The 224,557-nt window shown below is 70.2% G+C and carries 209 protein-coding genes, 2 tRNA genes and 1 pseudogene (1 of these 212 running past the window's edge); 103 read left to right on the forward strand and 109 right to left on the reverse strand.

Annotated features, from left to right (window positions below; genetic code table 11):
- The 3 genes from ACZ61C_RS13845 to ACZ61C_RS13855 all read left to right on the forward strand — a co-directional run.
- Window positions 1–228, forward strand: partial view of an ABC transporter ATP-binding protein gene (locus ACZ61C_RS13845; protein ID WP_465306415.1) — the 3' portion only. It extends 486 nt beyond the left edge of the window; 228 of the gene's 714 nt are visible here — the last part of the coding sequence; the start codon falls outside the window, past its left edge; its stop codon occupies window positions 226–228.
- Window positions 225–959 (forward strand): ABC transporter permease, encoded by a 735-nt coding sequence (locus ACZ61C_RS13850; RefSeq protein ID WP_465306417.1) that lies wholly within the window; start codon window positions 225–227, stop codon window positions 957–959. The genes ACZ61C_RS13845 and ACZ61C_RS13850 overlap by 4 nt, the downstream gene beginning before the upstream one ends.
- A gap of 100 nt (window positions 960–1,059) precedes the next feature.
- Window positions 1,060–1,461, forward strand: coding sequence for an SCO5389 family protein (locus ACZ61C_RS13855; RefSeq protein ID WP_465306419.1), 402 nt, complete (start codon window positions 1,060–1,062; stop codon window positions 1,459–1,461).
- On the opposite strand, the gene ACZ61C_RS13860 is transcribed toward ACZ61C_RS13855, so the two are convergent.
- The 3 genes from ACZ61C_RS13860 to ACZ61C_RS13870 are packed head-to-tail and all read right to left on the reverse strand — an operon-like array spanning window position 1,430 to window position 3,632.
- On the reverse strand, window positions 1,430–2,443 hold the full coding sequence (locus ACZ61C_RS13860; protein WP_465306421.1) for an LLM class flavin-dependent oxidoreductase: 1,014 nt from the start codon (window positions 2,441–2,443) through the stop codon (window positions 1,430–1,432). The two genes, ACZ61C_RS13855 and ACZ61C_RS13860, sit on opposite strands and share 32 nt — an antisense overlap.
- Window positions 2,416–2,571 carry a hypothetical protein gene (locus tag ACZ61C_RS13865; RefSeq protein WP_465306423.1) on the reverse strand — a complete coding sequence of 52 codons (156 nt, stop codon included), beginning with the start codon at window positions 2,569–2,571 and terminating at the stop codon, window positions 2,416–2,418. The genes ACZ61C_RS13860 and ACZ61C_RS13865 overlap by 28 nt, the downstream gene beginning before the upstream one ends.
- The gene (locus tag ACZ61C_RS13870) at window positions 2,571–3,632 is read right to left on the reverse strand and encodes a class E sortase (RefSeq protein WP_465307024.1); all 1,062 of its coding nucleotides are present in this window, start codon (window positions 3,630–3,632) and stop codon (window positions 2,571–2,573) included. Before ACZ61C_RS13870 ends, ACZ61C_RS13865 begins: the two co-directional genes overlap by 1 nt.
- A gap of 193 nt (window positions 3,633–3,825) precedes the next feature.
- On the opposite strand from ACZ61C_RS13870, the gene crgA reads away from it, so the two are divergent.
- Complete coding sequence (crgA, locus tag ACZ61C_RS13875; RefSeq protein WP_043787021.1) at window positions 3,826–4,092, forward strand: cell division protein CrgA; 267 nt, start codon at window positions 3,826–3,828, stop codon at window positions 4,090–4,092.
- A gap of 70 nt (window positions 4,093–4,162) precedes the next feature.
- Window positions 4,163–4,582 carry a PH domain-containing protein gene (locus ACZ61C_RS13880; RefSeq protein ID WP_465306426.1) on the forward strand — a complete coding sequence of 140 codons (420 nt, stop codon included), beginning with the start codon at window positions 4,163–4,165 and terminating at the stop codon, window positions 4,580–4,582.
- Here the strand turns inward: ACZ61C_RS13880 and ACZ61C_RS13885 are convergent.
- Window positions 4,579–5,535 (reverse strand): rhomboid family intramembrane serine protease, encoded by a 957-nt coding sequence (locus tag ACZ61C_RS13885; RefSeq protein ID WP_465306428.1) that lies wholly within the window; start codon window positions 5,533–5,535, stop codon window positions 4,579–4,581. The genes ACZ61C_RS13880 and ACZ61C_RS13885 overlap by 4 nt on opposite strands.
- 40 nt (window positions 5,536–5,575) lie before the next feature.
- The gene (locus ACZ61C_RS13890; protein WP_465306430.1) at window positions 5,576–6,094 is read right to left on the reverse strand and encodes a peptidylprolyl isomerase; all 519 of its coding nucleotides are present in this window, start codon (window positions 6,092–6,094) and stop codon (window positions 5,576–5,578) included.
- Between the two features lie 89 nt (window positions 6,095–6,183).
- Between ACZ61C_RS13890 and ACZ61C_RS13895 the strand changes: the two genes are divergently transcribed.
- The gene (locus ACZ61C_RS13895; protein ID WP_465306432.1) at window positions 6,184–6,723 is read left to right on the forward strand and encodes a hypothetical protein; all 540 of its coding nucleotides are present in this window, start codon (window positions 6,184–6,186) and stop codon (window positions 6,721–6,723) included.
- Window positions 6,724–6,787: 64 nt separating this feature from the next.
- Here the strand turns inward: ACZ61C_RS13895 and ACZ61C_RS13900 are convergent, their stop codons facing one another.
- Together ACZ61C_RS13900 and ACZ61C_RS13905 are read right to left on the reverse strand one after the other, a co-directional pair.
- Window positions 6,788–7,240: a DUF6918 family protein gene (locus ACZ61C_RS13900; RefSeq protein WP_465306434.1), complete on the reverse strand. Its 453-nt coding sequence runs from the start codon at window positions 7,238–7,240 to the stop codon at window positions 6,788–6,790.
- Window positions 7,241–7,386: 146 nt separating this feature from the next.
- Window positions 7,387–7,920 (reverse strand): DUF2020 domain-containing protein, encoded by a 534-nt coding sequence (locus tag ACZ61C_RS13905; protein ID WP_465306436.1) that lies wholly within the window; start codon window positions 7,918–7,920, stop codon window positions 7,387–7,389.
- Window positions 7,921–8,030: 110 nt separating this feature from the next.
- Between ACZ61C_RS13905 and ACZ61C_RS13910 the strand changes: the two genes are divergently transcribed.
- The 4 genes from ACZ61C_RS13910 (at window position 8,031) to ACZ61C_RS13925 (ending at window position 11,646) form a co-directional block, all read left to right on the forward strand.
- The gene (locus ACZ61C_RS13910; RefSeq protein WP_465307026.1) at window positions 8,031–8,720 is read left to right on the forward strand and encodes a hypothetical protein; all 690 of its coding nucleotides are present in this window, start codon (window positions 8,031–8,033) and stop codon (window positions 8,718–8,720) included.
- Window position 8,721: 1 nt separating this feature from the next.
- Entirely contained in the window at window positions 8,722–9,360 is a 639-nt protein-coding gene (locus ACZ61C_RS13915) for a pyridoxine/pyridoxamine 5'-phosphate oxidase (protein ID WP_465306438.1), read from the forward strand.
- Window positions 9,361–9,563: 203 nt separating this feature from the next.
- Window positions 9,564–10,223, forward strand: a complete 660-nt coding sequence (locus ACZ61C_RS13920; RefSeq protein WP_465306440.1) for an SMP-30/gluconolactonase/LRE family protein — start codon at window positions 9,564–9,566, stop codon at window positions 10,221–10,223.
- 34 nt (window positions 10,224–10,257) lie between these two features.
- Window positions 10,258–11,646: an alpha/beta fold hydrolase gene (locus ACZ61C_RS13925; protein ID WP_465306442.1), complete on the forward strand. Its 1,389-nt coding sequence runs from the start codon at window positions 10,258–10,260 to the stop codon at window positions 11,644–11,646.
- A gap of 6 nt (window positions 11,647–11,652) precedes the next feature.
- On the opposite strand, the gene ACZ61C_RS13930 is transcribed toward ACZ61C_RS13925, so the two are convergent.
- Window positions 11,653–11,725, reverse strand: a tRNA-Ala gene (locus ACZ61C_RS13930).
- Window positions 11,726–11,757: 32 nt separating this feature from the next.
- Window positions 11,758–11,925 (reverse strand): DLW-39 family protein, encoded by a 168-nt coding sequence (locus ACZ61C_RS13935; protein ID WP_020642567.1) that lies wholly within the window; start codon window positions 11,923–11,925, stop codon window positions 11,758–11,760.
- Between the two features lie 414 nt (window positions 11,926–12,339).
- On the opposite strand from ACZ61C_RS13935, the gene ACZ61C_RS13940 reads away from it, so the two are divergent.
- Entirely contained in the window at window positions 12,340–12,627 is a 288-nt protein-coding gene (locus ACZ61C_RS13940; RefSeq protein WP_465306444.1) for a PepSY domain-containing protein, read from the forward strand.
- Between the two features lie 2 nt (window positions 12,628–12,629).
- On the opposite strand, the gene ACZ61C_RS13945 is transcribed toward ACZ61C_RS13940, so the two are convergent.
- On the reverse strand, window positions 12,630–12,812 hold the full coding sequence (locus ACZ61C_RS13945) for a hypothetical protein (protein ID WP_465306446.1): 183 nt from the start codon (window positions 12,810–12,812) through the stop codon (window positions 12,630–12,632).
- A 139-nt stretch (window positions 12,813–12,951) separates the two neighbouring features.
- On the reverse strand, window positions 12,952–14,580 hold the full coding sequence (locus ACZ61C_RS13950; protein ID WP_465306448.1) for a tannase/feruloyl esterase family alpha/beta hydrolase: 1,629 nt from the start codon (window positions 14,578–14,580) through the stop codon (window positions 12,952–12,954).
- 1,683 nt (window positions 14,581–16,263) lie between these two features.
- Here ACZ61C_RS13950 and ACZ61C_RS13955 point away from each other — a divergent pair.
- From ACZ61C_RS13955 to ACZ61C_RS13965, 3 genes are all read left to right on the forward strand, one after another.
- Complete coding sequence (locus ACZ61C_RS13955) at window positions 16,264–16,800, forward strand: hypothetical protein (protein ID WP_465306450.1); 537 nt, start codon at window positions 16,264–16,266, stop codon at window positions 16,798–16,800.
- 136 nt (window positions 16,801–16,936) lie between these two features.
- Window positions 16,937–17,473 (forward strand): hypothetical protein, encoded by a 537-nt coding sequence (locus tag ACZ61C_RS13960; RefSeq protein ID WP_465306452.1) that lies wholly within the window; start codon window positions 16,937–16,939, stop codon window positions 17,471–17,473.
- A 155-nt stretch (window positions 17,474–17,628) separates the two neighbouring features.
- A complete protein-coding gene (locus tag ACZ61C_RS13965; protein ID WP_465306454.1) occupies window positions 17,629–18,177 on the forward strand; it encodes a hypothetical protein in 549 nt (182 codons plus the stop codon).
- A 69-nt stretch (window positions 18,178–18,246) separates the two neighbouring features.
- On the opposite strand, the gene ACZ61C_RS13970 is transcribed toward ACZ61C_RS13965, so the two are convergent.
- Window positions 18,247–19,398, reverse strand: coding sequence for a helix-turn-helix domain-containing protein (locus ACZ61C_RS13970; protein ID WP_465306456.1), 1,152 nt, complete (start codon window positions 19,396–19,398; stop codon window positions 18,247–18,249).
- 308 nt (window positions 19,399–19,706) lie between these two features.
- Between ACZ61C_RS13970 and ACZ61C_RS13975 the strand changes: the two genes are divergently transcribed.
- The 5 genes from ACZ61C_RS13975 to ACZ61C_RS13995 all read left to right on the forward strand — a co-directional run bounded on the left by ACZ61C_RS13975 (window position 19,707) and on the right by ACZ61C_RS13995 (window position 22,268).
- Window positions 19,707–19,904, forward strand: a complete 198-nt coding sequence (locus tag ACZ61C_RS13975; protein ID WP_465306458.1) for a hypothetical protein — start codon at window positions 19,707–19,709, stop codon at window positions 19,902–19,904.
- The gene (locus ACZ61C_RS13980) at window positions 19,901–20,200 is read left to right on the forward strand and encodes a hypothetical protein (RefSeq protein ID WP_465306460.1); all 300 of its coding nucleotides are present in this window, start codon (window positions 19,901–19,903) and stop codon (window positions 20,198–20,200) included. Before ACZ61C_RS13975 ends, ACZ61C_RS13980 begins: the two co-directional genes overlap by 4 nt.
- Window positions 20,187–20,453, forward strand: coding sequence for a hypothetical protein (locus ACZ61C_RS13985; protein WP_465306462.1), 267 nt, complete (start codon window positions 20,187–20,189; stop codon window positions 20,451–20,453). The genes ACZ61C_RS13980 and ACZ61C_RS13985 overlap by 14 nt, the downstream gene beginning before the upstream one ends.
- Window positions 20,450–21,241, forward strand: a complete 792-nt coding sequence (locus ACZ61C_RS13990) for a Scr1 family TA system antitoxin-like transcriptional regulator (RefSeq protein WP_465306464.1) — start codon at window positions 20,450–20,452, stop codon at window positions 21,239–21,241. Before ACZ61C_RS13985 ends, ACZ61C_RS13990 begins: the two co-directional genes overlap by 4 nt.
- Before the next feature lie 130 nt (window positions 21,242–21,371).
- The gene (locus ACZ61C_RS13995) at window positions 21,372–22,268 is read left to right on the forward strand and encodes a phosphotransferase family protein (RefSeq protein WP_465306466.1); all 897 of its coding nucleotides are present in this window, start codon (window positions 21,372–21,374) and stop codon (window positions 22,266–22,268) included.
- Here the strand turns inward: ACZ61C_RS13995 and ACZ61C_RS14000 are convergent.
- A complete protein-coding gene (locus ACZ61C_RS14000; RefSeq protein WP_465306468.1) occupies window positions 22,227–23,594 on the reverse strand; it encodes a hypothetical protein in 1,368 nt (455 codons plus the stop codon). The two genes, ACZ61C_RS13995 and ACZ61C_RS14000, sit on opposite strands and share 42 nt — an antisense overlap.
- A gap of 229 nt (window positions 23,595–23,823) precedes the next feature.
- Here ACZ61C_RS14000 and ACZ61C_RS14005 point away from each other — a divergent pair, with 229 nt between their 5' ends.
- The gene (locus tag ACZ61C_RS14005) at window positions 23,824–24,024 is read left to right on the forward strand and encodes a hypothetical protein (protein ID WP_465306470.1); all 201 of its coding nucleotides are present in this window, start codon (window positions 23,824–23,826) and stop codon (window positions 24,022–24,024) included.
- On the opposite strand, the gene ACZ61C_RS14010 is transcribed toward ACZ61C_RS14005, so the two are convergent.
- The gene (locus ACZ61C_RS14010; RefSeq protein ID WP_465306472.1) at window positions 24,021–24,374 is read right to left on the reverse strand and encodes a GntR family transcriptional regulator; all 354 of its coding nucleotides are present in this window, start codon (window positions 24,372–24,374) and stop codon (window positions 24,021–24,023) included. The two genes, ACZ61C_RS14005 and ACZ61C_RS14010, sit on opposite strands and share 4 nt — an antisense overlap.
- Before the next feature lie 143 nt (window positions 24,375–24,517).
- Between ACZ61C_RS14010 and ACZ61C_RS14015 the strand changes: the two genes are divergently transcribed.
- From ACZ61C_RS14015 to ACZ61C_RS14050, 8 genes are all read left to right on the forward strand, one after another.
- A complete protein-coding gene (locus ACZ61C_RS14015) occupies window positions 24,518–24,751 on the forward strand; it encodes a hypothetical protein (protein ID WP_465306474.1) in 234 nt (77 codons plus the stop codon).
- 91 nt (window positions 24,752–24,842) lie between these two features.
- On the forward strand, window positions 24,843–25,631 hold the full coding sequence (locus ACZ61C_RS14020) for an ABC transporter permease (RefSeq protein ID WP_465306476.1): 789 nt from the start codon (window positions 24,843–24,845) through the stop codon (window positions 25,629–25,631).
- Entirely contained in the window at window positions 25,631–27,802 is a 2,172-nt protein-coding gene (locus ACZ61C_RS14025; RefSeq protein ID WP_465306478.1) for a P-loop NTPase family protein, read from the forward strand. The genes ACZ61C_RS14020 and ACZ61C_RS14025 overlap by 1 nt, the downstream gene beginning before the upstream one ends.
- Window positions 27,803–28,078: 276 nt before the next feature.
- Complete coding sequence (locus ACZ61C_RS14030; RefSeq protein WP_465306480.1) at window positions 28,079–28,225, forward strand: hypothetical protein; 147 nt, start codon at window positions 28,079–28,081, stop codon at window positions 28,223–28,225.
- A gap of 28 nt (window positions 28,226–28,253) precedes the next feature.
- Window positions 28,254–28,784 (forward strand): hypothetical protein, encoded by a 531-nt coding sequence (locus tag ACZ61C_RS14035; protein WP_465306482.1) that lies wholly within the window; start codon window positions 28,254–28,256, stop codon window positions 28,782–28,784.
- A complete protein-coding gene (locus tag ACZ61C_RS14040; protein WP_465306484.1) occupies window positions 28,784–30,343 on the forward strand; it encodes a DUF3631 domain-containing protein in 1,560 nt (519 codons plus the stop codon). Before ACZ61C_RS14035 ends, ACZ61C_RS14040 begins: the two co-directional genes overlap by 1 nt.
- Window positions 30,340–30,570, forward strand: a complete 231-nt coding sequence (locus ACZ61C_RS14045) for a helix-turn-helix domain-containing protein (RefSeq protein ID WP_465306486.1) — start codon at window positions 30,340–30,342, stop codon at window positions 30,568–30,570. Before ACZ61C_RS14040 ends, ACZ61C_RS14045 begins: the two co-directional genes overlap by 4 nt.
- Window positions 30,554–31,750 carry a tyrosine-type recombinase/integrase gene (locus tag ACZ61C_RS14050; RefSeq protein WP_465306488.1) on the forward strand — a complete coding sequence of 399 codons (1,197 nt, stop codon included), beginning with the start codon at window positions 30,554–30,556 and terminating at the stop codon, window positions 31,748–31,750. Before ACZ61C_RS14045 ends, ACZ61C_RS14050 begins: the two co-directional genes overlap by 17 nt.
- A 146-nt stretch (window positions 31,751–31,896) precedes the next feature.
- Here the strand turns inward: ACZ61C_RS14050 and ACZ61C_RS14055 are convergent, their stop codons facing one another.
- From ACZ61C_RS14055 to dnaA, 11 genes are all read right to left on the reverse strand, one after another.
- Window positions 31,897–34,623 (reverse strand): tetratricopeptide repeat protein, encoded by a 2,727-nt coding sequence (locus tag ACZ61C_RS14055; protein ID WP_465306490.1) that lies wholly within the window; start codon window positions 34,621–34,623, stop codon window positions 31,897–31,899.
- Between the two features lie 2 nt (window positions 34,624–34,625).
- Window positions 34,626–35,024: a hypothetical protein gene (locus ACZ61C_RS14060; RefSeq protein ID WP_465306492.1), complete on the reverse strand. Its 399-nt coding sequence runs from the start codon at window positions 35,022–35,024 to the stop codon at window positions 34,626–34,628.
- A gap of 469 nt (window positions 35,025–35,493) precedes the next feature.
- Window positions 35,494–35,567: transfer RNA gene (locus tag ACZ61C_RS14065), tRNA-Ile, on the reverse strand.
- Between the two features lie 49 nt (window positions 35,568–35,616).
- Complete coding sequence (locus ACZ61C_RS14070; protein WP_465306494.1) at window positions 35,617–36,303, reverse strand: DUF3566 domain-containing protein; 687 nt, start codon at window positions 36,301–36,303, stop codon at window positions 35,617–35,619.
- Window positions 36,304–36,350: 47 nt separating this feature from the next.
- Window positions 36,351–38,900 carry a DNA gyrase subunit A gene (gene gyrA / locus ACZ61C_RS14075; protein ID WP_465306496.1) on the reverse strand — a complete coding sequence of 850 codons (2,550 nt, stop codon included), beginning with the start codon at window positions 38,898–38,900 and terminating at the stop codon, window positions 36,351–36,353.
- A gap of 51 nt (window positions 38,901–38,951) precedes the next feature.
- Entirely contained in the window at window positions 38,952–40,919 is a 1,968-nt protein-coding gene (gyrB, locus tag ACZ61C_RS14080) for a DNA topoisomerase (ATP-hydrolyzing) subunit B (protein ID WP_465306498.1), read from the reverse strand.
- 197 nt (window positions 40,920–41,116) lie between these two features.
- A complete protein-coding gene (locus tag ACZ61C_RS14085; RefSeq protein WP_465307028.1) occupies window positions 41,117–41,722 on the reverse strand; it encodes a DciA family protein in 606 nt (201 codons plus the stop codon).
- Window positions 41,723–41,828: 106 nt separating this feature from the next.
- Window positions 41,829–42,983 carry a DNA replication/repair protein RecF gene (gene recF, locus ACZ61C_RS14090; RefSeq protein WP_465306500.1) on the reverse strand — a complete coding sequence of 385 codons (1,155 nt, stop codon included), beginning with the start codon at window positions 42,981–42,983 and terminating at the stop codon, window positions 41,829–41,831.
- A 10-nt stretch (window positions 42,984–42,993) separates the two neighbouring features.
- Window positions 42,994–43,884 (reverse strand): phosphogluconate dehydrogenase (NAD(+)-dependent, decarboxylating), encoded by an 891-nt coding sequence (gene gnd / locus ACZ61C_RS14095; protein WP_465306502.1) that lies wholly within the window; start codon window positions 43,882–43,884, stop codon window positions 42,994–42,996.
- A gap of 34 nt (window positions 43,885–43,918) precedes the next feature.
- Window positions 43,919–45,052 carry a DNA polymerase III subunit beta gene (gene dnaN, locus ACZ61C_RS14100; RefSeq protein ID WP_451970796.1) on the reverse strand — a complete coding sequence of 378 codons (1,134 nt, stop codon included), beginning with the start codon at window positions 45,050–45,052 and terminating at the stop codon, window positions 43,919–43,921.
- 844 nt (window positions 45,053–45,896) lie between these two features.
- On the reverse strand, window positions 45,897–47,501 hold the full coding sequence (gene dnaA, locus ACZ61C_RS14105) for a chromosomal replication initiator protein DnaA (protein WP_465306505.1): 1,605 nt from the start codon (window positions 47,499–47,501) through the stop codon (window positions 45,897–45,899).
- A 577-nt stretch (window positions 47,502–48,078) separates the two neighbouring features.
- Between dnaA and rpmH the strand changes: the two genes are divergently transcribed.
- From rpmH to ACZ61C_RS14145, 8 genes are all read left to right on the forward strand, one after another.
- Window positions 48,079–48,222, forward strand: a complete 144-nt coding sequence (rpmH, locus tag ACZ61C_RS14110; protein ID WP_091288857.1) for a 50S ribosomal protein L34 — start codon at window positions 48,079–48,081, stop codon at window positions 48,220–48,222.
- A gap of 21 nt (window positions 48,223–48,243) precedes the next feature.
- Window positions 48,244–48,678, forward strand: coding sequence for a ribonuclease P protein component (gene rnpA, locus ACZ61C_RS14115; protein WP_465306507.1), 435 nt, complete (start codon window positions 48,244–48,246; stop codon window positions 48,676–48,678).
- A gap of 5 nt (window positions 48,679–48,683) precedes the next feature.
- Window positions 48,684–49,010, forward strand: a complete 327-nt coding sequence (yidD, locus tag ACZ61C_RS14120; protein WP_465307030.1) for a membrane protein insertion efficiency factor YidD — start codon at window positions 48,684–48,686, stop codon at window positions 49,008–49,010.
- Window positions 49,011–49,015: 5 nt separating this feature from the next.
- Complete coding sequence (gene yidC, locus ACZ61C_RS14125; RefSeq protein WP_465306509.1) at window positions 49,016–50,167, forward strand: membrane protein insertase YidC; 1,152 nt, start codon at window positions 49,016–49,018, stop codon at window positions 50,165–50,167.
- A 30-nt stretch (window positions 50,168–50,197) separates the two neighbouring features.
- Complete coding sequence (locus ACZ61C_RS14130; protein WP_465306511.1) at window positions 50,198–50,758, forward strand: Jag family protein; 561 nt, start codon at window positions 50,198–50,200, stop codon at window positions 50,756–50,758.
- A 332-nt stretch (window positions 50,759–51,090) separates the two neighbouring features.
- Complete coding sequence (gene rsmG / locus ACZ61C_RS14135) at window positions 51,091–51,762, forward strand: 16S rRNA (guanine(527)-N(7))-methyltransferase RsmG (RefSeq protein ID WP_465306513.1); 672 nt, start codon at window positions 51,091–51,093, stop codon at window positions 51,760–51,762.
- Window positions 51,763–51,841: 79 nt separating this feature from the next.
- Entirely contained in the window at window positions 51,842–52,768 is a 927-nt protein-coding gene (locus tag ACZ61C_RS14140) for a ParA family protein (protein WP_465306515.1), read from the forward strand.
- The gene (locus ACZ61C_RS14145) at window positions 52,765–53,766 is read left to right on the forward strand and encodes a ParB/RepB/Spo0J family partition protein (protein ID WP_465306516.1); all 1,002 of its coding nucleotides are present in this window, start codon (window positions 52,765–52,767) and stop codon (window positions 53,764–53,766) included. Before ACZ61C_RS14140 ends, ACZ61C_RS14145 begins: the two co-directional genes overlap by 4 nt.
- Before the next feature lie 388 nt (window positions 53,767–54,154).
- Here ACZ61C_RS14145 and ACZ61C_RS14150 read toward each other — a convergent pair whose 3' ends face one another.
- Together ACZ61C_RS14150 and ACZ61C_RS14155 are read right to left on the reverse strand one after the other, a co-directional pair.
- Entirely contained in the window at window positions 54,155–55,099 is a 945-nt protein-coding gene (locus ACZ61C_RS14150; protein WP_465306518.1) for a D-alanine--D-alanine ligase family protein, read from the reverse strand.
- Window positions 55,100–55,123: 24 nt separating this feature from the next.
- Window positions 55,124–56,443: an aminotransferase-like domain-containing protein gene (locus tag ACZ61C_RS14155; RefSeq protein WP_465306520.1), complete on the reverse strand. Its 1,320-nt coding sequence runs from the start codon at window positions 56,441–56,443 to the stop codon at window positions 55,124–55,126.
- 212 nt (window positions 56,444–56,655) lie between these two features.
- Between ACZ61C_RS14155 and ACZ61C_RS14160 the strand changes: the two genes are divergently transcribed.
- On the forward strand, window positions 56,656–57,300 hold the full coding sequence (locus ACZ61C_RS14160) for a GNAT family N-acetyltransferase (RefSeq protein ID WP_257922727.1): 645 nt from the start codon (window positions 56,656–56,658) through the stop codon (window positions 57,298–57,300).
- Window positions 57,301–57,673: 373 nt separating this feature from the next.
- Here ACZ61C_RS14160 and ACZ61C_RS14165 read toward each other — a convergent pair whose 3' ends face one another.
- The 7 genes from ACZ61C_RS14165 to murJ form a co-directional block, all read right to left on the reverse strand.
- Window positions 57,674–58,822: an N-acetylmuramoyl-L-alanine amidase gene (locus ACZ61C_RS14165; protein WP_465306523.1), complete on the reverse strand. Its 1,149-nt coding sequence runs from the start codon at window positions 58,820–58,822 to the stop codon at window positions 57,674–57,676.
- Between the two features lie 286 nt (window positions 58,823–59,108).
- The gene (trxA, locus tag ACZ61C_RS14170; protein WP_247016298.1) at window positions 59,109–59,432 is read right to left on the reverse strand and encodes a thioredoxin; all 324 of its coding nucleotides are present in this window, start codon (window positions 59,430–59,432) and stop codon (window positions 59,109–59,111) included.
- Window positions 59,433–59,466: 34 nt separating this feature from the next.
- Entirely contained in the window at window positions 59,467–60,459 is a 993-nt protein-coding gene (trxB, locus tag ACZ61C_RS14175; RefSeq protein WP_465306525.1) for a thioredoxin-disulfide reductase, read from the reverse strand.
- 103 nt (window positions 60,460–60,562) lie between these two features.
- On the reverse strand, window positions 60,563–61,348 hold the full coding sequence (locus ACZ61C_RS14180; protein ID WP_465306527.1) for a hypothetical protein: 786 nt from the start codon (window positions 61,346–61,348) through the stop codon (window positions 60,563–60,565).
- On the reverse strand, window positions 61,345–61,968 hold the full coding sequence (gene sigM, locus ACZ61C_RS14185) for an RNA polymerase sigma factor SigM (RefSeq protein ID WP_086679039.1): 624 nt from the start codon (window positions 61,966–61,968) through the stop codon (window positions 61,345–61,347). Before sigM ends, ACZ61C_RS14180 begins: the two co-directional genes overlap by 4 nt.
- Window positions 61,969–61,999: 31 nt before the next feature.
- On the reverse strand, window positions 62,000–63,589 hold the full coding sequence (locus ACZ61C_RS14190) for a protein kinase family protein (protein WP_465306529.1): 1,590 nt from the start codon (window positions 63,587–63,589) through the stop codon (window positions 62,000–62,002).
- An 80-nt stretch (window positions 63,590–63,669) separates the two neighbouring features.
- Window positions 63,670–65,391 (reverse strand): murein biosynthesis integral membrane protein MurJ, encoded by a 1,722-nt coding sequence (murJ, locus tag ACZ61C_RS14195; protein WP_465307032.1) that lies wholly within the window; start codon window positions 65,389–65,391, stop codon window positions 63,670–63,672.
- Between the two features lie 963 nt (window positions 65,392–66,354).
- Here murJ and ACZ61C_RS14200 point away from each other — a divergent pair.
- Window positions 66,355–66,513, forward strand: a complete 159-nt coding sequence (locus tag ACZ61C_RS14200; protein WP_465306531.1) for a hypothetical protein — start codon at window positions 66,355–66,357, stop codon at window positions 66,511–66,513.
- A 125-nt stretch (window positions 66,514–66,638) separates the two neighbouring features.
- On the opposite strand, the gene ACZ61C_RS14205 is transcribed toward ACZ61C_RS14200, so the two are convergent.
- Together ACZ61C_RS14205 and ACZ61C_RS14210 are read right to left on the reverse strand one after the other, a co-directional pair.
- Complete coding sequence (locus ACZ61C_RS14205; protein ID WP_465306533.1) at window positions 66,639–68,792, reverse strand: DUF6049 family protein; 2,154 nt, start codon at window positions 68,790–68,792, stop codon at window positions 66,639–66,641.
- Window positions 68,789–69,331, reverse strand: coding sequence for an NUDIX hydrolase (locus ACZ61C_RS14210; protein WP_465306535.1), 543 nt, complete (start codon window positions 69,329–69,331; stop codon window positions 68,789–68,791). Before ACZ61C_RS14210 ends, ACZ61C_RS14205 begins: the two co-directional genes overlap by 4 nt.
- Before the next feature lie 100 nt (window positions 69,332–69,431).
- Between ACZ61C_RS14210 and ACZ61C_RS14215 the strand changes: the two genes are divergently transcribed.
- The 3 genes from ACZ61C_RS14215 (at window position 69,432) to ACZ61C_RS14225 (ending at window position 73,177) form a co-directional block, all read left to right on the forward strand.
- The gene (locus ACZ61C_RS14215) at window positions 69,432–70,874 is read left to right on the forward strand and encodes a CCA tRNA nucleotidyltransferase (RefSeq protein ID WP_465306537.1); all 1,443 of its coding nucleotides are present in this window, start codon (window positions 69,432–69,434) and stop codon (window positions 70,872–70,874) included.
- A gap of 101 nt (window positions 70,875–70,975) precedes the next feature.
- The gene (locus ACZ61C_RS14220; protein WP_465306539.1) at window positions 70,976–72,313 is read left to right on the forward strand and encodes a sensor histidine kinase; all 1,338 of its coding nucleotides are present in this window, start codon (window positions 70,976–70,978) and stop codon (window positions 72,311–72,313) included.
- A gap of 12 nt (window positions 72,314–72,325) precedes the next feature.
- Entirely contained in the window at window positions 72,326–73,177 is an 852-nt protein-coding gene (locus tag ACZ61C_RS14225) for a class I SAM-dependent methyltransferase (protein WP_465306541.1), read from the forward strand.
- Here the strand turns inward: ACZ61C_RS14225 and ACZ61C_RS14230 are convergent.
- The 10 genes and pseudogenes from ACZ61C_RS14230 to ACZ61C_RS14275 all read right to left on the reverse strand — a co-directional run bounded on the left by ACZ61C_RS14230 (window position 73,164) and on the right by ACZ61C_RS14275 (window position 91,759).
- A complete protein-coding gene (locus ACZ61C_RS14230; RefSeq protein ID WP_465306543.1) occupies window positions 73,164–75,074 on the reverse strand; it encodes a TNT domain-containing protein in 1,911 nt (636 codons plus the stop codon). The genes ACZ61C_RS14225 and ACZ61C_RS14230 overlap by 14 nt on opposite strands.
- Before the next feature lie 36 nt (window positions 75,075–75,110).
- Window positions 75,111–78,107, reverse strand: a complete 2,997-nt coding sequence (locus ACZ61C_RS14235; RefSeq protein WP_465306545.1) for an ADP-ribosylglycohydrolase family protein — start codon at window positions 78,105–78,107, stop codon at window positions 75,111–75,113.
- Window positions 78,108–78,123: 16 nt separating this feature from the next.
- Window positions 78,124–80,367, reverse strand: coding sequence for an ADP-ribosylglycohydrolase family protein (locus ACZ61C_RS14240; protein ID WP_465306547.1), 2,244 nt, complete (start codon window positions 80,365–80,367; stop codon window positions 78,124–78,126).
- Window positions 80,368–81,783 (reverse strand): glycohydrolase toxin TNT-related protein, encoded by a 1,416-nt coding sequence (locus ACZ61C_RS14245; protein WP_465306549.1) that lies wholly within the window; start codon window positions 81,781–81,783, stop codon window positions 80,368–80,370.
- Entirely contained in the window at window positions 81,780–82,217 is a 438-nt protein-coding gene (locus tag ACZ61C_RS14250; RefSeq protein WP_465306551.1) for a hypothetical protein, read from the reverse strand. Before ACZ61C_RS14250 ends, ACZ61C_RS14245 begins: the two co-directional genes overlap by 4 nt.
- On the reverse strand, window positions 82,214–86,476 hold the full coding sequence (locus tag ACZ61C_RS14255) for a toxin glutamine deamidase domain-containing protein (protein WP_465307034.1): 4,263 nt from the start codon (window positions 86,474–86,476) through the stop codon (window positions 82,214–82,216). Before ACZ61C_RS14255 ends, ACZ61C_RS14250 begins: the two co-directional genes overlap by 4 nt.
- 2,547 nt (window positions 86,477–89,023) lie before the next feature.
- Window positions 89,024–89,455 (reverse strand): annotated as a pseudogene (locus tag ACZ61C_RS14260) (WXG100 family type VII secretion target); the annotation flags it as partial.
- A 9-nt stretch (window positions 89,456–89,464) separates the two neighbouring features.
- Window positions 89,465–89,788 (reverse strand): WXG100 family type VII secretion target, encoded by a 324-nt coding sequence (locus tag ACZ61C_RS14265; protein WP_465306553.1) that lies wholly within the window; start codon window positions 89,786–89,788, stop codon window positions 89,465–89,467.
- On the reverse strand, window positions 89,788–90,327 hold the full coding sequence (locus tag ACZ61C_RS14270; protein WP_465306555.1) for a YbaB/EbfC family nucleoid-associated protein: 540 nt from the start codon (window positions 90,325–90,327) through the stop codon (window positions 89,788–89,790). The genes ACZ61C_RS14265 and ACZ61C_RS14270 overlap by 1 nt, the downstream gene beginning before the upstream one ends.
- A gap of 142 nt (window positions 90,328–90,469) precedes the next feature.
- On the reverse strand, window positions 90,470–91,759 hold the full coding sequence (locus ACZ61C_RS14275) for an MFS transporter (protein WP_465306557.1): 1,290 nt from the start codon (window positions 91,757–91,759) through the stop codon (window positions 90,470–90,472).
- 199 nt (window positions 91,760–91,958) lie between these two features.
- Here ACZ61C_RS14275 and ACZ61C_RS14280 point away from each other — a divergent pair, with 199 nt between their 5' ends.
- Window positions 91,959–92,540, forward strand: a complete 582-nt coding sequence (locus ACZ61C_RS14280) for a YqgE/AlgH family protein (protein WP_465306559.1) — start codon at window positions 91,959–91,961, stop codon at window positions 92,538–92,540.
- Here the strand turns inward: ACZ61C_RS14280 and ACZ61C_RS14285 are convergent.
- Window positions 92,537–92,956 carry an SdpI family protein gene (locus ACZ61C_RS14285; RefSeq protein WP_465306561.1) on the reverse strand — a complete coding sequence of 140 codons (420 nt, stop codon included), beginning with the start codon at window positions 92,954–92,956 and terminating at the stop codon, window positions 92,537–92,539. The two genes, ACZ61C_RS14280 and ACZ61C_RS14285, sit on opposite strands and share 4 nt — an antisense overlap.
- Window positions 92,957–93,021: 65 nt before the next feature.
- On the opposite strand from ACZ61C_RS14285, the gene ACZ61C_RS14290 reads away from it, so the two are divergent.
- The 3 genes from ACZ61C_RS14290 to ACZ61C_RS14300 all read left to right on the forward strand — a co-directional run bounded on the left by ACZ61C_RS14290 (window position 93,022) and on the right by ACZ61C_RS14300 (window position 98,067).
- Window positions 93,022–94,182, forward strand: a complete 1,161-nt coding sequence (locus ACZ61C_RS14290; protein WP_465306563.1) for an esterase-like activity of phytase family protein — start codon at window positions 93,022–93,024, stop codon at window positions 94,180–94,182.
- Between the two features lie 154 nt (window positions 94,183–94,336).
- The gene (gene leuS / locus ACZ61C_RS14295; protein WP_465306565.1) at window positions 94,337–97,177 is read left to right on the forward strand and encodes a leucine--tRNA ligase; all 2,841 of its coding nucleotides are present in this window, start codon (window positions 94,337–94,339) and stop codon (window positions 97,175–97,177) included.
- Between the two features lie 152 nt (window positions 97,178–97,329).
- Window positions 97,330–98,067, forward strand: a complete 738-nt coding sequence (locus ACZ61C_RS14300) for an SDR family oxidoreductase (RefSeq protein WP_465306567.1) — start codon at window positions 97,330–97,332, stop codon at window positions 98,065–98,067.
- On the opposite strand, the gene ACZ61C_RS14305 is transcribed toward ACZ61C_RS14300, so the two are convergent.
- The 6 genes from ACZ61C_RS14305 to ACZ61C_RS14330 all read right to left on the reverse strand — a co-directional run bounded on the left by ACZ61C_RS14305 (window position 98,064) and on the right by ACZ61C_RS14330 (window position 102,417).
- Window positions 98,064–98,801 carry a TetR/AcrR family transcriptional regulator gene (locus tag ACZ61C_RS14305; RefSeq protein ID WP_465306569.1) on the reverse strand — a complete coding sequence of 246 codons (738 nt, stop codon included), beginning with the start codon at window positions 98,799–98,801 and terminating at the stop codon, window positions 98,064–98,066. The genes ACZ61C_RS14300 and ACZ61C_RS14305 overlap by 4 nt on opposite strands.
- A gap of 73 nt (window positions 98,802–98,874) precedes the next feature.
- The gene (locus ACZ61C_RS14310; protein ID WP_465306571.1) at window positions 98,875–99,483 is read right to left on the reverse strand and encodes a DUF3558 domain-containing protein; all 609 of its coding nucleotides are present in this window, start codon (window positions 99,481–99,483) and stop codon (window positions 98,875–98,877) included.
- Window positions 99,480–99,872, reverse strand: a complete 393-nt coding sequence (locus ACZ61C_RS14315) for a hypothetical protein (RefSeq protein ID WP_465306573.1) — start codon at window positions 99,870–99,872, stop codon at window positions 99,480–99,482. Before ACZ61C_RS14315 ends, ACZ61C_RS14310 begins: the two co-directional genes overlap by 4 nt.
- A complete protein-coding gene (locus ACZ61C_RS14320) occupies window positions 99,869–100,606 on the reverse strand; it encodes an ESX secretion-associated protein EspG (RefSeq protein WP_465306575.1) in 738 nt (245 codons plus the stop codon). The genes ACZ61C_RS14315 and ACZ61C_RS14320 overlap by 4 nt, the downstream gene beginning before the upstream one ends.
- Window positions 100,603–101,955, reverse strand: a complete 1,353-nt coding sequence (locus tag ACZ61C_RS14325) for a hypothetical protein (protein ID WP_465306577.1) — start codon at window positions 101,953–101,955, stop codon at window positions 100,603–100,605. Before ACZ61C_RS14325 ends, ACZ61C_RS14320 begins: the two co-directional genes overlap by 4 nt.
- A gap of 78 nt (window positions 101,956–102,033) precedes the next feature.
- Complete coding sequence (locus ACZ61C_RS14330) at window positions 102,034–102,417, reverse strand: hypothetical protein (RefSeq protein ID WP_465306579.1); 384 nt, start codon at window positions 102,415–102,417, stop codon at window positions 102,034–102,036.
- Window positions 102,418–102,586: 169 nt separating this feature from the next.
- On the opposite strand from ACZ61C_RS14330, the gene ACZ61C_RS14335 reads away from it, so the two are divergent.
- The 9 genes from ACZ61C_RS14335 to ACZ61C_RS14375 all read left to right on the forward strand — a co-directional run bounded on the left by ACZ61C_RS14335 (window position 102,587) and on the right by ACZ61C_RS14375 (window position 112,112).
- Window positions 102,587–103,090 carry a YbaB/EbfC family nucleoid-associated protein gene (locus ACZ61C_RS14335; protein ID WP_465306581.1) on the forward strand — a complete coding sequence of 168 codons (504 nt, stop codon included), beginning with the start codon at window positions 102,587–102,589 and terminating at the stop codon, window positions 103,088–103,090.
- 22 nt (window positions 103,091–103,112) lie between these two features.
- The gene (locus ACZ61C_RS14340; RefSeq protein ID WP_465306583.1) at window positions 103,113–103,451 is read left to right on the forward strand and encodes a hypothetical protein; all 339 of its coding nucleotides are present in this window, start codon (window positions 103,113–103,115) and stop codon (window positions 103,449–103,451) included.
- Window positions 103,444–104,481: a hypothetical protein gene (locus ACZ61C_RS14345; protein ID WP_465306585.1), complete on the forward strand. Its 1,038-nt coding sequence runs from the start codon at window positions 103,444–103,446 to the stop codon at window positions 104,479–104,481. Before ACZ61C_RS14340 ends, ACZ61C_RS14345 begins: the two co-directional genes overlap by 8 nt.
- 38 nt (window positions 104,482–104,519) lie before the next feature.
- Complete coding sequence (locus ACZ61C_RS14350; protein ID WP_465306587.1) at window positions 104,520–105,659, forward strand: DUF6346 domain-containing protein; 1,140 nt, start codon at window positions 104,520–104,522, stop codon at window positions 105,657–105,659.
- Between the two features lie 256 nt (window positions 105,660–105,915).
- Complete coding sequence (locus ACZ61C_RS14355; protein ID WP_465306589.1) at window positions 105,916–106,773, forward strand: hypothetical protein; 858 nt, start codon at window positions 105,916–105,918, stop codon at window positions 106,771–106,773.
- 259 nt (window positions 106,774–107,032) lie between these two features.
- Window positions 107,033–107,902 carry a ribokinase gene (locus ACZ61C_RS14360; RefSeq protein WP_465306591.1) on the forward strand — a complete coding sequence of 290 codons (870 nt, stop codon included), beginning with the start codon at window positions 107,033–107,035 and terminating at the stop codon, window positions 107,900–107,902.
- A 28-nt stretch (window positions 107,903–107,930) separates the two neighbouring features.
- A complete protein-coding gene (locus tag ACZ61C_RS14365) occupies window positions 107,931–108,671 on the forward strand; it encodes a hypothetical protein (protein WP_465306593.1) in 741 nt (246 codons plus the stop codon).
- On the forward strand, window positions 108,661–110,331 hold the full coding sequence (gene ptsP / locus ACZ61C_RS14370; protein WP_465306596.1) for a phosphoenolpyruvate--protein phosphotransferase: 1,671 nt from the start codon (window positions 108,661–108,663) through the stop codon (window positions 110,329–110,331). The genes ACZ61C_RS14365 and ptsP overlap by 11 nt, the downstream gene beginning before the upstream one ends.
- A 380-nt stretch (window positions 110,332–110,711) precedes the next feature.
- On the forward strand, window positions 110,712–112,112 hold the full coding sequence (locus ACZ61C_RS14375) for an MFS transporter (RefSeq protein WP_465306598.1): 1,401 nt from the start codon (window positions 110,712–110,714) through the stop codon (window positions 112,110–112,112).
- Between the two features lie 70 nt (window positions 112,113–112,182).
- Here the strand turns inward: ACZ61C_RS14375 and ACZ61C_RS14380 are convergent, their stop codons facing one another.
- On the reverse strand, window positions 112,183–112,848 hold the full coding sequence (locus ACZ61C_RS14380) for a DUF1707 SHOCT-like domain-containing protein (RefSeq protein ID WP_465306600.1): 666 nt from the start codon (window positions 112,846–112,848) through the stop codon (window positions 112,183–112,185).
- Window positions 112,849–113,199: 351 nt separating this feature from the next.
- Here ACZ61C_RS14380 and ACZ61C_RS14385 point away from each other — a divergent pair, with 351 nt between their 5' ends.
- Entirely contained in the window at window positions 113,200–113,979 is a 780-nt protein-coding gene (locus ACZ61C_RS14385) for a hypothetical protein (protein ID WP_465306602.1), read from the forward strand.
- Between the two features lie 3 nt (window positions 113,980–113,982).
- Here the strand turns inward: ACZ61C_RS14385 and ACZ61C_RS14390 are convergent, their stop codons facing one another.
- The 3 genes from ACZ61C_RS14390 to ACZ61C_RS14400 are packed head-to-tail and all read right to left on the reverse strand — an operon-like array spanning window position 113,983 to window position 117,007.
- Window positions 113,983–114,636, reverse strand: a complete 654-nt coding sequence (locus ACZ61C_RS14390; protein WP_465306604.1) for a response regulator — start codon at window positions 114,634–114,636, stop codon at window positions 113,983–113,985.
- Window positions 114,633–115,769, reverse strand: a complete 1,137-nt coding sequence (gene macS / locus ACZ61C_RS14395) for a MacS family sensor histidine kinase (protein WP_465306606.1) — start codon at window positions 115,767–115,769, stop codon at window positions 114,633–114,635. Before macS ends, ACZ61C_RS14390 begins: the two co-directional genes overlap by 4 nt.
- Window positions 115,766–117,007 (reverse strand): AI-2E family transporter, encoded by a 1,242-nt coding sequence (locus ACZ61C_RS14400; protein ID WP_465306608.1) that lies wholly within the window; start codon window positions 117,005–117,007, stop codon window positions 115,766–115,768. Before ACZ61C_RS14400 ends, macS begins: the two co-directional genes overlap by 4 nt.
- A gap of 206 nt (window positions 117,008–117,213) precedes the next feature.
- Between ACZ61C_RS14400 and ACZ61C_RS14405 the strand changes: the two genes are divergently transcribed.
- A complete protein-coding gene (locus tag ACZ61C_RS14405) occupies window positions 117,214–118,104 on the forward strand; it encodes a hypothetical protein (protein ID WP_465306610.1) in 891 nt (296 codons plus the stop codon).
- Between the two features lie 186 nt (window positions 118,105–118,290).
- Window positions 118,291–121,461 (forward strand): beta strand repeat-containing protein, encoded by a 3,171-nt coding sequence (locus ACZ61C_RS14410; protein WP_465306612.1) that lies wholly within the window; start codon window positions 118,291–118,293, stop codon window positions 121,459–121,461.
- Between the two features lie 184 nt (window positions 121,462–121,645).
- Here the strand turns inward: ACZ61C_RS14410 and ACZ61C_RS14415 are convergent, their stop codons facing one another.
- Entirely contained in the window at window positions 121,646–122,410 is a 765-nt protein-coding gene (locus ACZ61C_RS14415) for a dioxygenase family protein (protein WP_465306614.1), read from the reverse strand.
- Window positions 122,411–122,477: 67 nt separating this feature from the next.
- Window positions 122,478–122,870, reverse strand: a complete 393-nt coding sequence (locus tag ACZ61C_RS14420; protein WP_465306616.1) for a MarR family winged helix-turn-helix transcriptional regulator — start codon at window positions 122,868–122,870, stop codon at window positions 122,478–122,480.
- Window positions 122,871–122,936: 66 nt separating this feature from the next.
- Between ACZ61C_RS14420 and ACZ61C_RS14425 the strand changes: the two genes are divergently transcribed.
- Window positions 122,937–123,389, forward strand: a complete 453-nt coding sequence (locus ACZ61C_RS14425; protein WP_465306618.1) for a MarR family winged helix-turn-helix transcriptional regulator — start codon at window positions 122,937–122,939, stop codon at window positions 123,387–123,389.
- Here ACZ61C_RS14425 and dnaB read toward each other — a convergent pair.
- The 12 genes from dnaB to ACZ61C_RS14485 form a co-directional block, all read right to left on the reverse strand.
- On the reverse strand, window positions 123,386–126,028 hold the full coding sequence (dnaB, locus tag ACZ61C_RS14430) for a replicative DNA helicase (protein WP_465307036.1): 2,643 nt from the start codon (window positions 126,026–126,028) through the stop codon (window positions 123,386–123,388). The genes ACZ61C_RS14425 and dnaB overlap by 4 nt on opposite strands.
- Window positions 126,029–126,532: 504 nt before the next feature.
- Window positions 126,533–127,324, reverse strand: a complete 792-nt coding sequence (locus ACZ61C_RS14435; RefSeq protein ID WP_465306620.1) for an ESX secretion-associated protein EspG — start codon at window positions 127,322–127,324, stop codon at window positions 126,533–126,535.
- Window positions 127,325–127,411: 87 nt separating this feature from the next.
- The gene (locus ACZ61C_RS14440) at window positions 127,412–128,779 is read right to left on the reverse strand and encodes a hypothetical protein (protein ID WP_465306622.1); all 1,368 of its coding nucleotides are present in this window, start codon (window positions 128,777–128,779) and stop codon (window positions 127,412–127,414) included.
- Window position 128,780: 1 nt separating this feature from the next.
- A complete protein-coding gene (locus ACZ61C_RS14445; protein WP_465306624.1) occupies window positions 128,781–129,398 on the reverse strand; it encodes a DUF3558 domain-containing protein in 618 nt (205 codons plus the stop codon).
- The gene (locus ACZ61C_RS14450; RefSeq protein WP_465306626.1) at window positions 129,395–129,745 is read right to left on the reverse strand and encodes a hypothetical protein; all 351 of its coding nucleotides are present in this window, start codon (window positions 129,743–129,745) and stop codon (window positions 129,395–129,397) included. The genes ACZ61C_RS14445 and ACZ61C_RS14450 overlap by 4 nt, the downstream gene beginning before the upstream one ends.
- A 127-nt stretch (window positions 129,746–129,872) precedes the next feature.
- Window positions 129,873–130,331 carry a 50S ribosomal protein L9 gene (gene rplI, locus ACZ61C_RS14455; RefSeq protein ID WP_465306628.1) on the reverse strand — a complete coding sequence of 153 codons (459 nt, stop codon included), beginning with the start codon at window positions 130,329–130,331 and terminating at the stop codon, window positions 129,873–129,875.
- 14 nt (window positions 130,332–130,345) lie between these two features.
- Window positions 130,346–130,594, reverse strand: a complete 249-nt coding sequence (gene rpsR / locus ACZ61C_RS14460; protein ID WP_003098744.1) for a 30S ribosomal protein S18 — start codon at window positions 130,592–130,594, stop codon at window positions 130,346–130,348.
- 44 nt (window positions 130,595–130,638) lie between these two features.
- Window positions 130,639–131,160, reverse strand: a complete 522-nt coding sequence (locus tag ACZ61C_RS14465; RefSeq protein ID WP_465306630.1) for a single-stranded DNA-binding protein — start codon at window positions 131,158–131,160, stop codon at window positions 130,639–130,641.
- A gap of 17 nt (window positions 131,161–131,177) precedes the next feature.
- Complete coding sequence (rpsF, locus tag ACZ61C_RS14470; RefSeq protein WP_176742059.1) at window positions 131,178–131,504, reverse strand: 30S ribosomal protein S6; 327 nt, start codon at window positions 131,502–131,504, stop codon at window positions 131,178–131,180.
- A gap of 102 nt (window positions 131,505–131,606) precedes the next feature.
- On the reverse strand, window positions 131,607–132,491 hold the full coding sequence (locus ACZ61C_RS14475; protein ID WP_465306632.1) for a hypothetical protein: 885 nt from the start codon (window positions 132,489–132,491) through the stop codon (window positions 131,607–131,609).
- A gap of 82 nt (window positions 132,492–132,573) precedes the next feature.
- A complete protein-coding gene (locus ACZ61C_RS14480) occupies window positions 132,574–133,416 on the reverse strand; it encodes a hypothetical protein (protein WP_465306634.1) in 843 nt (280 codons plus the stop codon).
- Window positions 133,417–133,603: 187 nt separating this feature from the next.
- On the reverse strand, window positions 133,604–134,416 hold the full coding sequence (locus tag ACZ61C_RS14485; protein WP_465306636.1) for a hypothetical protein: 813 nt from the start codon (window positions 134,414–134,416) through the stop codon (window positions 133,604–133,606).
- A gap of 114 nt (window positions 134,417–134,530) precedes the next feature.
- On the opposite strand from ACZ61C_RS14485, the gene ACZ61C_RS14490 reads away from it, so the two are divergent.
- Window positions 134,531–135,304, forward strand: a complete 774-nt coding sequence (locus ACZ61C_RS14490) for a deoxyribonuclease IV (RefSeq protein ID WP_465306638.1) — start codon at window positions 134,531–134,533, stop codon at window positions 135,302–135,304.
- On the opposite strand, the gene ACZ61C_RS14495 is transcribed toward ACZ61C_RS14490, so the two are convergent.
- Window positions 135,301–136,851 carry a glycosyltransferase family 87 protein gene (locus tag ACZ61C_RS14495; protein ID WP_465306640.1) on the reverse strand — a complete coding sequence of 517 codons (1,551 nt, stop codon included), beginning with the start codon at window positions 136,849–136,851 and terminating at the stop codon, window positions 135,301–135,303. The two genes, ACZ61C_RS14490 and ACZ61C_RS14495, sit on opposite strands and share 4 nt — an antisense overlap.
- Window positions 136,852–136,899: 48 nt before the next feature.
- The gene (locus ACZ61C_RS14500; protein ID WP_465306642.1) at window positions 136,900–137,958 is read right to left on the reverse strand and encodes an ROK family transcriptional regulator; all 1,059 of its coding nucleotides are present in this window, start codon (window positions 137,956–137,958) and stop codon (window positions 136,900–136,902) included.
- A 55-nt stretch (window positions 137,959–138,013) separates the two neighbouring features.
- Here ACZ61C_RS14500 and ACZ61C_RS14505 point away from each other — a divergent pair, with 55 nt between their 5' ends.
- Window positions 138,014–139,060, forward strand: coding sequence for a Gfo/Idh/MocA family oxidoreductase (locus ACZ61C_RS14505; protein ID WP_465306644.1), 1,047 nt, complete (start codon window positions 138,014–138,016; stop codon window positions 139,058–139,060).
- A gap of 63 nt (window positions 139,061–139,123) precedes the next feature.
- Here ACZ61C_RS14505 and ACZ61C_RS14510 read toward each other — a convergent pair whose 3' ends face one another.
- The 4 genes from ACZ61C_RS14510 to ACZ61C_RS14525 form a co-directional block, all read right to left on the reverse strand.
- Window positions 139,124–141,511 (reverse strand): transglycosylase domain-containing protein, encoded by a 2,388-nt coding sequence (locus ACZ61C_RS14510; RefSeq protein WP_465306646.1) that lies wholly within the window; start codon window positions 141,509–141,511, stop codon window positions 139,124–139,126.
- A 77-nt stretch (window positions 141,512–141,588) separates the two neighbouring features.
- On the reverse strand, window positions 141,589–143,847 hold the full coding sequence (locus tag ACZ61C_RS14515) for a transglycosylase domain-containing protein (protein ID WP_465307038.1): 2,259 nt from the start codon (window positions 143,845–143,847) through the stop codon (window positions 141,589–141,591).
- Between the two features lie 384 nt (window positions 143,848–144,231).
- Window positions 144,232–146,700, reverse strand: a complete 2,469-nt coding sequence (locus tag ACZ61C_RS14520) for a transglycosylase domain-containing protein (protein ID WP_465306648.1) — start codon at window positions 146,698–146,700, stop codon at window positions 144,232–144,234.
- 334 nt (window positions 146,701–147,034) lie between these two features.
- Complete coding sequence (locus tag ACZ61C_RS14525; RefSeq protein ID WP_329053600.1) at window positions 147,035–147,433, reverse strand: DUF5318 domain-containing protein; 399 nt, start codon at window positions 147,431–147,433, stop codon at window positions 147,035–147,037.
- Between the two features lie 245 nt (window positions 147,434–147,678).
- On the opposite strand from ACZ61C_RS14525, the gene ACZ61C_RS14530 reads away from it, so the two are divergent.
- The 4 genes from ACZ61C_RS14530 to ACZ61C_RS14545 all read left to right on the forward strand — a co-directional run bounded on the left by ACZ61C_RS14530 (window position 147,679) and on the right by ACZ61C_RS14545 (window position 150,708).
- Complete coding sequence (locus ACZ61C_RS14530) at window positions 147,679–148,224, forward strand: PadR family transcriptional regulator (protein ID WP_465306650.1); 546 nt, start codon at window positions 147,679–147,681, stop codon at window positions 148,222–148,224.
- A gap of 72 nt (window positions 148,225–148,296) precedes the next feature.
- Window positions 148,297–149,379: an inositol-3-phosphate synthase gene (locus ACZ61C_RS14535; protein WP_465306652.1), complete on the forward strand. Its 1,083-nt coding sequence runs from the start codon at window positions 148,297–148,299 to the stop codon at window positions 149,377–149,379.
- A gap of 103 nt (window positions 149,380–149,482) precedes the next feature.
- Entirely contained in the window at window positions 149,483–150,001 is a 519-nt protein-coding gene (locus ACZ61C_RS14540; protein ID WP_465306654.1) for an RNA polymerase sigma factor, read from the forward strand.
- On the forward strand, window positions 149,998–150,708 hold the full coding sequence (locus ACZ61C_RS14545) for a hypothetical protein (RefSeq protein ID WP_465306656.1): 711 nt from the start codon (window positions 149,998–150,000) through the stop codon (window positions 150,706–150,708). The genes ACZ61C_RS14540 and ACZ61C_RS14545 overlap by 4 nt, the downstream gene beginning before the upstream one ends.
- Here ACZ61C_RS14545 and ACZ61C_RS14550 read toward each other — a convergent pair.
- Entirely contained in the window at window positions 150,701–151,339 is a 639-nt protein-coding gene (locus ACZ61C_RS14550; protein ID WP_465306658.1) for an HAD family hydrolase, read from the reverse strand. The two genes, ACZ61C_RS14545 and ACZ61C_RS14550, sit on opposite strands and share 8 nt — an antisense overlap.
- Before the next feature lie 67 nt (window positions 151,340–151,406).
- Between ACZ61C_RS14550 and ACZ61C_RS14555 the strand changes: the two genes are divergently transcribed.
- The 5 genes from ACZ61C_RS14555 (at window position 151,407) to ACZ61C_RS14575 (ending at window position 157,654) form a co-directional block, all read left to right on the forward strand.
- Window positions 151,407–151,865 (forward strand): MarR family winged helix-turn-helix transcriptional regulator, encoded by a 459-nt coding sequence (locus ACZ61C_RS14555; protein ID WP_465306660.1) that lies wholly within the window; start codon window positions 151,407–151,409, stop codon window positions 151,863–151,865.
- Window positions 151,855–153,072, forward strand: a complete 1,218-nt coding sequence (locus tag ACZ61C_RS14560; protein WP_465306662.1) for an MFS transporter — start codon at window positions 151,855–151,857, stop codon at window positions 153,070–153,072. The genes ACZ61C_RS14555 and ACZ61C_RS14560 overlap by 11 nt, the downstream gene beginning before the upstream one ends.
- A gap of 111 nt (window positions 153,073–153,183) precedes the next feature.
- Window positions 153,184–155,262 (forward strand): PhoX family protein, encoded by a 2,079-nt coding sequence (locus tag ACZ61C_RS14565; RefSeq protein ID WP_465306664.1) that lies wholly within the window; start codon window positions 153,184–153,186, stop codon window positions 155,260–155,262.
- Window positions 155,263–155,348: 86 nt separating this feature from the next.
- Window positions 155,349–156,947, forward strand: a complete 1,599-nt coding sequence (locus tag ACZ61C_RS14570; protein ID WP_465306666.1) for a DUF7850 domain-containing protein — start codon at window positions 155,349–155,351, stop codon at window positions 156,945–156,947.
- 29 nt (window positions 156,948–156,976) lie between these two features.
- Window positions 156,977–157,654, forward strand: a complete 678-nt coding sequence (locus tag ACZ61C_RS14575) for an SDR family oxidoreductase (RefSeq protein WP_465306668.1) — start codon at window positions 156,977–156,979, stop codon at window positions 157,652–157,654.
- Here ACZ61C_RS14575 and ACZ61C_RS14580 read toward each other — a convergent pair.
- From ACZ61C_RS14580 to ACZ61C_RS14590, 3 genes are read right to left on the reverse strand one after another with little or no spacing between them, the layout of a single operon-like run.
- A complete protein-coding gene (locus tag ACZ61C_RS14580) occupies window positions 157,651–158,955 on the reverse strand; it encodes an amidohydrolase family protein (protein WP_465306670.1) in 1,305 nt (434 codons plus the stop codon). The genes ACZ61C_RS14575 and ACZ61C_RS14580 overlap by 4 nt on opposite strands.
- A 23-nt stretch (window positions 158,956–158,978) precedes the next feature.
- Window positions 158,979–159,629 (reverse strand): response regulator, encoded by a 651-nt coding sequence (locus ACZ61C_RS14585; RefSeq protein WP_465306672.1) that lies wholly within the window; start codon window positions 159,627–159,629, stop codon window positions 158,979–158,981.
- A complete protein-coding gene (locus tag ACZ61C_RS14590) occupies window positions 159,626–161,425 on the reverse strand; it encodes a sensor histidine kinase (RefSeq protein ID WP_465306674.1) in 1,800 nt (599 codons plus the stop codon). Before ACZ61C_RS14590 ends, ACZ61C_RS14585 begins: the two co-directional genes overlap by 4 nt.
- Before the next feature lie 173 nt (window positions 161,426–161,598).
- Between ACZ61C_RS14590 and ACZ61C_RS14595 the strand changes: the two genes are divergently transcribed.
- Complete coding sequence (locus tag ACZ61C_RS14595; protein ID WP_465306676.1) at window positions 161,599–162,300, forward strand: ABC transporter ATP-binding protein; 702 nt, start codon at window positions 161,599–161,601, stop codon at window positions 162,298–162,300.
- Window positions 162,297–164,546: an FtsX-like permease family protein gene (locus ACZ61C_RS14600; protein WP_465306678.1), complete on the forward strand. Its 2,250-nt coding sequence runs from the start codon at window positions 162,297–162,299 to the stop codon at window positions 164,544–164,546. Before ACZ61C_RS14595 ends, ACZ61C_RS14600 begins: the two co-directional genes overlap by 4 nt.
- Before the next feature lie 39 nt (window positions 164,547–164,585).
- Here the strand turns inward: ACZ61C_RS14600 and trmB are convergent, their stop codons facing one another.
- The 6 genes from trmB to ACZ61C_RS14630 all read right to left on the reverse strand — a co-directional run bounded on the left by trmB (window position 164,586) and on the right by ACZ61C_RS14630 (window position 169,503).
- Window positions 164,586–165,281 carry a tRNA (guanosine(46)-N7)-methyltransferase TrmB gene (trmB, locus tag ACZ61C_RS14605; protein ID WP_465306680.1) on the reverse strand — a complete coding sequence of 232 codons (696 nt, stop codon included), beginning with the start codon at window positions 165,279–165,281 and terminating at the stop codon, window positions 164,586–164,588.
- Between the two features lie 9 nt (window positions 165,282–165,290).
- Window positions 165,291–165,842, reverse strand: a complete 552-nt coding sequence (locus tag ACZ61C_RS14610) for a hypothetical protein (protein WP_465307040.1) — start codon at window positions 165,840–165,842, stop codon at window positions 165,291–165,293.
- 175 nt (window positions 165,843–166,017) lie between these two features.
- Window positions 166,018–166,773, reverse strand: coding sequence for a hypothetical protein (locus ACZ61C_RS14615; protein WP_465307042.1), 756 nt, complete (start codon window positions 166,771–166,773; stop codon window positions 166,018–166,020).
- Between the two features lie 2 nt (window positions 166,774–166,775).
- The gene (locus ACZ61C_RS14620; protein WP_465306682.1) at window positions 166,776–167,693 is read right to left on the reverse strand and encodes an ATP-binding cassette domain-containing protein; all 918 of its coding nucleotides are present in this window, start codon (window positions 167,691–167,693) and stop codon (window positions 166,776–166,778) included.
- A gap of 110 nt (window positions 167,694–167,803) precedes the next feature.
- The gene (locus ACZ61C_RS14625; RefSeq protein ID WP_465306684.1) at window positions 167,804–168,547 is read right to left on the reverse strand and encodes a hypothetical protein; all 744 of its coding nucleotides are present in this window, start codon (window positions 168,545–168,547) and stop codon (window positions 167,804–167,806) included.
- Window positions 168,548–168,564: 17 nt separating this feature from the next.
- A complete protein-coding gene (locus ACZ61C_RS14630; protein WP_465306686.1) occupies window positions 168,565–169,503 on the reverse strand; it encodes an ABC transporter ATP-binding protein in 939 nt (312 codons plus the stop codon).
- A 196-nt stretch (window positions 169,504–169,699) separates the two neighbouring features.
- On the opposite strand from ACZ61C_RS14630, the gene ACZ61C_RS14635 reads away from it, so the two are divergent.
- The 3 genes from ACZ61C_RS14635 (at window position 169,700) to ACZ61C_RS14645 (ending at window position 172,240) form a co-directional block, all read left to right on the forward strand.
- Complete coding sequence (locus ACZ61C_RS14635) at window positions 169,700–170,287, forward strand: TetR/AcrR family transcriptional regulator (RefSeq protein WP_465306688.1); 588 nt, start codon at window positions 169,700–169,702, stop codon at window positions 170,285–170,287.
- The gene (locus ACZ61C_RS14640) at window positions 170,284–171,195 is read left to right on the forward strand and encodes an SDR family NAD(P)-dependent oxidoreductase (RefSeq protein WP_465306690.1); all 912 of its coding nucleotides are present in this window, start codon (window positions 170,284–170,286) and stop codon (window positions 171,193–171,195) included. Before ACZ61C_RS14635 ends, ACZ61C_RS14640 begins: the two co-directional genes overlap by 4 nt.
- A gap of 154 nt (window positions 171,196–171,349) precedes the next feature.
- Entirely contained in the window at window positions 171,350–172,240 is an 891-nt protein-coding gene (locus ACZ61C_RS14645) for an endonuclease domain-containing protein (protein ID WP_465306692.1), read from the forward strand.
- A 4-nt stretch (window positions 172,241–172,244) separates the two neighbouring features.
- On the opposite strand, the gene ACZ61C_RS14650 is transcribed toward ACZ61C_RS14645, so the two are convergent.
- Both ACZ61C_RS14650 and ACZ61C_RS14655 read right to left on the reverse strand, forming a co-directional pair.
- On the reverse strand, window positions 172,245–172,901 hold the full coding sequence (locus ACZ61C_RS14650; RefSeq protein WP_465306694.1) for a response regulator: 657 nt from the start codon (window positions 172,899–172,901) through the stop codon (window positions 172,245–172,247).
- The gene (locus tag ACZ61C_RS14655) at window positions 172,898–174,067 is read right to left on the reverse strand and encodes a sensor histidine kinase (RefSeq protein WP_465306695.1); all 1,170 of its coding nucleotides are present in this window, start codon (window positions 174,065–174,067) and stop codon (window positions 172,898–172,900) included. The genes ACZ61C_RS14650 and ACZ61C_RS14655 overlap by 4 nt, the downstream gene beginning before the upstream one ends.
- A gap of 192 nt (window positions 174,068–174,259) precedes the next feature.
- Here ACZ61C_RS14655 and ACZ61C_RS14660 point away from each other — a divergent pair, with 192 nt between their 5' ends.
- From ACZ61C_RS14660 to ACZ61C_RS14720, 13 genes are all read left to right on the forward strand, one after another.
- Window positions 174,260–175,768, forward strand: a complete 1,509-nt coding sequence (locus ACZ61C_RS14660) for a dynamin family protein (protein ID WP_465307044.1) — start codon at window positions 174,260–174,262, stop codon at window positions 175,766–175,768.
- A gap of 59 nt (window positions 175,769–175,827) precedes the next feature.
- Window positions 175,828–176,475 carry a hypothetical protein gene (locus tag ACZ61C_RS14665; protein WP_465306697.1) on the forward strand — a complete coding sequence of 216 codons (648 nt, stop codon included), beginning with the start codon at window positions 175,828–175,830 and terminating at the stop codon, window positions 176,473–176,475.
- 46 nt (window positions 176,476–176,521) lie between these two features.
- On the forward strand, window positions 176,522–177,001 hold the full coding sequence (locus tag ACZ61C_RS14670; RefSeq protein WP_465306699.1) for a YqeB family protein: 480 nt from the start codon (window positions 176,522–176,524) through the stop codon (window positions 176,999–177,001).
- Complete coding sequence (locus tag ACZ61C_RS14675; protein ID WP_465306701.1) at window positions 176,998–177,612, forward strand: TetR/AcrR family transcriptional regulator; 615 nt, start codon at window positions 176,998–177,000, stop codon at window positions 177,610–177,612. The genes ACZ61C_RS14670 and ACZ61C_RS14675 overlap by 4 nt, the downstream gene beginning before the upstream one ends.
- Window positions 177,613–177,661: 49 nt before the next feature.
- Complete coding sequence (locus tag ACZ61C_RS14680; protein WP_465306703.1) at window positions 177,662–178,138, forward strand: nucleotide exchange factor GrpE; 477 nt, start codon at window positions 177,662–177,664, stop codon at window positions 178,136–178,138.
- Window positions 178,135–179,973 carry a dynamin family protein gene (locus ACZ61C_RS14685; protein WP_465306704.1) on the forward strand — a complete coding sequence of 613 codons (1,839 nt, stop codon included), beginning with the start codon at window positions 178,135–178,137 and terminating at the stop codon, window positions 179,971–179,973. Before ACZ61C_RS14680 ends, ACZ61C_RS14685 begins: the two co-directional genes overlap by 4 nt.
- 103 nt (window positions 179,974–180,076) lie before the next feature.
- Window positions 180,077–180,790: a hypothetical protein gene (locus tag ACZ61C_RS14690; RefSeq protein ID WP_465306706.1), complete on the forward strand. Its 714-nt coding sequence runs from the start codon at window positions 180,077–180,079 to the stop codon at window positions 180,788–180,790.
- Window positions 180,791–181,084: 294 nt separating this feature from the next.
- Window positions 181,085–182,905 carry a phosphoenolpyruvate carboxykinase (GTP) gene (locus tag ACZ61C_RS14695; RefSeq protein WP_465306708.1) on the forward strand — a complete coding sequence of 607 codons (1,821 nt, stop codon included), beginning with the start codon at window positions 181,085–181,087 and terminating at the stop codon, window positions 182,903–182,905.
- Window positions 182,906–182,983: 78 nt separating this feature from the next.
- The gene (locus tag ACZ61C_RS14700) at window positions 182,984–183,820 is read left to right on the forward strand and encodes a TIGR03621 family F420-dependent LLM class oxidoreductase (RefSeq protein ID WP_465306710.1); all 837 of its coding nucleotides are present in this window, start codon (window positions 182,984–182,986) and stop codon (window positions 183,818–183,820) included.
- A 13-nt stretch (window positions 183,821–183,833) separates the two neighbouring features.
- The gene (locus tag ACZ61C_RS14705; RefSeq protein ID WP_465306712.1) at window positions 183,834–184,709 is read left to right on the forward strand and encodes an LLM class F420-dependent oxidoreductase; all 876 of its coding nucleotides are present in this window, start codon (window positions 183,834–183,836) and stop codon (window positions 184,707–184,709) included.
- The gene (locus ACZ61C_RS14710; RefSeq protein WP_465306714.1) at window positions 184,706–185,311 is read left to right on the forward strand and encodes an ABC transporter ATP-binding protein; all 606 of its coding nucleotides are present in this window, start codon (window positions 184,706–184,708) and stop codon (window positions 185,309–185,311) included. Before ACZ61C_RS14705 ends, ACZ61C_RS14710 begins: the two co-directional genes overlap by 4 nt.
- Window positions 185,305–186,585 (forward strand): hypothetical protein, encoded by a 1,281-nt coding sequence (locus tag ACZ61C_RS14715; RefSeq protein ID WP_465306716.1) that lies wholly within the window; start codon window positions 185,305–185,307, stop codon window positions 186,583–186,585. Before ACZ61C_RS14710 ends, ACZ61C_RS14715 begins: the two co-directional genes overlap by 7 nt.
- Window positions 186,586–186,616: 31 nt before the next feature.
- Window positions 186,617–187,195 carry an EndoU domain-containing protein gene (locus ACZ61C_RS14720; protein WP_465306718.1) on the forward strand — a complete coding sequence of 193 codons (579 nt, stop codon included), beginning with the start codon at window positions 186,617–186,619 and terminating at the stop codon, window positions 187,193–187,195.
- A gap of 13 nt (window positions 187,196–187,208) precedes the next feature.
- On the opposite strand, the gene ACZ61C_RS14725 is transcribed toward ACZ61C_RS14720, so the two are convergent.
- Both ACZ61C_RS14725 and ACZ61C_RS14730 read right to left on the reverse strand, forming a co-directional pair.
- Complete coding sequence (locus ACZ61C_RS14725; protein WP_465306720.1) at window positions 187,209–187,481, reverse strand: helix-turn-helix domain-containing protein; 273 nt, start codon at window positions 187,479–187,481, stop codon at window positions 187,209–187,211.
- Between the two features lie 116 nt (window positions 187,482–187,597).
- Window positions 187,598–189,214 (reverse strand): alpha/beta hydrolase, encoded by a 1,617-nt coding sequence (locus ACZ61C_RS14730; protein ID WP_465306722.1) that lies wholly within the window; start codon window positions 189,212–189,214, stop codon window positions 187,598–187,600.
- A gap of 188 nt (window positions 189,215–189,402) precedes the next feature.
- Between ACZ61C_RS14730 and ACZ61C_RS14735 the strand changes: the two genes are divergently transcribed.
- Together ACZ61C_RS14735 and mctP are read left to right on the forward strand one after the other, a co-directional pair.
- Complete coding sequence (locus ACZ61C_RS14735; protein ID WP_465306724.1) at window positions 189,403–189,681, forward strand: DUF3311 domain-containing protein; 279 nt, start codon at window positions 189,403–189,405, stop codon at window positions 189,679–189,681.
- A complete protein-coding gene (mctP, locus tag ACZ61C_RS14740; protein WP_465306726.1) occupies window positions 189,678–191,336 on the forward strand; it encodes a monocarboxylate uptake permease MctP in 1,659 nt (552 codons plus the stop codon). The genes ACZ61C_RS14735 and mctP overlap by 4 nt, the downstream gene beginning before the upstream one ends.
- Here the strand turns inward: mctP and ACZ61C_RS14745 are convergent.
- Both ACZ61C_RS14745 and ACZ61C_RS14750 read right to left on the reverse strand, forming a co-directional pair.
- Entirely contained in the window at window positions 191,333–191,932 is a 600-nt protein-coding gene (locus ACZ61C_RS14745; protein WP_465306728.1) for a hypothetical protein, read from the reverse strand. The genes mctP and ACZ61C_RS14745 overlap by 4 nt on opposite strands.
- 19 nt (window positions 191,933–191,951) lie before the next feature.
- Window positions 191,952–192,233 (reverse strand): hypothetical protein, encoded by a 282-nt coding sequence (locus ACZ61C_RS14750; protein WP_465306730.1) that lies wholly within the window; start codon window positions 192,231–192,233, stop codon window positions 191,952–191,954.
- A gap of 61 nt (window positions 192,234–192,294) precedes the next feature.
- Here ACZ61C_RS14750 and ACZ61C_RS14755 point away from each other — a divergent pair, with 61 nt between their 5' ends.
- Window positions 192,295–192,870, forward strand: coding sequence for a peroxidase-related enzyme (locus ACZ61C_RS14755; protein WP_465306732.1), 576 nt, complete (start codon window positions 192,295–192,297; stop codon window positions 192,868–192,870).
- On the opposite strand, the gene ACZ61C_RS14760 is transcribed toward ACZ61C_RS14755, so the two are convergent.
- The 4 genes from ACZ61C_RS14760 to ACZ61C_RS14775 all read right to left on the reverse strand — a co-directional run bounded on the left by ACZ61C_RS14760 (window position 192,867) and on the right by ACZ61C_RS14775 (window position 196,492).
- A complete protein-coding gene (locus ACZ61C_RS14760; RefSeq protein WP_465306734.1) occupies window positions 192,867–193,781 on the reverse strand; it encodes a bifunctional helix-turn-helix transcriptional regulator/GNAT family N-acetyltransferase in 915 nt (304 codons plus the stop codon). The two genes, ACZ61C_RS14755 and ACZ61C_RS14760, sit on opposite strands and share 4 nt — an antisense overlap.
- 220 nt (window positions 193,782–194,001) lie before the next feature.
- The gene (locus ACZ61C_RS14765; protein ID WP_364275848.1) at window positions 194,002–194,151 is read right to left on the reverse strand and encodes a hypothetical protein; all 150 of its coding nucleotides are present in this window, start codon (window positions 194,149–194,151) and stop codon (window positions 194,002–194,004) included.
- 261 nt (window positions 194,152–194,412) lie between these two features.
- Window positions 194,413–195,603, reverse strand: a complete 1,191-nt coding sequence (locus tag ACZ61C_RS14770; RefSeq protein WP_465306737.1) for an AAA family ATPase — start codon at window positions 195,601–195,603, stop codon at window positions 194,413–194,415.
- Window positions 195,604–195,757: 154 nt separating this feature from the next.
- On the reverse strand, window positions 195,758–196,492 hold the full coding sequence (locus ACZ61C_RS14775) for a MerR family transcriptional regulator (RefSeq protein WP_465306739.1): 735 nt from the start codon (window positions 196,490–196,492) through the stop codon (window positions 195,758–195,760).
- A 177-nt stretch (window positions 196,493–196,669) separates the two neighbouring features.
- Here ACZ61C_RS14775 and ACZ61C_RS14780 point away from each other — a divergent pair, with 177 nt between their 5' ends.
- Window positions 196,670–197,221 carry a DoxX family protein gene (locus ACZ61C_RS14780; protein WP_465306741.1) on the forward strand — a complete coding sequence of 184 codons (552 nt, stop codon included), beginning with the start codon at window positions 196,670–196,672 and terminating at the stop codon, window positions 197,219–197,221.
- A gap of 52 nt (window positions 197,222–197,273) precedes the next feature.
- Here ACZ61C_RS14780 and ACZ61C_RS14785 read toward each other — a convergent pair whose 3' ends face one another.
- Window positions 197,274–198,563 (reverse strand): acetyl-CoA C-acetyltransferase, encoded by a 1,290-nt coding sequence (locus tag ACZ61C_RS14785; protein ID WP_465306743.1) that lies wholly within the window; start codon window positions 198,561–198,563, stop codon window positions 197,274–197,276.
- 92 nt (window positions 198,564–198,655) lie between these two features.
- Between ACZ61C_RS14785 and ACZ61C_RS14790 the strand changes: the two genes are divergently transcribed.
- Both ACZ61C_RS14790 and ACZ61C_RS14795 read left to right on the forward strand, forming a co-directional pair.
- Entirely contained in the window at window positions 198,656–199,990 is a 1,335-nt protein-coding gene (locus ACZ61C_RS14790; protein ID WP_465306745.1) for a 3-oxoacyl-ACP reductase, read from the forward strand.
- A 3-nt stretch (window positions 199,991–199,993) separates the two neighbouring features.
- A complete protein-coding gene (locus tag ACZ61C_RS14795) occupies window positions 199,994–200,824 on the forward strand; it encodes a MaoC/PaaZ C-terminal domain-containing protein (RefSeq protein ID WP_465306747.1) in 831 nt (276 codons plus the stop codon).
- Here the strand turns inward: ACZ61C_RS14795 and ACZ61C_RS14800 are convergent.
- Window positions 200,816–201,472 (reverse strand): TetR/AcrR family transcriptional regulator, encoded by a 657-nt coding sequence (locus ACZ61C_RS14800; RefSeq protein WP_247016531.1) that lies wholly within the window; start codon window positions 201,470–201,472, stop codon window positions 200,816–200,818. The two genes, ACZ61C_RS14795 and ACZ61C_RS14800, sit on opposite strands and share 9 nt — an antisense overlap.
- A 126-nt stretch (window positions 201,473–201,598) precedes the next feature.
- On the opposite strand from ACZ61C_RS14800, the gene ACZ61C_RS14805 reads away from it, so the two are divergent.
- The 5 genes from ACZ61C_RS14805 (at window position 201,599) to ACZ61C_RS14825 (ending at window position 208,477) form a co-directional block, all read left to right on the forward strand.
- On the forward strand, window positions 201,599–202,261 hold the full coding sequence (locus ACZ61C_RS14805) for an SCP2 sterol-binding domain-containing protein (RefSeq protein WP_465306749.1): 663 nt from the start codon (window positions 201,599–201,601) through the stop codon (window positions 202,259–202,261).
- 10 nt (window positions 202,262–202,271) lie between these two features.
- On the forward strand, window positions 202,272–202,877 hold the full coding sequence (locus tag ACZ61C_RS14810; RefSeq protein ID WP_465306751.1) for an SCP2 sterol-binding domain-containing protein: 606 nt from the start codon (window positions 202,272–202,274) through the stop codon (window positions 202,875–202,877).
- Between the two features lie 1,660 nt (window positions 202,878–204,537).
- Window positions 204,538–205,176, forward strand: coding sequence for a hypothetical protein (locus ACZ61C_RS14815; protein WP_465306753.1), 639 nt, complete (start codon window positions 204,538–204,540; stop codon window positions 205,174–205,176).
- Window positions 205,177–205,243: 67 nt separating this feature from the next.
- The gene (locus ACZ61C_RS14820; RefSeq protein ID WP_465306755.1) at window positions 205,244–206,650 is read left to right on the forward strand and encodes a ParB N-terminal domain-containing protein; all 1,407 of its coding nucleotides are present in this window, start codon (window positions 205,244–205,246) and stop codon (window positions 206,648–206,650) included.
- The gene (locus ACZ61C_RS14825) at window positions 206,651–208,477 is read left to right on the forward strand and encodes a DEAD/DEAH box helicase (RefSeq protein ID WP_465306757.1); all 1,827 of its coding nucleotides are present in this window, start codon (window positions 206,651–206,653) and stop codon (window positions 208,475–208,477) included. It begins immediately after the preceding gene.
- Here ACZ61C_RS14825 and ACZ61C_RS14830 read toward each other — a convergent pair.
- Window positions 208,470–209,777: a DNA cytosine methyltransferase gene (locus ACZ61C_RS14830; RefSeq protein WP_465306759.1), complete on the reverse strand. Its 1,308-nt coding sequence runs from the start codon at window positions 209,775–209,777 to the stop codon at window positions 208,470–208,472. The genes ACZ61C_RS14825 and ACZ61C_RS14830 overlap by 8 nt on opposite strands.
- Window positions 209,778–209,830: 53 nt before the next feature.
- Between ACZ61C_RS14830 and ACZ61C_RS14835 the strand changes: the two genes are divergently transcribed.
- Complete coding sequence (locus ACZ61C_RS14835; protein ID WP_465306761.1) at window positions 209,831–210,289, forward strand: very short patch repair endonuclease; 459 nt, start codon at window positions 209,831–209,833, stop codon at window positions 210,287–210,289.
- A gap of 76 nt (window positions 210,290–210,365) precedes the next feature.
- Here the strand turns inward: ACZ61C_RS14835 and ACZ61C_RS14840 are convergent, their stop codons facing one another.
- A complete protein-coding gene (locus ACZ61C_RS14840; protein WP_465306763.1) occupies window positions 210,366–210,842 on the reverse strand; it encodes an FxsA family protein in 477 nt (158 codons plus the stop codon).
- A gap of 352 nt (window positions 210,843–211,194) precedes the next feature.
- Between ACZ61C_RS14840 and ACZ61C_RS14845 the strand changes: the two genes are divergently transcribed.
- Together ACZ61C_RS14845 and ACZ61C_RS14850 are read left to right on the forward strand one after the other, a co-directional pair.
- Window positions 211,195–211,512, forward strand: a complete 318-nt coding sequence (locus ACZ61C_RS14845; RefSeq protein ID WP_465306765.1) for a hypothetical protein — start codon at window positions 211,195–211,197, stop codon at window positions 211,510–211,512.
- Between the two features lie 34 nt (window positions 211,513–211,546).
- Entirely contained in the window at window positions 211,547–211,681 is a 135-nt protein-coding gene (locus tag ACZ61C_RS14850) for a hypothetical protein (protein ID WP_465306767.1), read from the forward strand.
- A 109-nt stretch (window positions 211,682–211,790) separates the two neighbouring features.
- Here ACZ61C_RS14850 and ACZ61C_RS14855 read toward each other — a convergent pair whose 3' ends face one another.
- The 5 genes from ACZ61C_RS14855 to pdhA all read right to left on the reverse strand — a co-directional run bounded on the left by ACZ61C_RS14855 (window position 211,791) and on the right by pdhA (window position 218,123).
- Window positions 211,791–213,737: an ABC transporter ATP-binding protein gene (locus tag ACZ61C_RS14855; protein WP_465307046.1), complete on the reverse strand. Its 1,947-nt coding sequence runs from the start codon at window positions 213,735–213,737 to the stop codon at window positions 211,791–211,793.
- A 20-nt stretch (window positions 213,738–213,757) separates the two neighbouring features.
- The gene (locus ACZ61C_RS14860) at window positions 213,758–214,348 is read right to left on the reverse strand and encodes a TetR/AcrR family transcriptional regulator (RefSeq protein WP_465306769.1); all 591 of its coding nucleotides are present in this window, start codon (window positions 214,346–214,348) and stop codon (window positions 213,758–213,760) included.
- A 262-nt stretch (window positions 214,349–214,610) separates the two neighbouring features.
- Window positions 214,611–215,909, reverse strand: a complete 1,299-nt coding sequence (locus ACZ61C_RS14865) for a dihydrolipoamide acetyltransferase family protein (protein ID WP_465306771.1) — start codon at window positions 215,907–215,909, stop codon at window positions 214,611–214,613.
- A gap of 16 nt (window positions 215,910–215,925) precedes the next feature.
- A complete protein-coding gene (locus tag ACZ61C_RS14870; protein ID WP_465306773.1) occupies window positions 215,926–216,918 on the reverse strand; it encodes an alpha-ketoacid dehydrogenase subunit beta in 993 nt (330 codons plus the stop codon).
- On the reverse strand, window positions 216,918–218,123 hold the full coding sequence (gene pdhA / locus ACZ61C_RS14875; RefSeq protein ID WP_465306775.1) for a pyruvate dehydrogenase (acetyl-transferring) E1 component subunit alpha: 1,206 nt from the start codon (window positions 218,121–218,123) through the stop codon (window positions 216,918–216,920). Before pdhA ends, ACZ61C_RS14870 begins: the two co-directional genes overlap by 1 nt.
- Before the next feature lie 373 nt (window positions 218,124–218,496).
- On the opposite strand from pdhA, the gene ACZ61C_RS14880 reads away from it, so the two are divergent.
- The gene (locus ACZ61C_RS14880; RefSeq protein WP_465306777.1) at window positions 218,497–219,918 is read left to right on the forward strand and encodes a M20/M25/M40 family metallo-hydrolase; all 1,422 of its coding nucleotides are present in this window, start codon (window positions 218,497–218,499) and stop codon (window positions 219,916–219,918) included.
- A gap of 89 nt (window positions 219,919–220,007) precedes the next feature.
- Here the strand turns inward: ACZ61C_RS14880 and ACZ61C_RS14885 are convergent, their stop codons facing one another.
- From ACZ61C_RS14885 to ACZ61C_RS14895, 3 genes are read right to left on the reverse strand one after another with little or no spacing between them, the layout of a single operon-like run.
- Window positions 220,008–220,850: a transglutaminase family protein gene (locus tag ACZ61C_RS14885; protein WP_465306779.1), complete on the reverse strand. Its 843-nt coding sequence runs from the start codon at window positions 220,848–220,850 to the stop codon at window positions 220,008–220,010.
- Entirely contained in the window at window positions 220,847–221,794 is a 948-nt protein-coding gene (locus tag ACZ61C_RS14890) for an alpha-E domain-containing protein (protein WP_465306781.1), read from the reverse strand. Before ACZ61C_RS14890 ends, ACZ61C_RS14885 begins: the two co-directional genes overlap by 4 nt.
- Window positions 221,795–221,804: 10 nt before the next feature.
- Window positions 221,805–223,472 carry a circularly permuted type 2 ATP-grasp protein gene (locus tag ACZ61C_RS14895; RefSeq protein WP_465306783.1) on the reverse strand — a complete coding sequence of 556 codons (1,668 nt, stop codon included), beginning with the start codon at window positions 223,470–223,472 and terminating at the stop codon, window positions 221,805–221,807.
- 138 nt (window positions 223,473–223,610) lie between these two features.
- Here ACZ61C_RS14895 and ACZ61C_RS14900 point away from each other — a divergent pair, with 138 nt between their 5' ends.
- A complete protein-coding gene (locus ACZ61C_RS14900; RefSeq protein WP_465306785.1) occupies window positions 223,611–224,435 on the forward strand; it encodes a basic amino acid ABC transporter substrate-binding protein in 825 nt (274 codons plus the stop codon).
- Window positions 224,436–224,557 lie beyond the last annotated feature (122 nt).

Raw genomic sequence — 224,557 nt, forward strand, 5'->3', positions numbered from 1 at the left:
CACGCCCGTCGCGAGACCTGGCGGCTGGTCGAAGGTGTGCGCGCCACCGGCGTCACGGTCCTGCTGGTCACCCACTTCATGGACGAGGCCGAGCGGCTCTGCGACCGCGTCGCGATCTTCGACCGCGGCCGCGTGGTCGCCACCGGCACCCCGACCGAGCTCCGCGCGACGGCCGGAGCCTCCACTTTGGACGACGCCTTCGTCTCGCTGACCAGGAGCTCGCTGTGAACACCTTCACCAAGATCACCGCCACCGAAACGAAGCTCTTCCTCCGCTCGCCGGTCATGGCGGTCGCGGGCCTGCTCCTGCCGTCCGCCGTCCTGCTGGCGGTCGGCGCCATTCCCGGGATGACCGAGCCCAGCGCGGTCGCCGGCGGGTCCCGGTTCATCGACGCCTGGGTGCCGTCGCTGATCGTCATCAGCCTCGCGATGCTGGCGCTGCAGTCGATCCCGAACGCGATCGCCACCTACCGGGAGCAGGGTGTGCTGCGCCGCCTGGCCACCACGCCGGTGCACCCGGCGAACCTGCTGGGCGCGCAGCTGCTGATCCACGTCGTCGTCGCGCTGGCGGGCATCGGCCTGACGCTGGTCCTGGCCGACGCGGTCTACGACGTCCCGATGCCGAAGCACCCGCTGCAGTTCCTGGCGACGCTGCTGCTCGGCACGGTTTCGATGTTCTCGTTCGGTCTGCTGGCGGCGGCGGTCGCCCGCACGGCCAAGGCCGCGGGCGCGTTCGCCTTGATCGCGTTCGTGCCGACGATGTTCCTCGGCGGCGTCTACCTGCCGCGGGTGTTCCTGCCGGAGGTCCTCCGCCGGATCGGCGACTACGTCCCGCCGGGCACGCAGCCGTTGCAGGACAGCTGGGTCGGCTCGGGGGTGCAGCCGCTGCAGCTGGTCGTGCTCGGGGCCTTCGCGGTGGCCGGGACGGCGCTGGCGGCGCGCCTCTTCCGCTGGGAGTGACCAGGCCTTCCGCCATATTGGTGATGATCATCGTTTTCTCTTGTGGCTTGGCGACCCGCCCGGTAGCCAAGAGGGTGGCCCTGCTCAAACTGGAGGTTCGATGTCCCTGGACGTGTCACCCGCGTTGCTGGAGAAGGCCGAGCGCGGGGAGGTCACCGACGCCGAGTTCGTCACCTGCGTCAAGGAGTCCCTGCCGTACGCCTGGGAGGTCATCACCGGCGTCATCGCCGACGCCGAGGGCGCCGCGGACGGCTTCGCCGACAACGAGACGCCGCCACCGAGCGAGGCCGCCCGCGGACAGCTGCTGCGGGCGCTGGCCTCGGACGCGATCCGCGGCGGGCTCGAGCGCCACTTCGGCGTCAAGCTGGCTTTCCAGAACTGCCACCGGGTCGCCGTGTTCAAGACGTCCGAAAACGGCACAGTGGACGGTGACCGCTACCGCGCGTTCGTCTCGCCGCGTGGCCAGCTGCTCAACCAGAGCCCGGAGCTGCGGGACTGCTAGCCCGCAGCGCGGGCAGCACCTCGGTGCCGATCCGCGCGATGTTCGTGTACGTGCCCTCCGGCGTGCCCGACGCTTCCACGAGCATCAGCACGTGGGTGACGCCGGTGCGCCGGAGGCTCGTTTCCAGGGTCCGCACGCAGTGGGCCGCGTCGCCGACCGGGTGGATCGCGCAGAGCCGTTCGGTGTACTCCCCCGGGTCCCGCGCCGGCCCCGGCCGCCCGTCGACCGTGACGTGCGCGCCGAGCCCGTCCTTCAGCCAGCCGGGCAGCGCCGTGCGGACGACGTCGGGGTCACCCACCTGGCAGAGCACGGTCGAGACGTGGCCGGCGGGCTTCCCGTAGGCGGCGACCGTCGCGGCTTTCTCCTCGTCGTCGGCGTGCAGGCCGAGCAGCAGCGGCAAGTTCCGTTCGGCGGCCTGCCGCACGGCAGCCGACGTCGGACCGCCACACGCGACGACGACGTCCGGCCGCCGTTCCGGCGACGGCACCACGGGCACCTCCCGGAAGGCGAAGTGCCGGCCCCGCGCGCCGATCCGGCCGGTGGTGGCCCTCAAGAAGACGTCGAGGGTTTCCTCGAAGCCGGTCTCGTAGCGGTCCAGCCCGGCGCCGAACACCTCGAGGTCCTGCCATGGACCGCCGCGCCCGACACCGAGCCGCAGCCGTCCGCCGGAGACGGCGTCGAGCATCGCCCACTGCTCGGCGAGCGCGACGGGATGGGTGGTCGACAGGACGCTGACCGCGGTCCCGACGCCGATCCGCGACGTCCGGCCGAGCACGTGCCCGGCGAGCGTGATCGCCGACGGGCAGACGCCGTAGGGCATGAAGTGGTGTTCGGCGAACCAGACGTCGTCGAAGCCGGCTTCTTCGGCCAGCTCGGCGGCGCGGACGGACCGGCGGAGGACGTCGCCGTCCCGCTGGCCCGGGAAGCGGCCGCTGACCAGGAAGACGCCGAACCTCAGTTGACCGCGACCTCGTTGAACCACAGGCGCGGCTCCAGCCACGGGAACACCACGAACATCAGCAGCGCCACCACACCGAGGGCCAGGACCACGGCGATCGTCAGCTTCACCGGGAACGGGCCGGGGAACTTCCGCCAGAGCCAGGCGTACATCAGGCCTCCCCGATCTTCGAGAGCAGGTCGCCGTAGTCCTTGACCTGGTTCTTCGGCACCTGCTGGGTGAGCACCGAGGTGATGATGAGCCGCTCCTTGGCGGAGAACTGCGGGTGGCACGTGGTGAGCGTGAGCAGCGCGGCCTGCTGGGCCTTCGGGAGCACGTCGGCGTCCTTGTACGGGACCGGGTTGACCGCGGTGCCCTGGCTGGGCAGCACGACCTTGCGGCCGAAGGTCTCGCTGTACGCGCCGCCGTCCTCGGCGCCCTGGTCGCGCAGGGTCGAGACGCCCTTGCACTTCGGGTCGGCGCCCTTGCCGCCGGCCCAGTCCTCGACCTCGTCGTCGTAGGGCAGCACCTTGTAGATGTAGAAGTCGGTGGAGGTTTCGATCACGATCTGGTCACAGGAGGAGACGTTGTCCAGGTCGTTGAACGGGGCGCCCTTGCCGACGCGGTGGCCGGCGACGGCGAAGTTGCCGGGTTCGCCGGGCAGCGACGTGCCCTTGTAGTGGCCGGGGCCGACTTCGAGGGCCTTGTCGTCGGTGCCCTCCTGGATCGTGAAGTTGTAGTCGACGCCGAACGTCGGGATGTGGATGCGGGCGAACGCCTTGCCGTCGATCAGCTCGGGGTGCAGCGTGCGGTCGTGCGCCCACTCGCCGTCGAGCTGGTCGCTCGCCTCGGACTGCTTGCCCGCCGAGAACAGGTCGGTCACGTAGAGCTCGTAGACCATGAACAGCAGCACGACCAGGCCCAACGTGATGAGGATCTCGCCGGCCGTCCGGATCGCGACGCCGCTCTTGCCGAGCGGGGCCGGGGCGGGCTTCTCCTTGGTCGCGGTGCCGCTCTTCCCGACCGGGGCGAAGACGACGGTCTCCTCGGCCGAGCCGGGCGGCGGGACGGGGCCGGTGTAGCGGCGGGGCGGCGGGCCCTGCGGGCGGCGGGGCGGCTGGCCCGGGCCCGGCCGGGGCGGCACCTGGCCGCGCGGGGGTGTGGCGGGGCGGCGCTGCGGCGTCGGCCGCTGTCCGGGGTGTCTGCGCCGGTCGTCATCCGGTCCTTCGCGCATCGTCACGCAAGCTCCTCTCAAGCCGCGTCGAACCCTGGGTGACGCCTACATCACGGTGCGGGAAAATCCGACCACTCCCGGCCGCTGCTTTCCTGCGGGCATTTACGTTAACGTGTGCACGTGGCGCTGGTTGCGCACCCTCAGCGGGACATCGCCACCAGACGAGCCCGAAGAGCACCGCGAGGAACACACGATGCCCAAGTCCAAGGTCCGCAAGAAGACCGCTTACACCCCACCTGCCGACCGGCGCACGCCGGTGAAGGTGCGGGCCGCCGGCCCCACGGGCCTGGCCTGGAAGATCCCGATGTTCGGGTTGATGCTCCTGGGCCTGGTCTGGCTCCTGGTCAACTACATCGCCGGAGACAAGATCTCCTGGATGGCCGACCTGGGCAACTGGAACTTCGCCGGCGGGTTTGCGCTGATGATCGCGGGTCTGCTCATGACTATGCGTTGGCGTTGATTATTAGTCCAAATGGCGGCTTGACACCGAATTACACCGGTGTGACTCATCCCCAGTGTGGATAACCCCTGTGGATAACTACCCCACCTCGTGGGCTCCGCGTCAGGCCGTTGTGGTATCGGCCTGGGCGGTCACCCTGCTGCTGCTGGCCGGCGTGGTGGTCGACGTCCTGACCGGCGACCGCGGCGGGCTGGTGCTGTTCGCGCTGGCGGCCGTGGCCGTCGGGGCGTTCGCGGCCCACGCGACGCTCGTCCGGCCCCGGCTGGCCGCCGACGCCGAAGGACTGGTGACGCGGACGCTGAACGGCTCGCAGCGGCTGCCGTGGGGCCAGACCCGCACCCGGCTGCGCACCACCCGGCGGCTGGGCCGCGACGGCGTCACGCTCGAAATCGAGCACGACGAGCAGCTGTTCGTCTTCGGGTGGCTCGACCTCGGCGAGGACCCCCGCGACGTTCTGGACGTCCTCAGCACGCTGCGCGCACAGAGCTAACCGCAGCTGTAGAGCTCCTGGCCGCGGTACTGGACGAAGTGACACGTCTGGTCCGCCACCTGGGCGTCCTTGAAGATCAGCAGCCCGACCATCGCGACGACGAGGATGGCGATCCCGGCCACCTGCCACTGCGCCTGCCGCGCGCGGGGCGCGTAGAGGATCGCCACGGTGACCAGCGCGCCGGTGACCAGGCCGCCGACGTGGCCGAGGATCGAGATGTTCGCGACGCCGAAGGTGATGAACGCGTTCAGCGCGAGCGTGATGATCAGCCCGGTGGGGTTCAGCCGCAGCTTGAGCACGATGACCGCGTACGCGCCCATCAGGCCGAACAGCGCGCCGGACGCGCCGGCCGTGCCGCCGTCGAGGCTGTCGAACAGCAGCACCGCGGTGGACGCGCCGAGCATCGAGACGAAGTAGAGCGCGAGGTACCTGACCTTGCCGAAGACCGGCTCGAGGGCGCGGCCCATCATCCACAGGGAGAACATGTTGACCGCGATGTGGATGGGCCCGTAGTGCAGGAAGCCCGAGGTGAACAGCCGCCACCACTCGTCGGCGCCGAGCGTGGCCTGGCCCCACAGCACACCGACCTGGAAGACGCCGGAGACCTGGTTGTCGTTGAGGCTGCGGGCCTGGAAGACGGTGACCAGGAAAACCAGGACGTTGACCGCGAGGATGGCCTGCGTCGCGAGGAACGACTCGGACGGGCGCGCGCCGGCGATCGTGCGGACGCCGAAGCCGGCGCCCTGGTAACCGCGGTGCAGCCGGCGTTGCTCCTGGCCGCCCGCGTGGACGCAGTCGGTGCACTGGAAGCCGACCGGGGCCTCGCGGAGGCAGTCCGGGCACGCCGGACGCCCGCACCGGGAACAGCTCAGCCCGGTCGGGCGGTTCGGGTGCCACCAGCACCCGGGAAGCGCGGCTTGCGGTTCGGCGGCGGGGTTCGGCGGTTGGTTCACGATGTCACCAACCTACCGAAACCCGGCGCGCCGCACGCCGTCACTGCTCGATGGTGACCTTTTCGATCACGATGTCGGACAGCGGACGGTCCGCCGGTCCGGTCGCGGTCCGGCCGATCGCGTCGACGACCGCGCGCGACTCCTGGTCGGCCACCTCGCCGAAGATCGTGTGCCGGAAGTTGAGGTGGGTCGTCGGCGCCACGGTGATGAAGAACTGCGAGCCGTTCGTGCCCGGCCCGGCGTTCGCCATGGCCAGCAGGTACGGCTTGCTGAACTGCAGCTCCGGGTGGAACTCGTCGCCGAACTTGTAGCCCGGGCCGCCGCGGCCGGTGCCGGTCGGGTCGCCACCCTGCAGCATGAAGCCGTCGATGACGCGGTGGAAGATCGAACCGTCGTAGAAGGGACCGGAGTTCGTGCCCGCCGCGTTCGGCTGGGTGTACTCCTTGGTGCCCTCCGCCAGCCCGACGAAGTTCGCGACCGTCTTCGGCGCGTGGTCGGGGAACAGGTTCAGGTTGATGTCACCCTGGTTGGTGTGCAGCGTCGCTTTCACGCGGTTCATCGTGCCATCTGCGGCGGGCGGCGGCGAAAAGGGGCACGATAGGTTACGGGCAACAGAGCAGTGTCAAAACGAATGATGAGGTGAAGTCCATGTCCCGGGCGACAGCCCAGGCCGCCGAGACCGCCGACAAACTCGTTTCCGAGGGCGTCAAGCACGGCCGGCGCGCGCAGAAGCAGCTCGCGAAGAAGACCGAGCTCACCCGCAAGGAGCTCAAGAAGAGCTCGAAGGCCGCCCGGCAGGAGGCCCTCAGCCGGCTCTCCGAGCTGCGCAAGCCTGGTCGCAAGGCGAAGAAGGCCGCCATCAAGGCCGCGAAGGCGGCCGGCGATTCGAAGCGCCGCGGCAAGAAGGACTTCAAGGCGGCGAAGAAGGACTTCGCCGCTGCTGTCGTCGAGGCGAAGGCCGCGGCCAAGGGCACGCGCAGCCGTCGCAAGTGGCCGTGGCTGCTCGGGCTGGTCGTGGTCGGCGCCGGTGCCGCCTACGCGCTCCGCTCGAAGCAGGAGCCGCCGGTCGCGCCCGCGCCGCCGAAGGCCACCCCGCCCGCGCCGCCGAAGCCCGCCGAGGCGGCCAAGCCGAGCCCGTCGGCGAACGGGAAGGCGCCGTCCGCGGCACCGGCCGAGAAGAAGAACTGAACCCGACGCGAAGAGGCCCCCGGCGTGCACCGGGGGCCTCTTCAGTCGTGCTCGGGGGTCAAGCTCACGCGGTGGCGGCGTGCTTGTCGACCAGCGCGCCGAGCCGGGGCAGCGCCTCTTCGACGTTCTTCTTGCCGTTCGGGCGCAGCTTGCCGTAGACCTTCTTGATGCTGTCGCGGCTGCTCTTCTCCGCGCGCGAGTCGGTGACGCTCAGCAGCGCGTCGGAAGCCTCGTCCGAGCGGCTGGTCAGGTAGGCGCCGAAGTCGTTGCCGCCCTTGGCGCGGTAGTCGCCGTAGAACGGCTCGAGCGCGACGACGAAGTCGGGGAGCAGCGTGTCGACGGCCGAGGGGATGATGCCCGGCTTGATCTTCTTGACCGCGGCGAAGCCGGTCTTGACGACGGCACCCGAAACGCCGCCCTTGTCCGAGACCTCAGCGTCCACGAGGCCTTCGAAGTCGGTCACGACCGCCGGGCGGCGGCTGGAGTCGAGCAGGATGTCCTTGAGGGTGTCAGCCACGAATCTTGTCCTTTGTCGTTGCAGAGTTGGTGCCCCGCCCCGGGGTGGGGATCCCCCGGTGGCTGCGGTGCGCGAGTCCACGAAGCCTGCGCGTGACGCACAGGGTAATACAAGATCAACATCACTCACCCGTGTGGAGGCACTACCTAGAGCTTCAGGGCAGCGATAGCCTTCTTCGCCACTGTGCGTGCCTTCACGCTCTGCTTCTGGTTGGTGGTCACGACGACCGCCGAAGCCCCCTTCGAAACCGCGTAGACGGCGCCGTCGTCGCTGGACTGGTAACCGCCCTTCCAGCCGGTCGGGTCGGACGCCGGGTTGGACGTGTCGACCGGCGCCGCCTTGTTGACCAGCGCCGTCGCTACGTCCGGCTGACCGACGTAGACCTGAACGGTGACTTGGACCTTCCCGTCCGGGCGGTAGAAGAAGCACGCCGGGTGCGGCTGGTCGGCGGACACGCGCACCTTCGACACGTGCTGGCCGTTCGAGTCGGCCACGAACTCGCTGTCGAGGTACGGGCAGTCCTCCGTCGCCCCCGGCTGGGGATCCGGGGGGAGCTGGGCGCCCGCGGCCGCGCCGGTGGACGCCGAGGGCGGGCTGGGCGCCGCGGTGCCGGACACGATGGTGGCGCCGCAGCCGGCCAGCAGGACCACGGCGGGCGCGAGAAGTACGAGTCGTCGCATAGCGCGCACAGTCAACCATGAAGCATGTGTGAAAACCGCTGGCTGAAAGCGCCGGGACGGCAAGGCGTGCGACGATGGCGCAGTTGGTTCACATCCAGGGAGGTCGCCGCGTGCTCACCCCCGAGCAGTACCTCGGTGTGGTGGCCGAGCGCGTCCAGCGTTCCGGCGGCCGGCTGAACTCCGTGCAGATCGGGCCCGCGACGGCCGTGGTCGGCCTGTTCACCGAGTCGGTGATGCTGACGACGATGAACTACTGCGTCGTCGCCGCACCCGTGCCCGACGTCAGCGCCGCGGCGTTGTACGACTTCACCGCCCGCGCCACGCAGCACGCGCGCGCGAACATGATCGGCACCATGGGCTGGACCGCGGGATCCGTGGTGATCGCCGGGCTCGTCGGCCCGGTTGTGTACCCGGACGCCGCGCAGGCCGCGTCGGCGAAGACGAGCAACCAGTTCGGCGGCGAGACGCGGATGGTCGCCGTGGACCTCACCGCCGGGCAGACGTACGCCTTCACCGGCGGGAAGATGTGGGGCGCCGCGATGCACGGCGCGATCCGCGCCAAGCTGACGTTCTGCTTCCCGCAGCCCGCCGAGGCGTGGGAGCAGGTGCAGTGGCAGCAGGCGCAACAGCCGCCGCAGCCCCCGCAGCCGCCCCAGCAGCCGCCGCCGGGCTGGCAGCAGCAGCCGCCGATGGCCGCGCCGCCGGTGCCGCCCCCGCCGTACGCCGGGCCGGCCGGTCCGCAGCCACCGGTCTACCCACCGCCCGGGCACCCTCCGCAGCAGGGTCCGTACGGTTACTGACATGGTGGCGTTGCGCGGCTGGGCCTCGTTCCCCGAAGAACTTCCCGTGTTCACGCCGGAAACGGCGCCCGCGGACCCGCAGGCGCTGTTCCTGGAGTGGCTGACCGAAGCCGGCGAGCACGTGCTGGCGCCGCACGCCGTCACACTGTCCACAGTGGACGCCGATGGCGCGCCCGACGCGCGGGTCGTGGTCCTCAAGGACGTCGGCCCCGGCGGCTGGGCGGTCGCCACCAGCTCGGAAAGCCCGAAAGGGTTGCAGCTGCGGAAGGATCCGCGTGCGGCGTTGACGTTCTTCTGGCCCGGCCGAGGCCGTCAGGTGCGGCTGCGCGGGCCGGTCTCCCCTGCGGCGCCCGAGGTGTCGGCCGAGGACTTCCTGGCCCGGCCGCCCGCGTCCCGCGTCGAGGCGTTCATCGGGCACCAGTCGCAGGTGCTGCACGACCCGGCGGACCTCGACGCGGCGGCCGCGGAAGCGGAGCACTGGGTCGGCGAAAACCCCGGCGTGGCCCCGGAAACGTGGACGCGGTACCTGGTGGACCCGGACGAAGTCGAGTTCTGGCAGGCCAGTCATGATCGGCGGCACGTACGGCTGCGGTACCGGAAGTCCGACGGCGGCTGGGTCACCGAGCGCCTCTGGCCTTGACGTCCCCGGCGCGGAGCGCCGATCCCTGTCCCGTCTACCGCGTCGCGGCGGCTGGCGGCCCGGCCACGCCGACACCGTGGCGTCGTTCGTGCCGGACGCGGCGAACCCGCCGTCGGCGACGGTGTTCACCAGCGGTGTCTCCGGACGCGAACGGCCTCGCGTTCGCGTTGTAGATCCCGGACGGCGGCACCGGGCAGGGCCGGGTGTGGCGGGCCGGCGCGGAGATGTTCCGCGTGCAGCCGATGGTCAGCGACGTCGTCGCCGGCGGGGTCGGCCGCGACGTGCGCGGCCTGCCGCCCGGCACGGTCACCATCACGCCGAGTGGCCGCACCGCGGCGGACACCGCGGGCTCGCAGCACATCGTCGCGAACAGTCTCGCGTTCACCGCGGACGGCACGTTGCTGGTCGCGGACACCGCGAGAGGCGCGCTCTGGCGCGTGCCGATGGACCGCGCGGGCCGGCCGCGCGCGGCCACCGGGTGCGACGTCGCCTTCCCGGCCGACACCCTGTGCCTGGACGACGTCGACGTCCAGCACCCGTACCTCGAAGGCGCCGACGGGATCGTCCTCGACCGCGCGGACAACGTCTGGACGGCGGCGAACGAGCGCAACGCGATCGTCCTGGCCCGGCGCGACGGCCGCGTGGTCGAGTACTTCCGCAACCCGGCCGACCCGGCGACGAAGCTGCGCAACGGCGGCCCGCTGGAGTTCCCGACCAGCCCCGTGCTGCTGCCGGACGGCCGCCTGTGTGTCACGCAGTCCGACGGCAGCCGCAGCGACAACGCGCCGAACACGGCGGGCGAAGCGAACCCGGCGGGGCCGGTGCGGGGAAGATCTCCTGCGTCAAGCCCTGATCGGGGGTAGACCGCACCCGTGCGGCTGTGCGCATGATGCAGGCATGCGCTCGAAGTTGCTGACCGCCGGGCTGGTCCTGGCGCTGACCGCCGCACTCGGGGGTGTGGCCGTGGCCGACGCGCGTCCTGGGGGACGACCGACGCTGACGGACCCGCATCCGTGCCCGGGCCAGCCGGGTTTCACCTGCTCGACGCTGACCGTGCCGCTCGACCATGCCGGCCGGGTGCCGGGCGCGCTCGCCCTGCCCGTGGCGACCGCCGACAACGTGACCGCGCCCAAGGGGGTGCTGCTGTTCCTGACCGGCGGCCCCGGCCAGGGCGGCGTCGGCACGATCACGCGGATCGCGACGCAGCGGCTGCCGGAGGTCGCGAAGGACTACCGGTTCGTCATGCTCGACCAGCGCGGCACCGGCGCCAACGCGCTGAACTGCCCGGGTCTGCAGGCGCAGATGGGCAGTTCGGACATCGCGACGCCCACGCGCGACGCGGTGACGGAATGCGCGCGGATCCTCGGTGCCACGGCGCCGTTGTACTCGACCGACCAGAGCGTCGCGGACTTCGACCAGCTCCGCCAAGCGCTGGGCGTGCCGAAGATGGTGGTCGACGGCGTCTCGTACGGCTCGTTCACGGCGGCGCGGTACGCGATCGCGCACCCGCGGAACGTCAGCAAGGTCGTCCTGGATTCGGTGCTGCCACACCATTCGACGGCGTCGGCCACGCTGTACTTGACGGGCTTGACGGCCGAAGCCCGCGTGCTGCGCGCGGCGTGCGCGGTGGCGCCGGCGTGCGGTTTCGACCCGGCCGAGGACCTGGCGTGGGTGGTCCGCCACCGAAGCACGGCGGACGGCGTGAAGATCTTCGACGCGGTCGTCGCGTACGAGTTCGCGGACCCGACGTACCGCAACCCGTCGTCCGGCGACATCATCGGCGCCCTGCACGCAACCCGCGGCGGCGCGCCGGAGTGGCTCGACCAGGTGGTCCAGGGCTACACGACGGAGGACGTCGCCCCGGCCGACTACAGCTCCGGCCTCCATTCGGCGACGCTCTGCGCGGACCAGCGGTACCCGTGGGGTTCGTCGGCAACGCCGGTGGCGCTGCGGCAGCCGCTGCTTTCCTTGGCAGCACGCACTTTGCCGCCCCAGGCGACGTGGCCGTACACCATGGCGGTGGCGACGCAGCAGGGTTTCATCCAGGGCTGCCTGCCGTGGCCGGCCGAGCGCGTCGGCTCGAACCCGGCTTCGCGGCTGCCGGACGTTCCGGTCCTGCTGCTCAACGGCGACCGCGACCTGTCGACGCCGCTGGAGTGGGCGAAGGAGGAGGCGCGTGGTGCGCCGCAAGGGAAGCTGGTGATCGTCCCGGGCGAGTCCCACTCGATCCAGAACCGCGAGCGCGGCCACGCGGGCCGGGACGCCCTGATCAGCTTCCTGCGCTGACAGTTGTGGAGCTGAGGGGAATCGAACCCCTGACCCCCGCCTTGCAAAGGCGGTGCTCTACCAATTGAGCTACAGCCCCGGGCGCGGGCGGCGGACCGCCCGCGGGAAGACTCAGTTGTGGGACGCGCCCGCCGGCTTGGCCGGGGTCGTGCCGTTGCTGGAGGGGACCGGCGCGGTCGCCTCGCGCCAGAGGTCGGCTTCGGCCTTGGCCGCCTTGTTGCGCTTCACGACGAACAGGACGCCGCCCGCGATGACCGCGAGTGCCAGCAGCTTCTTCACCGAAGCCCCCTTCTCAGCTTGCTTCCCTTACCCCGTGATGTTACCTGCACCGGCCCACGCCGGTGTCAGGGGCGGTGGTTCCACGTGGAACCACGATCTTGGTGGTAACGCACGTCACACGCGGTGGGAAATACCGGACCCGGTCGTCCTGTTGTACCCACTGGTCGGTGTGCCCATCGTGTCCCCCGGGCTCACTCATCGCCTTCGCGGAGTTCCGTCCGGCTGGAGCCGCGTCGCGCCCATCGCCGAGAGGCGACCGTGGTGCGCGCCGACTGTGACTGCTCAGCCCTGCCGGTCTTCTCTTCCCGGCAGGGCTGACCTGTATCCGGGACATCTCAGGGTCGGCCCCCGATGTTGCCGCCTTCCGTCGAAGACACCCTCGGACGGGTAAGTCGTCAACGGAAGGAGTTCCCCATGCGAGCCGCGCTGATCGCCGGTGCCGCCGCCCTGCTCGTCGCGACCGCCGCGTGCAGCTCGTCGACACCGCCGGCCGCCCCGGCGCCGCAGCCGCACGCCGTCGACCAGGCGGGCGCCGCCCGGATCGCCACTCAGAAGTACGGTGGCCGGTCGCTCGGCGTGGAGCAGGACACTGCGCGAGGCCAGGCCAGCTGGGAAGTCGAGCTCGTGGACAGCAACCAGGGCCGCATCGAGGTCGACGTCGCTCAGCAGACCGGCGCGATCCTGACCATGGAGCGCGACTGACCTCACGGGAGGTTCAGGTAACCGCCCTGGTCCCCGACCTGCGGGTTCGGGTTGACGTCGGTCCGGCGAGCGTCGCCGAGACCGCCGGCGATCCGCTTCCCGCCGCGGCCGCGGTCGCGCAGGTCGACCACCACCGCGATGCCCAGCAACGCCACGACCACGATCCCCAAGACGATCCAGCCCATGTCTGCCTCCTTCGTCTCCTTTCACGGTAAGCCCGGAACGGCGGTGGAGATCCCCGTCTTGATCGAGACTTAGGGACAAACGACAGGGGGCTTCAGGACGAGATCCGTCCTGAAGCCCCCTTTTCACGACCCGGCTACCTCATGGCGCCACGGGCGCGGGCCGGTTGTAGAGGTCGTTGCCCGCCCAGTCCACGATGTCGTTGACCGGGCGTGACGGCGGTGCCGCGACGAAGTTCGCAGCGTCGTCGATGCTGCCGCTCCCGTCGTACTTGGCCTGCACCGGGTACGGGAACACGGGCCGGGTGCGCGCCACGTTGCCGGCGGCGTCACGGCCGACGGCGATGGTGCGGGTGGGCGCGGTGCCGCGTTCGACCCAGCCGAAGAGGCCGGGCAGGGGGTTGTACTCGGTGAGCTTGTTGCCGTTGTTGCCGCAGTGGTAGAGGCCGGGGACCACGAACAGCCGGGCCCAGCTCTGCGTCGCGGCGACACCACCGGAGGCCTGGGTGAGCCGCTGGTAGTAGTCGAGCGTGCCGGCCGTCGGGATCGCCTGGTCCGCCCAGCCGTGCCAGAGGATCAGCTTCCCGCCGGCGCGACGGAACTCGCGCAGGTCGGTCGACATCGCGTTGGAACGGACGCCCTCCGCGGTGAGGCGGTTGAACTCACTGGAGGTGAAGGAGAACTGGTCGACCGACGAGGCCGGCGTCCCGATCGGATAGGCCATGTACTTCAGGTAGCTGTCGGCCAGCAGCCGCGCGAACGCGACACCGCCGGTGTCCGGCGACGGCAGGATCCAGTCGCCCCAGGCCCAGGCGAGCTCGGAGCCGACGGTCTGACCGCCGGGGTAGAGCTTGCGGCCGTTTTCGTCGGTCGGCGGCGAGTAGAGCTTCTTGGTCGCCGCGACCTGCGCCGGCGTGAGGCAGCCGACGTTGTCGGTGCCCGCCGGGCAGGTGAGCGTCGCGGGGTCGAAGGTGCAGACCCGCGGGTCGTCGATGGCGCCATCGACGAGCCCGTCGGCCCCGTCGCACGAGGCCACCGCGGCGGTGTGCAGCGCGGGGAGCTTGTCCCTGGTCAGGATGGGCTGGCCGTCGGCACCGGTGTTCGCCTTCGCCAGCCAAGTCTGGTAGACGCCGAAGAGCGGACCCCAGTAGCCGGCCTGCGCGCCGGTGACGATGCCGTCGAAGTCGTGCGGGTAGCGCTGCGCCAGCAAGAGCGCTTCGCGCCCGCAGCCGCTGAAGTAGGACTTCGTCGGCGGAGCGCCGTAGAAGGCGTTGATCAGGTGCTTCGAGGCACGGGACACGACGTGCGAGGCCCGGAACGCGAAGTCGTCACGGGCGGCCTGGTTGTTCTCGGCCCACTTGCCGTCGTCGAAGGCGAACGGCGTGGTGCCGATGTGGCCGCTGTCGGTGGCCGCGACCGCGACGTCGCCACCGTGCGGCAGGTCGCAGCCGGCGAACGCCGGGATGGCGATGTAACCGCAGAAGCCACCACAGCCGTACTGCAGGTAGCGGCCCACGTACGTCTTCGTCGGCAGCTTCAGCTCGAAGTGCACGGCCGGTTCGACGTACCCCTGGACGTCGCACATTTCGGATTCGGTCGCGGTCGCGGGCACCACGGTCGCCGAGGTGACGTGGGTGACCGCGTCCGCCAGCGGGTAGGTCCGCACGAGTTCGGCGCAGGTCCGCACCGGACGGATGGCCGTGCCCCCGGCGGAGGCCGCCGAGGGTACGAGTATCGGGACGGCTACTAAGAGTGCCGCCACGCCGAGCATGGACAGTCTTCGCATAGTTCTACCTCAGTTCCCAGTTCCCCCGATTGGGTCATTGCGATACACCCTTTCTCACGGTGCGTAGGCTGTCTTCCGCGATCGTGCTATTTACATGCAAAACGCAGAATTGTTGGAAAAATGGCGCGATCCACCGAATCCACTTAGGACCGAGTTGGAAATTTTCACTCGTGTCGACTGTGGACCACCGCAGGTCACAGGGGTTGGAAAATCCCAGGATGGCCGGAGCTGGTTCCTGACCGAGAATTCTTACAGTCAGAAATCGACCGGATTCGACCGGTAGTACTCGGGGTTGGAAATCGATTTTTACGCACTACTGGAAGCAGATCGACTACTGAAAGTGACGAGGCACCCGACGCAAGGACAAGGCCACCGCTCGGCGAAATGCGACTACTCAAGGTAACAACCGTTAGGCGACTGGTGGGCCGGACAGCAAAAAGCGGACTCGCCCCCGACCAATCGTTCATGAAGCCACGTGAGGAGGTCGTCGCTAAGCGAGCGACATCGCCCCGAGGTGACCTGAGCTAAGTCTCGGGACACTCAACTTTGTCATGCGTCAAGGAGTTGGCAGGATTTGATCTTGATAGAGCTGGGCTCAGCACACGTACGTTCAGGCTCGACGGCGACCTCGCGTGGCTGACCGTGCGGGAGGCGGCGACATTGCGCGATCTGGTGTTCGCCGGCGCGGCGCTGCACGACGCCGTCGAGCGGGCAGACACCGAGGTGGCGGGCGATACCGCGCGGCTCGCCGCACTGCTGCGCTGCTTTCCCGCAGCCGTGCGGTATCCGGCGCCACAGGACCCCGGGCCGCCGGATCCCGTGTCGCCGGGCCCCGTTTCACCTAGCCCCGGGTCACCGAACGCCGAACACCCGGATCCCGCCGTCAGCGCAGGAACTCGTCGGGGGTGAGCGGCAGTCCGCGGACCCGGACACCGGTGGCGAGGTTGCGCCGGCGACAGTTCAGACTCCGCGGGCTCGCGGAACTGATGAGGTACACCTGTCGCGGCGTCCGGTCGTTGAGGGCTTGGTGCGGTCGCAACGTGTTGCAGGTGTGGCGAAAGCAGTTGATCTCGACGGCCAACGCGTTGCCGTCTCGGATCACCGCCCGATACAGGTAGGTGCTTACCCGACCGCAGCGGCGGAGAGCTGAGGACGTGTCGCACAGGAGGCTGAGCCAGCCTCGCTCCCGCGCGAAGCCGGTAGCCAGGCAGGCAGCAAAAAGCCCGGCTCACCGAGAAGGTGAACCGGGCTTGTCTTGCGTGGGCCTACCAGGACTTGAACCTGGGACCTCTTCGTTATCAGGGCAGGTCAGGGCATCTGCGATCTTGAAGGCAGAGTCACTACCAACGGAGTCCTCGTCCGGCGGCGTCCGCCAACGTCCGCTCCGTATCTCCTCGGTTGTCACTCACTTTGTCACTCGCTCTGGCCTGACGGCGAGAGACTGAGCACGGACTCTTTGTGTCCGGCGACAGTTGAGAACCGCCGCTCGTCAGATGGCTACGACTTGCCAGGCGCTCGCGATGACGAGTGCGTGGTGCGCAGAGTTACCGTCACTGTCCGTCTACGTAACCGCATACAGTGAGTACGACAAGGTGGGTGTCACCACCGGCTTTGTCGGACCCAAGGCGTAGCGTTCCTGCAACGCGGTTCGAGTGTAAGGAGCCAGGCATGGGCGGGAGCGGGATCAACAAGCGCGGTATCGCGAAGTTCACGAAGGACCTACAGCGCGAGTTCGACAGGCAGGGGCCGATCCGGATTCCAGTGGAGGTCGAGACGCCAGCGCTCCCGTCCCTGAGGGCGGGCTCGACCGTGAACAACTACCACGGGCCCGTGTTCAACGGCGACGCCAACGGCGCACAGATCGCCTGGAACAACGACACAGTCACGCAGAATCAACAGAATGTTGCAGCCAGCGACGTCGCACCGGGTTTCGAAGAGCTGGCCAAGTTGGTCACTGAGCTACTCCAGCAGCTGCCGCAGGTCGGTCTCGCCGAGCAGGAGCGCCATGATGCCGAAGAGGCAGCTAATGAGGTGCTCAAGGAAATCACCGGCACAGCCGCGCCTGAGCCAGGCAGGCTTCGTCGTGCGATCAACCTCCTGCGCGGAGTGTTGTCCCCGATCGGCGGCGGGCTGATCAGCGGTCTGGCCGACGGCGCCCAAGAGTGGGCGAAGGCGGCGATCGCCGCACTCACCACCCTTTTCTGACCCCATACGAGCGGAGACCCCGGGGGCGACCTCCTTCGACGATCACTGCGACGCCCTGCTCCTGCACCTTCACGAGACCGGAAGCCGTGAAGCGGACGACTTCCTCGCTCTCCGCGGGTTCGAATACGAAGAGACCTTGAACCTGGTGCGAGATTTAGAACACCGCGGTCTGGTGAAGCCGATTTATTTTCTCGCCGCGACGCACTGCAGCCTCACAGGCAATGGCATTCGCCGAGCGGAACAGCTGTTTAAGGAGCGGCCTCGGCGTCGCGCGAAAACGCTGCGCTATCGCATGCTCGGTTGGCTTGAGGAAAATCCTGGCGGGAACTGGGACGACTTCCTGACTGGCGACCAAGCCAGCTACGACGGAACGACCTTCACCGAAGCCGAGCTCGCTCGTGCCGCTGGATATCTTTACGACCGCGGCTATATCGACGCACAGACGATCGAAGAAGCTGTCGACGGCTTGGTGTGCCCTCGTCTTACTGCTGCCGGCCAGGACCTCCTCGACCAGGGAGACAAGCCCCAGGACAGCGTGAGTGCGGTGAACAACTTTTTCGGACCGGTGTTCACCGACCCTGTCACCAGCTCCCAGTTCGCCTGGCACAACACCACCGCCCAACAGGACCAGCACAACACGAGCACCGAACCCGATCATAGGCACGACCACTGAGGTAGTAATGTCGGCCTTGGCTGTGAGGCGCGCAAAAAGAGAGCAGCAGGATGAGTGAATCCGGAGATCCGCGTGGAGATGACGAAATAGTTCGGCCGCGCGGCCCGGGCAGACAGGCTGAGATTCCAGACACGCGGCAACCGGAGCGGGCTTGGTTGTCCCGCAACGCTGCCACCGTCCTGATCCCCGTTATCACCGCAGTGTTTGCCGGTTTCGCCACGTACCTCGGTGCCAAGACTGCGAACGATGGCGCCGCCGCGAACCAGGAGCGTGCGATCACCGAAGAACGGGCCAAGGCCAGTCGCGACCGCCGCGCGACGATCTATCTGGACTTTCTTGACAAAGCTAACGCCTTCGCCTACGCCGTGGATGCAGCCGCTACCTGCACCAAGAGGGAGACCCAGGAACAAGTGAAGCCCGGCGCGCCGCCTGTGACCGTGACCTTCAGCGACACCTGCCTCGCCGCTCTGACAGCAATCACGAACAAGAAGTACGAGTTCCAAGGCGCCCGCAACGAGGTCTACGTCTTCGGCAGCGACAAGGCGGAGGCGAAAGCGAAGTACCTGGCACAAACCTTGCCGGCTGCGGTCGGTAAAGCCGAGAAGCTCGACCTCTCCGTCAACCTCGTCGAGTTCGGGCGAAGGTACTCCGAGTTTCTACAGATCGTCTGCGGCGACCTGAACACTGACTCCAGCTGCGGGTAACGGCTACTACGACAGCAGCCTGGATATTTGGCACACGATCACCACCGGCAAGTCGGCTTAAAGCGCACGTCAGGATGCCTTGATCAAACCCATTCGATCGGCCATGCCGCGAACCTCACGGGCCACCCCTTCGCGCCGAGCCCGCGCGAGCATCGTAGAGATGATCTCCCGGACGAACGGGTTCGTCCGGGTGCGGATGTGCCCCAGCTTCTCGGCCTGGACCAGGAGCGCCAGCACCTCTTCGTCCGGCCGGCGGACGCCGTAGAGCGCGCGGGCGTGCTCGATCAGGAACGTCGTGCGGCGCGAGTCGATCGTCAATTCGGCCGGATCGACGGTCGCCGCAAGCTGCGCCGCCTCGGCGTGGTCGCCTCGTTCGAGCGCGGAGGAGATGCGCCACAGGACGACGTTGACCGGGCTGAACAGCAGGAAGTTGCGGTTCCCGTACTCGACGTGTTCAGCCAGGCCGGCGGCTTCGTCGAGCGCGGCGGCCGCATCTCCGCCCAGCACGGACTCCGTGTACCCCGTGGTGAGCGTCAGCGCGCCACGCACGTCGTAGGCGTCGGCCGGTACGAGGTCCAGAGCACGTTCGGCGAGCTTGCCGGCTCGCCGATGCGCGCCGAGCCCGGACAGGGCCTGCGTGCGCGCGAACTCGGCGAGCGCAATCCAGCCGGGCTCGCCGAGCCGCAACGCGGCCTCGTGGCCGCGGTCCGCGGCGATCCAAGCTAGCTCGAAAGCGCCAAGTCCCTTGGTCAGCAGCGCAGTGGTGTGCGTCGCGGTGACGAGCGACCGGAGCGCTTCCGGCTTGCTCACGTGAGTGTGCAACGCCAGCAGCAGGTCAGGAAGCCGGGCACCGACTTCAGCGTCTTGGTTCGCCTGACGCAGCGCCGCGAGCAGCTGCGTCTCGGACAGCAGCTGACCGAGGTCGCCGGTCGGTGGTTCGGTGCCGTCGAGGTCCGTGCTGAGCAGGGCGTCACGAATTGCCGGGATGGCGGTACCCGCTTGCGGGTCGCGGATCTCCAGACCGTCACCGGTGATGTCGAACAGACTGACGCGCAGGGCGCCGGCGATCGCGACGAGCGTCGAGCGCTTGTCGATCGCGGTGCGCTCGTTCTCGATCTTGGACAGGTACCCCTTTGACAGGCCGGACAGGCCGGCGAGCTGATCCAGGGACATACCGCGCCAACGGCGAAGGCGGCGGATCGTCGTGCCGATCGGGTCCATGGGTCCAGCGTACCTACCTGGGTTTCCCAGGAGGAAACCTTTGTGACCTGCATCTTTGTACGGTCACTCACCATGCGTGACCCACTACGTACCCGCAGAGCGACAGAAGGAGTCGACCTTCGAGACGCCAGGGCCATCGTCGAAGTCGAAGTTCGAGAGGACGGCCGGATCAGGCTGACGAGCTCGACCCAGCCAGGCGAGCCGATCTTCCTCACCGCCGAGCAAGTCGCCCAGCTGCGGAATCAGCTTGCCGAAGTGTTGACGATCTCGCTGCGGGACGCGCGGACTGCGCGCCCGAGGCCGACCTCATGACCAGCGGTTCCGGCCATGATCGGCCGACGTTCTGGTGCGGCGGCTCGCTGTTCAACACCGGCGGCCAGCGGCTCAACGAGATCGACTTCGAGTCTCGCCAGCACCCGAAGAAACTCGCCGACATGACCGATGACGACTGGGCGCAGGCCGCCGCAGCGCTTCGGAAGTTCGAAGTCGAGCGAGGAATCCGATGACGGCACTCGACGACCGGCCACTGAGAAGCGTCACCGGACTTCGGGGTGACTTCTGGGAGTGGCACGAGTTCACCGGCGGCGACGGCTGGGCCCACCTGTACCTGCACTCGGAGATGTCCGACTTCCGGATCGTCATGCTGCTGCCCTGGTGCCTGGTCAACGACCGGTTCCCGCTCGAACACGACCGGCCCAGCGTCGGCCGCCGCCGGGTCATCCCGAAGCCAGGACGCATGTGTCCGGTCTGCGGAAGCCAGAACGAGCACCGGCGAATCGAGGTGCCGCATGCTCGCCCGTGACCGCGCACTGCTCCTCGGCCTGTCGAAGGTCAGCTCCAAGATCGGGAGCGTGACGGTCGAGCTGCTGACCTTGCAGCCGGACGACGCCGACTACGCGGCCGGCTTGCGCACGCTCGCGCGCCAACTCGTGCAGATCGGCGCAGCGCTCGCCCAGCGCGCCGGCGAACTGGACGGGACAACCCTTGACCCCGCGGCGCTGTTCAACGATCCAGACGAAGAGAACCAAGACCGAACGGAGCACCGTCAGCTGTGACCGATGCAGTACTCCGACCAGCTCTCATCGTCCTGTCGAACGAGCTCCGCGCGGCCCGCACCCAACGCGGCATCGGCCTTCGTCGGCTCGCCGGCATGGCCGACCTTCATCCGTCCCTGCTGTCGGCCTTCGAACTCGGCAAACGCATACCGGAGGACACGACCGTGGCGCACCTCCTCGGGGTCCTCCGGTCGCCGAGCCTCGTGCGAAATCAGCTGGTCGACCTGGCCCGCCGCGCTCGCGAATGCGACTTCATGGACCACACCGGACGCGCCGTAGACCTCCTGCGCGCAGCGTACGAACAGCAGTCCAAGCACGTGTTCGAGTGGTCGCCGTGGCTGATTCCGGACGCGCTGCAGACCACCGAGTACGCGCGTGCGCTCCGGAAGGGTGGCCTGTTCGAGGTCGAGGACGTCAAGGTGCGCCCGCTCGCCCGAACGGTGCAGCAGCTCGCTTCGCCCGGCACGCCGGGGTTGCGGTACACCTTCTTGATCGGCGAAGCCGCGACACGTTCTGGCGTGTGCTCGTCGGACGAGCTCCGTGACCAGGTGGACGCCGTGGCCGCCGTGACACGGCATCCGCGCATCTCCGTGCGCCTTGTCCCGGCTGCCGGCTACGCCCCCGGCCTGCTCGAACCGTTCACGTTGTACGAGAGCAGCGCCGGTGCCGTTGCGGTCGCGGTACGGCATCACCTCGGTGCGATGTTCCTGACCGGCGACGCAGCCTTGGAGACCTACCCGAAGATCGCCCGGTCGTTGAAAGGCCGCGCCGCGGACACGTGGCCGTGACAAGCCTCCGGCCGGCGCGTCCTGTCCTCCCTCCAGGCGGCGCGTCGGCCGGACCCCACATCGCTGTTCGCCAAGCACACGTTCCCGCCGAAGCTCTAGCCTGGCTGAGGCGTCCCGATAGAGGAGTCTGATGACCACGACGAAGGCCTTCACGTCCGAGCGGACACAAGCCGTCTTCGAGGCTGCGTGCGCCTTCGCCGGTCTCGACTCGGCCGGCGCGAAGCGGGTCCGGTTTGGGGAGAACGCCATTTTCCGCCTGGCCGATGCCTCTGCTGTCGTCCGCGTCGGTCGGTCGATCCCGGCGGCGACCAAGGAAGTGCTCGTCGCCGGCTGGCTGGCGGAGAACGCGTTCCCTGCCGCCACGTCGTTGCGCGGCGCCGAACAGCCGTTCATCGAAGACGGGCTACCCGTCACGTTCTGGAACTGCCTCGAAGAGGACGACACTCCCATCACGCCGGCGGAGTTCGGGAAGCTGCTCCACGACCTGCACGCACTCCCCCACCCGACGGACTTCCGTCTGCCGGCGTTCTCCCCGATGCCGAAGGTCGAACCACGCCTCCAGGCCTTGAAGGGCAAGCTGCCTGAGGCCGACCTCGACTTCCTGCGCGAGCGGTACGAGGAACTGTCGGAGAAGTTCCAAGGCCTTGAGTTCCCGCTGCCTGCCGGTCCCGTGCACGGCGACGCGCATCCCGGGAACGTCATGCGCGCCCCGGACGGGACGCTGAACCTGATCGACTTCGAGGACTTCGCCTTCGGGCCGCGCGAGTGGGACGCGGCCGTGCTTTCGGTCCGTCACCAGGCGTTCGGATGGGCCTCCGAAGCCGAGTACGACTCCTACACCGAGGCATACGGGTTCGACCCGATCAGCTGGGACGGATTCCCCGTGGTCAGGGCTACCCGCGAGCTGAACATGACCATGTGGCTCTCGCAGACCGTCGACGAGTCCGCCGAGGTCAAAGCCGAAGTACAGAAGCGGATCGCCGACCTACGCGACGACCAGGCGCCCCGCCACTGGAAGGTGTTCTGACGGCAGGTGGATGCTGGCGAAGTCGAGGAACTCCTTCACCAGCGGGTCGCCGGCGTGCCCGCCCAGCCGCCCGCGGAAGTCGTCGAGGTACGACAGAACGCGGAAGGACTTCAGCTTGGCCGCCGTCTCGACAACGGACCTGGCCACGTCCAACGCCTCTTCGAGGTTTCCACCCTGGAGGTGCGCCGTGGCCAGCACGGTCCGGCAGAACGAGAGACTCCTGACGTAGGTGGACGCCGAGACCGCGATGGACGCGGCGGCGTGGTGGTTCGCCAGCTCGGCGTTCCCGATGTCGCGGAAGCAGTGCGCGAACTCCGCGTGCAGCTCGGCTTCGTCGAAGTAGTGAATCCACTCGGGGTCGTTACCCCGGTTGCCTTGACCGTGCCAACGCTCGGCCGTGAGCAGCGCGGCAGTGACGTCCTCCTGCCGGCCGAGCGACGCGAGAGCCCTTGCTTCCATCGCGTGGAAGAGCGCCATCGTCGTCGGAGTGGCGTAGCCGTTGGCGCCCTTGTACGCGGCTCGCGCCAGGTCGACGGCGCGTTGGAAGTGCCCGAGGAAGTTCGCCTGGTGTGACATGCCCGCGAGGATTCGGCCGCAGAGCGGCTTGTCACCAGCAGCCTTCGCCAGGCGGAATGCCTGGGTCAGGTATCGCTGCGCGAGTCCGTGCGCGCCCGTGTCGTACGCAGTCCAGCCGGCGAGCCGTGTGAGGGCCGCGACCTCCCGAAAGTACTCCCGGCCGACCGGGTCGTGCGGCGACACGTGGCCGATGTTCGGCAAGATCTCCTGGTCGAGGAACGACGCGACGAGCGACTTCGGCCGGCCGCCGCCGTACTTGTAGTCGAAGCTGCTGAACATCGCGGTTGCCTCGCGAACCGCCTCGACGTCCACGACGGTGATCGAGCGCGGCTCGGCCGGCGGCCGCGATCCTTCGTTGTCGGAGTCGGTCAGCCAGCGGATGACCAGGCCGCTCCATGCCTCCGGCACGACGGCCAGTGGGCCGCCCCGCTTCGGCGTCCGCAACTCGAGTTCGGTGATGGCGCCCAGCGCGACCAGGCTGTGGGCGATCTCTTCGGGGTACTCCAGGCCGAGGTCATCCGACGCGATCTCAGCGCCGCCGAAGCCGAGCTCCTCCAGGCTGACGGGCCGGCCGAGCAGCTCGCCGAGGACGCCAGCGATCAGCTGGCAGGTGCGCGGGTGCGGCTTCGTGCCGTCGAGCCAGCGTTTGACCGACACGTGGTCGGCGCTGACCAGCTCGCCGCCGTCCTTCTGGCTGCGTTCGCGGACACGGCGGGCGAAGCCCTTGTTCGTCGCCCCCGCCTGTCGCATAACCGCAGCTAGAAGTGCGTTCGGCTGCTTCCCCTTGTCGACCACCGGTACCTCCGAAGGTCATTAAAGCACCCCCCGTGCACCCCCCACGTGCAAAAACGCACCCCCGCGTGCACACTGCTGCACCCCCGCCCCTGCGCGGTTTCCTGAGTTCATCAGCGACAAAGCCGGATCGAAACCCCGAGCCGGACCGGCCTCCCGGGCCAGTCGCAGACGAAAGGAGACCGTTGTGGCGAAGAGCAACTTCCCGGTCATGAAGAGCGGCGGCGGCATGCTGTGGAAGGTGGTCGGCCTGCTTCTGGGGCTCGCCGCCATCGTGCTGGTCGTCAAGCATCCGGCCGACTCGGCTCGGTGGGTCAGCGGCCTTTTCGGCGGCGGAGTCGACGTCGTCGACAGCGTGGCGACGTTCCTGAGCAACCTGTTCGGCTAGCCGGCATCCAGCTTCCGCTCGATCTCGCCGAGACGCTTCCTGATCTCGGCAATGGCCTGCCAGACCCGCTCATCCCCCGAGGCCTCGGGGCGAGCCGCGGAGTCACCTTCGACCGGCTGGGTGCGCACAAACGAGCCCTTGCCGTGCCGGATCACCACCAGGCCTTCTTCCCTGAGGTGGGCAACGGCGCTCTTGGCCGTATTCACCGCGACCGCCCAGGTATCGGCCAGTTCCTGGTAGGTCGGCAATTGGGCTCCCGGGGCGTACTCCCCCGACAGGATGGCGGCTCGCAGACCGCCGGCCACTTGCAAGAACGGCGCACGCGGGTCGTCCGGGTTCAGGGATGCCATGCCAACAGGGTAGGCCAAGTCAGTTGGCTAAGTCAGTTCTCCCAAGTCAGTTGACAGAGTTAATAGACAGGACTTACGTTGGGTTCCGGCCGACACCGGCCGCTCCCGAGCGGGAGACCTACAAGTCGTTGGAGTTCACACCAATGGATGACCTCATCCCTTTGCCCAGCTACGCCCCGGACGGACTGACCGAGCCGGACATCGACGCGATGATCGCCGAGTACTTCGTGACGGCGCTTGACCAGGAACCGGCGAACACCGGCTCGGCGCCGATCGCGGATCGCGCCGCCACGCATCGACACGTCCGGCGCATCAGCCGCCAGAACATCAGCTCGACCCTCCGAGGTCGGCCGGACTGCCCCGGCGCGGCTGCTTGAAGTCGCCCCGGCCCGGCGCACGGAACCGCCAAGAACCACCCGCCGGACCGGGCTTCTCCCAACCACTTCGAACCCAGTCAGGAGAACACCCATGGTAGGGCTCGACACGCCCACGAACACCCGAAGCGCGTACCCCGCTTCGGTCGCCGACCTCTTGCCTCGCGTCCGCAAGCTCGCCGCGGACCTGGGTGAGCTGCCCTCGCGGAACCGGATCAAGGCCGAGTTCAAGGTGGGTGCACCGAAGGCGCGCGCCATCCTCGCGGCGCTGACCGAGGACGCCGATACGAAACCCGTGCGAAAGCTGCGTGCGGTGACCGAACCCGCCGAGGTCGAGGAACCGGCTCCGGCGTTCGAGACTCCCGAGGGACCGACCGCGGACGACGAAGAGCCGCAGGTCAGGGCCACCGCGGACCCGGGTGCAGAACTGGGGAAGGCGCAGCGAATCAAGCTGTGGCCGGTGCTCCTCCTGGCCCTGCCGGCGTTCGTCGCCGTCTGGAGCGGCTGGGTCGGTCTCGGCAGGCTGACCGGGTTCGGCCCGATCCAGCTCCTGCCGGGGATCTGGGATCACCTGACGATCAACTCGGCGATCACGCTTCCGATCGGGGTCGAGACCTACGCGGCGTTCGCCCTGCGGGTCTGGTTGTCCCCGGCGACCCGGACCCACCGGGTTCGCAGCTTCGCGAAGTGGTCAGCCCTGGGCTCGCTCGTCCTCGGAATGCTCGGCCAGGTCGCCTACCACCTGATGTCCGCCGCGGACGTCGAACGCGCCCCTTGGCCGGTGACCACGCTCGTCTCCTGCCTGCCGGTGGTCGTCCTCGGCTGCGGCGCCGCCCTTGCACACCTCGTACGCGACACCACCGACCAGGAGGTGAACGACTGATGAGCACCACCAACGAACCCCACGGCGGGCGCGTGATCGCGTTCCCCAGCACGACCTCCGTCGAGGCCGACCCGTTCGTCATCGACGCCGAGCCCGGCGACGAGACCCCGGAGCAGTCGCCGACGGTCTCGGTGGACCGCCCGATCACGGATGGCTCGTCGTGGCTGGACCGCCTCCGCTCGCAGAACCGCCAGGCGATCATCCCCAGCTACCTCAAGTCCAAGGCGGACGCGAAGGACGCCGCGAAGTGGGTGGGGAAGCATTACGCGCACAAGGTCGGGTACCACGCAACCCGGTCGCCGCTCTACGCGCTTCGACTCGCGGTCCGCTCGCCGCGCGGCCTTCTCCTCCTGCTGGCAGCAGCCGGGCGGTACGTGACCGACGCCGAGGGGCGCCCGGCCCGCTCGGAGACAGCAACGGCCGACAAGGCCGATCTGTACCTGAAGCTGTCGCAGCAGCGTGACCGGCGAGTCGTGCTCCGGCTGATTCAGCTCGGTCTCGTGTCGACGGTCGGCCTGGTCCTGGTGTTCACATTGCCGAACGTCCTGCCGGAGTGGGTGATCTGGGCTTGCGGCGCTGTCGCGTTGGCCCTACTGGGGAAGCTCGGGTCCACACGGGACAACCCGGTGATCTCCTCGCGAGCCGTTCTGTCCACGCAGGTGCAGAAGCTGACGAGCGACAACGTCGTTCAAGCTCTGTCGGTACTTGGTGTCGCTCGCATCAACCAGGCGCTCGCCAAGGACCCGAACGCGATCGGCTTCACGGCGCCGATCACGCGCGACGGGCCAGGCTGGCGCGCGGACGTCGACCTGCCTCCGGGCGTGACGGTCGCCGAGGTGGTCGAGCGCCGCGCCAATCTCGCGTCAGGCCTCGGCCGGCCGCTGGGGTGCGTCTGGCCGGAGGGCAACGCCGAGGTGCACCCGGGACGCATGGTGCTGTGGGTCGGCGACCAGGACATGTCCAAGTCGCGTCAGCCCGCTTGGCCGCTGCGGAAGGTCGGCACCGTCGACCTGTTCAAGCCCCAGCCGTTCGGCACCGACCAGCGCGGCCGGTGGGTGGACGTCACCCTGATGTTCATCTCCATGGTCATCGGCGCAATTCCGCGGATGGGCAAGACGTTCACTCTGCGGGAGCTGCTGTTGATCGCCGCGCTGGACCCGAGGGCCGAGCTGCACTCGTTCGACCTCAAGGGGACCGGTGACCTCTCGCCGCTGGCGCCGGTCTCCCACCGGTACCGCGCTGGCGACGAGCCGGACGACATCGCCTACGCCGTCGCCGACCTGCGGGCACTCGCCGACGAGCTGCGGCGGCGCGCGAAGGTGATCCGCGAGCTGCCGAAGGACCTGTGCCCGGAGAACAAGGTCACGCCGGAGCTGGCCGGCAAGAAGTCCCTCGGTCTGCACCCGATCGTGATCGGCGTCGACGAGTGCCAGAAGTGGTTCGAGCACCCCGACCACGGCGCGGAGATCGAGGAGGTCTGCACCGACCTCGTGAAGCGCGGTCCGGCTTTGGGGATCGTCATCCTGCTGGCCACCCAGCGGCCGGATGCGAAGAGCATCCCGACGGCGATCAGTGACAACGCCGTGTTGCGGTTCTGCCTCAAGGTCACCGGTCAGCAGGCCAACGACATGGTTCTCGGGACGTCGTCGTACCGGAACGGCATCCGGGCCACCACTCTGTCCTTTCGGGACAAGGGCATCGGGTACCTGGCCGGCGAAGGCGACGAGCCGCGCATCACCCGCGGCGTCTACATCGACGGCCCGGACGCCGAGAAGATCGCCGCTCGCGCTCGAACGGCACGGCTCGCGGCCGGACGACTGACCGGCTACGCCGCCGGCCTCGACCTCACGCCGGAAGAGGACGAGAACACAAGCACGTTGCTCGCCGACGTGCTGACCGCGATCGGCGACGCCGAGAAGGCGTGGTCGGAACGCATCGTCGATCGGCTTGCCGAGCTGCGCCCGGCGGTCTACGGCCCGTGGGCCGAACTGCCGACCGGAGCGGCGAAGGCAACCCAGCTCTCCACCGCGCTGAAGCCGCTGGGGATCACCACCAAGCAGGTCTGGGGCAACGACGTCGACACCGGCAAGGGCGCCAACCGGATGGGCGTCAAGCGCGAGTGGATCGCCGAAGCACTGACCGAGCGTGATCGGAACCCCAAGAGCGGCTAGCTCTCGCAGGGCTCTAGGTCTAGAGCCTGTTCCCTCTAGACCTAGAGCCCTCCCTAGACCATCACAACACCGCTGATCAGCGCCCTAGCGCCTAGAGGCGCGGGCCGAGTGCGGCCGAAAACAGCCCCGGAGGCTCCGTTGAACCCCCTCAGCAGCCCAACCGCCGTAATCCTGCTCCTGCTCACCTTTGTAACTCTTGGTTACTCCTGGTCGTGCGCGGTCTACCCGTACAAGCCGTGCCGCTCCTGCCGAGGCTATGGCTCCTTCCGCTCGCCGTTGCTCCGCGCGATCCGGCTGTGCCGTCGCTGCAACGGGACCGGCCGCACGCTCCGCGCCGGCCGCCGCGCCTACAACGCCTGCCACCGCACCCGCCGGTCGTACCGCGATCTCCGCGACCGCGACCGCCGCGACGACAACCGCTGACTTGCAGCTCGACCGAAAGGCCACACCCATGAAGACCACGTTGCTCGACCCCGAGCGTCAGTTCCTCGGCTGCGTCATGCAGGTTCGTATCGCGGCCGCGCGGCGGCTGCTCGCCGGGATGCGCGCCGACGACTTCGGCTCACCAGTGGCCGCGTACGTGCTCCAACTCGTCATCGAACTGGTCGCCGCGGACCAGTCGCCGACGCCGATGGCCGTGCTCGACCACGCCCGGGAGAAGACCCCGGCGGAGCTGCGTTCCGGCCGGGCGAACCGCCTGCACCACGTCGGTCTCTGGATCCTCGAGACCTATTCGGACGGTCCCGTCCTGCCGCCGTCGTACTACGGCACGTGGCTCAAAGCGCTTGTCCTGAAGGACGCCTACCGCCGCGCCGTTCGTGAGCACGCCGTGCGCCTGGTCCAGGCCGTCGACAGCGACTCGGCGACGGACGTTCTCCGTCGCCGTCTCGACGACACCGAACAGCTCGACGATCTCTGGAGGCGCTACTGCGAGGCCGGAGGCGACGACGAACCGACCACGCGCCTGGAGGTGGCTGCCTGATGTCCGAACTCGACGACACCCTGTCCGTGATCGACTTCGTGATCTCCGACGAGCCAGCGCCCCACTGCCAGCAGTGCGGCCGACCGCGCGGCGACTCGCCGTCCGGCGACTTCTGCTCGGAGAGCTGCCAGCGCGTCTGGCGCGGCCGCCGTACCGCGACCAAGCCAGCAGAGGACGGCGGCGCCCAACCGAGCCGGACGCTTCCGGAGACCGCGCCGGTCAACCCGCTCACCTGGCTCGGACCGGTGCCGGCCGGGGCCTTCGCGAAGCCGGGTCACGAAGTCCTCGACGCGGTCGTGACGTTCGTGTCGCGCTTCTCGGCCTTCGCCAACGAGCACGCCGCGCCGACGCTGGCGCTTTGGTACGCCCACACCCACGTCGCCGAACGGCTCTACGTCACGCCGAGGCTGATCCTCGACTCGGCGGAGCCGGGTAGCGGCAAGACGCGGGTACTGGAGGTCGCGCAGTACCTCGTCGCCAAGCCGGAGATGACGATCAGCATCACGCCGGCCGCGATCTTCCGCATGCTCGCCGACGGGCCGATGACGCTGCTGTTCGACGAGATCGACGCGGTGTTCAACCCGAAGACGGGCGGAAACAACGAGGACCTCCGTGCCCTGCTGAACGCGGGCTACAAGCGGTCGGCGACCGTGACGCGGTGCGTCGGTGACGCCAAGAGCATGAACGTCACGCGCTTCCCGGTCTACGCGCCGGTCGCGCTCGCCGGGATCGCCGGTGGCATGCCGGACACGATCACCACCCGGGCGATCACCGTGCACATGCGCAAGCGCCGCTTTGACGAGGTCGTCGAGGAGTTCATCGAGGAGGACGTCGAGCGGGAGTCGGCGCCGGTGCGCGCCGAGCTGGCCGGGTGGGTCGGTCGGGTCGGTGACGAGGTGAGCCGCGCACGACCGGAACGCCCGGACGGCGTGCGGGACCGTGCCGCGGAGATCTGGCGGCCGCTGCTCGCAATCGCCGATGCGGCCGGCGGGCACTGGCCGGAGACCGCCCGGCGGGCCTGCCGTCACTTCGTGCTCGAAGCGACCGCGCAACCGGCCTCGATCGGCGTGCGGCTGCTGGCGGACGTCCGGCAGATCTTCGCCGCGGAGAACACCGACCGCATGGTGACGGCCGAGCTGATCCGCGAGCTGCACGCCATCGAAGACGGCCCGTGGACCGACGTCCAGGGCAAACCGCTCGACAGTCGCCGCCTGGCGAAGGAGCTGGACCGGTACCTGGTCCGGCCGAAGGACCTCAAGGTCAGCGGCAAGACGCTCAAGGGTTACCGCATCGACGGCGACGGCGGACTCGCCGACGCCTGGAGCCGCTACCTCCCACCGCTCGAATCGCCCGCGACCTCCGCAACCAGCGCAACCCCGCAGGTCGGAGCCCGATCGGGCGCCGCGGAATCGTCGGCCGCTGCCGCGACCTCCGCAACCCGGGTCGCGGACGGTCGCGGCACCCAAGAGCCACTCGCACCCGTTCTGACCAGCTCGGTCGCGGAAGTCGCGGACGTCGCGCCAGCCAAGCCCGACCACGACACCGAGGGGGATCGATGAACGCAGTACCCATGCCGGTCGCCGTACCCGAACGGCACCTCTACCGGATCACCGAAGCCATGCGCCTGCTGTCGATGAGCCGCTCGGTCATCTACGAACAGCTCCGCTCCGGGCGCCTGCAGTCGGTCAAGCAGGGGCGCGCCCGGCTCGTGCCGGCCGTCGCCATTCAGCAGTACGTCGAATTGCTCATGCAGGAAGCGGAGGTCAGCTATGTCGAGTCGGCGTAGCCGCGGAGACGGTGGCCTGTACTGGTCCGAGGACCGACAGCGCTGGATCGCAGAACTGACGATCGGTTACCGGCCGAACGGGAAGCGCATCACGCGCAAGGCCAGCGGTAAGACGAAGACGGAGGCGAAGGCTGCCCTCGACCAACTCGTCGAGCGCAAGAAGGAGGGCACCGCCACTGCGGCCCGCGGGCTCACGGTCGAGAAGGCAGTTCGAGACTGGCTGCGTCACGGCCTCAACGGTCGAACTGCGGCGACCGTCGAGAAGCTGACCATCCTGTCCGAGACGCACATCGTCCCCTCGCTCGGCGCGCGTTTGCTACTGGACCCGAAGCAGTCGAAGGAACTGACCGCTGATGATGTTGACGCCTGGCTGGAGGAGAAGGCAGAGGTTCTCGCCACGCGCACGCTTCAGGACCTCCGTTCGATTCTCCGGCGCGCGATCAACCGAGCGGCGAAGCGGACCAAGGGCATCCGGAACGTGGTGCTGTTGTGTGACGAGCTGCCGGTTGGCCGCGACGGACGGCCGTCGAAGTCGCTGACTTTCGCCCAGGCGGTAGCGGTGCTCGCCGCCGCGGAGGCGGAGGACTCCACGTACGGCGACTACACGGTGGTCTCGCTGCTGACCGGCGCGCGGACCGAGGAGGCGCGCCCGCTGGCATGGCCGGAGGTCGACGTAATCGGGAAGCTAGAGGCGGAGCCGCCGATTCCTCCACACGTCAACGTGTGGCGGTCGGTACGGACGGGAGGGGACACGAAGACCAAGAAGTCACGGCGTTCGCTCGCGCTTCCCGGTCGGGCGGTCGACGCGCTCGAACGCCAGAAGCTCCGCCAGAGGCGTCAGCGCGAATCGGCCGGCGACCGGTGGCAAGAACTCGGGATCGTGTTCGCGTCGGACGTCGGGACACAGCTCGACGCGGCCAACGTCCGGCGCGGCTTCCGGCGCATCCTGAAGCTTGCGGGCCTCGAACCGAAGGACTGGACGCCGCGCGAGCTGCGCCACAGCTTCGTGTCGCTGCTCTCCGACAGCGGTCTCACCATCGAGGAGATTTCGCGGCTCGTGGGGCACTCGGACACGAAGGTGACCGAGCTGGTCTACCGACACCAGCTGCGGCCGGTGATCCAAGACGGAGCGAAGGCGATGGACGCGATCTTCCCTGGATGCAGCGGCGTAGCTGTCTAAGTCAGGGCAAAGTGCAGTTGCACCGTGCGGACCGCCGCGTAGTCGCATGCTGCAACCTCATCGGCAGACGGCCTCGGGGCGAAGATGCCTGTCAACCTCACGCCTCGAACAGCCAGAGTGAACGGCTGCGTACGTTGCGGCACGCACTAGCTGTCCGCGCCGTCACTATTTTCTAGGTTTCGGCGTACGTAATCGAGGTTGTTGCGGGTGGCCAGGGTGTCGGGGTGATCGGCGCCGAGAATTCGCTGGCGGTCGCTGAGCAGGTGCTCGAACTCGACCACCGCACCCGCGACATCCCCACCCTCCGCCCGCCAGTAGGCGAGATTGCTGCGCGCGAGCAGGGTGCTGGGGTGGTCGGCGCCCAGGACTCGGGTTTGTTCGTTGAGCAGGTGCTCGAACTCGACCACCGCACCCGCGACATCCCCGGCCCTTGCCCGGCAGGAGGCGAGGTTGTTGCGGGTGGTCAGGGTGTTGGGGTGGTCGGCGCCCAGGACTCGGGTTTGTTCGTTGAGCAGGTGCTCGAACTCGACCACCGCACCCGCGACATCCCCAGCCTCCGCCCGCCAGGAGGCCAGGTTGTTGCGGGTGGCCAGGGTTTTGGGGTGGTCGGCGCCGAGGATGCGCTGGCGGTCGCTGAGCAGGTGCTCGAACTCGACCACCGCACCCGCGACATCCCCAGCCTCGCCCCGCCAGGAGGCCAGGTTGTTGCGGGTGGTCAGGGTGTCGGGGTGATCGGCGCCCAGGACTCGGGTTTGTTCGTTGAGCAGGTGCTCGAACTCGACCACCGCACCCGCGACATCCCCACCCTCGCCCCTCCGGGAGGCGAGATTGCTGCGCGCGAGCAGGGTGTCGGGGTGATCGGCGCCGAGGATGCGCTGGCGGTCGCTGAGCAGGTGCTCGAACTCGACCACCGCACCCGCGACATCCCCACCCTCCGCCCGCCAGTAGGCGAGATTGCTGCGCGCGAGCAGGGTGCTGGGGTGATCGGCGCCCAGGACTCGGGTTTGTTCGTTGAGCAGGTGCTCGAACTCGACCACCGCACCCGCGACATCCCCAGCCTCCGCCCGGCAGGAGGCGAGGTTGTTGCGGGTGAGCAGGGTGTCGGGGTGATCGGCGCCGAGAATTCGCTGGCGGTCGCTGAGCAGGTGCTCGAACTCGACCACCGCACCCGCGACATCCCCAGCCCCTGCACGCCAGGAGGCGAGGTTGTTGCGGGTGAGCAGGGTGTTGGGGTGATCGGCGCCGAAGATGCGCTGGCGGTCGCTGAGCAGGTGCTCGAACTCGACCACCGCACCCGCGACATCCCCAGCCTCCGCCCGACAGGTGGCGAGGTTGTTGCGGATATGCAGGGTGTCGGGGTGGTCGACGCTGAGAAGGCCGTCAGCCTTGCACCGCAGGTCGTGGAAGTAGTTCGTTGCCGCCGATACGAGTCCTGCGTCGCGCAACGACCGGCCTGTCTGGAACAGCACCGGATGCCCACCGGGCATCCACAGCGCCGGGAACGTGGTGGTGTGCAGGGTGGTCGCCGTTGAGCGCAGTGCCAGTGTCAGTTCCGGATCGCTGCCGATGCCGGGCCAGATGGCCATGAGTGCGTCTGCGGCGGTGCGGGCGATATCGGCGAGATGTTCAGGCGGGACGGTGTCGCGGACGGCGCGTTGAACCAGGGCATGCGCCTGGACGGCACGTTCGGGCTGGTTGCGGTCCAGCGTGATCAGGCTGAAGCGGTTCAGGCATCCCAAGGCATCTTGGATGATTTCGGGATCTGCTTCGGTCGACGTGGCACCAGTCAGGAGGCTGAGGACGGCGTCGCTGGTGAATACCGCGGCGGGGACGCCCGCGGGGTCGAGCACGCTGATTAGTTCCAACAGCGGCTGTGCGAAGCCCTGCGGTGTCAGTGCGTTGGCACGTTCGATCGACAGCGACCAGGTCGCCGCGACGGTGGCTTGATGCTCGTCCGGAAGGCTGCCATCATCCGGCATCGCCTGAGCGAGTCTCTTGCGGTTAGCCAGCCGCTTACGGTAGTCGGGGACCGACAGCAGAGGATTATCGGCGATAAATGCTGCAGCTTGGGCCAATGCCAGGGGGAGATGCCCGAGGTCGACGGCCAGCGCCTTCAGTTGCTCTCGGTCGGACCCAGTCGCCGCATGACCTGGCAATTTCGCGATCAAATACGCCAGTGACACCTGTTCGGTGAACACGTCGACCTCTATGATGCGCCGATCCTCGCGTCCCAGCGCTGCGTCGCGGCGCCGGGTCGTCACCACGATATGTCCTGCAGAGCTGGCAGGCGGCCAAAGACCGCGCAGGTCCGCAGGATCTTGGAGATCGTCGAGCACGATTAGCCACCGTCGTTCGGTGGAGGCCAGCCAGGTCAAGAACGCTCGGGCAACGTCCTCCGGCGGCCGCTGCCCTAGCGAGGGGTCGACGTCTCGCAGCACCTGACCTGCGGTGTCTGCGTAACCGGTGAGGATCCCGTCACGCGACGCAGCATTGATCCACACCACCAGATCCACCGACGTGTCCGGCCACGCCTGCCACGCGTGGTTCGCAGCCAGTTGCGACTTGCCGACCCCACCCAAGCCCGAAAGCACGACGCCGCTGACCTGCGCGGCGCCCACCAGCACCGCTGTGTCTCCTGACGCCAACACCCTGGACAGTTCCTGCTCAGCGTCACGGTGCTGGTAGCGGTCGGCCTGCCGCGGCGGGACTCCAACACGCACCGGCCACTCGACCGACGGCAGCGGCGGCTGGACGATGTTCACGGTATTGCCGTCACCTACCTGCGCTGCGATGTTGCCGCGCACATCGCGGGTGGCGTGAGATGGCTGAGGAGTTCGTTCGGTGTCGGGTTCGCGGTCTTTCCGCTGACGCATGATCAGGATTGCGCGCCGAAGTTCAGCGTCATGGTGTTGCCGTCGCCGACCTGGACGCCCTGGTTGTCGTGCACGTCGATGCGGTACTTGCCGGCGCTGGTCCCCTCCGGATCGGTCAACGTAAGCACCCGCTGCGCCGCCGCCACCAGTTCCGCGTTCTCGCCGGCGTTTACCGCGGCCAGCGCCTTCCTCAGCTCGTCCTGATGCGCTTCCGGATCCGCCAACTGCGCCACGATCACGGCCTGGTCCTCAGGATCTTTTCCTTTGCCGTGCAATGCCTTGCTGGTCAGGGTTTTCAACCCGGTGTAGGCGTCCTTGACCGCTGACGAGGCGGTGTCCTTCAAACCAGCTGCAGCTCCCGCACTCAACGCTGCGACCAGAACATCGATCGACTCGATCACCCGTACCACTCCTGCCTCACGACACTTTCGTCACAGTAAATATCGACGACATCGGTCTCGCCGGTACGGCAACCGCGCGTGCATACCCGAATGGCCCAGCCGCGCGGCACCCCGCCAATCTCTAAACCGCCAAGGCAGTCCCGGCCAACTTTTGGGGAGCGTTGCGCTTGGCGCATACAGGCGGCCGGCTCGGACAATTGCCACATGACGTTCGCTCGGCGCCGACCTGCGACGCGACATCGCTGCCCGTACTTGACGTTTTCCTTCGGCCCGTTCGGTTTGGCAGAACGCTTCGACGCGGGGCAGCTCACTGGCTCCGCGACAATGTCGGACCGTGATCGGAGCGGTTCGTAGCCGAGCAGGTGGCGGCCAGCGAGGGCGGGACTTCCCCGGAGGGGCAGTCACTCACATAGTCACCCCGGTCACGCAAAAGCCCGGCTCGCACATCGCGAACCGGGCTTGACCTGCGTGGGCCTACCAGGACTTGAACCTGGGACCTCTTCGTTATCAGCGAAGCGCTCTAACCGCCTGAGCTATAGGCCCTTGAACGAGGAGAACTTTACAGGACCCCCGAGGGGGCCCTGCAACCGGGTTACTCCCGCTCCGACAGCGTGACCTCGAGGCCGCCCGCGAGGTCGGCCGACACGTTGTAGATGAACGCGCTGACCGTGGCCAGGGCCGACACCAGGACGATGTTGATCGCGCCGAGAATGGCGGCGATGCCGAAGACGCGGCCGGCGCTGATCAGGGGCTCGGACGACGCGTTGGCGCCTTCGCCGCCGACCAGGGACGAGTACGTGCCGTTCAGCTTGTCCCAGACGCCCATGCCGTCGAGGACCGTGTACAGGACTCCGACCGCGACGAGCCAGACGAAGAACATCGCCACGCCCAGCACCAGGGACAGCTTGAGGACCGACCACGGGTCGAACCGCTTCACCTGCAGCGACGCGCGGCGCGGGCCGCGGCCTGGGCGGCGCAGGGCGCTGGGGCGGGCTCGCTGGGTGGACGCCGACGGGATCGCCGCCGCCGAGGGCTCGCCGCTCGGTGGGGTGTCGCCGCCGCCGAAGAGGCGGGGGGCGGCGCTTCCGGTCACCACCGGGCGCTGGTCCGGGGAGACGGGCTGCGTCTCCCCGGCCGGCGCTTCGGTCTTGAACAGCGCTTCATCCGTGGCCAGCTTGACCGTCGCCTCGGAGTCGCCGTCCTTGTCGACCCGCTGCCATGGCGGGCTCGCCGGAGTCCCGTTCGAACCCGCTGCCTCGGGATTCTCGGATGGTGTCACGAAGAGTCAGTCCTTACCCGTGCCGTGGGGCGCTGTCCGTAGTGAACTTACTGCTCCGACGGCGCCGTTGTTCCTTCACCCGCTTCGGATGCTTCCGGGGCGTCGCCGTCGACGTCACCATTGGCGACGTCCGAGGGCTCGTCGGCGTTGCGTGCGACGGCGAGAAGAGTGGTGCCTTCGCCGAGATTCATCAGCCGGACCCCCTTCGTCTGCCGTCCTGCCTTGCGCACATCGCCCGCCGGCGTGCGGATCACGCCGCCGCTCGAGGTGATCGCGTACAGCTCGTCCTCGGCGTCGACGATGAGCGCACCCACCAGCCTGCCACGTTTGCGGTCGTGCTGAATGGTGAGCACACCCTTGCCACCGCGGCCCTGCACCGGGTAGTCCTCGATCGGCGTGCGCTTGGAGTAGCCGCCGTCCGTCGCGACCAGCAGGAACTTGTCCTCCTTGACCACGCTGATGCCGAGCAGCTCGTCACCGTCGTTGAACCGCATGCCCAGCACGCCGGACGTCGGGCGGCCCATCGGCCGCAGCGCCTCGTCGGTCGCGTGGAAGCGGATCGACTGGCCTTCGGCCGACACCAGGAGCAGGTCGTCCTCGGCCGCCGCCAGCACCGCGCCGACCAGTTCGTCGCCTTCGCGCAGGTTGATGGCGATGAGGCCGCCGGAGCGGTTCGAGTCGAAGTCGGTGAGCTTGGTCTTCTTCACCAGGCCGCGCTTGGTGGCGAGCACCAGGTACGGCGCGACCTCGTAGTTCTTGATCTGGATGACCTGGGCGATCTGCTCGTCCGGCTGGAACGCCATGAGGTTCGCCACGTGCTGGCCGCGCGCGTTGCGGTTGGCCTCGGGCAGCTCGTAAGCCTTGGTCCGGTAGACGCGGCCCTTGTTCGTGAAGAACAGCATCCAGTCGTGCGTCGAGCAGACGAAGAAGTGCTGGACGATGTCGTCCTGCTTCAGCGTCGCGCCCTGCACACCCTTGCCGCCGCGCTTCTGCGAGCGGTACAGGTCGGTTTTCGTCCGCTTGGCGTACCCCGTGCGGGTGATCGTGACGACGACGTCCTCGACGGCGATGAGCTCTTCGTCGGTGACGTCGCCGCTGAAGCCGATGATCTTCGTGCGCCGGTCGTCGCCGTACTTCTCGACGATCGCCATCAGCTCGTCGCGGATCAGCGCGCGCTGCCGCTCCGGCTTCTCGAGGATGTCCTTCAGGTCGGCGATCTCGAGCTCGATCTCGGCCAGCTGGTCGATGATCCGCTGCCGCTCGAGGGCGGCCAGGCGCCGCAGCTGCATGTCGAGGATCGCGGTGGCCTGGATCTCGTCAACGTCCAGCAGCTCCATCAGGGCCGGCCGGGCTTCGTCGGCGGACGGCGACCGCCGGATCAGCGCGATGACCTCGTCCAGCGCGTCGAGCGCCTTGACGTACCCACGCAGGATGTGGGCCCGCTCTTCGGCCTTGCGAAGGCGGAACTTGGTCCGCCGGACGATGACCTCGACCTGGTGCTTCACGTAGTGCCGGATGATCTGGTCGAGCCGCAGCGTGCGCGGCACGCCGTCGACCAGGGCCAGCATGTTGACGCCGAAGTTCTGCTGCAGCTGGGTGTGCTTGAACAGGTTGTTCAGCACGACCTTCGCGACGGCGTCCCGCTTGATCGTGACGACGATCCGCATGCCCGAGCGGCTGTTGGACTCGTCGGCGATGTCGGCGATGCCGGTGAGCTTGCCGTCGCGGACCAGGTTCGCGATGTTCTCGACGAGGTTGTCCGGGTTGACCTGGTACGGCAGCTCGGACACGACCAGGATCGTGCGGCCCTTCGCGTCTTCCTCGACCTCGACGACCGCGCGCATCCGGACCGAGCCGCGGCCGGTGCGGTAGGCGTCCTCGATGCCGGACGTGCCGAGGATCATCGCCTTGGTCGGGAAGTCCGGGCCCTTGATCCGCACCAGCAGCGCGGCCAGCAGCTCGTCGTCGGTCGCCTCGGGGTTCTCCAGCGCCCAGACGACGCCTTCGGAGACCTCGCGCAGGTTGTGCGGCGGGATGTTCGTCGCCATCCCGACCGCGATCCCGGACCCGCCGTTGACCAGCAGGTTCGGGAACCGCGACGGCAGGACGTCGGGCTCCTGCGTGCGGCCGTCGTAGTTGTCGGAGAAGTCGACGGTGTCTTCTTCGATGTCGGCCAGCATCTGCATGGCCAGCGGCGCGAGCCGGGACTCGGTGTACCGCATGGCGGCCGCGGGGTCGTTGCCCGGCGAGCCGAAGTTGCCCTGGCCGTCGATCAGCGGGTACCGCATCGACCACGGCTGGGCGAGCCGGACCAGCGCGTCGTAGATCGCCGAGTCGCCGTGCGGGTGGTAGTTGCCCATGACGTCGCCGACGACGCGCGAGCACTTGTTGTACCCGCGGTCCGGCCGGAAGCCGGAGTCGAACATCGAGTACAGGACCCGCCGGTGCACCGGCTTGAGGCCGTCCCGGACGTCCGGCAGCGCGCGCGACACGATGACGCTCATCGCGTAGTCGATGTAGGAGCGCTGCATCTCCTGCTGGATGTCGACCGGCTCGATCCGGTCGTGGTCCGGAGCCGGCGGCAAGGTTTCCGTCATGAGGTCCTTCTCGGGTGCGGGGGTCCTGGCGGGACGAGGATCAGGGGACGCCTACACGTCCAGGAAGCGAACGTCCTTCGCGTTGCGCGTGATGAACGAGCGGCGGGCCTCGACGTCCTCGCCCATCAGGACCGAGAACAGCTCGTCGGCCTGCGCGGCGTCGTCGAGGGTGACCTGGCCCAGCAGCCGGTTGGCCGGGTCCATCGTGGTCTCCCACAGCTCTTCGGCGTTCATCTCGCCGAGACCCTTGTAGCGCTGGATCGCGTCGTCCTTCGGCAGCCGCTTGCCGGCCTCGACACCCGCCTGGATGACGGCGTCGCGCTCGCGGTCGGAGTACGCGTACTCCGGGTCCGTCCGCGGCCACTTGATCTTGTACAGCGGCGGCCGCGACAGGAAGACGTGGCCGTGTTCGATGAGCGGGGTCATGAACCGGAACAGCAGGGTGAGCAGCAGCGTGGTGATGTGCTGGCCGTCGACGTCGGCGTCGGCCATCAGCACGATCTTGTGGTAGCGCAGCTTCTCGATGTCGAACTCGTCGTGGATGCCGGTGCCCAGCGCGGTGATCAGCGACTGGACCTCGGTGTTCTTGAGGACGCGGTCGATGCGGGCCTTCTCGACGTTGATGATCTTGCCGCGGATCGGCAGGATCGCCTGGTACATCGAGTCGCGGCCCTCCTTGGCCGAGCCCCCGGCCGAGTCACCCTCGACGATGTAGAGCTCGCACTCCGCCGGGTTGGTCGAGCGGCAGTCCTTGAGCTTGCCGGGCAGGCCGCCGATCTCCAGCGCGCCCTTGCGGCGGACCAGGTCACGCGCCTTGCGCGCGGCCATCCGGGCCTGCGCCGAGGAGATCGACTTGTTGATGATCGTCTTCGCCTCGGTGGGGTTGCGCTCGAACCAGTCCGCCAGCCACTCGTTCGACTGCTGCTGCACGAACGTCTTGGCCTCGCTGTTGCCCAGCTTGGTCTTGGTCTGGCCCTCGAACTGCGGCTCGCCCAGCTTGATCGAGACGATCGCGGCGAGGCCCTCGCGCACGTCGTCACCGGTCAGGTTGGCGTCCTTCTCCTTGAGCAGCTTCTTGTCGCGCGCGTAGGAGTTGACGACGCGGGTCAGCGCGGCGCGGAAGCCCTCTTCGTGGGTGCCGCCCTCGTGGGTGTTGATCGTGTTGGCGAACGTGTAGACCGACGGCGTGAACCCGGTGTTCCACTGCATCGCGACCTCGACCTCGAGGCCGGTGCCCTTGGCGTCGAAGGAGATCACGCTGGGGTGGATCGGGTCCTTGCTGCCGTTGATGTGCTTGACGAAGTCTTCGAGCCCGCCCGGGTAGCAGTAGACCTTCTCCTTGACGCGCGCGACCTTGCCCTCGGCGTCTTCCTCGGTCTCCTCGTCGGCGACGCGCTCGTCGCGCAGGGACAGCGTCAGCCCCTTGTTGAGGAACGCCATCTCCTGGAGGCGGCGCGAGATCGTCTCGAAGTTGTAGGTCGTGGTCTCGAAGATGTTGCCGTCGGCCCAGAACGTCATGGTCGTGCCGGTCTCGGTCGCCGGGCCGAGGTCTTCGAGCGGGCCGGGGATCTGGTCGGTGTACAGCTGGCGCCAGCTGCGGCCGCCGTACTTGACCTCGGCGAGCAGCTTCGTCGACAGCGCGTTCACCACGGAGATGCCGACGCCGTGCAGGCCGCCGGACACCGCGTAGGAGTCGCTGTCGAACTTGCCGCCCGCGTGGAGCTGGGTGAGCACGACCTCGATGGTCGGCTTGTTCTCCTTGGGGTGCATGTCGACCGGGATGCCGCGGCCGTCGTCGACGACGCGCACCCCGCCGTCGGCGAGGAGGGTAACCTCAACCTTGGTGGCGTACCCGGCCATCGCCTCGTCCACGGAGTTGTCGACGACCTCCTGGACGAGGTGGTGCAGACCGCGTTCACCCGTGGAACCGATGTACATGCCGGGGCGCTTGCGGACCGCTTCGAGGCCTTCGAGCACCGTGATCGACGACGCGTTGTACTCGCTCTTGTTCTCGGTCACAGGCCTTGTTTCTCCTCGTCTCGCCCGAGCGGATACTCGCTCGCCTCCAGTGTACTTGGCCGCGTCCGCTGACATGCGGCAAGGACACCCCTGAACGCGTCACAGACGGACGAAATCGGTTCGAGCCGAGTCTTGACGTATCTCGGGAGGTCTGGATGCGTTCTCGGGGCATTCAACCGAGCATCGCGCAACCCGGGTCAGCCGTACGTGTCACGCGGGCCGCGCCCGGGCACGTGGCGGGGCCCTTTCCGCCAGCTCGGGGCGGTCGGACCCTGGATCCGCATGCGCTTGACCACGCCGTTCCCGACGCCCGCCGCGATCTTGGCCAGTAGTTTTCCCTGCAGCAACCGGAGCTGGGTGGCCCACGCGGTGGAGCTCGCGCGAACCGTCAGTTCACCGTCTTTCAGTGCGACCGGCTGGGCGTGTTCAGCGACGTCCTCGCCGACCAGCCGCGCCCACTGGGCGAAAACGCGGGCGCCGGTGACGCTCTCGCTCCAGCCGCGGTCGCTGACGAGCCGGGAGACGAGCCGGCCGAGCGGCTGCGGGTCGCGCGCGTCCGCGCCCGGTCCCGACCAGCGCCGGCGCCGCGGGTTCTGCCCACCGCCGACCGCGGGGCGACGGCGGCCCGGCGGGACGCCCCGCTCCTTCGCCTTGGCCTTCGCGGCTTCGAGGGCGGCGTGCGCGAGGTCGCGTCCGGTCGGGGGATCCTCGTTCGGCCTAGCGTTGGCGTCACGCTCCGTACCGGCGGGAGACTTGGAGTCATCGCGGGGCGTTTTGCGTCCCCCATTCGGCCGCGTGGTCACGGGCAGCGATAACTCGGGCACCGTGTTATCCACACTGTCCACAGGTTTGTCCCCAGATCGGGTGCGGTTTGTGTCGCCAGTCACACCGGGTGCTCGATCGGCCCTGTCAGCCACGCGTGACCTCACCATCCGCCACCACGAACCGGCTCCCCGCCAGCTCACTGGGCACGTCTTCGTCGACCGCAGCGGTCACCAGCACCTGTTCGGCGCTCGCGGCCACCTCGGCCAGCCGGGCCCGGCGCTTGCGGTCCAGCTCGGCGAAGACGTCGTCGAGCAGCAGCACCGGCTCACCCGCCTCGCCGCGCAGCAGCTCGTAGCTGCCGAGCCGGAGCGCGAGGGCGAACGACCACGACTCGCCGTGGCTCGCGTACCCCTTGGCCGGCGCTTCGCCCAGGATCAGCTCCAGCTCGTCCCGGTGGGGGCCGACCAGGCTGATCCCGCGCTCGAGCTCCGCCTTGCGGGCTTCCCCGAGCGCCTTGAGTAAGACGTCCTTCAGGACTCCGGGTTGCGCCCGTTCCCCGTCCGGTACGCCGTACGTCTCCGGCAGCGCGTCACCCAGCGAAGACCGGTACGAGATCTTCGCCGGCCGGGAGTCCGGCGCGACGCCCATGTACGCCGAAGCCGCGTACGGCCCGAGGTCCGCGACGAGGTTCAGGCGCGCGGCCAGCAGCTCCGCGCCCGCCACCGACAGGTGGTCGTCCCAGACTTCGAGCGTCGACAGCGCGTACGGGTCTTCGCGACCCGTACGGCGCTTCCCAGCCGTCTTGAGCAGGGCGTTTCGCTGCTTCAGCACCTTCTCGTAGTCCGCCCGAACCCCGGCGTACCGCGGCGCGCGCAGCACCAGCAGCTCGTCGAGGAACCGGCGCCGCTCGCTCGGGTCGCCCCGCACGAGCGCGAGGTCTTCCGGGGAGAACAGCACCGTGCGCAGGATGCCGAGCACGTCCCGCGGCCGGCCGACCGCGCCGCGGTTGACCCGCGCGCGGTTGGCCCGGCCGGCGGTGATCTCGAGCTCGACGGTCAGCTCGCGGTCTTCGTTGACCACCGCGACCCGCACCAGCGCGCGTTCACAGCCGTGCCGGATCAACGGCGCGTCCGTCGCGACGCGGTGCGAGCCCAGCGTCGCGACGTACCCGATCGCTTCGAGCAGGTTGGTCTTGCCGCGACCGTTCTGGCCGACCAGCACGGTCGGCCCCGGTTCGAGCGCGAGATCGGCCTGGGGCCAGGAACGGAAGTCGGTGACCTGCAAATGGCGCAGATACACCAGGAACTCCTTATCCGCCGACCTTCTTGACGGCGTGCCCGCCGAACTGGTTGCGCAACGCGGCGACCGCGCGCATCGCGGCCGAGTGCTCCTGGCGCGACGCGAACCGCGCGAAGAGCGCGGCCGAGATGACCGGCGCCGGCACCGCGTTGTTGATCGCCTCTTCGAGCGTCCACCGGCCTTCGCCGGAGTCCTCGACGTACCCCTCGAGGTCATCCAGCTCCGGGTCTTCGTCCAGCGCGCGCACGAGCAGGTCGAGCAGCCAGGACCGGACGACCGTGCCGCGCTGCCAGCCCTTGATCACCGCGGGCACGTCGTTGACGACCTTCGCGGCCTCGAGCAGCTCGAAGCCTTCCGCGAAGGCCTGCATCATGCCGTACTCGATGCCGTTGTGGATCATCTTCGCGTAGTGACCCGCGCCGACGTCGCCCGCGTGCGAGAAGCCTTCCTCACGCGGACCTTCCGGACGCAGCGCGTCGAAGACCGGCATCGCGCGCTCGACGTCCGCGGCCGTGCCGCCGACCATCAGGCCGTAGCCGTTGTCCTTGCCCCACACACCACCGGAGACGCCGCAGTCGACGTAACCGATGTTCTTCGCGGCGAGCAGGTCGGCGTTCAGCTTGTCGTCGGTGTACTTCGAGTTGCCGCCGTCGATGACCATGTCGCCTTCGGACAGCAGGTTGCCCAGCTCGGTCACGGTCTGCCGGGTCGGGTCGCCGGCCGGGACCATGATCCAGACGATCCGCGGGCCGTCCAGTTTGGACACCAGGTCCTCGAGCGACGTCGTGTCCGTGACGTCCGGGTTGCGGTCGTAGCCGACCACCTCGTGACCGGCCGCACGCAGCCGTTCACGCATGTTGAAGCCCATCTTGCCCAGGCCGATCAGACCGAGCTGAACCATGAGATCCCCTTACGTGCTAACGAAAGTTCGCGGGTCAGCCCGGCAGGCGGACCGGCATCAGGAGGTAGAGGTAGCCGGGGACGACGTTGCCCTCGGGGTCGGCGGGCTTGATCAGCGCGGGCCGGTTCGGCGTCGTGAACGTCAGCTCCGCCCGGTCGCTGTGGAGCGCGCCCAGGCCGTCGACGAGGTAACCCGGGTTGAACGCGATGGTCACCGGCTCACCTTCGTACTCGACCTGAAGCTCTTCTTCGGCGCTTCCTTCGTCGTCGCCGCCCGCGGACAACCGCAGTGTGTTGTCCCCGAACTCCAGTCGTACCTGAGTCCCCCGCTCCGCCACCAGGGAAACGCGCTTGATGGACTCGGTGAGAGCGGACACGTCGATGACCGCGCGTGAGGTGTGCGACGCGGGCAGCAACTGGCGGTACGGCGGGAACTCCGCGTCGAGCAGGCGGGTCGTCGTGTAGCGCCCGGAGCCGGAGAGGCCGAGCAGGCCCTCGCCGCTGGCGAGCGCGAGGCGGATCGTGGCGCCGCTCGCGCCGAGCGTCTTGGCGGCTTCGGCGAGCGTGCGCGCCGGGACGAGCACCGCGGCGTCGGCCAGGCCCTCGGCCGGCTGCCAGGTGAACTCGCGCATGGCGAGCCGGAAGCGGTCGGTCGCGACGAGGGTCAGCGAGCTGCCGGAGATCTCCAGCCGCATGCCGGTGAGCATCGGGAGCGTGTCGTCCTTGCCCGCGGCGACGACGACCTGGGTGACGGCCTGGCCGAACGCGTCGCCGGCGAGCTCACCCGCGAAGGCGGGCTGGGACGGCAGCTGCGGGTAGTCCTCGACCGGCATGGTCGGCAGGGAGAAGCGCGCGCTGCCGCACGTGATGGTGGCGCGCGCGCCGTCGACGGAGATCTCGACCGGCTGCGCGGGCAGCGCCTTGGTGATGTCGGCGAGCAGACGCCCGGAGACCAGGAGCCGGCCGCCGTCGGCGATCGTCGCGGGGACGCCCACCGTGGCGGACACCTCGTAGTCGAAGCCCGAGACGGTCAGCGCGTCGGTTTCGCCGTCGGAACCGGCGTCGAGCAGGACACCGCCCAGTACCGGCACGGGAGGCCGGGAGGGGAGGCTTCTGGCCACCCACGCGACGGCGTCGGCGAGCCCGTCACGCTCGACGCGGATCTTCATGCGCGCATCCTTTCGACGACCGAGCCGCGATCGGCTCGGGCCAGGCCTCGTTCTGGCTGGGCAGTGACCGGCTGCCTCGTCCGGCCGGTCCGCCCTCCGCGTTGAGCGGCCGGAGCACGGACCAGGTGCAGGCGTCCACGTTAGGCCGTCGCGGCGGCCCGCGTCACCTCGGCCTCCCCTTGACTTTGTCGACTTGACGACACGTTCTCGCGGCTGTCCCCAACTTCGTCCTTCGCCTGTTTTTATCTTTTTCTCTCTTAGAAGAGATCTAAAGGCAGTAGCAGTAGTAAGCGTTGTGGATTGTGTGGATTGAGCTCGTTCGCGCTGGTCGGAGCGGTCGCGGGCGTGTGGAGAACCTGGGTGGCGATCCTGTGGGCAACCGAGGGCGTCCGTGGATGGTTTCGGGCGACCCCCGATTCGTCCACAGCTGTCCCCAGTTGTCCCCACGGTTGTCCCCAGGTGTGGGGCGATCTGTACCCAGGGTCTGGGGGTGCCCGGAGCGGTCCGGTTCGCCCTTCCGGGTGATCGGCTCCCGCTGTGCACAAGATGTGGGCAACCTGGGGATTCAGCGTGGACAGAGGTGTGGATTCCCTGTGGATCGCCTGTGGGCGGGGTGTGGACGGATTCGGCGTCGTCGCTGATGGGAGACCTGTTGGCGCTGTGGGCAATCCGCCCACACCATGGGGAAACTTCCTTGTGTACAAACAATTTTCGCGAGTTTGCGAAGCGCGCGTAGGCGGCTTCGCTGCTTCGCGTGCTCCGTGCGCTTCAGACAGTCCAAACACGACAAAGGGGCGTCCACTGTGCGTGGACGCCCCGAAGTCGTTGCGGGATAAGGGATGTGCTACTGGCGGGCGCGCTGCTTGATGCGCGACGTCAGCTCCTGCACCTGGTCGTAGATGCGCCGGCGCTCGGCCATCTCCTTGCGGATCTTCTTGTCCGCGTGCATGACGGTCGTGTGGTCGCGGCCGCCGAACGTCTGCCCGATCTTCGGCAGCGACATGTCGGTCAGCTCGCGGCAGAGGTACATCGCGATCTGGCGGGCCGTGGCGAGCGCCTTCGTCTTGCCGGGGCCGCAGAGGTCGTCGAGCGTCACGTCGAAGAACTCGGAGATGACCCCCATGATCGTGGGCGCGGTGATCTCCGGGGCGTGCGAGTCGGGGATGAGGTCCCGCAGCACGATCTCGGCCAGGCCGGCGTCCACCGGCTGCTGGTTGAGCGACGCGAACGCGGTGACGCGGATGAGCGCGCCTTCGAGCTCCCGGATGTTCGCCTCGACGCGCGAGGCGATGAACTCCAGGACGTCACCCGGCACGGCGAGCCGATCCTGCGCCGCCTTCTTGCGGAGGATCGCGATGCGCGTCTCGAGCTCGGGCGGCTGGATGTCGGTGATCAGGCCCCACTCGAACCGCGTCCGCAGCCGGTCTTCCAGCGTCTCGAGGCGCTTCGGCGGGCGATCGGAGCTGACGACGATCTGCTTGTTCGCGTTGTGGAGGGTGTTGAAGGTGTGGAAGAACTCTTCCTGCGTACCTTCTTTGCCTTCCAGGAACTGGATGTCGTCGACGAGCAGGATGTCGATGTCGCGGTAGCGCCGCTGGAACGCGACCTTGCGGTCGTCTCGCAGCGAGTTGATGAAGTCGTTCGTGAACTCTTCGGTCGAGACGTACCGGACGCGCATGCCGGGGAAGAGCCGCTGGGCGTAGTGGCCGACCGCGTGCAGCAGGTGCGTCTTGCCGAGCCCCGACTCACCCCAGATGAAGAGCGGGTTGTACGCGCGGGCCGGCGCTTCGGCGACGGCGACCGCGGCCGCGTGCGCGAAGCGGTTGGACGCGCCGATGACAAAGGTGTCGAAGGTGTACTTCTCGTTCAGCTTCGTCTTCGACGTCTGCGGCTGCGCCGGCGCGGTGTAGGGCTGGCCGGCGATCGGCTGGCCGGAGAACGTCGGCCAGATCTCGTGCACGGCGGCGAGCGCCTCGCCCTCTTCGTCGACTTCTTCGTCGGTGTCGTCACCGTCGTCCGGCTTCGTGGCGACGGCCTGGGGCAGCGGCGGGGCCGGCTCGGGGCGCGGCGGCGGCAGCATCGGGCCGGGGCCCGGCATCGGCGCGGGCGCCGGTTCGGGACCGGCGCCGTTTTCCACCCGGCCGGGTGACGGCACGTACCGGGGCGCGGCGACCGGGGCGACGGCTTCGGCGCTGTCCACCTTCACCGCGAGCGAAATGGCGCGGCCGAGCCGCCGGGAAAGCGCGTCGGTGATCGCGCCGCGCAGCCCGCGTTCGATCGCTTCCTTCGCGAAGTCGCTCGGCGCGGCGAGGAGGGCGGTGCCGTCGAGCAAGCCGATCGGGCGGGTCACCCGCATCCAGGCGCGCTGCTGCGGGGACAGGGTCCCGTCGGACAGTTCGCGTACCACCTGTTCCCAGATGACACCCAGATTGTGCTGGTGATCCGACACCTGGCTGGCTCCCCTCCCCTCGTCGGTGTGGACGGACCGAACGTTCCCGCTCACGCGGTCCGGCGCTCCCCGGCGGACCGCGTGCGTTTCGGCACAGCGAATATCCACATAGTTGTCCACAGCTGTGCACTAATGTACGGCGACCCGCGGCGACGCCACCTGCGGGCTCGTCGTACGCCGGTGGGCACTCCACCACCCGGATACTCGTGCACCTCGACCGGTGACCCGAGAGAGGCACGCTAACAAGCCCCGCCCGCGGCCACAAGGCATCCTGGGCCGCAAGCATTTCACGGTGTACGGCGTGTTGCCATTCGGTGCCGGGGCGTCGTTGATCTCGACGAAACCAGGCGGTCGCGGACCGTGGCCGAGGGGGTGCTTACCGGCCGCCCGACGGGGGTGCGTACCCTCGTAAGGTCTCCCGTATGCGACGGGTGCGTTTTGCGCGCCCACGTTGTCGTCGCTCGTCGTGACGAGGCCACACGTTGGTAGGAGACACCAGAGACTGCCGTGCGCCCGCACGACACGCCAGGCGACGGGGAAGCTTTCCCCGCGTCCGACGCGACACACAGGAGAAGCAGTGAGCAAGGGTAAGCGCACCTTCCAGCCGAACAACCGCCGCCGCGCGAAGACCCACGGGTTCCGCCTCCGCATGCGGACCCGCGCCGGCCGGGCCATCCTGGCGGCCCGCCGTCGCAAGGGCCGCGAAGCGCTGTCCGCCTGATCCGGCACGTCGGGGCGCGCCGTGCTGCCGGCTGCCGCACGTCTGCGGCGGAGTGAGGACTTCCGCGTGGTTCTCCGTCGCGGATCCCGGGCAGGCAGGCGCCGTCTCGTCGTCCACGCGTTGACCACGGACCCGTCCATGGCCGCCGATGCCTCGTCGGCGACCAGGGCGGGTTTTGTGGTGAGCAAGGCCGTCGGGAACTCGGTGGTCCGCCACCGCGTCACCCGGCGGCTGCGTCATCTCGTTTCGGCCCGGATCGGAACCCTGCCCGCCGGAACTTCGTTGGTCGTACGGGCATTGCCGCCGGCGGCGACCGCGTCCAGCGCCGAGCTCGGCTCCGACCTCGAGGGCGCACTGCGCCGGCTGGGTCTGCTGTCTTCGCGCCGTCCGGCCGGGGATGTCCCCCGCCCGACGCGTCCCGCGGACGCGGCCCCCGACCACGGATCAGCGGTGTGACCGGCATGCGAGCCACCCCCGAGCACGACCACTCCGAGCACGACGTCGAGCCCTCGCCCCCGCGGCCCGGCCCGGTCGCCTGGGTGCTGCTGCTCCCCATCAAGCTCTACCGCAAGGCGATCTCGCCCTTCCTCCCCCCGGCTTGCCGGTTCTACCCGAGCTGCAGCGCGTACGCAGTCGAAGCCCTCACCCGGCACGGCGCCGGCCGCGGCTCCTACCTCGCGCTGCGCCGGCTGCTGCGCTGCGGCCCGTGGACACCGCCCGGCCGTGACCCGGTCCCCGAGACGTTCTCGTGGCGCCACCGCAGACCTGAAACACCGATCGAGGAGTAGCAGCAGTGCTCGATTTCATCTACTACCCCGTGTCCTTCATCCTCTGGTGTTGGCACAAGGTCTTTGGGTTCGTCTTCGGTGAGGCCGCGGCGATCTCCTGGATCCTCGGCATCATCTTCCTGACGTTCACGGTCCGCGGCATCATGTTCAAGCCGTTCGTGAACCAGGTCCGGTCGATGAAGAAGATGCAGGACTTCGCGCCGGAGATGAAGAAGCTCCAGAAGAAGTACGCGAACGACAAGCAGCGCCAGGCGCAGGAGATGCAGAAGCTCCAGCGCGAGCACGGCGTCAACCCGCTGGGCAGCTGCCTGCCGATGCTGCTCCAGATCCCGGTCTTCATCGGCCTGAACCACGTCCTGCGCGCGTTCACGATGCCGCCGCCCGGTGGCGGCCCGAAGACCGAGAACTACTTCTTCACGCAGCACGACGTCGAGTCCTACGTCAACGCGAAGCTGTTCGGCGTCAACCTCGGTGAAGCCGTCTACAACGGTGTCGGAGTCGTCAGCGGTGGTGCCACGAACGTCGGCTTCCACTGGAGCGTGCTCCCGGTCGCCCTGCCCCTGATGATCGTCGCGTCCATCGCCACGCACCTCACCGCGCGGCACTCGGTGGCCCGGCAGAACGCCGCGTCGGCCACCCCGCAGACCGCGATCATGAACAAGCTGACGATGTACATCTTCCCGCTCGGTGTCCTCGTCTTCGGTGCGCTGTTCCCGCTCGGCCTCCTCTTCTACTGGCTGGCGAACAACGGCTGGACCCTGATGCAGCAGCGCCTCGTCTACACGAAGATCGACAAGGAAGAGGCTGCCCGCAAGGCGGAGGCCGCGGAGAAGCGCGCGTCGCTCGGCCCGAAGCCGGGTCAGAAGCCGACCGCGCCGAAGGTCGGGCAGAAGCCGGTCCAGCAGAAGAAGAACCAGCCGGCCCAGGGCGGCTCGCAGAAGAAGGTCACCAAGGCGGGCTCGGCCCACGGCTTCGCGCAGACGGCGCAGGAGAAGGCCGACGCCGCGAAGGCGGACGCCGCCACGGCAGCAGAGCAGACCCCGGCCGTGGCCGAGGCGAAAAGCCCGAACGGCCAGAACGGCTCGAAGGAGAACGGCACGGGAGTGCCCGGGCTCCTCAAAGACTCGACCAGGAAGTCGGGCCGGAAGCGCCGCTGAGGCGCGACCGGTTCGGAGAGGAGACGAATGATGTCGGAGACGATCGACAAGATCGAAGCCGATCAGGACGACACAACGCCGGGTGCGGCCGGCGAGGAGGCGGGAGAGCAGAAGGCGGGAGGTGGCGACGACGTCCTCGTCCAGGAGGGCGACATCGCGGGCGACTACCTCGAGCGCCTGCTGGACCTCCTCGACTACGACGGCGACATCGACCTGGACGTCGAAGCGGGCCGCGCGATCGTGAGCATCGATGGCGGCGAGGACCTCGAGAAGCTCGTCGGCCCGCGCGGCACGGTGCTCGAGGCGTTGCAGGAGCTGACCCGCCTGGCGGTCCAGCAGGAGACCGGCTCCCGCAGCCGGCTGATGCTGGACATCGCGGGCTGGCGTGCGGACCGCCGCGAGGAGCTGCGCGAGCTCGGCCGTTCGACGGCGGAGTCGGTGCTGTCGAGCGGCGAGCGGGTGCGGCTCCAGCCGATGAGCCCGTTCGAGCGCAAGGTGGTCCACGACGCGGTGGCAACGGTCTCGGGCGTCACGAGCGAGAGCGAGGGTGAAGACCCGAAGCGGCGCGTGGTGATCTTCCCGGAGTCCTGAGCTTCGGTTCTTGGAGCGGCCCCATCCGACTGGTTCGGGTGGGGCCGCTTTTTTGTGCCGGTGCCGGTGCCGGGCGCACGGGTGAATTACAGCCGTGAGGTTTCACGTGGAACGTGAGCCGGGTGGGTCGGCGTCGCACGCAGCCGAGCGACCGCCGGCGGGGCGCGTCGCCGCGATGTTTCACGTGGAACGGGCTCCCGGGCCTCCGGCGAGTGCACTGCGCGAGTGGAGTTGTCCACATCTGCGGTCTGTCGGCTCGTTTTCGACTCGACATCAGGGACAATCGAACGAGCGCCGTTTCACGTGAAACGCGCGGACGAGGAGTAGACGGAGTGAGCTTGGAGCAGGCCGCGGTGGCGGTGCGGGCCGCGGCGGAGCGGGTGTTCGGTGCGCGGGTGGACCAAGCGGCTGGGTATGTCGAACTCCTGGAGAGTCACGGGGTCGAGCGGGGGCTGATCGGGCCGCGGGAGGTCGAGCGGCTGTGGGAGCGGCACGTGCTCAACTCGGCGGTGATCGGCGAGCAGATGCCCGAGGGGGCTCGGGTCGTCGACGTCGGGTCCGGCGCGGGGCTTCCGGGTGTACCGCTCGCGATCGCGCGACCGGACCTCGATATCGTCTTGCTCGAACCGATGGCCCGCCGGGTGGACTGGCTGGCCGAGGTGGCCGAGAAGCTGGAACTCCCGATCACCATCGTCCGTGGACGCGCGGAGGAGCGGCCTGTGCGTGAGCAGCTCGGTGGCGCCGACATCGTCACCGCTCGCGCGGTCGCCCCGCTGGCCCGGCTCGCGGACTGGTGCCTTCCGCTGGTCCGTCCCGACGGCTTCCTGGTCGCCCTCAAGGGCGCCAGCGCGGCGGACGAGATCGAGCGGGACGGCGCCGCCATCAGTAAAGCCGGCGGGGCCGCTCCGCTGATCGTCGAATGCGGCACCGCAGTACTAGAGGTCCCCAGCACGGTCGTGAAGATCCGCCGCCTGCCGCCGAAGGCGCGGAGTAGGAAGCGCTAACGAGCCGCGCCATGTTCCACGTGAAACGACGCGACTCGACCACCGACCAGACGTCTAAATGGAGGAGGTGTCGAGACCGGTGAATCCCCCGCCGTCCGACTCCACGGAGACCACCCCCGACGTGGGCTGGACCCCGATCGCCGAAGAAGCCGCCCGCGCCGCACGTCTGCTGCACCCGAAGGAGGGGGAACTCCCCCGCCCCGGACGCCGTCGCGTGCTGACCGTCGCCAACCAGAAGGGCGGCGTCGGCAAGACCACGAGCACGGTCAACCTCGCAGCCGCGCTCGCCGTCCACGGGCTCAAGACGCTCGTGGTCGACCTAGACCCGCAGGGCAACGCGAGCACCGCGCTCGACGTCGACCACCGGTCCGGGACGCCCTCGATCTACGAAGTCCTCATCGGCGAGGTGACGCTCGCGGAGGCGGCCCAGCCCACCGAGCAGTCCCCGAACCTCTTCTGCGTCCCCGCGACGATCGACCTCGCAGGTGCCGAGATCGAGCTCGTCTCGATGGCGTCGCGCGAGTCGCGGCTCAAGGAGGCGATCTCCTCGGAGATCCTCAACGAGATCGGCGTCGACTACGTCTTCATCGACTGCCCGCCGTCGCTCGGCCTGCTGACGGTCAACGCGATGGTCGCCGCGCAGGAGGTGCTCATCCCGATCCAGTGCGAGTACTACGCGCTGGAGGGCCTCGGGCAGCTGCTGAGCAACATCGAGCTCGTGCAGCAGCACCTCAACCGCGAGCTCCGCGTCTCGACGATCCTCCTCACCATGTACGACGGCCGGACCAAGCTGGCCGACCAGGTGACGAACGAGGTCCGGAACCACTTCGGCGACACCGTGCTGAAGACCGTCATCCCCCGCAGCGTGAAGGTGTCCGAGGCGCCCGGGTACGGCCAGACCGTGCTCGCTTACGATCCCGGTTCGCGCGGCGCGATGAGCTACGTCGACGCGGCGAAGGAGATCGCCGAGCGCGGCGCACAGATGGAGAGGGGTAGTTCGACATGACCGAGCGCAGAGGTGGGTTGGGGCGTGGCCTGGCCGCCCTCATCCCGACGGGACCGGCGGGCGGCGGTTCCCTGCCGGCGCCCGCCGACGGCGCTGCGGCGGACGCGAAGGCGGCCGAGGACAAGGGCTGGTTCGCGGCCAACGGTCAGGCGAAGCAGCACAGCGGCGAGGTCGCCGGCGCGGTCTACCGCGAGATCCCGGTCGGCTCGGTCAAGCCCAACCCGAAGCAGCCGCGCCAGGTCTTCGACGAGGACGCGCTCTCCGAGCTCGAGCACTCGATCCGCGAGTTCGGGCTCATGCAGCCCATCGTGGTCCGCGAGCTCGGCGAGGGTGAGTACGAGCTCGTCATGGGCGAGCGCCGGCTGCGCGCGTCGCAACAGGCCGAGCTCGAAGCGATCCCGGCGATCGTCCGGCAGACCGCCGACGAGTCGATGCTGCGCGACGCGCTCCTGGAGAACATCCACCGCGTCCAGCTGAACCCGCTCGAAGAGGCGGCGGCGTACCAGCAGCTGCTCGACGAGTTCGCGGTCACGCACGAGGAGCTGGCGAGCCGGATCGGCCGCAGCCGCCCGGTCATCACCAACACTATCCGGCTCCTCAAGCTCCCTCTGCCGGTGCAGCGCCGGGTCGCCGCGGGGGTCCTGTCCGCCGGGCACGCGCGCGCGTTGCTCTCGCTGGAGGACGCCGACAGCCAGGAAGAGCTCGCCGCGCGCATCATCGCGGAAGGCATGTCGGTCCGGGCGACCGAGGAAGCCGTCACGCTCAAGAAGAGCGAGAAGCCGGCCAAGCCGAAGCCCGTGGCGCGCAAGCCGATCCAGGCGCCGGGTCTGCAGGAGCTCGCGAACCGCCTCTCGGACCGGTTCGACACCCGCGTGAAGGTCGACCTCGGCCGGCGCAAGGGGCGGATCACGCTCGAGTTCGGGTCGGTCGACGACCTCGAGCGGATCGTCGCGATCATCGATGCGAATGGGACGAATCAGACGCCGAAAACCGATTAGGGATCACCCCAGGGCGTTTCGTCACGGTGATGATTGCGGACCGCCGACACCGTGGCGACGCTGAGCTACGAGGGGGAAGCGTGTGAGATCCGACCGGAACGCTCGGCCGTGCGCTCTGGATCGGGGCCGGGCAGTGGGCCGGGAAGTCGACGGTCGCCCGGCCTGCTCGCGATCCGGCACCCGTCGAGCGCGATCCGGAGCGGAACCGGGTCCGCCGCTCGCCGGAGGAGATGGCGGCCGACGCGCGTGAGATCTTCGCGCAGCGGTTCGAGTGAGCGGTCGACGACCTGCGTGCGCATCCGGGTGCTCGAAGTCGACGGCTCCCAAGACACAGAAAAAGTGGCCGACCAGGTGGCCGACCACTTCCGTCCGTACTGGGAAAGCTGACTCAGCGGGAGATCGCGCGCCCGATCAGGTCGGCGAACACCGTGCCGAGTGACTTGCCCGCCGCCTCGATCGCCATCGGCACCGTCGACGTCTCGGTGAGCCCCGGCGACGGGTTCACCTCGAGGAAGTGCACCGTGCCGTCCGCGGCGACGATCGCGTCCGTCCGGGAGATGTCACGCAGCCCGAGGACGCGGTGCGCGGCGACGGCGAGCTCGGCCGCCGCCTTGGCCGCGGCGTCGTCGAGCCGGGCCGGCGTGAAGAAGTCGGTCAGGCCGGCCGTGTAGCGGGCCGTGTAGTCGTACACGCCGCTCTCCGGGACGATCTCGACCGCGGGGAGGGCCTCGGGCCCGTCCGCGCCCTCGATGACCGTCACGGCCACCTCGACGCCGTCCACGAACCGCTCGGCGAGCACCGTGTCGCCGTACGCGAAGCAGCCGACCATCGCCGCGGGCAGTTCCGCCGCTTCGCGCACCACCTGGGTGCCGAGCGCCGAGCCACCCTGGTCCGGCTTGAGGATCAGCGGGAGGCCGAGCCGCTCGACCATCGCGTCGAGCACCGCCTGGGCGCCGAGCTCGCGGAACGTGCTGTGCGGCAGCACCGCCCACGCCGGCGTCACGAACCCGGCGTTCTCGATCAGCGCCTTGGCGGTCGGCTTGTCCCACGCGCGGCGGCAGCCCTGGGAGCCGGTGCCGACGAACGGCACCTCCAGCATCTCCAGGACCGTCTGCACCGAACCGTTCTCACCCTCGCCGCCGTGGAGGGCGACGACCACCGCGTCCGGCCGCTGCGTGCGCAGGCGCTCCAGCAGCCCCGCGTCGGTGTCCCACTCCTCGATGCCGAGGCCCTCGGACTTCAGCGCCGCGGAGAGCCGCCGCCCGGACCTCAGCGAGACGTCGCGTTCGTGCGAAAGCCCGCCGGCGAGCACGGCAACGGTACGGTCGACCACCGTGGAAACTCCTTAGGTAGAAACTCAGACCGTGTCCGGGGACGGGTTCTGCGGTCCCTGGATCTGGCGCGAGCCCACGCTACCGAAGGTGCGCGCGAGGTCCATTTCGGACTCCAGCACGGCGGCCAGCCGCCGGACGCCCTCGCGGATCCGCTCCGGCGTCGGGTAGCAGTAGGACAGGCGCATCTGGCGGCTGCCGAAACCGTCGGCGTAGAAGCCGGTCCCGGACGCGTACGCCACCCGCGCCGTCACCGCGCGCGGCAGCATCGCCTTCGTGTCGACGCCTTCCGGCACCGTCACCCAGACGTAGAAACCGCCGTCCGGCTTGGTCCAGGAACAGCCCGCGGGCAGGTACTGGTCGAGCGCGGACAGCATCGCGTCGCGGCGCTCGCGGTAGTTCTCGCGGAACTTCTTGATCTGGCCCTTCCAGTCGTGCGTGGCCAGGTAGCGCGAGACGATCATCTGGTTGAACGTCGGCGGGCAGAGCGTCGCCGACTCCGCGGCGAGCACGAGCTTTTCGCGCACGGCGTGCGGCGCGAGCACCCAGCCGACGCGCAGGCCCGAGGCGAACGTCTTGGAGAACGAGCCGAGGTACACGACGTTGTCGGGGTCCGTCGAGCGCAGCGCCGGGTAGGTCTGGCCGTCGAAGCCGAGCAACCCGTACGGGTTGTCTTCGACCACGAGCACGCCGTGGTCGCGGCAGATCTCGAGGATCTCCGCGCGGCGCTCGACGGCCAGCGTGACGCCGGCGGGGTTGTGGAAGTTCGGGATCGTGTAGAGGAACTTGACCCGGCGCCCGGCCTTCTCCGTCTGCGCGAGCGCTTCACGCAGCAGCTCCGGGACCAGGCCGTTCTCGTCCATGGCGACGTGCACGACCTGCGCCTGGTACGCGGCGAACGAGCCCAGCGCGCCGACGTACGAGGGGCCTTCGGCGATGACGACGTCACCCGGGTCGCAGAACAGCCGCGTGACCATGTCCAGGCCCATCTGGGAGCCGACGGTCACCACGACGTCGTCCGGGTGCGCCTTGATGCCCTCCAGCGCCATGATCTCGCAGATCTGCTCCCGCAGCACCGGGACGCCGTGCGCCGAGCCGTACTGCAGGGCGACGAGCCCGTCTTCGGCGATGATCTCCGCCACCTGCGCCGAGAGCGTGTCGAGCGGGAGCGCGGCCAGGTTCGGCATGCCACCGGCCAGCGAGACGACCTCGGGCCGGCTGGCCACCGCGAACAGGGCCCGGATCTCGGAAGCGGTCATCCCGGCGGTGCGCGCGGCGTACCGCTCGAGGTGCGGGTCGAGGTTCTGGCGGCCGCTTTGCGGCTTGCTGGGGCGGTTCTCGGTCATCGACGATTCACCCGGGGCTCGGTGGACACGGTCACTCCCGCGGGAGCAGATGGATCCCATCGAGTGTAACCGGGCACCCATCCAGGCCCCCTGGCCTTTCGGTGCTTGTCACATCGGCCTACCATCGGTGCTGGCTCCCGTGTTCGTGCTGTGGTTCCGCGCGGCTTGACGGCCGGGCAGCCCGTCGGGAGCGCAGGTCAGGGAGGTCGCGGGTGTCACGTCGCGTCGTGGGCGTCACACTGGACAACCTCGAGCACCTGCCGAAGAGCTGTCGGCAGTGTGTGTACTGGGAGCTGGCCCCGCACCTGAAGAACCAGGCCGAGGAGTTCGGCGCCACCGAGGTCGAAAAGGAAGCCTGGGTCTCCAGCGTCCTGCTCGAGTGGGGCTCCTGCGGCCGCATCGTCTACAGCGACACGCTGCCGGTCGGGTTCGTGCTGTACGCCCCGCCGAACGCCGTCCCGCGCTCGCTGGCCTTCCCGACGTCCCCGCCGAGCGCCGACGCGGTGCTGCTGACGGCGTTCCAGGTCCTTCCCGAGTTCCGCGGTGGCGGGCTCGGCCGGATGCTGGTCCAGGCGGTCGCCAAGGACCTCACCAAGCGCGGTGTCCGCGCGATCGAGGCGTTCGGCGACGCGCGTCCCGACGAGACGGACCCGGACGGCGGGCACAGCTGCGTGCTGCCGGCCGCGTTCCTGCAGAGCGTCGGGTTCAAGACCGTCCGACCGCACCAGAAGTGGCCGCGCCTGCGCCTCGAGCTGCGCTCGGCGATCACCTGGAAGGAAGACGTCGAGGCGGCGCTGGAGCGGCTGCTCGGCCAGGTGACGATCACCACCGCCGAGCCCAGTCTCGGCCGCGCCTGACCTCGGGCACCGCTCGCGCTGCCTCCCGCTACGACCGCGGCGAGGCCGGCGGTCAGCTCGGGCAGGTGCCGGTCCGTACGGCGTTGGTCACCATGCCCCAGTCCCCGCCCACGTTCCTCCCTCGGCCAGGGAAGTTCCGGACATGCGGTACTACCCCCGGCGCAAACGTTTGCGCCGGCGGTCCAGCAAGGGCGTAACAGCGGATTTCGTCGTGCGTGCACAACTGTGGAAGAAGTGCCGAGTTATCCACAGAGCGCTGATAGGAGCGGTGGACAAGCTGTGGAGAACTGCCCGAAAACCTGGGGACGCACGTGCTGCGTCCCCAGGTGTGGTGGGGCAGGTGAAGGTGAGCCGCTAGGGGTTGTGGTCGGGCCTACTCGGCCTTCGCGAGCTCGTGCGCGAGGACGTCCGCGAACGTGAACGTGCCCGTCGGCTGGTCGCCCTCGCCGAGCAGGTACAGGCGCTTGACGGCGATCAGGATGCCCTCGGCGACGATGTCGCGGAAGGCCGGGTCACCGAGCTTGCGGGCGTCGTCCGGGTTCGTCAGGTAGCCGATCTCGATCCGGACCGCCGGGCAGCGCGTGCGGGTGAAGATGTCCCACGACTTGTAGTGCGTGCGGTTGTCCTGCAGGCCCGTGCGGGCCGCGACCTCACGCTGGATGAAGCCGGCCAGCAGCTCGCCCACCGTGGACGTCGTGCCGTTGCCGTTGCCGAAGTGGAAGCTCGCGACACCCTGCGCGCGTGGCGACGGGTTCTTGTCGCTGTGCAGGGACAGGAACAAGTCCGCGCCGGCGTCGTTCGCGAACTTGGCGCGCTCGAGCTCGGTCGGGCTGTGGTTCGGGCCGCGGGAGATCAGCGCCTCCATGCCCGTGGCCTTCATCCGGCCTTCGAGCCGCCGCGCGAGGTCCCACGCGATGTCGGCCTCACGCAGGCCGCCGGCGACCACACCGAGGTCGTCACCGCCGTGGCCCGGGTCGATCACGATGCGCTTGCCGCGCAGGCGCGGGCCGGCCTGGCGCACCTGCTCCTGCTCGCGCAGGAACACGGGGCGCCCGCCGCGGGCCCGCGGCGAGGACAGGCGGTGCAGCTCGCGGATGGTCGCCGGGCCGCACATGCCGTCCGGCGTCAGCCGCATGTCGCGCTGGAACGTCTTGAGCGCGCGCTCGGTGGCGGGGCCGAAGTACCCGTCGGGGCGGCCGGCGTCGAAGCCGAGCTCGGTCAGCCGCTCCTGCAGCGTGAAGACGTCGTCGCCGTGCACCGGCGACGCGATCATGTACGACAGCGGACGGCTGCCCAGGTGGTAGCTGGCGCCCTTGAGCGCCTGGAACGTCGCCGGGCCCACGATGCCGTCGGTCATCAGCCCACGGCGTTGCTGGAAGGCACGGACGGCGCCTTCGACGGCGACGTCGAACGTGTCGTAGTCGTCGGTGCCGGAGACCGGCGGGAGCAGGTCCATCCCGGCCAGGATGGACCTGATCTCGGCGACGTCCGGACCGGCGTCACCGCGGCGGAGTACCCGCATGCACTCCTCGCTCTTCCTAAGGCACCGACTCGGGGGGTTCGGCGCGGGGCAGAAAACTTCGGGAAAACCATCACTGAGACGTGCTCAGGTCTTCTATTGTGCCTTGCCAACTCTCGGTGACAGCGCAGGCCCGGTAGGTACGTCAAGCGCCCGATCGTGGCGCACCTTCAGTGGCCCTCGTCACGCAGCATTCACCCACACGGGCGGGATTACCCCGAACGGCGACGGACCCGGGGTCCACAGGAGGGGTTCCTGCAGGCCCCGGGTCCGCCGGGTGGGTCTGCGCTCAGAGGACGTCGGCGAGATCCGACAGCAGCGCGGCCTTCGGCTTCGCGCCCACGATCTGCTTCACCGGCTTGCCGCCCTGGAACAGGATCAGCGTCGGGATCGACATCACCTGGTAGTCACGCGGCGTGTTCGGGTTCTCGTCGATGTCGATCTTGGCGATGGTCAGCTTCTCGCCGTTCTCGGCCGCGATCTCCTCGAGCACCGGGGCGACCATCTTGCACGGCCCGCACCAGGTGGCCCAGAAGTCGACCAGAACCGGCTTTTCGCTGGTCAGGACCTCGTCGACAAACGTCGCGTCGGTGACCTTCACGGTGTTGGTCATGGTTTCTCCTTCAGGTGGTTTGTACGCCGGAAAGTCAGTTGGTGCCCGCGCCGTAGCCGCCGCCGACGAGCTCGGCCGCTTCGTGCGCGTCCGATTCGCCGTGCTCCGCCAGCCAGCGTTCCGCGTCGATCGCGGCGCTGCAGCCCGAACCCGACGCGGTGATCGCCTGGCGGTAGGTGCGGTCCACCAGGTCACCGGCGGCGAAGACGCCGTCCAGGTTCGTGTAGGAACTGCGGCCCTGGGTGATGACGTAACCGTCCTCGTCCAGGTCGACCTGCCCCTTCACCAGCTGGCTGCGGGGGTCGTGCCCGATCGCGACGAAGAAACCCGAGACGTCCAGGGTCGACTCGGAGCCGTCCTTGGTGTCCTTGATCTTCAGGCCCTCGACCTTGCCGTCGCCGACCACGCCGGTGATTTGCGAGTTCAGCTGCCACTTGATCTTCTCGTTTGCGCGGGCACGCTCGAGCATGATCTTCGACGCGCGGAACTCGTCGCGCCGGTGCACCACGGTGACGGACTTCGCGAACTTCGTCAGGAAGGTCGCCTCCTCCATCGCCGAGTCGCCGCCGCCGGCGACCACGATGTCGTGGTCGCGGAAGAAGAAGCCGTCACAGGTCGCACAGGCCGAGACACCGCGCCCGAGCAGCTCCTGCTCACCCGGCACGTTCAGGTACCGCGCCGCGGCACCCATGGCGAGGACGACCGCACGCGCGGCGTAGCGCTTGCCGTTCGCGTGGACGTACTTCACGTCCCCGGTCAGCTCCAGCGACTCGACGTCCTCCGCGCGCAGCTCGGCGCCGAAGCGCTCGGCCTGCTTGCGCATCTCCTCCATCAGGTCCGGACCCATGATGCCGTCACGGAACCCGGGGAAGTTCTCCACCTCGGTCGTCGTCATCAGCGCGCCGCCGAACTGCGTGCCCTCGAACACCAACGGTTCCAGCTGGGCCCGTGCCGCGTAAACGGCAGCGGTGTATCCGGCAGGACCCGACCCGACGATGATCAGGTTCCTGATTTCCTCGGCAGCCACCCGTGACCTCCGCTCGTAGTGACCCGTGTACCAGGGTTAACACGATCGTAGGTGGCCATGTTCCCAGGGGTGACAGCCGCTACTCGTCTCCTCGGTGGTGCGGTTACTTCTCGCCGACGATCTTGTCGAACAGCACCGCCGGGTTGCCCGGTCCGCAGTCCGCGCCGAACGCGACCAGGCGGAACTGAGCCAGCTTCCCGGTGGTCAGGATGATCATGACGCCGGCCTTGCCGCCGACGTTGACCGGGCGGATGCCCTCCGGCCGCACCTTCGGGTCGAGCCCGGCGGCCGCGATGCACGCGTCCAGCCGGTCTTCGGTCTGCAGCGGGCCGAAGTCGCGGACGCCGACCGCCTTGCCGATGAGGGCCTGCGCGCCGCTGCCGTCGCTGCCGACCGTCGGACCCGACGGCGGCGGGGCGGCGACGTTCGGCGTGCCCGTCTGCTGCGACGTGCTGGGGATGGCGACCGTCACCGCGACGACGGCCGCCGCGGCCGCGGTCAGGATCCCGGCGCCCCAGCCGAGCCGCTTGTTCCGGCGTCGCCGGGCCGCCGCGAGGTCCACCACCGGGGCGTGCCCGGACCCGGCCTGCTCCGGTGCCGTGCGCGGCGACGGAAACTTGGCGGCTGCTTCGGCGGCCAGAGCCGCGTCCAGCCGGGCCGCGAACTCCGCGGGCATCGGCGGGGCCGGCGCGTCGGCGAACGCCGCCAGGTCGGCCTGCGTGGCGTCGAGGGCGTCCAGGATCGCGCGGGCTTCCGGGTCGGCGTCGACCAGCGGCCACAGTTCCGCCGCCTGGGCGTCGTCCAGCACGCCGGCGTGGAGGTCGGCGAGCACGTCGACGGACCAGGGCGGACCGACGGTCCCCCCGATCCCCCGGCTTTCGTCCGTCATCGTCCCTCCCCGCTACCCGGCTGGCGCCCGGCCCGTTTGCTTTCGTGAGTTGGGACGTTCGCAATCGCATCGGGGTTCCGCAGGTGTCCGAGAACCTTCGCGAGTTTTCCGCGGCCCCGCGCGCACCGGCTCTTCACGGTGCCTTCGGCGATCCCGAGCATCTTCGCGGTCTCGGCGACGGAGTACCCCTCGACGTCGACGAGCACGATCGGGGCCCGCTGGTCCTCCGGCAGCTGGTCGAGCGCCTCCCGGACGAGCAGGCTCGTCTCGCGCTCGGCCATCGAGTCGCGCGGGGTCGCCGGCTCGTTGAAGCCCGTCTCCGGCAGCGGCACGGTCGGCCGCGCCTGGCGGCGGCGGATCCGGTCGAGGCAGGCGTTCACCACGATCCGGTGCAGCCACGTCGTGACCTGCGACTCCGCCCGGAACTTGTCGGCGGCGCGGAACGCCGAGATGAACGCGTCCTGCAACGCGTCGGCGGCCTCCTCCGGGTCCCGGACCGTGCGCAGGGCGACCGCCCACATGCGGTCGCGATGTCGCTGGACGAGTTCGCTGAACGCATGAGGGTCCCCCGCGGCGTGAGCCGCTATCAGATCCGCATCCGTGGGAGCTGCAGCTGTCACCCGGGAGAGCCTACTGACCTCCCCGGGCGCGTCACCCCGCAGGCAGGAAGGTCAGGTCGGCGATTTCCGTCTGGAACTTGCCGTCCTCACCACCCAGAGCGGTGATCCAGACGATGAAGTACTCACCCTGCGTGGGCTGGGCCAGTGCGATCGTCGTGTCGCCGTCCTTCAGGTCGCCGTTGCCGACGACCTTCGTGTCGGCCAGGTCGGGGTTCTTCTCGGTCGCCGAGCGGATCTCGACCTTGGTGCCCGGCGTGCCGCCGCCGATCTTCACCTGGCTGAGGTTGATCGGGTCCTTGAAGGTGACGACCAGCCCGACACCCGGCTTGATGACCGGGAACTGCTGCTTGTACTGCTCGGTCCGCCACTGCGTCTCGGGCTTGTCGTCGGTCGCGTACTTCGCCCGCGCGGTGTTGTCGCCCTTGCCCTCGGGGTTGTAGACCGCAACGGCCTGCGGCTTCACCGCGGCGCCCACGGCGGGCGACGGCGGCGGCGCGGGCTGGCTCGACGCGGGCGGCTGCCCGGCCGGCTGGCTCGACGCCGGCGGCGCGGCGACGTTGATCGTCGGCCCGCTTGCCTTCGAGTCGCCCTGGAAGACGTTGATCAGCATCAGCCCGCCCCAGGCGAGGATGACGACGGTCGCGACCACCAGCACGGTGACGCCCAGCGCGAGCTTGCGCCGCCGGGCGACGTCCTTGACCGGCTTCTTCGTCGTCCAGACCGTGCCTTCGCCCTCGGCCGGGTCACCGCCGACGGCCTTGATCAGCTGGGTGCGCTCTTCCTCTTCGGCCACCTGGTCGAGCATCCGGAGGATGGCCGCGCTGGTGCGGATGCCGCCGTTGCCGCCGTCCTCGATCGTGCGGACGGCCAGCGACGACAGGTCGGCCGGCACCGTCGGGATCAGCTGCCGCGGCGGCACGATCCCGCCCTGCGGGGTGGTCGGCGCCGGCTGGATGGCGGGCGGGCCGCCGGGCAGCGCCCAGCGTCCGGTGAGCAGCAGGTAGAGGACCGCGCCGAGCGCCTTGACGTCGTCGCGCAGCGTCGCCTCCGGCAGCGGGCCGGGGAACGCGAGCTTCAACGCGCCGTTCGGCGTCAGCCGCAGCCGCTGGGGGTGGTCGAGGCCGAGCACGAGCCCGTTCTGGTGGGCCTGCTCGACGGCTTCGGCCAGCGCCTGCACCATCCGCGCGGCCGCGGCGGGCGCCACCGGCCGCTGCGCGACGAGGTCGACCAGGTCGCTGCCCTTGGTCCACTCCGCGACGACGACCCCGAGCAGGCCTTCGCTCGAGGTGATGCCGCTGCCGAGCGCGAGCACGTCGAGCACCCGGGCGACACCGCCGTGCCCGAACTTCGACGCGTGTGTCGCGCGTTCGAGGGTGCGCCGCGCGAGCCGCGCCGCCTCCGGGTCGGCGGGGTCGCCGACCAGCAGCGTCAGCGCGACATCACGCTTCAGCTGCCCGTCCCGCGCACGCCAAAGGTGCGCGTCCCCCCGCTCGTCCACGCCGAACTGCGCGAGGAGGCGGTAGCGGCCGTCGCCGACCACACGCCCGGGGGCCAGCGATCCGACCTGGGCCTTGCCCACGTGGTTCGCACCCCCCGCCTGTTCGCTCCGCCTCGTGTCCACCCGCACTCTCTCCCGTTAGCTCCCCCGCCAAGGTTACCCAGAATACGACGCGGGAGTCGTCGCCTTCCGTACCGGAATCGTTACCCGCGCTTGATCAACCGGGTGAACCTGGATGTGGCCGGTTTCAGCTCCTCCACCTTCAGGGCCATCAAGATCCCGAACGAGACCGCGATCCCGACGATGCCCTGCAGGAAAAGCTTGACCCAGGCCCCCAAAGTCGGCCCGAACGAGTCCGGCACGACCTGCCCGACGACCCAGGCCGCGCCAACACCGAGCGCGCTCGCCACGACCGTGAACAGGATCACGCCGATCACCCGCTTGCTCCGCAGGTTGCCCAGCGTCACCCAGAGCCACACCTGGCCGAGGATCGCGCCGACGACGAACGTCAGCGCGTTCACCATCATGACACCGAGCACGACGTTGTCCGGCGACAGCAGCACCGGGCACAGGTACAGCAGCGGAACCTTGACCAGCGTCATCACGATCATGATCAACGTCGGTGTGCGGGCGTCCTTCATCGCGTAGAACACGCGCATCTGGAGCATGACCAGCGCGTACGGCAGCAGCGCGAACGCCGAGATCGCGAGCGCGTCGCCGAGCCGCTCGGCGGTGTCGACAGTGCCCTTGCCGAAGGTGAACAGCGCGATGCCGATCGAGCCGCCGACCACGGTCATCACCGCGGAGATCGGCACCAGCATCACCGTCGACATGCGGGACGCGTACGAGAGGTCGCCGATCAGCTTCTTGTGGTCGCCGTCGGCGGCCGCGCGGCTCATCCGCGGCATGATCGCGGTCAGCAGCGAGACGCCGATGACGCCGTACGGGAGCTGGAAGAGCAGCCAGGCGTTGCTGTACGCGGTCACACCACCGGGTGAACCGCTGGTCAGGACGCGCGTGTTGATCGTGTACCCGACCTGGCTCACCGCGACGTACCCGAGGATCCACAGCGCGAGGCCGCCGAACTCCTTCATCTGCTTGTCGATGCCCCAGCGCCACTTGAACCGGAAGCCCGACCGCAGCAGCGGCGGCACCAGCAGGATGGCCTGGGCGACGATGCCGCCGGTGACGCCGATGCCGAGCGTCAGCACCTTCGGGTCGAAGATCGACGGCTGGTCGGTGTTGATGTCCCCCGGCATGATCCACACGACGAGGATCGTGAAGATGACGACCAGGTTGTTGATCACCGGCGCCCAGGCCGTCGGGCCGAAGATCTGCTTGGCGTTCAGCACCGCCGAGAGCAGCGCGAACACGCCGTAGAAGAAGATCTCGGGCAGCAGCAGGTAGGCGAACGCCGTGGTCAGGCCGGAGCTGGCCTTGCCGGAGCCGTCGACGTAGAGGCTGGTGAACGCCGGCGCCGCGAGCACCGCGACCACCGTGCCCACCAGCAGCAGCGAGAACGCCACCGTGATCAGGCGCTGGGTGTAGGCCGCGCCGCCGTCGGGATCGTCCTGCGAGCGCACCAGCAGCGGCACCACCACGCTGGCGAGCACCCCGCCCATCAGCAGCTCGAAGATGATGTTCGGCATCGTGTTCGCGACGTTGAACGAGTCGTTCGCGATGCCCTGGCCGATCGCGCCGACCAGCAGCAGCTTCCACAGGAAGCCGGTGATCCGGCTGATCAGCGACGCGATCGCCATCCGGCCGGACGCCTTCGCCAGCGACGGCGCCTTCGCCGGCGCCGCCTCCTTGCCGGGCTCGACCGGCTTGACGAGCGGCGTCTTGAGCGCCGGCATGACCTGGGTGGCCAGCGCGTCGTACGGGCGCATGACGTCCGGGTCGGCGACCGGCCAGCGCGAGTTCATGGGGACGCCGGCGGTGCGCGGGATGAACCGCGTCGCCTCCGGGTCGGGTGGCCGCTGGGCCTCCTCCTGCCACGGCCGGACCGGCGCCGGACGCCGTGACCCGCGACCGCGCGGCGGCACGGGAACACCGGACGCCGGGGTGCCGGGAGCGGGGACGCCGGGCGCCGGGGTGCCCGGCGGCGGGGTCGCGGGCGGCGGCAGCGGCGGCGCGGGCTGCGGCAGGCGGCCCTGCGCCGACGGCGGTCCGGCGGGCGGCTGGGCCGGTGGCTGACCGGGCTGACCGGGCGGGGGCGGCACGGGCTGGACGCGGGTGGGCGCCGGACCACCGGCCGCCCGGGGCGGCTGCCCGCCGCGCGGGGGCGGGCCTTGCGGCGGTGGCCCCTGGGGCGGCGGGCCTTGCGGGGGTGGACCCTGCGGCGGCGGGACGCGCCGGGCCGGGCGGCCGGGGGCGTCGTCGCGTACCGGGGCTTCGTCGTTGACGGGCCACGCCTCGCGCGGAGGCCCGTCGTCTCGGGCGGGCCTGCCGTCGCGAGGAGGCATGTCGTCGCGAGGTGACCTGCCCTCGCGGACCAGGCCGTCGTCGCGGAGGGGACGACCCTCGCGGACGGGACCGTCTTCGCGGATCGGTCGGCCGTCGCGGGGCGGCATGTCATCTCGGGGTGGGCGGCCGTCGCGGACGGGACCGTCTTCGCGGATCGGTCGGCCGTCGCGAGGCGGCAAGTCGTCCCGTGGCGGGCGGCCGTCGCGGACTGGGCGGCCTTCGCGCACAGGACCGTCGTCGCGAGCCGGGCGGCCCTGGCGGCGCGGCGGACCGTCCTCACGGACCGGCCGCCGGGGCGGGGCGTCGTCGCGGGCGGGGCGCGGCGGAGCTTCGTCGCGGGGTGCTCGCCGGGGCGGAACGTCCTCGCGCCGGGCGCGCTTGTCGCGGGCCGGGGGCTCGTCGGGGGTCGGCAGGTGGCGGGTGTGGCCGTTGCGCGACGGCTGACGGCGGCCGCGCTCCGGCGGCGGCTGCTGCGGCGGAGGCTGGCGGCGGACCGGCTGCCCGGCACGCGGCGGCCCGTCACCCCGGTGCGGGGGCGGAGCGCCTTCGCGCCGAGGACGACTCGCACGCTCGGGTGGTAAGCCCGGCTCTCTCTCCAACGCGTGCCCAATCCTCGGTGCTCGAACCCCGCCGCCGCGGCCCGGTGCCGCGCACGTGCGGACCAAGGGTAATCGGGAACCGGCCGAAGCACTCAAAGGCCGACGGATCAGTCGACGACGTCGCGACCCGTCCGGGCGTCCTTCACCCTCCGGTAGATGCGCCGCGAGGCGAGCAGAAGCAGTGCCACACCTGCGGCGACGGTCGCGATGATCGTGATCGCGCCGTACTCCGTGGACGTCAGTTCGAACCGCGCGGATGACCCGAGCGGGGTACCGGTGGGCGTGCTCAACGACACATCGACGCTGAACCGGCCGGCCCGCAGCGCTTCCACCGGGAGGAAGTACTGCCGCCCGCCGCCCGCCGGGAACGACACCTCCTTGCGGTCGTCCGTGCGCAGGCCCGTGTTGTTGTTGAGCGAGAACCGCGCGGTGATCCCGACCGGCAGGTCGTTCACCACGTACACCGGCAGCGGGGAGTTGCCGGACGCCAGCGCGATGGTCTGCTGCGGCTGCCGGACGCTCACCCGGTCGCCGATGGCCGCGATCTCGGCCCGCGCGTTCGCGGTCGCCGCGTCGGCGGGCAGGCCCCGCCAGCCGGTGGAGGCGCCGCGCAGCTCGGCCAGCCGGACCGACGCGACGACGTCCTCCGGCTTCACCCGCTTGGTCGGGTCCAGCTGCATCGCCGACGCCATGCCGGTGGCCTGGTCGTCGAGCGTCGCCAGCGTCGAGACGACGGCCGGGTCGATGCCCGCGTCGGGGTTCTGACCGCCGTCGCCGACCGCGCCGGAGCCCTGCGGATCGGCGTCCAGCAGCGACGGGAGCGAGGCCGCCGTGACCACGCCGGTGTCGAGGAAGCCGCCGATCTGCTGCAGGTACGCGGTGAGCTCGGCCGCCGGGGCGTCCCACCGCCGCGGCGGCGCGACGAGCAGGTGGTTCGGGCGCTCCTGCCCGGCCGGCACACCGAGGCCGGCCCGGAAGGCGAGCGCGCCGAGCCCGTTCTGGCTGGAGATCGCCCGTTCGGTGTTCGCGGCGACGGTGACGGAGTCCGGCACGCTCGGCACGCCGGTCATGGCCGCGGAGATCAGCGAGTCCGTCGGCTGGGCCCGGACGGTGCCGCCCTGCACGGTGACACCGCCACCCGCGCCGGCGGGGGCGAGCTTCGCCGCGTCCGTCAGCACGGTCTTGACGCCGGCCTGGGTCAGCGCGGTCAGCACGGCTTCGTTGAGCGTGCCGTCCGGCCAGAGCACGCCGGTCTGCGGGGTGACCCCGGCCAGCTGCTGGATCGTGGCGGCGGCCGCGGCCGCCTGAGCGACCAGGATCGGGTCGCCGGGACGGATCCGCGAGACGGTGTTGAGGTCGGCGTCGGCGAACGGCAGGGCGACCGCGCACCGGCCGGTCAGCAGGGAGCGCAGCTCGGTCAGCCACGTCTTCGCGCTCTGGACGCCCTTGCCGTCGATGTTCCCGTTCTCCGTGTGCACCTGGTAGCCGCGGCCCATCGCGTCGACGGTCGCCAGGAGGTCCGGGTCGAGTGCGAAACACATCGACTTCGCCAGGCTCGCGTCGCCGTGCACGGCCTTGGCCGCGGCGGTGACCAGCGCGTTCAGCCGCCCGTCCGGGGCGATCTCGTCGGCGAGCCGGTCGTCGCGCAGCACCAGCGGCTGGCCGTACGGCGCCGCGTAGACCTGCGGGACGCTGCTGGTCAGCGGCCAGAGCAGGGTCATGCTCGGCGCGCCGCCTGCCGCGTGCCCGGCCGGCTTGCCCGGCCCGGCCAGCACCGGCATCAGCATGCTGACCGCGCCGAGGCGGGCCGCCCCGCCGAACTCCGGGGTGCCGTTGACGTTCACCAGCAGCGGGTAGACGCCGGGCCGGCCGAACAGCGCCTTCGAGCCGGTCAGGTCGACCGAGATGTCCAGCGGCGCGCTCTGGCCGGGCTCCAGCGCGTCCGCGACCGAGCTGAAGTCGGTCAGCGGGGTGTCCTTGATGACGGCGCCGGACAGCACGTCGTTGACCCCGCGCGAGGTCGTGACCCGGTCGCCGACCTGCAGCCGCACCTGCGGCCGGTTGACCTTGCGGTCGCCGGTGTTGGTCACCGTGCCGGTGACGGTCAAGGTGGTGGTCGAACCGGTGATCACGCGCGGGTTGAGCGCGTCGAGCTCGACGCGCAGTCGGGCGCCTTCTTCGGCCTGGGCCACCGTGGCTCCGGCGAGGGCGGGGACGGCCAGGAAGAGGACGGAAAGGAAGGCTGCGGCGAACCGCTTCACTCGGGGGCTCCCTCAGGGGCGTGCTCGTCTCGTCCGTGGACGTCCGGGCGCGCGAAAAGTTCCTTGGCCTTCCGGACGAGCTTGCGTTCGTCGGAGTAGGCGAGTTTGGTCTCCAGCTCGGCCAGCGGGACCCAGGCCACCTCGGTGACCTCGACGTCTTCGTCGGAGAGTTCCCCGCCGAGCGCTTCGAGCAGGAAGTGGTGGACGGTCTTGTGGATGCGCCGCCGCTCGGCCACGAACCAGTAGTCGATGGTGCCCAGTGGCCGCAGGACGCGCGCGGAGATGCCGGTTTCCTCCTTGACCTCGCGCACGGCCGTCTGTTCCACCGTTTCACCGTCCTCGATGTGGCCCTTGGGCAGCGACCACAGCAGTCTGCCGTGCCGGTCGAGCCGGCCGATCAGCACCGCCTGTTCGCGCGCCGCGTCCATCACGAGGCCACCGGCCGACGTCTCGTCGACCGTGGTCAGGCGCCTGCCGCGCTGACGCCTCCGCCGCCTCCGCGGCTTCGAGGCGCCGGGACGGCCGGCTGATCCAGACATGCTGCGATGCTAGAGCAAACGGTTGCCCCGGTAGGCTGGCTCTCCGTGTCCTGTCCGGTGGTGCCTGTAGTAATCGCACCCGACAAGTAGTGGGATCTTCGTGAACGACGTGGTCGCCAAGGAGAACGCGGTGGTCGAGCTGATGCGGCTCTCCCCCCTGGCGGACGAGCTGGCCGAGCGGTTCGCCCGGGCCGGGCACCGCCTGTACCTCGTCGGCGGGAGCGTGCGCGACGCGCTCCTCGGCCGGCGGTCCGGCGATCTCGACTTCACCACCGACGCCCGGCCCGACCGGGTGCTGAAGATCGTCAGCGAGTGGGGCGACGCGGTCTGGGACGTCGGGATCGCCTTCGGCACGGTCGGCGTGACGAAGAAGGGCATGCAGCTCGAGATCACGACGTTCCGCGCGGACAGCTACGACCGCGTCGGCCGCAACCCCGAGGTCACCTTCGGCGACAGCATCGAGGGTGACCTCCTGCGCCGCGACTTCACGGTCAACGCGATGGCCGTCGAGCTGGCGACGAAGACGTTCATCGACCCGCACGACGGGCTGGGCGCGCTGCGGGAGAAGGTGCTGGACACCCCGGCGACCCCGCAGGAGTCGTTCGCCGACGACCCGCTGCGGATGCTGCGGGCCGCCCGCTTCGCCGCGCAGCTGGGCTTCACGGCGGCGCCCCGGGTGGTCGACGCGATGGCGTCGATGGCCGGCGAGATCGACCGGATCACCGCCGAGCGCGTGCAGGCCGAGCTGTCGAAGCTGCTGCTCGCGGACGACCCGCGGCCGGGCCTGGAGCTGCTGGTCGACACCGGGCTGGCCGACCGGGTGCTGCCCGAGGTGCCCGGGATGCGGCTGGCGATCGACGAGCACCACCAGCACAAGGACGTCTACCAGCACTCGCTGACCGTGCTGGCCCAGGCGATCGAGCTGGAGAAGTCGCACGAGCCGACGTCGGAGCCGGACCTGATCCTGCGGCTGGCGGCGCTGCTGCACGACGCCGGCAAGCCCGCGACCCGCGAGTTCCAGCCGGGCGGCGGGGTGAGCTTCCACCACCACGAGGTGGTCGGGGCGCGGATGGCCCGCAAACGTTTGCGGGCGCTGAAGTTCTCCAAGGAGATCATCGACGACGTCTCCCAGCTCGTGTTCCTCCACCTGCGGTTCCACGGCTACGGCAAGGGCGAGTGGACGGACTCGGCGGTCCGCCGGTACGTCACCGACGCCGGCCCGCTGCTGACCCGGCTGCACAAGCTCGTCCGCGCCGACTGCACCACGCGCAACCGCCGCAAGGCGGCCGCGCTGCAGGCGACCTACGACGACCTCGAGGCCCGCATCGCCGCGCTCAAGGCCAAGGAGGACCTCGACCGCGTGCGGCCGGACCTCAACGGCGAGCAGATCATGGAGCTGCTCGGCCTGCGGCCGGGGCCGGACGTCGGCAAGGCGTGGAAGTTCCTCAAGGAGCTGCGCCTGGACCGCGGCCCGCTGGAGCACGACGACGCCGTGGCCGAGCTGAAGAAGTGGGCTGCCGAGCAAGGAATCGGCGACTCCTGATCATCCAGGCCGTCAATTCGTCGGAAAGCTGGACCAGTTCGCCACGAATCGGTGATACTCCCCACCTCGGCTCACCGATGTGATCAGGGGGTGTCCGCGCCATGTCCACCGAAGCGCCCGACGCCCCCGAACCGGTGACCTCGGGCAGCTTCTTCGTGGCGCTGCTGCGGCAGGGCGCGCCCGCCATCGCGACGGCGACCAGCGAGCTGTCCGACGAGGTCGGCGATCCCACCCCGATCCACGCGCTGAAGCGCATCTCGAAGATAGCCGGGCCGATCGACCCGACCCGGCGTGACGGCTTGCTGCTGCGCGCCACCCGGTACGTCGTGCTCATCCCGCTGGCCTTCCGGCTGCTGGCCGTGCCCGGTCAGTTCGGGGTCTTCCTCTTCCAGCACGGCTCGACCGGGCTGCTGCCGGTCGGGGTGTTCACCCTGCTGTCGGTCGCGCTGAACGTGATCGGCTTCCGCTGGATGTTCCGTTCGGCGCCGTTCCGCGGCCGGGACGCCGGGAAGCTGCTGGCCGTCGACCTGGTCTTCACCGTGCTCTCCCCGCTGGTGCTCGCGCTGACCGTGCCGTCCGAGGCGTACTTCGACGCGCTGGCGGTCAGCAGCGTCCACCTCCTCGGCGAGGCCGGACTGCTGACGCTCGCGGTCGGCGCGCCCAGCGGGCTGGTGTTCGGGTTGGCGAGCTTCCCGCTGCGGATGCTCGCGAACTGGGTCAACACCGGTCAGTTCCACGTCGGAGCGGCGTTCTCGACCTTCTCGGCGTTGCTCGCCGAGCTGTTCTTGGCGGCCGCCGCGCTGGTGCTCACCGGCCTCGGCACCCGGCTGGCCCTGGCCTACGGCACGCGCAACGGCCGGCTCGCCGAGCGCGCCCAGCAGCACCGGATGCTGCACGACACCGTGCTGCAGACCCTCGAGGCGATGGCGCTGTCCGGCACCACGAACCCGGAGGAGCGGCTGGTCGAGATCCAGCGGCTGGCCCGTGCGCAGGCGATGGAGATCCGGCACACGATCGAGTCGGCGGCGTCCGAGCGGGCCGAGGCGGGCGCCCGGCCGCTGGGCGAGAAGCTGGCCGCGCTCGCCGCCGAGATGGCGCGGGACGGGCTGCGCGCCCAGCTCGTGGTGGCCGAGCTCGACGACGACACGCTGTCGGAGGTCCGCCAGATCGCGATCCGCGACGCCGTGCGCGAGGCCCTGCGAAACACGATGAAGCACTCGGGCACCGACCGGGTCGTGGTGCGGGTCGAGGAACGCGAAGGCGGCATCGCCGTCATCACCCGCGACCACGGCACCGGGTTCAGCCCGGCCGAGCGCCCGGCCGGGTTCGGCATCAGCGAGTCGATCACCGCCCGGCTGGCGGAGGTCGGCGGGACGTCACTGGTCGAATCGGGCCTCCCCGGCGGGGGCACCCGGGTGACGCTCTGGGTGCCCTTCTGATATCTCCTGAGCATGACCTCGATCGAGCTGCTCGCCGACGCCCTCGCCGCCCACCGCGCCGGTGACCGCGCCCAGGCCGCCGACTTCGCCGTGCGGGCCGGCCGCGCCGGCTCCTCCCTGGCCGACGAACTCCACACCTACCTCGCCGGAGACGCCACGGCTTCGGTGTACGACCAGCCGAGCGCGTTCACGGCGTTCATCCGCGGCGGTGGCAACGTCGGGCTGTACCGGGCGCTGAGCGCCGCGCTCGCCGCCCGTTACGACGAGGCGAAGCCGGAGTCCCTGCTCGACCTGGGCTGCGGAGACGGCCTGGCCGTGGTGCCCGCGCTCGAGCAGGCCACGCACATGCCCGCGCGGATCGACCTGGTCGAACCGTCGGCGGCGCTGCTCGAAGGTGTCCACGAACGGGTGCCGTCGGCGCAGTGCTGGCAGTCGACCGCGCAGGAGTTCCTGGCCCGTGACGACCTCGGCTGGGACTTCGTCCAGTCGACGTTCGCGTTGCAGTCCATCGAGCCGGAGCAGCGCGCGGAGGTGCTTCGCGCGCTTCAGCTGCGCACGGGGACTCTGGTGATCGCCGAGTTCGACATCCCGGAGTACGTCGAAGGGTCGCCGGAGCACCTTTGCTCCCTCGTCGAGCGCTACGAGCGCGGAGTCGCCGAGTACGGCGAAGACGCGTCGCTCGTCGCGCAGGGCTTCCTGCTGCCGGTGCTGCTCGGGATCGTCGACGGCCACGAGCGGACGAACTGGGAGCAGCCGGCGAGCGGCTGGGCCGAGCAGCTGGAGACGGCGGGCTTCACCGAGGTCGACGTCGCACCGCTCGCCGACTACTGGTGGTCACCCGCCGTCCTCATCACTGCCTGCTGAGCGAGCCCGTCTCGAGGTGCTGGGCGAGCGGCCGCGGCAGCAGGTACGCCACTCCGCCGCCCGGCATCGTGGTCCACGGCGCCGTCACGCCGGTCAGCACCCGCAGCGCGCGCTGCACCCGGTAGAGCCGCTTCTCCCGTTCGCGTTCGAACGCCAGCGACGTCTCGGCGAACCGCGTCCCGTCCGCGTGCACCAGGTTGCCGGTCTCGTTGCCGAACCGGACGACCGTCGTGCCCGGCGCGAGCACGACCAGGCGCTTGCCGCGGTAGAAGTTCAACGGCGGCTCGCCGCGCATCGGCAGGATCGGCCAGTCGGTGGGCTGGTCGGACTCCTCCGACGGTGGCGGCGGCGGCAGCATCAGCAGCACGCCGAGCAGGAAGCGGGCCGCGTCGGCGAGCGAGCCGAACGCCACCGGCTCGTCGGCCGGCGGCCTCGAGACCTCCCAGCCGTTCTCGGCGCGGCGCAGCGTCCAGACGTCTTCGGCCGGAACCTCGCCGGCGCCGATCCGGTAGGTCGCGGGCGGCACGCCGTGCTCGGCCAGCCGCTGCTGGAGCAGCTCCAGCGTCTCCGCGCCTCGCAGCGTCCGCACGTTTTCGCCGCGCGCGACGCGGGAGAGCGCGCTCTCGTCGGGCAGGTCGGCGGACGTCTGCGCCGGCCGCGGCTGGCCCAGGATCTCCGCCTCGGCCGTCGCGCGGACGAGCTCCCCGACGAACGGCGGGCGGAACCCGGCCGCCCGGATGTGCTCGACCAGCTCCGGCTCCGGCGGCACCCCGTACTTGCGCAGGTAGTGCGGCACGGCGGCGGGCCAGATCCAGGTGCCGTCGGTGTGGAACGCGTTCGGCACGTCCGGCTTCGCGCCCGGCGCGCCGAAGATGTCCGGCAGCGGGGCGGGCCGGTGCAGCGCGACCGGCGCCCGGAACAGGTAGTCGAGCACCCCGCGGACCTGGTCCGGCGGCACCGGCGGCCGGTTGACCACCGGGCGCTCGCCCTCGGTGTGCGAGTCGGCGGCCCGCGCCTGCCGGAAGACGACGTCCAGCGGCAGCCCGGCCTTGGCGGTCAGCCAGGCCGGCATGTGCTTCGACGAGCGCGGGAAGTTCGCCAGCTCCAGCTCGTAGGCGGCGGTCGACGGGCGGCCGCCGTCGTTGGGCGGCACCCGCCAGTCCGGCTCGCGGTCGGCGTCGAAGTCGAAGTCGAACTGCGACGCCGAGTCGAGCGTGAACGTGCCCTGGAACCAGGTGCCCGCCTCCGCCTGGTACATCGCGGCACGCAGGCGCGTGAAGAGCCCGCCGAGCCGCGGCACCGCCGGCAGGGACACCGAAACCGGCCCGTCCTCGTCGCCGACCGCACGGAGCTCGATCTCCGAGTAGTCCCCGACCTGCCGGAACTGCGCGCCGACGCGAGCCCAGCCGCCCGGCACCGTGTGCAGCAGCGTCCGCCCGATCGCGCGCAGCAGCGCGTTCTGGTCACCGGCGCCCGGCTGCGGCCGTGCCTCCGGCGCGTCGGTGAAGTCCAGCCTCGTCTGCCACAACGCCGTGACCTGCTTCGCCGGCACCGTGACCGAGAAGTCGGTCAGGCCCAGCTGCGCGGCGCGCGCGGCGTCGTCGTGGATCCAGCGCAGGGTCAGCTCGGGTCGCGTGCCCGGCGCGACCTCGAAGACCTCGTCGTCGTACTCGCCGAAGGTGCGCAGTGTGAACGTCGCCGGCACTTCGCTCGCCGGCACCACTCGCGCGGGACGCCCGTCGTGCTCCTTGTCGAAGCCCTCCGGCGCCTCTTCCTCCGGCAGCACCGAAAGCAGCACGGTGCCGTCCGTCGTCGAACGCTGAGCGCGGAACGTCCCCTCGCCCCACGTCGCGTACAGGCCGTCCGGGCGTTCGGCCACCTCTACCCGGTAACGCACGTTTTGTCCTCCCCTGACCCCAGTGACCCCAGAAACTTAGTCGACCGGGTACCGAGCGAACCACCGGTCATCACCCGGCGCATCCGGGCCGAACTCGGTGAGCGCGTCGTCCGCCAGGCCGACGATGACATCGCGGAGCTCCAGCTGCTCGAGCCAGCCGGCCCGCAGCGCTTCCTCGCCGTACATCGCGCCGACGAGGTTGCCGCAGACCGAGCCGGTCGAGTCGCTGTCCCCGCTGTGGTTGACCGCCGCGAGCAACGCTGTGTCGGCGTCCTTGGTGGTCAGCGCGACGTACACGGACATCGACAACGCCGTCTCGCCGACGTTGCCCTGGCCGAGTGACTCGAGCTTCTCCGGTGTCGGCGGCCCTTGCTCCGCCAGCGCCAGAGCCGCGTCGAGCGCCGCGCTCTGCTCTTCGTGCCCCGGGTGCTTCACGAGCTCGTCCCGCGCGGCCGCGAGGGCGTCGAGCAGCGGTTTCCCGTGCAGCAGCCCGTGGACGAGCACGGCGAAGCAGCCCGAGGACAAATACCCGCTCGGGTGACCGTGGGTCAGCGCCGCGCTTTCGGCGCCGAGCCGGAACACCTCGGCGAGGTCGACGGACCACAGCGCGACCGGGGCCGCGCGCATCACGCCGCCGCAGCCCTTCGAGTTGTTCACCGGACGTTCGATGGTGCCCCGGACGCCCGAGCGGCCGTACGCCTCGAGCTCGCCGAAGCAGGTCAGGCCCGGCGCGCGGCGGCTGAACAGGTCCTGGTGGGTGACCAGCCAGCCGTCCGGCGCTTCGACGTGGGACTGCGGCCCGCGCGCCCGGTCCCACGCGACGCCCTGCGTGTGCAGCCAGCGCTGGTAGGCCAGCTGCAGCGAGTGCACGACGTCGGCCGAACCGGTCCGCCGCTGCTGCGCGTGTGCCCTGATCAGCGCTTCGAGCGTGAAGAGCGTCATCTGCGTGTCGTCGGTGATCCGGCCGACGCCGCCGTACGCGGGGATGAAGTCGGTGATGCCCGCCGGGCCCGCGATTTCGCGGATCCGGTCGATCGAGTCGAACTCCGTCTTCGCGCCCAGCGCGTCGCCGATCGCGCCGGCCAGCAGGCTGCCCCGGAGACGTGATCGCAAGCCCGGTCCCTTCGGTTTCGGGGTGAACCGGCCGCTCGGGTACCGGCGCTCCCAGCGTGCGTGCTCCGCGGTCTCCGTCTGGAGGCCGTTGCGGTTGAAGTACCAGAAGACGTCGCTCGCGACGTCGTCGAGCAGGCCGAGGTCGGGCAGCGCCGCGACCCACGCGGCGGGCAGGCCCGGCACGCCGAGCCGCGCGCCGACGAGCGCTCCGGCGACCGCGCCCGCGACCGGGCCGGACCGCGCGGCGAGCGTGATCGCCGCGTGCGGGTCGTAACCGCGCTTGGCCGCGGCGAACAACGCCCGGCCGAGCACAGACCGCACGCTCTCGCCGTCACCGATGCTTTCCAGCTGCTCGACGTCGTCGGCTTCGCGGTCTTCGCGCAGCTCCAGCACGGACGTCGCGAGCTCCCCGCCGATCTCCTGCAGCCTCAGGTGCACCGGCAGTGCGAACGCGTCCCGGGTCAGCACGGCCTGGAACAGCGCTACCAGCAGCTCGACGCCTTCGGCGTCACCGCCGGTCAGTGCACGGGCGACATCCTTCGCGTACTGCTCACCGTCGACGTCCGCGAGGGCGACCGCACCCGCCGGCGTCGCGGCCAGCGCCGTGGCCAGCAACGCGGAGGCGCCGGTCGGCGCGGGGCCCGCGTGCCGGGTCGCGACGGCGAGCCAGCCGACCGGGTCCGGCTCGGGCAGCGGCGGCACCACGCCGTCCGGGACCGGTGGGAGGCCGCGCAGCACGACGTCGGTGTGGAGCAGCAGGTGCCGCGTCAGCCCGCCCAGCGGCAGCGGCCCGGCGGGGTCGGCGCCGCCGCCCAGCGCGTCACCGATCGCGAAGCCGACGTACGCGCCGACGATCCGGTGCCACGCGAAGCGCGCGGCGAGGGTGCCGTAGGCGGAGAACTTCCCGAACGTCCACGGCACCGGACGCGGGCGAGCGTCTTCGTCCACGTGCGCGAGCAGGCCGTCGGCGCCCAGGTCGGCGGGCCATTCCGGCTCCTGGCCGGCCCGGCGCCGGACGCCGTTGCGGTACTGCCAGGCGAACCCGCGCAGGTACCGGACGCACTCCTCCGGGGTCAGCTCGAAGTGGTAGTCGCGGGCGTGGTCGGCCGCGTACCGCAGGTGCCGTTCCAGCAGGTCGGGCGGCTCGACGCCGAACTCGGCGACCAGCGCGGGCAGCGCCTCGGCGACCTCCGGGCCGGCTTCGGGCGCGGGCTCCTCGACCTTCGGGTGCGGCTCGCCGTCCCCGAGGTCGGCCAGCTCGGCCGCGGTGAGGCTGCGGACCAGCCCGGTGCCGGGATCCAAGGTCAGCCCGGTCCCCAGCCGGTCGCGCAACAGCTCGCGGACGCCGATCCGCCACCGGCGCGGGTAGCGCCCGGGCACCTTCGCCGACGAGCTGTAGGCGATGACCTCGTGGCTGCTCGTGCCGGGAACCGGCCGGACCAGGGGCTCGCCGTCCGGGGTCGGCACGAGGACTTCGCAGTCCAGGAGCGCGCGCACGAAGTCGGCGCGGCTGATCCAGTTCGCGCCCAGGTAGTTGAGGAGCTTCTCGACGTCGGTCACCGGCACCGGGAATCCCCGCCAGACCGGCCCCGGCGTGTACTGCCCGCCGGTCCGGATCGCGCGCACCGGGACGTCCAGCCGCGGAAACGCCTTCTCGTCGAACTCCGGGTCGACGTCCGGCCGCGGGCCGGCCATCGCGGCCAGGTCGAGCGTGATCTCGCCGCCGTCGTCCGGCACGACGGCCACCGGGCTGGGGAACAGCCCCGAGCCGACGTCGGTGCCGTCGAGGTAACCGGCCGTGTTGACCGTGAAGCTCCAGCCGTCCGGACGGCGCGCGGTGTGCCGGATCCGCAGCTGGTCGCCGTCGGGCCGGCTGCGGAACCACTCCCGCACCCGCGCGACGGCTTCCTCTTCTGTCATTCTCCCCATCCTCGGGCTAATGCCGCGGGTACCGCTCGATCCACTGGTCACCCAGCGCGCTCAACGCCGAATGCCGGTCGAAGTGCCAGTAGGCGTCCGAAGCGACGTTCTCCACCAGGTGCCGCAGCTCCAGCTGGTCGACCCACTTCTGCGGCAGCCCGGGGATGCCGGTGCGCGCGCCGAGCAGGGCCCCGGCCAGCGCGCCGGTGAGCGCGCTGCGGCCGGAGTGGTTGACGGCGCGAAGCAGCGCCTGCTCCGGGTAGTTCTCGAAGCCGGACAACGCGGCGAAAGCGCGTCCGAGCACCGAGAGCGTCGTCTTGCCGTCGCCGATCAGCTCGGGCATCCGCAGGTCGGGCAGCCCGTGCTCGCCGAAGAACGGCACGGACTCGGCGACCATGTCCTTGATCGCCGTCCACTCCGGACCCTGCTGGTACTGGTTGTCCGGGTTGAGCACCTCGCGGCTGAGGTTCCAGATCGGGAAGCTGAACGCCTCCTTGGTCAGCGCGTGCTCGAACAGCCAGGTCAGGTAGGTCGTGGCGGCCAGGTCAGCCTCGCCGGGGTGGGTGACGCCGGCGAGGTCGCGCGCGGCCTGGCGCGCGCCGCCGCTGAAGCCGCTGCCGGGCCCGGCCATGGTCAGGGCGGCGGGCAGCGCCGGGATCAGCGCGGCCGGGCCGGCCATCGTCACCGCGCCCGCGGCGCCGGTCGCGAGCTGGTGGTAGGCGTTGAGCTCGGCGTCGTCGGCGTCCCGCCGGGCGTGCAGGTCCGTGACCTGCACGAGCCAGCCGTCCGGGTCGTCGAGCGGTGCGCCCTGGGTGCGCAGCCAGCGCTGCAACGACCCGCGGACGACGTCGGGGAAGAGCTGCTCGGCTTCACGCGACTCCGGCTGTTCGCGGTGCGGGCTGCGGATGACGGCCTCGGTGTAGAACAGCAGCCGCTGCGTCAGCGAGCCGATCCGGCCCGGCTGGTCGAACGCCGGGATCAGGTCGGTGACGCCCTCGATGCCCCACTTCGCGTGGATGTCGTGGAGCGGCATCCGGTCGACCGCGGCGCCGAGCGCTTCGCCGAGGGCGAAGCCGACGTACGCGCCCGTGACGCGCTGCCAGCCGTAGCGGAACCCGTCGAGGTCCCGCTCGAAGTACTTGCCGAACGTGTCCAGGCGCGGCACCGCGCGCCCGGCGTTGTCGTACGTCGGCGCGAGGCCGTTCGCGCGCAGGTCGTTGGGCTTGCTGCGCGGCGGCTCCGGCATGTCCATCCGCTTGAGCCAGGACTCGCCGAGCACGGTCTTCGCGCACTCCTCGGCGGTCAGCTCGTAGCCGCGCCGCCGGGCCTTCTCGGCCGCCAGGAGCGGCGGCTTGACCGGGTCCGGCAGCCCCATCCGCGACGCGGTGTCGGCGGCGACGCGGATCAGGTCCTCCTCGGCCTCCGGGCAGCGGCCGTGCACGTCGATGCGCGGCTCGTGCCGCGGGAACCGCTTGACGATCTCGGCGAGCTCACCGCTGGAGACGTCCTCGATGGTCGTCGGGCCGCCGTTGATCACCAGGTTCGGCGGGTGCTCGAACTCGGCCAGCGTCGCGACGTCGACCTTCCACCAGCCGTGCTCGCGCGAGGGCAGGTGCCGGGTCGAGCTGAACACCTTGAGCTCGTTGCGCTCCTCGGCGAAGTAGAACCGGTCGGTCTTGCCGGTCTCCAGGTCGAGCGGGATGAACACCTCGCACCGGATCAGCCCGATGAGCAGCAGCTCCCGCGTCAGCCAGCCGACGCTGGCGAACGACAGCAGCGTCTCGAGCGTGTTCTCGGGCTTCGGGTAACCGCGGCGGATCGGCCCGGCCTTGTACTCGGGGTTCTCGCGTTCTTCGCCGGTCTGGTTGCCCTCGGCGTCGACCTTCACCCAGCCCGCGACGGCCTGCAGCGGCACGCCCAGCTCACCGAGCCCGGCCTTCACGTACTCGGGGTCGACGACCTCGCGCCAGTTCTCCTGGCCGGGGAACGCCACCGGCACCGACAGGCCACCGGGGTGCGGGTGCGCCTGCCGCAGCTCACCGTCCGGCTCGCGGACGACGACCGACGGCGGCGGGAAGATCTCCTTCTCCGGCCGTCCCTCGTCGAGGAACGCGATGGTGTTGTAGGGCACCGACCAGCCCTCGGGGATGCGCAGCACCTTCTCGGTGTCCACCCGGAGCCCGGCGGGACCGGAGACGTCCGGACCGTGCACCGCGCGCAGCCACTGGCCGACCTTGGCAATCGCTTCCGCCGCTTCCACCTACTCGATCCTCTCCAGGCTTCCGTCGGACTCGTGCTCGGCGATCGTCTTCGGCAGCACGAAGGCCACCGCACCACCGGGCAGGTTCGCCCACGGGACCGTGATGCCGGTGATCACGTGCAGCGGGCGTCTCAGCCGGTAGCTCCGCCGTTCCCGCTCGCGTTCCAGCGGCAGCGACGTCGTGGCGAACCGTACCTCCCCGTGGTGGACGAGGTTGCCGGGTTCCTCGCCGAAGCGCAGGACGACCGTACCTGCCACCAGCCGGGTGATGCGCTTGTTGCGGAGCAGGGTGAGGGGAGGCTCACCCGGCGCCGGGTGGACCGGCCAGTCGTCGAGCTCCTTGGCGGTTTCCAAGGGCGTTTCGTGGCCGGCGGTCATCCGGGCGGGGTGCAGCAGCAACGCGCCGAGCAGCTGCTGGGCGGCGTCTTCGAGGCGCTCGAAGTACTTCGGCTCGCGAGGCTTGCCGCCGGCGTGGGCGGCGACCTCCCAGCCGTCGGGTGTGAAGTTGAGGCACCAGGTGCCGTCCGTGCGGTCGCCGACGCGGTAGGCCTCCGGCCAGACGCCGTGCTCGCCGAGCCGCTGGACCAGGACGATCAGCAGCTCTTCGTCGCCGAGCCGCGGGTCCGGTGTGGTCTCCAGCTCCGCGACGACGTCACCGCTGGTCTTCTTGACGTCGGCGCGGCTCGGCTTCGGCCGCGGCTGGCCCAGCAGGTCGGCCTCGGCGGTCCGGCGGACCAGCGGCTCGACGTACGGCGGCTGGAAGTGGTGCCGGCGGATGTGCGCGACGAGGTCCGGTTCGGGCGGGATGCCCTGCTCGGCCAGCTGGTCGGCCACTGTCGACGGCCAGATCCAGGCGCCGTCGGTGTGGAAGCGCTCATCGCCGTCTTCGTGCACGACGGCCTCGCGCTCGAGGTACTGCAGCACGAGCGGCGCCTCGGTGTCGGTCAGCGGCGGCCGTTCGACGTCCGGGCCGCCGGGCTCGGCGTGCCGGAACACCACCCCGAGCGGCAGCTGCGCGCGCAGCCGCCACCAGTCCGGGACGTGGTCCTCGGCGCGCGGGAACTCGGCGATCTCCGCCGGGTAGGCGGCCGACGGCGGCGAGTCCGTCCACACCGGATCGTCGTCGAGCGCGAAGTCGAAGTCGAAGGTGCCGTCCGGGGTGAGCGTGAACCGCGCCTGCAGCCAGGTGCCGCGGCCCTCGGCGTACATCCCCTTGCGCAGCTCGGTGAACAGCTCGGCGATCGCGGCGGACGTCGTCGCGTTGTGGCCGTCGAGCTCGCTGTGCCCGCCGACCTGCCGGAAGTCGACGGCGGCGGGCCCGGTCGGGTCGGTCCGGTGCTCGCGGACGAGCTTTCCCAGCTGCACCAGGAGGGTGCGCTGCTCTTCGGGCGAAAGTCGTTGTTCCACGTGAATCATCGCGCCAACGTCGAGGTGTAGCTGAAGGTCGGGGCTTCGCCGGCGTCGCGGCGGGCGAACTCGTCCTCCCACATCTTGAAGGTCCGCCGGTACAGCGAAACCTTGAGCGCGGCCTCCTCGCGGCTCAGCGGCCGGCCCTCTTCCCGGGCCACCGAGTGCAGGGCGGAGATCGTGTCGTAGAGCGCGAAAAGCGCTCCGCCGCCGCGCAGGTATTCACGGCGCAGGTCTTCGGTCCGGACGACGAACTGCTGCTCGGTCAGCGGGCCGATGTCCCCCTCGCGCGCGAACAGGACGTCGTCGATCTTGAGGTTGTCCTCGACGAACCGCCCGGTCCGCCAGTCCAGGATGTGCCCGGTCAGCTCGCCGTCCGCCGTGGTGTCCAGCCGGTACGGGCTGTCGTGGTGCCGGAAGTACGCCGGCGTCTCGATCGTCATGACTCCGGCCTCTTGTTCAGCGCTTCCCAGAACTTCTCCCGCTCCCGCTTCAGCAGGGCGTTGATCAGGGCTTGCTCCTCGGGGGTGTACGGCCTGGCCCGCTTCTTGTTCGTCACCGGGTCCGGGCCGGGGCCCTCGTCGACGGCGCGCGCCTTGATGTCCCGGCGCACCTCGTAGAGCGAGTGGTCGTAGGCCGACACCGCGTCGACGGCCTTGAGGTGCAGCCGGAACTCGGCGACGTGCCCGTCGATCCGGACCTTCATCTGCAGGTCGCTGTACCCGGCGGGCTGGGGTTTCACGAACCGGTCCTCGAACTCGACGATCTCGATGTCGTCGCGCGCGCGGATCTTCTCCAGCGCGGCGTAGAGCATCTCGATCTTCTCGAACCGGACGATGCCGCCGGCGATGTCGGTCAGCCGCGACGGGTCACCGCCGTAGTTCGACTCGATCTTGTCCTCGGCCCGGCCGCGGCCCTTGAGCGTCTTGCGCAGGTCGGGCTCGCCTTCGGTCTCGGCCGCGATGTCCGGCACGACCTCGCGCAGCTTCCGCATCGCGACCTCGGCGCGCGTGTAGACGTGGTCGAGGTACCGCTCGAACTCCGCCCGGTTGCCCAGGTGCTCCGCCGGGTAGTGCGGCTGACGGCGGTCGGCGTCCTCGTACCGGTCGTTGTCCGCGGTCGCCTCCGCGGAGAGCCGCAGCTCGGTTTCGCCCAGGTCCAGGCGCTGGGGCTCGTCGGGGATCGCCTCCGGCACGGTGCCGTGCTCGCGCTGCGCCTCGACGTCGTGCAGGGAGTCCTGGAAGATCCGCACGGCTTCGTCGTGCGCGAGCAGGTTGCCCAGCGCGAGCGGCCGCTTCGCCAGCGAGTCGGCGATGTAGGCGTTGGCCTCGTCGCCGAGCAGCCGGACCAGCTCGGGGTGCCGCGGCAGCTGGGCATCGAGGTAGTCCCGCAGCGGGCCGAGGTCGTGGGCGTGGCCGAGCGCGTCCTTCGCCTCGACACGCGCGTCCGCCAGGTCCGGGTGGGCGAGCGCGGCCTGCAGGTCTTCACGGCCGAGGAAGCCCGCGCCCGGTTCGGTCATGCCGTAACCGCCGTGCGTCCCGCCGGTCTCGGCGTGCTCGGTCCGGACGTGCTCGGTGTCCGGCGTCCCGACGTGCAGCAGCCGGATGTCCTTCGGCGGGTGCGGCAGGCGCATGAGGTCACCGGACTGCGGGTCGATGAACGCGACGCCGTCCCGGGTGTGCACGACCATCGCGACGTGCCCGTGCTCGACACCGTCCGGGCCGTCGTACTTCACCGCGACGACGGCGTGGTGGTCGACCGGCCGCTCGCGCATCTCGCGGATGACGTCGTCGTAGCTCGCGCGGCCGGAGAACGTCTCGCCGAACCGGCTCTCGATGTGCTCGAGCGTGCCGCGGCTGCCCATCTCGTGGAGCAGGACGGGCTCGGCCGTCATGTCCCCGCCGTGCAGGCGGTCCCAGTACGCCTCGGGGGCACGGGTGCAGTTCGAGACGAAGCCGTTTTCCAGCGCGCCCGGCTCGTGGAAGCCCGGGTTGACGTCACGCAGGTGCGGGTGGCGGTCCTGGACGTAGGCCGCGCGCTCCGCCGGCGTCGCCGCGCCGGCGTGGATGGCCGGTTCGGCGGGCGGGTTCGTCGCGCGGGCCAGGCCCGAGTAGTCCGGCGCCGGTTCCGGCACGAGCGGCGGCTCGGCCGGCCCGTCGAGGACGTCGCTGACGGACTTCGGCTCCGGCTGGGGGTGCTCGCCGAGCCCGCCGAGGCGCTCGGCGATCGACTCCTGCTTGCGGCGCTCGAACTCCGCCGCGTTGTGGTCGTTCTCGGCGCGCCGCTCCGCCATCTTGCGCTGCGCGGCCTCGGGGTCGAGGTACCGCGGGTGGCCGGGGCCGATCTCCTCGGCCTCGATGATCCACTTGCGACGGCCCTCGGGGGTGATCACCAGCCGCTTGTCGTGCACCAGCAGCTGGGTCCCGGGCGGCGACAGCGACTCGCGCTCGCCGGGGTTCTCGGCGAGCTTCGAGATGTCGCGGAGGTTGTCCGAGCGGACGTGCAGCTCGACGTCGTCGCCGAACTTCGTCGTCGAGAGCTCGCCGGTCTTGATCGAGGCGCTGGAGAACGCGGGCTCGACGACCACCTCGCCCTGGCGGTAGGGCCCGGCGACGAGCTCGGCCAGCCGCGGGTCCCCGCCGACGTCGTACCCGCGGACGGTCTCCCCGGACGTCCGCGGAACCTGGTTGAGGCCGTCGGTGATGGCGCGGGTGTTCTCCTGCGCGAGGTCGAAGCCGGGGTGGCCCGGGCCGCGGCGCAGGGCCTCGTTGACGTCGTAGGCGTACTCGCCGCGGGTGTAACCGTGGACCGCGACGGCGCCTTCGTCGGTCAGGTGCAGGCCCGCGGCGTCACGGCGGGCGAGCGCGCGGTCGTGGATCTGCTGGTAGATGTCGCCGTCACCGACCGCGCGGCGGATGCTCTCGTGCTCGGCCGGGGTGGCGCGGTGCGCGTCGTCGAAGAGGTAACCCTCGTCGTGCCGGACGTGCTCGGGCGCCGGGTTGAGCCGGTCGGTGATGGCCGGCGTGGTGTCCCCGCCGAGGGGCAGCTCGTGGATGTGGGTGGCGCCGGGCGGCAGCTCGGCGAGCCGTCCGGTGACGGGATCGGCGAAAACGACACCGTGCTCGGTGTGGACCCCGGCGACCAGCTGCGTCTCGCCGTTGCCGTGCTCGAAGGCGACGGCCGAGCGCGCGCCGACCGGACGTTCACCCAGGTCGTGAGCGACGTCGGCAAGGCTGTCGCGGCTGTTCCACGGTCCGCCGAGCTGCTCGCTGACGCTCCGCCCGGTCGAGGGAGCGGCGCTGACGTCCTCCCCGTTCATCCGCCGCTCGAAGGCGACCATCGACTCGGCGGCGTTGGTGCGGAAGCCGTTCTCGAGGGCGCCGGGGCCGTAGTGGTTGCGGGTGTTGACGGCGCCCAGTTCGGGAACGGCGTCCCGGACGAGGCGAGCGTGCTGCTGCGACGTCTCGACGGACCCGGCGTGCAGCACGGGCGTCCCGCCGGGCGCGAGCGGCTCGGCGAGCTGGGACCAGCCCCCCGCGGGCTCCCCGGTGGCCGGCGCGGGCCGCTCGGGCGGCAGGGAATCGGGGTCGGCGCCGAGCAGCTTGGCCATGTCCCCGGTCGGCTTGAGGTGGGGATGCTCGGCGTAGAACTGCTCGAGCTCGGCGTCGGCCTCACGCTGGAAGCGCTCCTCGTCGGCCCGCTCCTGAGCCCGCCGATCCTCGATGGCCTGGCGTGTATCGGTCTCACCGAGGTGCCGCGGATCCCCGGGAGCGATCTCCTCGGCGTGCACGATCCACTGCGGCTCGCCGGGCTTGCGGTTCGGGTTGTCGGGATGCCCCGGACCCTTCTCGACACCGGTGATCTCGAACTGCGACCCGGCCTTGAAGAGGACCTCACGCTCGTGCCCGATGCTGGCCATGGACTCGACGTCCCGGCCGGTCTTGGACTGGATCCGCATCTCGACCTCACCGGCGAAGGTGCTGCGCGGATGCTCCGCGTCGACCTTCGACGAGCTGAGGAACGACGGTTCGGTGATGTGCGCGTCCTGGTGGAAACGCCCGAGGAAGGCCTGCAGCCGAGCAGGGTCGCCGTGGAAGTCGATCCGCCGCGAGACGACCCCGACATGCGGCGGCAGCTCGTTGAGCCCGGAAACAAGCGCCCCGGCCTGCGGAGCGAGCTCACGGAGCTCAGGCCCCCCGAACCGCAAAGCGTGGTTGAGCGGCCCGACCATCTCCTGGCGCGTGTAGGCGTGCACGGCGAACGCGCCGTCGTCTGACATGCCGGGATGGAAGTCGTCGCGCTTGGCGAGCGCCTCGCGCCGGACCTGCTCGTGACGCCACTCGCCGGTCTCGGGGCTCTGGCGCCCGGAGTCCATGAAGGTGTCCTCGATCCGCCGAGCCCCAGCGGGGTCATCGGTGCGGAAGTGCTCGTCGGTGAGGTAGGGCTCGTGAGGCGCGTCGTGCTCGGGCTGCCCGTAGCTGAGCGGCTCGTCGGGTCCTTGGGACGTCGGCTCGGCAGCGTGCGTCTGTTCGGCAGGCTGCTCGTGCTCGGCCGCAGGCGTTTGCTCGGCAAGCGGCTTTTCGCCCGCGGGCGTCGCCTCGGCGGGCTGCTCATGCGTCGGCTGTCGCTCGTTCGAGGGCGCTGGCTCGTCAGGTCGCTGGTGCTCGGCCGCGGGCCGCTGCTCGGCGACCGGCCGTTCCACGGGCGGCTGCTCGAACGGTCGCTGCACCGCCGGCTGTTCCGGCGCACGCTCCACCGGCCGCGGCTGGTCAAAGGGCCGGCCCGGCAGGTTTTCCTGCGCCGGCCCGAACCGCGGCGGCGGTACCTGCGGCGGCCCACCCGGCCCCACCCGCGGATCGTGCGTCGGCCGTCCCCCGGGCGGAGGCGGCATCGGCGGCCGCCCACCGGGACCCTGCGGTCCACGCGGCTGACTCGGATACCCAGCCGGCCGCTGCCCACCAGGCACCGGCGGCCGAGGCCCACCTTGCGGCGGCCCCGACGGCATCCGCCGCGGATCATGCGGCGCCATCCCACCTTGCGGCGGCCCCCCGTGCCCCATCGGCGGAGGCCCACCCGTCCACCTGCCTTGCGGCGCCGACGGCTGTCCGCCGGGTCGTTGTTCACCTGGCCGAGTAGGTGGTTGCCCGTTCTGCGGTGCCGGCGGTTCCCCGCCGGGCCGCTGTTCGCCCGGCCGAGTCGGCGGTTGTCCGCCTTGCGGTGCCGGTGGTTGTCCGCCGGGTCGTTGTTCGCCTGGTCGAGTCGGCGGTTGCCCGGCCTGCGGTGCCGGCTGTTGCCCTCCGGGCCGCTGTCCGACCGGCGGTTGCCCACCCGGCCGCTGTTCGCCGGGCCGAGTCGGCGGTTGTCCGGCCTGCGGCGGTTGCGCTCCGGGTCGGTGCTCGCCCGGTCGGGCCGGCGGTTGTCCACTTTGTGGTGCCGACGGTTGCCCACCGGGCCGTGTCGACGGCCCGCCAAGTGCCGTGGCGGGGTGCACCGGACCGCCGCCCGCCATTGGCTGGCCGCCCGGTCGCGCCGGGAACTGTCCGCCCTGGGGTGCCGGTGGCTGGCCGGCTGGGCGTCGGGGCGGCTGGCCGTTCTGCGGTGACGGGGGCTGACCGTTCGGATGCACCGGAGGTTGCCCGCCATTCGTGGCGGGCCGACGCTCGCCCGGCCGCGCGAACGGCTGCCGGCCGGTCTGGGGCTGCGCGCCGCCGCTTGCTGGGGGCATGCGGCGCGGGTCGTGCGGGGGCTGGCCTCCGCGTGGAGGCATTGGCTGCTGGGGTGCTCGCGGTCCCGCCCCGCCGGCGGTGCCCGGCATTCCCGCGGAAGGAGGCGGCGGTGGTGGTGGTGTGAATCCGGCCGACGGTGGGGTCTGCGGTGCCGACGGACCGTTCTGGAACTGGCCCGCCTCCGCCGCGAACGGCTGGGTTCCGCCGGTGAAGCCCGCCGCTCCGACAATGTCCTGCGGACGCCCACCACTCTGCCGCCCCTGCTCCGGGCCGAACGCCGGCGGAGCCATGCCGTAGCCGCCGCTGCTCGGCATTCCGCCGCCTGTCGGTGCCCCTTCGGCGCGGGGCGCTTGTGCGACAGCTTGCTGCTCAGAGCTCGGCCGTGGCGCAGGCGGCTGGTCTGCCGCGGGCCGAGCGTCGACCGGCTGGCGTTCCGGACCCTGCGGCTCGGCCGTGTGCTGAGGGCTAGGCGATTCCGGCGCCGGCGGCTGGTCTGCCGCGGGCCGTGCCCCGACGGATTCGCGCTCAGGAGCCTGGTCTGCCCTGGACGATTCCGGGGTCGGCTGGTCCGCCGCCCGTGGCTCGGCGGACTGCTGCTCCGCGCGCTCGGGTTCCCGCCGGGTCTCCGGCTCGGAGTCCGCCGAAGCATGACTCGGCTCTTCACCGCGTGACTCGGGTTCCGAAGACGGCTCCGGCTCCGGCTCCGACGACTGCCGCGACTCCGGTTCCGGCGACGGCTCCCGCCGCGACTCGGGCTCCGACGATGCCCCCGACTCCTCGTCCGAACTCCGCCGCGCCTGCTCGGAATCCCCCGAACCAGAGCGAGAGTCCGAGTTGCCGGAGTCTCCCGAACCAGAGTCCGAGCCCCGCCCGGTTTCCTCGGAATCCGCCGAACCAGAGCGAGAACCCGAGTCGCCGGAATCCCCCGAGCCGGAGTCCGAACCAGAACCCGAGTCCGAACCACCGCCCCCATCCGACCCCGCCCGCGGAATGTTCGCCTCATGGACCGAATGCATCTGCGCCTTGGCGCCATCAACGGCCCCACCGACCGCCCCGCTCGACGCCCCGGTCAACAGCTGCTCCGCGGTCAGCGACCCCAAATCCCCGGTGACCGCCGCCTGCCCGACAGTCTGCGCAACCCCCTCGACCGCCCCCCGAGCCCCCGCGCGCATGGCGGCGTCCGCGATCTGACCGCCGGCGCTGTGCGAAAGCCCCTCGGTCGCCCCGCGCCCGATCGCTCCGCTCCCCGCGCCGACCACTCCGCCGACCGCGCCCGAGATCGCCGAGTCGGACGTCTTCGACCAGTCCCAGCTCTGACGGTCCCCCTTCGCCATCTGCAGGCCCTGGATCCCCGCGTCCATCCCCAGGTTGATGGCCTCGTTCTTGAGGACCTCCATGCCGATCTTCTTCAGGCCCTGCTTGAGCAGCTTCTCCAGCAGCTCCTTCGCGACCTGCTTGAACCCCTGCTGCGCCAGCTTCTCGAGCAGCTGCCGGAACAGCATCTGCACGGTCATCCGCGTCGCGATCTGGGCCGGCGCGATGCCGGCCGTCGAGCCGCCGAACGTCACCGCCGCCGCCGCGATCATCGCCGCGATCTGGGCGGCCAGCACGATCAGCGAGATGATGATCATGTACTTCGTGTACTCGACGTCCAGGGCCGTCTGGTCGCACGAATCCCCGAGGGCCTTCGTCGCGTCGGCGAGCTGCTTGAAGTACGCCTCGTCGCCCTCGACGAACTTCTTCCACTGCTCGACGAACGCGTCGGCGCCGTCACCGGTCCAGTTGTCGCGGATGCCGCTGGCGGCCTGGTTGCCCGTCTCCGACGCCGGGGCGATCGCCGACGACGCCGTGTGCCAGGCGTCCCTCAACAAGCGCAGCTTGGTTTCGTCGCCCTCGGGCCAGCTTTCCCCGACGACGATCGGCAGCAGCCACTTGACCGCGTCGGGCATCTCCATACCCACGCGTCATTGCCCCTTGCTCAACTGGGACGTCACGTCCTCGTCGACGCCCGACAGCGCCTTCATCGACTGCGCGACGTTCTGCTGCATCCCCCGCAACCCCTGCACGAGGTTGGTGAACCCTTCGACGGCGCCCTGCGAGCCGGGCACGTAGTCCTTCGCGAACTCCTTGCCGGAGTCGTCGCCGCCCCAGCACTCGCCCTGTGCGGCGAGGGCGCCCTGCAACGTCTTCAGCGCGTTGTCGAGGCCGTCCGCGGCGGTGACCAGGCCGTTCGAAGCGCGCAGCACCGCGTCCGGTTCCGCGGTGAAGCCGGAACCCCCGTCCGGCATCAGTCGCCCCTCGTCATCCAAGATGCCGGTGGCTCCTCGTCCTCGTCACGCGGCGGGCGGACGCGCTTGGGCGCGGGCTTCGGGGCGGGCATCGGCGGCGGCGCCTGCTCGTTGCGCATGATCGACCCGCCGTCCTCGAACGACTCCGGCCGCGGCGCCTCGACCGGCTCCTCGACGAACTCCGGGATCGGCGGCACCAGCCCGGCCAGCGACGGCGCGCCCTCGACGAGGTCGGCGAGGTCGGGCAGGCCTTCGGTGATCGGCGCCATCAGGTCCGCGATCTTCTGCTTGACCTGCAGGGTTCCCTGCCGCACCACCGTCTGGACGGTGGTCGCGAGCTGGGCGGGGGTCGTGCGCTCGAACGCGTTCGGCGCGAACTCGAGCTTCGCGAGGCTGCCGCCGGCGTCGATGGTGGCGCGGACCAGGCCGTCGGGCGACGTCACGTGGGCACTGGTCTCGGCGGCCGCGGCCTGGGCGTCCCGCAGCTGGGCGGTCTGCCGCTCGAAGTCCTCCAGCAGGGTGTCCATCTGGTCCTTCATCGCGGCATTGCGTGCTTCGAGCCGTGCACGGTCGTCGCCCGCGGTGGTCACAGGTGCCCCCGGTGTCCCTCGAACCTACTAATGACTTGCCGTCACCCTAATGCCAATGGAGCAGTGCCCGTGACCGGTTCGGCGGTTTGCCTCAGCGAATCGTGCGCCGCCGGGCGACCAGGTACCCGGCCCCGCCGACGAGGTAGCAGGCGGTCGCGGCGATCAGCAGGCCCGGCGAGCGGCCGTCGGCCGGCACCACCAGCGCGCCCAGCGAAACCGCCGCCACCTGCGTGATGTTGAACAGCGTGTCGTACAGCGCGAACACCCGGCCGCGGGCTTCGTCGGCGACGTCGAGCTGGATCGACGAATCGACACAGAGCTTCAGCACCTGCCCGGCGCCGGTGATGACGAACGACGCGAGCAGCGCGAGCGGCAGCACCATCGGCAGGCCGAACGCGGACTGGGCGATCGCCGCGAGCAGCAGGGAACCGAGCACCGCGCGCAGCCGGCCGAACTTCCGGATCAGCCGCGCGGTCAGCAACCCGGCCAGCAGCAGGCCGGCCCCGGCGAGCGCGGCCATCTGCCCGAGCCCGGGCAGGCCGGCGCGGAAGAGCCCGTGGTCGGTGAAGTAGTTGCGCATCAGCAGCACGGTGACCAGCAGCGACACCCCGAACGACGCCCGGTGCGCGAACAGCGCGACGAACCCGGCCGTGACGCTCGGCGCGCGCCACGCGTGCTTCGCGCCGTCGGCCAGCCCGCGCGCGACGGCCAGCACGGGGTTCGGCGGCTCGTCGACAACCGTGGGCCCGAGCACACCCCGCGTGAAACCGCGCGCGAGGAACGCCGAGACCAGGGCGCCGATAACGGCGAACGCCGTGGTCTCGGCCGAGCCGACGTCGTTGCTGCCGAAAAGCGCGCGAAGGCCGATCGCGCAGCCGCCGCCGATGACGGCGACCACCGAGCCGAGCGTGGTGGCGAAGGCGTTGGCCGTCACGACGCTCTCTTCCGCCACGACGTGCGGCAGCGACGCCGAGAGCCCGGACCCGATGAAGCGGCTGATCCCCTCCGCGGCCAGGGCCAGCGAAAACAGGCCGATGCCACCGAACCCGAAGCCGACAGCGGCGGCCGCGCAAACGATTGCGAGCCCCCGCAGCAGGTTCGCGAAGATGAGGACCTTCCGGCGGTCCCAGCGATCGAGGAGCGCACCCGCGAAGGGGCCGACAACCGAGTACGGCAGCAGCAGTGCGGCGAACCCGCCGGCGATCGCGAGCGGGTCGGCGGCACGCTCGGGGTTGAACAGCACGGCGCCGGCGAGACCGGCGCGGAAGACGCCGTCTCCCCAGCTCGCCGCGAAGCGGGTGAAGAGAAGACGGCGGAAGTCCGGGTCCTTGAGCAGCTCCCGGGGGCCTTTTCGCGTCGCCACACCGGCGCTGGTCGTCACAGGCCAAGAGTAGGTGGTCGACGCACTGAGGTCGCCTCTCGGCGGCTATGCGCAGTGTGGCTCCAGCCGGACGGTATTCCACAAAGGCGGTTCTTCAGTGAGCCCGGGGGACACGGAGTGCGCCGACCAGTGTTTCAAACGAGGCGGGTGGGGCGATTGTTCCCGAGCCGAAGTAATTCACCGGGCCAGGAGTGAGATCATGGGTCGCGTGCCAGCGGACGCCGAGGTTGAACCGGGAACGCTCCTGGTCGCCGCCCCCACGATGGTCGACCCCAACTTCCGGCGGACCGTCGTGTTCGTCATCGACCACCGCGACGAGGGCACGCTCGGCGTGGTCCTCAACCGGCCGAGTGACGTCGCCGTGCACGACGTGCTGCCCAACTGGGGCGGGCACGTCGCCGAGCCGCAGGCGGTGTTCGTCGGCGGGCCGGTGGAGAAGAAGACGGCGCTGTGCCTGGCCGCGCTGCGCACCGGCGAGACGGCGGCGAGCGTGCCGGGTGTCATCGCGGTCCGCGGGCCGGTCGCGCTGGTCGACCTGGACACCGATCCGGAAGTGCTCGTGCCGAAGGTGCGCGGCGTACGCGTCTTCGCCGGCTACGCGGGCTGGGACTCGGGCCAGCTGGCGAGCGAGATCGAGCGGGACGACTGGGTCATCGTCCCCGCGCTGCCGAGCGACATCCTGGCCTCGCCGAACGGCGACCTGTGGAGCCAGGTGCTGCGCCGCCAGGGTGTCCCGATCGCGTTGCTGGCCACCCACCCGGGTGACCTGCAGCGGAACTAGGCGTCTTCTTTCTTGAAGACCCCGCAGCCGCCGGCGCCGCACGCGCAGCCGCTGCAGCCGGCGGGCGCCGCCGGAGCCGGCGCGGGCACGGTCAGCGCGGCCCGGTTGCCGAGCACCCCACCGCCCATGACCAGCACGAGCATGGCGAGCACCCCGGCGACCGCGGCGGAAACCAGCCCGGCGGTCGTCGGCATCGCGAGCCCGGCCAGCCCGGTGAGCACGGAGATCGCGCCGCCGGCCATGGTCGGCAGCCCCGCGACGCGGTTGGCCAGCTTGAACGCTTCTTCACTGCGCAACGCGGCCTGCGTGCGCACGCCGGTGCCGCCTTCGCGCGTCAAGCGCTCGCGGAAACCGAGGAACCCACCAAAACCGACGAGCAGACCCAGCACGACCGGAACCAGCGCGATAGCGAACACGGCTCAAGGATAAGCGTGACGTCCCGGCAACCTGCCGGATACCCTGGTCGACTGTGCTACAGGCCATGTCACCACGCGTACTGCCCACAGTGTTGACCGCTGCCCTGATCGGGGGACTCGTCGCCGCAGCGCCGGCGAGCGCCACCGAGAGTCACCAGCGGCCGATCCGCCTGCTCGGCGAGCAGATCGTCCCCAACTCCCTGCAGTTCCAGGGCACGACGGTCGGCGGCCTCTCCAGCATCGACTACGACCCCCGGACCGGCGGATACGCCCTGATCTGCGACGACCGGTCGGCGATCAACCCCGCCCGCTTCTACACGGCGACCTTCCCGGTGTCGGCGCACGGTGTCGGCCCGGTCACCTTCACCGGCACGAAGCCGCTGCTGCGCCCGGACGGCACGCCGTACCCGCCGCTCACGCAGAACGACCCCTCGAAGCCGCAGAACGAGCAGACGATCGACCCCGAAGAGCTGCGTGTCGACCCGTGGACCGGCGACTACTACTGGTCGCAGGAGGGCGAGCGCACCGCGACGACGTTGATCGACCCGTCGATCCGCGAGGCGCGCCGCGACGGGAAGTACGTCCGCGACCTGCCGATTCCGGCGAACGAGAAGATGACGCCGACGACCGGCCCGCGGCAGAACCTGGTCCTCGAAGGCCTCACCTTCGCCGGCTTCGGCGCGCTGATCGCCAGCGAGGACGAGGGCCCGCTGCTGCAGGACGGCCCGGAGTCGACGCTCACCACGCGCGGCGTCTCCCGGATCACGCTGCAGGGCCGCTACGGCCCGGTCCTGGCGCAGTACGCCTACCAGCAGGAGCCGATTTTCGCGTCACCGGTGCCCGCCGGCGCGTTCGCCACGACCGGCGTCTCCTCGATGCTGGCGGTCGACCAGGCCGACCCGACGAAGTACCTGATGATGGAACGCTCGTTCGTCACCGGCGTCGGCAACAAGGTGCGCGTCTACGAGATCGACACCAAGGGCGCGACGAACATCCTGAACGTCAAGTCCCTGGCCGACGCCCAGCACGTCAAGCCGGTCAAGAAGCGCCTGCTGTTCGACGCCGCCGACCTCGGCCTGTCCACTGTGGACAACCTCGAGGGCATGACCTGGGGCCCGAAGCTGCCGAACGGCGAGCGCAGCCTGGTCATCGTCAGCGACAACAACTTCGCGGCCACCCAGGTCACGCAGTTCGCGGCAGTGGCGGTCCCCTCGGAACGGCTTTGACCAGCAAGTTACGATGAAGGTATGAACACGGCTCGGCTGCTCCTTAGCCTGCCGCGCTGACCGGGTCCGGCCCGGCCGGCGCGGCGACCCCTCATGCCCTGGTGGCTGAGGGGTCGAGTTGTTTCTGGAGTAGCTCCGACGGAGGAAGACGGCGATGACTGAGGCGACCGGGACCGACGTCCCCGCGCACCGCTACACGGCCGCGCTGGCCGGCCAGATCGAGCAGCGCTGGCAGGACCACTGGGCCGACCAGGGGACCTTCCACGCGCCGAACCCGGTCGGGCCGCTCTCGGTCGAGGGGCAGCCGGTGCCCAGCGACAAGCTGTTCGTCCAGGACATGTTCCCGTACCCGTCGGGCTCCGGCCTGCACGTCGGGCACCCGCTGGGCTTCATCAGCACCGACGTCTTCGCCCGGTACCACCGGATGATCGGGCGCAACGTGCTGCACACGATGGGCTTCGACGCGTTCGGCCTGCCGGCCGAGCAGTACGCCGTCCAGACCGGGCAGCACCCGCGCAAGACGACCGAGGAGAACATCCAGACGTACCTGCGCCAGATCCGGCGCCTGGGCCTGGGGCACGACGAACGCCGTCGCATCTCCACGATCGACCCGAACTACTACCGCTGGACGCAGTGGATCTTCCTGCAGATCTTCAACTCCTGGTACGACGTCGAGGCGGGCGGCGCGCGGCCGATCGCCGAGCTGGAAGCCGCGTTCGCCGACGGCTCGCGCCCGGTGCCCGGCGGCAAGGACTGGGCGTCGCTGAGCGCCGCCGAGCGCAAGAAGGTCATCGACGACCACCGGCTGGTCTACATCTCCGAGGCGCCGGTCAACTGGTGCCCGGGCCTGGGCACGGTGCTGTCGAACGAAGAGGTCACCGCCGACGGCCGCAGCGAGCGCGGCAACTTCCCCGTCTTCCGCCGCAACCTGCGCCAGTGGATGATGCGGATCACCGCGTACGCCGACCGCCTGGTCGACGACCTGGACCTGCTGGACTGGCCCGAGAAGGTCAAGTCCATGCAGCGGAACTGGATCGGCCGCTCGCACGGCGCCCGCGTCACGTTCAAGTCGGGTGACCACGGCATCGAGGTCTTCACGACCCGGCCGGACACCCTGTTCGGCGCGACGTACATGGTCCTGGCGCCGGAACACCCGCTGGTCGACGAGCTGACCACGCCCGCGTGGCCCGCCGACGTCGATTCTCGGTGGGCCGGCGGCGCGGCGACCCCCGCCGAGGCCATCAAGGAGTACCGCGTCGCGGCGTCGCGGAAGTCCGAGCTGGACCGGCAGGAGAACAAGGAGAAGACCGGCGTCTTCACCGGCGCGTACGCGACGAACCCGGTGAACGGCAAGGAGATCCCGATCTTCGTCGCCGACTACGTGCTGATGGGGTACGGCACCGGCGCGATCATGGCCGTGCCCGGCCAGGACGTCCGCGACTGGGAGTTCGCCGAGAAGTTCGGGCTGGAGATCATCCGGACCGTGCAGCCGTCGGAAGGTTTCGACGGCAAGGCGTTCACCGGCGACGGGCCGGCGATCAACTCGGGTTTCCTGGACGGCATGGACGTCGCCGAGGCCAAGAAGACGATCATCGAGAAGCTGGCCGAAGACGGCACCGGCGTCGGCACCGTGCAGTTCAAGCTGCGCGACTGGCTGTTCTCGCGCCAGCGCTACTGGGGCGAGCCGTTCCCGGTCGTCTATGACGAAGACGGCGAAGTCCACGCCGTGCCCGAGTCGATGCTGCCGATCGAGCTGCCCGAGGTCGCCGACTATTCGCCGGTGACGTTCGACCCCGAGGACCGCGACTCGATGCCGTCGTCCCCGCTGGCCCGCGCGACCGACTGGGTCGAGGTCGAGCTGGACCTGGGTGACGGCCCGAAGACCTACCGCCGTGACATCAACACGATGCCGAACTGGGCCGGCTCCTGCTGGTACCAGCTGCGGTACCTGGACCCGACGAACAGCGAAACGTTCTGCGCGCCGGAAAACGAGCAGTACTGGATGGGCCCGCGCCCCGGCGAACACGGCGCGGACGACACCGGCGGCGTCGATCTGTACGTCGGCGGTGTCGAGCACGCCGTGCTGCACCTGCTGTATTCGCGGTTCTGGCACAAGGTCCTGTTCGACCTGGGCCACGTGACGTCCAAGGAGCCGTACCGGAAGCTGTTCAACCAGGGCTACATCGAGGCGTACGCGTACACCGACTCGCGCGGTGTCTACGTCCCGGCCGAGCAGGTCGAGGAGCGCGGCGGGAAGTACTTCTTCAACGACGAAGAGGTCACCCAGGAGTACGGCAAGATGGGCAAGAGCCTGAAGAACGTCGTCACGCCGGACGAGATGGCCGAGAACTACGGCGCCGACACGTTCCGGTTCTACGAGATGGCGATGGGCCCGCTGGCGATGTCCCGCCCCTGGGCGACGAAGGACGTCGTGGGCGCGCACCGGTTCCTGCAGCGGCTGTGGCGCCTGGTCGTCGACGAGACGTCCGGCGAGCTGCGAGTGTCCACTGAGGACGCTTCGGAGGCGGACCGGAAGGTGCTGCACCGCACGGTCGCCGGCGTCCGCGACGACTACGCGGAGATGCGGTTCAACACGGCCGGCGCGAAGCTGATCGAGCTGAACAACCACGTCACCAAGGTGTACGGCGCGGCCGCGTCGACCCCGCGTGAGCTGGCCGAGCCGCTGGTGCTGATGCTGGCGCCGCTGGCCCCGCACCTGGCCGAGGAGCTGTGGCACCGGCTGGGCCACGCGGATTCCCTGGTGCAGGGCCCGTTCCCGGTGGTGGACGAGAAGTACCTGGTGGAGGACACGGTCGAGTACCCGATCCAGGTCAACGGCAAGGTCCGCTCCCGCGTGACGGTGGCGGCTTCCGCGTCGTCGGACGACGTCCAGGCGGCCGCGCTGGCGGACGAGAAGGTGTCCGCGCTGATCGGCGACGGGAGCCCGCGCAAGGTGATCGTGGTGCCGGGCAAGCTGGTCAACATCGTCCTGTGACATCCAGGGCTTCGCCCCGGGCCGGGGGCTTCGCCACCCGGACCCCCGAAAGCCGGCGGTAGCGCGCTGTCGGAAAGCCGCCGGTGCTCGTCGGTCATCCCCGATTTGATTGAACGGTCAAGGAAATCCGTTCGATCGAAGGAGAACCGGGGATGACCCTCGACGGCAAGGTGGCACTGGTGACGGGCGGCAGCCGCGGCATCGGCGCGGCCACCGCACTGCGGCTCGCCGAGGACGGCGTCGACGTCGCGCTGACCTACCAGCACAACGGTGTCCTGGCGGCCGAGGTGGTCGAGCAGATCAAGCACCTCGGCCGTCGCGCGCTGGCGATCCAGGCGGACTCGGCGGACGCCGCCGCGGTGTCGGCGGCGGTCTCGGCGACCGTCGCCGAGTTCGGCCGGCTGGACGTGCTGGTGAACAACGCGGGCGTCGGGTTTGTGGGCGCCTTCGCCGAGACGGCGCTCGAGGACGTCGACCGTGTGCTCGCGGTGAACGTCCGCGGCGTCTTCGCGGCGACCCAGGCCGCGGCCGCCCACCTGGGCGAAGGCGGCCGCGTGATCACGATCGGCAGCTGCGTGACCGACCGGGTGCCCGGCCCGGGCATGGCGCTGTACGCGACGAGCAAGGCGGCGATGGTCGGCCTGACCAAGGCGCTGGCGCGGGAGCTGGGGCCGCGCGGCATCACGGTCAACCTCGTCCACCCCGGCCCGACCGACACGGACATGAACCCGGCGGACGGCCCGTACGCGGCGGACCAGCGGGCGTTCATCCCGTTCGACCGCTACGGAAAGCCGTCGGAAGTCGCCTCGGCGGTCTCCTACCTGGCCGCGCCGAGCAGCGCCTACGTCACGGCCGCGACCCTTTCGGTCGACGGCGGCCACGCGGCCTAACCGGAGTAGAGCCCGATCTCGCGCGCCAGGTCGATGAGCATGGACTCGAAGAGGACGTCCGGCTTGGACATCGGGATGGGGTAGTTGCCGAAGACCTCGAGCGTGACGTGCCCGTAGAGCCGGGCCCAGAACTGGATCATCAGGTACGTCACGCCGAGGTCGATCTTCTCCACCGGCACGTCCTGGTCGGACTCGACGAGCACGGCGACCAGCGACTCCTGGAACGTCTTGAGGTCGTCGCGCAGCTCGTCGGGCACCCCGCTCGCCGACGGCAGGACGACGTCGGTGCGCGCGAGCACCCGCCCGGCGGCGGCCAGGAAGATCCGCCCGAACGGCTCGTCGACCCGGCTCAGCGCGGAGCCGGCAGCGGATCCGACACCGCCGGTCGGCGACGCGAAGACGAGCGTGAACTCCTTCGTGTGGGTGAGCGCCCACCGCCGGAAACCCTTGCAGATGGCGAAGAGCTGCAAGATCCCGTCGTCCGGCAGCTCGGCGATGTCCTCGGCGAGCTCGTCCGCCAGATCCGCGCAGACGTCCAGCCGCAGGTTTCCGACGAGATCGTCCCGCGATTCGTAGTACCGGTAGAGCGCGGGCGCGGTGATCCCCAGCTCCCGCGCGATGGCACGCAGGGTGACCGCCTCCGGCCCCTGCTCGACGAGCAGCTTCCGGGCGGTCCGCCGGATGTCCTGTTCGGTAGCCGCTCGCGCGCGACCCCTCCGAGTGGGGTGGCTCATCCGAACAGTCTAGGCGCTTACTACGACAAGTCTTGCATTAACGCGGCCCCGGGCGGTCACGGAAAGGCGCAGCTCAGGCCCTCGCCTTGAGGTTGGTCAACACGGTGTCGGCCACCTCGGGCGCGGCGTCGAAGCAGTCCTTGCCTTGGGCCGCGGACTTGTCGCCGAGCGTCAACGCCATCGAGAACGCCAGCTTGTCGGACACACCGACGACGACGACACAAGAGCGCTTGTTGTCGGTGTTCGTGTAGGCGACGGCCGGAAATCCCTGGACCGCTTCGAGCGGCTGCCAGCGTGCGGCTTTGGGCTGCACGTTCTGGTAGGCCAGGCCGATTCCCTGATCGGACTTCGTCTGGTAGGCGACGGAGATGCCCGCTCCCGATCCGGAAGCGCTGCTCCACTGGCAAAGCGGGCCGAGCTCGGTGTCCGTCGGCTTGGCCGGGGTCGGCTGCCCGAGGAAGTGGGTGAGCTGGCTGCTGGTGAGCGCGCTGTCGCAGGGACTGCCCTCGAGTGCCGTCGCCGGAAGGGGACTCGCCACCGCGGGCACGTCGCTGCCGGCGGATGCGGTGCTCGAAGGTGCGGTTGTGGTGGTCGCCGGTGCCTGGGGGGTGCCGCCGCACGCGGAGATCAGCAAGCCGCCGGCCATGATCGCGGCCATGCTCATCGTGGATCGCTTTGTCATTCGAGGGTCCCGTTCGTGTCGTCTGCCGCTTGCCGGTCGGCCGCCACGACCATGCCGAGCGCCTTCTGCAGACGTGTGATCAACTCGGACAGATAGTTGTACTGGTAGTCGAGATGGCCTTGGTAGAAGCGACCGGTCTCGTTGACGCCGTTCGGACCGAGGACGGCGCTGGTGCTGGCCGGCTCCTGCGCCGGCGGCGTCGCCTGCGACAGCACCTGCGCGGCGTCGCGCTGCTGCTGAATCGAAATCCGCAGATCCGTTGCCTTCTTGAGCATCGCGCGCATCTCTTCGCTGCTCATCGCGAACCCCTGCCCACCAGCCGGCCGCGACGCGCCGCTGGGCAGGTCCGTCGCCCAGAACCCCAGGCCGCCGAACATCGAGCTCGTCATCGTCCTCCCCCTAACCCGTTCAGCGTCGCGTACAGCTCTTCGGTCAGCGCACTCCGGGTCCCCGGCTGGAAACTGACCATCCGCTCCCGCCCGGGATACACATATGTCAGCACCCGCCCGGTGCCGGCGACGTCCACCGCGGTAATCGGCGCGCTCCGGACTCCCCGGTTCACCGCGTAACACTGGTGCAGGCCCGTGCGCTTCGCCGCCATCAGCCGTCGTGCCCAGACCAGGGGGTCGGGGCCGCGGTCGTCGGTCGGGTCGCTGAGGTCGTACGAGTCCTCCCGGGCCGAAAACCGCGACTCCGGGATCGCCACCGGCGAAATCCGGGCGGGCGGGACCGGCGGCAGGACGTCGACCATCGACTCCGCCAGGTACGACGGCTCCACGACGTCGATCCGGATCGAGCCGTCCTTGCGGATCAGGCGGAGCGCGTCCCGGCCGGTCGTGGAGACGAGCACCGCGCCCGACTCGTCCGCGTTGATGTCGCCGAGCCAGGCCGTGAACTGGTGGGCGCCCTTCGCCAGCACCCGCAGGACGTCGCGGAACTCACGCGTCAACGTGCCGCCCGCCGCGAGACGGAGTGACGTGAGGACATCGAGGACCTTCTCCTCGAGCCGCTTGCGGGTTTCGTCGCCGAGCCAGAGGTTGTCGCTGCCGAGGACCGCGGGGGGTGGGCCGTGCCGCTCCCACTCCCACGCGGTGAGCAGAGCGGCCTTGGGCAGGAAGATCACAGCCCGATCACCGGCGGCACGGTCCGCTCGTCCGACCCGCCGAAGACGCTCTCCGGGTCGGCTTCCACCAGGTACGACGCGCGCTGGTGCTCTTCGTCCTCGGACTTGCCGCCCTTGGCGCCGTGGCCCATGCCGCCCATGCCCGGGGAGCCCGGCTTGCCCGCCGCGCCGCCGCGCATCCCGCCGGGTGCGCCCGGACGTCCTTCGCCCGGGACCGACGCTCCGGTGGACGCGCCGGGGCCGCGGACGCCGGATCCACCGCCAGACGACGAGCCTGGCCCGAAACCACCGCTGCCTGGGCCGAAGCCGCCTCCGGGACCGAACCCTGGCCCGAAGCCGCCCACGCCGGAACCCGGCCCGGAGCCCGGGCCGAAACCGCCGCCCGGTCCGGTCCCCGGCGGCTGATAACCCGGCGGGAACTGCGTCGACGGCGGCACGTAACCCTGCGCCCGGACGCTGTCGTCCACGCCCGGCGGCGACACGTGCGGCGTGACCTGGCCCGGCGGAGGCGGCGGCTGCTGGACGTTCGGCGGGTGGACCGCCGGAGGAGGCTGCACCTGCGCGCCGATCGGCCGGCCGTCGTCACCACCACCGTCGTCGACCCGCGGCCGCCTGCCGGGCGGCTCGACCGGCTTCTTCGGGTCGTTCACCGTGAAGTCGCCGCCGGTGTACTCGCGGAGCTGGCCGTAGTCGATCGTCCGGCCCGCGGTGTTCGAGCTGGATTGGTGCGAGTACGCGGTGTACCGCTCGACGTTCTCCTGGGCCTTGCGGTTGAACTGGTTGATCTTGTCTTCGGTGTCGGTGTCCCACGGCGTCGCGACGTCCCAGGCGCTGCGCGTCGGTGGCTGGTCGGTGACATCCGGGTGCAGCGAGTTCTTCAGCTGGTGGAACTGGTCGATCTGCGTCTGCGACAGCGTGGAGTTGCGGTCCAGGGTCGTGGACGCGGAGGTCGCGGACGCCGTCAGCGGCTGGAGGCGCTCCCGGGCCGCGTCGGCCGAACCGCCGGTCCACGCCGACTCGAGGCCGGACGTGAGCTCGCGCGTGCCCTGCTCGAGCTCACGCTGGTACGTCGACTGGTCCACGCCCGCCTGGTGCACCTTCTGCAGCGACTCCGTGCCGGGCCCGGACATCACGGCCTTGACGAGCTGACCCGGTGACATGCCCGCGGCCTGCAGGTTGTCCGCTCCGGTGCCGGTCTGCGAACCGATGTACGCCCCCGCGACCGCGCCGGGCAGCCCGCCCGCGAGCAGGCCGACACCGGCGCCGGTCAGTACCTTGCCGAGCCCGTCGGACCCCGACTGGACGGCGTGCGCGATCTCCGACCCGACGTGCTTGGCAGCGTCGATCATGTCGCCGAACAACCCGCCGAACTGCGCTCCCCTCGCGGTTCGACCTCCCCCTGACGTTCACGGACGATACCGCACCGGTCACTGAACGTGGAGCGGATCGACCTGGTCAGGGGTCCGCACCTGGCACCGCGTCAACGGCCGCAGCAGCCACATGCACACCACGACCATGCCGAGTGCGCAGAAGAAGTGCACGATCCACGCCCCGGCGAGCGAGGGCCCGCCCCAGGAGTTCGCCGCGGTCGGGTCCGACGCCCAGAAGATCCCGTAGGTGGCGACGCGCCCGACGAGGTACCAGACCAGCAACGCCACCACGAAGGAAGCCGCGCTCGCGGGCAGCGCGCCGCGTCGCGGCTCGGCACCGAGGCAGCGCCGCGAGAGCCGCCGTCGTGCCGCGGGGCCAGCCAGGTACGCCGGGAGTGCGAGGAGGGCGTAGACCGCCCGTTTCCAGTCGGAGATGCTCATGAAGATCACGCTAGGAGCCGCTGAGCTGCCGAAACACCCGGCTGACCACCCGGCCGGGTGGGGAAAACCGCGGGGCCTTCGTCACACCGAGCGGAAAGGCCCGTAACTGTCGGTGCGGTGTGCCACACTCGGTCGCCGTACGGCTACTGACGTGAACGGGGAGGTTCGCGTGACGAACCCTGAACAGCTCTTCGCCGGCTTCGAAGCCAGGATGGCCGAGGCGCAGCAGAAGGCTGATCGGATGCGCACCGAGATGGCGACCGTCTCGGTGGCGGAACGCAGCAAGGACGGCCAGATCGCGGTCAAGGTCAACCACCTGGGCAACCTGGTCGGCCTCGAAATCGGCCACGCCGTGCGCGACAAGCCGAACCTGGCCGACCAGATCCTGCGAACGGTCCAAGCCGCGCAGAGCAGGCTGGCGACGGCGGTCCAGTCGGCCGTCCCCTCGCTGGCGGGCACCGAGACGATGACCGAACTCGTCGACCAGCTGCACCGCGAGTACCCGGAGCCGGCGCCCGAGGGAGGTCGTGAGACCGCTGACGACGGCGCCCGGTTCATCGCGGAAGAGGAGCCACCCGCGCCGCCCGTTCCCGAGCCGCCGCGCCCGGCCCGCCCGTCGGCGGACGACGGCACGGACGACGACTACTTCGGCGAAGGCGACTACCTGCGCTGAGCCGCGGAACGGGGAGGGAAAGATGGCCGGGCAGAGCGGTCCGGGGTTCGACGAGAACCCCGAGGCGATCGACGAGCACGCCAAGCAGATGGAAGCGACGTTCGACGTCCTCAAGCAGGCGTTGGCGCTCGCCCACGACCAGCCGGCCGGGCCGGACGCGTTCGGCCTGATCGGGCAGCTGTGCCAGCTGAGCACCTGGTGCGGCCACGTGTCCGGGCAGGCGACGGACACGCTCCAGGCCGCGGTCGACGGCGCCGACTACCACGTGGAAGCCGTCCGCAAATGGGCGAAGCAGCGCCGGGTGGACGAAGAATCGGCCTCGGCACTCGTGAACCGGGCTTCGGGAGGCGGAAATGGCTGACAGCCCCATGATGACCGAGGCCAAAGGCCAAACGGATTCCGAGAAGTACGTGGTCGACAGCGCCCTCGAAGGCGCCGGCGCGCTTCAGGACTACTACGGCGGCCTCGAAAAGGCCCTGCACGGGGACTGGACCGAGGGCCTGTTCAGCCTCGCGAACGCCGGCCTGGGCGTGAAGGACATGCTCAAGGACGGGAACCCGTTCGAGACGCTGATCAGCTGGGGCCTGGGCTGGGTGATCGAGCACGTCGACTTCCTGAAGGAGCCGCTGGACTGGGTCACCGGTGACCAGGACGCCCTCGACCTGGAGGGCAAGAAGTGGGAGGTGATCGGCGAGCACGTCCAGAAGACCGCCGAGCAGCTGACCGCCGAGGTGCGGAAGAACTGCCTCGACTGGAAGGGCAAGGTGGCCGACCAGTACCGCGTGTACGTCCAGAAACAGCTGGACGCGTACGCGGCCCTGTCGGATTCCGCGACGAGAGTCGCGCAGGTCATCGGGATGTGCAAGACGATCCTGGACGTCGTCCGGACCCTGATCCGCGACCTGATCACGGACACGCTCGCCAAGATCATCATGATCCTGTGCCGCACCCCGCCGCCGGGCTACCCGGCGGCGCTGGCCGCCGAGGGCGTGCCGTACGCGGTCAAGCAGGGCGGCAAGATGGTCGAGCAGTGCGGCAGGCTGGCTCGCGCCTTCGCCCACGCCAAGGAGTTCCTCCGTTCTCTCGGAGACTTCTTCAGCCGGGTGGTCAGTGCGGTCGGGACCGCGGGCAAGGAGATGTTCGAGGGGTTCGCGAAGGCCGCCGGGCGGGAGGCCGGCATGAAGGCCTTCGAGCAGCTGGCGACCTTGCCCGGGCAGACCGCGGGGGAAGATCAGCACGACCGTGACGAAACGTCGATCGTCCCGGAGGACCACTCGTCGAACTACCCGGTCGACCAGGTCCCGCGGTCCGGGCCGGTGACCGCGGACGACGACGGGCAGCCCTTTTCCGGCCGGCCCGGTGCCCAGCGGATCTCCGGCTCGATCGAGTGACCGGCGTCGTCGCGAGACCGCCTTCGCGGGTCTGGCTGGTGACGAAGATCGTGGTCCGGGGCGTGCTGGCGTACTTGTTGCTGATCATCTTCGGCATCGGCGGCCTGACCTTGGTCCGGCTTGTCGACGCCCCGGTCAGCAGCACCGAGCGCCCCGGCAGCGGCAGCGATGTGGTCGCCCGCGCCGGCGACTTCGCCGGGGCGTGCAAACGGCACGGGCCGCTGTCGTTGAAGGGCGCCGGTCACTACTGGGAGTGTTATGCCCGCATCTTCAACCCCGACGGCACGCAGACGACCGACAAGTTCGGCCCGGACGAGCTGACTCCGGCCGACGACGCCGGTCACCTGGTCAAGGCCGTGAAAGACCACAAGATCTGGCGGCGCGCCGTCGACCACCCGTACGGCTTCCTGGGCGCGCTCGGCGCGGTCGTCCTCGGAGCGGCGGGGGCGGTCGTGGCGAAGGTCGGCTGGCTCCGGGTCCTCGGGTGGATCGCGTTCCAGCCCGGTCCGGCGCCCCGCCCACCGGACGAGCCCGGCTCGCCGGTCCGGGTCCGCGTCCCGGTGGCCGCCGACGCCGAGCGCAGGCGCGCCGCGCGGCCGGGCGCGGTGGTGGTGCTGGTCGGCGGGCTCGCGCTGGTCGCCGCCTCGGTGACGATGGTCGTCGCGATGCGCGGGCTCGGCGACGTCGGGGCCCTCGGCTGGTTCTTCGCCGGGGTGTTCGCGCCGATCGGGCTGGTCGTGCTCGCCTTGGTGCCCTACGCCCATCGACGGCTGGTGTCGCCGGAGGTCGTCGAGATCTCCGTGGCGGAAGACGGCGTCCGGCAGCCGCGCGAAGACCGCCCGCCGGCCGTCGTCCCGTGGTCGTCGATCGACCGGCTCGTCCTCGAGGAGCGGGTGATCGGCAGCGACGTCGCCTGCCACCTCTCCCTGGCCGGAGGCGGCCGCGAATTCCGGCTCCTGCCCGGGTTCCGCACCCGCTCACCGCGCGGCTTCCTGCTGTCCCCGGCGCTGCCCGCGGACGAGGCCCGGCGACTGGCCGGGGCGTTCGAGCGGTACCACCCCGGCCGGGTCGAGTGGCCCGCTAGGGAGATTCGCCGTGGTGGGCTGGGGATCGTGCGCGTCGTCAAGCGCACCATCATCCGCTGGAAGGCCGGCCGCATTTCGGGTTCGATCGAATGACCGCGCCGCGCGGCGACCGTCTCGTCGTGTCGCGAACTGACGGACCGCATTGGGTCCTCGCCGGGGTGCTGCTCCTCGTTGCCGGCGGGTTCGTTTGGCTGACGCTCGCTTCGACGCGGAGTCCGGGCGCCGTGGGCTGGGTTTTCGGCGGCGTTTTCGGGCTGCTCGGCCTGATCCTGGTCGTCCGCTCGCTGCGCAACCCGTTGTCAACGAGCTGGTCCTGGACGCCTCGGGGATCACGCGCATCGTCGGCGGAGTGGTCTGGGCAGTGCGCTGGGACGAACTGGCCGCCGTCGCCGTTCCGGCCGAGCCGGGCCGGGAACACTCCTTCCGGGTTGTTCTCGAGCCGGCCGATGCCCGGTTCCGGGAGCACCGAGGGCTGACCCCGGTGAGCGAGGGCCAGTACCTGGTAGCCGGGATGACGCTGTCGGTCTCCGAAGCCGGACGCGTCCGCGAGATCGCCGCGAAGCACGCCGGAGTGGCCGAACGGGCGGTCACCCCGGTGCCGCGCGAACCGCCGCCCCGGCCGGCGCCGGTCGGCGGGTTCGGGCCGGCGACCGTGCCCGAGCTGGACCACGTGAGCATCCACGTCAACGGGTGGGACCGCCGGAAGGTGTGGTTCTTCGACTCCGCCATGGTCGTGCTCGGCATCGGGGCGTACGTGGCAGCCGAGTTCGGCCCGGCCGGTTTCCTGCACACCGTCTTCCGGATCCTGCTCGGCGCGGTCATCGTGCTCGCCGCCGTGACTCACGCCTTCCACATGAACACCACCACGCGCAAGCTCCGGACCGACCTGCGGCTTTCGAACGTGGGCTTCCGGTGGAAGACGTACTACCGGAAGCTCGAACTGAACTGGCGCGAAGTCGCCGAACTCCGGCTGCTCACGAACGGTCAGCTGGAGCTCCGGCCGGTGGACCTCGATTTCCCGTTGCGCCACGGCGACTTCGAAGCGCTCGCCCTGGACGACGGCTGGTACCGCTTGCCGCGGGCGCTGAGCCCGGCGGCCGCGCGGAAGTTCGGCGAGTGCGCGCCCGCCCTGCTTCCCCGCGACGTCGTGCTGACCGTCGGGCGGGGCGGGGCGCCGCCGACGCCGATCACTCGGGGGGCTACGTGATCGGCGCCGGCGACCCGATGCCCGGCCCGGCTCGCGCCGGTTGGGGCAACGTCATCACGTCTCCGTGATGACGCACCTGGAGAGCGGGACCGGTCCGTGAAGTGACGACCGGAGGAAGGACATCCCCCGATCGAGTGACGGGTGTCCGCTGCTCGCATGATTGTCGCACTCAGCCCCGGATAAGTTACAAAAACCTTCACTTTCCTCCCGGCCGCCCGGGCTGACCTGGCCCGGACCGGTTTCGTGGCACAGTGCGGGGATGAACTCCGACGTACTCGTTGTGGGATCCGCCAATGCCGACCTCGTGGTCGCGGTGGACCGCCGGCCGGGCGGCGGCGAGACCGTGCTGGGCGGCGACACCGTGCTCTCGCCGGGCGGCAAGGGCGCCAACACGGCGGTCGCCGCGGGCCGGCTGGGCGCGGACGTCGCGCTCCTCGGCGCGGTCGGCGACGACTCCTACGGCAGGCTGCTGCTCGACTCGCTGCGCGCCGCGGGCGTGGACACCGGGCTGGTCCGGACCAGTGCCCGGCCGACCGGCATCGCCTACATCACCGTCACGCCGGACGGCGAGAACTCGATCCTCGTGTCCCCCGGCGCCAACTCAAGCTTGGAGCCCGCTGACGTCGACGCCGTCTTCGACGGGGTGCGGGTCATGGTCGCCTCGCTCGAGGTGCCGCTGCCGGCGGTGGAGCACGCCGTCGCGCGGGCCGCGGAGAACGGCGTCAAGGTGCTGCTGAACCTGTCCCCCGCGGCGAAGCTCTCGCCGGAGACGCTGGCCAAGCTCGACGTCCTGCTGGTCAACGAGCACGAGGCCGCGTGGCTGACCGGGCCCGGCGCGGACTTCCGGAAGCTGCTCGACCTCGGTCCGCATGCCGCCGTTGTCACGCTGGGCGCCGCCGGTGTGGTGGTCGTCGAAGCCGGCGAAGCCACCGAAGTCGCGTCGCCGAAGGTCGAGGCTGTCGACACCACCGGGGCCGGGGACGCCTTCGCCGGCGCGCTCGCGGCGTCCCTCGCCGACGGTGCCGACCTGGTCACCGCGGCGCGGCGCGCGGTGCGCGTCGCGGCCTTCAGCGTGACGCGACACGGTGCGCAGCCGTCCTACCCGACGGCCGCCGACCTGGGGGAATGATCACGCGGCGGCCCGTGTTGGACGTCACATGGGCGATTCGTTCGGTTCGGCCTGGTGGCGCGGCTACGCCGCTCAGCTGAGGGCGATCGCGGAGGCGCGGCGACCCGACCACCTCGCGATCATGCCCCTCGACGAGACCCTGCAGGCGCTCGGCAAGCAGACCGAGGTCGACGAAGGCGTCTACGACGTCCCGCTGGCGGGCGTGGTCGGGACGGTCGCCCGTGCCGGTGACTTCGACCGCGAGTTCCGGCCGCGCAACCGGGCGCTGCGCGACCGCTGGGACCACCTGACACGGACGTCGGCGGACCTCCCGCCGGTGCGGCTCGTGCGGCTGTCCGACATGTTCTTCGTCGAGGACGGCCACCACCGCGTCGCCATCGCCCGCGCCCGCGGCGCCCGGACCATTCCCGCGCGGGTCCGCTGGATCAGCACCGTCGCGTGCGCGCTGCGCTGCCTGACGCTCGCCGACTTGCCGTCGAAGTCGGCCGAGCGGATGTTCCTCGAGCGGGTGCCGCTGCCGGACGACGTCCGCCTCGGGCTGTGGCTCGACGACCCGGCCGACTGGTTCCGGCTCGCCGACAGCGCCGAGGCCTGGGGTTTCCGCCGTATGCTGGCCGGACGGCCGGTGTCCAGCCGCGACGAACTGGCCGAAGCCTGGTGGCACGAGGAGGTCCGGCCGGTGCTCGAACAGGTACGTCGACGCGGCTTGTGCCCGCCACCACGAGATATCCAGACCTATCTGAGCTATGGTCTAGACCATGCCGTCTGAGCTTGCTGCCGTCTCCGCCGAGGGACGCCCGTCGCCGGAGTCGCTGTCCGGGGTCGCCGTCAGCCCCGGCCGCGCGAGTGGTCCCGTCGTCCGCGTCGCGGAGCCGCTCGGTGAGCCCGCCGCCACCCCGGCCCCGGCCGACCCGGCTGCCGAGGCCGCCCGGATCGCCCCCGCGGCGGCGATCGTCGCCGGCCGGCTGGAGAAGCAGGCCGAGACCGCGACCGGTGAGGCCGCGACGATCCTGATCACGACCGCCGCGATGGCCGCCGACCCGGCGCTCGCCTCGCAGGCGGAACAGCTGGTGAAGACGCAGGGACTGCCCGCCGCGCGCGCCGTCTACCAGTCCGCGGAAGGCTTCGCGGAGGCGCTGGCCGCTGCGGGCGGGTACATGGCCGAGCGTGTCCGCGACGTGCGCGACGTGCGTGACCGGCTGATCGCCGAGCTGCTCGGCATCGCGCCGCCGGGGGTGCCCGAGCTGGCGTCGCCGAGCGTGCTGGTCGCGCGCGACCTCGCGCCGGCCGACACCGCGGGCCTCGACCCGGCCAAGGTGCTCGCCCTCGTCACCGAAGAAGGCGGCCCGACCAGCCACACGGCGATCCTGGCGCGTGCCCTCGGCATCCCGGCCGTCGTCGCGGTGCGCGGGCTGCTCGCGTGGGACGCGCAAGCGCTTGCGGTCGACGGCGACACGGGTGTCGTCGAGGTCGCGGACCCGTCGGCCCCGGTCGTCACGGCGACGGTGGCGCAGCTCGCGGAGTGGAACGGCACGGGCGCGACGTCCGACGGCCACCGCGTGAAGGTCTACGGCAACGTCGGCTCCCCCGCCGACGCGCAGGCCGCGGCCGACGCGGGCGCCGAGGGAGTCGGCCTGTTCCGCACGGAGTTCTGCTACCTCGACGCCTCGGACGAGCCGTCGGTGGCCGACCAGCGCGCGGCGTACACGGCGGTGCTTTCGCCGTTCCGCGGCAAGCCGGTGATCGTCCGGACCCTGGATGCGGGCGCCGACAAGCCGCTCGCCTTCCTCTCCCCGGACGTCGAGCCGAACCCGGCGCTCGGCGTCCGCGGGCTGCGCGTGGCGTTCGACCGCCCCGAGGTGCTCGACCGCCAGCTCGAAGCCATCGCGGGCGCGGCGGAAGACTCCGGCGCCGAGGTGTCGGTGATGGCCCCGATGGTCGCGACGGTGGAAGAAGCGGCGTGGTTCGCCGACCGCGTCCGCGCGGCGGGCATCGCCCGGGCGGGCGTGATGATCGAGATCCCGGCGGCGGCGCTGAGCGCCCGCGAGATCCTCGAAGTTGTCGACTTCGTGTCGGTGGGCACGAACGACCTGGCCCAGTACACGTTCGCGGCCGACCGCCAGCTGGGCGCGGTCGCGAAGCTCAACGACCCGTGGCAGCCGGCGCTGCTGCGCCTGCTCAAGCTCATCGGCGACGCGGCCCAGGCCACGGGCAAGCCGGCGGGCGTCTGCGGCGAAGCGGCGGCGGACCCGCGGCTGGCGCTGGTCCTGGCCGGCCTGGGCCTGACGAGCCTCTCGATGAACGCCCCGGCGGTCCGCACGGTGGGCGCGAGCCTGGCGAGCGTCACGCTGGCGGAGTGCCAGTCGGTGGCCGAAGCGGTACTGGCCACGTCGGACCCGACGGCGGCCCGCACGGCGGCGCGCCCCTGACTCGACTTCGACCGGCACGACGAGAAGGCGCCGGTCGAAGTCACGCAGGGCCTGGGCGCCGGGGCCGGCGGCAGACCTGTTCGCGAAGGGTGCGGACCCGCGGCAGGCCCGCCTGCCGACCAATCAACCGACCCCACCGCAGGGGCGCCCCCCCACTTTCAGTCTATCGGTGATCACCGACGGTGCTGATCTGTGCGACCCTGACCAGGCGCAGTTGTCCACATTGACCGAGGGGTGTGGACAACCCGCCCCGTGAAGGCCACCACGAGACACCCGTGGTGGCCTTCACGGAAACTCGGCGACAAAGACTGTCGATCCGGCGCCGTCCCGCTCGACGCAGTGGTGAGCACCGAAGACCACCGAGCCGAGGGGACGCCGTCATGACCGCCACCATCGAAGCCCGAGCCGCCGCCGCGCCGGGCGTGGAGAGGGCCGGGCGCCGGGAGTGGGTCGGCCTTGCCGTACTGGCCCTGCCGGCCCTGCTCGTCTCGCTGGACGTCTTCGTCCTCGTTCTCGCCCTGCCGAGGCTCGCCGCCGCGTTGCACGCCGATGGCACCCAGCAGCTGTGGATCATGGACACCTACGGCTTCATGATCGCCGGGTTCATGGTCACCATGGGGACGCTCGGCGATCGCATCGGCCGCCGGAAGCTGCTGCTCATCGGGGCGGCCGCCTTCGGGGTCGCCTCCGTCGCCGCGGCCTTCTCCACCAGCGCCGGCATGCTCATCGCCGCGCGGGCCGTGCTCGGGATCGCCGGGGCGACGCTCGCTCCCTCGACCCTCTCCCTCATCGGGACCCTCTTCAAGAACCCGCAGCAGCGCGCGCAGGCCATCGGCATCTGGGCCGGCTGCTTCACCGTCGGCGCCATCATCGGCCCGATGGTCGGCGGCTTCCTGCTCGAGCACTTCTGGTGGGGCTCGGTCTTCCTGCTCGGCGTGCCCGCCATGGTCCTGCTGCTCGTCATCGGCCCGAAGCTGCTCCCGGAGTACCGCGACGAGACCGCCGGCCGGCTCGACCTGCCCAGCGTCGGCCTTTCGCTCGCCGCGATCCTGCCCGTCGTCTACGGCGTCAAGGAACTGGCTCGCGACGGCTTCCACCTCGTTCCCCTCGTCGCGCTCGCTGCCGGACTGGCTGTCGGGTACGTCTTCGTGAAGCGGCAACGCGCCCTGGAGGAGCCGCTGGTCGACTTCAGCCTCTTCGCCGCGAAGGCCTTCCGGACCACGCTCGGCGGGATGCTCCTCTTCAGCATGCTCGGCGGCACCACGATGCTGTTCACCGCGCAGTTCCTGCAGATCGCGCAGCACCTCTCGCCGGTCGGGGCCGCGCTGGGGCTGCTGCCCGGGATGGCCGCCTCCACCGTCAGCTTCCTCGCCGCGCCCGCGCTCGCGCGCCGCGTGAAGCCGAACGTCCTGATCGCCGGTGGGGTCGCGCTCGCCGCCGCCGGCATGGTGATTCTCGCCCTCGTCGACCCGGCCGCCGGGCCCGCGTGGCCCGCGCTCGGGTTCGCCGTGACGTCGCTGGGCGTCGGGCCGATGGTCGCGCTCGGCACCGACCTCGTGGTCGGCTCGGTTCCCCTGCGCAAGGCCGGCGCCGCCGCTTCGCTGGCGCAGACCGTCAACGAGTTCGGCTACGCCTTCGGCATCGCGACCGTCGGGACGCTGGGCAACGCCGTCGTCCGCGCGCACGGTCTGCCCAGCGGCCTGCACGTCGTCGCCGCGCTCGCCGCGGCCGCGTTCGCCGTGCTCGTCTGGTTCGTCGCGCGGAACCTGCGGACCGCCTGACGTGCGAAGGCCTCCCCACCCGATGCCTGGGTGGGGAGGCCTTCTTGACGCCGGGGGCAGAGGGCCCCGGCTAGCCGAACAACCCCCGCCGAGGGTGCCGGATGACCAACGAGCCGCCGTGGACCCGGCCGCTCAGCACGAACCGCGGGTTCCCCAGGTGCCCGTTGCTGCGCGTCTTGTCCTCGAGCGAGCCGAACTTGACGTCGGTGATCGAGTTGACGTCGACCGCCGCGTGCTCCGGGATGATGACCTCGACCGAGCCCCACTTGGCGTCGAGCTCGATGCGCACCACCGGCGACTGGACCTGGGCCTCGGTGAAGTCGAGCTTCGTCGAGCCGTACTTGTTCCGCACGACCATCTCGGGCGGCACCACCCACGGGCCGCTGCGGACCAGCGACGAGTACTTCGCGTTGAGCTCGAACCGGCGCCCGGTGGAGGAGTAACCGCCGTAGCCCGCAGGAGGCGCGTACGCCGGTGCGGCCGCGGCGGCCGCCGACGGGTGGAAGAGGCCGGCGAGGTCGGCCAGCACGGCGTTCAGCTCACCGCGGGTCCGCGACGCGAGCGCGCGGTCGGTGCGTTCGGTGAACTCGTCGAGGTCGATCATGCCGCGGCCGATCGCCTTCTGCAGCACGCCGACGACGTGCTCGCGCTCGTCGTCGGAGACCCGGAGGTCGCGCTCGCTCAACGGCTTGGTCTCGGTCACCGGTTCCGCCGCCTTGATCTCTTCCTCGCCCATGGTCACGATGGTAGAACCGGAATTCACCAGGGAGATCGGGGGAAAACCCTGAACGGACCCGTATTCCGCGGCGCCGCCGTCGGCGCGGCCCTCCTGCTGCTGTCCGGGTGCACCGGCGAAGCGCCACCACCGCTGCCGCCACCGGAGCCTTCGGCAACCGCCCCGCCGACCACGCGGTCGCTGCCGGACGGGCTCCTGGGCGTCCAGGCGACCGGCGGCATCGGCGTCACCGCGCTGCTGCCCACCTCAAGCCCGACCGTCTTCGACTCCGACGGCGGTCCCGCGGGCACACCGCCGGGTTATCCGGGCGGTGACGTCGACTTCGCCGTTGTCCGTGTCGGCAAGTCCGCGGTGCTGACCGCCCAGCCGAGGGACGCGAACAACAAGGAGCCGTTCGAAGTCCTGGTCTACACCGGCCCGGCGGCACCGCCGCGCCCGCTGGGCCGTGCGTGGTCGGTCGCGCCGGATGCCGACGGCGCCGGGGTGTGGGTCGTCCGGCAGGACTCGCCCGACAACTGCCGGCTGCAGCACGTCACGCTCGCCGGCGGCGAGGTCGGGCACGGCCAGTCCGCCTCCTGCCGCACCCTGGTCCGCGGGGAAAGCGCGCACGGCCTGCTGATCACCATCAACGCCGAGGTCGCCGAGTCGACCGACGCGCTCATCGAGCCGGAAACCGGCCGCACGGTCCAGCAGGCGCCGCGCATCCTCGCCGTCGCCGGGGACCGGATGCTGCTCGACGGCCTCGTCGAGCTCACCCTCGTCGACCTGCGGACCGGCGCCCGCAAGCAGCTCAGCCGGCCGGCGGTCGGGTCGACACCCACGGTGGTGCCGTCGCGGGACGGCGCCGTCTGGGCCGCCGACTTCCCCAACCCCTCCTACCGCGGCACCAGCACGCAGACCCGCGACATCTGGCTGCTCCACCCGGACACGCTCACCTGGGAGCACACGCCGGGGATGCCGTTCATCACCGAGCACCTCGGGCGGGGCGGCGGGATCGACTGGACGGACCAGGGCGACCTCGTCCTGGCCGACGGCGTCCTCGCCGCCACGCACCCGGGCGAGCCGTCGTGGCGGATGGGCAAGGCGGCCCTGCCGAAGGGCGACTGGGGCGGCATCACGGTGCTCCCCTGAGGGTCACTCCTCGTCGAGGCCGTGTTCGATCGCGTACCGGGCCAGCTCGACGCGGTTGTGCAGCTGCAGCTTCCGCAGCGTCGACTGCACGTGGTTCTCCACCGTGCGGTGCGACAGCACGAGCCGCTCGGCGATCTGGCGCGCGGTCAGCCCCTTCGCGACCAGGCGCAGGACGTCGGTTTCGCGCTCGGTGAGCCGGGGCGGCTCGGCCCCTGCGGTGTCCTCGGTCGACGCGTCGGCCATCCGCCGGTACTCGCCGAGCACCAGCCCGGCGAGGCCCGCGGTGAACACCGGGTCGCCGGCGGCGGTCCGGTGCACGGCGTCCACCAGCTCGGCCGCGGACGCCGACTTGACCAGGTAGCCGGACGCGCCCGCCTTCACCGCCTCCAGGACGTCCTTGTGCTCGCCGCTCGCGGACAGCACCAGCACCTTCGTCGACGGCAGCGCCGCGGTGATCTCGCGGGTGGCGTCGACACCGGAGGTGCTGCCGAGGTTGAGGTCCATCAGCACGACGTCCGGGCGCACGGTCCGCGCGATCCGCAGCGCCGCGTCGGCGTCCGGCGCGGTCGCGCGGACGTCGAAGCCGTGCTCGGTCAGGTCGCGGGCCACGCCGTCGCGCCAGATCGGGTGGTCGTCGACCACCATGACGGAAATCATTTCGCACCCCTTGTGCTCGGCACCCTGACCTCCCACTCCGTGCCCCGGCCGGGCGCGGTGTCGAGGGACGCGCTCCCGCCCAGGTCGCGGACCCTCCCCCGGATGGATTCCACCACGCCGAGGTGCCCGGCCGAAGCCGCTCGCTCGAGGACGCCGTCGGCGATGCCGGGGCCGTCGTCGCGGATGCTGACCACGACCTCGTCGCCGAGGTCTTCCAGCAGCACCCACGCGTGCGCGCCGGGACCGGCGTGCTTGTCGACGTTCGCGAGCGCTTCGCGGGTGACGGCGAGCAGCTCACCGGTGACGTGCGCGGGCAGCTCGACGTCATCGGCGGGGGTCGAGACCTGCACGGACGACGTCGCGAGCAGCTGCAACGCGGCGCGCAGGCTCGCCGTGCCGCGGTCGTTCGGCGCCAGCGGCTCGGTGGTCACCAGCGCGCGCAGCGCGATCTCCTGCTCGCCGGCCAGCCGGGCCAGCTCGGCCGCTTCGCCGCCGACCTCGTTGCCGCGCTTGCGGACCCGGGCGAGCACCTGCAGGACGCTGTCATGGATCGACCTCGCCAGCCGTTCCCGCTCGGCCGTCGCCGCTTCTTTCCGCAGCGCCTGCTCCAGCCGGCCGGCGGCCTGTCGGCTCAGCGTCGCCGCCATCCCGACGAGCAGCCCGGCGGCGGCGAGCAGGACGCCGTCGCGGGCGACGTCGAGGTCGAACTTCTCCCGCGCCAGCCCGGTCGCCACACCGACGACGAGCCCGGCGAGCACCCCGCCGACCGCGCCGAAGCGCGCGCCGGCGGCCACCGGCGGCACCGCCGCCCAGACCGTCGTGATCAGCGGGACGTTCAGCGCGAACTGCGCGTCGCTCAGCACCAGCGGCGACGTCAGCAGCAGCCCGGTCCCGACCACGAGGTCCACGACGACCAGCCACGGCGGCCGCGTGCGCTCGCGCAAGTACAGCAGGCTGATCACGACCGACCAGCCGGCCATCGCGCCCAGCAGCGTCCAGGCGAGCCACTCGCGGCGGTAGTGCTCGTGCTGCACGATCACCGTGCCGCAGGCGAACGCCCAGGTGAGCACGCGGAACGCGACCACTCCGCGCCACAGCGGCGTGATCGGGTCCGGGGCCCGCCGGACGGTCACGGCTTGTGGTTGCGCTTTGGCGGTTCGGCCGTCGAAGCGTCGGCTTCGTCTTCGCCGACCGTGGCGATCTCGGCTTTCGGCCCGCCGGGCTCGGCGTCGTTCGGCTGCGCGGCCTGGTCCTTGAGGACGTCGACCGCGGCCGGGTCCGGGTTGGTTTCGTGCAGCAGCGACCGGACGCCCGCGTTCAGCACGGCCAGCAGCGGCACGGCCAGCAGCGCGCCGGCGATCCCGCCCGCGACCAGGCCGGCGGTGATGGCCAGGACCACGGCCAGCGGGTGCAGCTTCACCGCGCGTCCGAGCAGCAGCGGCTGCAGGATGTGGCTCTCCAGCTGCATCACGCCGATCACGATGGCCAGCACGATCACCGCGCCGATGAACCCGTTGGTCACCAGCGCGATGAGCACCGCGACCCCGCCGGTGATGACCGCGCCGATGATCGGGATGAACGCGCCGATGAAGACCAGCGTCGCCAGCGGGATCACCAGCGGCACACCCATGATCCACAGGCCGACGCCGATGCCGACGGCGTCGACCACGGCCACCGCGGCCGTCGCCCGCACGTAGCTGACCAGCGAGGCGAACCCGCGGCGCCCGGCGACGTCGACCCGGTTGCGGACCCGCCGCGGCGCGGCGCGGACCAGGAACGTCCAGATGCCGTCGCCGCCGCTGAGGAAGAAGATCGTGATGAACAGCGTCAGCAGGAAGCCGGTGAGGATCTCGCCGACGGTGCTCGCCGTGGTCAGCGCGGTCGTCGTGATGGACGCCTGGTTGTTCTGGATGAACCCGATCGCCTGGTTGATGAAGTCCTGGATCTGCTCCTGCCGCAGGTGCGGCGGCCCGTTGAGCAGCCAGTTCTTGATCTGGTCGAGGCTCGCGTTCACCTGCTGCTGCAGCTGCGGCAGGCCGGAGGAGAACTGCGTGACGACGAACGTCAGCAGCCCGCCCAGCACGGCCAGCCCGGCGATGAGGACGATCGCCGTCGCCAGCCCGCGCGGGAACCGCACCGCGACCAGCTTCTGCACCGCCGGCGCCAGCAGCGCGGACACCAGCAGCGCGATCGACAGCGGGATGACGACCACCGACAGGTAGCCGATCACCCACACGACCGCGTACAGCGCGGCGACCACCACGATGAACCGCCACGCGAGTGCCGCGCTGATGCGCAGGCCCCGCGGGATCAGGCTGGTGACGTCTTCGTGCTCCGTCAGGAACGGGGTTTCGCGTCGCGCGTGGCTCACCGGATCACCGTACTGGCTGGAGTGTCCGTTTCGCGGGACTGCCAGGAATGATTGCCGAGTGTCACTCCGGGCTACACGCTGTGTTCGTCACACGATGGGGGCATCAAGTCGTGTCAAGGGTGCGCGACGCCTTCCGAGTTTGGTTAGGTCGCTTCCGCAACGGCAAGTTGCCGATTGGTCACGGAACACACACGAGGAGACAACGGGTGCCGAACACCGCGGCGAACGAGGGGCAGGGCGCCAAGCGCTCGAGCCGGCTCGTGACGCGTGCGCTGTTCGTGCTCGGTGGCGCGCTGGCCGGCACCGCCGCCGCGTGGCTCGTCTCCTCCGCCACCGCGTCCGCCGACACCGTCGAGGTGGGCACCTCGTCCGTCGTGCCGGTGACCGACGCGACGGCCGGTGACCTCGGCGACGTGAACCACGGTGTCGCCGGCTTCTCGGACGACGTCGCCGCTTCGCCCCAGGCCGCCACGGCGTGGAGCGAGCCGGAGCGCGTCCGCGACTCGGTCTCGGACCTCACCGAGAAGGCCGTCGTGAGCCCGGCGCACCGCACCCTCGGCGCGGTCGAGCACATCGTCCGCAAGCCGCAGGACACCCGCCAGGTCCTCGAGCAGACCTTCACGCCCGAGCCGGCCGCCCACGACGTGTGGCAGCTGCTCGACCCGGCCGGTCACGAAAACCTGGTCCAGCTCCCGGGGCTCGCCCCGGTCGCGCAGGAGCCGGCGACCCCGGTCGCCGCCCCGGCCACGGCCCCGGTCGCCGTCTCGACCGTCCAGCTCCCCGCCGCTTCGCGAGCCGCGCTCGTGCTGCCGACGGGTGTCCAGCACGAAGACGGCACCGGTGCCGCGGGCGAGTCCCGTGACAAGCACCGCGACCTGCCGTCGCCGCTGGTTCCGGTGCAGCTTCCGGCCGCACCGTCCGTTCCGACCGCTCCGGGTGGCTCCTCGGCCCCCGGTGGTCACCTCGACGGCCTGAACTTCGGCGTCCCCTCGTGGGTCTCCTCGGCCGTCAGCGATGCCGCCGCCAGCGCTTACCGCAGCGGCCTGCGCCACGTGGCGCCCACCCCGGGCGAGCAGCCCGGTGTCACTCCTGACTGAACACCTCCCTTCACGGGTCGCTGACGCGCCCAAGTCCGTCTGCATCTGACGGCTCTGCGTCCGCGGATATCCCGTGACACGGCGGTGCGCTTTTGTGCGCCCGCAAGAAGTTCCTTTCCCCCCTCGGTGCGTATCGACGCACCCCATAAGCCCGCAAGGGAACCCGAAATAAAGGAGAAAAACCCCATGCAGACGTGGGCAAAGCGCGGACTCCAGACCGCACTTGTCACCGGTGGGTTGCTGATGCTGGGCACCGGCATCGCTTCGGCCGACGAGAACGTCAACCCGGACGCCCCGGCCTCCCCGCTCGACCTCAACGTGACGGTCCCCATCCAGGAGGCCAACAACGCGGTCGGCACCCCCTTCGGCCAGCTGGACCTGCCCGCCGGGCAGACGGAGCTGAGCACCAAGCCGGTCACCAACGCCGCGAACGAGGCTGCCAAGCAGCTCGACGAGGCGAGCCCGATCAGCCAGAGCACCCTCGGCGGTGCCACGAAGGCCGACGGCGCGGGCGCCTTCACCCCGGGCCACCGGAACCTCAAGGGCAACAAGGTCACCGGCGACGTCGTCGTCCCGATCCAGATCGTGGACAACGCGGTCGGCGCGATCGGCGACGCGAACGTCGAGGGTGGCAACCACTCGCAGACCTGGGAGCACAACCAGGACATCGCGACGACGGGTGAGGACTCCAGCCTCGCGGGCAACGCGGTCGCCCTCGACTGGGCGCTCCCCGTGCAGATCGCGGGCAACGGCGGCGGCGTCGCCGGCGGCACCGGCCGGGTGACCGGTGGGTCGGCCGACCAGAGCGCCACCGAGACCGGGAACGTCGACACCAACGGTGACGGCTCGGCCTTCTCCGGCAACGTCGTGGCGGGCCAGTTCGCCACCCCGGTCCAGGTGACCGGCAACGCCGCTTCGTACCTGCTCGGCAACGGCCAGAGCCACGGCTACACCGCCGACACCGTCGCGACCTCCGGCGGCTCGCTGTTCAGCTCCGGCGACAACAGCTCGGCCTCGGGCAACGTGGTCGGCGTGCCGATCGCCCTGCCGGTCAAGTTCAACTGCAACTCGGGCGCCGTGTGGGGCTCGCTGTCGAACTCCGACGGCTGCACCACCGCCGCCGACGCCACGGCCGGGGACACGCGCGAGGGCAGCCTCGGCATCCCGACCTACCTCGAGACGAGCGGCAACGACTCGTTCCTGTCCGGCAACGGCGGGGCGGCCTCGCTGTCCCCGATCGCGAACGTCGCGGGTGTCGCCGGCTCGTGGATCGCCAAGGCGTCCTCGGGCATCCCCGAGGGCAGCAGCTCCTCCAGCACGGTCGACTCGGGCGGCTTCGTCAAGACCGCGGGTGACGACGGCAGCGCTTCGGGCAACGTCCTGAACCCGTCGGTCGCCCTGCCGGTCGAGGCCTTCGGCATCGGTGGCACCTACATCGGCCAGGCCGACGCGGCGCACGACAACACCACCGACGCCAACGCGGGCAACGGCAGCTACACCCGGGGCAACGGCTCCGTGCTGGGTGGCAACATCGTCAACACCCAGACCGCGGGCGCGCCCGAGGTCTTCGGCATCGGCGGCAGCCACATCGGCAACGCGACCGGCTCGGCGACCGAGGACAAGGTCGTCACCGCCGGGGCGTACGACGGCACGCAGGGCAACGACTCGTCCGGCTCGGGCAACGTCGTGCAGGTGCCGGTCGGCCTGCCCGCCGAGGTCTTCGGTGTGGGCGGCTCCTTCATCGGCCAGGGCTCCGGCTCGGCCGACGAGACCAAGGTCGTCTCCGGCGGCGGCGGTGGCAGCACGCACGACGACAACGGCTTCCTGAGCTCGAACCTGGGCACCGTGCCGGCTTCGCTGCCGGTGCAGGTCGCCAACATCGGCGGCGCGTTCGTCGGCCAGGGCCACGGCAAGGGCTCGACCGACACGACGTCCAACGCGGGCGGCGACGTCACGGCGAACGGCCCCGCGGGCGCCGGCGCCGGCAACATCGTCGAGGCCCCGGTCTCGCTCCCGGTGCTGGCCGCCGGCAGCGGTGCCGCCCTCGCGGGCATCGGCACCGGTGAGAACGACAACATCACCGACTCCTCGGCGGGCGGCGACGCCCTCACCGACGGGCAGGACGGTGCGCTCGCCGGGAACATCGTGAAGGCCCCGGTCGCCGGTGTCGCGCAGCTGTTCAGCGACGGCGTCGCGGGTGGCGCCCTTGGCCACGGCCTGGGCACCAACGACACCACGTCGACGGCCGGTGGCGACGCCACCACCAACGGTGACCGTGGCTCGGTGGCCGGCAACATCATCGGCGCCGACGCGCTGCCGGTGGCGCAGGTCTTCGGTGACGCGGTCAGCGCAGCGGGTGTCGCGACCGGCACCGGCGCGAGCATGACCTCGGTGCAGAACGCGGGCGACGACACCACCTCGGGTGTCGAGGGCGCCATCTCCGGCAACATCCTCGACATCCCGGCCACGGCGATCGCGCAGCTGTTCGGCGACGCGGTGACCGTGGGCGGCGTCGCGCACGCCGTCGGCGACAACACGCTGACCACCGAGAACGGCGGCGAGCCGGTCACCGAGGGTGACGGGTCGAGCCTGTCGGGGTACAACTTCTACCACGACATCGTGGCGCCGGTGCAGATCTTCGGGGTGCCCCTGGAGCTGCTCGGGGTCGCGACCGCCGACGCGACGGACACGACCATCATCGACGGGGAGGCCACGGACGCGGCCGACTCGATCGCGAACCCGGTCGAGGGTTCGGAGCTGGGCGCCGGCGAGCTGCCGTCGCTGACCTCGCTGGCCAGCGGCCTGCCGACGGCGGGGCTGCCCACCCAGGGCCTGCCCGCGCTGCCGACGGCCATCCCGGCCCAGCGTGCCGACGTGCCGGTGAGCACCCCGATGTCCGGGCTGCTGCCGCACCTGCCCACCGCCGGCCTGCCCGGCCTCAGCGCCCTCTCGGCGCTGGGTGGCGGCAGCACGCAGCGTGCGGACCTGCCGACCGGTGGCCTGCCCGGCCTGAGCAGCCTCTCCATGCTGGGTGGTGCCCTGCCCGGGCACGGCACCGAGCGTGCGGACCTGCTGACTGGCGGCCTGCCCGTCGCGCTGCCGACGCTGCCGGCCCTCGGTGGCGTCCCGGCCCTGCCGGTTGCCATCCCGGTGACCCCGGCGCTGCCGACGACCCCGGCGCTGCCGGTCGCGGTGCCCGCCACCCCGGCCCTGCCGACCGCGATGCCGGCCCTGCCGGTCAACGCGAAGCTGCCGGTGCTGGACAGCGCGGCCCCGGCCGCGCAGGTCCCGGCCATGTCGGGCCTCGACTCCACCGGCTTCCTCGCGAAGCTGCTGGGTCTGGTCAAGCGCAAGTAGTTCGGTGACGCCGGGCGGGTTCAGCCAGAGCCCGCCCGGCCCCCAACCCCCGTCCGGCGTTCCACCGCGCCGCGAGGTTTCCTCGCACGGAACGTCCGACGATCGCGAGAACGCTCCTTCCCTGGAGACGGCGAGCCCCAGGAACCGATCAGGTTCCTGGGGCTCGTTCGTGTCCGGGGCCCGGTCAGGAGAACTGGAGCGACCGCTTCGCCAGGCCGTGCCAGAAGCCGTCGATCACGGTGCGGCCTTCCGCCGAGCTCGCGCCGAGGGAGACGAACAGCGGTGCGAAGTGCTCAGTGCGCGGGTGCGCGAGTGCGGCCGCCGGCGCCTTGTGCCGGAAGTCGAGCAGCGTGTCGACGTCACCGCTGCCCAGCACCTCCGCACCCCAGTGGTCGAACTCGGCCGACCACGCCGGCGGGGTCCCGTCGGTGGCGCGGGCCATGCCGCTCAGGTTGTGCGTGAAGAAGCCGCTGCCGATGATCAGCACACCTTCGTCGCGCAGCGGCGCGAGCTTGCGGCCGACGTCGAACAGCTGCTGCGGGTCGAGCGACGGCATCGAGACCTGCAGCACCGGGATGTCGGCGTCCGGGTACATCTCGACGAGCGGCACGTATGCGCCGTGGTCGAGGCCGCGGTCGGACGCCTCGTGCACCGGCGTCTCCGGCGTGCGAAGCAGCTTCTTCACCCTCGCCGCCAGCTCCGGCGCGCCGGGCGACTCGTACTTCACCGCGTAGTAGCGGTCGGGAAAACCCCAGAAGTCGTAGACCAGCGGCACCGTCGTGGTGGCCCCGATGGTCAGCGGCGCCTCCTCCCAGTGCGCCGAGACGACCAGGATCGCGCGGGGCTTCGGCAGGTCGGCCGCCCAGCCGGCGAGCTGGCGGGTCCACGTGGTGTCGTCGGCGAGGGGCGGGGCGCCGTGGCTGAGGTAGAGGACCGGGGTGCGGGTCATCAACGGCTCCAGTGCTTGAAAGTTCAACTAATGGAGTCTACGACGTCCCCGCGGTCCGGGATATTCCTCAGGCGGCTTCGAGGTTCGCGGCGCAGCGCTCCAGCGTCCGGACCATCGTGCGGTAGTCGTCGTCGCTGATGCCCTCGGTCACCGCGGCCCGGAACGCTTTGACGCGCGCTTCGACCCGGGTGTGCGCCGCGCGGCCGGCGTCGCTCAGCGCGCCGTCTCCGGCAACCCAGCCGCGGCCGCGCAGGTCGGCGATCTTCGAGGTCATCGACCCCTCGGCGGCGACGAACGGCGCCAGTGCCGCGTCGACCTCCTCCGGCGTACGCGCGCCGCCGGCGATCGTGTTGAGTACCTGCCAGTGCCGGCGGGTCAGCGAGTCCGCTTCGAGGGCCTGGGTCATGGAGGATTCGAGAAGCTCGTGGACGTGGCGAAGCCACCAGCCGAGGGGTTTCATGGATACTCCGACATGTGGATGAACAACTACATGTAAAAGTACATGTAGTGCGAAGGTGGGGCAACCATGACGGACGCCGTGGCCGAGGTCGAACGCGGGATGATCGCGATCCGCCGCAGCCAGCAGCGGCGCGCGCTGAGCCGGATCGGCAAGGCCCGCGGCCAGGGCGCGCACGACCCGGTGCACGAGCTGCTCGACGTCGTCGAAGAGCTCGCCGAGCGCGGTGAACCCAGCACGGTGACGGCCCTGAGCACAGCGATGGGCGTCGATCAGCCGCGCGCGAGCCGGCTCGTGGCGCGCGCCGTCGAACAGGGCCTGCTCCGCCGCGAAGCCGACCAGCACGACGGACGGCGTGCGGTGCTCGTGCCGACCGAAGCCGGTCAGGCCCACCTCGACCGGACCCACGCCTTCCGGCGCTCGGTGTTCGCCGAGGTCATGGCGGACTGGCCGGACGAGGACCGGGCGGACTTCGGCCGGCTCCTCACGGCGTTCGTCCGCGGGTACAGCGCTCTCGGTTAGTCGTGCGAGAGGTCGACGAACCGGCTGTAGTGCAGCTGGTGGGCGACGGTGATCGTCGCCGTCGGCCCGGCACGGTGCTTGGCGATGATCAGGTCCGCCTCGCCTGCGCGCGGGTCGTCCCGCTCCCAGGCGTCGGGGCGGTTGACCAGGATGACGAGGTCGGCGTCCTGCTCCAGCGAGCCGGACTCACGCAGGTCCGACAGCATCGGTTTCTTGTCCGTCCGCTGCTCGGGACCACGGTTCAGCTGGCTGATCGCGATCACCGGGACCTCGATCTCCTTGGCCAGCAGCTTCATCTGCCGCGAGAACTCCGAGACTTCCTGCTGCCGCGACTCCACGCGCTTGCCGGACGTCATCAGCTGGAGGTAGTCGAGGACGACGAGCTTGAGGTCGTGCCGCTGCTTGAGCCGCCGGGCCTTCGCGCGGATCTCCATCATCGTCATGTTCGGCGAGTCGTCGACGAACAGCGGCGCCTCGGACACCTCGCTCATCCGCCGCGCCAGCCGCGTCCAGTCGTCGTCGGACATCTTGCCACCGCGCATGTCGGACAGGCGGATCTTCGCCTCGGCCGAGAGCATGCGCATGACGATCTCGGTCCGGCTCATTTCCAGCGAGAAGATGACGCTGGTCAGCCCGTGCTTGATGGAGGCCGACCGGACGAAGTCCAGGCCCAGGGTCGAGTTGTGCGTCGGCACCATCGACGGCCCGGCCAGGTAGAGGTGGTCCGGCGCGTCGACCTCCACGCACCGGACGGGGACGGACGGTACGGGCCGGACGTCGACGACGTAGTGCAGGTGCGGGCGGCAGGCCACGCCGGTCAGCCGCTCCTTGTGCAGCAGGTGCTTGCGCTGCAGCCGGAACACCCGGTCCTGGGTCGTGAAGCTGACGACGTAGGCCGTGGAGGTCGCCTCGCTGCGCCCGGCGACCTGACGGGTGGCCATCGAGCACCGGTAGCCGAGGCTGACGATCAGCTCGCGGGTCTGCTCGGCCAGGACCTTGTTCGTCACCGAGAACTGCGCGGCGCCCGCGTGGTTGACCGTGCCGTCGGTGTCGAGCAACCCGGCCAGCAGCGCGCGCCGCTGTTCGACGGAAGCTCGCAGGTATTCGGCGGGAATGTGCTTGTTCCCGAGCACACCCAACGTCCGCAGGATGGCTTGCACGCTGCCGTGGTGGCTGCGGCACTCCTGGCACAGGCGCAGTCCGGTGGACGGCTTCCCGCAGTCCGGGCAGGTCGGCGAGGCAGCCGGCGCGCTCCGGAAGCGCACCTTGCCGCCACAGGCGCGTCCGCAGGTGCGCACCTGCGAGGTCTGCGGGGTGAACGGGGTTCCGCACACTTCGCAAGCCCGGTACGCGACGGGTTCCGGGGCCGGGAGCCGCAAGGTGTACAGCAGGTCGCCGTGGCTCTCGGCCAGCAGGCCGCCGTCCCCCTCGATGAGACAGATGATCTCGGGGTCCGCCGTGGTGAAGCGGGCGCTGGCCGAGTGCCCGTCGCCGAGCCAGGCGCCGAGGACGTACGGGTGCAGCGGCAGTGCCCGCTCCGGCAGGTCCAGCGCTCCGGCGTGCTTGATCGAGTGGTTGGCACGGTGGTCCGCCGTCTCGCAGCGCAGGGTCCTCGCCAGCTCCTCGGTCGTCCGCACCGCGGCCTCGACGACGGGGTGCCGCCGAGCACGACGAGCCTCTTGGGCGGCACGCCGCGAGGCACGGGTGTCCGTGAGCCATTGATGTTCCGCGTCGGCGACGATCACCGTGCCGTCCGAGAACTCGACCTCGTAGCACGGCCGGCCGGCCATGGCGTCGGTGGCCGCGACCACGGTTGTCGGCCGTCCGTTCGCGCCGATCAGCTGGTCACCGGGCTGGACTTCACCCATGGTCGTCCAGCCGTCCGGGGTGGGCAAGTGGGTGTCCAGCGAGAGGGCCTTGCCGACACCGGGGCGCGCCGCGACGATGATCATCTGCCCCGGGTGCAGGCCGTTGGTCAGCTCGTCGAAGTCGGAGAACCCGGTCGGGATGCCCTGGGACTGGCCGCCGCGGGAGGCGATCGCGTCGATCTCGTCCATCGTCGGCTGCAGCAGCTCTTCCAGCGCGACGTAGTCCTCGCTGGTGCGGCGCTCGGTGACGTCGTAGATCGCGGCCTGCGCGCGGTCGACCACCTCGTCGATGCTCGCGCCGTCGCCGGCGGCCGCGCCGTAGCCGTACTGCACGATGCGGGTGCCCGCCTCGACCAGGCGGCGCAGCACCGCCTTCTCCGAGACGATCTCCGCGTAGTAGCCCGCGTTCGCCGCCGTCGGGACCGTCGCGATCAGCGTGTGCAGGTAGGGCGCGCCGCCGACGCGGCCCAGCTCGCCGCGCCGCTCGAGCTCCGCCGACACCGTGATCGGGTCGGCCGGCTCTCCGCGGCCGTAGAGGTCGAGGACGCAGTCGTAGATCGCCTGGTGCGCGGGGCGGTAGAAGTCGTCGGGGCCGAGCGCTTCGATGACGTCGGCCACCGCGTCCTTGGACAGCAGCATGCCGCCGAGCACGGACTGCTCGGCCGCGATGTCCTGCGGCGGCTGGCGGTCGAACCCGCCACCGGAGCCGGGGTCGCTCGGACCCGGGTCGTTTTCCGCATACATCGGACTGCGGTCGTCGGTCAGCGCCACCGCTCCGGACACCTCCTCATCGTGTCGAACACCCGTTCGAGTATGCCGGATCTTCGCTCTCGAAGCACGCGGCTCGATCCGCGCCACCCGTCTGCCGGGCCTCGTCCCCGATGATCGGCGAGAACGCCGCCCGACTCTCGGAGGCACGCCGGGCACCACCGTGAGTACAGGCCCGAGCGGGCACGCTAGATCCCCCGGAAGGCCGAAGGCAATTCAGCATGGGGACCCATCTGTGGACAACCTGGGGATGAATGGGGGTAACCAGTCACAGGTGCCCTGAGAGCTGTGGACAAGTTGGGGACAAGCGTGATCGGCTTCGATGAATGTGCAGGTCAGCGCCTGTGAACAAGGTGTGGAGAACTCTCCGAAAACTCGTGCGGCGTGTCGCGCCAACTCCGTTGTTCGGCGTGTCGTGGACCAGCTCGGGCCCATTGAGCCACCGGGCCTGTGGATGAATATCACTGTGGGTAGAGCCGCCACCCGGTGGGCTGAACGGCCGGAGAGTCAGGCCGCGGTGAGCCGACCCTGTGCGCTGCGTAACCGCTCGGCGAGAACGCGCTGGTCGGCCGGGGTGAAGGCGATCCGGTTCTCCCCGCGCCCCGGAACCTCCTCGGTCAGCCAGCGGCCTTCCGACGTATCGATGTAGTTCACCGGGCGTTCGATCCGCTGCCAGGCACCCGTTCGGCTGCGGGCCGCGACGTAGAGGCTCCCACTCCCCATTCGGCGTAGTGCCAGGATCCGCCGGAGCTCTTCGACCTCGTGCGACCCCTCGGCCGGGCGGTCGTTGCGGAGCACCGCGAACCCGCCGTCATCGCTGCCGCGGGCGGTGCCTTCGAGCTGGCTCTTCGGCACCGCGAGGGGCGTCCCGCGCCCCGGCGCCAGCTTCGGGATCTGGCCGAGGAAGTCGTCGAGCAGCGAGCCGGGGCGGGACGACTCCAGCACCACGACGTCGTGCTCCTCGTGCTTGGCCAGCACGAACGCCTCACCGCCCGCACTGCCGGCGAGCAGCCGGTAGCTGACCGGCTTGCCCTGGAAACCGCCGTCGACCCAGCCGTAGTACTCCAGCTGCGGGCGGGCGATCGCTTCGACCGTCGCGACGAACCCGGGGTGCATGCCGCGCGGGCCGAACAGCCCGGCCTTGCCGAGCTCGGCGTTGACGCGCTCGTCCTCGGCGTGCTGGGCTTCTTCGCTGTACCAGGTCGGCGTCTCGGACAGCACGGTGTGCGGCTCGCCGCCCCGGCGCCGGATCAGGTTGACCAGGGTGCCGGTCGTGATGGTGACCTGCCTGTCCAGCACCGCTCTTCCCCCCAGGTGAAGACTCGAAATCGGTGAACGAAATCCGGGCGCGCCCATCTTGGCACGCGCCCGGGCCTCCCGCGTGCGCTACTCGCCGATGACCGGCGGCGCGGTCAGCTCGTCGGATCCGAAGATCTCGTTCGGGTCGTCGCCGAGCAGGTACTTCGAGGTGCGTTCCTCGTCCCCGCCGCCCTGGCCCTTGGCGCCGTGACCCATGCCGCCCATGCCGCCCATCCCGGTGGCGCCGCCGCGGCCCGCTCCCGCGCCGCCCGCGCCCGTCGCGCCGCCGGCCCCCGCGCCGCCGCGGCCCATGCCGCCCGCGCCCGCGCCGGCCCCGCCCGGCACGGCCGCACCGGTCGAGCCGCCGGGCCCGAAGCCCCCGCCGCCCGGGCCGAAGCCCGCCGTCGGGTCGCCGATGCCACCGAGCCCGCTCGAGCCGCCGGGGCCGAACCCGCCGCTACCACCGCCGCCGGAGAAGCTCGGGGTGCCGCCGGGGCCGAAGCCCGGCACCCCGGGCACGTCCGAAGGCGAGAAACCCGAGGCGTTCGTGCCGTCGCTGAAGTTCGGCGGGGTGTAGCTGCCCGGGCCCGGGATCTTCGACGGGTCGTAGCTGCCGCTCGGCACCTTCGACGGGTCGAAACCCGGCACCTTGGACGGGTCGAAGCTCCCGCCGGGCACCTTCGACGGGTCGAAGCTGCCACCGGGGGTGTTCGGCGGGCCGCCGAACGACGGGACGCTGCCCGGCCCCGGCATGTTCACGCCGCCGGGCCCGCCGCCCGGGGCGCCGCCGCGCTCGCCGCCGCCGTCGTTCCCGTTCTTGTCGCCCGGCTTCTTCTTGCCGTCCTTGCCGTTGTCGACGTCGACGTTCTCCTGCTGCCCCTTCAGCGCGGAGTACGCCGGCATCTTCTGGCCGTTGTCGTTGCTCGCCTTGTAGTAGGTGTTGAAGGCGTCGACGTTGGCCTGGCCCTTGGTGTTGTAGTCGCGGATCGCCCGGTCGGTGTCGGTCGTCCACGGCGTCACCGCGTTGAGCAGGTTGTTCTTCGGCGGGTCCTTCGGGACCTCCTGCACCTGCGCGTGCACGGTGGTGAAGGCGTTGTTCTGCTCGCCGAGGTACTTGTCGGAGTCGGTCAGCTTGGTGCCCGAGTCCTCCATCCAGACCCGCAGCGGGTGCGCGCCCGCGTTCTGCGCCGCGTCCGCGCCGCCGCCGGTCCAGGCCGCGTCCATCTCCTTGGCCAGGCCGTCGATCGTGCTGAGCCGCTCGGAGTAGGCGCCCTTCAGCCGGCTCGCCGCGGCCTGACCGTTCTGGATCGAGCCGGTGCCGGGGCCGGTGGTGATCTTCTGCCAGATGTCGTAGCAGTCGATCTTGCGATCGCCCTGCGTCGACGTGTGGTCGTCCGAGTGCGTGGTCGCCATGTTGTACGCGGCGAACCCGCCGAGGAGCACCAGTTCCAGCATCTCAGCCCTCCTTCAAGGTCTGGATCATCGCTTCGGCCACCTTGAGCGTGCCGGGGCACGGGTCGCTCGCCCCCGGCCCGCTGCCGATCTGGCTGAAGACCTGCACGGCCTGGGTGTCCGTCACGCCCACCAGCAGCTTGCACTGGCCCTTGCCGCGGAAGTCCTTCGTCGCGGCGTAGACGCCCGGGTACCCGGAGACCTCCGTCGGCTCCCAGTACTCGTACTGGTCGGTGCCGCCCTTGGCGTAGAGGTCGTAGATGCCCGCGAGCCCGTCGGTGTTCGGGTCGGCCGCGATGTCGACGCGGCTGCTGCGGGTTTCGTCGGCGGTGTAGACCCAGGCGCAGGTCGAGCCCGCTTCGCCGGAGCGCGGGGTGCCGTCCTCGACGCCGAGCGCCGAGCGCTGCGAGGCGGAGAGGACGGAACAGGGGTCCGACTTCAGCTTGGCCGGGTCGAGCGGGCTGGCCACCTTGGGCGCCGAGCTGCCGCCGGCCGCCGAGCTGCTCGCGGTGTCGTCCGGACTGGACGCGGCCGGGTTGGCGGTGCCGCCGGTGGTGCTGCTGCAGCCGGCGAGGGCGAGCGCCGCGAGGGCCAGCCCGGGCAGGACGAGCCGGCGGTTCACGCCTGCGTCCCCGCCTTCGAGATGTCGCCGGTGTGGTCGGCGTCCGCGGCGCTGATCTTCTTCTTCGCGTCGAGCAGGGCCTGGATGTAGTTCTTCACGTATTCCTGCATCTTCTGGTTCTGCTCCAGGAACGCCTTGCCGGACGGGTTCGCGAGCTTCTCCCAGTCGCCGCTGGCGAACTCCTTGCCCGGCGCCTTCACGTCGGCCATCAGGTTGGCGTCGGTCGCGTCGTTCTGCAGGTCGGTCTGCAGGTCCTGCCACTTCTTGATGACACCGTCGATCTTGTCGGCGTCGAAGGTGAAACCCCCACCGCCGGACGGCGCGGACATGTTGACCTCGTTACCCATCCCGCTGCGCTCCCTTCGCGTCCCGCTCCATTGTCCTACGACGACGCCGGTGTGTCCGGGGTTCCCCCGAAACGCGTGAAGGCGGGCCGCCCACCAGGGACGACCCGCCTTCCACGACGTACTTGCCTTACTGCGAGGCCTTGACCTCGAGGCGCACGTCGACCTTCACGTCCGGGTGCAGCCGGGCGCCGACCGAGTGCTTGCCCACGGTCTTGATGTGGTCGCGCAGCTCGATGACGCGCTTGTCGAGCAGCGGGCCACCGGCCGCCTTGATCGCGTCGACGATCTCGCCGGCGGTGATCGAACCGAAGAGCTTCTTCGAGCCCTCGGCCGCCTTGCCGGTGAGCTGGATGGCGCCGAGGCCCTCCAGCGTCGCCTTGATCTCCTTGGCGTGGTCGAGGTCGCGGATGCGACGGCTCTCCTGTGCGCGCTGGATGGTGCGCACGTTCTTCTCCGCGCCCTTGGACGCCGCGATCGCGTAGCCCCGCGGGAGCAGGTAGTTGCGCGCGTAACCGTCCTTGACCTCGACGATGTCGCCGGGGCCGCCCAGGTTGGCCACGTCCGTGGTGAGGATGATCTTCGCCATGTCAGTGCCCTCCCTTAGCGCGCGGTCGAGGTGTAGGGCAGCAGCGCCATTTCGCGGGAGTTCTTGACCGCGATGGCGATGTCACGCTGGTGCTGGCTGCAGTTGCCGGTGACCCGACGGGCACGGATCTTGCCGCGGTCGGAGATGTACTTCCGCAGCAGGTTGGTGTCCTTGTAGTCGATGAGCTCCGGGCGGCCCTTCTTCTCGGCCTTGCAGAACACGCAGACCTTCTTCTTGGGCTTGCGAATGGGTGGCTTGGCCACTGTCTACTCCTGGTAATTCAAATCTTTTGTGGGTGTGTACGAGATCAGAAGGGGGGCTCGTCCGAGAAGCCGCCGCCACCGCCGCTGCTCGCGGCCGGGGCGGAACCCCACGGGTCGTCGGCCGGCATTCCGCCGCCACCGCCGCCGCCGCGGTTTCCACCGCCACCGCCGCCGCCGAAGTCACCACCGCCGCCGCCACCGCGGCTGACCTTGTTGACCTTGGCCGTGGCGTAGCGCAGCGAGGGCCCGATTTCGTCGACCTCGAGCTCGACGACGGTGCGCTTCTCGCCTTCCTTCGTCTCGAACGACCGCTGCTTCAGGCGGCCCTGCACCACGACGCGGGCGCCGCGGGTGAGGGACTCGGCGACGTTCTCCGCCGCCTGCCGCCAGATGTTGCAACGCAGGAAGAGCGCCTCGCCGTCCTTCCACTCGCCGGACTGCCGGTCGAGGGTGCGCGGCGTGGACGCGACGGTGAAGTTCGCGACCGCCGCACCGGACGGGGTGAAGCGCAGCTCCGGGTCGGACGTCAGGTTGCCGATCACCGTGATGACGGTGTCTCCAGCCATCGGGATTCCCCTTCGGCTCAGGCCTTGGCGGCGGCGGGCTTGGCCGCGGCGCGCTTGACCTCGCGACGCATGACCTTGGTGCGGAGCACGGTCTCCTGCAGCGAAAGCTGGCGGTCCAGCTCCTTCACCGCGTCCGAAGACGAGTTCAGGTCCAGCAGGGCGTAGATGCCCTCCGCGTGCTTCTTGATCTCGTACGAGAGCCGACGACGGCCCCAGACGTCGACCTTCTCCACGGAACCGCCCGAAGTGCGGATCACGTTGAGGAAGGTGTCGAGGGTCGGGGCGACCGTGCGCTCGTCGAGCGTGGGGTCCAGGATGACCATTACCTCGTAATGGCGTGACACAACCACTCACCTCCTATGGGCTCGCGGCCACGGACTGTCCGTGGCAGGAGGGTTTGTCCAGGTAAGGCTACCTGGGGGTGCCGGTGGACCCGGACGGCGGGGTCAGCTCGCGCGGCGCAGGACCCAGGTGCGGACGAGCCCGGCGGTGACCCCGGCGAGCACGATCACCGCGAGCAGCATCGGCAGCTGGACGTCGTTCGCCGAGCCGGGAGCCGACAGCGACTGCGCGTTGCCCGCGTCGCGGATGTCGGCGCCCTGGCCGGTCGGGTCGCCCTGGCCGGCCTGCGGCGCGGAAGCGTCCCCGGGCAGCGTGCCGTTCGCCGGGTAGCGGACCCCGGGGGCGACGGCCGTGCCGGCGGTCGCGGTGGGGATGCCGCCGTAGTCGCGCATCGGCGCGGTGCCGCCGTTGCCGCCCGCGGTGCCGGGGTTCAGGTTCGAGAGGTTGCCGGTGCTGCCGCCGGGGACGGTCCCGGTGCCACCCTGCGGGGCGCCGGTGCCCGCGCCGGGGGTGGTCGGCGGCGCGTAGTTGCCGGCGACGGTGGTCAGACCGCAGGCGCTGGTCACGCCATCCTTGATGAACTGCAAGGTCTTCGCTTTGGTGCCGAGCAGAGCTTCCCCGAGCGCACCTTCGTTCTGCAATGACTGGGTGACCACCGAGGCGATGCTCGCACCGTCGATCGACCCGCCGGCCGAGTTCGGGACCTGGCCGATCGTCAGCGTGCCGCGAGCGGCGATCGCGCTCCCCAGCTTGGCCGGGTCCACCCCGTTGAGGTGAAGGAAGATCTCGTTCTTCTTGGCTGCCGCCTGCACGATCGTGCTGAGCGATTTGCCGGCGACCGCGACGGTGTCGCCCATGTTGCCGCTCACCGAGCCCGAGCAGGTGCCCGCGAGCGTCGTCGCCGCGGAGGCGGTTCCGGCGGAAAGAAACGCGCTACCGGTCACGAAGGCGGCCAGGGCGGTCACGGTCAAGAACTTCCGCACGAGCACAGTCCTCCGCAGGGTTATGGAGACGTCGTCCTGAACACCAGGGTCAACGAAGAAGATACGTGAAAGATACTCGGCAGTCGGGTCAATTCGCAGCGGCCATTCGGCGGAGCACCCAGGTCCGCACGAGCCCCGCGCTGACTCCGGAGAGTGCGAGAACCGCGATCAACATCGGGAGGTTCGACCCGTTCGTGAAGCCGCCGGACGCGGACGGTAGCGCCTGAGCCTCGCCGGCGGTCTGGATGCCGGCGTTGCCGTCCGCGGTGCCGTCCGGACCGGTGAGGCCGTACTGCGGCGCGTAACCCGGGATCTGGCTGCCGTACCGGATCGCGGGTGACGGCGTGAAGAGCCCGGCCGTCGCGAAGGGGATGCCGCTGTAGTCGCGCATCGGCGCGTACCCCGTGCCGAGGGTGAACGGGAAGCCGCCCAGTGCCGAGCCACCGCCCGGGAAGAAGCCGGGCAGGAGCGGGCTGTTCGCGTCGGGGATCGGGGTGGTGCCCTGCGGGGTGCCGCCCTGCTGAGGCGCACCGCCCTGGGACGGTGGGGTCTGCTGCGGGTTGCCGCCGGAGCCGGGCGCGGGCGACTGCTGCTTGTCGCCGCCGGTCACCGCGCTCAGGCCCTGCTGCGCGCCGCTGGTCACGCCCTGGACGCCTTGGTTGATCGCACTGGCGGCGGGCGCGCCGATCACCGGCACCGGTGAGACGACGGTGTTGACCACGTTCACGGTGACCTGGCAGAGCGTGCCGAGGATGGCGTTGATCGTCCCAGTCAGCACCTTCGTGCCGTCGGTGACCACACCGAGGTTGAGCGGGATGCCGAGCAGCGGGGTCGTGCCCTTGACCGTGTCACCGGGCTTCGCCGTCACTGTGCTGCCGCAGGGCACAGTCTTCGTCTCGCTCGCCGACGCGGTGCCGGGCATGCCGAGCACAGCCGAACCAGCGAGAACAACCGCCGTCGCGCCGACCGCCGTAGCCCTCCGTGCCCGATCCTGCATCCTCGCCGCCCTTGGTCTCGTGGCCTCTCCCCAGGACAACGACGTTAAGGCAGACGAGTAACGCCCGCTCACTCAAGAATGTCCGGCATTCGAGTGGAAGCGGGCGTCACCGTGGGTGAGATCAGGCGGGCTTGCGGCGGATCCAGGCCCGGACGAGGGCCGCCGCGACGATCGCCAGCGCCAGCACCGCGAGCAGCATCGGCAGCTTCGCCGGCGGCGTGACGCCGGGCAGCGCCTCCGCGGTGCCGGACTTCTGCTCGTCGACCGTCGGGACCTGCTGGCCGGGGATGATCTGGGCGATCACCGGCGCCTGCACCAGGCTGCCGGGCAGGAGCGCAGCGTTGGTGAAGATGCCCGAGATCGCGTCACCCGGCAGGCCCGCGCTCCCGGGACCGCTGGTCACCGGGCCGGTGCTGTCGCCCGGCGGCGGGGTCTGCCCCGGCGGCGGGGTCGGGCCGGGCGGTGTCGGGCCGGGCGGGGCCGGAGGCACCGGCGGGGCGGGAGGTGCCGGCGGGAGGACCGGCGGCAGCTGGCCGGTGACGCCCTGCAGCGTGTCGCCGACCGTGTTGACCGTGCCCTGCGCGACCGGGCAGACGCCGTGGGTCGCGAGGTCGCCGACCACCGGCACTTCGCCGACGCCGAGCGCCTTCACAGTGTCGCCCACCGGGAGCGTGAGCAGGGGCGCCGAGCCGTTGGTGTTCCGCGCGCTGGAGTCGAGGCCGACGGTCAGCCGGTCCGGGGCGTTCAGCGGGGCGCCGGCGTCCAGGAGGAGGCCGGTTTTCGCGTCGCGGGCCTGGCCGTTCTGCAGGGTGGCCCCGCAGTCCCCGCCGAGCGTCGGGCTGGGGTCCGCGCTCGCGACGCCCGGCGCAGCGAGAGCGGCCGAAGCGGCGAGAGTGAACCCCAGTGCGGTGATCCGGGCGACGTGCTTCCCCATCGATGCCCTCCGGCAGTCGGACCAATCTGGATCACGGAACGCGCTCACGGTACTCCACGAGCGTCACCAACCGGTGCCGCAGGGGAAAAGAAAACCCGGAGTAGCGTGCTCGGCATGCTGATTGGCGCCCATGTCCGTGACGACGACCCGTTGACCGCGGTCGCCGAGCGCAAAGCCGACGTCGTCCAGTTCTTCCTTTCCGACCCCCAGGGCTGGAAGGCACCGAAGCCGCACCCCCACGGGGAGGCGATCGCGGCCGACCCCGTCGAAGTGTTCATCCACTCCCCCTACCTCATCAACGTGGCCTCGCTGAACAACAAGATCCGGATCCCGTCCCGCAAGAACGTCACGCAGCACGCGGACGGCGCCGCGGCGGTCGGCGCGAAGGGCCTGATCGTGCACGGCGGGCACGTCGGCGCGAACGACGACGTCGAGGCCGGCCTGGACAACTGGCGCAAGCTGTTCGAGCGCGAGCAGGAGAAGGGCGGCTTCAAGGTCCCGATCCTGATCGAGAACACCGCCGGCGGCGAGAACGCGATCACACGCGACCTCGAGGTCATCGCCCGGCTGTGGGACAAGGTCGGCGAGTTCGGCGCCGGGTTCTGCCTGGACACCTGCCACGCGTTCGCCGCCGGCTGGGACCTCGCGACCGCCGTCGAGAAGGTCAAGGCGATCACGGGCCGGATCGACCTCGTGCACCTCAACAACTCCCGCGACGAGTTCGGCTCGACCCGCGACCGGCACGCGAACGTCGTCGAGGGTGACGGCACCATCGACCCGGACGCGCTGGTCGAGGTGGCCAAGGCGGCGGGCGCCCCGGTCGTCGTCGAAACCCCGCCCGACGGGCAGGCCACCGACATCGCGTACCTGCGGGAGAAGCTCGGTTAGACGGCCGCGGCCTTCCGGCGGTGGCGGACGGCGTTCGGGACGATCACGTCCCGGGCGCCGTCGAGGAACCCGCCGGCCGGGTCGTCGTCGCCGGCGGCCCGGACCAGGTCGGCCGCCGGGCGGTAGATCTCCCGGACCACCAGCACGCAGAGCCCGGCCACGGCGAGGTCGCGCAGCACGACCGTGCCGAGGAACCAGCCCTCGGGCAGGCCCTTGTGGTCGACGCCGAGGTAGTAGAACATCCGCGGCACCCAGACCAGCGCGTCGAGCAGCATCCAGCCGAGCAGCAGCCGCCAGCGCGGGATCGCCAGCACCGCCAGCGGCACCAGCCACAGCGAGTACTGCGGGCTCCACACCTTGTTCGTCAGCAGGAACGCGGCCACGACGAGGAACGCGAGCTGGCCGACGCGCGGCCGTCTCGGCGCCGCGAGCGCGATGTACGCGATTCCCGCGCAGCAGGTCAGGAACAGCACCGCGACCGTGAGGTTCAGGTACGTCGGGCTCTGGTTCTGCTGCAGCACGCCGTCGAACCCGGCCCAGCCGGTGGCGTACGAGATCACGTTGTACAGCGAGTCCGGGTCCATCGGCCGCAGGGTGCTCATGCGGAAGAACTCCCACCAGCCGCGCGTGGCGGTGAGGATGAACGGCGCGTTCACCACCACCCACGTCACGACGGCCGCGGCCGCGGTTTTCCAGAACGGCGTCAGCTTCCCCGCGCGCAGGCACAGCACGAACAGCACGCCGAGCAGGAACAGCGGGTACAGCTTGGCCGTCGCGCCCAGCCCGAGCAGCAGGCCGGCGAGCGCGGGCCGCTTGCGCGCCCAGGCGAGCAGCCCGGTCGCGGTGAACGCCGTCGCGATCGTGTCGAAGTTGGTGAACGCGTGCACCAGCACCAGCGGCGAGATCGCCACCAGCACCATGTCCCACGGCCGGCGTTTCATCGTCCGGCCGGTCGCCCACACGGTGACCAGCCAGGCCAGCGCCAGGAAGAACGCGGTGATGTCGAAGTAGACCGCCACCGGCAGCGCGCCCGGCAGCCAGCCGCTCTGGGCGACGTTCAACCAGCCCGCCGCGAGCTTCGCGTTCGCCCACTGGAACAGCCCGGTGAACGTCGGGTACTCCATGTACCGGGTGTTGTTCTCCGCGGTCTGCGAGCTTTCCTTCCACGACGTGTAGTACGGGAAGGTGCTCGGCCGGTCGAGCCGCTCGGAGCTGTAGAGCGGCACGATGTCGGAGTAGCACATCGCGACGAACGGACGGCCCGCGCGCCAGTCGAGCTGGGTGGCGCCGCTGGAGTCCTGGTACTGCTGGATGCACGAGCCCTTGCCGAACCAGCAGAGCATCAGCGCCAGCGTCGCCAGCAGCAGGCCGACCCGCTGGGGGGACCAGAACCAGTGCCTGCCGACCGCCGCGTGCTCGCCGAGCGGGCCCCCGACGGGTCTGGTCACCGCGGCCGCGAGGGGTTCGGTCCAACTCGGGACGACCCGATCCGCCCTGCTCAGCGTCACGGGGCCGGCGTCCGGCTCGCGGGTGGTCTCCTCTGGCACGAGGCGGATGTTATCGGTGAACGGCGAGCACTGTGGTGAAGCCGACGATCATGCCGGATTCGCGTAGTACGAGGCCAGGACCTCGGCGGCCGCGCCGCGCGTGACGATCTCTTCGCCGAAGGAGTCCTCGACGACCTCGATCCGCTGCCAGTGCGGCAGCGGCAGCAGCTCCTCCAGGCGGGCCGAGACGCCTTCCCGGTAGACGTCCGGTTCGTCCCGCACAGCGCGTCCGGCCAGCACGATCCGCTCGAGGTCGAGCACCTGCACGAGGTCGGCGAGCCCGATCCCGAGGAACCCGGCGGCGGCGCGGGTGTCGGGCGCCTGTTTGGCCATGATCTCGACGCAGCCGCGTCGCCCGCAGGCGCAGCGCGGCCCGTCGTAGGCGATCGTGGTGTGCCCGAACTCACCCGCGTTGGTCCGCGGGCCGCGGTAGAGCCGCCCGTCGATCAGCAGGCCGACGCCGATGCCGGTGCCGACGAGCACCACCGCGGTCGCGGTCGGCTCGCCGTGCGGCCAGAGCTGGGCGAACGCGGCGGAGTTGGTGTTCTTGTCGAGCGTCACGGCCAGCCCGGTGCGCTTTTCGAGCAGCTCACGCAGGGGGACGTCGTGCCAGCCCGGCATGTTGGTCGCGTCGCGGACGAGGCCGGCGAGGTGGTCCAGCGGGCCGACCGCGCCGAGGCCGAGGCCGAGCACGTCGAAGCCGTCGGCGAGCTCGAGCGCGGCGGCGCCGATCGCTTCGACGGCCTGTTCGGGCGTGAAGCCGACGGGCAGCGGGCCGCCCGCCGTCTCCTCGACCTCGCCGATGAGGTTGGTGCGCAGCACGCGGAACTCGTCGCGGTCGAGCCGGGCGCCGAGCGCGTGCTTGGCGCCGGCGCGCACGGTCAGCTGGGTGCGGGGTTTGCCGACGCCCACGGACGGCTGACGCTCCTCGTCCAGCAGGCCGGCGTCGAGGAGTTCGGGCACGATCTTCGAGACGGCCTGCTGGGTCAGCCCGGTCCGGCCGGCGAGCTCGACGCGGCTGAGGCCGCCGGCCCGCAGGATGTGGGAAAGCAGGAGGGCGCGGTTGTGCTCGCGCACGTTGCGCAGGTTCCTCCCGGTGGCCGCCATGGTGAGATCTTCGCACGCCTGGCCAATTACGCAACACTGTTGTTTAATGGGGGCCATGGCTGACGACTTGCGCGTGGGGATCCTCGGGTACGGCATCGGCGGACGGGTGTTCCACGCGCCGCTGGTCGCCGCGACCCCCGGCCTGACCCCCGCGGTGATCACGACGTCGAGCAACGCCGCCCAGGCGCGCGCCGACCACCCGGGCGCGGAGGTCGTGCCCGGCGCGGACGCGCTGTTCGAGCGGGCGGCCGACCTCGACCTCGTGGTGGTCAGCACCCCGAACCGCACCCACGTGCCGCTCGCGCTGCGGGCCATCGAAGCCGGCCTGCCGGTGGTCGTCGACAAGCCCTTCGCGCCGACCGCGCTCGAAGCCGAGCAGATCGTCGCCGCGGCGAAGGCGGCCGGTGTCGGCCTCACGGTCTTCCAGAACCGGCGGCTCGACTCCGACTTCCTCACCGTGCGCAAGGTCCTCGAGTCCGGCCGGCTCGGCGAGGTGTTCCGCTTCGAGTCCCGCTACGACCGCTGGGTGCCCAAGCCCAAGGACAACTGGCGCGAGTTCGGCGACCCGGCCGAGGCCGGCGGGCTGCTCTACGACCTCGGCGCGCACATCGTCGACCAGGCGCTGCAGCTGTTCGGCCCGGTCACGCAGGTCTACGCCGAGGTCGACCGGCGCCGCGCCGGCGTCCAGGTCGACGATGACGTCTTCGTCGCGCTTCGCCACGCCAACGGTGTCCGCTCACACCTGTGGGCGACCGCGCTCGCCGGCACCCTGAACCCGCGGTTCCGCCTCCTCGGCGACCGCGCGACGTTCACGAAGTTCGGCCTCGACGTGCAGGAACCGCAGATCAAGGCGGGCATGCGCCCCGGCGACGAAGGCTGGGGCGTGGAACCGGCGGCGGACACCGGGAAGATCGGCGTCGGCAACGACCTCAAGACCGTGCCGACCGAAACCGGCCGCTACGAGCAGTTCTACGCGCAGGTGCGTGACGCGCTGCGCGGTGAAGGCGAGTTCCCGGTCGACCCCGCGTCCTCGGTCGAGGCGCTGCGGGTGATCGAGGCCGCGCACCGCTCCGGCGTGGAAGGAACCGTCGTCAAGCTCTGACGACCCTGGACTGGCCGTGACGCCGATGTCCCCCAGCTCCGACGTCACGGCCACCTTCCTCGCTCAGCCGTCCGGGTCCGGGTCACCGCTCTGACCCGAGTCGTTGCCGTTCCCGTTCCGGTTGCGCTGGCGGTCCTGGAGCTCCTGCAGCCGTTGCTGGAACTGCCGCAGCTGGTCCAGCTGCTGCTGGCGGTTGCCGGGCTGGGCCTGCTGCTGGTTCCGCGGGTCGCGCTGCTGTTGCTGCTGCTGCTGAGGCGGCGACGGAAGCTGCACCTCCACCCGGTCCTGCGGTGAGCTGATCGCCGCCACCCGGTCGAAGCGCTCCGCCGGTTTGCCCGTCAGGTACAGCTGCATGAAGCGGTCCCAGATCGGCCCGGCGAGCGTCGAGCCGAACAGCGGGGTCCCGCCCGGGCCGCGCAACGCCTTGTCCCCGTCGCTGCCGACCCAGACCGCCGCCGACACCGACGGGGTGTACCCGACCATCCACGTCTGCGAGTTGGCGTTCGCGGCGGACGCGGGTTCGTCGTTCTGCGGCGTGTGCTGCTGCGTTCCCGTCTTGCCCGCGCACTCGTGGCCGGCCGGGCAGGTCAGCCGGGAGAACTGGATGACCGGCGCGAGCGCCGCCGTCACGTTGCCCGCGATCTGCGCGCTGCGGGACGCGTCGTTGTCGGCGAAGGCGTCGGTCGAGCGGTCCTTGGCCTCGTACGCCGTTTCGCCGTTCGCGTTGGTCACCTTCTGGACGAAGTGGCGGTCGCGCTGGACGCCGTTGGCCGCGAACGTCGCGTACCCCGAGGCCATGTCCGCCGCGGTCACCTGGGTGTCCCCGCCGCCGATCGAGATGTTGTTGTCGCCGGTGAAGAGCTTGCTGCGGCCGCCGTTGTCCGACGTCCGGATGCCCGCCTCCTGCGCGGCTTCCGCCACGCCGGACGGCTTCGTCACGTTGAGCACCATGTCGTAGAACACGGTGTTGGTGGACCGCTGCATCGCCTCCGCGACAGTGCACTCCTCGGAGCAGCTGCTGCTGTCGCCGGCGTTGCGGATCGGGAGGTCGACGCCGGGGAACGTGCGCGGGGACGTGCCGTCGAACCGCGCGTCCAGGCCGCGGCCGAGCTTGAGGAACGCCGCCAGGTCGAACGGCTTCATCGACGACCCGGGGTTGTGCGGTTCGTCGGCCCAGTCGCGGCCGGCCTGGTCCTCGCCGTTCGGGCCCTTCACGATCGGCTCGCCACCGTGGTAGGCGAGCACCCCGCCGGTCTTCGGGTCGACGGCCACCAGCGCGTTGAGGATCCGGTCGTCGGTCTGGTCGGCCATGCCCTCGGACACCGCCTGCTCGGCCGCCTGCTGCGCCCGCGGGTCGATGGTGGTGAACACCTGGAACCCGCCGGAGTAGTACTGCTTCTCGTCGATGCCCTGCGCGGCCAGCTCGGCCTTGACCTGCTTCTTGATGAACGGGTTCAGCGCGCCCGCGTCCCGGCTCTCCCGCAGCGGGATCGGCGTCGGGAACTTCGCGGCGGCGCGCTGGGCCTGGGTCAGGTAGCCGTTCTTCAGCATCCGGTCGAGCGCGGTGGTCCAGCGGCTCGTGGCGACGGCGGTGTTCTCGGACCGGCCCGGCTGCTGGATCAGCCCGGCCAGCAGCGCCGACTGGGAGTAGTCGAGCTGGCCGACGTCCTTGCCGAAGTAGGCCTGCGCGGCGGCCTGGACACCGTAGGCGCCGCGGCCGAAGTAGATGATGTTGAGGTAGGCGGTGATGATGTCCGCCTTCTCGTAGGTCTGGTTCATCTTGAACGACTTCGCGAGCTCGACCCACTTGCGCGTCAGCGTCGGGTCGTCGTCGCCGGAGGCGTTCTTGATGTACTGCTGGGAAATCGTCGACCCGCCGCCCGAACCGCCGGTGACCTGGTTGTACGCGGCGCGGAGGATGCCGCCGACGTCAAAACCGGAGTTGGTCTCGAACGACGCGTCCTCGGTGGCGATCACGGCTTTCTTGACGACATCCGGGATCTGGTTCGCCACGAGGATCTGCCGGTTGCCGCCGGTGGGCACGTCCTTGCCCATCTCGGTGCCGTCGCTGAACAGGTAGGTCACGGCCTGGCCCTGCGCCTGCGCGACGGTCTCCGGCGAGGGGACGTCGACGGCGAGGTAGGTGATCACGAACGCGACGGCGGGAACCACGAAGAACACGCCGGCGACGACGTACCCGATCCGCCGGATCCGCCGCCAGCGCCGTTTCCGCAGGTCCTGGGCGGTGAGCGGACGCGGCCGGCGCGGCGGCTGCCCGGGCCGCTGCCGCCGGATCGGCACGGTCGGCGGCTCGTCGGGCTCGGTGCCGTTGTGGGCGTGGTGGGTGATCAGCTCCGGCTCGGCGCCCAGCAGCCCGGAGCGTGGCGCCGGCCGGCGGGCACGACGACGTGGGTCAGGCTGCCGCCCGGGTGACGTGCGGTCGTTGCTCACGGGCCGTCCTCCACGGTGGGCTGCGGACGCAGTCCTCTCGTAGGCACACGGACCGCGGCCCACCGTGGTTCACCCGGCTAGTTCTCCTGTTCGTCGGTCTTCGACGGTGGAGTGTCCTTCGAAGTCGGCGTCTTCGTGTGCTTCGGCGTGGTGGTCGGCGACGAGTTCTCGTTGCTCTGATGGCCGCCGGGCTGGTTGCCGTCGTCGGGGTTGCCGCCGGTGCTCTCGTCCGTCGGGGGCGCGTCCGTGGTCGTCACGACGTCGGAGGACGGCGGGGGCGCCACCTCACCGCCGATGCGGTCGACCTTGTCGAACTTCTCACCCGGCTTGCCGGTCAGGTACAGCGACAGGAACTTCTGCCACATCGGGCCGGCGATCGTCGAGCCGTAGATCGGCGAGTTGTTCTTGCCGTGCAGCGGCTTGTTGCCGTCGCCACCGACCCAGGCCGCCACCGAGACCGACGGGGTGTAGCCGACCATCCACGTCTGCGAGTTCGCGTTCGCCGCCCAGGACGGCTCACCCGCGACCTTCGTGTGCTGCTGCGTCCCGGTCTTGCCGGCGCACTCGTGGCCGTTCGGGCACTTCAGCTTCGAGAACCCGATGACCGGCTTCAGCGACTCGGTGACGTTCCCGGCGATCTGGCGGCTCTTGTCCGCGTCGCTGTCGAACGCCGGCTTGGCGTCGGTCGTGGCCTCGTACGCGACCTCACCCTGCGAGTTGGACACCTTCTGCACGAAGTGCCGCGCGCGCTGCTCGCCGTTGGCCGCGAACGTGGCGTACGCCGAGGCCATGTCGGCCGGCGTGATCTGGGTTTCGCCACCGCCGAGGGAGATGTTGTTGTCCTTGGTGGAGATGATCGACTGGCCGCCGTCGTCGTTCTTGGTCTTCACGCCGGCTTCCCGCGCCGCGTCCTTGACCGGGCCCTGCTTGGTCTGGTTGAGGACCATGTCGTAGAACACCGTGTTCGCCGAGCGTTCCATCGCCTCGGCGACCGTGCACTGCTGCGAGCAGCTGCTGCCCGGGCCGGCGTTGCGCACGACACGGCCGTCGAACGTGCGGTTGTTCGAGCCGTCGAACGTCGCGTCGAGGCCCTTGCCCATCTTGAGGAACGCCGTGAGGTCGAACGGCTTCATCGACGAACCCGGGTTCTGCGGGGTGTTCGCCCAGTCGCGCCCGGCCTGGTCCTGCCCGTTGACCTGCACGATCGGCTTGCCGCCGTAGTAGGCGAGCACCCCGCCGGTCTTCGGGTCGACGGCGACGAGCGCGTTGAGCAGGTTGTCGTCCACCTGGCCTTCGAGCGCCTCGGTGGCCGCCTGTTCCGCGGCCTGCTGGGCCTTGGGGTCGATCGTGGTCTGCACCTGGAAACCGCCGGAGTAGTAGCGGTCTTCGGGGATGTCGTGCGCGGCCAGCTCGTCCTTCACCTGCTGCACGACGAACGCGGGCGGCGCGCCGGCCTGCTGCTTGCTGTCCTCGAGCGGGATCGGCGTCGGGAACTGCGCCGAAGCGCGGTCGGCCGCGGAGATGTAGTTGTTCTTCACCATCCGGTCGAGCGCGGTGTTCCAGCGGTCGTTCGCGACCTTGGGGTTCTCCGAGCGGCCCGGCTGCTGGATCAGGCCGGCCAGCAGCGCGGCCTCCGAGAAGCTGAGGTCCTTCGCTTCCTTGTGGAAGAAGGCCTGCGAAGCCGCGCCCACCCCGTACGCGCCGCGCCCGAAGTAGATGATGTTCAGGTACGCGGTGATGATGTCCTTCTTCTCGTACGTCTGGTTCATCTTGAAGGACTTGGCCAGCTCGGTCCACTTGCGCGTCAACGTCGGGGCGTCGTTGTCGGTGGCCTTCTTGATGTACTGCTGCGAAATCGTCGAACCACCGCCGGCGCCGCCGGTGGCCTGGTTGTAGACCGCGCGCAGCAGGCCGCCGATGTCGAAGCCGGAGTTGGTCTCGAACGAGTCGTCCTCGGTCGCGATCGCCGCGTGCTTCATGACGTCGGGGATCTGGTCCGGGGTCAGCAGCACCCGGTTGCCGCCGCGGGGGACGTCCTTGCCCATCGGCGAGCCGTCCGAGAAGAGGTAGGTGACCGCCTGGCTCTGGTTCTGCGCGACCTCGGTCGGCGACGGGACGTCGACCAGGAAGTACGTGATGACGAACGCGATCGCGGGCAGCACCATGAACACCCCGACGAAGGCGTAGGCGACCCGCCGGATGATCTTCCAGCGCCGCTTCTTGCGCTGCGCCGGAGTCAGCTCGGGTTTGCCGTCGCCTTCGGGCCGGACGTCGTCGTCGTAGGCGTCCGGCTCCTCGTACGCGTGGTGCGTCATCAGCTCGGGGCCGCCGCTCATCGGCGGCGGCTCGGGCCGGTACCCGCGCGAAGGCGGCGGTTGCCGCGGTGGCTGTTGCTGCTGCCACTGCTGCTGTTGCGGGCGGCGCGGGGCCTGGCCGGGCGGACCCTGGGGTGCGCGACGGCGCGGATCGGGACCCTGGCCGGGCCAGGAGCGGGATCGATCGTCGGGCACGGGTCCGTCCTCCAGTATTCCGCGGGGCTTCGCCCCGAGCCGGGGGCTCCGCCACCCGGAGCCCCCGAAAAACGGTGTGTGTGCGGGCAGCGACAACCGCCGCCCCCTTTGAGAAAGGACGTGCGAAATGCGTCCGGGTTGCCGAAACGATCTTCCTGAAACGCTTCAGGGCCCTCCGCGCGTTCGCGAAGGGCCCTGAAGGAGGACGTTCTAGCCGGGCCCGGAGCCCGGTGGCTGGGCGAACCCACCACCACCGCCACCGTTGTTGTTGCCGAGCGGGAACGTCGGGGTCTCACCCGGGCCGGGCCGCGTCGGCCGGCCTGGCTTCGTCTCCGTGTTCGTGTCGGTGTTCGTCGGTTCGGTGCTCTCGGACGACTCCGGCGTGGTCGGCGTCGTGGTGACGCTCGGCGTCTCCGACGGCTTCGACGGCGTGGTCGTCACCTCGTTGACGTCCTTGCCGATCGCCTGGACCTTGTCGAACTTCTCCGCCGGTTTGCCCTTGAGGTAGAGGTTCATGAAGTTCTGCCACGTCGGACCGGCGATGGTGGCACCGAAGATCGGCTTGCCCTTCGGGTCGTGCAGCGGCTTGTTGCCGTCACCGCCGACCCAGACCGCGGCCGACACGGACGGGGTGTAGCCCACCATCCAGGTCTGCGCGTTGCGGTCCTTGTACGAAGCCGGGTCGCTGTCCTTCGCCGTGTACTGCTGCGTACCGGTCTTGCCCGCGCACTCGTGACCGGTCGGGCACTTGAGCTTGGAGTGGTCGATGACCGGGACCAGCGCCTCGGTGACGTTGCCCGCGATCTGCTGGCTCTTCGCCGCGTCGTCGTCGAAGGCCGGGTTGGTCTTGATGTTGTTCTCGTCGAACTCCACCTCGTCCTGGCCGTTCGTCAGCTTCGAGACGAAGTGCTGCTCGTGGTAGGTGCCGCCGTTGGCGAACGACGCGTACGCCGCGGCCATGTCCTCCGGCGTCACCGCCGTGCCACCACCACCGAGCGAGATGTTGTTGTCGTCGGTGTAGAGGACGCTCTTGCCGTTCGGCGCGACCTTGACCCCGGCCTCCTTGGCCGCTTCCGCGACCCGTGACGGCTTCGTCACGTTCAGGACCATGTCGTAGAACACGGTGTTCGCCGAGATCTCCATCGCCTTCGCGACGGTGCAGTCCTTGCCGCAGCTCGCGCTGTCACCCGCGTTCCGGACCGTGCGGCCGCCGAGCACCCGGTTGTTCGAGCCGTCGAACGTCTCGCCGAGACCCTTGCCCATCTTCAGGAACGCCGTGAGGTCGAACGCCTTCACCGACGAACCCGGGTTCCGCGCCTGGTTGGCGCGGTCCTGGCCGAGCGCGTCCTTGCCCTGGGGGTCCTTCACCAGCTCGGGCCCGCCGTAGTAGGCGAGCACGCCGCCGGTCTTCGGATCGACGGCGACCAGCGCGTTGAGCAGGTTCTCGTCGGTCTGGCCCTTCATGCCCTCCTGGGTGGCCTGTTCCGCCGCGGCCTGCGCCGCCGGGTCGATCGTGGTGTAGATCTTCGCGCCGGAGGAGAACAGCTTGCCCTCGTCGTAGCCCTTCGCCTCCAGCTCGTCCTTGATCCGCTGCTGGAGCTGGTAGGTCATCTTCCCCGAGTCCTTCTCCTTGTTGGAGTTCTTGGCGATCGGGGTCGGGAACTGGAAGGTCGCGCGCTCGTCCGCGCGGAGCCACTTGTTGGCGACCATCTGGTCCATCACGTACGCCCAGCGCTTTTGGGCGTACGCCTCGTTCTCGGACCGGCTGGGGCCCTGGATCAGACCGGCCAGCAGCGAGGCTTCGGACGCGTTGAGGTCCTTGACGTCCTTGTTGAAGTACGCCTTCGACGCCGCGCCGATGCCGTACGCCCCGCGGCCGAAGAAGACGATGTTCAGGTAGGAAGTGATGATCTCTTCCTTGGACTCCTGGTTGTTCATCTTGAACGACTTCGCCAGCTCGGTCCACTTGCGGGTCAGCGTCTGCTGGTCGTTCTGCGTCGCCTGCTTGATGTACTGCTGGGAGATGGTCGAACCACCGCCTTGGCCGCCGGTCACCTGGGCGAGGACCGCGCGCAGGATGCCGGTGACGTCGAAGCCCGAGTTCGTCTCGAACGTCGCGTCCTCCGCCGAGTACACGGCGTGCTTGACGACCTCCGGCACCTCGCCCGGCTTCAGCAGCTGGTGGTCGCCGGTCGGCGGCGTCTCGCGGCCGATCAGCTGGCCGTTCATGTCGTAGTAGGTGATCGGCTGGCTCTGCAGCGCCTTGACGCTCTCCGGCGTCGGCACGTCGACCAGGAAGTACGTGATGACGAACGCGATCGCGGGGACCACGAAGAACAGCCCGACGCACGCGTACGCGACGCGGCGGACGATCTTCCACCGGCGCTTCTTCTTCTGCGCCGGCGTGAGGATCTTCTTGCCGTTTTCGTCGAGCTCCTCCTGGGGCTCGACGTCGTCGGCGTACTCGTTGAACGCGGCGTCTTCGTAACCGTCGTCGTACGGGTCACGTCCGAAGTCGTCGGTGCCGTTGTGCGCGTGGTGGGTGATCAGGTCCGGCTCGCGGCCCGGCGGCGGCACGGGCCGGCGTCCGGTCTGCTGGCGGAACCCCTGCGGCGGCGAGGCGGGCGGACCCTGCGCCGGGCGCTGCCCGCCCGGGGGGACGGCCCGGCGCGGCGGCATGCCCTGCTGCTGGCGGGGGCGCTGCGGCCGTCGGGGCGGCTGCTCGTCCCCGGCCGGCCACTGGGGCTCGCCTTCGTCGCCGGAGGGCCACTCGGGCGCGGCGCCGCGCGGGTTCCCCCGGGGCGGCGTGCCGCGCTGGGGCCGGCGGGGGGCTTCTTCGCCGGGCCAGGCGGGTCCGGGGTCTTCCCCCGGCCACGGGCCTGACTGGGCACGGCGAGGTGCATCTGGCTCCTGGCCGGGCCAGGAGCGGTTGCGGTCGTCGTTCACGAATGGGCCTCCCAGACCGGCGCCCGGTAGTGCGCCGTTCTGCGCTCTTCAGCGGTTGTGATCCAGCTCACCGGCCTGCGGTCCTTCGTGGACCGTCGGCCGGCTCCCCCGTGCCGAGGACGTACGACCGAACCAGGTGGTTCCAGTGGCACGCTCGGCACACTTCGACGTCGTACACGGTGAACTCGGCGAACCGGCCGGCCATCCTGGCCAGCTCTTCGGGGGTCCTCGCCGAGCCCGCGACGTGCTTGAGTTCGTCACCGTAGACCCAGGACACCAGGGTCAGCGGTTCCTGGCGGCAGATCGGGCAGGGCTGGTCACCGGCCCGGCCGTGGAACTTCGCCGCCCGCAGCAGGTACGGGCTCGCGTCGCAGGCTTCGTAGCTGCCGACGCGTCCAGAGCGGACTTCGGCCAGCAGCGCACGGCGCTGCAGCGCGTAGTCCACGACCTGCCGCTGGTTAATCACCAGGACAGAGTACGGGCTCTTCCTGTGTCGTCCACGCCCCCTAGCGCGGCTGGGCCCCGGTCCGGAGCGGACACGCCGGACGTTCGATAACTCTCCGGTGAATTTCCCCCACTCCAGAGTGAGCGGGCCTGTTGGCTTCGCCACTTCGATGTATCGGGGCGATATAGTGGCTGAGTAGGTTGGATCGAGGCGATCATTCGGAGCAACGCCGGTCGCCACGGTTTGTTCCCGGAAGGGGGTGCGGTGTGCTGGAGTTCGCGATCCTCGGTCTTCTGCACGAAGCGCCCATGCACGGGTATGTGCTGCGCAAGCGGCTGAACGAGACGCTCGGCACGTTCCGGACGTTCTCGTACGGCTCGCTGTACCCGACCCTGCGGCGGCTGCTGCGGGCCGGGTACCTGGTCGAAGAGCTCGACGAAGCCGACGACCGGGCGTGGTCGCGGCGCGGACGCCGGGTCTACAAGCTCACCGCGGAGGGCAAGGAGCGCTTCGGTGAGCTGCTCGGCGACGCCGGGCCGCAGACCTGGGACGACGAAGGCTTCGGCGTTCACCTGGCCTTCTTCTCGCGGACCCCGGCCGACGTCCGGATGCGGATCCTCGAAGGCCGCCGCCGGCGCGTCGAGGAGCGGCGTGAAGGTCTGCGGGCGGCGCTGGCCAGGGCCGAGCAGAAGATCGATCGCTACACCCGCGAGCTGCACCGGCTCGGGCTGGAGACCAGCGAGCGGGAGGTGCGCTGGCTCAACGAGCTGATCGCGCACGAAGAAGCCGAACGGCGGGGTCCCGAGACCTGAGCCGGGCGGTGCGGGCCGCAGCGTCGCGGCACCAGACCTACTGAACAGACACGGATTGAAGGAGAAACCCCCATGGGCGAGAACCGCCGCGTTCGGGTGGCCATCGTGGGCGTCGGCAACTGCGCGGCGTCGCTGGTCCAGGGTGTCCAGTACTACCGCGACGCGGATCCCGCCACGCGGGTCCCGGGTCTGATGCACGTCGACTTCGGCGGGTACCACGTCCGCGACATCGAGTTCGTCGCCGCGTTCGACGTGGACGCCAAGAAGGTCAGCCGTGACCTGTCGGAAGCGATCTTCGCCTCCGAGAACAACACGATCAAGATCGCCGACGTGCCGCCGCTCGGCGTCACCGTCCAGCGCGGCCACACCCACGACGGCCTCGGCCGCTTCTACCGCGAGACGATCGAGGAGTCCGACGAGACCCCGGTCGACATCGTCGCGGCGCTGCGCGAGGCGAAGGCCGACGTGCTCGTGTCGTACCTGCCGGTGGGCTCCGAGGTGGCCGACAAGTTCTACGCCCAGGCCGCGATCGACGCCGGCGTGGCGTTCGTCAACGCGCTGCCGGTGTTCATCGCGTCGGACCCCGAGTGGGCCCAGAAGTTCACCGACGCGGGTGTCCCGATCGTCGGCGACGACATCAAGTCCCAGGTCGGCGCCACCATCACGCACCGCGTCCTGGCGAAGCTGTTCGAGGACCGCGGCGTCCAGCTCGACCGGACGATGCAGCTCAACGTGGGCGGGAACATGGACTTCCTGAACATGAAGGAGCTGGAGCGGCTCGAGTCGAAGAAGATCTCGAAGACCCAGTCCGTCACCTCGCAGGTCGACCGCGACCTCGGCAAGGGCAACGTGCACATCGGGCCGTCGGACTACGTCCAGTGGCTCGACGACCGCAAGTGGGCCTACGTCCGGCTCGAGGGCCGCGCCTTCGGCGACGTGCCGCTGAACCTGGAGTACAAGCTCGAGGTGTGGGACTCGCCGAACTCGGCCGGCATCATCATCGACGCCGTGCGTGCGGCGAAGATCGCCCTCGACCGCGGCATCGGCGGCCCGATCCTGTCGGCGTCGTCCTACTTCATGAAGTCGCCCCCGGAGCAGTACGACGACGCGACCGCCCGCGACGCCGTGGAGAAGTTCATCCGCGGCGAGGTCTGATCCCTCCCCGCCGAGAAGGCCGTCACCGCTGGTGGCGGTCTTCTTCGCATGGTCCACTAAACCGGTGGGGCGGGGTGCGCGTTGGCGTGGTATGAGTGCGAGCGTGGACGAGAGCGTGCCGGGGGACCTGAGCGCGCCGACCTTCCACGACCTGTTCCAGGAGTACTTCGCCCAGATGACCCGGCTGGCCCACCTGCTCGGCGCGGACGACGCGGAGAACGTCGCGCAGGAGGCCTTCGTCAAGCTCCACCAGCGGTGGGACTCCCTCACCGACCACACGCGGGTGGCCGGTTACCTGCGCACGACCGTGGTGAACATGTCGCGGTCGCGCACCCGGCACCTGAAGGTGGTGCGCCGGACCCCGCAGGACCGGCCGCCGGACGAGCTGTCCGCCGAGGTCAGAGCCGTCGCCAACTGGGAGCACCAGCAGCTGCGCGCGGTGCTGGAGAAGCTGTCGAGGCGCCAGCGCGAGGTGCTCGTGCTGAGGTATTGGCTGGACCTGAGCACCACGGGCATCGCGGAGACGCTCGGCATCTCACCGGGCACCGTGAAGGCGACCACGCACCACGCGATGGAGAACCTGCGCAAACACTTGGGGGACGACCTGGGAGGTGAGCGATGACCGACCTCGAACGCAAACTGGCCGAGACGCTGAGTGAGCAGGCCCGGGAGGTCACGCCGAACCTCGACGCGGCCTGGGCCGAGCAGATGCGGCGGCAGCGGAAGCCCCGCCGCCGCCGGACGGCCGTGTGGATCGCGCCGCTGGCCGCGGTCCTGGTGGTGCTGACCAGCGTGCTGGTGGTCACGCGGGTGAACAACGCCCCGGCGCCGGTCCAGCCCGCGCGCCCCGGACAGGAGCTGCTGCTCGCCAAGACGGAGAAGGGGTCCATGGACCACCTGCTCACCAAGGGGAGCCGGGCCATCGCCACGGAGTTCGCGGGGCAGACCGACAAGTGGCAGGCCGTGGCCTTCATCGGTGTTCTGGCGAACGCGCCCGGCCGGGATTCGTTCTGCGTCGCGGCCATCCCCCCAGGTGGGGAGCTCGACCAGAAGACTCCGCAGTACGGAACGAACTCGCCGCAGTGCGCAGCGCTCCTCCCGGACGGCGGAAAGACCGTCCTGGCCGGTTACGTCGGCGAAAACGGTGGGCCGCTGCCCGCCGGCAAGGCGGTCTATCTGCTCTCGTCGACGGCCGAACATCTGCGGCTCTACAACGCACAGGGTGATCTGAGCCAAGGCAAGCTGGTCGGCCGGGCTGCCTCGTCCTACCAGGTGTTCCTGGCCGATGTCGTCCCCGGCTCGCCGCCCGTGCGCGCCGAAGTCAGCTGAGTCCGAGCGCCCCCGGCAACGCGGTGATCTTCTCCACCACCGCCGCGGCCTGCTTCAGCACCTCCGGATCCGGCGGAAAGTGCGGGTTCGGCACGGCATAAACCGCCATCCCCGCGGCCAACGCCGACTTCAGCCCGTTGGTCGTGTCCTCCACGGCCGCGCAGTCCGAGGGCGCCACCCCCAGCAGCTCGGCCGCCCGCAGATAAACATCCGGCGCCGGCTTCCCCGCCCCGACCTGCTCGGACGACACCGCCGCGCCCACCGGCAACCCCGTCACGTCCAGGAACCCCTTGATCAGGATCACCGGCGACGAGCTGGCGATCGCCACCGGCCGGCGTGCCGACACCTGCCGCACCACCTCGACCGCGCCCGGGATCAAGGGCGGCTCCTCGGCGTACCGGGCCGCCATGCGCTTGACCACGAGCGTCGCGATCTCCGGTGGGGACAGCTGGGCGCCCAGCTCCTCCACCAGGTAGCGGGCCCATTCCGGGGTGCTCATCCCCTGCTGCGCCCGGGTCGCTTCCGGAAGCCACGTGCCGCCGTGTTCGGCGACGACCGCGCGGCGCACCTCGTCCCAGATCCGCTCCGAATCCACCAGCACGCCGTCGAGGTCGAAGATCACCGCGTCCATGACCTCGAGCCTAGCCTGTGAGCCGACTTACTTAGCTACCCTTACTAAAATTTGTTAGCCTGGCTAAGTGACTTCCCCGATCGCCGATCTCGCCCACCGGCTGCGGCCGCTGGTCTTCCGGCTGTACCACCAGGTGCGCCGGCAGACCCCGCAGCTGACGCTGACCCTCACGCAGGGTTCGGTGCTGAGCGAGCTGGTCAACGGCGGGCCGCGGCGGATGAGCGCGCTGGCGGAGTTCGAGCGGGTCAAGCTGCCGTCGATGACCGACGTCGTCGGCCGGCTCGAACGCCTCGGCCTGGCCACCCGCACGCCGGACCCCGCCGACCGGCGGGCGGTGCTCGTGGACGTCACCGACGAGGGTCGTCGCTTCTACGCCGAGATGGTCGCCGCCCGCGAGGAGTTCCTCCGCGAGCGGCTCATCACGATGGACGACGCCGACCGCGCTGCGATCGAAGCCGCCCTTCCGGCTCTCGCCAAGCTACTTGTCGACACCAAGAAGGAGGAACTGATCAGCGATGAGCGCTGAACACCACTCGAGCCTGCTGGACGCCGTCAAGGGCCAGCCCAAGCAGGTGTGGATCACCGCGTTCGCCGCGGTCATCGCCTTCATGGGGATCGGCCTGGTCGACCCGATCCTGCTCTCCATCGCCAAGGGCCTGGACGCGACGCCGTCGCAGGTCACGCTGCTCTTCTCGTCGTACCTCGGGGTCCAGGTCGTCGCGATGCTGGTCACCGGCGCGGCGAGCGCGAAGTTCGGCCCGAAGCGCACGGTCCTGGTCGGGCTGTCGCTGATCGTCGTGGCGACCGCGCTGTGTTCGGCCGCCGGGTCGATCGAGCAGCTCGTCGGGCTGCGCGCGGTCTGGGGCCTCGGCAACGCGTTCTTCATCGCGACGGCGCTTTCGGTGATCGTCGGCGCCGCGACCGGCGGGCAGTCCGGCGCGATCCTGCTGTACGAGGCCGCGCTGGGCGTCGGTCTGTCGGTCGGCCCGCTGCTGGGCGCGCTGCTCGGCTCGATCTCGTGGCGCGGCCCGTTCCTCGGCACCGCGGTCCTGATGGCCGGCGCGCTCGTGCTCTGCGCGGTCTTCCTCAAGAGCGACAAGCACGAAAAGCGTGACCCGATCAAGCTGCTCGACCCGCTGCGCGCGCTGAAGCACACCGGTCTGCTGCGCACCTCGGTCGCGTCCGCGTTGTACACCGCCGCGTTCTTCGCGGTGCTGGCCTGGTCGCCGTTCGTGCTCGGCTGGAGCGCCATCGCCGTCGGGCTGATCTTCTGCGGCTGGGGCCTGTGCGTCGCGGTGGCGGGAGTGGCTTTGGCGCCGCGGCTGGCCGCCAAGCTCGGTGAGCGGCACGCCGCCGCGGCCGCCGTCTTCGGGTACGCCGTGCTGATGCTGGTCCTGGCCGTGCCGAGCAAGCCGGTGCTGGTCGCCGGGATCATCGTCTCCGGGCTCGTGTCCGGCCTGCTGAACACGCTGTTCACCGGCACCGCGATGTCGATCAGCGACGCGCCGCGCCCGGTCGCCAGCGCGGGGTACAACTTCTGCCGCTGGCTGGGTGGCGCCGTCGCCGCGACGCTCGTCGGACACGTCGCCGAGTGGTTCGGTTCGCCGCAGGCGCCGTTTGTCGCCTCGGCCGTGCTGTGCGTGATCGCGGGTGCACTGCTCTCGCTGAGGGAGCGCAAGGCGGACCCGCACGTGGTGCCGCAGGAGGCGGTGCTCGTCGGCGAAGAGTTCTGAGCCACGGCCATTCGGGTGAGCGGTACACCTACCGTTCACCTGAATGTCTGGCTTGGCTGGTTTTGGGCGCTTAGGTTCGGTTCGTTCCCGAACTCCCACCATGGAGGCGCTGTGCCCGACCGCCTGCTCCCGCTGTACCCCGCCGCCCACCCGGGCGGCCGCTCGCCGATCACCTGCGAATACCGCTGTGGCAACGCCTGCGCCCACCCCGAACCCAACGAGTCCGGGAACGAATACTTCGGCGACGTCGTCAAGGACATCTCCCGCCGCCGGGTCTTCAAAGCGGGCGCCGTGATGGCCGCCGCCGCGGGCGGGTTCGCCGCGCTGTCCGGCACCGCGGCCGCCGCGCCCGCTCCGCAGGGCCACGACCACGGCCCGAAGCCGCGTCCGGTCCCCGGCACCGACTTCGACGCCGTCCCGCCGAACAAGCTCGACCAGGTGAGCATCCCCGACGGATACGCCCAGCGTGTCGTCGTCCGCTGGGGCGACCCGGTCGTCCCGGGCGCGCCGAAGTTCGACTTCGCCAAGCAGACCGCGGCCGCGCAGGCCAAGCAGTTCGGCTACAACAACGACTTCGTCGGCCTGATCCCGCAGGACCCGCTGGGGCTGAGCAACCTGCTGGTCGTGAACCACGAGTACACCACCGAGGTGCACCTGTTCCCGGCCGACCAGTACGACCCGGCCAACCCCACCGAAGAGCAGGTCAAGATCGCCTGGGCGGCGCACGGCCTCTCGGTGCTGCTGACCCGCCGCGACCCGATCCGCGGCGGCCTCGAGGTCGTGCCCAGCCGGTACGGGCGCCGCATCACGCTCGACACGGTCTTCGAGGTGCGCGGCCCGGCCGCCGGCTCGAAGTTCCTGAAGACGTCGGCCGACCCGACCGGGCGCAGGGTCCGGGGCACGCAGAACAACTGTTCCGGCGGTGTGACGCCGTGGGGCACCGTGCTGTCGGGCGAGGAGAACTTCCACCAGTACTTCGCCAACGCGGACAAGGTGACCGACCCGGTCCAGGCCGCGCGGCTCAAGCGCTACCTCGTCGGCACCGGCGCCAGCACCCGCAAGTGGGAGCGCTTCGACCAGCGCTGGGACGTCGCCCAGGAGCCGCAGGAGCCGAACCGGTTCGGCTGGGTCGTCGAGATCGACCCGAACGACCCGACGTCCACGCCGATCAAGCACACCGCGCTCGGCCGGTTCAAGCACGAGGCCGCGAACGTCAAGATCACGGCCGACGGCCACGTCACCGTCTATTCCGGGGACGACGAGCGGTTCGAATACATCTACAAGTTCGTCTCCAAGGGCAAGTACAAGCCCGGCAAGAGCGCGCACGCGCGCCGGCACAACTCGGCGCTGCTCGACGACGGCACCCTGTACGTCGCCCGCTTCACCGGTGACAGCCCCGCCGCCGAGATCGACGGCACCGGCAAGCTCCCGTCGGACAACGAGTTCGACGGCTCCGGCGAGTGGATCCCGCTGGCGAGCGGCAACAAGTCCTTTGTGGACGGTTTCACCGCCGAAGAGGTCTACGTCTTCACGCGCCAGGCCGCCGACAAGGTCGCCGCGACGAAGATGGACCGGCCGGAGGACATCGAGCCGAACCCGGTCAACGGCCGGATCTACGCGGCGCTGACCAACAACACCGACCGCGGCGCGGCGGGCAAAGCCGGCGTCGACGAGGTGAACCCGCGCGTGGCCAACAAGAACGGGCAGATCCTGGAGTGGGAGGAGGCCCGCGGCGACGCGGCGTCGACGAAGTTCTCCTGGCGGCTGCTGCTCGTCTGCGGTGACCCGGCGGCGGCCGACACCTACTTCGGCGGCTTCGACAAGAGCAAGGTCAGCCCGATCTCCTGCCCGGACAACGTCGCCTTCGACCGCCACGGCAACCTGTGGATCGCCACCGACGGCAACGCGCTCGGCGCGAACGACGGCCTGTTCTCGGTGCCGGTGACCGGGCCGGAACGCGGGCACGTCAAGCAGTTCCTCTCGGTGCCGGTCGGCGCCGAGACCTGCGGGCCGGTCGTCACCGACCACGTGGTCCTCGTCGCCGTGCAGCACCCGGGTGAGAACGCGGCGAGCTCGGCGAACCCGACGTCGCACTGGCCGGACGGCGGCACCGCGCAGCCGCGGCCGTCGATCGTCTCGGTGTGGAAGAAGGGCCGCTTCGGGCTGCCCGGCCGCATCGGCGAACGCTGACGCACGGGCCCGCCCCGGCCGAGGTTCACTCTTAAGTGGACGGTTCTCGGCCGGTGCGGGCCCGGGCCCCGCGTCATAGTCGAGGCATGATCCGTTCGGCGCGCTTGGTGGCAGTGACGGTGGCGCTCTCGGGGACGGTCGTGCCCTCGGCCGCCGCGGACCCGCCGCCGGCCTGCGGGGGCGTCGCGGCGAACCCGAGCGTCGAGCAGGTGACGGGCAACGGCGCGCCGGACGGATATGTCTTCAGCCCGGCCGCGCCGGTCCCGCCGGGGACCCCGGCCGCGAAGGCGCCGAAGCTGCTGACCGAGCAGGCCTACGCCGTCGACGGGCAGCGCTCGGCGGTGATCCAGACGCCGGACGGCAAGGCCAGCACTGCCGTCCAGACCGAGCGGTTCGTGCCCGGCGGGGTGTACACGCTGAGCGTGTCGACCGGTTCCCACGCGCCGGCCGCCGGGCCCGCCACCGGTCTGCGGTTCTTCGACGCGACCGGCGCGCAGGTGCAGGAGACCAAGCTGGTCGCCGACCACAACGCGGGTGACGGGCACCTCGCCGAGCAGGACTTTCCGGCGGTGACGGCGCCGGCGAAGGCGACGGCCGTGAAGTTCTTCGCCACGACGAGCGCCGAACGGCTGCGCTGGGACTGCGTCGACCTGCGGCTGGCGGCGTACTCGGTGAAGAAGGAAGTGCAGAACCCGGCGACCGGCGCGTGGGGCTCGTTCGCCACGGTCACCGCGGGCGAGACCGCGCACTACCGCGTCACCGTGACGAACGAAGGCACGCAGGACCTGACCGGGATCACGGTGCAGGACCCGTGGTGCGCGGCGCCGTTCGAGCCGTTCCCGCTGGCCGCGGGCGCGAACAAGCAGCTGACCTGCGACCACCCGAACCTGACGGTCGCCGACACCGGGCACGTCAACACGGCGAAGGTGACCGGGGTGACGTACCCGGGCGGCACGCTGGGCGACAAGACGGCGTCGGCGACGATCACCGTCGTGCCGCCGCCCGCGATCGCGAAGATCGGCGACTTCGTGTGGAACGACCGCAACCGCGACGGCATCCAGGACCCGGGCGAGCCCGGCGTGGCGGGGGTCAAGGTGACGCTGAAGGACGGCGCGGGCGGCACGGTCGGGACGGCGACCACCGACGGCAACGGCAAGTACGGCTTCGAGAAGCTGAAGGACGGCACCTACCAGGTGTGCTTCGCCGTCCCGGCGGACTTCACGGTGACGCGCAAGGACGCGGCCGCCGACGACCGCGACTCCGACGCCGATCCGGACGGCTGCACGGCGCCCCGCACCCTCGGCGGCCCGGCGCGCGAGGACTTCACGGTCGACCTCGGCCTGGCTCCGCCGACCAACCGCATCGGCGACTTCGCCTGGACCGACACGAACGCCAACGGCCTGCAGGATGCGGGCGAGCCGGGCCTGGCGGGAGTGAAGGCAACACTGGCCAACGGCACGAGCGTGGTCACCGGCCCGGACGGCGCGTACGCGTTCACCGGGCTCGAGGACGGCAGTTACCAGGTCTGCTTCACGACGGAAGGGCACAAGCCGACCACGAAGGACGCCGGAGACGACACGAAGGACTCGGACGCGGACCCGGCGACGGGCTGTGCGGAACCGCGGACGCTCGGCCCGGGCCACCGCGAGGACACCACGGTCGACGCCGGGTTCGCACCCGCGTAGGGACGAGCCGCGCCACTACGGTGGAGGGCATGACGGATCTCCCCCTCGCCCTCGTCACCGGCGCTTCCCGCGGCATCGGCGCGGCGGTCGCGCACCAGCTGGCCCCGACCCACCGGCTCCTCCTCGGCGGCCGGGACGCGGATGCCCTCGCCGCCCTCGCGAAAGAGCTTCCGGGTGCGAAGCCGTGGCCCGTCGACCTGACCGATCCGGCTTCCCTCGCCCGGGCGACCGCGGACATCACCGCGCTCGACGTCCTGGTCCACTCCGCCGGCGTGGCGAAGCTCGGCCGGATCGCGGACCTGGACGCCGCGGCCTGGCGGGACAACTTCGAGGTCAACACCCTCGCCGTCGTCGAGCTGACCCGGCTGCTGCTGCCCGCCCTCCGCGCCGCGCGCGGGCACGTCGTCGTGATCAACTCCGGTGCCGGCCGCAATGCACGGCCGGGCTGGTCGCCCTATGCCGCCAGCAAGTTCGCCGTCCGGGCCTTCGCCGACGCGCTGCGGGAAGAGGAGCCCGAGATCCGCGTGACCTCCGTCTACCCCGGCCGCACGGACACCGAGATGCAGCAGGAGATCTTCAAGGGCGAGGGCCGCGAGTACGACACCACGCACCTGCTGAGGGCGGACTCGGTGGCGACCGCGGTGGTGACAGCCGTGTCCGCCACCCCGGACGCCCACCTGACCGAGCTGATGGTCAGGCCGAGCTAACGCAGCCGCGCGGCGGTCTCGGCCACGCCGGCCTGGACCTTCGCGCGGTCCACCTTCGTCGACTCGCCGTGGGCGACCACCTGCTCACCCGCGACCCACACGTCCCGGACCCGGCGCGAGCCCGCCGCCCAGACGAGGTTCGACAGCAGCTGGACGTCCGGGACGTCGAGGCCGCATGCGAACGCCGGGTCGTCGAGGTCGATGTGCACGAGGTCGGCCCAGCGGCCGGGCTCCAGCGCGCCGATGTCGTCGCGGCCCAGCGCCGCCGCGCCACCACGCGTCGCCAGCAGGAAGGCGTCGGCCGCCTTCAGGATCGTCGAGTCGCCCGTGGCCAGGCGGGCGAACATCGCCGAGAGCTGCAGCTCTTCCCAGAGGTCGATGTCGTCGTTGGACGCCGGGCCGTCGGTGCCGAGGCCGACCGCGACACCCGCCGCGCGGAGGTCCGCGACCCGCGCGATGCCCGAAGCCAGCTTCGCGTTCGAACCCGGGCAGTGCGCCATGCCGACGCCGTGGGCCGCGAACAGCGCGATGTCCGCGTCCGACAGGTGGATCGCGTGCGCGGCGAGCACCCGGCCGTCCAGCATGCCGAGCTTCTGCAGCAACGCCGGCACCGAACCGTGCGCCTCGCGGACGACCGTGTCTTCGAGCGCCGCCTCGGCGACGTGGATCTGCACCAGCGCGCCCCGCGCCGCCGCCGACTCCGCCGTCGCGCGCAGGCCCTCTTCGGAGAGCATGTACGCCGAGTGCGGGCCGTAGCCGAGCTCGACGCGGTCGCCGTGGCCGAAGCGCAGGCCGTCGGTGTCGATCCAGCGCTCGATCGCGGTCAGCTGGGCCTGCCAGTCGAGGCCGGGCAGCTGCATCACCGGCGGCGCGACCAGCACGCGGCCGCCTGTCGTGAGCACCGCGTCGACCAGCTGCTCGCCTTCGAAGTACATCTCGGCGCTGGTCGTGACGCCGTGGCGCAGCATCTCGACCGAGCCCAGCAGCATGCCGGTGCGGACGTCTTCGGGCCGCAGCTTCGCTTCGGCGGGCCAGATGATCTCGTTGAGCCAGGGCAACAGCGGCAGGTCGCCGCCCATGCCGCGCAGCAGCGTCATCGGGCTGTGCGCGTGCGTGTTGACCAGACCGGGGAGCAGGATGCCGGTCAGGGTGGTGACCGGTGCGGCGGACTCGGGGGCGGTGGCCGCCGGTCCGCAGTAGGAGATGCGCCCATCGGCGTCCACATCGACGACTGCGTCACGAAGGAGCGAACAGGACGGGTCGGCCGGGAGAACAACAGGGGCGTGGAAACGGTGTGGCATCTCTGGATACTACGCACCCTCGATTACGAGACGACTCCACTCCGCCACGCCCACGCCGCGGTCTCCACCCGGTTCCGCGCGTTGATCTTGCCCTGCACCGAGGCCAGGTGGGTCTTCACCGTGGACAGTGACATGAACAGCTCGGCGCCGATCTCGGTGTTCGTCAGCCCCCGCGCGACCGCCTTCACGACGTCCATCTCCCGCGCGGTCAGCGGTTCCGACGGCGGCTTCGCCCGCGACTTCACCGAGCTGCCGTCGAAGTGCTTGAGCAGCCGGACGGTGATCTGCGGCGACACCAGCGCGTCGCCGCGGTCGGCCGCGCGCACCGCCTCGATCAGCAGCGCCGGACCGGCGTCCTTCAGCAGGAAGCCGGACGCGCCGTTGCGCAACGCCGTGTGCACGTATTCGTCGAGGTCGAAGGTGGTCACGACGACGACCTTCAGCGGGTCGGTGACGTCCGGCCCGGCCAGCTGCCGGGTGACCTCCAGGCCGTCGAGGCCGGGCATGCGGATGTCGAGCAGGCAGACGTCCGGGCGCAGCTCGCGGGCCTTCGAGACCGCCGAGACGCCGTCCGCGACGTCGGCGACCACCTCGATGTCGTCGTGGGACTCCAGGATCATGCGGAACCCCATCCGCACCATCTCCTGGTCGTCGGCGATCAGTACCCGGATCACTCGTTCCCTTCCGCTTCTTCGGTGGCGGCCAGCGGCAGCCAGGCTTCGACGCGCCAGCCGCCGTCCGGGCCGCGCCCGGCCGAGAGCCGGCCCTTGAGCAGCGCGACGCGTTCACGCATGCCGACCAGACCGTAACCGCCCGACCCGCCGGCCGGACGGCGTGCCGTCTCGCGTCCGTTGTCCGTCACCCGCAGGTGCAGCTCTTCACCGCTCACCTCGGCCAGGACGACCGCGTCGGTCGCGTCGGCGGCGTGCTTGCCGACGTTCGTCAGCGACTCCTGCACCAGCCGCAGCGCCGAGCGGCCGACCTCGTGCGGCAGGTCCGGCGGCAGGTCGAGGTGCATCGACGTCGGCACGCCGTGGTTGGCGCCCTCGACCAGTTTCCGCAGGTCGGCGCCGAGGTCGGTGGTCGCCTGCTCGCTGATGCCGGTCGACCCCGCCGGCGCGTCGCCGCGCATCGACCGGACCAGCCGCCGCATCGCCGCGAGGGCCTCGACCCCCGCGTTCTCGATCCGGCCCATCGCCTCGACCGCGACCTGCGGGTTCTTCGCGGCCATCAGCCGCGCCGCCTGCGCCTGCACCACGATCCCGGTGACGTGGTGGGCGACGACGTCGTGCAGCTCGCGGGCCAGCGCCATCCGCTCGGCGGTCTGCGCCTCGCTCACCGCGGACTGGACGACAGTGGTCCGCTCGGAGTCCCGCGACCGCAGCATCAGGCCGACGGCGATCGAGATGCCGAGCAGCAGCGCTGCGGCGAAGGCCAGGACCGCGAGGGTCTGGGGATCGGTCTGCAGCCGGCGGATGGGCTGGTTCGAGTTGACGATCGCCGCGAGCGCGACCACCCCGGACAGCACGGCGACCCGGGGCCACGAGTGGCTCAGCCCGCGGGCGCGGGTCAGGTTGACCACCACGCCCATCCCGGCGATGACCTGCACGAACGGCATCCCGCCGGGCATCGGGTAGGAGCTGCGCAGCTCCAGGAACGGCGTGATGACCGCCGACAGCAGCAGGATCCCGGCGAGGCCGAGGACCGCGTCCGCCGGCCGCCGGGGCGACAGCACCGCGACGACGGCCGCGGCGAGCGAGCAGAACAGGATCGGGAAGCCGCGGGCGGTGTTGGAGTAGGTGTAGCCGAACTCGAAGATCAGCGCGAAGCCGAGCAGGCCCATCAGCGGCCACTGCCCCAGCGCCAGCTGGTTGACCCGGTGGAGCTTGCGCGCCCGCGGGTCGGCCTTCGGGCCGCGGTCCCGGTTCAGGACGGCGGGCAGCACCGCGCCGCCGAGGAGCAGGACGCCGAACAGCATCGCCTGGACCAGCGAGCTCGAGCCGATGCCGCTGAACGTGTTGTAGCGGCCGAACACCGCGACCAGACATCCGACGACCAGGGCGCTGACCACGCAGAACGCCACGCCGGCCCGGGCCCGGCGGGACACGTGGTAGACCATCAGCACCCCGGCCACGACCTCGGTGATGGTCACCTTCGGCAGCACGCTCGAGTACGCGGGGATGTCGAACGCGTGGATGGCCAGGGTGGAGAACACGAGCACGGCCGCGCCGGCCGCACCGGCGACGGCGGCCCGCTCCTGCGCCCAGAGCGCGCAGACCACCATCGCGACCATGCCGGGCAGCAGCCCGAAGTCGACAAAAAGTGGGCCGCTGCTGTCGAGCGCGGCCTGCGTCGTGAAGACGACGTCGAAGAGCAGCGCGGCGTACAGGACGGTCGCGGGCACGCCGATGCGCCGCACCAGGTTGGCGGCGCGGGTGTAGAGCGAGTTCGGCGGGGGCGCGGCGGTCACAACGTGACGTTAGAGGATCCACCGCGGTTCGCACCTTGGCCGAGTGGCTCGCGCTCCCTCGGCCGATCGGCCGATGCGGCACCCCGCGGCACTGGCCGTCTGCCCGAAGTGGACGCCCCCCGCCGTCGGCGAAGCTCAGCACCACAAGATCCCGACCGACAGGGGAGAACCTCGTGGACCCGAACACTCCACAGTGGACGAACGGACCGGTGCTGTCCGGCCGCGGCCTCGTGAAGCGCTACGGCGCGCAGTACGCGCTGGCCGGCATCGACATCGACATCCAGCCGGGCGACGCCGTCGCCATCGTCGGGCCGTCCGGCTCGGGCAAGACGTCGCTGCTGCACGTGCTGGCCGGCATCCTGCGCGCCGACGACGGCCAGATCTTCCTGGCCGGTCAGCGGGTCGACCACCTCGGAGAGAAGAAGCGCAGCGAGCTGCGCCGCACCGAGTTCGGCTTCGTCTTCCAGTCGGGGATGCTCGTCGCGGAGCTGACGGCCGAAGAGAACGTCGCGCTGCCGTCGCTGCTGGCCGGGCTCGGCCGCAAGGAGGCCATCGACGCCGGCCGCGTCTGGCTCTCGCGCCTCGGCCTGGCCGGCAAGGAGCGCCGCCGCCCCGGTGAGCTGTCCGGCGGTGAGGCCCAGCGCGTCGCGATCGCGCGGGCGCTGACCCACCGGCCGAAGGTGATCTTCGCCGACGAGCCGACCGGTGCGCTCGACACGCGCACCGGCCGCGACACGATGGACGCCCTGCTCGGCGCGGCCCACGAGACCGGCGCCGCGGTGCTCGTCGTGACCCACGACCGCGAGCTCGCCGAGTCGATGCCGAAGACCGTCGCCATCCGGGACGGCCTGATCGCCACGAGGCTCGCGGCATGAACTCGCTCCAGATCGCCCTGCGGGTGCTGAGGGTCGACCGCCGGACCCGGACGTCGGCGATCCTCACCGCGGTCGGGGTGGCCGTCGCGACCGGGCTGGTGCTGCTGCTGGCCACATTGCCGTTCGCCACCCAAAACCGCGAACAGCGTGCCCTCTGGCAGGGCGACCAGTTCTACAGCCGCAACTCCGACGGCCCGGCGAAGCTGCTGTACTCCGCCTCGAAGGACTACTTCGGCGGGCAGCAGATCATCCGCGTCGACGTCGCACTGGCGCCCGGCGCCACCACGGCGGGGCTCGAGCTGCCGGCCGGTGTGCCGCAGCTGCCCGGCCCGGGTGAGACCGTCGTGTCGCCCGCGCTCGGCCGCCTGCTGCAGGGCCACCCGGCCGACCAGCTCGGCGACCGGTTCGGCAAGCCTGTCGGCGCGCTCGGCGACGACGGCCTGCGGTTCCCCGAGCAGCTCGTAGCGCTGACCGGGCACACCCCGGACCAGATGCCGGAGTCCTCTTCGCAGGTCGCGGGTTTCCCGAAGGGCGAGGCCCGCCCGGACGGCCTGCTCATGCTGCTGTCCTGGGTCGGGATCATCGTGCTGCTGGTGCCGAGCCTGGTGCTGGTCGCGTCGTCGGCCCGGCTGACCGCGGCCCGGCGCGAACGGCGGCTCGCCGCGATCCGGCTGGCCGGCGCGACCCCGGGGCAGGTCACGAACATGGTGGCCGCCGAGACGACGTTGTCGGCCGGCGTAGGCGCCCTGCTCGGGCTGGTGCTGAGCCCGGCGCTGCACGGCCTCGCGTCGTTCGTGCCGTGGGCCGGCGGCACCTGGCTCGCGGCCGACTTCGCGCTCCCGGTGGGCCTGACGGTGTTCATCGTCCTGGCGATCCCGGTTCTCGTGGTGCTGGCCGGCGTCCTCGGCCTGCGGCGGGTGCTGAAGAACCCGCTGTTCGCGACCGGCGGCCACACGAAGAAGCCGTTGCGCTGGTGGCGCCTGCTCGCGCTGCCCGCGGCCGGGCTGTTCTTCCTCGTCGCGGTGACGACGGCGAAGGACTCCGGCGGCATCACGATGGTCATGGCCGGGCTGTTCCTGCTGGTCGGGTCGGCCGCGATCGTCGGGCCGTGGGTGACCTCGGCGGTGGGCGGCACGTTCGTCCGGATCTGGCGCCGCCCGTCTTCGCTGCTCGCCGGCCGCCGCCTGCGTGACGACCCGAAGGGCGCCTACCGGGCGTCCGCCGGGATCGTGCTCGCGGTGTTCGCCGGGTCGATGGCGCTGACGCTGCTGCCGACGTTCGAGTCGATGGCCGGCGGGGGCCGGTCCTTCCAGGACTCCGTGCTCTACGTCGACACCGACGGCCAGCACGCGAGCAAGATCGTCGACCAGGCCAACGCGTCGCTGCAGAAGTACGGCCAGCCCGACAAGGCGGTCGCGGTCGGCGAGGTCTACCTGGTGCAGGGTGAGGGCTCGCAGCGGACCGGCCACCGCGCGCTGGTGATGAGCTGCGCCGACGCGGTCAAGCTGACCCGGTTCGGGCTCGGCGCGGAGAACTGCACCGGCGGCCCCGCCGTCTTCGGCGACTCGGCGCTCGACCTGGCGCAGTACAAGATCGCCGGCAACTGGGAAGGACCGGCGGTCGCGGTCAAGTCGGGGACGCGGGCGGAAGCCATCCACCTGCCGGACTCCGACCTCTCGAGCACGTCGATCATCGACCCGGCCGCGATGCCGGACGGCCTGGTGCCCAAGTTCGTCACCGTGGTCGCGCCGACGACCGACGCGAACCGCGAGATCGTCCGGACGGCGCTGGCCGGCCCGGCCGCCGGCGAGGAGGTCGGCAGCCGCGACCAGTACCTGTTCAACCAGCAGACCGAGCTCGGCGACCTGCGCCGGGTGACGGTGATCGGGCTGATCGCGGCCGGGGTCCTGGCCGGCTGCAGTGCTGCGGTCGCGACCGCGGGCTCGGTGATGGACCGCCGCCGGACGTTCGGGGCGCTGATGGCGGCGGGCACGCCGGTGCGGGTGCTGTCACGGGCGTTGCGGATGGAGGCCGCGCTGCCCGCGCTGGTCGCCACGATCGGCGCGGGAATCGTCGGGGTGCTCGTCGGTGTTGGGCTCTACAGCATGGTCGACGAGCGGGGCATCGTGCTCAGCCCGTGGATCCTGGCGCCGGTGGTGCTCGGGGTCGGGGTGGCGCTGCTCGGCGCGTCGGTCTGCACGCCCGCCCTCAAGCGGGTTCAGGCCGAGCCGCTGGCCGACGAATAGGGAGGAAGTTCGCCCCTCTGTCGGGGGAGGGGCGAACTCCTACCGCTTTTCGAAGATCAGGTCGTGCGAGACGCGGCCTTCGACGTCCGCGCGCTGCTCGAACTTGGTCACCGGCCGCCACTCCGGCCGCGGCGCCCAGCCGTCGTACCGGTTCTTCAGCGCCGGTTCCGCGGAGCAGACCTCGAGCATCTGCTCGGCGTAGTTCTCCCAGTCGGTCGCCATGTGGAACGTCCCGCCGGGCGCGAGCCGCGACGCCACGAGCGCGGCGAACGACGGCGACACGATCCGCCGCTTGTGGTGCTTCTTCTTCGGCCACGGGTCCGGGAAGAACAGCCGGACGCCGTGCAGCGACCCCGGCTCGACGTGCTCGGTCAGCAGGATGACGGCGTCACCGTGCAGCAGCCGCAGGTTCTCGACGCCCAGTTTTTCGGCGCGCAGCATCAGCTGGCCGAGGCCGGGGTCGTAGACCTCGACGGCGACGTAGTTCAGCTCCGGCGCGGCGGCGGCGAGCTGCGACGTCGTCTCGCCCATGCCGGAGCCGATCTCGACCAGCACCGGCGCCTCGCGGCCGAACCACGCGGCGAAGTCCAGCTTCCCGTCGGGCAGCTCGCCGACGGTGCGGCCCATTCCCGGCCACAGCTCGTCCCACGCGCGTTGCTGCCCGACGGTCATCCGGCCGCCGCGTTTCACATAACTGACGACGCTGCGCAGCCGGGTCTGGTCCTCGTTTTCCACCCACCGAGGTTAACGAACGGCTTCGAGCTCCCCGAGACGAGACCGCAGCCCCGCCAGCCCGGCGATCGGGATCGGGTCCGGCGTCGGCCCGCTGTGCGCGGGCAGGACGTCGATCCAGCCCGGGTGCCGGTCGGTGTTCATCACCGTGGTGGGAATCGCGTGTCCCGATTTCCCGCGCTCGGACGGCATGAACTCCCAGTAACCGGATTCCCCGTCCGCGGCCCACGGCACGAATTCCCAGCCCGGCCGCCGGCCGAGCAGTTGTGCGATGCGGTCTTCGACGCGGAAACCCTGTTCGCGGGAATCGAGCTTGCCGTCCGCGATGGCGCGCAGCCACCACGGCGCGGGGATCGGTCCCGCCATCCCCGCCGAGGCGCGGAACAGGGCCAGGACGCTGTCTTCGGGCGCGCGGTGCACCCACGCCCGGCGGAGCTCGGCGGGCGAGCCCGCGGTCATGGCGGCCTGCGGGAGCTCGATCGCCCGCGACCATTCGAGGTCCAACATCGGTTCGAGCCGGGGTGCGGCGTCTTCGACGCGGGCTCGGGGAATGGTGCTGCCCAGTTCTTGACCGGTGTCCACCGTCAAGGATCACCTCCAGGGGAGCTAGACGGTTCCGGTTCGCTCTCTTACGAATATTGCCTGGTCATAGCATTATGTCCGGTGCCTGTGAGAGAAGCCACAGCCTCTTCATCTTCTCTTAACGTGATTTTTTGCGGTACTGCGACGGCGGTCACGCTCAGGCGTCGCGCCGGGCCGTGACGAGCACTCCGGCCACGAAGAGTGCAACGCTGATCGCCGCGAAGTAACCGAGGTAGCCCCACGGCCCGAGCGGCGCCGGCGGCAGCTGGAACGCGCCGCCGGTGAATCCGCTCGCCCCGACGAACTCGTCGGCCGCGTGGAACGGCATCCACTGGAAGATGTGCTTGCCGGCACCCGGGATGAACACGATCACCCCTTCGAGCACCTGGGTCCAGACGAGGACGGCCGTCAGCCCGAAGGCGACACTGCGCACCAGCAGGGCGACCCCGACCCCGGCCACGGCGGTCACCAGGAAGACCAGGCCCTGCCCGACGACCGAGCGCCAGTCCGCGCCCGAGTGCAGCGCCAGGTCGGCGTCCGGCTGCACGAGCGTCGCCAGGCCCCACGAGCCGAAGCCGACGACCAGTCCGAGCACGGCGGCGACCGCGCTGATCACCACGGCCTTCGCCACCAGCGCCGGCACCCGGCTCGGCACGGCCTGGAAGGTCAGCCGCATCGTGCCCCAGTTGAACTCCGACGCCGTCGCGAGCACGGCGAAGACCAGCAGCACGGTCCGGCCGTTGCCACTGGCGAGCTGGGTGTTGCCGACGGTCGCCGGGATCTCGGGCCCGGCCAGCGCGAAGAACAACGCCGTGAAGCCGAGCGGCGCGACGAGCGCGATGGCCAGGCACCACCACGGCGCCCGGGTGCTGAAGAGCTTGATGCGCTCGGCGCGCAGGAGGTTGGTGGTCATGCTCATTTCGCGACCTCCGAGGGAGCCGCCGCCGGGAACTCGACGGCTTCACGGGTGAGATCGAGGTAGGCCTGCTCGAGCGAGCCGGCGATCGGGCTCAGCTCGTGCAGGGTCGCGCCGGCGTCGAAGGCGAGCTGCCCGATCCGGTCGCTGTCGAGGCCGGACACCACGAAGGCGCCGTCCGCCTCGGTGAACCGGGCCTGCCCGGTGAGGGCGGCCCGCAGCTCGTCGGCGTGCGGGGTCCGGACGCGCACCCCGTGCTCACTCGTGCGGTCGACGAACTCCTCCATCGTGCCCTGGTAGATCAGCCGGCCCCGGCCGATCACCACCAGGTCCTGCGCGGTCTGCGCCATCTCGGGCAGCAGGTGGCTGGAGACGAACACCGTCCGGCCTTCGGCGGCCAGCGCGTGCAGCAGCTGCCGGATCCAGGCCATGCCCTCGGGGTCGAGCCCGTTCACCGGCTCGTCGAACAGCAGCACCCGCGGGTCGCCCAGCATCGCGGCGGCGATGCCCAGCCGCTGCTGCATGCCCAGGGAGTACTGCAGGACGCGGGTCTTCGCGACGCTCGTCAGCCCGACCAGCGCTAGCACCTCGCCGACCCGCTTGTCCGGGATGCCGTTGGTCGCGGCCAGCCAGCGCAGGTGCTCGCGCCCGCTGCGGCCGGGGTGGCGCCAGGTGGCGTCCAGCATCGCGCCGACCGTCCTGAGTGGATCTTTCAGCTGCCGGTAGGCGACGCCGTCGACCAGCACCCGGCCCGCGTCGGGCGAGTCGAGGCCGAGGACCAGCCGCATGGTCGTGGACTTGCCGGCGCCGTTCGGGCCGAGGAACCCGGTGACCCGCCCCGAGCGCGCGGTGAAGGTGAGGTCGTTCACCGCGGTGGTGGCGCCGTACCGCTTGGTCAGTGCCGTCGCTTCGATCATCTGCTCCCCCGTCGGTGTCCCGGGGAGCCTACTGCGAAACGGGAATCCGGGCCGCCCCCCGACAGCGCGGCCCGGATTCCCGTTCCCTTCCCCTTCCCCTGTTCCCCCTTTTACGCGTCCCGCTTCTTCGCGACCCCGAGCGCGACGAGCAGGAACACGATCGCGATGCCGGCGAAGTACGCCAGCGCCCAGCCGGGGCTCAGCGGCGAGTCCGACGGCGCCGGGCCGTCGACGACTGCCGAGCCGCGCAGGAACTTGTTCGCGACGTTGAACGGCAGCCACTCGTGGATGTGGGCGCCGATCTTCGGGATCAGCTGCACGAGCTCTTCCACGGCCAAGTAGTAGATGAGCAGCAGTGCGATGGCGCCGGCGCTGTGCCGGACCAGGATCCCGAGTGCGACGGCGAGCACGGCGCTGACGGCGAACACCGGGCCGAGGCCCGCGACGTTCATCCAGTCCTGCGCGCTGTGCAGGCCGAGGTTGTCGTCCGGCCGCATCAGCATGCCGAGACCGAGCGCGCCGAACGCGGCGATCTCGCCGATGACCAGCGCGACCAGCGCGACGACGACCGCCTTGGCGACGAGCGCCGGCGAGCGGTGCGGCACGGCCTGGAACGTGGTGCGGATGGTGTTGAAGCGGTATTCGGTGGTCACCGCGAGCGCGGCGAGCACCATCACGACGGCGATGCCGAACTGGGTGCCGCCGAACTGGAGGGCGGACACCGTGACCGGCGTGTCGGACGCGCCGGAGATGATGGCCGCGAAGCCGATGGTCAGGGCCAGGGTGATGAGCGCGCACCACCACGGCGAGCGGGTGCTGAACAGCTTGATGCGTTCGACCGCGAGCAGGTTCATGATCTTGGCTTCCCCGTTTACTTGGCGGACTCGAGCACGTGCTGCGCCTCGGCGTCGAGCCCGGTGTGGTACTCGACGGAGTCGCCGGTGATCTGCATGAAGGCCTGCTCAAGCGAGCCGGTCTGCGGGCTCAGCTCGTGCAGCACGATCCGGTTGGACGCGGCGATTTCGCCGATCTTGTCGCTGTCCATTCCGGACACGACAAGCGCGGTGTCGTCCCCGGCGACCCCGGCGCTCGCCCGCTGCAGGACGTCCCGCAGCTCGGCCAGCTGCGGCGAGCGGACCTTCACGGTGTTCTCCGCCGCGCGGGAGACGAAGTCCTGCGTGGACGACTGCGAGATCAGCTGCCCGCGGCCGATCACCACGAGGTCGCTGGCGGTCAGCGCCATCTCCGAAAGCAGGTGGCTCGAGACGAAGACGGTGCGGCCTTCGTCGGCCAGGCGGTGCATGAACTTCCGGATCCAGAGGATGCCCTCGGGGTCGAGACCGTTCACCGGCTCGTCGAACAGCAGTACCTCGGGGTCGCCCAGCAGGGCCGCCGCAATGCCGAGCCGCTGCGACATGCCGAGGGAGAACCCGCCGGCCCGCTTGCCGGCGACGCTCGTCAGGCCGACGGTGTCGAGCACCTCGTCGACGCGGGCGTTCGGGATGCGGTTGGACTTCGCCATCCACTGCAGGTGGGCGCGCGCCGAGCGGTTGGGGTGCACCCACTTCGCGTCGAGCAGCGCGCCGACGGTGCGCAGCGGCTCCTTGAGGTCGTGGTACTTCTTGCCCCCGACGGTGACCTGCCCGCCGGTCGGGTTGTCCAGGCCCAGGACCATGCGCATGGTGGTGGACTTGCCCGCCCCGTTGGGGCCGAGGAAGCCGGTGACCTTGCCCGCGGCCACGGAGAACGACAGGTTGTTCACCGCCAGCGTCTTTCCGTACCTTTTGGTGAGGCCGGTTGCCTCGATCATGGCTGCTCCTCTTCGCCCCTCGCTTACGACGAGTACATCGTCGCGGGTCGGCGGCCGTTCGCGCGTCACCCTGTAGGCCGAACCGGTCCCCCTACCTGAGTAGTACCTTGCTGGCTCTTCGGCCGATGCGCGATCCGTGATGACCCTGAGGCGACCCTGATTCGCGGTCATTAATGAACTATGGTTCAATAATGGCGTGGCCCGGCCGAAGAGCATCACCGACGAGCGGTTGCTGGCTGCGGCGGAGACCGTGATCGGCCGCTGCGGCCCCGGTTTCACGCTGGCGCAGGTAGCCGCTGAGGCGGGTGTCTCGGTCGGCACGGTCGGGCAGCGGTTCGGGTCGAAGAGCGGGCTGCTGCAGGAGATGAGCCGGCGGGCCACCCGGCGGGCGGTCGAGCTGATGCGGGAGTGCGCCGAGCGGGCGGACGACCCGGTCGTCGGCCTGCGCGACGCGGCGGTGGCGGTCTACGCGGTGCTCGGGGACGCCGAGGAGGCGGCGAACCACCTGGGCCAGCTCGGCGTGGACATCGGCGACCCGGTGCTGCGGGCGCTGCTCGGCGAGCACTTCACCGCCGTCGAAGAAGAGCTGCGACGGCTGGTGCGGGCGGCGGCTTCTTCGCTGCCTGCCGCACCGAGCGTGCCGCGGGCCGCGCGGGTGGTGCTCGACGTGATCAACGGAGTGTCGATCGACTGGTCGATCCGGCCGCACGGGCGGCTGGCGGACCGGCTGGCGGAGGACGTCGACGCGGTGCTTTCCGCGTGGCGGGGACGGGAGGATTCATGAGTTTGCAGGGCAAGGTGGCCGTGGTGACGGGCGCGACCCGGGGCTGCGGGCGGGCGATCGCGGTGGAGCTCGGCCGCGCGGGCGCGACGGTGTACGTCACCGGCCGCACGACGCGCGAAACGGTGTCGCCGATGAAGCGCCCGGAAACGATCGAAGAGACGGGCGAGCTGGTCGAAGCGGCGGGCGGTCGCGCGGTGGTCGTCCGCTGCGACTTCTCGTCGCAGTCCGATGTGGACGCGCTGAAGGCCCGCATCGAGTCCGAAGTGGACGGAATCGACATCCTGGTCGACGACGTCTGGGGCGGCGACATGTACTTCCACTTCGACGCGCCGTTCTGGGAGACGCCGCTCGAAGACGCGCTGAACCTGACGCACAACGCGCTCGACACCCACCTCATCGCGTTGCACAAGCTCCTGCCGCTGGTGGTCGCGCGGCGCGGGCTGGTGCTGGAGGTGACCGACGGCGACAACGACGACTACGTCGGCGCGGGCCTGCCGTACTACCTGGCCAAGTGCGGCATCCGCGCGCTCGGCCGGGCGCTGGGCGTGGAGCTGAAGAAGAACGACTGCGTCGGCCTCGCCGTGACCCCGGGCTTCCTGCGCTCGGAGTCGATGCTGAACGCGTTCGAGGTCACGGAGGACAACTGGCGCGACGCGGTCGGCAAGATCGCACCGGTCGACTTCAAGATCTCCGAGACGCCGTACCTGCTGGCCCGCGGCGTCGCGGCGCTGGCGCAGGACCCCGCGGTCTCCCGCTTCGCCGGCCAGACGCTGGCGTCCTGGACGCTGATGAAGGAGTACGGCTACACGGACATCGACGGCGACCGCCCGGACTTCGGCCGCTGGATCACCGAAGTCCGCCACTCAGGCAAGGACCCAGCAACCACCCCACCCGACAACTTCCGCTGACACACCCCCGCACTTTCACGTGAAAGTGCCGTCCTGGGACCCGCACTTTCACGTGAAAGTGCGGGTTGTGCACAAGTGGGCGGAGGTGTGGACAACTGGGGAAAGTTGATCTTGAGGTGGTGGTGGGCGGCGGGGCCTGCGGCATGCTCGGGGCGTGTTCTTCGCCAACGCCGAGTTTTCCCAGCCGTTTCTGGGTAGTCACGCCATCGCCGAGGGATCGGTGACCAAGACGGACCTGCGATCTCCGCTCTTCACCAGGCTCTTGCGCAACGTCTACGTGGCCTCGACGGTCTCGGTCACGCACTCGCTCCGGTGCAAGGCCGCGGCGCTGGTCGCGCCGCCGAGCGCTGTTCTCACCGGGTGCTCGGCGGCGGCCGTCCGTGGCTTGGAACTGGTCGGAGCGCACGACCCGGTCGAGCTGATCCTGCCCGAAAGTGTGCTGTTCGTCCGGCAGGACGGCGTGCACGTCCGGCGGACCAGCCGGGGAGCGATCGACAGCGAGCCGTGGCAAGAGATCCGGCTGGCCTCTTCATTGCGTCTGACCCTCGACATCTTGACCAACACGAAGCTGCACCGATCACTGCCGAGAGTCGTCGGCTACCTCGACGCTCTGCTGAGGGCCGGCGAGGTGGACGCTCCAGTGCTCGTGAACTACATGAGGGGCCGCCGCGACAACGGGATCGTGCGCGCGAAGAGGGCGCTCCGGCTGGCCGATCCCCGTGCGGAGAGCATCCCGGAGTCCGAGTTACGGGTCTGGCTGACGGTCGCCGGCCTCGAACCCGACCTGCAGGTTCCGGTCCACGACGAACGTGGCGCTTTCGTCGGCCGGCTGGACCTGGCATTTTCCGCGCAGAAGCTCGCAGTGGAGTACGACGGCGACTGGCATCGCGGCGGCGACCAGCCGCAACGCGATGAGGTACGACGGAAAGCGATCCGCGCGCTCGGCTGGCGCTTCGTGATCGTCACCAAAGCCGAGCTCTACGAGGCGCCGAAGGCCGTGGTGGCGTCGGTCCGGGCCGCACTTTCACGTGAAAGTGCGGCTTGAGCGCTCAGGCGAGGCCGGGGCGGGCGAGGCCGGTTTCGTAGGCCAGCACCACGGCCTGCACCCGGTCTCGCAGCTCCAGCTTCGCGAGGATGCGGCCGACGTGCGTCTTCACCGTCGCCTCCGAGAGGAACAGCGCCTCCGCGATCTCCAGGTTCGACATGCCCTTCGCGATCAGCACGAGCACCTCGCGCTCGCGGTCGGTGAGCACGTCCAGCTCGGCGGTGTCCCGCATCGGCGAGCCGCCGGCGCCGACAAAACGGTCGAGCAGCCGCTTGGTCACCGACGGCGAGACCACGGCGTCCCCCGAGGCGACCGCGCGCAGCGCCGACACCAGGTGGTCGGGCTGGGTGTCCTTGAGCAGGAACCCGCTCGCGCCGCCCTGCAGTGCCGCGTAGACGTACTCGTCGAGGTCGAACGTCGTCATCACGAGCACCCGCGCGGTGCCGGCGGCGACGATCCGCTTGGTCGCCTCGACCCCGTCGAGCACCGGCATCCGGACGTCCATCAGCACCACGTCGGGCCGCAGCTCCTCGGCCATCCGGATGGCCTGGGCGCCGTCACCGGCCTCGCCGACGACATCGATGTCGGCCTGCGCGCCCAGCACCATCCGGAACCCGACGCGCATCAGTTCCTGGTCGTCGACGACCACCACACGGATCACGGGGTCAACCTAACCGGCAGCGCCGCGCGGACCTGCCACCCACCACCCGGAGCCGGGCCGACTTCGAGCGTGCCGCCGTAGACGTGGGCGCGTTCGCGCATCCCGATCAGCCCGTTGCCGCCCGGCAGCCGGCCGCCCGGTGCCGTCGCGGCGAGCTGCGGGACGCGGCCCGCGCCGTCGTCGGACACCAGCACCTCGATCAGGTCGCCGGTCCGGTGCACCCGCACCGACGCGGTCGCGCCGCGCCCGGCGTGCTTGAGCGTGTTGGTCAGCGACTCCTGCACGATCCGGTAGACGCCGAGCGAGACGCCGGCCGGCAGGTCGCCGAGCTCGTCGGTCTCCAGCGCCACCGGCACGCCGGCCGTGCGCATCCGCTCGGCGAGGTCGGCGAGGGCGTGCGCGTCCGGCTGCGGCACGCGGGGTTCGCCGTCCGCGTCGTCGCTGCGGAGCACGTCGAGCAGGCGGCGCAGCTCACCGAGCGCGCCGCGGCCGGTCTCGGAAATCGTTTGCAGGGCCCGCTGGGCGAGCTCGGGGTTGCTCTGGATCGCGTACGACGCGCCGTCGGCCTGCACCACCATGACGCTCACCGCGTGCGCGACGACGTCGTGCAGCTCCCGCGCGATCCGGCCGCGCTCCTCCGCCACCGCGATCCGGGTGGCCTGGTCCCGTTCGGTCTCGAGCAGGTGCAACCTGGCCTCCACTTCCACGTCGTAGGCGCGCCGGGCGCCGACGAACTCGCCGAGCGTCCAGCACAGGGCGATGCCGAACGCGAGGAACAGCACCTGCACGACCAGCCCTTGCGGCTCTTCGATCGCGAGCTGCACGGCGGACGCGACCAGCACCGCGCCCACGAACAGCAGGCCCTGGCGCCGCCCGGCGTAGACGACCACCGAGTAGATGCTCATCGCCAGCCCGGCGACACTGCCGACGCCGAGCAGCAGCGTCGCGTGCACGATGCTGACCACCAGCACCGAGTACGCCGACCACAGCGGCGACTTCCGCCGGAACACCAGCGGCGTCACCATCGCGAGGTTGATCGGCACCGCCACGTACCAGGGCGGGAGCTCCGGCACCTCGGCGAACCCGTCCGCGACGAACAGCAGCATGTCGACCAGGCCGAGCAGGACGGCGAGCACCGTGTCGCCCGCCATGGGGTGGGCACGCATCCAAAGACTCAGCCGTCGCACCAGACAACACTAGGTCCCGGGCCGCCGGAAGCGCGTCGGTCGGCGGTACCACCTTCGGTGCGACCCGAGGATGAGGGACATGGCACGATTCACGGGGTTGTCCGTACGACCGGGGGAGGGCTGGGGGCCGTGACGTCACCGGAGCAGGGCCGGCTCGCGGGTCCGCTGTCGATGTCGGTGGCCACCCTGTGCCACCGGCTGCAGTCGCAGGTCTCCCCGCGCACCGCGGCCGGGTTCGCCGAAGTGCTGCGGCGGCTCGGCGCGCCGCTGCAGGTGGCCGTCGCCGGGCGGATCAAGTCGGGCAAGTCGACGCTGGTCAACGCGCTGATCGGGCGCCGGGTCGCGCCGACCGACATCGGTGAGTGCACCCGGCTGGTGACGCGGTTCCAGTACGGCACGGTCGACCGCGTCGAAATCGTCTTCACCGACGGCGCCAAGCAGGTGCTCCCCTTCGCCTCGGACGGGATGATCCCGGCCGAGCTGGGCGTCGACATCACGAAGGTCTCGCACATCGAGGCGTACCTGACCAACGCCGTCCTGCAGGGCATGACGGTGATCGACACCCCCGGCCTCGGCTCGCTCGACGCCGCTTCGGTGTCCCGCACCGAGCAGCTCCTCGGCGCGGCGAAGCACAGCGAGGACGAAGAGGGTTCGGACGAGCTCGACGACACCTCGCGCAACGCCGTCGCGGGCGCCGAAGCCGTGCTGTACGTCGTCACCCAGGGCGTCCGCGCCGACGACCAGCAGGCCCTCGCCGCGTTCACCGCGGCCACCGCGAGCCGCGAGGCGGGCCCGGTCAACGCGATCGCCGTGCTCAACAAGGCCGACACCATCGCGCCCGAGTCGGTCGAGGGCGCCGACGGCGACATCTGGAAGGCCGCGACGATCCTGTCGGAGAAGCAGGCCTCGACGCTGAAGCCGCGGGTCGCCGACGTGCTGCCGGTGATCGGGCTGATCGCCGAGTCCGCCGAGTCCGGCGGGTTCACCTCCGCCGACGCCGAGGCGCTGCGGCAGCTCGCCGCACTCGACGACGACATCCTCCAGACCATGCTGATCTCGGCCGACATCTTCACCAGCTGGGAGTGCGACGTCCCGGCCGGCACCCGGCTGCGGCTGCTGGAGAAGCTGGACCTGTTCGGCATCTCGCACGCCGTCGAGGCCCTCCGCAAGGAGCCGGAGCTCACGGCGGGCTCGCTGCGGCGGTCGCTGCTCGACGCGTCCGGCCTGGAGGCGGTGCGGCAGCGGCTTTCGGTGGTGTTCGCCGCCCGCGCCGACGGGATCAAGGCGGCCGCGGCGCTCGCTTCGGTCACCGCGCTCGCGCACACCTCGGGTGACCCCGGCGAGCGCCAGCGCGTCCACGACGCCATCGAGGTGCTGCTCGCCAAGCCCGAGGCCCACCAGCTGCGGCTGCTCGAAGCGCTGACGCTGGTCGCGTCGGGCGCGGTCGACATGCCGGAAGACCTGTCGGAAGAGGTGCTGCGGGTCGGCAGCAACGCCGACATCGGCGCCCAGCTCGGCAAGCCCGGCGCCCCGCGGCCGGAGCTGACCGCGCACGCGCTCGAACGCGCGGGCTGGTGGCGGTCGTTCGCGTCCTTCGGCGCGACGCCGGCGCAGAGCCGCGTCGCGCACGTCGTGCACCGCGCGTACTTCTTGATCTGGCAGCAGCTGCGGGAAGCCTGAGTTTGTTTCTGCTTGCCGACTTTCGCAGGTAGACCCCCTTTCCCGCGTACTGTGAAAAGGTGCGCCTAGAAAACACGACATCCTGGCGGGCCGGCTGGAGCAGCGAGACGGAGGTCGACGTCGCGCTGTACATCCGGGACGCCCTGGCCCTGTCCGTTTCCGAGGGACAGGTGCTGCCGCCCGTGGAGCCGCAGGTGCCGGTGCACGTCCCGCCCGGGATCGACCGGGCGGCCGTCCAGGCGCAGTGGGCCGACTGGTGGGTCGACCTGCTGGGGTTCCTCCGCAACCGCGAGGACCCCGACCCCAGGAACCCCCGCAGCCGCTACGGCCGGCCGGCGCTCGCGCCGGAGTCGGCGATGCGGCAGGCGGTCGACTTCTTCGGCCCGGAAGCGGCCCGGCACTTCGCCAACGCCCGCGGCCCCGCCCTGCGCGGCGCGGGTGAGCCGTCCGGCGGCACGCCGTGGGCGCCCGGGTTCTACCGGCGTCAGATCGTGGCCGGCGAACGGCTGGGCCAGCTCGTGCGCGAGGCCGAGGTGCGGCAGGGGCGGCGGGCGTACCCGTTCCGGCTCAACGTCATCGAGATCTCGGTCGCCGGGTCGATCTGGCTGCGCACGGCCGACGACCAGCTGCTGGTCTCCTCCCGGCTCGCCGAGGACGGCCCTGGCCTGGAAGCCGTGCTCCGCGACGTGATCGGCCAGCTGGTCTGAGCCCCCGGCTTTCATAAACCGAGTACGCGGTCTAATAATAGACGGCATGGAGACGACCGTCGACGAGCCGTCGTGGCTGCGCACCGGGTCCTGGATCGGCTGCCCGCTGGCCGGCGCCGTGCTCGGGGTCGGCGTGTGGGCCATCGCCGCGTGGGTGGTGGGGCTGCCCGCCTTCCCGTTCCAAGGCGTGTTCAGGGTGCTCACGGCGTTGCCGCAGCCGTGGGCGACGCTGGCCGCGGTCGGCGGCGGGCTGGTGCTCGGCCTGCTGTTCGCCGCGGTCTGGGCGCACGAACGCCTGGTCGTCACGGTGTCGCCGACGCGGGTCACGCTGGTCCGCGGCGACAAGACCCGCCGCATCGAGGCCGACCTCGAGTCCGTCTACCTCGACGGCAAGGAGCTCGTCCTGCGCACGGTCGACGGCCGGGAGATCGCCCGCGAGAAGACCGACCTTTCGGGCCGCGAGCTGGCGCCGGCGTTCGCCGAGCACGGATATCCCTGGCGCGACGAGCCGCCCGTCGAACGATGAGGACCGTCGACCCGGCCAAGCACGCGGCCAAGCGCCGCGCGATCGTCGACGCCGCGGCCGGGTGCTTTGCCGAGAAGGGCTTCGAGCGGACGACGACGGCGGACATCTGCCGAGCCGCGGGCATCAGCTCCGGCAGCCTCTTCCACTATTTCCCCAGCAAGCGCGCGGTGTTCACGGCGATCTTCACCGACGACGCCGCCGAGACCGGCGAGCGGCTGGCCGCGGCCGCGGCGGCCGACGACCCGTGGGGCGCGCTGCTCGACGTCGTCGCCGAGCTGGCCGGCCAGGTCGCGCACCCGGCGGTCGTCCGGCTGGTGCTCGAAGCCGCCGCCCAGGCCGCCCGCGACGACGAGTTCGCCGCGCTGATCCAGCACAACGACGGCGCCCTGCGTGACGGCCTGGCCGTCCTCGTCGGGCGGGCCGCCGACGCCGGGCTGATCAACCCCGGCGTCGCGCCGCGGGCGGCGGCGGGCTGGGTCGCCGGGCTCGTCGACGCGATGATCTCGCGGGCCAGCCTCGACCCCGACCTCGATCTGCCCGCCGAGCTGGCGATCCTCCGGACGATCCTGGTCCGGTTCCTTCGTCCCGTTTCGCCCCCGGATGGCGCCTGAGTCGGCCAAACTGGTGGAATCTGGCGGAACCGGGACGGGGTGGGTGCGCATGGCGTGGTTTCGCAAGGACGGATCCGTGGATCCCGACGACACCCCCACCGGCCAGATCGCCGCGGTGAACCTCGCGCGGATCATCGAAGAGGCGGACGCCGAAAAGGGAACCACCGGGCCGTCCCCGGCGTCGGACACCGATGTGCACCCCTTGCAGCAGCAAGTAACGGACCTGGAGCGCGCACTCGCCGACCGCCAGGCGTTGATCCAGATGTGCCTCTACGCGCTGGATCGCGCGCGCAGCGGCGGAGTGGTCGAACGCCTCGAAGCCGGGCTCGCCGCGATCGGCGTCCAGGCCCTGCGGCCCGACGGCGAGCGGTTCGACCCGGCCCGCCACGAAGCCGGTGGCGCGATCCCGACCGACGACCCGGCGCTCGAGGGCACGGTCGCGGAAACCGAGGTCACCGGCTTCGCCGACCACGACCGCCTGCTGCGCGCCCCGATCGTCACCGTCTACGCGAAGAAGACCTCGTGAGTGCACCGACCGCGCCGAGCCTGCCCGCGCAGGTCCAGGCGGCGCGTGACCAGCTGCTGACCGTCGTCCGCGACGCCGACCCGGCCGCCGCCAAGTGGGTCGAAGAGGTCCGGCGCGCGCGGCCGAAGAAGCCGGCCGTCGTGGTGGTCGGCGAGACGAACCGCGGGAAGAGCTCCCTGGTCAACGCGCTGCTCGCGCGGCCGGGACTGTCCCCGGTGGACGCCGACGTCGCCACCGCCACCTACCTCGTGTTCGACCACGCCGAGACGTGGGGCGCGCACGCCTGTTACCCCGGCCAGCTGGCGCCGGTGCCGATCGACCTCGGCCAGCTGATCAACTGGGTGTCCGCCGCGCACGAGCTGCCGCCGGGCCAGCTCCCGCCGCGCTACGTCGAGGTCACCGGGCCGGTGCCGCTGCTGGAACGGCTTTCGCTGGTCGACACCCCGGGCGTCGGCGGGCTCGACTCGATGCACGGCGAGCTCGCCAAGGAAGCCGCCGCGGGCGCGACCGCGCTGCTGTTCGTCGTGGACGCCTCGGCGCCGTTCACCTCGACCGAGCTGCAGTTCCTGCGTGACGTCGGCGAGCGCGTCGAGACCGTCGTGTTCGCGCTGACCAAAGTGGACATGTTCCGCGGCTGGCGCGAGGTCCTCGAGGCCGACCGGCAGCTGCTGCGCGAGCACGCGCCCCGCTTCGCCGACGCCGTGTTCCACCCGGTGTCGGCGCGGGTGTTCGAGACCGCGGCGAAGGCGCCCAACGAGCAGGTCGCCGCGATGCTGCGCGAGAAGTCCGGGATCGCGGCGATCCAGACGGCGCTGCAGGAGCTGCTCGTCGGCCGCTCGGCGATGCTCGCCGAGGCGAACACGCTGCGCGCGTTGTCCAGCGCGCTGGGTGAGCTGAAAGCGAAGCTGCAGGCCGAAAGCCGGGCCCTGTCCGCGGGCGAGGCCGAGGCGGAGGTGCTGCGCGAACGCCGTGACCAGCTGCAGGCCGAACGCCGGACGTCGACCCGCGGCTGGCAGCTGAAGCTGCGCGGCGAGGTGCAACGCACCCGCGTCGAGGTGCTCCACGAGAGCAGCCGGCAGATGCGGGACGCGCAGACCCACTTCCGCCAGCTGATCGACGGCGCCAAGCGGGACGCGCTCGCCGCGTTGCCGCAGCAGGTGGACATCGCGCTGCAGACGACGTCGCAGCGGGTCTCGATGCTGCTTTCGCAACGCCTCAACCAGGTCACCAACGTCTCGCTGTCGGAGCTGTTCTCCCCCGAAGAGCTCGACGTCATCCGCGCGCAGTTTGCCCGGGCCGGCGGCCCGCCGGTCGTGCTGCGGCCGCCGGACAAAAAACCGCCGACGGCCGAGGACAAGCTGCTCGTCTTCATGGGCATCTCGGGCGGCGTCGGCGCCGGCAAGGTGGCCGCGCTGCCGCTGGCCGGCGTCGCGATCCTCAACCCGGTGGTGCTGCCCGCGACGATCATTATCGGCCTCGGCGCCGGCTGGTGGATGGCCCGCACCCGCAAGCACGCGGCCGACAAGCAGCACATGAAGCAGTGGCTGGTCGAAGCCATCGCGGACGCGCGCTCGACGCTCGACCAGCTCGTCGCCGAGCAGCTCATCGAGGCCGAGCAGCAGCTGTCGATGGCCCTCGACGAGGCGCTGGGCCGGCGCATCGACGCGATCGAAGCGGAGCTGAAGGAAGTCGACAAGACGATCAAGATGGGCGCGCAGGAGCGCGCCAAGAAGATCACGATCGTCTCGAAGCGGCTCAAAGAGGTCAGCGACGGCCGTGAGCGCGCCGAAGCCTTCCTGACCCGCATCCGGGCACTGCGGGACAAGGCGGCCTGACCGCCCGTCCGGTTGTGAACCGGAACCGAACGGGCCTACGGTGAGTCATACCCTCAGGCAGCAGGTCAGAGACGGCGTTACCCGGTTCGAAGGGGGAAGTCCCATGTGGGTCGACGAGAGTGGCGGCAGCGACACCGACGCGAGCGGTACGAACGCGATGACCGTCCACGTCGACGGCCAGGAGTACCAGGCCGAGGTCAACTACGACGTGAACGAGGACGGCGTCAACGACACCGCGATCGTCGAGCACGACGACGGCACGGCCCAGGCCTTCATCGACACGAACCACGACGGCCAGGCCGACCAGTACGCCGTGCTGGACGAGACCGGGCACGTCGTCGAGCAGGCCGTCTACGACGAGGCCAGCGGCGAGTGGGTCCAGTCCGGGGGCGGTGGCCACGACGACTCCGACACCGGCGGCGGCCGCGACGACGGCTCCGGCGGCCACATCCACGCCGACCTGCCCGACGGCGAGATCGACGCCGGCGCCGCGACGATCGACACCGACCACGACGGGCACAACGACACCGCCATCGTCGAGACGAAGAGCGGCGGCACGATCGCCCTCACCGACAAGGACGGCGACGGCGAGGCGGACATCGCCGTGCAGACCGACGCCGACGGCACGACCACGACGTTCGAGCACACCGGGCCCGGTCAGTGGACCGAAGTCTCCAGTGGACTGAGGGACTCGGGCGGCGGCGAGCCGCTCGGCGACCCGGCGGGCGACGCCGAATGGGGCGGCGCAGGCACGCAGACGCTCGAGGGCGTCGCGCGCATCGACTCCGGCACCGGGCAGTGGATCTCCCCCAACTGAGGTTACCCAGGTCACAGTTTGAAAGCCCGAGGCTCCGGCCTCGGGCTTTCTTCATGTCTTCAACAAAAGAAAATCGACCATCTGAATCGATTCCCTTATCGGTCCTGTGAGAGAACGTACACGTCAGCTCTCGGTTACCTGCTGGTCATGCGGTTACTCTCGAAGAATCCCAAAACCCCGCACACCGGTCGTCAGCCGGTGTGCGAAGCCATTCGGCCGCAGGCAATGAAGCCCGCACCGGAACAGCGTCGTTCCCGGTGCGGGCTCATTTGTCGTCGGAAGTCAGGAGTAGAGATGACCGCAGTCGCCATCCCCGGACTGGACACCGCGCCGACGACGCACAGTGGCGTGCTGTCCTTCGTCCGGGAGGTCGCCGAGCTGACCAACCCGGACCGCGTGGTGTGGGTCGACGGGTCAGACGAAGAAGCCGCCCGGATCAACCAGGAGCTGGTCGAGGCCGGGACGTTCGTGCAGCTCAAGTCGAAGCCCAACTCCTTCTGGGCCACTTCCGACGCAGGCGACGTCGCCCGCGTCGAAGACCGGACCTTCATCTGTTCGGAGCGTCCCGAGGACGCCGGTCCCACCAACAACTGGATGGACCCGGCCGAGATGAAGGCCACCATGACCGAGCTCTTCCGGGGCTCGATGCGCGGCCGCACGATGTACGTCATCCCCTTCTGCATGGGTCCCCTCGCCGACGAGAATCCCAAGCTGGGTATCGAAATCACCGATTTCGCCTACGTTGTCGCTTCGATGCGCGTGATGACCCGCGCGGGCAAGGCGGCCCTCGACAAGTTCGTCGCGCCGGATGGCAGCGAGCGTGAATTCGTGCCGGCGCTGCACTCCGTCGGGCACCCGCTCGAGCCGGGCGAGAAGGACGTTTCCTGGCCGTGCAACACGACGAAGTACATTTCGCACTTCCCCGAAGAGCGCGCGATCTGGAGCTACGGCTCGGGCTACGGCGGCAACTCGCTGCTGGGCAAGAAGTGCTACTCGCTGCGCATCGCCTCGGTGATGGCCCGCGACGAGGGCTGGCTCGCCGAGCACATGCTGATCCTCAAGCTGATCTCGCCCGAGGACAAGGTCCACTATGTCGCGGCCGCGTTCCCGAGCGCCTGCGGCAAGACCAACCTCGCCATGCTGCAGCCGACCATCCCGGGCTGGCGCGCCGAGACCCTCGGTGACGACATCGCGTGGATGCGCTTCGGTGAGGACGGCCGCCTGTACGCGGTCAACCCGGAGTTCGGCTTCTTCGGCGTCGCGCCGGGCACGGACTGGCACACCAACCCGAACGCCATGCGCACGATCGAGAAGGGCAACACGGTCTTCACGAACGTCGCCCTGACCGACGACGGCGACATCTGGTGGGAGGGCATGGAGAACCAGCCCGCCCACGCGACGTCGTGGAAGGGCCAGGACTGGACGCCCGACTCCGACGAGAAGGCCGCGCACCCGAACTCGCGCTACTGCACGCCGATGTCGCAGTGCCCGATCCTCGCGCCGGAGTGGGACGACCCGAAGGGCGTGCCGATCTCGGCCATCCTCTTCGGCGGCCGTCGCAAGACGACGGTGCCGCTGGTGAACGAGGCCCGCGACTGGCAGCACGGTGTCTTCATGGGCGCCACGATGTCGTCGGAGACGACGGCCGCGGCCGCCGGCGCGGTGGGCAACGTGCGCCGCGACCCGATGGCGATGCTGCCGTTCCTCGGCTACCACGCCGGTGACTACTTCAAGCACTGGCTGAACCTCGGCAAGAACGCCGACGCGAACAAGCTGCCGAAGATCTTCTACGTCAACTGGTTCCGCCGCGGCGACGACGGCCGGTTCCTGTGGCCGGGCTTCGGCGAGAACTCGCGGATCCTCAAGTGGGTCATCGAGCGCGTCGAGGGCAAGGGCAACGCCGTCGAGACGCCGGTCGGCTTCGTGCCGCGCGCCGAGGACCTCGACACCGAGGGCCTCACCGAGCCGATCGAGGACATCCAGGCCGCCCTGGACGTCAAGCCCGAGGAGTGGCGCGAGGAGCTGCCGCTGATCGAGGAATGGTTCCAGAAGATCGGCGAGGTCCCGACCTCGCTGCGTGACGAGCTCGACGCGCTGGCCCAGCGCCTCAGCTAGTCCCTCATGCAGAAGGGGACGCCTTCCGGCCGCATCCGGGAGGCGTCCCCTTCTTCCTGCGCCCGGTAGGTTCGCGCCATGAGACCGTTCCGCTTCGGCGTGGCTTTGGTGGCGCCCGGTTCCCGGGCCGGATGGGTGGCCAAGTGCCGTCAGGCCGAGGACCTCGGTTACGACGTCGTCGGCGTGGTCGACCACCTCGGGCGGGTCGCGCCGATCCCCGCACTGCTGCTCGCCGCCGAAGCCACCGAACGGGTCCGGCTGAACACGTACGTCCTCAACGCGAGCTTCCACAACCCGGTGCTGCTGGCCCGTGACCTCGCCGGGCTCGACGAGTTCACCGGCGGCCGCCTCGAGGTCGGGATCGGCGCCGGGTACGTCCGAGCGGAGTTCGAAGCCGCCGGGATCGAGTGGGGCACCGCCGGGCAGCGGTTCGACCGGGTCGTCCGCGCGGTGACCGAACTCGAGCGCGCGCAGGAGCCCCGGCCGCCGCTCCTGCTCGGCGGGCGCGGCGACCGCATGCTGACCTTCGCGGCCGAGCACGCCGACACCATCGCCTTCACCGGCACCGCCCCCGGCGCGGCGGAGGGACGGCTCGCCCTGGCCGGTCCCGCCGCGCTCGCCGAGCGCGTGGACTTCGTGAAGCAAGCGCTCGGCGGCCGGGACGCCGAGCTCAACCTGCTCATCCACTTCATCCGGATCACCGATGACCGCCGGACGGCGCTCGAAGCGGCCCACGGGCTCGTTCCGCACCTCGGCGCCGATGAGCTCGGCGAGCTGCCCACCGTCGTCATCGGCTCGGCCGAAGCGGCGGCCGAGCAGCTGCTGCGCACGCGGGAGACCCTCGGCGTCAGCTACTTCACCGTGGTCGAAGACGACCTGACCCGGCTGGCACCGGTAATCGAGAAGCTCCGCTGAGTACGTTGTCGGTATGACTGGGGACTTCCGCTTCGGTGTGAACATGCACGTGCCCGACGACCGCGCGGGGTGGGTCGAGAAGTGCCGCAAGGCCGAGGACTTCGGCTTCGACGTGATCGGCGCGGCGGACCACCTGGGGATGGCGCCGCCGTTCCCGGCGCTGGTGCTCGCCGCCGAGGTCACCGAGCGGGCCCGGCTCACCACCTTCGTGCTGAACACGCCGTTCTACAACCCGGTGCTGCTCGCCCGGGACGTCACGGGCGCCGACCAGTTCAGCGGCGGCCGCCTCGAGCTCGGGCTCGGCGCCGGGTACGTCAAGGAGGAGTTCGAGGCCGCCGGGATGCCGTTCCCGCCGGCCCGCGAGCGCGTCGACCACCTCGAACGCGCGATCCTCGAGCTGAAGCGGGCGTATGCCGACCCCGAGCACAAGCCGGCGCCGGTGCGTCCCGCCGGGCCGCCGCTGCTGCTCGCCGGCCGCGGCGACCGGCTCCTGACCCTGGCGGCCGAGCACGCCGACATCATCGGCTTCACCGGCGCGGCCAAGACGCCGGACGGCGGCGCGCTGGCCCCGGCGAGCGCCGCGGAGATCGAGGAGCGCGTCGAGTTCGTCCGGTCGAAGCTCGGCGGCCGCGAGGTGGAGTTCAACCTGCTCTGCCACTTCGTGCACATCACCGACGACCGCGCGGGCGCTCTGGCCGAGCTCGCGAAGCAGACCAAGGGCGTGCTGGACGTCGAGCAGCTCGCCGAGCTGCCGACCGCGCTGGTCGGCTCGGCCAAGGAGGTCGCCGAGCAGCTCCACGCGCACCGCGAGCGGTTCGGGCTGACCTACTACACCGTCCTGGAGCAGAACATGACCCAGTTCGCGCCGGTGATCGAAGCACTCCGGTGATCGACGCGAAGGGGATCGGCGTCCGGGCCGGCGAGCACTGGCTGTTCGACGACCTGGACTTCTCCGTCGACCCCGGCGAGTGCGCGGCGATCGTCGGGCCGAACGGGGTCGGCAAGTCGACCCTGATGCGCTGCTTCTACGGCATGCAGACCCCGCAGCGGGGGCGCGTGCTCGTCGACGGCCGGCTCCCGGACGAGCGGGACGTCGAGTTCCGCCGCAAGGTGTCGGTGCTGTTCGACGACTCCGACTTCTTCGCCGAGCTGACCCCGCTGCAGCACCTCGAGCTGCTCTCCGGTTCGTTCGGCGCCGACCTCGGTGACCACGAAGAGCTGCTGCGCGACGCGGGCCTGGGTGAGCGCATGCGCGTCACGGCCGGGCACTTCTCCGCGGGCCAGCGGCGACGGCTGCTCCTGCTCGGCGTCACCGCGCGCCCGCACCGGGTGCTGCTGCTCGACGAGCCGGAGCGCGCGCTCGACACCGCGGGCAAGGAGTGGCTGGTCGAGGTGATCGGCCGGTCGACGGCGGCGGGCGCGGCGGTCGTGGTGGCGACGCACCACCCGCCGTTGCTGGAAGCCGCGGACAGCGTCCTCGAGCTGTGGTGACGCTCGCGCCTCGCCGAATGCGGATCCCGGGCCGCAAACGGTTCGGCGGGATCTTCAGCGGCGACACGGCGTCGTTCGTCTTCCTGTTCGGCTTCGGGTTCCTGTTCACCGCGTTCTTCCACGTCGACGCGTGGCGCCCGGCGGTCTACGGCTCGGCGCGGGTGGACTTCCCGGCGGTGCTCGGGCTGCTGACGCTCTGCTGCGCGGTGGGCTGGCGCGGCCTGCTGCGCCGCGGGTTCGCGTGGGTCGAGCCGGCGGAGCTGACCTGGCTCGACTTCGCGCCGGTCGACCGCGGCCGCGTCGTGACGCTGCGGCTGCTCGGCGCCTGGACCGGCGTGGTCGTGGTGACCGGCTACCTGGCCGCGCTGCTGCTCGCCGTCGGCGGGGCGGGCATCGAGCAGTGGCGCGCGGCGATCGCGGTGGTCGTCGCGACCGCGGTGACGGCGTTCGCCTCCGCCCGGCGGACGGCGCTGGGGTTCGACGCGCTCGGCCCGCTGGTGCTCGCGGTGCTCGGGCTGGTGATCGCCGCGCTCGGTCTCGGCCCGGTGACCGTGCAGCTCGTCGCGGCCGCGGTGCTGGTGGCGGCGGTCCCGCTGGCGTTCGGCGGTGAGCCGGTCTCGCGCGCGGGCCGCGCCGCGCTGCTGGGCGGGTGGGACGGCCGGGTGCTGCGCTCGGTCGCCGTCACGTTCCTCGACCCGATGATGCTGCTCCCGCCGTCCGCGCCGATCGGGCGGATCTCGCTGCGCCGCCCGACGGCGTTGCGCCTGGCCTGGGCGGGCACGCTCGGCCGGTTCCGCTACGCGGGCGCGGCGGCGCTGGTCACCTTCGCGGTCGTCGTCGCGCACATCGCGTTGCCGACGATGCCGGGTGCGGTCCTGATCGGCATCGGCGCGTACGTCGCGCTCACGCCGTTCGGCGCCGGGCTCGGCGAGCTCTGGCGCAACCCGGGCCGCCGCCGCTGGCTGGCGACGTCCAACCGCGAGCTGGTGCTGACCCACGGCCTGGTGCTCACCGGCGCCGGCCTGCTCTGGGCGGTGGTCCTGTTCGCCGTCACGCTGGCCGCCGGGACGTCGTTCGCCGGGCCGGCGTGGCTCGCCGTGCCGCTGTCGGTGCTCTCGATCCTGCGCACGGTCACCCGCAAGGCTGTCGACTACGGCAACCCGGCGTTCGTCGACACGCCGATGGGCCCGATGCCCGCCAACCTCGTCCGCCAGCTCTTCCGGGGCCTCGACCTGCAGGTTCTCGGGATCGTGATGCTCTCCCTCGGCATTTGACCTACGCTCGTTGCGACGAAGGGAGCAGCCAGTGGGCGGCGGGCACGCACCGGGGGTGGGTCGCAGGGCGACGAGCGAGTTCCCGGCCGGCTGGAGCGACGAGCACATCATCGCGGTGGTCAAGGACGTCGCGAACGACCCGGGCGAGGCGCGCCGGCAGCAGCTGAACGGCCGCTGTCGCTGCGCGGGCGAGCGGTTCAACGTCCACCTGGTCGTGCTGGTCGAGGAGGACGGCAACGTCCACACGGCGTACCCGGTGGCCGGCCCGGGAGTGGTCCGCAACCCGGACACGGCCCGCGACCCGGCGAACCCGACGGTCGCGGACCTCAAGGAGAACCGGATCAGCTTCTTCGCCGACAGCGTCCTGACCTGCCTGGCCGACCGGCTCTCCCCGGAGAACTACACGCACTACCGCACGTTGCTGTGGTCGGGCGAGTGGGAGGAACTGGCCGACGTCCTGTGCGCCCACGCGGTCAAGCTCGGCCTGAACCTGTCAGCGGACGAGTTCTCCGACTTCGAAAAGCTGCTCAACAGCTACGACCTCCCGGTCCCGGCGTGCGCGTTCCTCAACGACCGCGAGCACATCCTGACCCAGTTACGCCCGGTTTAGCGGTCGAACGCACCTAGCTCGCCTGGGAAAGCGGCGACGACCCAGCCGGCGCGACAACCGCCCGCAGCTCCTCCAACGACAGCCCCACGGCGTCCGCGATCGCCGTCACCGTGAAGAACGCCGGAGTCGGGATCCGCCCGGTCTCGATCTTCCGGAGCGTCTCCACCGAAATCCCGGCCTCCCCCGCGACCTCGACCATGCTCCGGCCGCCGCGTGCCGTCCGCAGTGCCTGGCCGAGGCGCTCGCCCCGTTCGCGCTCTTCGTCCGTCAGTGGCACTCGAACCATGGCGTCTATTCTAATACCACCCGGTTATCCACTGCCTGTGGACAACTCTGTGCACAGGTGTGGAAAAGCCCCCGCCGAACGTCCGTTCGGCGGGGGCTCCACTACTTCTTGTGGTGTCAGGCGCCCGGGGGCACCGGAAGTGGCATGCCGGGCAGGCTCTGGTCGTTCGGCACGACGCCGTCCACCAGGTAGGCCTCCACGACCTTGTCCACACCCGCGTTGCCGCCGGCGTAGATGCCGTGGTCACCCTCGCCGGTGATCGTCAGCATCCGCGAACCGTCGAACGCCTTGTGCGCGCGGCGCGCGCCCTCGATCGGCGTCGCCGGGTCGTGCTCCGACTCGACGATCAGCACCGGCGGGACACCCTTGCCGTTGAGCACGGGCAGCGGCGCCGGGGTCTTCTTCCAGAACAGGCACGGCTGGATGAACCAGCCCGCGCCCAGCAGCGGCTGCTGCTTGTCGATCAGCTTCTGCGAGTCCTTGATCGCGCTGTTCGGGGTGCCGGTCCACGGGCCCTCGTTGCAGGGGATGCTCCAGAACGACGCGTCGTAGGAGTCGCCGTCGGCCGGGACCATCAGCGGCTGCGGGCCGTAGGTGACGGTGCTCTTGTCGGCGGCCTTGGCCTTCTGCGCGGCCGAGGACTTCGCCTGCGCCGACGCCGTGCCCTGGGTCAGCGTGCGGACGCTGACCAGGTAGTCCGCCAGGCCCGGGAAGGCGCGCTTCGAGTAGATCTGCGACGCGATGAAGGCGTCCAGGCCGTTGGCCGACACGCTCGAACCGTCGGGCAGGGTGACCGCGCCCTGGGTCAGGGCGTAGCGGACCTGCTCGTAGGTCTGGCGAGCGGCTTCACCGGTGGTGCCGAAGTGGTAGAGCTTGTCGTACTTCGCCATCCACGGGAGGAAGTCGGACCGGAAGCGGCGCTCGAAGCCGAGCGGCTGCCAGTCGAACGACTTCTGCCAGGTGGTCGTGAACTCCGTCGACGAGTCGAGGACGAACCGGCCGGTGCGCGTCGGGTAGGCCTGCGCGTAGTGCGCGCCCATCCAGGTGCCCGCCGAGTAGCCGACCCAGTTGATCTTGTCGCGGCCGAGCAGCACACGCAGCAGGTCGATGTCCTTGACCGTCTGGTCGGTGTTGATCAGCGGGCCGAGCTCGCCGGACTTCACCTGGCACGACTGCGCCGCGTACTTCGTCGCCTGCAGGATCAGGTTCAGGTTCGCCCGGTCGCGGTCACGCGGGTCCAGGTCCGAGCCGGTGCCGATGGCGCCGCCGCACGTGATGTTCGTGCTCTTGCCGGTGCCGCGCGGGTCGAACCCGACGATCTCCTGGTGCTCCCGCAGCTTCGGCTGGTTGCGCAGCCGGGCCGGGAAGTTGCGGCCGGGCGCGCCCGGGCCGCCGGGGTTGGTGACAACGCTGGCCGTCGCGTCCTTGGTCGCCTTCAGCCGGCTGACCGCGATCGTCAGGTCGATCTGGGCGTTGGCCTGGTACCAGTTGCGCGGCGTCTTGTAGGTCGCGCACTCCATGTCCTCGGCGCCCGCGGGCGGAGCCGTCGGCAGCTCGGAGGGGACTGCGCACTTGTGCCAGTCGAGCTTCTGGTTCGCGTACTGCGCCGGGATGTTCGTGGAGTTCAGCGGCTGCGTGCGCGCCGCCTCCTGACCTGCGAACGCAGGCGTGAACCCGGCCAGCAGGGTGCCGGCGACCGCCGGGATCACCACCGCGTAGCGAAGTCGTGTCATACAGTTGCCCCTTTGGGATTTCACGTAGTGGAGTCGCGCTATTCCTATAGGGCGGGTAAGGGCGGGGCAACCGACGTTGGTCGGCAACGCGGTGCGTGGCGATCAAATCGATATCGGACAGACGTGACGTCCCGTCAGCCAGGTTCTAAGGTCGGACGGTCGGTTACGGGAGTGTTAGGTGAGGTCCGATGTCGACTGTGAAGCAAGGCGGGAAGGTGCCCCGGAAGCCGTTCAACCCGTGGAACCTGCTCCTGATCGTTCCGCTGCTGGTCCTGGTCACGCCACTGTTCAACATGGACGGTCCGCGGCTGTTCGGGATGCCGTTCTTCTACTGGTTCCAGTTCCTGATGGTGGCGGTCGGCGTGCTGAGCACCTGGGTCGTCTACCTGATGACCCGGGACAAGCCCGCCGGTGAGGCGCCGGACCGCCTGAGCGTCGACGACCTGGACGAGGGGGACGCTCGATGAGCAACCTGCAGTGGCCCGAACTGATCATCTTCACGATTCTGTTCCTGCTGGTCACGGTGCTCGGGTTCATGGCGGCGCGCTGGCAGCGCGGCGGCGGGCTGGACCACTTGGACGAATGGGGCCTCGGCGGCCGCAAGTTCGGCTCGTGGATCACCTGGTTCCTGCTCGGCGGTGACCTCTACACGGCGTACACGTTCGTCGCGGTGCCCGCGCTGGTGTTCAGCGCCGGCGCGCTCGGCCTCTACGCGCTCCCGTACACGATCGTCGTCTACCCGATCGTCCTGCTCCCGGCGCTGCGGATGTGGTCGGTGTCGCGGGTGCGCGGGTACGTCACCCCGGCCGACTTCGTGCGCGGCCGCTTCGGCTCGCCGATCCTCGCGTTGCTGATCGCCATCACCGGCATCGTCGCGACGATGCCGTACATCGCGCTGCAGCTGGTCGGCCTCGAAGCCGTGCTGCGGACGATGGGCATCAACGGCTCCGGCATCGTCGGGCACCTGCCGCTGCTGATCGCCTTCATCATCCTGGCGGTCTACACCTACCAGTCCGGCCTGCGGGCGCCCGCGCTGATCGCGTTCGTCAAGGACATCCTGATCTACATCGTCATCCTCGTGGCGATCATCTACCTGCCCTCGAAGCTGGGCGGCTGGTCGCACATCTTCGACACGGCGGCGGCGAAGCTCGGCACGCCGAGCCCGGCCACCGGCAAGCCGGCCGGCTCGATCCTGCTGAACGCCAACAACCAGCTGCAGTACGCGACGCTGGCGCTGGGTTCGGCGCTCGCGCTGTTCCTCTACCCGCACTCGCTGACCAGCGTGCTGGCCTCGCGCGGCCGCAGCGTCATCAAGAAGAACATGGTCGCGCTGCCGGCGTACTCGCTGGTGCTGGGCCTGCTGGCGCTGCTCGGGTACGTCGCGATCACGGCGGGCGTCAAGCCGCTGACCAACGCGGCCACCGGCAAGCCGGACGGCAACACGATCGTCCCGGTGCTGTTCGACAACCAGTTCTCGTCGTGGTTCGCCGGCATCGCGTTCGCCGCGATCGGCATCGGCGCGCTGGTGCCGGCCGCGATCATGTCGATCGCCGCGGCCAACCTGTGGACGCGCAACATCTACAAGGAGTACATCCGCAAGAACGCAACCCCGGCGGACGAGGCGAAGCAGGCGAAGCTCGCTTCGCTGGTCGTGAAGCTCGGAGCGGTCGCCGTCATCATCCTGATCGACCCGCAGTTCTCGATCGACCTCCAGCTGATCGGCGGCGTGCTCATCCTCCAGACGCTGCCGGCGGTCGCGCTCGCGCTGTACACGCGCTGGTTCCACCGCTGGGGCCTGATCGCGGGCTGGGTCGTCGGCATCGGCTGGGGCCTGATCATGCTGTACGGCATCCCCAACCCGGCCAACGGAAAGCTCCACTTCGGCGGCTCGGCGCTGTCGCTCGGCAACCTGTCGATCTTCGGCTGGCACCCGTTCTCGGGCTCGCTGGTCCAGATCTACGTCGGGTTCGTGGCGCTGATCGCCAACCTGGTGGTCGCCGCGGTCGTGACGGTGATCGCGCGCCAGATGAAGGTGTTCAACGGCACCGACGACACCAACCCTGCGGACTACCTGGCCGACGAGCACGACAAGGACCTGCGCCCGATCGGCGCGGCTCACTAGTCCACTGTGGACGTCAAGCGCCGGATCATCGTGCGCGAGACGAGGTAGAGCACCAGGCCGTTGAGCAGGTGCCAGAGGAAGTGCGTGCCGACCGGGACGTAGTCACACACGTCCCGGTCGAGCGTGCGCAAGCTCAGCGACAACGCGAACACGGCGCCCGTGACGGCGAAGTGCGTCCAGTAGCCGTCACGGCGGATGGCGAGCAGCGCGGCGAAGAGGAACAGCCCGATCAACGCGGACAGGTAGAGCCCACCGCCCAGCAAGGCGGTGACCACGGTGAACCCGAGGAAGATCGGCGCGGCGAGCCACGCCCACCGCCACCGGAAGAACACGCGCGCGAACAGCACGACGTAGACCAGCACAAAAACGAGGATGCTCAGCGAGTCGGCAGCGCCTGCCCACCGTGTCGCGAGCAGGTGGAAGACGGTGCTGGCGGCAAAAACGACCCCGATCAGCACGGCGAGGAGCCGCCCGGTCCGGTTCCCGGCGGCCGCCCGCCAGACGAGCACGGCGGCGAGGAGGAAGGCGAGGTTGCTGAGACTGTTGAGCGGCTCTCCCCAGATCCCGGAAGCGACGCGCTCGCAGTAGTCCGTCACGAGCCAAGCCAACCAGGAATCAGGTGCAGGCAGCCAGCCGTCGCTCGAGAAACCGTCGTTGCGGCTCGGAACACGGCAGCGTCAGCGCCCGCCGGTAGTGCGCGGCCGCGGCGGCGTGCTCGCCCGCTCGCAAGGACAACGCCCCGAGCGCGGCGGGCAGCGGCAGGTGCCCGGCCAGCTCAGCACCCAGCCGTTCCAGCTCCGCGATCCCAGCCCGCGGCCCGTCGACCTCAGCAAGCGCGATCGCCCGGTTCAACCGGACGACGGCGGACGGCCGCAGATCCTCGTACAGCGCAAGCATCCGGTCCAGCGCCCGACACGCGGCACGCCGTCCGGGAATCGACACGGCTAGCGTGAGGAGTATGAGCGAAGCGGTGAGCCGGTTCCCGGTGACGGAACTCGAAGACCTGCCCGACGACCTGCGCGAGCGGGTCGGCGTGATCGCGGAGAAGTCCGGGTTCACGCCGAACATCTTCCGCGCGCTCGGCCACCGGCCGGCCGAGCTGCGCGCGTTCCTCGACTACCACGACGCCCTGATGGAACGCTCCGACGGACTCAGCAAGGCCGAACGCGAGCTCGTGATCGTCGCGACGTCGGGCGCCAACCACTGCACCTACTGCGTGGTCGCGCACGGGGCGATCCTGCGCATCCGCGCGAAGGACCCGGAGCTGGCCGACCGCGTGTCGAGCAACCCGTGGCAGGTCGAGCTGGACGAGCGCGGCCGCGCGATCGTCGACCTCGCGCTCGCCCTGGCGCAGGACTCGGCGTTGTTCGGCGAAGACGACCTCGACGCCGCGCGCGACGCCGGCCTGACCGAAGACGAGATCTGGGACGTCGGCGCGATCACGGCGTTGTTCGCGATGTCGAACCGGCTCGCGCACCTGACCGCGTTGCGCCCGAACCCGGAGTTCTTCCTGCTCGGCCGCGTGCCCCGCTAGAACTCGACGCGCCAGATCTCTTCCGTCAGCTTCGGCCCCCAGGTGTCGAAGTCCGCTTCGCTGACGAGCTGGAACCCGGCCCCGCGGTAGAGCGCGCGGGCGGCGTCAAGGATCGACACCGTCGCCAGTTCCATCGCGCGGTAGCCGTGGCCGCGGGCGAACTCGACGCACTCGGTCACCAGCCGCCGGCCCACGCCGTGGCCGCGCGCCGACGGCTCGAGGAGCAGCAGCCGCAGCTTCGCGACGTCCGGGTCCGGCCCGGGCGCGCAGCCGATGCTGCCGACGCGCTCGCCGTCGAGCTCGGCGATCCAGAACGCCCGGCGAGGGTCGTCACGAACCGCGAAGTCCGCGACGACCCGGGCGACGAGCCCCTCGAACCGGACGTCGAAGCCGTACTCGCGGGCATAGAGGGCGCCGTGCCGTTCGACCACCCAGCCGAGGTCACCCGGTCGTGGTGGGCGAAGCACGAGCACGGGGTCGCGCGGGCGGTCGCCGACGACGTCGCCGATGGTGCGCATGGCGGCCAGCAGGCGTTGCTGCTGTTCGTCGTCGAACCGGCTGAGCAGCCCGCCGATCTGCTCGGTGGACCGGCGGTTGAGGAGGGCGAACGCGGCGCGGCCCGCCGGCGTCGGCCGGACGAGCTGGCGCCGGGCGTCCTCGTCGGAGCGTTCACGGGAGATCAGGCCGCGGGACTCGAGGCGCCCGAGCAGCCTGCTGGCGTACCCGGCGTCGAGGTCGAGCCGTTTCCGCAGGTCGGTGACGGCCAGCGGGTCCTGCTGCGCGAGCTCGAAGAGCACGCGCGCTTCCGGCAGGGAGTACTCGGCGTCGGCCGGGCCTTCGTCGAGCACTCCGATGACCCCGGTGTAGAGCCGGTTGAAAGCCCGGACCGCGGCGACCCGTTCGTCGTTCATTGACCACCTCAACAAACTCGTTGACGAAGTCAAAGATTACTCGCCGAGCCAGCGGCCGCAACCTGGTTCCGGACATGGGAAACCCCGCGATGCTGCCAGGTCGGGGGTCCGCCAGCATCACGGGGTCGTAGTGGGTATCGACGCGACTTAGCGCGGCGTTACACCTCGCACACTATGTGGCATAGGTCACTCTAATGGGCGACCGCCACGGGGTGAGAGGTCAGCGCATGTAGCCCGAGCGCGCCTGGGAGATCGCGATGAGTTCCTGACGGACCGTCGCGGTCGCGGCGGTGTCGATCGCCCGGTTCAGCGCCCGGCGAGTGCGAGCCTCGGCGCGACGGGCACGGAGCTTGGCGGCGATGTTGTTCATCGGTTTCTGCATCCCCTTCGAGGGTTCTGGGTGGCTTGTGCCTCTAGTATGCACCTTTTTTCACAAGGAATCCAACGAATGTCCGGTGATGTGGCGCACTCGCCGATGAATCATCGGCAAATCTGGGTAAGCGCCGGAGAGATCGAGGGTGGCGGCCGTCACGGCGGAGCAACCTCATCGGGCTATCTACTTATATCTAGCAATTTTCCAATACAGACTTAGGTAAGCTCATAGACCGCGAGACAGCCGGAAAAGCCCAGGTCAGTCGCGGCTGAGCAGGTAGTGGCCGAAGTGCGGCACGGTGAAGGCGATCTGCCCGCGTTCGGCCGAGAACACGAGGCCCTTCTTCATCAGGCTGTCGCGCGCCGGCGACAGCGACGACGGCTTCCGGCCGAGGAACACGGCGACGTCGGCGGTGCCGGCGGGTTCGTCGCGGCCCTGGGTCAGCTCGGCCATCGCCTGCAGGTACTCCCGCTCGGCAGGCGTCGCGCGCTCGTAGCGCGACCCGAAGAAGCCGACCGCCAGCTCCGACTCCGCCTCGGGCGCCGCGACCTGGACGTCCTTGACGGTGATCGGGTCGGACGGCGCCGCGTCCCAGGCCGCCTTGCCGTAGGCCTGGATGAAGTACGGGTAGCCGCCGGAGGCGTCGAAGAGCGCGTCGAGCGCTTCCGGCTCGATGCCGGCGTCCTCGCGTTCGATCGGCGCCATCACGGCGAAGTCGGCGTCTTCGCGGTCGAGCCGGTCGATGCGCGCGTAGCGGAAGAGCCGCTCGGAGTACGACTTGGACGCCGAGAGCACCGCGGGCACGTGCGGCAGCCCGGCGCCGACGACGACCAGCGGCGCCCCGGACTGCGACAGCTCGTGGCAGGCGGCGCAGAGCGCGGAGACGTCGTCGGGCTGGAGGTCCTGGATCTCGTCGATGAACACTGCGACGCCGGTGCCGACGTCCGCGGCCAGCTCGGCGACGTCGGTGAAGAGCTCGACGAGGTCGATTTCGATGTCGCCGGAGTCGGCGCGGCCCTGCGCGGCGGGCACGTCGATGCCCGGCTGCCAGCGGTCACGCAGCTTCGCGTCGGCCTTGTTGGCCCGCAGCGCAAACGCTTTCAGCACGCCGAGCACCTCTTCGACGCGGTCCGGCGCGCGGTGCCGCACCGCGAGGTCCCGGATGGCCCGGTGCAGCGCGGCGGACAGCGGCCGCCGCAGCTCGGCGTCCGGCCGCGCCTCGATCTTGCCCGCGCCCCACTTGTGCCGGACGGCCATCGCGCGCAGCTCCCCGAGCAGCACGGTCTTGCCGACCCCGCGCAGCCCGGTGAGCACCAGACTGCGTTCGGGTCTCCCCCGCGCGACCCGCTCCAGCACCACTTCGAACGCCTTGAGCTCACGCTCGCGGCCGGCCAGCTCGGGCGGCCGTTGCCCGGCGCCCGGCGCGAAGGGGTTGCGGATGGGGTCCACTCTGCCAAGTTATCGGCGTATCTAGCGCGGAGCCGATATTCGGCCATACACGCCTAGCGCGTGTCGTCGAGGTTCGACCGGATGGCCGTACATAGAGACGAACAGGTCTGCAGCCCTGCTCGTCCCTACCCCCAGCGCGCACTACGACGTAGCGCTACTCGCTCAGGTTCCGTTCCGCGTAGATCTTCATCGCGTCGCGCACGAATTCCGCACCCGGGCCTTCGAACCCGTAGCGCGGGTCGTCGACGTACAGCTGGCCCAGGCCCGCGAAGTAGCCCGCGGACACCGCTCGGACCGCCGGTCGCAGCCACGCGTGCAGCCGTCCCGCGATCGCCTGGACATCGTCGGCGTCCGCCGCGAGCCCGGCCGAGTGGGCCGACCCGAAGGCCGCGGCGATGTCCTGCTGCTCCTGCTGGTGCGCCTGCTTCTCCTCGGCGGACAGCGAGCGCCACCACTGGTCGCCCGTCGCGTACGCCGAAGCGCCCCAGCGCTCGGTGACCTCCTTCTCGTACTTCGTGTGGTCGAAGCCGTCGAAGACTTCTTCTGCCATCAGTCGTTCACCTCCCTTCAGCTTCCGTAGCGTGGTGCGGACCGAGCCGATCTGCCGGTCGATCCGCCGCCGCTCCTGTTCGAGCAGCTCCAGGTGGGTCTCGAGCGCGGTGACCCTGTCCCCTTGCCCGTCCAGGACGCCGGCGATCGCCGGGAGCCCGAGGCCGAGCTCGCGCAGCAGGAGGATCCGCTGCAGCCGGACGAGCGCCTGCTCGTCGTAGTAGCGGTAGCCGTTGCTGCCGATCCGGCTGGGTTCGAGCAGGCCGACCGCGCCGTAGTGGCGCAGCGTCCGGCTCGTCGTCCCGGCCGAACGGGCGATGTCCTGGATCGACCACTCCATGGCTTTGACCCTAGAAGTTGACGCAACGTCAAGGTCAAGCGCTAAGGCTTTCTAGCGCTCTCTAGCATCGACACGAGATTCGCGCAGAAACACCGATGAGGGTTCGAGCGCGGGCCGAGCGGGCACTCAGCGAGTAGGTTCGATCAGGCAGCGGCCCGTACGAGGAAGGCAACGACCGTGATACTCCGTCGACTGGCACGTCCCCTGCTGGCAGCGATGTTCGTGACCGGCGGGATCAATGCGCTGAGGCACGCCGAAGGGCACGCGAAGGCGGCGGAACCGTTCCTCAAGGGCGCTTTTGACAAGGTCGGTGACGTCGTCCCCGAGCAGGTTCCGCGGGACCCGGTGACGCTCGTCCGCATCGACGCCGCCGTCAAGATCAGTGCCGGCCTCGCGCTCGCCACCGGGAAGGCGCCTCGGCTCGCAGCCGGGCTGCTGCTCGGCAGCCTGGTGCCGACCACACTGGCGGCGCACAGCTTCTGGACCATCAAGGACCCGGAAGAGAAGCAGAAGCAGCAGATCCAGTTCTTCAAGAACGCGAGCATGGCCGGCGGCCTGATGCTCGCCGTCGCCGACACGCACGGGAAGCCGTCAGCGGCGTGGCGCGCGAAGCACGCAGCGAAGGACGTCAGCAGGGATGTGAGCAGCGCGGCGGGAAAGCTCAGCCGCAAGGCCGAGAAGCGCGCGAACAAGCTCGCGAAGCGGGCACAGAAGAAGCTGCCTGGCTGACACAGACGCGAAAAGGGCCGCCCCTCGCGAGGGGCGGCCCTTTTCGCGCCTGCTACTTCTCCAGGATTGCGGTGACGCCCTGGCCGCCGGCCGCGCAGATCGAGATCAGGCCGCGGCCCGAGCCCTTCTCGTGCAGCAGCTTCGCCAGCGTCGCGACGATCCGGCCGCCGGTCGCGGCGAACGGGTGCCCGGCCGCCAGCGACGAGCCGTTGACGTTGAGCTTCGTCCGGTCGATCGAGCCGAGCGGCTCGTCCAGCTCCAGCTTCTCCTTGGCGAACGCCGGGTCCTCCCACGCCTTGAGCGTGGCCAGCACCTGCGACGCGAACGCCTCGTGGATCTCGTAGTAGTCGAAGTCCTGCAGCGAAAGCCCGGCGCGCGAGAGCATCCGCGGCACGGCGTACGCGGGCGCCATCAGCAGGCCCTCGTCACCGTGGACGTAGTCGACGGCCGCGGTCTGCGAGAACGTCAGGTACGCCTGCACCGGCAGCTTGTGCGCCTTCGCCCACTCGTCGGTGGCGAGCAGGACCGTCGACGCGCCGTCGGTCAAGGGCGTCGAGTTTCCCGCGGTCATCGTGCCTTCGGGACCGCCGAAGGCCGGCTTGAGCTTGGCGAGCTTCTCGGCGGTCGAGTCCGCGCGCAGGTTCTGGTCGCGCGCGAGCTTGAGGAACGGCGTCACGAGGTCGTCGAAGAACCCGCGGTCGTAGGCGGCGGCGAGGTGCTGGTGGCTGGCCGCGGCCAGCTCGTCCTGCGCCTCGCGGGTGATCTCCCAGACCTTCGCGGTCAGCGCGGCGTGCTCGCCCATCGAGAGGCCGGTGCGCGGCTCTTCGTTGCGCGGGATCGCCGGGACGATGTGGCCCGGGCGGATCTTCGCGACGAGCTTGAGGCGGTCGCCGAGCGTCTTGGCGGCGTTGAGCTGGATGAGGATCTGCCGCAGGTCCTCGTTGACGGCCAGGGGCGCGTCGCTCGTGGTGTCGACACCGCCGGCGATGGCCGAGTCGAGCTGGCCGAGCGCGATCTTGTTGGCGACGTTGACGATCGCCTGCAGGCCGGTGCCGCACGCCATCTGGACGTCGGACGCGGGTGTCGCGGGCGAGAGCTTGCTGCCGAGCACGCTCTCGCGGGCGAGGTTGAAGTCCTTCGAGTGCTTGAGCACGGCGCCGGCCGCGACCTCGCCGATCACCTCGCCCTGCAGCGCGAAGCGGCTGACCAGACCATCGAGCGCGGCGGTGAACATGTCCTGGTTCGACGCCTTCGCGTACGGGCCGTTGGACCGCGCGAAGGGGATCCGGTTGCCCCCGATGATCGCGACCTTGCGTACAGCGGGAGTTTTCCTCGGCGGCATGACTTCACCTCTCTGGTCGTGTCCCTCACACTGTAACCTACTAGCGAGTAGGTTAGACTGCGACGTGACGCAGACTGCACGGGAGGCAACCGATGGCTGACAGGTACCAGCAGTTCACGAAAACCCCGTTGGGGAAGTTCGTGGTGCCGAAGCTCGGCCTGCCCAACCCCGCCACGCTGCGCCGGTTCAAGCCCGGGCAACCCGCCCTCGAGGGTCCCGCACTTCTCGGCGCCGCGCCCGGCGGCCGGCTGGAGAAGAAGGTGCGTGACCAGCTCGCGGACGCGGGCATCAACGTCGTCACCGCTTCGGGTGACCGGCACGCGGCGCTCGTCTTCGACGCCACCGGCGTCACCGACCCTTCGCGCCTGCGCGAGGTCTACGACTTCTTCCACCCGGTGATCCGCAGCGTCGGCCCGTCCGGCCGGGTAGTCGTCCTGGGCACCCCGCCGGAGCAGGCCGACGGCCGTGAGCGGATCGCCCAGCGCGCTCTCGAGGGCTTCGTGCGCTCCGTCGGCAAGGAGCTGAAGCGCGGCGCGACGGCTCAGCTCGTGTACGTCGCCGAAGGCGCCGAAGAGGCGACCGAGTCGACGTTGCGCTTCCTGCTCTCCGCGAAGTCCGCGTTCGTCGACGCGCAGGTCATCCGGATCGGCGTCGAGGGCAAGACGGCTGATGCCCCCGCGAACTGGGAAAAGCCCCTCGACGGCAAGGTCGCCCTGGTCACCGGCGCGTCCCGCGGCATCGGCGCGGCGATCGCGGAGGTCCTGGCCCGCGACGGCGCGCACGTCGTCGCGCTCGACATCCCCGCCCAGGGCGGCGACCTCTCGAAGGTGGCCAACAAGGTCGGCGGCTCGGCGCTGCAGCTCGACATCACTTCGCCGAGCGCGCCCGCGAAGCTCGCGGAGTACCTGAAGGAGCGTCACGGCGGCGTCGACGTCGTGGTGCACAACGCGGGCATCACACGCGACAAGACGCTGGGGAACATGAGCGAAAGCGCGTGGGACTCGGTGATCTCCGTGAACCTGGCGTCGCAGCTGGCGGTGAACGACAAGCTGCTCGGCGACAAGATCCTGCGGGAGAACGGCCGGATCATCGGCGTCTCGTCGATCGCGGGCATCGCCGGCAACGTCGGCCAGGCGAACTACGCGACGTCGAAGGCGGGCGTCATCGGCATGGTGAACGTCGGCGCGCCGCAGCTCGCGGCGTACGGCGGCACGATCAACGCGGTCGCGCCCGGGTTCATCGAGACGAAGATGACGGCGGCGGTCCCGCTGTTCATCCGCGAAGCCGGCCGCCGGCTGTCGAGCCTCGGCCAGGGTGGCCTGCCGGTCGACGTCGCCGAGACGATCGCCTGGTACGCGAACCCGGCGTCGGCCGCGGTGAACGGCAACGTGGTCCGCGTCTGCGGCCAGGCCCTGCTGGGAGCGTGAGGAGTGGCGATCCGCGAACTCGACAGCACGCCCAGCCTGGCGACGCTGTACCCGAAGGCCCTGCTGGGCTTTCGCAAAACGGGCTCTTCACTGCCCGACACGGAGCTGGTGCGCACGGGCGTCGTCGTCGACTCGGCACACCTGGCGGCGTACAACACGGTCTGCGGCTTCCGGCTGAGCGACGAGCTGCCCGCGACGTACCCGCACATGTTGGCGTTCCCGCTGCAGATGGCGCTGATGACCGAGCCGAAGTTCCCGTTCCCGCTGCTCGGGATGGTCCACGTGGCGAACCGGATCACGCAGCACCGCCCGCTGCGGCTGGGCGAGCCGCTGACGATCCGGGTGCGCGCGGAGAACCTGCGTCCGCACGAGAAGGGGCGTCAGTTCGACGTCGTCAGCGAAGCTTGGGCCGGGGACGACCTGGTGTGGGCCGACGTCAGCACGTACCTGCGTCGCGGCGGCGGCTCTGCTTCTTCGCGGCGTGACCAGCTGGCGCCCCCGACCCCGGACGCGATCTGGCGAGTGCCGGGCGACATCGGCCGGCGGTACGCGGAGGTGTCGGGCGACCGCAACCCGATCCACCTGCACCCGCTGACGGCGCGCCTGTTCGGCTTCCCTCGCGCGATCGCCCACGGGATGTGGACGAAGGCCCACGCACTGGCGGCGTTCGAGGGCCGGCTGCCGTCGGCGTTCACTGTGGACGTCCGCTTCAAGCAGCCGGTGCTGCTGCCGGCCAAGGCGGGCTTCACGACGTGGGCCGACGGCGACGGCTGGGCGTTCGAGCTGTGGAGCAAGGCGAAGCCCCACCTCGAGGGGACGATCACCTCACTCTGACGGCTTCCAGACCTCGCCCTCGATGAGGTCGTTGAAGCCGAGCCAGACGAGGTTCATCAGCCACGACGCGAGCACGCCGTCGGAGATGTCGGGGTGGTCGAGGGCCCAGTCGGCCAGCGACTCGGCCGCCCCGACCAGCGCCGCGGACAGGCCTTCGCCGGAGAACTCGGCCTGCTCGCCGACGCCCTTGCGGGTGCCCGCGGATACGACGAGCGCCGCGACCAGCTGGATCGCGCGTGCCCGCATGTCGGTGATCTCCGCGGCGAACGTCCCGCCGACGGTCAGCGCCTGGCGGTGCAGGACCGTCCACGACTCGCGGTACTCCGCGACGAAGCGGTAGAAGGACCGCAGGCCGTGCCAGAGCTGCATGTCCGGCGGCAGGTCGGGCTGGACGCCGGCCTGGATGGCCTCGAGCAGCCGCGTCGCCTCACGGCGGATGCACGCGCCGAACAGGTCCTCCTTCGAGCCGAGGTAGGTGTAGATCATCGGCTTCGAGACCCCGGCGACGTCGGAGATCTCGTCCATCGAGGCCGCGTGGTAGCCGTGGCGCGAGAAAACCTGGACGGCCGCGTCCAAGATCTGCCGCTCGCGCACCGCGCGCGGCAGCCGCCGGGCCCGCTCCGGCGGACGCTGATCATCCTCTGACACGCTGGACCTCCCTGTTGCTGCCCGGAGACGGTACCGGGCGTTGCCCCGGGAGGGTGATTTCGGCACGCTTGCCCGCCTACCTACTGGCGGGTAGCCTACGGGTGAGTAACTTGAGAGGGAGTGACCATGGCCGACAACGCCGGGATGACCAGCGCAGATCAGGTCGCGAACCTCCGCGGAACGGCGCTGCTCGACGCCCTGGAGCGGCTCGACCCCGTCGGCCCGGAGGCGCACACCCTCGACGTCAACACCCTCGCCGACGCGGTGAACCCCCGCGAACTCGGCAAGGACGACTTCCGCCGCTTTCTGAAGGCGCTTCTCACGCTGGCTTCGCGTGCCCCCGCGTTCGACCTGAGCAAGGTCGACCCGGCGCGCTTCGCGTCGTTGGTGTCTTCGGCGTCGCGCGCGCAGCTCGAGAGCGTCGTCGCGGAGCGGCCCCTGCGCGAGCGGGTGCTGGCCGAGATCTTCGCCCGCATGGGCGCCCACATCCGCCCCGACCGAGCCCGCGACCTGCACGCGGTCGTCCATTGGCGCATGTCGGGCGGCCTCGGCGAAGGCGGCTACGACCGCTACGAGACGGTGATTTCACACGGCTCGTGCACGGTGAGCCGCGACATGCGCTCGGCCCCCAGGGTGACGATCACGATCGCCCCGGCGGACTTCTTCCGGCTGATCACCCACCAGGCGACGCCGGCGGTGTTGTTCGTCACGGGAAGAATCAAGGTCAAGGGCGATTTGGCCTTCGCGGCGGGCCTGATCGGTTTCTTCGACCTCCCCCACCCGGGATAGTCTCGTCCCCGTGCCCCGAAAACCGAAGTGGCGCCGTTCCCGAGGTGTTCGCCCCGGCCACGCGGTCAACGCGTTCGCGGACAAGCTGGTCATCGCCAACTTGACGGCTCAGCAGTTCATCCAGGTCCTGGAAACCCTCCACATGCTGGGCGAGTCGGGAGCGGGCATCGAGCTGAGCTCCCTGTCCACGGACGTCCTGGTCGACGTGGTTCGTCGAGCCTCCCGCGACCAGCTGAAGGCGATCGCTTCTCATGCCGAGCTGCGTTCTGTGTTCCTGGACGAGATCTTCCGTAGAATGTCGGAGCATTTCTTGCCGGAACGAGCACGCCACGTGGATTTCGTGGTTTCTTGGCGCTTTTCCGAGGGAACCGGCGAAGACGGCTACGACCGTTTCCAGACGGTGATCGAGGACGGAGTGTGCGTTTCCAGCTCCGACCTATCCCGCACCCCAGACACGACGATCACCCTGTCCGTGGACGACTTCATCCGGATGGCCACAGGCAACGCAGCGGTGGCGGCGATGTTCGTGACGGGCCGGGTGAAGGTGAAGGGCGAGTACGCGCCGGCTGTGCGGTTCTCCAGCTACTTCGACATCCCCAAGCCGTCTGACGCGTAGGCCGACGGAGCACGCCGGCCTACGCGTCATGCCCGGCCGGCTAGAGGAGCGACTGCAGCCACTCGATGAGCCAGTCGGCCGCCTTCTTCCCCAGGGAGTAGAGCGCGCCGCAGGCGAACGACGCCGGCCAGCTGGGCTCTCCGCTCACCCGTCCGGTGACCTGTGCCGGCCTCCTGGAACGCGTGATGATGGCGTTACGGGTCCGCGAACCCCGCTTCGGGCGCTTAGACTTGACCATAGGAACTCCTGACTGGTTTGCGCTGGTGGGGGTTCTGAAGGGGAAAGTCGGCCGGCGTCTGCTTACCGGCTAGTCGGCTGGCTTTCCCTGGGCACGGTGGGGTCTGGGACGCCTCAGTGAGGCGCCCCAGAGTGGGGCTTGCGCGCACCCGGTGGCATGGGCACGCGCCCGGCGAGGTGTAACACGAGGTGCAACACCAGGTTCCCTCCTGCAAATGTGTCGCCCATCACAAATGACGATCCCGTACTCGGACGCGAGTCCGGCACGGCCCAATCGCGAGATGGGATGGTCCGTCCACGTGCTGTCGTGGCGGAAGCTGAAGTGGGCGGGGCGGCTCTTGAGGGGCTTCGCCTTTCCGTAGTGTTGGTGAAGGGGCGGGTCGGCAAGTCGCGTTGCGCCGGTCGACTTCGGCTTACTGGAGGACCGGCGCAACGGAATCTCGTGTGAGATCCGCTGATTCAGTCTGAATCGACACTGGGACGTCAGCTCGTGACGGCTCCAGTAACGCGAATCGGGACAAGCTCAGTCGTAACCGGGCGATTTCCCGCAGGTCAAGAAGGGATGGCAGGGCACACGGCAGCGGGGCGCGGCCGCCCTGCTGCGCCAGTGAATACATGCGCTCCAAAGTGCTGGAGCTCGGAACCCTGCGCGCGTTGGCGAAGTGTGACAACGCTGCTGGGGACACCCACAACTGCCTTGCCCGCTCGGCCTGCGTCCGGGCCTCCATGCACTTGCACAGCTGGACGACGAGATCGGCAAGGCGACGCTGTTCAGTCGTCGAGCCCGAAGGGTAACGCCCACCGGCGTGCCCGAGCTTCATCTGCTTCCCTTTCGAATTGGGTGCACTTAATAGAGGGCAGGACCGGCGCTTCGCTTGCGCGAGGGAGGTCACCCTTGACTGCCGGCTCGAGTCGCTCTGACGCTGGCGCGAGCCTGTGATGTGACGGGTTGTCCACGTGTGTTCTGGTGTGTCGGCCTCCTGGGTGAGCGTGCGGCTGCGGATCGGTGTCGACTGCAGTGACTGCTAGTCGGGGCTTAGTGAGCGTAGCAGTCCTTCGCGCGCTTCGGGCCGCGTTGTCGCCTGTGTTGCGAAGGCGTGCGAAGCAGCGAAGTGGCGAAGTAGCCTTCAATCGTGCATCGTCGAGGATCTACGGTCGCTCTTCGGCTGGCCGTAAAGGCATCAGTGCAGCTTGAGGCGTCGCGTGGCCCATTGAACTTGCAGATGATCTTGAATTGAGATTGCTTTATTTACAGATCTTGTAAACATGCAGGCCGCTTCTTGCGTTGGCGAGCGTGCTACAAAGAAAGAAGTTCCGGGCGTGTCGCCCGCTCCGCGAAGCAGCCGGCGCAGCGCGCTCGGCCGCGAACAGAAAGTGAAGGTAAGCCTTGCGCCCGTCCTGGACAGATCCCAACCTGGGGACCATGAAACGCGTTGCTTTGTGGCTGCTCGACGTCGTTGGTGAAGGAAACGAGTTCACCAAGGAGGAGATGCGCGCAGCATTCCCGGGCGTCTCGCAGATCGATCGCCGGATGCGTGACCTGCGCAGCTTTGGTTGGCGTATCGACACGAACCGGGAAGACCCGTCTCTGACGTCGGCCCAGCAGCGCTTTGTGGAGAGCGGCCAGCCCGTGTGGGAGAAGGGCATGGCTTCGAGGCCGCAAACCGCTGCGGCGATCGGGGCGGTACGCCGGCGCGAGATCATCTCCAGAGACGGCAACATGTGCCGCTCGTGCGGGATCGCGCCGGGAGACCTCTATCCGGAAACTTTCGAAGGTGCCCAGCTCGACATCGCGCGCAGGGATGTCGAGCTGTCAGATGGCAGCGTTGAACAGCAGCTGGTCACCGAGTGCAAGAAGTGCCGGATCGGCGCGAAGGACCTTTCGGTCGACCTCCCTGCCGTGATTGATCGCGTGAACGCCTTGACACCAGACGAGCGGAAGCTCCTGGCCTCGTGGATGGACGCGGAAGAGCGTCCCTTCAACCCAGCTGAGCGGGCATGGTCTGAGTACAAGACGTTGCCAGCGGACGCACGCGCCGCGGTGCGTGATTCTCTGGGCTGACCAGGCCCGCGCCATGGACCGGGATATCGTTTGCCGTTGCTGCGTACGTAGGTAGTACAGGAGAACCATGATCAAGGACTACGGACGGCCGCCCAGGTCCGGCGAGAACCGCGCCCTCATCGAGCGCCGCCTCAAAGAGGTGGTCGAGGCCGGCGGCTCACGCGAGACGCAGACCGTCGACTGGCGAGGCAGTCAAGTGCACCTCGACGTCATCCAGATGCCGGCCGGTGACCTGTACTACAACCCGGCGACGCACCGGATCCGTGCCCAGCGCAGTCACGATCCGCAGCTCGACCAGCTCGTTGACGAAGACCCCTGGAGCAGCGCGAGCCAGGAGTACCTCGGATATCTCCTGCAGGCGCTGCCAGCAGATCCCAGCAGGACCGACCCGGCCTTTACCGAGCTGTCAGAAAGCCTGCGAGATTACGAGCAGACCGAGCCGGGGCTGATCACCCGCGACGGCGTGCTCGTGAACGGCAACACCCGGCGTGCGGCCCTGCTGAAGATGGGCGGACCGCAGCAGCCCATCAGGGTCGCCGTGCTCCCGGAGTCCTGCGATTGGACCGACATCCGGGATGTCGAGCTGTCGCTGCAGCTGAGGAGGGAGCATCGCCGCGACTACTCGTACATCAACCGCCTGCTGGCGATCGACGAGCTGGTGAGCCAAGGCATACCGATCGCGAAGATCGCCGCGATCTTCCGCAGCACCGTGCCGGCCTGCAAGCAGGACCAGTGGGTCTTCGCGTGTATCAAGTCGATGATCGAACGCAGCGAGGTGAGCGGCCACCGCATTCCGCTGATCGCGTTCGAGGATCACCAGGAGAAGCTGAAGGAGCTGCACAGGCGTTACCAGAAGGATCTGGCGACGAGTGGTGACCGCGCGGAACTGACCAAGGAGTCTAGGCTCGCGGCGATCATGCTCGGTTTCTCCAAGACTGACGTTCGCTTCATCGAGTCGGACTTCCAGTCCCGCTACCTGAACAGCGCGCTGCCGGCCGACCTCAGGCCGGAGCCGGCTCCATCGAAGGTTGCGATCCCAGGGCTGGGCGTTTCGGTCAAGGGCGCGTCGGACGATGTGGCGACCGCCAAGGAACTGACGGACACCGTGCTGAAGGCGCGCACGGTCGAGATCACTCACGCCAGCGGGTATGCGGTTGAGCTTGCCGAGAAGCCGGCAGAGCTCAAGGAAGCGATGGATAAGGCGATCAAGCTTGCTGGGCGTAACGCGCAGCTGCAAAAGCGCAAGCAAGCGGCGCCTGACCGGTTGAACTCTGCTACCGCTGAGATCGACCAGTGCGTCACAGAGCTGGCCATGTCGCGCGCGACTCGCGCATTTGACGAAGAGACGTTCAACGACGCGCTCATGGGTTTCCGCCGCAGCCTGCGGAAACTCGCTGTCGAGGTGGGCCGGACGGTCGAGGATGAGAGCGAAGGCACCGTCTGGCTACGACAGCTTCTCGAACTGGAGTCCTGAGTGGAGCACAATGGTCCAAGCCTGATCATCGGTTTTGACCTCACGCGGACGCAGGCGAAGCTGGAGACGGTGAACCAGTTCCGCGAGAACCTGGCTAGCCTGCTGGCCGCGTTCCCGGGTGGCCAGATGACTGAGCGCCTTGCTGCGGCGGTACCGATCGATGAGTTCATCGGGGGTGTCGAGGCCCTGGCGGGCTGGCCGGCTCCGGACTCAGTGGTCTGGGAGGACTCGTTCCGCATTCTCGTCACGGAGATGATCAGCGATGCGGAACGCTCGGAGCGCTTGCTCGCCGGTGAAGAAGACGACCTCGTCGTCCAGGAAGAAGACGTCGCGCGCGAGCTGGATCCCACCTGGACCGGGGATCTCACGCCGTTCCAGCGGCGAGACATAGCAAAGCTCGTTTCACTGGGCCATGGAGCAAACTTCAGTGTCCCCGGAGCGGGCAAAACCCGCGTGGCGCTGGCCGCTTTTTCCATCTTCCGCCGGCGCCAGCGGGTCCAGCGCTTGCTGGTCGTCTGCCCGAAGTCGGCGTACGAGGCGTGGCAGGAAGAAAGCGAGAAATGCTTCGCCAGCGCACTGGACGTCCAGGTCTACGACGGCAGGCCTTCGTCGTCCGCGGACGTGCTGCTGGTGAACTACGAGCGCCTGGAGCGCTCCTTGGGGAGCATCACCGATTGGCTGGAGTCGGCGCCGACGATGATGATCCTGGACGAAGCACACCGGATGAAGCTCGGCACGGCTGGTGTGTACGGAGCTGCCTGCATGGCTCTCGGGCCGCTTAGTGTCATCAGGATGATCCTCACGGGTACTCCCGCTCCGAATGGTCCCAAAGACCTGGAAAGCTTGCTGGCCTTCGTCTGGCCTGGTCGTGGAAAACGGGTCGTCAACGAGGCCATCGACGGAGGCAATCTCATCTACGCCAGCCGCGTGCTCAAACCCCTCTACACCAGGACCACCAAGCACGAGCTCGGGCTGCCGCCAGTGTCTCTGGGCATGCGCATGGTCGATCTCCCCCCGCTCCACCGGGAGATCTACGACGCCATCGTGGGCCGGTTCACCGCTAGAGCCGAACGAAGCCGATCCGACTTCGACGCGCTCGGGCGAACCGTACTTCGGCTGATCATGGCAGCGACCAGCCCCGCCCTGCTGTCTGAGGGAACCTCGCGGTACGAGCCGCTGTCCCTCCAGGTGCCGCCGCTGGAGATTCCGATCAGCGACCCCCTGCACACCCTGCTCGGCTCTCTTTCCGAATATGAGATGCCACCGAAGTACCAAGAGGTACTCGCCATAGTCAAGGAGAACGCTGGGAGGAACCGGAAGACACTGGTGTGGGCCAGTTTCGTCCGCTCCATAACGACTCTCGAAGTTCTCCTCGCCGACTTCAACCCTGCTGTCGTGCACGGGGGTACGCCTGACCGCGACGCGCAGATCGAAGCCTTCCGTACTGATCCGGACTGCGCCGTGCTCATCTCGAACCCGGCCACCCTGGGTGAGGGGATCAGCTTGCACCAGGTCTGCCACGACGCCGTCTACGTTGACCGGGACTTCCAGGCTGGCCGCTTCCTGCAGAGCCTGGACCGCATTCACCGGCTCGGCCTGGCACCTGACATCGAGACCCGCATAACCATCCTGGCGGCGAGCGGAACGGTCGACGAGGTTGTGGCGCTGAGGCTCAACGAGAAGCTCGAGTTCATGGGCAAGCTCCTCGACGATGCGTCAGTCCAGCAGCTCGGCGACCCGCTCGAAGAACCATCCGTCATCGCCGGCATGGACGCCGCGGACGTGAAGGCCCTGCTGCGGCACGTCCGGAAGCCGGAGCTCAGCTGATCTTGGCCCGGTTCTGGAGGAACTTCTCGTGGCGCTCGTGGTCTGCCTGACCGATGAATGCTTTGAACTCGCCAAGCTTGTAGGTGAGACTTCCATCTTCCGTGGGCTCGCGAACGATGTGAAAGTCACGGCGAAGCTGGGTGATGCGTTCCTCGAGTTCAGCGAATCCGTAACGAAGCTTCGCGCGCTTGACGATCACATCGGCGGGTACCAGTCCGCCAAGTTCCCGGAGCACCTTGTAAACGGGATCGTGGCTTGAGGTCTCACGTGAGACGACCTCGCCCTCGTGCTTGAGCGCCCTCAAGATCGCTGATCCCACGGCTTCAGCGACCGGGGGCGGGAATGCGTTGCCGATCTGCCGGTAGCGAGTTGTCTTCCGGCCGGTGAACTCCCACTCGTAGCCCTTTCCCCATCCTTGGATGCGGGCGACCATCTCGGTGGTCAGCTTCGGCCCGGGAGCCTTGTTCGTGCCGGTGTTGAACTTGGCGTCCCGTGCGGGCGGGGCATCCGCTACACCCATCGCGTCGACACTCAGCTCAGCCCATGCGCGCTTGGCCCTGGTCGGTCCCAGGTCCGCGCCACCGTGCTTCTTGGAACCACCGACGATCGTGGGCCCGATCTTGTCAGCATCTTTTATCCACTGCTCGAGCCCTTCCCAGCCGTTGGCGCCCATGAGGTCGTGAATGGCGGCACTGACGGTGAGTTGCTCCTCGATGGGCTCGGGCCACTGGAAGTACTTGGCGTCGTCCTCTTGCATTGCGACCAGGACGAACCGGGGCCGGAGCTGTGGCACTCCGAAGTCGCACGCGTTGAGCAACCGCCATTCGGCGACGTACTTGAACTCGGCGAGCCGGTCCAGGACGTACTGCCGGTAACCCGAAAACCGGGGCAGGCTGAGCCCGCGGACGTTCTCCAGCATCAGGGCGCGCGGCCGGACCTTGTCCACCTGCTCCACAGCCCACGCGAAGAGGTCACGTTCATCGTCTGCACCGAGCTGCTTGCCAGCGATCGTGAAGGGAGGGCAAGGAACTCCGCCGGCGAGCAACGCCACCTCGCGGTGATCTTCGGGATTGAAGATGGCGGGGTCGGCGACGTCGCCCTGCTGGACGATGTCGCGTTCCGCTTCGTTGATCTCAATCTTGCCTGGAATGTTGGTGTGCAAGGTCGTGAAGGCATTGGAGTCCAGCTCGACCGCAAGGCGGTGCCTGAACCCGGCTCGCTCGAGACCCAGGGCCTGGCCACCCGCGCCAGCGCAGAGTTCAACGACCTCGAAGGAGCTGTCGTCGGGAGCGCCGGTCATCGGAGTCCTTCCCAGGGTGGCGTGGCGAGGTAGTGCCTGAGACTATCTGGCGCATGGCGCGCCGCGTGACACACCCGCCAACTGATGGAGCAGCTAAGCCGAAGCCCTATCCCGCTGCTGCCAGCGAGGGCCGCTCGCGCAACATGCGAGCCAACAAGCGCACGGACACCAAGCCTGAGGTGACTCTTCGTAAGGAACTGCATCGGCTTGGTTATCGGTACCGCAAGGACCTGCCGATAGTGCTCGAAAGTGTGCGTGTTCGTCCTGACATCGTCTTCACCAAGCGAAAGGTCGCGGTCTTCGTCGACGGCTGCTTCTGGCACGTCTGCCCGCAGCACGGACGTCAGCCGACCAGCAACGAGTGGTACTGGACGCCGAAGCTCCGGCGCAACATGAGCCGCGATGAGCTGGTGACTGAAGCGCTCGAAGATGCGGGCTGGCGCGTGGTCCGCATCTGGGAGCACGTGCCGCTGCGCGATGCCGTCTCGGCAATCGAGGCCGCGATCTCGTAGTACGAACACGCGTTCGATCTTAAGGACCGCACGGGCAAACGCCTAGCAGCATCAGCTCGCGTGTCGTTACGGCTGTTCAGCCCTCGATGACCCGGCCTTCAATCACTGTCGGCTGGTCGCGGTCGCGCCTCGGCTCCCCCGTGGGCGGAACCACCTCACTGTCCACCACCATCACCGGCCCCCGCCGCTGGTTGGCAAACCGGACCGCTCGCTTCTCCGCCCGCCGCAGCCACCACCGCCGGACCACTGCCCGCGACGGCGGCAGCATCAACAGCAACCCCAATACGTCGCTCACGAACCCCGGGACCAGGATCAACACCCCGCCGAGCGCGACCAGCATCCCGTCGGTCAGTTCCTTCTCCGCCGGTTGCCCCGCCCGGGCCGCCGACATGAACGCCCGCATTGCCTTGCCGCCTTCGCGGCGGGCCAGCCAGGAGCCCAGGAACGCGCCGGCCAGGAGGAGGCCCAGCGTGCCGAGGACACCCACGGCCGAGCCCACCGCCCAGATCGCGGCGATCTCGGCGAAGACGTAAAGCAGGAACGCGACAGCCATACCCGGTCAACGAACGAGCTGTCCGATTTGCTCCCGTGCCCTCCGACGCACCGGCTATCTCACCCTCGTGTCTGGCTGGCTCTGCTGGCTCCTCATCGCCGCCGCGATGCTCGGCGCCATCGTGGTCGCGCGGAGGCGGCCTCGGCTGCCTGAGCTGCCGCGGGTCCGGGGGTGGGATCTCGCTCTCCGTGCTCGGGTGGCTCGTCATCGCCGGGGTCGTCGCCGCCGGGACTGGTGCGGGTCTCCTCTGGTTCCTCGGCTGGCCACGGCTGCCGGCCGCCGGGGTGTTCGGCGTTGACCAGCCGCTGGACCTGCTAAAGATCGCCCTCGCCGTGATCGCCGGGTTCGGGGCGTGCTGCTCGCTGTCAACTACCGGAAGCAGGGCTTCAACGAACGACTCGGGTCCGCCGCCGAACAGCTCGCCCACGACAGCCCCGCCGTCCGGCTGACCGGCGTCTACGCCCTCGCCGGTCTCGCCGACGACCGGGCCGACAAGCGGCAGGTCTGCGTCGACGTCCTCTGCGGGTACCTGCGCCTGCAGCCCGACGTCGTGACGCCCAACGAAGACGAGGTGCGGCAGGCCGTCCTGCGGATGGTTCGCACCCGGCTCGCCCGGCACCTCGGCACCTGGCGGGTCCTGGACTTCGACTTCACCGGCGTCCGGTTCTAGAACGCGGTCTTCGCCGACCTCGGGCTTCGACGGCGTGGTCTTCGGCGCCGACCGGACCACCTTCGGCCGCGCCCAGTTCGACGGCCGCGAGCGGATGGTCTGGCTGATCGACAGCGTGCTGGACACCGTCACGCTGTCGATCGCCAAGTGGGAGGGCATCCGGCCGTAGGTGGTCCCCCGCGGCGCCGAACGGTGGCTCAACCTCCGCAACGTCGAGTGCCGCGGTGGTACCGAGATCCCCGACCAGCACGTCCGGCACCGGACGCTCCCCTGAGGTCCTAGCTCGGGATCTCGTCCAGGTACGCCTGCGCCTGCAGGGTGAACAGCTCCGCATACCCGGCCTTAGCCGCCATCAGCTGTTCGTGCGTTCCGTACTCCGCCACCTTCCCGTGGTCCAGCAGCAGAATCCGCTCGGCCTGCCGCACCGTCGAGAACCGGTGCGAGATGTACAGCGTCGTCCGTCCCTCGGACAGCTCCCGCAGTCGCGAGAACAGGTCATGCTCCGCCTGGGCGTCCAACGCCGATGTCGGTTCGTCGAGAATCAACAACGGCGCCTCCCGTTGGAACGCCCGCGCCAAAGCGATCTTCTGCCATTCGCCGCCGGACAGCGAGACGCCCTGGTCGAACCAGCGGCCCAGGGGGCTGTCGTAGCCGCCGGGCAGGCGCTCGATGCGTTCGTCCGCGCCCGCTCGGCGAGCCGAGTCCTCGATGTGCGGGCGGTCCTCCAGCCGTGAAAGATCACCCAGGCCGATGTTCTCCGCCGCCGTTCCTTGATACGTCACGTAGTCCTGGAACATCGCGCTGATCCGCGTGCGCAGCTCGACCGGGTCGTACTCGCGGATGTCCACGCCGTCCAAAAGAATCCTGCCGGCGGTCGGGTCGTATAGCCGGCACAGCAGCTTGAACAGCGTTGACTTGCCCGCGCCGTTGCGGCCCACCACCGCCACCGTCTCGCCCGGGCGGATCTCGAAGCTGACGTCCTCCAAAGCCGGTTCTTCGGAACCCGGGTAGGCGAACGTCACCGAGTCGAACTCGATGTGTCCCTCCACTGTGGACGGCATGGGGCGGGGCGAAGCAGGCGCCGTGATCTCGGGCTTCGTGTCCAGGAAGCGGTACAGCGTGTCGAGGTAGAGATTGTTCTCGTACATCCCCGAAAACGCCGTGAACAGCCCGGACACCGACGTCTGCACGGACGTCGCCGCGGCCGTGTACAGCGCCAGGTCGCCCAGCGTCAGGTGCCCGCCGACCGCCTGCAGCGCGATGTACAACGCGATCGCCGAGCCGGCGAACGTGCTGAGCAGCCCCCAGGACGTCGAGCTGATGTTGCGGTTGATCGTCAGCTTCCGCTGCCGCTCGTACGACACCAGGCCGAGCCGGCGGAACCGGTCGACGAAGTACGGGCCGAGCCCGAACAGCTTGGTCTCCTTGGCGTACGTGTCCGTCGTGACCAGGGAAGACAGGTAGTCCATCCGCCGCTTGATCGGCGACATCAGGAAGGTCAGCCAGAACGCGCGCGAGCCGTACTTCGACTGCGAGATGAACGCCGGGATCGGCGCGAGCAGCGCGACCAGCGCCAGCAGCGGGCTGACGGCCACCAGCAGCGCGATCATGCTGCCGAACGTGATCGTCGTCCGCACGAGCCCCAGCGCGGAGTTCATCATCGACAGCGGCCGCGTCGGCGCCTCCTGCGCGGCCTGGCGCAGCATGTCGTACGACGTCGAGCCTTCGAAGTACGCCAGGTGCAGCTCGCTGGCGTGCGCCATCACCTGGTGGCGGATGGTCAGCGTCATGCGCTCCTGCAGCAGGGACTGCGCGATCGACGTCAGCGCGCTGCTGATGGCCGTCGCGGCGAGCACGCCGAACTGGAACAGCGCGACGTTCACGATGTCGGCCGTTGTGCCGCGGTGCTGGATCGCCGCGACGACGGAGTCGAGCAGCAGCTTCGCGATGTACGCCGTCACTGTCGGCAGGAGTCCGGAGAGCAGCGTGATCAGCGCCAGCAGGATCGTCAGGATCGGGCTCGCCTGCCACGTCAGCTTCACGACCTTCGGCAGGCCGCGGACCGTGCCCGAGACCGACGTCTTCGCGCGCTTCAGCCGGGAGCGCCAGTCCTTCGGCTGGTTGTCCTGCTTGGGCTCCGGGATGTCGACCGGGCCGGTCAGGCCGCTTTCCGGAACCGTCGAGATGGCGCGCCGCCGGCCCCGCCGGGCCATCAGGAACTCCATCCCGCCCCCACCGCCCGGGATCACGGGGCCTCCACGGCGCCGTGCAGGAAGACGTCGACCACCTGGCGCGTGGTGGGCGCGTCGTCGTCCGGGGCCATCCGGCGGCCGCCGAACAGCAGGGTCAGGAACAGGGAGGCCAGCTGCTCGGGCGGCAGGCGAAGCCGGTCCTTCTCGGGTTCGAACAGCTCGGTCATCGCGCCGCGCATGGCGGTCATCGACTCGCGGCGGCCGCCCTTCAACGTGCTGCGCTGGTCCTTCAGGCGCTGCTCGGGGTCGCGGTGGCGGACGCGGCCGGACGCGTGCAGGGCGCCCATCAGCGCGCCCATCCGTTCGAGGTGGGCGCCGAGGGCTTCGGCGGCCTCGACGAGCCGGTCGTCGAGCGGCTGGTCGACGGGGATTTCGGCGATCGCGTCGAGCACGTGGTCGGGGCGCAGGGCCTCCGCCGTGCAGGCGTCGAAGAGCTCGTCCTTGTCCTTGAACGCGCGGAAGATGGTGCCCTCGCCGATGCCGGCGGCGCGGGCGATCTGGCTGGTCGTCACGTTCGCGCCGTGGTCGATCAGGAGCGGGAGCACCGCGTGCACGATCATGGCGCGCCGCGCTTCGACGCTCATGCCCGGCGCTCTTCGCCGGGTCTCTGGTGCTGGTGTCATGGCACCAGTGTGCGGAGTGAGTGCTCACTCCGTCAAGCGAGTATGGGTCGGCTCCAAATCCGGGGCCGCCGGTTCCTGCCAGGGCACCGCCGCGGCGACGGCTCCCGCATGGCGAGCATGGCCGCGACTGAGGAGGTCGAAGCGATCCTCGGCGGCACCAAGCAGCACGAGCTGGAGCGGAAGCCGTGGAGGGGCGCCCTCGCGGCACCCCTCCACGGACCTCTCAGTACGTCATCGCCATGGCCGGGTCGGCCAGCAGGGCGCCGACGTCGGCCAGGAACTCCGAGCCCTGCTGGCCGTCGACCACGCGGTGGTCGAAGCTCAGCGACAGCTGGAGCACCTTGCGGACCTTGATCTCGCCGTCGACCACCCACGGCTGGTCCTTGATCGCGCCGAGGCACAGGATCGCGGACTCGCCCGGGTTGATGATCGGCGTGCCGGTGTCGACGCCGAAGACGCCGACGTTGGTGATCGTGATCGTGCCGTTTGCCATGTCGGCCGGCGACGTCTTGCCTTCGCGGGCGACGTCCGTCAAGGTCGTCAGCGCGCCCGCGAGCTCCTTCAGCGACAGCGAGTCGGCGTCACGGACCTTGGGCACGATCAGACCGCGAGGCGTCGCCGCCGCGATCCCGAGGTGGACGTAGTCCTTGTAGACGATCTCCTGCGCCGCTTCGTCCCACACCGCGTTGATGTCCGGGGTGCGCTTCGCCGCCAGGCACACGGCCTTCGCCGCGAACGTCAGCGGCGTGACCTTCACGCCGGCGAACTCCCGCGACTTCTTCAGCTTCTCGCGGAACTCCATCATCGGCGTGACGTCGATGGTCAGGAACTCCGTGACGTGCGGAGCGGTGTACGCGCTCTGCACCATCGCCGCCGCGGTCATCTTGCGGACGCCCTTGATCGGGACGCGCCGCTCGCGCGATCCGCTGTCGACAACGGAAGGTGCGACTGGAGTCCCGTTCGCGGCGCGCTCGACGTCATCACGCGTGATGACGCCGCCGTCCGCGGTTCCGGTGAGTGCGTGCAGGTCGACGCCGAGGTCCTTGGCGAGCTTCCGAACCGGCGGCTTCGCGAGCGGGACGTACCCGCCGCGCGGAGCCGCAGGAGCCGCAGGAGCCGGAGCAGCGGCAACCACAGCCGGAGCGGGCTCGGGTGCTGCGCCTTTTCGGGCCCGCCGCTGCGTGACGACCGTCTTGGAGCCGTAACCGACCAGCGGTTTCATCTCTTCTTCGGCGGGTTCTTCGACCGGCGCGGGTGCGGCCGCGGCGGCACCGCCCGGGTCGACGTCGATGGTGAGGATCGGCGTGCCGACCTCCACCGTCTGCCCCGGCTCGACGAGCAGCTCCGTGACGACGCCGGCCCAGGGGATCGGCAGCTCGACGGCGGCTTTCGCGGTCTCGATCTCGACCACGATCTGGTTGACCGTCACGGTGTCGCCCGGCTTCACCTGCCAAGCGAGAATGTCGGCTTCGGTCAGCCCCTCCGCGGTGTCGGCGAGGGGGAACTGTTTGTACGTGGGCATTGCGCGGAAATCCCCCTTACCAGGCGAGTGAGCGGTCGACGGCGTGCAGCACCCGGTCCAGGTCGGGGAGGTAGTGCTCCTCGAGCTTCGCGGGCGGGTACGGCGTGTCGAACCCGGTCACCCGGAGGACGGGCGCTTCCAGCGAGTAGAAGCACTCCTGCTGAACCCGCGCGGCGATTTCCGACGTCAGGGACGATTCGGATGGCGCCTCCGACAGCGCGATGAGCCGGCCGGTCTTGCGCACCGACTCGAACACCGGGCCGAGGTCCAGCGGCGAGAGCGTGCGCAGGTCGATGACCTCGAGGGACTTGCCCTCGTCCTCGGCCGCGGCGGCCGCGTCGAGCGCGACCTTAACGGACGGGCCGTACGCGACGACCGTCGCCGTGGTTCCCTCGCGGACCACCTGCGAGGAGAACACCCGCGGCGCCGCGGCGTCGGTGTCGATCTCCGCGCGCAGCGCGCCCGAGTGGTACAGCCGCTTCGGCTCGAAGAACAGGATCGGGTCGTCCGACTTGATCGCCTGCTGGATGCCCCAGTAGGCGTCGACGGCGTTCGCGATCGAGATGACCTTCAGGCCCGGGATGTGCGCGAACAGCGACTCGGGCGACTCCGAGTGGTGCTCGACCGCGCCGATCCCGCCGCCGAACGGCACCCGGATCACGACGGGCATCTTGACCTTGCCCTGCGTCCGGTAGTGCAGCTTCGCCAGCTGGGAGGAGATCTGGTCGAAGCCCGGGAAGATGAAGCCCTCGAACTGGATCTCGCAGACCGGCCGGAAGCCGCGCACGGCCAGGCCGACCGCCGTGCCGATGATGCCGGACTCCGCGAGCGGCGTGTCCAGCACGCGCTGCTCGCCGAAGTCCTTCTGCAGGCCGTCGGTGATCCGGAAGACGCCGCCGAGCTTGCCGACGTCCTCACCCATGATCAGGACCTTGGGGTCTTCTTCCATCGCGCGGCGCAGGCCGAGGTTGAGCGCCTTGCCGATGGTGAGTTTCTGGAGGTCGGTCATCAGTGCTCACCCGCCGTGGCGAAGCCGTCGAGGTAGGACAGGAACTCTTCGCGCTGCGCCTCGAGGACGGGGTTGCCCTCGGCGTAGACGTTGCTGAAGATCCGCTCCGGCGGCGGCTCGGGCATGTTGAACGTGTACTCGCGCAGGTCGGCGGCGAAGGCGTCGGCCTCGGCCTGGACCTGGTCGAAGAAGTCGTGGTCGGCGCCGCCCTTGCGGGCCAGGAACGCCCGGACGCGCTCGATCGGGTCCTTGAGCTTCCACTCTTCGAGCTCGTCGGAGAGCCGGTAGCGCGACGGGTCGTCGGTCGTCGTGTGCGCGTCCATCCGGTAGGTGAACGCCTCGATCAGGACCGGGCCGTTGCCGTGGCGGCACTCGTCGAGCGCCCAGCGGGACACCGCGAGGCAGGCCAGGACGTCGTTGCCGTCGACGCGGATGCCGGGGAAGCCGTAGCCGCGGGCGCGCTGGTAGAGCGGCAGGCGCGACTGGCGCTCGGTCGGCTCGGAGATGGCCCACTGGTTGTTCTGGCAGAAGAACACCAGCGGCGCGTCGTAGACCGCGGCCCAGACGAATCCTTCGTGGACGTCGCCCTGTGAGGTCGCGCCGTCACCGAAGTAGCAGATCGTCGCTTCGCCGTCGTCGTCGCCGACCTTGCCCTCGAACTTCTGGCCCATCGCGTACCCGGCGGCGTTGAGCACCTGGTTGCCGATCACGATGGTGTACGGGTGGAAGCCCGTGCCCTGGTAGTCCCAGCCACTGTGGTCGGTGCACCGGAAGATGCCGAGCAGGTCCTTCATGTCGACCCCGCGCGCGTACGCGACGCCGTGTTCGCGGTAGCTGGGGAACGCCATGTCGTTCTTCTTCAGCGCGCGGCCGGAGCCGATCTGCGCAGCCTCCTGGCCGAGCAGCGGGACCCAGATGCCGAGCTGGCCCTGACGCTGCATCGCGTTGGCCTCACGGTCCGCGCGGCGGACGAGCACCATGTCGCGGTACAGGCCGCGTAGAGCCTCGTCGTCGATGTCCTCGACGTACTTGTCGAACTGCGGCGACGGGACCCGCTCGCCTTCGGGGGTGAGCAGCTGAGTCAGCTCAGCGCCACCTTCGCTGGTCGCTCGCAATCCGGCGATCACCTGCTCGGGGGACGGCTGGGCCGCGGCGGCGGCCGGCCCGTCTCCAGGCTCCGGGTGCGTCCACTGTTCGGACGGCATGGGCGGTACTCCTCGGTGTCGGTGCCTCTGGCGGCCGCTTGTGGCGACCACAGCGACTGCACCGGCGGGGACCAGCGTCTCGGGTCTCCGAAGCGCTCGGTCACCGTCGGCGTTGACGGTTCACGCCGACATCCTGGCACGAAGGTCGTGGCTTTGGTCAGACGCGGTTGCTGATTTGTTGCTGAGAAAGGGGCTCTGAACAGGGAAAACGCTAGGAAGCCCGAGCATCGGACCTACGAGAGTAGGGAATCGGTCCGCCCGTTCACCAGGCGTGGCCGCACGCGCACGCCGCCGTGCGCCCGCGTGATCACCTGGTCGGGGGACGCCGTTGTGATGTGCCGCACGCCGGGACCCCCGTGGCACGATGGATCTCGTGGAGCACAAATCCGTTCGTGAATCCGTCGTGTCCACCTGGACCGACGACGTCATCCCGAGTCTGTCCGGGCTGGTGGCGATCCCCGCCTTGTCCCCGGCCTTCGACGCCGAGTGGGCGAAGAGCGGGCACCTGGCCGCCGCCGTCGACCACGTCCGCGAGTGGATCGCCGCGCGCGAGCTGCCCGGCGCGACGCTCGAGGTCGTCCGGCTCGAAGACCGGACCCCGCTGCTGCTCGTCGACGTCCCGGCGACCCCGGGCGCGGCGGACCAGGGCACCGTCCTGATGTACGGCCACCTCGACAAGCAGCCCCCGGTCGGCGGCTGGTCCGAGGGCCTCGACCCGTGGACGCCGGTGATCCGCGACGGCCGGCTCTACGGCCGCGGCTCGGTCGACGACGGCTACTCCGGCTACGCGGCGACGGCGGCGATCGAAGCCGTCCACGCGGCCGGCGGTGAGCACGCGCGCATCGTCGTGCTGCTGGAGACGGGCGAGGAGTCCGGCAGCCCCGACCTCCCGGCGTACGTCGACCACCTGGCCGACCGCATCGGCGCGGTCTCGCTGGTGATCTGCCTCGACGCCGGCGGCAGCGACTACGAGCGGTTGTGGCTGGTCACGAGCCTGCGCGGGATGCTGCACCTGGACGTCACCGTGCAGCTGCTGGGCTCGGCCCAGCACTCCGGCATCGCGTCCGGGGTCGTCGCCAGCTCGTTCCGCGTGCTGCGGAAGCTGATCGAACGGCTTGAGGACAGCGCGACCGGCGAGCTGCTGCTCGACGAGCTCAAGGTCGACGTCCCGGCGAACCGGCTGTCGGAGCTCAAGGCCGTCTCGCAGGACTTCCCCGAGGCGCTGTCGAAGGCGTTCCCGCTGGTCGAAGGCGGGCGTGTGATCACCGAAGACGCGCTGGAGCTGATGCTCAACAACGCGTGGCGCCCGACGCTGTCGATCATCGGCGCCGACGGCTTCCCGAAGCCGGCCGACGCGGGCAACGTCCTGCGCGAGAGCACGACGTTGACGCTGAGCTTCCGCCTCCCGCCGACGGCTGACGCCGCGAAGGCGCTCGAAGCCGTGAAGCGGACTCTGACGACAGACGTCCCGTACGGCGCGAAGGTGACCTTCGGCGACAACCCGCAGTCCGAGGACGGCTGGAACGCCCCGACCGAGTCCCCGTGGCTGACGGCGGCCCTGCGCACGGTCAGCGACGACGTCTTCGGCCAGCCGCACCGCGCGACCGGCATGGGCGGCTCGATCCCGTTCATGGGCCTGCTCTCGCGGAAGTACCCGGAGGCGCAGTTCCTGGTGACGGGCGCGTGCGGGTCCGACTCGAACATCCACGTGCCGGACGAGTGGCTGCACCTCGAGTACGCGCAGCAGGTCACCGAGGCCGTCGCGCACATCCTGGACGCCCACGCCCGCGGCTGACGAGCGCCCCAAGGCGGCCTTGGTTGCGTCTGACGCACCGAAGGCCGCCTTGGGTGCGTCAGACGCACCGAAGGCCACATTGGGGCGCTTCAGCCCAGGCGGGTTAGGTGGACTGAGACGTCCAGGGTGGACTGGCCGCCGCCGGTGAAGATGCCCTTCAACGGCGCCACGTCGGCGTAGTCCCGGCCCATCGCCACCCACACGTGCCGCGGGCCGACCGGGATCGCGTTCGTCGGGTCGTACGCCCACCAGCCGCCGGTCCAGACGTCGACCCAGGCGTGCGACTCACCCTCGACCACCTCGCCGAGCTTCGCGTCCCGCTTGGTGTGCAGGTACCCGGACACGTACCGCGCCGGGACGCCGATCGCACGCAGCATCACCAGCGTCACGTGCGCGAAGTCCTGGCATACGCCTTCGCGCGCCTTCCACGCGTCGGTCGCCGTCGAGTGCACGCCGGTGGTGCCCGGCTGGTACTTCAGCTGCTTGTGCACCCACTCGCACACCGCCAGCACCGCGTCCGCCGGATCCAGCCCGGTCCGCAGTGAACGGGCCTCGCGCGCCAGAGCGACGTCACGCGGGGTGTAGTCGGTCGGCGTCAGGTACTCGGTGCGGTGGTCGACGACCGTGTCCGAACGCAGGTCCTTCCACGTCGCCGTGCGGATCGGCTCGGCTTCGTCCGCCGTCTCGACCACCGAGGTCGCCAGCACCGCGAACTCCGTGTGCGGCGCGTGGAGGTCGAACGACGTGACGACGGTGCCCCAGTAGTCGGTGTACCGGTAGGCGCGGGTCGCCGGGGTCGTCTCGATGCGCGTCGCGACCGTCGTCTGACGGCGGTCCGAACGCGGGGTCAGGCGCGCCTCGTTGTACGACTGCGTCGCCGGTGTCGCGTACCGGTACCCCGTCCGGTGCGCCACGCGCAGCTGCCAGGTCACAGCGAAACCTCCGCACCGCTCCACGCCACCCACGGCGACGTGCTGAAGTACTGCATCGACACGGATTCGCCGATGTCCTTGATCGACGTCTGCAGCGCCCCGAGCCGCCGCGGCAGGTCGGTCAGCAGGTCCGACGGGCGCAGGAACTCGAGCTCGCTGCGGGCGCGGCCGAGCTCCCGCAGCGCCTCGGACTTCTCGTTGCTGCGCGAGCCGCCGCCCGGGTCGAGCCGTTGCAGGCACTCCTCCGCCTGCCGCAAGGCGTGGAACACCGAGCGCGGGAACAGCGTGTCCCGCAACAGGAACTGCACAACGCGCCCGGCGTCGAGCGCGCCCCGGTAGGTCCGCAGGTAGGTGTCCTGGGCGCCGGCCGAGCGCAGCACCGTGATCCAGCCCGGGGACGACGCGCGGTCCGCGACCCGGGACAGCAGCAGCCGCACCACCATGTCGGCGCGTTCGATCGAGCGGCCGAGCACCATGAACAGCCAGCCGTCGTCCCGCGACATCGTCGAGTCGGCGAGGCCGGCGAACATCGCCGCGCGCTCCTCCACGAACGACAGGAACGCGTGCGGCCCGGCGCGGCGCGCGTACCGCTGCCGGTCCGGCACCGCGTTCCACGTCGCGTTCAAGCATTCCCACAGCTCGGTCGAGACGACCTCACGGGCGCCGCGCGTGTTCTCGCGCGCCGAGTTGATCGAGCCGACGATCGACGCCGGGTTGTCCTTCGCGTACGCCACCAGCTCGGTCAGCTTCCAGACGTCGAGCGTCTCCCCGTTGGGCGTGTCGATGCCCAGGACGGCCAGGAGCTGACGGCTTGCGTGGTCCGGGTCGACCGTCGCGTCCTCCAGCAGCTGGTGGACCGAGACGTTGAGGATCCGGGAGGTGTCGTCGGCGCGTTCGACGTACCGGCCGATCCAGTACAGCGACTCCGCGTTGCGTGCCAGCATTCGAACCTCCCTAGCTCTGCTGTTGCTGTTGCTGCTGCTGGGACGCCGACAGCTCGGGCCCCTGTTCGGCGGCCAGGCCGTCCACAGTGGACATCGCACCGAGCGCCGGTTGCTCCAGTTCGCGTTCGACGCTGGAAGCGCGGGACGCCAGCACCCACGTGTCCTTCGAGCCGCCACCCTGCGAAGAGTTGACGACCAGGCTGCCCTCCGGCAGCGCCACCCGCGTCAGCCCGCCCGGCAGGACGAAGATCTCCTTGCCGTCGTTCACCGCGAAAGGCCGCAGGTCGACGTGCCGCGGCGCGAGCCGGTCGTCCACCTTGGCCGGCACGGTTGAGAGCTGGACCACCGGCTGCGCGATCCAGCCGCGCCGGTGGGCGCGCACCTTCCGGCGCAGCGTGTCGAGCTCCTTCTTCGTCGCCTCCGGCCCGAAGACGATCCCGTACCCGCCGGAGCCTTCGACGGGCTTGACGACCAGCTCGTCGAGGTGCGCCATGACGTGGTCGAACTCGTCCGGCAGCCAGCAGCGGAACGTGTCCACATTGGGCAGCAGCGGCTTTTCGTTGAGGTAGTACTTCACCATCTCCGGCACGTAGGTGTACACGAGCTTGTCGTCGCCCACGCCGTTGCCGACGGCGTTCGCGACGACGACGTTGCCCGCGCGCGCCGCGTTGAGCACCCCGGCGACGCCGAGCACCGAGTCCGGCCGGTAGTGCACGGGATCGAGGAACTCGTCGTCGATGCGCCGGTAGATGACGTCGACCTGGCGCTCGCCCTCGGTGGTCCGCAGGTAGACGACGTTGTCGCGGCAGAACATGTCACGGCCTTCGACCAGCTCGACACCCATCAGCCGCGCCAGCAGCGAGTGCTCGAAGTAGGCCGAGTTGTAGACGCCGGGGGTGAGCACGACGACCATCGGGTCGGCGACGTTCGCCGCGGCCGCCGCGCGCAGCGCCCGCAGCAGGTGCGACGCGTAGTCGCCGACCGGCCGGACGCGGTGCTGGGCGAACAGGTCCGGGAAGACCCGCGCCATCGTGCGCCGGTTCTCCATCACGTACGACACCCCGGACGGGTTGCGGAGGTTGTCCTCCAGCACCCGGAACGTGCCCTCCTCGTCGCGCACCAGGTCCACCCCGGACACGTGGATGCGCACGCCGTTCGGCGGGTTGATGCCGAACGCCTCCCGCTGGAAGTGGTCGCACGAGGTGATCAGCCGCCGTGGCAGCACACCCTCGCGCAGGATCTGGCGGTCGCCGTAGATGTCGGCGAGGAACGCTTCGAGCGCGCGCACGCGCTGGGCGACGCCGCGCTCGATCTTCGACCACTCGGCGGCCTGGATCACCCGCGGCACCAGGTCGAGCGGGAACGGCCGCTCCTGGCCGGACAGCGAGAAGGTGATGCCCTGGTCGACCATCGCCCGGTCGAGCGCGAGCGACCGGGAGTTGAGGTCGTGCGCGTCGAGCGCGGCGATCGAGTCGTACAGCGCCCGGTAGGGCCCCCGGACCGTGCCGTCGGCGGCGAACATCTCGTCGTAGGCGCCCGCGTGCGGGCGTTCCGGTGAGAGGTACCCGTCGAACCGTGCCCCCGGCCGGGTGATCCTGCTGGTCGCCGCCTTCCGCGCACGTCGACCGGACGGGGCAGCCGGGGCGGGGTCGCGTTCATGAACGACATCCTCACTCACGTGCCCCTTCGTGCGCGACACTCCCACACCGGTGGGCGCGGTGCGAAACGTCGCTGTAACTCGACAGTGCTGTGCTTTGGTATGGATGAGTGGCAATATGCGTGCTCTCACGAACTGAGAACTACGAGGAGTGACGACGTGGCCCGAGGACCCCAACTCAAGGCGTTCGCCCTGATCCCGGCGCTCGCCCTGGCGGCCGCCGCCCTGACCGCGTGCGGGGGCGACGACGGCGGCACGGCGGCCGGCGGTGTCCAGCTCATCGCGTCAGGCAAGCTCACGACCTGCACGCACCTGCCCTACCAGCCGTTCCAGGTCAAGCAGGGCGACAAGATCGTCGGCTTCGACGTCGACCTCGTGGACCTGGTCGCGAAGAAGCTCGGTGTGCAGCAGAACATCGTCGACATCGCCTTCGAGAACATCGAGTCCGGCGAGGCCATGAACAGCGGCCAGTGCGACCTGGCCGCCGCGGGCATGACGATCACCGACAAGCGCAAGCAGAAGTTCGACTTCTCGGAGCCGTACTTCGAGGCCACGCAGGCGCTGCTGGTCAAGGCCGGCTCGCCGATCAAGGACTTCAGCAACGTCGCGGGCAAGAAGATCGGCGTCCAGTCGGCCACCACCGGCGCCGACTACGCCAAGGAGAACGCGAAGGGTGCCGAGATCGTCACGTTCGACGACCTCGCCCTGGAAGAGCAGGCCGTGAAGAACGGCACCGTGGACGCCGGCGTCAACGACAACGGTGTGCTCTACGACTTCGTCAAGACGAACCCGGACACCGCCGTGGTGAAGGAGTTCAAGACGAACGAGTTCTACGGGATCGGCGTCAAGCAGGGCAACTCCGCCCTGGTGACCGCGATCAACGACTCGCTGAAGGCCTCGGTGTCGGACGGCACCTACGCCCAGATCTACCAGAAGTGGTTCGGCAAGGCGCCGACCTGGCTGCCCGGTAACCCCACCCAGTAAGACCCCCGCCTGTGGGGGGGGGTTTTGGGCCAGGGCACAAGGGGGTTTCGGGGGGGGGGCAACAAACCCTTTTTGGAGCGTCAAAGGAAGTGCAGGGCGACGGGAGCGCGGCAGACAGGACC

This window comes from Amycolatopsis sp. NPDC104587 (genome assembly GCF_055583645.1).

What these genes read in the sequence shown, in the direction of transcription:
- ACZ61C_RS13855 (WP_465306419.1), top strand. Translation starts at nt 1,060, where the DNA reads ATGTCCCTGGACGTGTCACCCGCGTTGCTGGAGAAGGCCGAGCGCGGG.
- ACZ61C_RS13865 (WP_465306423.1), bottom strand. Translation starts at nt 2,571, where the DNA reads ATGTACGCCTGGCTCTGGCGGAAGTTCCCCGGCCCGTTCCCGGTGAAG.
- ACZ61C_RS13870 (WP_465307024.1), bottom strand. Translation starts at nt 3,632, where the DNA reads ATGCGCGAAGGACCGGATGACGACCGGCGCAGACACCCCGGACAGCGG.
- crgA (WP_043787021.1), top strand. Translation starts at nt 3,826, where the DNA reads ATGCCCAAGTCCAAGGTCCGCAAGAAGACCGCTTACACCCCACCTGCC.
- ACZ61C_RS13890 (WP_465306430.1), bottom strand. Translation starts at nt 6,094, where the DNA reads ATGAACCGCGTGAAAGCGACGCTGCACACCAACCAGGGTGACATCAAC.
- ACZ61C_RS13895 (WP_465306432.1), top strand. Translation starts at nt 6,184, where the DNA reads ATGTCCCGGGCGACAGCCCAGGCCGCCGAGACCGCCGACAAACTCGTT.
- ACZ61C_RS13905 (WP_465306436.1), bottom strand. Translation starts at nt 7,920, where the DNA reads ATGCGACGACTCGTACTTCTCGCGCCCGCCGTGGTCCTGCTGGCCGGC.
- ACZ61C_RS13915 (WP_465306438.1), top strand. Translation starts at nt 8,722, where the DNA reads ATGGTGGCGTTGCGCGGCTGGGCCTCGTTCCCCGAAGAACTTCCCGTG.
- ACZ61C_RS13925 (WP_465306442.1), top strand. Translation starts at nt 10,258, where the DNA reads ATGCGCTCGAAGTTGCTGACCGCCGGGCTGGTCCTGGCGCTGACCGCC.
- ACZ61C_RS13940 (WP_465306444.1), top strand. Translation starts at nt 12,340, where the DNA reads ATGCGAGCCGCGCTGATCGCCGGTGCCGCCGCCCTGCTCGTCGCGACC.
- ACZ61C_RS13945 (WP_465306446.1), bottom strand. Translation starts at nt 12,812, where the DNA reads ATGGGCTGGATCGTCTTGGGGATCGTGGTCGTGGCGTTGCTGGGCATC.
- ACZ61C_RS13950 (WP_465306448.1), bottom strand. Translation starts at nt 14,580, where the DNA reads ATGCTCGGCGTGGCGGCACTCTTAGTAGCCGTCCCGATACTCGTACCC.
- ACZ61C_RS13955 (WP_465306450.1), top strand. Translation starts at nt 16,264, where the DNA reads ATGGGCGGGAGCGGGATCAACAAGCGCGGTATCGCGAAGTTCACGAAG.
- ACZ61C_RS13970 (WP_465306456.1), bottom strand. Translation starts at nt 19,398, where the DNA reads ATGGACCCGATCGGCACGACGATCCGCCGCCTTCGCCGTTGGCGCGGT.
- ACZ61C_RS13975 (WP_465306458.1), top strand. Translation starts at nt 19,707, where the DNA reads ATGACCAGCGGTTCCGGCCATGATCGGCCGACGTTCTGGTGCGGCGGC.
- ACZ61C_RS13980 (WP_465306460.1), top strand. Translation starts at nt 19,901, where the DNA reads ATGACGGCACTCGACGACCGGCCACTGAGAAGCGTCACCGGACTTCGG.
- ACZ61C_RS13985 (WP_465306462.1), top strand. Translation starts at nt 20,187, where the DNA reads ATGCTCGCCCGTGACCGCGCACTGCTCCTCGGCCTGTCGAAGGTCAGC.
- ACZ61C_RS13995 (WP_465306466.1), top strand. Translation starts at nt 21,372, where the DNA reads ATGACCACGACGAAGGCCTTCACGTCCGAGCGGACACAAGCCGTCTTC.
- ACZ61C_RS14000 (WP_465306468.1), bottom strand. Translation starts at nt 23,594, where the DNA reads ATGCGACAGGCGGGGGCGACGAACAAGGGCTTCGCCCGCCGTGTCCGC.
- ACZ61C_RS14010 (WP_465306472.1), bottom strand. Translation starts at nt 24,374, where the DNA reads ATGGCATCCCTGAACCCGGACGACCCGCGTGCGCCGTTCTTGCAAGTG.
- ACZ61C_RS14015 (WP_465306474.1), top strand. Translation starts at nt 24,518, where the DNA reads ATGGATGACCTCATCCCTTTGCCCAGCTACGCCCCGGACGGACTGACC.
- ACZ61C_RS14020 (WP_465306476.1), top strand. Translation starts at nt 24,843, where the DNA reads ATGGTAGGGCTCGACACGCCCACGAACACCCGAAGCGCGTACCCCGCT.
- ACZ61C_RS14025 (WP_465306478.1), top strand. Translation starts at nt 25,631, where the DNA reads ATGAGCACCACCAACGAACCCCACGGCGGGCGCGTGATCGCGTTCCCC.
- ACZ61C_RS14035 (WP_465306482.1), top strand. Translation starts at nt 28,254, where the DNA reads ATGAAGACCACGTTGCTCGACCCCGAGCGTCAGTTCCTCGGCTGCGTC.
- ACZ61C_RS14040 (WP_465306484.1), top strand. Translation starts at nt 28,784, where the DNA reads ATGTCCGAACTCGACGACACCCTGTCCGTGATCGACTTCGTGATCTCC.
- ACZ61C_RS14045 (WP_465306486.1), top strand. Translation starts at nt 30,340, where the DNA reads ATGAACGCAGTACCCATGCCGGTCGCCGTACCCGAACGGCACCTCTAC.
- ACZ61C_RS14050 (WP_465306488.1), top strand. Translation starts at nt 30,554, where the DNA reads ATGTCGAGTCGGCGTAGCCGCGGAGACGGTGGCCTGTACTGGTCCGAG.
- ACZ61C_RS14055 (WP_465306490.1), bottom strand. Translation starts at nt 34,623, where the DNA reads ATGCGTCAGCGGAAAGACCGCGAACCCGACACCGAACGAACTCCTCAG.
- gyrA (WP_465306496.1), bottom strand. Translation starts at nt 38,900, where the DNA reads ATGACGGAAACCTTGCCGCCGGCTCCGGACCACGACCGGATCGAGCCG.
- gnd (WP_465306502.1), bottom strand. Translation starts at nt 43,884, where the DNA reads ATGGTTCAGCTCGGTCTGATCGGCCTGGGCAAGATGGGCTTCAACATG.
- dnaN (WP_451970796.1), bottom strand. Translation starts at nt 45,052, where the DNA reads ATGAAGATCCGCGTCGAGCGTGACGGGCTCGCCGACGCCGTCGCGTGG.
- yidD (WP_465307030.1), top strand. Translation starts at nt 48,684, where the DNA reads ATGCGAGCCACCCCCGAGCACGACCACTCCGAGCACGACGTCGAGCCC.
- ACZ61C_RS14130 (WP_465306511.1), top strand. Translation starts at nt 50,198, where the DNA reads ATGTCGGAGACGATCGACAAGATCGAAGCCGATCAGGACGACACAACG.
- ACZ61C_RS14145 (WP_465306516.1), top strand. Translation starts at nt 52,765, where the DNA reads ATGACCGAGCGCAGAGGTGGGTTGGGGCGTGGCCTGGCCGCCCTCATC.
- ACZ61C_RS14155 (WP_465306520.1), bottom strand. Translation starts at nt 56,443, where the DNA reads ATGACCGAGAACCGCCCCAGCAAGCCGCAAAGCGGCCGCCAGAACCTC.
- ACZ61C_RS14165 (WP_465306523.1), bottom strand. Translation starts at nt 58,822, where the DNA reads ATGCGGGTACTCCGCCGCGGTGACGCCGGTCCGGACGTCGCCGAGATC.
- trxA (WP_247016298.1), bottom strand. Translation starts at nt 59,432, where the DNA reads ATGACCAACACCGTGAAGGTCACCGACGCGACGTTTGTCGACGAGGTC.
- ACZ61C_RS14180 (WP_465306527.1), bottom strand. Translation starts at nt 61,348, where the DNA reads ATGACGGACGAAAGCCGGGGGATCGGGGGGACCGTCGGTCCGCCCTGG.
- murJ (WP_465307032.1), bottom strand. Translation starts at nt 65,391, where the DNA reads ATGAACTCGCGCTGGCCGGTCGCCGACCCGGACGTCATGCGCCCGTAC.
- ACZ61C_RS14210 (WP_465306535.1), bottom strand. Translation starts at nt 69,331, where the DNA reads ATGTCTGGATCAGCCGGCCGTCCCGGCGCCTCGAAGCCGCGGAGGCGG.
- ACZ61C_RS14220 (WP_465306539.1), top strand. Translation starts at nt 70,976, where the DNA reads ATGTCCACCGAAGCGCCCGACGCCCCCGAACCGGTGACCTCGGGCAGC.
- ACZ61C_RS14225 (WP_465306541.1), top strand. Translation starts at nt 72,326, where the DNA reads ATGACCTCGATCGAGCTGCTCGCCGACGCCCTCGCCGCCCACCGCGCC.
- ACZ61C_RS14235 (WP_465306545.1), bottom strand. Translation starts at nt 78,107, where the DNA reads ATGACAGAAGAGGAAGCCGTCGCGCGGGTGCGGGAGTGGTTCCGCAGC.
- ACZ61C_RS14245 (WP_465306549.1), bottom strand. Translation starts at nt 81,783, where the DNA reads ATGATTCACGTGGAACAACGACTTTCGCCCGAAGAGCAGCGCACCCTC.
- ACZ61C_RS14250 (WP_465306551.1), bottom strand. Translation starts at nt 82,217, where the DNA reads ATGACGATCGAGACGCCGGCGTACTTCCGGCACCACGACAGCCCGTAC.
- ACZ61C_RS14265 (WP_465306553.1), bottom strand. Translation starts at nt 89,788, where the DNA reads ATGCCGGACGGGGGTTCCGGCTTCACCGCGGAACCGGACGCGGTGCTG.
- ACZ61C_RS14270 (WP_465306555.1), bottom strand. Translation starts at nt 90,327, where the DNA reads ATGAAGGACCAGATGGACACCCTGCTGGAGGACTTCGAGCGGCAGACC.
- ACZ61C_RS14280 (WP_465306559.1), top strand. Translation starts at nt 91,959, where the DNA reads ATGGGTCGCGTGCCAGCGGACGCCGAGGTTGAACCGGGAACGCTCCTG.
- ACZ61C_RS14290 (WP_465306563.1), top strand. Translation starts at nt 93,022, where the DNA reads ATGTCACCACGCGTACTGCCCACAGTGTTGACCGCTGCCCTGATCGGG.
- leuS (WP_465306565.1), top strand. Translation starts at nt 94,337, where the DNA reads ATGACTGAGGCGACCGGGACCGACGTCCCCGCGCACCGCTACACGGCC.
- ACZ61C_RS14300 (WP_465306567.1), top strand. Translation starts at nt 97,330, where the DNA reads ATGACCCTCGACGGCAAGGTGGCACTGGTGACGGGCGGCAGCCGCGGC.
- ACZ61C_RS14305 (WP_465306569.1), bottom strand. Translation starts at nt 98,801, where the DNA reads ATGAGCCACCCCACTCGGAGGGGTCGCGCGCGAGCGGCTACCGAACAG.
- ACZ61C_RS14310 (WP_465306571.1), bottom strand. Translation starts at nt 99,483, where the DNA reads ATGACAAAGCGATCCACGATGAGCATGGCCGCGATCATGGCCGGCGGC.
- ACZ61C_RS14315 (WP_465306573.1), bottom strand. Translation starts at nt 99,872, where the DNA reads ATGACGAGCTCGATGTTCGGCGGCCTGGGGTTCTGGGCGACGGACCTG.
- ACZ61C_RS14325 (WP_465306577.1), bottom strand. Translation starts at nt 101,955, where the DNA reads ATGATCGACGCTGCCAAGCACGTCGGGTCGGAGATCGCGCACGCCGTC.
- ACZ61C_RS14330 (WP_465306579.1), bottom strand. Translation starts at nt 102,417, where the DNA reads ATGAGCATCTCCGACTGGAAACGGGCGGTCTACGCCCTCCTCGCACTC.
- ACZ61C_RS14340 (WP_465306583.1), top strand. Translation starts at nt 103,113, where the DNA reads ATGGCCGGGCAGAGCGGTCCGGGGTTCGACGAGAACCCCGAGGCGATC.
- ACZ61C_RS14345 (WP_465306585.1), top strand. Translation starts at nt 103,444, where the DNA reads ATGGCTGACAGCCCCATGATGACCGAGGCCAAAGGCCAAACGGATTCC.
- ACZ61C_RS14360 (WP_465306591.1), top strand. Translation starts at nt 107,033, where the DNA reads ATGAACTCCGACGTACTCGTTGTGGGATCCGCCAATGCCGACCTCGTG.
- ACZ61C_RS14365 (WP_465306593.1), top strand. Translation starts at nt 107,931, where the DNA reads ATGGGCGATTCGTTCGGTTCGGCCTGGTGGCGCGGCTACGCCGCTCAG.
- ptsP (WP_465306596.1), top strand. Translation starts at nt 108,661, where the DNA reads ATGCCGTCTGAGCTTGCTGCCGTCTCCGCCGAGGGACGCCCGTCGCCG.
- ACZ61C_RS14375 (WP_465306598.1), top strand. Translation starts at nt 110,712, where the DNA reads ATGACCGCCACCATCGAAGCCCGAGCCGCCGCCGCGCCGGGCGTGGAG.
- ACZ61C_RS14380 (WP_465306600.1), bottom strand. Translation starts at nt 112,848, where the DNA reads ATGGGCGAGGAAGAGATCAAGGCGGCGGAACCGGTGACCGAGACCAAG.
- ACZ61C_RS14390 (WP_465306604.1), bottom strand. Translation starts at nt 114,636, where the DNA reads ATGATTTCCGTCATGGTGGTCGACGACCACCCGATCTGGCGCGACGGC.
- ACZ61C_RS14410 (WP_465306612.1), top strand. Translation starts at nt 118,291, where the DNA reads ATGCAGACGTGGGCAAAGCGCGGACTCCAGACCGCACTTGTCACCGGT.
- ACZ61C_RS14415 (WP_465306614.1), bottom strand. Translation starts at nt 122,410, where the DNA reads ATGACCCGCACCCCGGTCCTCTACCTCAGCCACGGCGCCCCGCCCCTC.
- ACZ61C_RS14420 (WP_465306616.1), bottom strand. Translation starts at nt 122,870, where the DNA reads ATGAAACCCCTCGGCTGGTGGCTTCGCCACGTCCACGAGCTTCTCGAA.
- ACZ61C_RS14425 (WP_465306618.1), top strand. Translation starts at nt 122,937, where the DNA reads ATGACGGACGCCGTGGCCGAGGTCGAACGCGGGATGATCGCGATCCGC.
- ACZ61C_RS14440 (WP_465306622.1), bottom strand. Translation starts at nt 128,779, where the DNA reads ATGCTGGAACTGGTGCTCCTCGGCGGGTTCGCCGCGTACAACATGGCG.
- ACZ61C_RS14450 (WP_465306626.1), bottom strand. Translation starts at nt 129,745, where the DNA reads ATGGGTAACGAGGTCAACATGTCCGCGCCGTCCGGCGGTGGGGGTTTC.
- rplI (WP_465306628.1), bottom strand. Translation starts at nt 130,331, where the DNA reads ATGGCGAAGATCATCCTCACCACGGACGTGGCCAACCTGGGCGGCCCC.
- ACZ61C_RS14465 (WP_465306630.1), bottom strand. Translation starts at nt 131,160, where the DNA reads ATGGCTGGAGACACCGTCATCACGGTGATCGGCAACCTGACGTCCGAC.
- ACZ61C_RS14485 (WP_465306636.1), bottom strand. Translation starts at nt 134,416, where the DNA reads ATGGGGAAGCACGTCGCCCGGATCACCGCACTGGGGTTCACTCTCGCC.
- ACZ61C_RS14490 (WP_465306638.1), top strand. Translation starts at nt 134,531, where the DNA reads ATGCTGATTGGCGCCCATGTCCGTGACGACGACCCGTTGACCGCGGTC.
- ACZ61C_RS14500 (WP_465306642.1), bottom strand. Translation starts at nt 137,958, where the DNA reads ATGGCGGCCACCGGGAGGAACCTGCGCAACGTGCGCGAGCACAACCGC.
- ACZ61C_RS14505 (WP_465306644.1), top strand. Translation starts at nt 138,014, where the DNA reads ATGGCTGACGACTTGCGCGTGGGGATCCTCGGGTACGGCATCGGCGGA.
- ACZ61C_RS14515 (WP_465307038.1), bottom strand. Translation starts at nt 143,847, where the DNA reads ATGAGCGGCGGCCCCGAGCTGATGACGCACCACGCGTACGAGGAGCCG.
- ACZ61C_RS14520 (WP_465306648.1), bottom strand. Translation starts at nt 146,700, where the DNA reads ATGCCGCCGCGCCGGGCCGTCCCCCCGGGCGGGCAGCGCCCGGCGCAG.
- ACZ61C_RS14535 (WP_465306652.1), top strand. Translation starts at nt 148,297, where the DNA reads ATGGGCGAGAACCGCCGCGTTCGGGTGGCCATCGTGGGCGTCGGCAAC.
- ACZ61C_RS14545 (WP_465306656.1), top strand. Translation starts at nt 149,998, where the DNA reads ATGACCGACCTCGAACGCAAACTGGCCGAGACGCTGAGTGAGCAGGCC.
- ACZ61C_RS14550 (WP_465306658.1), bottom strand. Translation starts at nt 151,339, where the DNA reads ATGGACGCGGTGATCTTCGACCTCGACGGCGTGCTGGTGGATTCGGAG.
- ACZ61C_RS14560 (WP_465306662.1), top strand. Translation starts at nt 151,855, where the DNA reads ATGAGCGCTGAACACCACTCGAGCCTGCTGGACGCCGTCAAGGGCCAG.
- ACZ61C_RS14570 (WP_465306666.1), top strand. Translation starts at nt 155,349, where the DNA reads ATGATCCGTTCGGCGCGCTTGGTGGCAGTGACGGTGGCGCTCTCGGGG.
- ACZ61C_RS14575 (WP_465306668.1), top strand. Translation starts at nt 156,977, where the DNA reads ATGACGGATCTCCCCCTCGCCCTCGTCACCGGCGCTTCCCGCGGCATC.
- ACZ61C_RS14580 (WP_465306670.1), bottom strand. Translation starts at nt 158,955, where the DNA reads ATGCCACACCGTTTCCACGCCCCTGTTGTTCTCCCGGCCGACCCGTCC.
- ACZ61C_RS14600 (WP_465306678.1), top strand. Translation starts at nt 162,297, where the DNA reads ATGAACTCGCTCCAGATCGCCCTGCGGGTGCTGAGGGTCGACCGCCGG.
- ACZ61C_RS14615 (WP_465307042.1), bottom strand. Translation starts at nt 166,773, where the DNA reads ATGACCACCAACCTCCTGCGCGCCGAGCGCATCAAGCTCTTCAGCACC.
- ACZ61C_RS14620 (WP_465306682.1), bottom strand. Translation starts at nt 167,693, where the DNA reads ATGATCGAAGCGACGGCACTGACCAAGCGGTACGGCGCCACCACCGCG.
- ACZ61C_RS14625 (WP_465306684.1), bottom strand. Translation starts at nt 168,547, where the DNA reads ATGAACCTGCTCGCGGTCGAACGCATCAAGCTGTTCAGCACCCGCTCG.
- ACZ61C_RS14630 (WP_465306686.1), bottom strand. Translation starts at nt 169,503, where the DNA reads ATGATCGAGGCAACCGGCCTCACCAAAAGGTACGGAAAGACGCTGGCG.
- ACZ61C_RS14640 (WP_465306690.1), top strand. Translation starts at nt 170,284, where the DNA reads ATGAGTTTGCAGGGCAAGGTGGCCGTGGTGACGGGCGCGACCCGGGGC.
- ACZ61C_RS14655 (WP_465306695.1), bottom strand. Translation starts at nt 174,067, where the DNA reads ATGCGTGCCCACCCCATGGCGGGCGACACGGTGCTCGCCGTCCTGCTC.
- ACZ61C_RS14660 (WP_465307044.1), top strand. Translation starts at nt 174,260, where the DNA reads ATGTCGGTGGCCACCCTGTGCCACCGGCTGCAGTCGCAGGTCTCCCCG.
- ACZ61C_RS14670 (WP_465306699.1), top strand. Translation starts at nt 176,522, where the DNA reads ATGGAGACGACCGTCGACGAGCCGTCGTGGCTGCGCACCGGGTCCTGG.
- ACZ61C_RS14675 (WP_465306701.1), top strand. Translation starts at nt 176,998, where the DNA reads ATGAGGACCGTCGACCCGGCCAAGCACGCGGCCAAGCGCCGCGCGATC.
- ACZ61C_RS14680 (WP_465306703.1), top strand. Translation starts at nt 177,662, where the DNA reads ATGGCGTGGTTTCGCAAGGACGGATCCGTGGATCCCGACGACACCCCC.
- ACZ61C_RS14690 (WP_465306706.1), top strand. Translation starts at nt 180,077, where the DNA reads ATGTGGGTCGACGAGAGTGGCGGCAGCGACACCGACGCGAGCGGTACG.
- ACZ61C_RS14695 (WP_465306708.1), top strand. Translation starts at nt 181,085, where the DNA reads ATGACCGCAGTCGCCATCCCCGGACTGGACACCGCGCCGACGACGCAC.
- ACZ61C_RS14700 (WP_465306710.1), top strand. Translation starts at nt 182,984, where the DNA reads ATGAGACCGTTCCGCTTCGGCGTGGCTTTGGTGGCGCCCGGTTCCCGG.
- ACZ61C_RS14705 (WP_465306712.1), top strand. Translation starts at nt 183,834, where the DNA reads ATGACTGGGGACTTCCGCTTCGGTGTGAACATGCACGTGCCCGACGAC.
- ACZ61C_RS14725 (WP_465306720.1), bottom strand. Translation starts at nt 187,481, where the DNA reads ATGGTTCGAGTGCCACTGACGGACGAAGAGCGCGAACGGGGCGAGCGC.
- ACZ61C_RS14730 (WP_465306722.1), bottom strand. Translation starts at nt 189,214, where the DNA reads ATGACACGACTTCGCTACGCGGTGGTGATCCCGGCGGTCGCCGGCACC.
- ACZ61C_RS14735 (WP_465306724.1), top strand. Translation starts at nt 189,403, where the DNA reads ATGTCGACTGTGAAGCAAGGCGGGAAGGTGCCCCGGAAGCCGTTCAAC.
- mctP (WP_465306726.1), top strand. Translation starts at nt 189,678, where the DNA reads ATGAGCAACCTGCAGTGGCCCGAACTGATCATCTTCACGATTCTGTTC.
- ACZ61C_RS14750 (WP_465306730.1), bottom strand. Translation starts at nt 192,233, where the DNA reads ATGCTTGCGCTGTACGAGGATCTGCGGCCGTCCGCCGTCGTCCGGTTG.
- ACZ61C_RS14755 (WP_465306732.1), top strand. Translation starts at nt 192,295, where the DNA reads ATGAGCGAAGCGGTGAGCCGGTTCCCGGTGACGGAACTCGAAGACCTG.
- ACZ61C_RS14760 (WP_465306734.1), bottom strand. Translation starts at nt 193,781, where the DNA reads ATGAACGACGAACGGGTCGCCGCGGTCCGGGCTTTCAACCGGCTCTAC.
- ACZ61C_RS14765 (WP_364275848.1), bottom strand. Translation starts at nt 194,151, where the DNA reads ATGAACAACATCGCCGCCAAGCTCCGTGCCCGTCGCGCCGAGGCTCGC.
- ACZ61C_RS14775 (WP_465306739.1), bottom strand. Translation starts at nt 196,492, where the DNA reads ATGGAGTGGTCGATCCAGGACATCGCCCGTTCGGCCGGGACGACGAGC.
- ACZ61C_RS14785 (WP_465306743.1), bottom strand. Translation starts at nt 198,563, where the DNA reads ATGCCGCCGAGGAAAACTCCCGCTGTACGCAAGGTCGCGATCATCGGG.
- ACZ61C_RS14790 (WP_465306745.1), top strand. Translation starts at nt 198,656, where the DNA reads ATGGCTGACAGGTACCAGCAGTTCACGAAAACCCCGTTGGGGAAGTTC.
- ACZ61C_RS14805 (WP_465306749.1), top strand. Translation starts at nt 201,599, where the DNA reads ATGGCCGACAACGCCGGGATGACCAGCGCAGATCAGGTCGCGAACCTC.
- ACZ61C_RS14815 (WP_465306753.1), top strand. Translation starts at nt 204,538, where the DNA reads ATGAAACGCGTTGCTTTGTGGCTGCTCGACGTCGTTGGTGAAGGAAAC.
- ACZ61C_RS14820 (WP_465306755.1), top strand. Translation starts at nt 205,244, where the DNA reads ATGATCAAGGACTACGGACGGCCGCCCAGGTCCGGCGAGAACCGCGCC.
- ACZ61C_RS14830 (WP_465306759.1), bottom strand. Translation starts at nt 209,777, where the DNA reads ATGACCGGCGCTCCCGACGACAGCTCCTTCGAGGTCGTTGAACTCTGC.
- ACZ61C_RS14835 (WP_465306761.1), top strand. Translation starts at nt 209,831, where the DNA reads ATGGCGCGCCGCGTGACACACCCGCCAACTGATGGAGCAGCTAAGCCG.
- ACZ61C_RS14840 (WP_465306763.1), bottom strand. Translation starts at nt 210,842, where the DNA reads ATGGCTGTCGCGTTCCTGCTTTACGTCTTCGCCGAGATCGCCGCGATC.
- ACZ61C_RS14855 (WP_465307046.1), bottom strand. Translation starts at nt 213,737, where the DNA reads ATGGAGTTCCTGATGGCCCGGCGGGGCCGGCGGCGCGCCATCTCGACG.
- ACZ61C_RS14860 (WP_465306769.1), bottom strand. Translation starts at nt 214,348, where the DNA reads ATGAGCGTCGAAGCGCGGCGCGCCATGATCGTGCACGCGGTGCTCCCG.
- ACZ61C_RS14865 (WP_465306771.1), bottom strand. Translation starts at nt 215,909, where the DNA reads ATGCCCACGTACAAACAGTTCCCCCTCGCCGACACCGCGGAGGGGCTG.
- ACZ61C_RS14870 (WP_465306773.1), bottom strand. Translation starts at nt 216,918, where the DNA reads ATGACCGACCTCCAGAAACTCACCATCGGCAAGGCGCTCAACCTCGGC.
- pdhA (WP_465306775.1), bottom strand. Translation starts at nt 218,123, where the DNA reads ATGCCGTCCGAACAGTGGACGCACCCGGAGCCTGGAGACGGGCCGGCC.
- ACZ61C_RS14890 (WP_465306781.1), bottom strand. Translation starts at nt 221,794, where the DNA reads ATGCTGGCACGCAACGCGGAGTCGCTGTACTGGATCGGCCGGTACGTC.